Origin of the sequence: Citrobacter sp. 172116965 (assembly GCF_013458095.1) — a bacterium.
Classification (GTDB): Bacteria; Pseudomonadota; Gammaproteobacteria; order Enterobacterales; family Enterobacteriaceae; genus Citrobacter; species Citrobacter braakii.
In genome coordinates, this window is sequence record NZ_CP046673.1 from 346,029 (window position 1) to 572,159 (window position 226,131).

224 protein-coding genes, 6 tRNA genes, 3 rRNA genes and 9 pseudogenes (2 of these 242 running past the window's edge) are annotated in these 226,131 nt (G+C 52.0%); 153 read left to right on the forward strand and 89 right to left on the reverse strand.

Annotated features, from left to right (window positions below; all coding sequences use genetic code 11):
* Positions 1-1,513, forward strand: the 3' portion of a protein-coding gene (glgP, locus tag GPJ68_RS01610; protein WP_016154813.1) for a glycogen phosphorylase. 935 nt of this gene lie to the left of the window's left edge; 1,513 of the gene's 2,448 nt are visible here — the last part of the coding sequence; its start codon lies off the left edge, out of view; it ends in the stop codon at positions 1,511-1,513.
* A gap of 108 nt (positions 1,514-1,621) precedes the next feature.
* On the opposite strand, the gene glpD is transcribed toward glgP, so the two are convergent.
* Positions 1,622-3,130, reverse strand: coding sequence for a glycerol-3-phosphate dehydrogenase (gene glpD / locus GPJ68_RS01615; RefSeq protein ID WP_047415950.1), 1,509 nt, complete (start codon positions 3,128-3,130; stop codon positions 1,622-1,624).
* A gap of 198 nt (positions 3,131-3,328) precedes the next feature.
* Between glpD and glpE the strand changes: the two genes are divergently transcribed.
* The 3 genes from glpE (at position 3,329) to GPJ68_RS01630 (ending at position 5,430) form a co-directional block, all read left to right on the forward strand.
* Complete coding sequence (glpE, locus tag GPJ68_RS01620; RefSeq protein ID WP_016157651.1) at positions 3,329-3,655, forward strand: thiosulfate sulfurtransferase GlpE; 327 nt, start codon at positions 3,329-3,331, stop codon at positions 3,653-3,655.
* A gap of 170 nt (positions 3,656-3,825) precedes the next feature.
* Positions 3,826-4,656, forward strand: a complete 831-nt coding sequence (glpG, locus tag GPJ68_RS01625) for a rhomboid family intramembrane serine protease GlpG (RefSeq protein ID WP_016154811.1) — start codon at positions 3,826-3,828, stop codon at positions 4,654-4,656.
* Positions 4,657-4,671: 15 nt separating this feature from the next.
* Positions 4,672-5,430 carry a DeoR/GlpR family transcriptional regulator gene (locus tag GPJ68_RS01630; protein WP_003023499.1) on the forward strand — a complete coding sequence of 253 codons (759 nt, stop codon included), beginning with the start codon at positions 4,672-4,674 and terminating at the stop codon, positions 5,428-5,430.
* A 41-nt stretch (positions 5,431-5,471) separates the two neighbouring features.
* On the opposite strand, the gene malT is transcribed toward GPJ68_RS01630, so the two are convergent.
* Entirely contained in the window at positions 5,472-8,177 is a 2,706-nt protein-coding gene (gene malT / locus GPJ68_RS01635) for an HTH-type transcriptional regulator MalT (protein WP_180837091.1), read from the reverse strand.
* 629 nt (positions 8,178-8,806) lie between these two features.
* On the opposite strand from malT, the gene malP reads away from it, so the two are divergent.
* Together malP and malQ are read left to right on the forward strand one after the other, a co-directional pair.
* On the forward strand, positions 8,807-11,200 hold the full coding sequence (gene malP / locus GPJ68_RS01640; RefSeq protein ID WP_104652056.1) for a maltodextrin phosphorylase: 2,394 nt from the start codon (positions 8,807-8,809) through the stop codon (positions 11,198-11,200).
* 9 nt (positions 11,201-11,209) lie between these two features.
* A complete protein-coding gene (malQ, locus tag GPJ68_RS01645; protein WP_016157648.1) occupies positions 11,210-13,297 on the forward strand; it encodes a 4-alpha-glucanotransferase in 2,088 nt (695 codons plus the stop codon).
* A gap of 80 nt (positions 13,298-13,377) precedes the next feature.
* Here the strand turns inward: malQ and gntT are convergent, their stop codons facing one another.
* From gntT to gntX, 3 genes and pseudogenes are all read right to left on the reverse strand, one after another.
* Positions 13,378-14,694 carry a gluconate transporter gene (gene gntT / locus GPJ68_RS01650; RefSeq protein WP_003023507.1) on the reverse strand — a complete coding sequence of 439 codons (1,317 nt, stop codon included), beginning with the start codon at positions 14,692-14,694 and terminating at the stop codon, positions 13,378-13,380.
* A gap of 381 nt (positions 14,695-15,075) precedes the next feature.
* A pseudogene (nfuA, locus tag GPJ68_RS01655) lies at positions 15,076-15,650 on the reverse strand (Fe-S biogenesis protein NfuA).
* A gap of 58 nt (positions 15,651-15,708) precedes the next feature.
* Positions 15,709-16,392 carry a DNA utilization protein GntX gene (gene gntX, locus GPJ68_RS01660; protein WP_047415960.1) on the reverse strand — a complete coding sequence of 228 codons (684 nt, stop codon included), beginning with the start codon at positions 16,390-16,392 and terminating at the stop codon, positions 15,709-15,711.
* Between the two features lie 37 nt (positions 16,393-16,429).
* Between gntX and bioH the strand changes: the two genes are divergently transcribed.
* Positions 16,430-17,200 carry a pimeloyl-ACP methyl ester esterase BioH gene (bioH, locus tag GPJ68_RS01665; protein ID WP_016154806.1) on the forward strand — a complete coding sequence of 257 codons (771 nt, stop codon included), beginning with the start codon at positions 16,430-16,432 and terminating at the stop codon, positions 17,198-17,200.
* 44 nt (positions 17,201-17,244) lie between these two features.
* Here the strand turns inward: bioH and GPJ68_RS01670 are convergent, their stop codons facing one another.
* The 6 genes from GPJ68_RS01670 to greB form a co-directional block, all read right to left on the reverse strand.
* Positions 17,245-18,207, reverse strand: a complete 963-nt coding sequence (locus tag GPJ68_RS01670; RefSeq protein WP_104652057.1) for an Rpn family recombination-promoting nuclease/putative transposase — start codon at positions 18,205-18,207, stop codon at positions 17,245-17,247.
* Between the two features lie 236 nt (positions 18,208-18,443).
* The gene (gene feoC, locus GPJ68_RS01675; protein WP_003023516.1) at positions 18,444-18,680 is read right to left on the reverse strand and encodes a [Fe-S]-dependent transcriptional repressor FeoC; all 237 of its coding nucleotides are present in this window, start codon (positions 18,678-18,680) and stop codon (positions 18,444-18,446) included.
* A gap of 11 nt (positions 18,681-18,691) precedes the next feature.
* Positions 18,692-21,010, reverse strand: coding sequence for a Fe(2+) transporter permease subunit FeoB (gene feoB, locus GPJ68_RS01680; RefSeq protein ID WP_180837093.1), 2,319 nt, complete (start codon positions 21,008-21,010; stop codon positions 18,692-18,694).
* An 18-nt stretch (positions 21,011-21,028) separates the two neighbouring features.
* Complete coding sequence (gene feoA / locus GPJ68_RS01685; protein ID WP_003023519.1) at positions 21,029-21,256, reverse strand: ferrous iron transporter A; 228 nt, start codon at positions 21,254-21,256, stop codon at positions 21,029-21,031.
* 431 nt (positions 21,257-21,687) lie between these two features.
* Positions 21,688-24,021 carry a Tex family protein gene (locus GPJ68_RS01690; protein WP_104652059.1) on the reverse strand — a complete coding sequence of 778 codons (2,334 nt, stop codon included), beginning with the start codon at positions 24,019-24,021 and terminating at the stop codon, positions 21,688-21,690.
* 98 nt (positions 24,022-24,119) lie between these two features.
* A complete protein-coding gene (greB, locus tag GPJ68_RS01695) occupies positions 24,120-24,593 on the reverse strand; it encodes a transcription elongation factor GreB (RefSeq protein ID WP_016154802.1) in 474 nt (157 codons plus the stop codon).
* 225 nt (positions 24,594-24,818) lie between these two features.
* Between greB and ompR the strand changes: the two genes are divergently transcribed.
* Together ompR and envZ are read left to right on the forward strand one after the other, a co-directional pair.
* Positions 24,819-25,538: a two-component system response regulator OmpR gene (ompR, locus tag GPJ68_RS01700; protein ID WP_001157751.1), complete on the forward strand. Its 720-nt coding sequence runs from the start codon at positions 24,819-24,821 to the stop codon at positions 25,536-25,538.
* Complete coding sequence (gene envZ / locus GPJ68_RS01705) at positions 25,535-26,887, forward strand: two-component system sensor histidine kinase EnvZ (RefSeq protein ID WP_029139732.1); 1,353 nt, start codon at positions 25,535-25,537, stop codon at positions 26,885-26,887. The genes ompR and envZ overlap by 4 nt, the downstream gene beginning before the upstream one ends.
* 74 nt (positions 26,888-26,961) lie before the next feature.
* Here envZ and pckA read toward each other — a convergent pair whose 3' ends face one another.
* The gene (gene pckA, locus GPJ68_RS01710) at positions 26,962-28,584 is read right to left on the reverse strand and encodes a phosphoenolpyruvate carboxykinase (ATP) (RefSeq protein WP_016154801.1); all 1,623 of its coding nucleotides are present in this window, start codon (positions 28,582-28,584) and stop codon (positions 26,962-26,964) included.
* A 378-nt stretch (positions 28,585-28,962) separates the two neighbouring features.
* On the opposite strand from pckA, the gene GPJ68_RS01715 reads away from it, so the two are divergent.
* Positions 28,963-30,681, forward strand: a complete 1,719-nt coding sequence (locus GPJ68_RS01715) for a DUF4153 domain-containing protein (RefSeq protein WP_104652061.1) — start codon at positions 28,963-28,965, stop codon at positions 30,679-30,681.
* A gap of 82 nt (positions 30,682-30,763) precedes the next feature.
* Here GPJ68_RS01715 and hslO read toward each other — a convergent pair whose 3' ends face one another.
* The 4 genes from hslO to igaA all read right to left on the reverse strand — a co-directional run bounded on the left by hslO (position 30,764) and on the right by igaA (position 34,945).
* On the reverse strand, positions 30,764-31,642 hold the full coding sequence (hslO, locus tag GPJ68_RS01720) for an Hsp33 family molecular chaperone HslO (protein WP_180837095.1): 879 nt from the start codon (positions 31,640-31,642) through the stop codon (positions 30,764-30,766).
* A 24-nt stretch (positions 31,643-31,666) separates the two neighbouring features.
* Positions 31,667-32,068, reverse strand: coding sequence for a ribosome-associated heat shock protein Hsp15 (hslR, locus tag GPJ68_RS01725; protein WP_172860389.1), 402 nt, complete (start codon positions 32,066-32,068; stop codon positions 31,667-31,669).
* Between the two features lie 10 nt (positions 32,069-32,078).
* Entirely contained in the window at positions 32,079-32,747 is a 669-nt protein-coding gene (gene yrfG, locus GPJ68_RS01730) for a GMP/IMP nucleotidase (RefSeq protein ID WP_016157638.1), read from the reverse strand.
* A gap of 62 nt (positions 32,748-32,809) precedes the next feature.
* Complete coding sequence (gene igaA / locus GPJ68_RS01735) at positions 32,810-34,945, reverse strand: intracellular growth attenuator protein IgaA (RefSeq protein WP_019078148.1); 2,136 nt, start codon at positions 34,943-34,945, stop codon at positions 32,810-32,812.
* Between the two features lie 322 nt (positions 34,946-35,267).
* Between igaA and nudE the strand changes: the two genes are divergently transcribed.
* Positions 35,268-35,828: an ADP compounds hydrolase NudE gene (gene nudE / locus GPJ68_RS01740; protein WP_016157636.1), complete on the forward strand. Its 561-nt coding sequence runs from the start codon at positions 35,268-35,270 to the stop codon at positions 35,826-35,828.
* Between the two features lie 58 nt (positions 35,829-35,886).
* Here the strand turns inward: nudE and mrcA are convergent, their stop codons facing one another.
* A complete protein-coding gene (gene mrcA / locus GPJ68_RS01745) occupies positions 35,887-38,439 on the reverse strand; it encodes a peptidoglycan glycosyltransferase/peptidoglycan DD-transpeptidase MrcA (RefSeq protein WP_047415970.1) in 2,553 nt (850 codons plus the stop codon).
* A gap of 120 nt (positions 38,440-38,559) precedes the next feature.
* Between mrcA and GPJ68_RS01750 the strand changes: the two genes are divergently transcribed.
* The 13 genes and pseudogenes from GPJ68_RS01750 to GPJ68_RS25030 all read left to right on the forward strand — a co-directional run.
* A complete protein-coding gene (locus tag GPJ68_RS01750) occupies positions 38,560-39,339 on the forward strand; it encodes a hypothetical protein (protein WP_016157634.1) in 780 nt (259 codons plus the stop codon).
* Entirely contained in the window at positions 39,339-39,878 is a 540-nt protein-coding gene (locus tag GPJ68_RS01755; RefSeq protein WP_104652069.1) for a PilN domain-containing protein, read from the forward strand. Before GPJ68_RS01750 ends, GPJ68_RS01755 begins: the two co-directional genes overlap by 1 nt.
* The gene (locus GPJ68_RS01760) at positions 39,862-40,317 is read left to right on the forward strand and encodes a hypothetical protein (protein ID WP_016157632.1); all 456 of its coding nucleotides are present in this window, start codon (positions 39,862-39,864) and stop codon (positions 40,315-40,317) included. The genes GPJ68_RS01755 and GPJ68_RS01760 overlap by 17 nt, the downstream gene beginning before the upstream one ends.
* Positions 40,307-40,720, forward strand: a complete 414-nt coding sequence (locus GPJ68_RS01765; RefSeq protein ID WP_016154790.1) for a HofP DNA utilization family protein — start codon at positions 40,307-40,309, stop codon at positions 40,718-40,720. The genes GPJ68_RS01760 and GPJ68_RS01765 overlap by 11 nt, the downstream gene beginning before the upstream one ends.
* A complete protein-coding gene (gene hofQ, locus GPJ68_RS01770) occupies positions 40,623-41,870 on the forward strand; it encodes a DNA uptake porin HofQ (protein ID WP_104652064.1) in 1,248 nt (415 codons plus the stop codon). The genes GPJ68_RS01765 and hofQ overlap by 98 nt, the downstream gene beginning before the upstream one ends.
* A gap of 404 nt (positions 41,871-42,274) precedes the next feature.
* The gene (aroK, locus tag GPJ68_RS01775; protein ID WP_003023552.1) at positions 42,275-42,796 is read left to right on the forward strand and encodes a shikimate kinase AroK; all 522 of its coding nucleotides are present in this window, start codon (positions 42,275-42,277) and stop codon (positions 42,794-42,796) included.
* Positions 42,797-42,853: 57 nt separating this feature from the next.
* Positions 42,854-43,942 (forward strand): 3-dehydroquinate synthase, encoded by a 1,089-nt coding sequence (gene aroB, locus GPJ68_RS01780; protein ID WP_016154788.1) that lies wholly within the window; start codon positions 42,854-42,856, stop codon positions 43,940-43,942.
* 96 nt (positions 43,943-44,038) lie between these two features.
* A complete protein-coding gene (gene damX, locus GPJ68_RS01785) occupies positions 44,039-45,325 on the forward strand; it encodes a cell division protein DamX (RefSeq protein ID WP_016157630.1) in 1,287 nt (428 codons plus the stop codon).
* Positions 45,326-45,442: 117 nt separating this feature from the next.
* On the forward strand, positions 45,443-46,279 hold the full coding sequence (gene dam / locus GPJ68_RS01790; protein ID WP_016154786.1) for an adenine-specific DNA-methyltransferase: 837 nt from the start codon (positions 45,443-45,445) through the stop codon (positions 46,277-46,279).
* Positions 46,280-46,296: 17 nt separating this feature from the next.
* Complete coding sequence (gene rpe / locus GPJ68_RS01795; RefSeq protein ID WP_003023561.1) at positions 46,297-46,974, forward strand: ribulose-phosphate 3-epimerase; 678 nt, start codon at positions 46,297-46,299, stop codon at positions 46,972-46,974.
* Positions 46,967-47,725: a phosphoglycolate phosphatase gene (gph, locus tag GPJ68_RS01800; RefSeq protein WP_016154785.1), complete on the forward strand. Its 759-nt coding sequence runs from the start codon at positions 46,967-46,969 to the stop codon at positions 47,723-47,725. The genes rpe and gph overlap by 8 nt, the downstream gene beginning before the upstream one ends.
* Positions 47,718-48,722, forward strand: coding sequence for a tryptophan--tRNA ligase (gene trpS, locus GPJ68_RS01805; RefSeq protein ID WP_016154784.1), 1,005 nt, complete (start codon positions 47,718-47,720; stop codon positions 48,720-48,722). Before gph ends, trpS begins: the two co-directional genes overlap by 8 nt.
* Before the next feature lie 158 nt (positions 48,723-48,880).
* A pseudogene (locus GPJ68_RS25030) lies at positions 48,881-48,958 on the forward strand (hypothetical protein); the annotation flags it as partial.
* A 77-nt stretch (positions 48,959-49,035) separates the two neighbouring features.
* On the opposite strand, the gene GPJ68_RS01810 reads toward GPJ68_RS25030, so the two are convergent.
* From GPJ68_RS01810 to tsgA, 6 genes are all read right to left on the reverse strand, one after another.
* Entirely contained in the window at positions 49,036-49,206 is a 171-nt protein-coding gene (locus tag GPJ68_RS01810) for a YhfL family protein (RefSeq protein WP_016154783.1), read from the reverse strand.
* A 311-nt stretch (positions 49,207-49,517) separates the two neighbouring features.
* Positions 49,518-50,891: a siroheme synthase CysG gene (gene cysG, locus GPJ68_RS01815; RefSeq protein WP_104652065.1), complete on the reverse strand. Its 1,374-nt coding sequence runs from the start codon at positions 50,889-50,891 to the stop codon at positions 49,518-49,520.
* A gap of 11 nt (positions 50,892-50,902) precedes the next feature.
* Positions 50,903-51,712 carry a nitrite transporter NirC gene (nirC, locus tag GPJ68_RS01820; protein ID WP_047415976.1) on the reverse strand — a complete coding sequence of 270 codons (810 nt, stop codon included), beginning with the start codon at positions 51,710-51,712 and terminating at the stop codon, positions 50,903-50,905.
* A 140-nt stretch (positions 51,713-51,852) separates the two neighbouring features.
* Positions 51,853-52,179, reverse strand: a complete 327-nt coding sequence (gene nirD, locus GPJ68_RS01825; RefSeq protein WP_016154780.1) for a nitrite reductase small subunit NirD — start codon at positions 52,177-52,179, stop codon at positions 51,853-51,855.
* The gene (nirB, locus tag GPJ68_RS01830) at positions 52,176-54,719 is read right to left on the reverse strand and encodes an NADPH-nitrite reductase large subunit (protein ID WP_016154779.1); all 2,544 of its coding nucleotides are present in this window, start codon (positions 54,717-54,719) and stop codon (positions 52,176-52,178) included. Before nirB ends, nirD begins: the two co-directional genes overlap by 4 nt.
* Before the next feature lie 327 nt (positions 54,720-55,046).
* A complete protein-coding gene (gene tsgA / locus GPJ68_RS01835; protein ID WP_180837097.1) occupies positions 55,047-56,228 on the reverse strand; it encodes an MFS transporter TsgA in 1,182 nt (393 codons plus the stop codon).
* A gap of 264 nt (positions 56,229-56,492) precedes the next feature.
* Here tsgA and ppiA point away from each other — a divergent pair, with 264 nt between their 5' ends.
* From ppiA to GPJ68_RS01860, 5 genes are all read left to right on the forward strand, one after another.
* A complete protein-coding gene (ppiA, locus tag GPJ68_RS01840) occupies positions 56,493-57,065 on the forward strand; it encodes a peptidylprolyl isomerase A (protein ID WP_003023595.1) in 573 nt (190 codons plus the stop codon).
* A 106-nt stretch (positions 57,066-57,171) separates the two neighbouring features.
* Positions 57,172-57,339 carry a YhfG family protein gene (locus GPJ68_RS01845; protein WP_016157626.1) on the forward strand — a complete coding sequence of 56 codons (168 nt, stop codon included), beginning with the start codon at positions 57,172-57,174 and terminating at the stop codon, positions 57,337-57,339.
* Positions 57,329-57,931 (forward strand): putative adenosine monophosphate-protein transferase Fic, encoded by a 603-nt coding sequence (locus GPJ68_RS01850; protein ID WP_104652066.1) that lies wholly within the window; start codon positions 57,329-57,331, stop codon positions 57,929-57,931. Before GPJ68_RS01845 ends, GPJ68_RS01850 begins: the two co-directional genes overlap by 11 nt.
* A 31-nt stretch (positions 57,932-57,962) precedes the next feature.
* A complete protein-coding gene (gene pabA, locus GPJ68_RS01855; RefSeq protein ID WP_016154776.1) occupies positions 57,963-58,526 on the forward strand; it encodes an aminodeoxychorismate synthase component 2 in 564 nt (187 codons plus the stop codon).
* 85 nt (positions 58,527-58,611) lie between these two features.
* Positions 58,612-59,829, forward strand: coding sequence for an aspartate aminotransferase family protein (locus tag GPJ68_RS01860; protein WP_104652067.1), 1,218 nt, complete (start codon positions 58,612-58,614; stop codon positions 59,827-59,829).
* A 42-nt stretch (positions 59,830-59,871) separates the two neighbouring features.
* On the opposite strand, the gene GPJ68_RS01865 is transcribed toward GPJ68_RS01860, so the two are convergent.
* Together GPJ68_RS01865 and crp are read right to left on the reverse strand one after the other, a co-directional pair.
* Positions 59,872-61,959 carry a YccS/YhfK family putative transporter gene (locus GPJ68_RS01865; RefSeq protein ID WP_016154774.1) on the reverse strand — a complete coding sequence of 696 codons (2,088 nt, stop codon included), beginning with the start codon at positions 61,957-61,959 and terminating at the stop codon, positions 59,872-59,874.
* A 51-nt stretch (positions 61,960-62,010) separates the two neighbouring features.
* Complete coding sequence (gene crp, locus GPJ68_RS01870) at positions 62,011-62,643, reverse strand: cAMP-activated global transcriptional regulator CRP (protein WP_000242758.1); 633 nt, start codon at positions 62,641-62,643, stop codon at positions 62,011-62,013.
* A 308-nt stretch (positions 62,644-62,951) separates the two neighbouring features.
* Here crp and GPJ68_RS01875 point away from each other — a divergent pair, with 308 nt between their 5' ends.
* The gene (locus GPJ68_RS01875) at positions 62,952-63,359 is read left to right on the forward strand and encodes an OsmC family protein (protein WP_016154773.1); all 408 of its coding nucleotides are present in this window, start codon (positions 62,952-62,954) and stop codon (positions 63,357-63,359) included.
* 93 nt (positions 63,360-63,452) lie between these two features.
* On the opposite strand, the gene GPJ68_RS01880 is transcribed toward GPJ68_RS01875, so the two are convergent.
* The 4 genes and pseudogenes from GPJ68_RS01880 to GPJ68_RS01895 form a co-directional block, all read right to left on the reverse strand.
* Positions 63,453-64,322, reverse strand: a complete 870-nt coding sequence (locus GPJ68_RS01880) for a phosphoribulokinase (protein WP_003827751.1) — start codon at positions 64,320-64,322, stop codon at positions 63,453-63,455.
* 53 nt (positions 64,323-64,375) lie between these two features.
* The gene (locus GPJ68_RS01885; protein ID WP_003023615.1) at positions 64,376-64,594 is read right to left on the reverse strand and encodes a YheU family protein; all 219 of its coding nucleotides are present in this window, start codon (positions 64,592-64,594) and stop codon (positions 64,376-64,378) included.
* Positions 64,591-65,659, reverse strand: a pseudogene (locus GPJ68_RS01890) (hydrolase). The gene GPJ68_RS01885 and the pseudogene GPJ68_RS01890 overlap by 4 nt, the downstream one beginning before the upstream one ends.
* A 104-nt stretch (positions 65,660-65,763) precedes the next feature.
* A complete protein-coding gene (locus GPJ68_RS01895) occupies positions 65,764-67,665 on the reverse strand; it encodes an ABC transporter ATP-binding protein (protein WP_047415982.1) in 1,902 nt (633 codons plus the stop codon).
* Between the two features lie 132 nt (positions 67,666-67,797).
* Here GPJ68_RS01895 and kefG point away from each other — a divergent pair, with 132 nt between their 5' ends.
* The 4 genes from kefG (at position 67,798) to slyD (ending at position 71,063) form a co-directional block, all read left to right on the forward strand.
* Positions 67,798-68,349: a glutathione-regulated potassium-efflux system ancillary protein KefG gene (kefG, locus tag GPJ68_RS01900; RefSeq protein ID WP_003023629.1), complete on the forward strand. Its 552-nt coding sequence runs from the start codon at positions 67,798-67,800 to the stop codon at positions 68,347-68,349.
* On the forward strand, positions 68,349-70,154 hold the full coding sequence (gene kefB, locus GPJ68_RS01905) for a glutathione-regulated potassium-efflux system protein KefB (RefSeq protein ID WP_047358154.1): 1,806 nt from the start codon (positions 68,349-68,351) through the stop codon (positions 70,152-70,154). Before kefG ends, kefB begins: the two co-directional genes overlap by 1 nt.
* An 8-nt stretch (positions 70,155-70,162) precedes the next feature.
* Positions 70,163-70,363, forward strand: a complete 201-nt coding sequence (locus GPJ68_RS01910) for a YheV family putative zinc ribbon protein (RefSeq protein WP_016154768.1) — start codon at positions 70,163-70,165, stop codon at positions 70,361-70,363.
* 94 nt (positions 70,364-70,457) lie between these two features.
* Positions 70,458-71,063: a peptidylprolyl isomerase gene (gene slyD, locus GPJ68_RS01915; RefSeq protein ID WP_003023634.1), complete on the forward strand. Its 606-nt coding sequence runs from the start codon at positions 70,458-70,460 to the stop codon at positions 71,061-71,063.
* Between the two features lie 49 nt (positions 71,064-71,112).
* Here the strand turns inward: slyD and GPJ68_RS01920 are convergent, their stop codons facing one another.
* Entirely contained in the window at positions 71,113-71,331 is a 219-nt protein-coding gene (locus GPJ68_RS01920; protein WP_003023639.1) for a protein SlyX, read from the reverse strand.
* Between the two features lie 232 nt (positions 71,332-71,563).
* On the opposite strand from GPJ68_RS01920, the gene fkpA reads away from it, so the two are divergent.
* From fkpA to bfr, 11 genes and pseudogenes are all read left to right on the forward strand, one after another.
* Complete coding sequence (fkpA, locus tag GPJ68_RS01925) at positions 71,564-72,382, forward strand: FKBP-type peptidyl-prolyl cis-trans isomerase (RefSeq protein ID WP_104652068.1); 819 nt, start codon at positions 71,564-71,566, stop codon at positions 72,380-72,382.
* A gap of 167 nt (positions 72,383-72,549) precedes the next feature.
* Positions 72,550-73,272, forward strand: a complete 723-nt coding sequence (locus tag GPJ68_RS01930; protein WP_003023643.1) for a transcriptional regulator — start codon at positions 72,550-72,552, stop codon at positions 73,270-73,272.
* Positions 73,272-73,658 carry a sulfurtransferase complex subunit TusD gene (gene tusD / locus GPJ68_RS01935; RefSeq protein WP_016154766.1) on the forward strand — a complete coding sequence of 129 codons (387 nt, stop codon included), beginning with the start codon at positions 73,272-73,274 and terminating at the stop codon, positions 73,656-73,658. The genes GPJ68_RS01930 and tusD overlap by 1 nt, the downstream gene beginning before the upstream one ends.
* On the forward strand, positions 73,658-74,017 hold the full coding sequence (gene tusC / locus GPJ68_RS01940) for a sulfurtransferase complex subunit TusC (RefSeq protein WP_047415984.1): 360 nt from the start codon (positions 73,658-73,660) through the stop codon (positions 74,015-74,017). Before tusD ends, tusC begins: the two co-directional genes overlap by 1 nt.
* A 7-nt stretch (positions 74,018-74,024) precedes the next feature.
* The gene (tusB, locus tag GPJ68_RS01945; RefSeq protein ID WP_016157620.1) at positions 74,025-74,312 is read left to right on the forward strand and encodes a sulfurtransferase complex subunit TusB; all 288 of its coding nucleotides are present in this window, start codon (positions 74,025-74,027) and stop codon (positions 74,310-74,312) included.
* Between the two features lie 125 nt (positions 74,313-74,437).
* The gene (rpsL, locus tag GPJ68_RS01950) at positions 74,438-74,812 is read left to right on the forward strand and encodes a 30S ribosomal protein S12 (RefSeq protein ID WP_003023654.1); all 375 of its coding nucleotides are present in this window, start codon (positions 74,438-74,440) and stop codon (positions 74,810-74,812) included.
* Positions 74,813-74,907: 95 nt separating this feature from the next.
* On the forward strand, positions 74,908-75,378 hold the full coding sequence (gene rpsG, locus GPJ68_RS01955; protein WP_016154763.1) for a 30S ribosomal protein S7: 471 nt from the start codon (positions 74,908-74,910) through the stop codon (positions 75,376-75,378).
* 96 nt (positions 75,379-75,474) lie between these two features.
* A complete protein-coding gene (gene fusA, locus GPJ68_RS01960; RefSeq protein ID WP_016154762.1) occupies positions 75,475-77,589 on the forward strand; it encodes an elongation factor G in 2,115 nt (704 codons plus the stop codon).
* A 69-nt stretch (positions 77,590-77,658) separates the two neighbouring features.
* A pseudogene (gene tuf / locus GPJ68_RS01965) lies at positions 77,659-78,846 on the forward strand (elongation factor Tu).
* Between the two features lie 185 nt (positions 78,847-79,031).
* Positions 79,032-79,226, forward strand: a complete 195-nt coding sequence (gene bfd / locus GPJ68_RS01970; RefSeq protein WP_003031111.1) for a bacterioferritin-associated ferredoxin — start codon at positions 79,032-79,034, stop codon at positions 79,224-79,226.
* Positions 79,227-79,297: 71 nt separating this feature from the next.
* Positions 79,298-79,771: a bacterioferritin gene (gene bfr, locus GPJ68_RS01975; protein ID WP_016154761.1), complete on the forward strand. Its 474-nt coding sequence runs from the start codon at positions 79,298-79,300 to the stop codon at positions 79,769-79,771.
* 37 nt (positions 79,772-79,808) lie between these two features.
* Here bfr and GPJ68_RS01980 read toward each other — a convergent pair whose 3' ends face one another.
* The 9 genes and pseudogenes from GPJ68_RS01980 to GPJ68_RS02020 all read right to left on the reverse strand — a co-directional run.
* On the reverse strand, positions 79,809-80,588 hold the full coding sequence (locus GPJ68_RS01980) for an A24 family peptidase (RefSeq protein WP_104652403.1): 780 nt from the start codon (positions 80,586-80,588) through the stop codon (positions 79,809-79,811).
* Positions 80,585-81,052 carry a type II secretion system protein GspM gene (gspM, locus tag GPJ68_RS01985; protein WP_104652404.1) on the reverse strand — a complete coding sequence of 156 codons (468 nt, stop codon included), beginning with the start codon at positions 81,050-81,052 and terminating at the stop codon, positions 80,585-80,587. The genes GPJ68_RS01980 and gspM overlap by 4 nt, the downstream gene beginning before the upstream one ends.
* On the reverse strand, positions 81,049-82,194 hold the full coding sequence (gene gspL / locus GPJ68_RS01990) for a type II secretion system protein GspL (RefSeq protein WP_104652405.1): 1,146 nt from the start codon (positions 82,192-82,194) through the stop codon (positions 81,049-81,051). Before gspL ends, gspM begins: the two co-directional genes overlap by 4 nt.
* A 10-nt stretch (positions 82,195-82,204) precedes the next feature.
* A complete protein-coding gene (gspK, locus tag GPJ68_RS01995; RefSeq protein WP_104652406.1) occupies positions 82,205-83,191 on the reverse strand; it encodes a type II secretion system minor pseudopilin GspK in 987 nt (328 codons plus the stop codon).
* Complete coding sequence (locus tag GPJ68_RS02000) at positions 83,188-83,760, reverse strand: type II secretion system protein GspJ (protein WP_104652407.1); 573 nt, start codon at positions 83,758-83,760, stop codon at positions 83,188-83,190. Before GPJ68_RS02000 ends, gspK begins: the two co-directional genes overlap by 4 nt.
* Positions 83,744-84,130, reverse strand: a complete 387-nt coding sequence (gspI, locus tag GPJ68_RS02005; protein WP_047414912.1) for a type II secretion system minor pseudopilin GspI — start codon at positions 84,128-84,130, stop codon at positions 83,744-83,746. The genes GPJ68_RS02000 and gspI overlap by 17 nt, the downstream gene beginning before the upstream one ends.
* Positions 84,127-84,618 (reverse strand): type II secretion system minor pseudopilin GspH, encoded by a 492-nt coding sequence (gene gspH / locus GPJ68_RS02010; RefSeq protein ID WP_080860783.1) that lies wholly within the window; start codon positions 84,616-84,618, stop codon positions 84,127-84,129. The genes gspI and gspH overlap by 4 nt, the downstream gene beginning before the upstream one ends.
* A gap of 5 nt (positions 84,619-84,623) precedes the next feature.
* Positions 84,624-85,061 (reverse strand): type II secretion system major pseudopilin GspG, encoded by a 438-nt coding sequence (gspG, locus tag GPJ68_RS02015; protein ID WP_016154753.1) that lies wholly within the window; start codon positions 85,059-85,061, stop codon positions 84,624-84,626.
* A 9-nt stretch (positions 85,062-85,070) separates the two neighbouring features.
* Positions 85,071-85,496, reverse strand: a pseudogene (locus tag GPJ68_RS02020) (type II secretion system F family protein); the annotation flags it as partial.
* A gap of 97 nt (positions 85,497-85,593) precedes the next feature.
* On the opposite strand from GPJ68_RS02020, the gene GPJ68_RS02025 reads away from it, so the two are divergent.
* On the forward strand, positions 85,594-86,745 hold the full coding sequence (locus GPJ68_RS02025; protein ID WP_001254955.1) for an IS30-like element IS30H family transposase: 1,152 nt from the start codon (positions 85,594-85,596) through the stop codon (positions 86,743-86,745).
* Here the strand turns inward: GPJ68_RS02025 and GPJ68_RS02030 are convergent.
* The 4 genes from GPJ68_RS02030 to gspC are packed head-to-tail and all read right to left on the reverse strand — an operon-like array spanning position 86,705 to position 91,799.
* Positions 86,705-87,505 (reverse strand): type II secretion system F family protein, encoded by an 801-nt coding sequence (locus GPJ68_RS02030; protein ID WP_255489350.1) that lies wholly within the window; start codon positions 87,503-87,505, stop codon positions 86,705-86,707. The genes GPJ68_RS02025 and GPJ68_RS02030 overlap by 41 nt on opposite strands.
* On the reverse strand, positions 87,502-88,992 hold the full coding sequence (gene gspE, locus GPJ68_RS02035) for a type II secretion system ATPase GspE (protein WP_104652408.1): 1,491 nt from the start codon (positions 88,990-88,992) through the stop codon (positions 87,502-87,504). Before gspE ends, GPJ68_RS02030 begins: the two co-directional genes overlap by 4 nt.
* 6 nt (positions 88,993-88,998) lie before the next feature.
* Positions 88,999-90,984, reverse strand: a complete 1,986-nt coding sequence (gene gspD / locus GPJ68_RS02040) for a type II secretion system secretin GspD (RefSeq protein WP_016157610.1) — start codon at positions 90,982-90,984, stop codon at positions 88,999-89,001.
* 17 nt (positions 90,985-91,001) lie between these two features.
* On the reverse strand, positions 91,002-91,799 hold the full coding sequence (gene gspC, locus GPJ68_RS02045) for a type II secretion system protein GspC (RefSeq protein WP_180837098.1): 798 nt from the start codon (positions 91,797-91,799) through the stop codon (positions 91,002-91,004).
* A 166-nt stretch (positions 91,800-91,965) separates the two neighbouring features.
* Between gspC and GPJ68_RS02050 the strand changes: the two genes are divergently transcribed.
* The 33 genes and pseudogenes from GPJ68_RS02050 (at position 91,966) to arfA (ending at position 108,907) form a co-directional block, all read left to right on the forward strand.
* On the forward strand, positions 91,966-93,480 hold the full coding sequence (locus GPJ68_RS02050; protein ID WP_104652291.1) for a peptidoglycan-binding protein: 1,515 nt from the start codon (positions 91,966-91,968) through the stop codon (positions 93,478-93,480).
* Positions 93,480-93,863 (forward strand): hypothetical protein, encoded by a 384-nt coding sequence (locus GPJ68_RS02055; RefSeq protein ID WP_172860877.1) that lies wholly within the window; start codon positions 93,480-93,482, stop codon positions 93,861-93,863. Before GPJ68_RS02050 ends, GPJ68_RS02055 begins: the two co-directional genes overlap by 1 nt.
* A 206-nt stretch (positions 93,864-94,069) precedes the next feature.
* On the forward strand, positions 94,070-94,381 hold the full coding sequence (gene rpsJ / locus GPJ68_RS02060) for a 30S ribosomal protein S10 (protein ID WP_001181005.1): 312 nt from the start codon (positions 94,070-94,072) through the stop codon (positions 94,379-94,381).
* A gap of 32 nt (positions 94,382-94,413) precedes the next feature.
* A complete protein-coding gene (gene rplC, locus GPJ68_RS02065; RefSeq protein ID WP_003031117.1) occupies positions 94,414-95,043 on the forward strand; it encodes a 50S ribosomal protein L3 in 630 nt (209 codons plus the stop codon).
* A gap of 10 nt (positions 95,044-95,053) precedes the next feature.
* Positions 95,054-95,660, forward strand: a pseudogene (gene rplD, locus GPJ68_RS02070) (50S ribosomal protein L4).
* Positions 95,657-95,959 carry a 50S ribosomal protein L23 gene (gene rplW / locus GPJ68_RS02075; protein WP_000617546.1) on the forward strand — a complete coding sequence of 101 codons (303 nt, stop codon included), beginning with the start codon at positions 95,657-95,659 and terminating at the stop codon, positions 95,957-95,959. The pseudogene rplD and the gene rplW overlap by 4 nt, the downstream one beginning before the upstream one ends.
* Before the next feature lie 17 nt (positions 95,960-95,976).
* Positions 95,977-96,799 (forward strand): annotated as a pseudogene (gene rplB / locus GPJ68_RS02080) (50S ribosomal protein L2).
* Positions 96,800-96,815: 16 nt separating this feature from the next.
* A complete protein-coding gene (gene rpsS, locus GPJ68_RS02085) occupies positions 96,816-97,094 on the forward strand; it encodes a 30S ribosomal protein S19 (protein ID WP_001138115.1) in 279 nt (92 codons plus the stop codon).
* Positions 97,095-97,108: 14 nt separating this feature from the next.
* A complete protein-coding gene (rplV, locus tag GPJ68_RS02090; RefSeq protein ID WP_000448832.1) occupies positions 97,109-97,441 on the forward strand; it encodes a 50S ribosomal protein L22 in 333 nt (110 codons plus the stop codon).
* A 17-nt stretch (positions 97,442-97,458) separates the two neighbouring features.
* Positions 97,459-98,160, forward strand: coding sequence for a 30S ribosomal protein S3 (rpsC, locus tag GPJ68_RS02095; protein ID WP_000529945.1), 702 nt, complete (start codon positions 97,459-97,461; stop codon positions 98,158-98,160).
* Between the two features lie 12 nt (positions 98,161-98,172).
* Positions 98,173-98,583, forward strand: a complete 411-nt coding sequence (rplP, locus tag GPJ68_RS02100) for a 50S ribosomal protein L16 (protein WP_000941212.1) — start codon at positions 98,173-98,175, stop codon at positions 98,581-98,583.
* The gene (rpmC, locus tag GPJ68_RS02105) at positions 98,583-98,774 is read left to right on the forward strand and encodes a 50S ribosomal protein L29 (RefSeq protein ID WP_000644742.1); all 192 of its coding nucleotides are present in this window, start codon (positions 98,583-98,585) and stop codon (positions 98,772-98,774) included. The genes rplP and rpmC overlap by 1 nt, the downstream gene beginning before the upstream one ends.
* A complete protein-coding gene (gene rpsQ / locus GPJ68_RS02110; protein ID WP_003031120.1) occupies positions 98,774-99,028 on the forward strand; it encodes a 30S ribosomal protein S17 in 255 nt (84 codons plus the stop codon). The genes rpmC and rpsQ overlap by 1 nt, the downstream gene beginning before the upstream one ends.
* A gap of 163 nt (positions 99,029-99,191) precedes the next feature.
* Complete coding sequence (gene rplN, locus GPJ68_RS02115; RefSeq protein WP_000613954.1) at positions 99,192-99,563, forward strand: 50S ribosomal protein L14; 372 nt, start codon at positions 99,192-99,194, stop codon at positions 99,561-99,563.
* A 10-nt stretch (positions 99,564-99,573) separates the two neighbouring features.
* Positions 99,574-99,888, forward strand: coding sequence for a 50S ribosomal protein L24 (gene rplX, locus GPJ68_RS02120; protein WP_003031122.1), 315 nt, complete (start codon positions 99,574-99,576; stop codon positions 99,886-99,888).
* A gap of 14 nt (positions 99,889-99,902) precedes the next feature.
* Complete coding sequence (gene rplE / locus GPJ68_RS02125) at positions 99,903-100,442, forward strand: 50S ribosomal protein L5 (protein WP_003031123.1); 540 nt, start codon at positions 99,903-99,905, stop codon at positions 100,440-100,442.
* 14 nt (positions 100,443-100,456) lie between these two features.
* Complete coding sequence (rpsN, locus tag GPJ68_RS02130; protein ID WP_003031125.1) at positions 100,457-100,762, forward strand: 30S ribosomal protein S14; 306 nt, start codon at positions 100,457-100,459, stop codon at positions 100,760-100,762.
* A 30-nt stretch (positions 100,763-100,792) separates the two neighbouring features.
* Complete coding sequence (rpsH, locus tag GPJ68_RS02135) at positions 100,793-101,185, forward strand: 30S ribosomal protein S8 (protein WP_003031127.1); 393 nt, start codon at positions 100,793-100,795, stop codon at positions 101,183-101,185.
* A 12-nt stretch (positions 101,186-101,197) separates the two neighbouring features.
* Positions 101,198-101,731: a 50S ribosomal protein L6 gene (gene rplF, locus GPJ68_RS02140; RefSeq protein WP_003031129.1), complete on the forward strand. Its 534-nt coding sequence runs from the start codon at positions 101,198-101,200 to the stop codon at positions 101,729-101,731.
* 9 nt (positions 101,732-101,740) lie between these two features.
* Positions 101,741-102,094, forward strand: coding sequence for a 50S ribosomal protein L18 (gene rplR / locus GPJ68_RS02145; protein ID WP_000358960.1), 354 nt, complete (start codon positions 101,741-101,743; stop codon positions 102,092-102,094).
* Positions 102,095-102,108: 14 nt separating this feature from the next.
* On the forward strand, positions 102,109-102,612 hold the full coding sequence (gene rpsE / locus GPJ68_RS02150) for a 30S ribosomal protein S5 (RefSeq protein WP_003031131.1): 504 nt from the start codon (positions 102,109-102,111) through the stop codon (positions 102,610-102,612).
* 3 nt (positions 102,613-102,615) lie between these two features.
* Positions 102,616-102,795 (forward strand): 50S ribosomal protein L30, encoded by a 180-nt coding sequence (gene rpmD, locus GPJ68_RS02155; protein WP_001140434.1) that lies wholly within the window; start codon positions 102,616-102,618, stop codon positions 102,793-102,795.
* Between the two features lie 3 nt (positions 102,796-102,798).
* The gene (gene rplO / locus GPJ68_RS02160; RefSeq protein WP_003031132.1) at positions 102,799-103,233 is read left to right on the forward strand and encodes a 50S ribosomal protein L15; all 435 of its coding nucleotides are present in this window, start codon (positions 102,799-102,801) and stop codon (positions 103,231-103,233) included.
* 7 nt (positions 103,234-103,240) lie between these two features.
* A complete protein-coding gene (gene secY / locus GPJ68_RS02165; RefSeq protein ID WP_001118864.1) occupies positions 103,241-104,572 on the forward strand; it encodes a preprotein translocase subunit SecY in 1,332 nt (443 codons plus the stop codon).
* A gap of 30 nt (positions 104,573-104,602) precedes the next feature.
* On the forward strand, positions 104,603-104,719 hold the full coding sequence (gene rpmJ / locus GPJ68_RS02170; protein WP_000868187.1) for a 50S ribosomal protein L36: 117 nt from the start codon (positions 104,603-104,605) through the stop codon (positions 104,717-104,719).
* Positions 104,720-104,865: 146 nt separating this feature from the next.
* A complete protein-coding gene (rpsM, locus tag GPJ68_RS02175) occupies positions 104,866-105,222 on the forward strand; it encodes a 30S ribosomal protein S13 (protein ID WP_003031135.1) in 357 nt (118 codons plus the stop codon).
* 16 nt (positions 105,223-105,238) lie between these two features.
* Positions 105,239-105,628, forward strand: coding sequence for a 30S ribosomal protein S11 (gene rpsK, locus GPJ68_RS02180; protein WP_003031137.1), 390 nt, complete (start codon positions 105,239-105,241; stop codon positions 105,626-105,628).
* Positions 105,629-105,661: 33 nt separating this feature from the next.
* A complete protein-coding gene (gene rpsD, locus GPJ68_RS02185) occupies positions 105,662-106,282 on the forward strand; it encodes a 30S ribosomal protein S4 (protein WP_003031138.1) in 621 nt (206 codons plus the stop codon).
* A 25-nt stretch (positions 106,283-106,307) separates the two neighbouring features.
* The gene (rpoA, locus tag GPJ68_RS02190) at positions 106,308-107,297 is read left to right on the forward strand and encodes a DNA-directed RNA polymerase subunit alpha (RefSeq protein ID WP_003031139.1); all 990 of its coding nucleotides are present in this window, start codon (positions 106,308-106,310) and stop codon (positions 107,295-107,297) included.
* 40 nt (positions 107,298-107,337) lie between these two features.
* Positions 107,338-107,721 (forward strand): 50S ribosomal protein L17, encoded by a 384-nt coding sequence (gene rplQ, locus GPJ68_RS02195; protein ID WP_001216370.1) that lies wholly within the window; start codon positions 107,338-107,340, stop codon positions 107,719-107,721.
* 106 nt (positions 107,722-107,827) lie between these two features.
* Positions 107,828-108,196, forward strand: a complete 369-nt coding sequence (locus GPJ68_RS02200; protein ID WP_049281757.1) for a DUF1992 domain-containing protein — start codon at positions 107,828-107,830, stop codon at positions 108,194-108,196.
* A gap of 10 nt (positions 108,197-108,206) precedes the next feature.
* Entirely contained in the window at positions 108,207-108,632 is a 426-nt protein-coding gene (gene zntR / locus GPJ68_RS02205; protein WP_104652294.1) for a Zn(2+)-responsive transcriptional regulator, read from the forward strand.
* A 56-nt stretch (positions 108,633-108,688) separates the two neighbouring features.
* Positions 108,689-108,907, forward strand: a complete 219-nt coding sequence (gene arfA, locus GPJ68_RS02210) for an alternative ribosome-rescue factor ArfA (RefSeq protein WP_016157605.1) — start codon at positions 108,689-108,691, stop codon at positions 108,905-108,907.
* Here arfA and mscL read toward each other — a convergent pair.
* The 5 genes from mscL to def all read right to left on the reverse strand — a co-directional run bounded on the left by mscL (position 108,904) and on the right by def (position 113,669).
* On the reverse strand, positions 108,904-109,317 hold the full coding sequence (mscL, locus tag GPJ68_RS02215) for a large-conductance mechanosensitive channel protein MscL (protein WP_016154742.1): 414 nt from the start codon (positions 109,315-109,317) through the stop codon (positions 108,904-108,906). The two genes, arfA and mscL, sit on opposite strands and share 4 nt — an antisense overlap.
* 141 nt (positions 109,318-109,458) lie before the next feature.
* Positions 109,459-110,835 (reverse strand): Trk system potassium transporter TrkA, encoded by a 1,377-nt coding sequence (gene trkA, locus GPJ68_RS02220; RefSeq protein ID WP_003031153.1) that lies wholly within the window; start codon positions 110,833-110,835, stop codon positions 109,459-109,461.
* Positions 110,836-110,856: 21 nt separating this feature from the next.
* A complete protein-coding gene (gene rsmB / locus GPJ68_RS02225) occupies positions 110,857-112,146 on the reverse strand; it encodes a 16S rRNA (cytosine(967)-C(5))-methyltransferase RsmB (protein WP_049041689.1) in 1,290 nt (429 codons plus the stop codon).
* A gap of 51 nt (positions 112,147-112,197) precedes the next feature.
* Complete coding sequence (fmt, locus tag GPJ68_RS02230; protein WP_047501513.1) at positions 112,198-113,145, reverse strand: methionyl-tRNA formyltransferase; 948 nt, start codon at positions 113,143-113,145, stop codon at positions 112,198-112,200.
* A gap of 14 nt (positions 113,146-113,159) precedes the next feature.
* Entirely contained in the window at positions 113,160-113,669 is a 510-nt protein-coding gene (def, locus tag GPJ68_RS02235) for a peptide deformylase (protein ID WP_003031159.1), read from the reverse strand.
* 129 nt (positions 113,670-113,798) lie between these two features.
* Here def and dprA point away from each other — a divergent pair, with 129 nt between their 5' ends.
* The 6 genes from dprA to GPJ68_RS02265 are packed head-to-tail and all read left to right on the forward strand — an operon-like array spanning position 113,799 to position 117,591.
* Positions 113,799-114,923 (forward strand): DNA-protecting protein DprA, encoded by a 1,125-nt coding sequence (gene dprA, locus GPJ68_RS02240; protein WP_019078182.1) that lies wholly within the window; start codon positions 113,799-113,801, stop codon positions 114,921-114,923.
* Positions 114,895-115,368 carry a DUF494 family protein Smg gene (gene smg / locus GPJ68_RS02245; RefSeq protein ID WP_003031162.1) on the forward strand — a complete coding sequence of 158 codons (474 nt, stop codon included), beginning with the start codon at positions 114,895-114,897 and terminating at the stop codon, positions 115,366-115,368. Before dprA ends, smg begins: the two co-directional genes overlap by 29 nt.
* Positions 115,369-115,394: 26 nt before the next feature.
* Complete coding sequence (locus GPJ68_RS02250; RefSeq protein ID WP_016154737.1) at positions 115,395-115,937, forward strand: type I DNA topoisomerase; 543 nt, start codon at positions 115,395-115,397, stop codon at positions 115,935-115,937.
* A 4-nt stretch (positions 115,938-115,941) separates the two neighbouring features.
* The gene (gene tsaC / locus GPJ68_RS02255; protein WP_016154736.1) at positions 115,942-116,514 is read left to right on the forward strand and encodes an L-threonylcarbamoyladenylate synthase type 1 TsaC; all 573 of its coding nucleotides are present in this window, start codon (positions 115,942-115,944) and stop codon (positions 116,512-116,514) included.
* A gap of 1 nt (position 116,515) precedes the next feature.
* A complete protein-coding gene (gene aroE / locus GPJ68_RS02260; RefSeq protein WP_104652296.1) occupies positions 116,516-117,337 on the forward strand; it encodes a shikimate dehydrogenase in 822 nt (273 codons plus the stop codon).
* Positions 117,334-117,591 (forward strand): DUF1488 domain-containing protein, encoded by a 258-nt coding sequence (locus GPJ68_RS02265; RefSeq protein ID WP_019078185.1) that lies wholly within the window; start codon positions 117,334-117,336, stop codon positions 117,589-117,591. The genes aroE and GPJ68_RS02265 overlap by 4 nt, the downstream gene beginning before the upstream one ends.
* On the opposite strand, the gene GPJ68_RS02270 is transcribed toward GPJ68_RS02265, so the two are convergent.
* Complete coding sequence (locus GPJ68_RS02270) at positions 117,567-118,121, reverse strand: gamma carbonic anhydrase family protein (protein WP_019078186.1); 555 nt, start codon at positions 118,119-118,121, stop codon at positions 117,567-117,569. The genes GPJ68_RS02265 and GPJ68_RS02270 overlap by 25 nt on opposite strands.
* Positions 118,122-118,590: 469 nt before the next feature.
* Here GPJ68_RS02270 and GPJ68_RS02275 point away from each other — a divergent pair.
* From GPJ68_RS02275 to GPJ68_RS02300, 6 genes are all read left to right on the forward strand, one after another.
* Positions 118,591-120,132, forward strand: a 16S ribosomal RNA gene (locus GPJ68_RS02275).
* Positions 120,133-120,203: 71 nt separating this feature from the next.
* Positions 120,204-120,280: transfer RNA gene (locus GPJ68_RS02280), tRNA-Ile, on the forward strand.
* Between the two features lie 108 nt (positions 120,281-120,388).
* A tRNA-Ala gene (locus tag GPJ68_RS02285) sits at positions 120,389-120,464 on the forward strand.
* A 206-nt stretch (positions 120,465-120,670) separates the two neighbouring features.
* A 23S ribosomal RNA gene (locus GPJ68_RS02290) occupies positions 120,671-123,575 on the forward strand.
* Positions 123,576-123,671: 96 nt separating this feature from the next.
* Positions 123,672-123,787 (forward strand): 5S ribosomal RNA (gene rrf / locus GPJ68_RS02295).
* Together the 16S, 23S and 5S rRNA genes with 2 tRNA genes alongside form the textbook arrangement of a ribosomal RNA operon.
* Before the next feature lie 776 nt (positions 123,788-124,563).
* A complete protein-coding gene (locus GPJ68_RS02300; protein ID WP_016240318.1) occupies positions 124,564-124,767 on the forward strand; it encodes an AlpA family transcriptional regulator in 204 nt (67 codons plus the stop codon).
* Between the two features lie 949 nt (positions 124,768-125,716).
* Here GPJ68_RS02300 and GPJ68_RS02305 read toward each other — a convergent pair.
* Entirely contained in the window at positions 125,717-126,421 is a 705-nt protein-coding gene (locus tag GPJ68_RS02305; RefSeq protein WP_049109144.1) for a hypothetical protein, read from the reverse strand.
* 545 nt (positions 126,422-126,966) lie between these two features.
* Here GPJ68_RS02305 and GPJ68_RS02310 point away from each other — a divergent pair.
* From GPJ68_RS02310 to GPJ68_RS02320, 3 genes are read left to right on the forward strand one after another with little or no spacing between them, the layout of a single operon-like run.
* Entirely contained in the window at positions 126,967-127,227 is a 261-nt protein-coding gene (locus tag GPJ68_RS02310; protein WP_132467411.1) for a hypothetical protein, read from the forward strand.
* Complete coding sequence (gene mobC / locus GPJ68_RS02315) at positions 127,214-127,585, forward strand: plasmid mobilization relaxosome protein MobC (RefSeq protein ID WP_064168947.1); 372 nt, start codon at positions 127,214-127,216, stop codon at positions 127,583-127,585. The genes GPJ68_RS02310 and mobC overlap by 14 nt, the downstream gene beginning before the upstream one ends.
* Complete coding sequence (locus tag GPJ68_RS02320) at positions 127,582-129,060, forward strand: relaxase/mobilization nuclease domain-containing protein (protein WP_049109143.1); 1,479 nt, start codon at positions 127,582-127,584, stop codon at positions 129,058-129,060. Before mobC ends, GPJ68_RS02320 begins: the two co-directional genes overlap by 4 nt.
* 40 nt (positions 129,061-129,100) lie before the next feature.
* Here GPJ68_RS02320 and GPJ68_RS02325 read toward each other — a convergent pair whose 3' ends face one another.
* The 8 genes from GPJ68_RS02325 to aspA all read right to left on the reverse strand — a co-directional run bounded on the left by GPJ68_RS02325 (position 129,101) and on the right by aspA (position 136,968).
* Entirely contained in the window at positions 129,101-129,424 is a 324-nt protein-coding gene (locus GPJ68_RS02325) for a hypothetical protein (protein ID WP_016240325.1), read from the reverse strand.
* An 8-nt stretch (positions 129,425-129,432) separates the two neighbouring features.
* Positions 129,433-130,704, reverse strand: coding sequence for an integrase arm-type DNA-binding domain-containing protein (locus tag GPJ68_RS02330; RefSeq protein WP_016240326.1), 1,272 nt, complete (start codon positions 130,702-130,704; stop codon positions 129,433-129,435).
* Positions 130,705-130,886: 182 nt separating this feature from the next.
* Positions 130,887-130,962: transfer RNA gene (locus tag GPJ68_RS02335), tRNA-Phe, on the reverse strand.
* Between the two features lie 376 nt (positions 130,963-131,338).
* Positions 131,339-131,914 carry a transcriptional regulator gene (locus GPJ68_RS02340; RefSeq protein WP_016151385.1) on the reverse strand — a complete coding sequence of 192 codons (576 nt, stop codon included), beginning with the start codon at positions 131,912-131,914 and terminating at the stop codon, positions 131,339-131,341.
* 36 nt (positions 131,915-131,950) lie between these two features.
* Positions 131,951-133,660, reverse strand: coding sequence for a protein-disulfide reductase DsbD (locus tag GPJ68_RS02345; protein WP_104651678.1), 1,710 nt, complete (start codon positions 133,658-133,660; stop codon positions 131,951-131,953).
* Positions 133,636-133,983: a divalent cation tolerance protein CutA gene (gene cutA / locus GPJ68_RS02350; RefSeq protein ID WP_003025447.1), complete on the reverse strand. Its 348-nt coding sequence runs from the start codon at positions 133,981-133,983 to the stop codon at positions 133,636-133,638. Before cutA ends, GPJ68_RS02345 begins: the two co-directional genes overlap by 25 nt.
* Positions 133,984-134,114: 131 nt before the next feature.
* Positions 134,115-135,416 (reverse strand): anaerobic C4-dicarboxylate transporter DcuA, encoded by a 1,302-nt coding sequence (gene dcuA, locus GPJ68_RS02355; protein WP_016151387.1) that lies wholly within the window; start codon positions 135,414-135,416, stop codon positions 134,115-134,117.
* Between the two features lie 115 nt (positions 135,417-135,531).
* Positions 135,532-136,968, reverse strand: a complete 1,437-nt coding sequence (gene aspA / locus GPJ68_RS02360) for an aspartate ammonia-lyase (RefSeq protein WP_016151388.1) — start codon at positions 136,966-136,968, stop codon at positions 135,532-135,534.
* A gap of 338 nt (positions 136,969-137,306) precedes the next feature.
* Between aspA and GPJ68_RS02365 the strand changes: the two genes are divergently transcribed.
* Complete coding sequence (locus tag GPJ68_RS02365) at positions 137,307-137,783, forward strand: FxsA family protein (protein ID WP_016151389.1); 477 nt, start codon at positions 137,307-137,309, stop codon at positions 137,781-137,783.
* A 48-nt stretch (positions 137,784-137,831) separates the two neighbouring features.
* Here the strand turns inward: GPJ68_RS02365 and yjeH are convergent, their stop codons facing one another.
* Positions 137,832-139,097, reverse strand: coding sequence for an L-methionine/branched-chain amino acid transporter (yjeH, locus tag GPJ68_RS02370; RefSeq protein WP_104651677.1), 1,266 nt, complete (start codon positions 139,095-139,097; stop codon positions 137,832-137,834).
* A 275-nt stretch (positions 139,098-139,372) separates the two neighbouring features.
* Between yjeH and GPJ68_RS02375 the strand changes: the two genes are divergently transcribed.
* The 3 genes from GPJ68_RS02375 to GPJ68_RS02385 all read left to right on the forward strand — a co-directional run bounded on the left by GPJ68_RS02375 (position 139,373) and on the right by GPJ68_RS02385 (position 141,962).
* Complete coding sequence (locus GPJ68_RS02375) at positions 139,373-139,666, forward strand: co-chaperone GroES (RefSeq protein WP_000027827.1); 294 nt, start codon at positions 139,373-139,375, stop codon at positions 139,664-139,666.
* Between the two features lie 43 nt (positions 139,667-139,709).
* Entirely contained in the window at positions 139,710-141,356 is a 1,647-nt protein-coding gene (gene groL, locus GPJ68_RS02380; protein ID WP_003025464.1) for a chaperonin GroEL, read from the forward strand.
* A gap of 252 nt (positions 141,357-141,608) precedes the next feature.
* A complete protein-coding gene (locus GPJ68_RS02385) occupies positions 141,609-141,962 on the forward strand; it encodes a DUF4156 domain-containing protein (protein ID WP_016151391.1) in 354 nt (117 codons plus the stop codon).
* Positions 141,963-142,048: 86 nt separating this feature from the next.
* Here the strand turns inward: GPJ68_RS02385 and yjeJ are convergent, their stop codons facing one another.
* The gene (yjeJ, locus tag GPJ68_RS02390; RefSeq protein WP_153646565.1) at positions 142,049-142,912 is read right to left on the reverse strand and encodes a YjeJ family protein; all 864 of its coding nucleotides are present in this window, start codon (positions 142,910-142,912) and stop codon (positions 142,049-142,051) included.
* A 183-nt stretch (positions 142,913-143,095) separates the two neighbouring features.
* Positions 143,096-144,124: an EF-P beta-lysylation protein EpmB gene (gene epmB, locus GPJ68_RS02395; RefSeq protein WP_047358982.1), complete on the reverse strand. Its 1,029-nt coding sequence runs from the start codon at positions 144,122-144,124 to the stop codon at positions 143,096-143,098.
* A 41-nt stretch (positions 144,125-144,165) separates the two neighbouring features.
* Here epmB and efp point away from each other — a divergent pair, with 41 nt between their 5' ends.
* The 3 genes from efp to ecnB all read left to right on the forward strand — a co-directional run bounded on the left by efp (position 144,166) and on the right by ecnB (position 145,178).
* Positions 144,166-144,732 carry an elongation factor P gene (gene efp, locus GPJ68_RS02400; RefSeq protein ID WP_003025478.1) on the forward strand — a complete coding sequence of 189 codons (567 nt, stop codon included), beginning with the start codon at positions 144,166-144,168 and terminating at the stop codon, positions 144,730-144,732.
* Positions 144,733-144,789: 57 nt separating this feature from the next.
* Positions 144,790-144,924 (forward strand): lipoprotein antitoxin entericidin A, encoded by a 135-nt coding sequence (gene ecnA, locus GPJ68_RS02405; RefSeq protein WP_016151394.1) that lies wholly within the window; start codon positions 144,790-144,792, stop codon positions 144,922-144,924.
* Positions 144,925-145,031: 107 nt separating this feature from the next.
* The gene (gene ecnB, locus GPJ68_RS02410; protein WP_016151395.1) at positions 145,032-145,178 is read left to right on the forward strand and encodes a lipoprotein toxin entericidin B; all 147 of its coding nucleotides are present in this window, start codon (positions 145,032-145,034) and stop codon (positions 145,176-145,178) included.
* Positions 145,179-145,208: 30 nt separating this feature from the next.
* Here ecnB and GPJ68_RS02415 read toward each other — a convergent pair whose 3' ends face one another.
* Entirely contained in the window at positions 145,209-145,808 is a 600-nt protein-coding gene (locus tag GPJ68_RS02415) for a LuxR C-terminal-related transcriptional regulator (protein WP_046275848.1), read from the reverse strand.
* A gap of 256 nt (positions 145,809-146,064) precedes the next feature.
* Here GPJ68_RS02415 and sugE point away from each other — a divergent pair, with 256 nt between their 5' ends.
* On the forward strand, positions 146,065-146,382 hold the full coding sequence (sugE, locus tag GPJ68_RS02420) for a quaternary ammonium compound efflux SMR transporter SugE (protein WP_016151397.1): 318 nt from the start codon (positions 146,065-146,067) through the stop codon (positions 146,380-146,382).
* Here the strand turns inward: sugE and GPJ68_RS02425 are convergent.
* A complete protein-coding gene (locus tag GPJ68_RS02425) occupies positions 146,379-146,912 on the reverse strand; it encodes a lipocalin family protein (protein ID WP_016151398.1) in 534 nt (177 codons plus the stop codon). The two genes, sugE and GPJ68_RS02425, sit on opposite strands and share 4 nt — an antisense overlap.
* 93 nt (positions 146,913-147,005) lie before the next feature.
* Positions 147,006-148,151 (reverse strand): class C beta-lactamase CMY-82, encoded by a 1,146-nt coding sequence (locus tag GPJ68_RS02430; RefSeq protein ID WP_063859872.1) that lies wholly within the window; start codon positions 148,149-148,151, stop codon positions 147,006-147,008.
* A gap of 131 nt (positions 148,152-148,282) precedes the next feature.
* Here GPJ68_RS02430 and ampR point away from each other — a divergent pair, with 131 nt between their 5' ends.
* Positions 148,283-149,155, forward strand: coding sequence for a LysR family transcriptional regulator AmpR (gene ampR, locus GPJ68_RS02435; protein ID WP_016151400.1), 873 nt, complete (start codon positions 148,283-148,285; stop codon positions 149,153-149,155).
* 44 nt (positions 149,156-149,199) lie between these two features.
* Here the strand turns inward: ampR and frdD are convergent, their stop codons facing one another.
* Genes frdD through frdA form a run of 4 tightly spaced genes read right to left on the reverse strand, consistent with a single transcriptional unit; the run spans position 149,200 to position 152,490 of the window.
* Entirely contained in the window at positions 149,200-149,556 is a 357-nt protein-coding gene (gene frdD, locus GPJ68_RS02440) for a fumarate reductase subunit FrdD (RefSeq protein ID WP_003025535.1), read from the reverse strand.
* A gap of 10 nt (positions 149,557-149,566) precedes the next feature.
* On the reverse strand, positions 149,567-149,962 hold the full coding sequence (gene frdC / locus GPJ68_RS02445) for a fumarate reductase subunit FrdC (RefSeq protein WP_016151401.1): 396 nt from the start codon (positions 149,960-149,962) through the stop codon (positions 149,567-149,569).
* Positions 149,963-149,972: 10 nt separating this feature from the next.
* The gene (gene frdB / locus GPJ68_RS02450; RefSeq protein WP_006686291.1) at positions 149,973-150,707 is read right to left on the reverse strand and encodes a fumarate reductase iron-sulfur protein; all 735 of its coding nucleotides are present in this window, start codon (positions 150,705-150,707) and stop codon (positions 149,973-149,975) included.
* Positions 150,700-152,490, reverse strand: coding sequence for a fumarate reductase (quinol) flavoprotein subunit (gene frdA, locus GPJ68_RS02455; protein ID WP_016151402.1), 1,791 nt, complete (start codon positions 152,488-152,490; stop codon positions 150,700-150,702). The genes frdB and frdA overlap by 8 nt, the downstream gene beginning before the upstream one ends.
* A gap of 324 nt (positions 152,491-152,814) precedes the next feature.
* Here frdA and epmA point away from each other — a divergent pair, with 324 nt between their 5' ends.
* The 4 genes from epmA (at position 152,815) to GPJ68_RS02475 (ending at position 156,839) form a co-directional block, all read left to right on the forward strand.
* The gene (gene epmA / locus GPJ68_RS02460) at positions 152,815-153,792 is read left to right on the forward strand and encodes an elongation factor P--(R)-beta-lysine ligase (RefSeq protein WP_104651675.1); all 978 of its coding nucleotides are present in this window, start codon (positions 152,815-152,817) and stop codon (positions 153,790-153,792) included.
* Between the two features lie 213 nt (positions 153,793-154,005).
* Positions 154,006-155,508 (forward strand): glutamate/gamma-aminobutyrate family transporter YjeM, encoded by a 1,503-nt coding sequence (gene yjeM / locus GPJ68_RS02465; RefSeq protein WP_180837100.1) that lies wholly within the window; start codon positions 154,006-154,008, stop codon positions 155,506-155,508.
* 300 nt (positions 155,509-155,808) lie between these two features.
* Positions 155,809-156,525, forward strand: coding sequence for a hypothetical protein (locus GPJ68_RS02470; protein WP_077249808.1), 717 nt, complete (start codon positions 155,809-155,811; stop codon positions 156,523-156,525).
* Entirely contained in the window at positions 156,525-156,839 is a 315-nt protein-coding gene (locus tag GPJ68_RS02475) for a YjeO family protein (protein WP_104651673.1), read from the forward strand. Before GPJ68_RS02470 ends, GPJ68_RS02475 begins: the two co-directional genes overlap by 1 nt.
* A gap of 50 nt (positions 156,840-156,889) precedes the next feature.
* Here GPJ68_RS02475 and mscM read toward each other — a convergent pair whose 3' ends face one another.
* The 3 genes and pseudogenes from mscM to rsgA all read right to left on the reverse strand — a co-directional run bounded on the left by mscM (position 156,890) and on the right by rsgA (position 162,333).
* The gene (mscM, locus tag GPJ68_RS02480) at positions 156,890-160,204 is read right to left on the reverse strand and encodes a miniconductance mechanosensitive channel MscM (RefSeq protein ID WP_016151404.1); all 3,315 of its coding nucleotides are present in this window, start codon (positions 160,202-160,204) and stop codon (positions 156,890-156,892) included.
* A 17-nt stretch (positions 160,205-160,221) separates the two neighbouring features.
* Positions 160,222-161,190 carry an archaetidylserine decarboxylase gene (gene asd / locus GPJ68_RS02485; protein ID WP_104651672.1) on the reverse strand — a complete coding sequence of 323 codons (969 nt, stop codon included), beginning with the start codon at positions 161,188-161,190 and terminating at the stop codon, positions 160,222-160,224.
* A gap of 92 nt (positions 161,191-161,282) precedes the next feature.
* Positions 161,283-162,333, reverse strand: a pseudogene (gene rsgA / locus GPJ68_RS02490) (small ribosomal subunit biogenesis GTPase RsgA).
* Positions 162,334-162,438: 105 nt separating this feature from the next.
* Here rsgA and orn point away from each other — a divergent pair.
* From orn to GPJ68_RS02510, 4 genes are all read left to right on the forward strand, one after another.
* On the forward strand, positions 162,439-162,984 hold the full coding sequence (gene orn, locus GPJ68_RS02495) for an oligoribonuclease (RefSeq protein ID WP_016151407.1): 546 nt from the start codon (positions 162,439-162,441) through the stop codon (positions 162,982-162,984).
* A 240-nt stretch (positions 162,985-163,224) separates the two neighbouring features.
* Positions 163,225-163,300: transfer RNA gene (locus tag GPJ68_RS02500), tRNA-Gly, on the forward strand.
* 156 nt (positions 163,301-163,456) lie between these two features.
* Positions 163,457-163,532: transfer RNA gene (locus GPJ68_RS02505), tRNA-Gly, on the forward strand.
* Between the two features lie 43 nt (positions 163,533-163,575).
* Positions 163,576-163,651: transfer RNA gene (locus GPJ68_RS02510), tRNA-Gly, on the forward strand.
* Positions 163,652-163,920: 269 nt separating this feature from the next.
* Here GPJ68_RS02510 and queG read toward each other — a convergent pair.
* The gene (gene queG / locus GPJ68_RS02515; RefSeq protein ID WP_104651671.1) at positions 163,921-165,060 is read right to left on the reverse strand and encodes a tRNA epoxyqueuosine(34) reductase QueG; all 1,140 of its coding nucleotides are present in this window, start codon (positions 165,058-165,060) and stop codon (positions 163,921-163,923) included.
* Here queG and nnr point away from each other — a divergent pair.
* The 15 genes from nnr to GPJ68_RS02590 all read left to right on the forward strand — a co-directional run bounded on the left by nnr (position 165,059) and on the right by GPJ68_RS02590 (position 182,778).
* Positions 165,059-166,606, forward strand: coding sequence for a bifunctional ADP-dependent NAD(P)H-hydrate dehydratase/NAD(P)H-hydrate epimerase (gene nnr / locus GPJ68_RS02520; protein ID WP_104651670.1), 1,548 nt, complete (start codon positions 165,059-165,061; stop codon positions 166,604-166,606). The two genes, queG and nnr, sit on opposite strands and share 2 nt — an antisense overlap.
* Positions 166,578-167,039 carry a tRNA (adenosine(37)-N6)-threonylcarbamoyltransferase complex ATPase subunit type 1 TsaE gene (tsaE, locus tag GPJ68_RS02525; protein ID WP_016151410.1) on the forward strand — a complete coding sequence of 154 codons (462 nt, stop codon included), beginning with the start codon at positions 166,578-166,580 and terminating at the stop codon, positions 167,037-167,039. The genes nnr and tsaE overlap by 29 nt, the downstream gene beginning before the upstream one ends.
* A gap of 16 nt (positions 167,040-167,055) precedes the next feature.
* Positions 167,056-168,387: an N-acetylmuramoyl-L-alanine amidase AmiB gene (gene amiB / locus GPJ68_RS02530; protein WP_019078199.1), complete on the forward strand. Its 1,332-nt coding sequence runs from the start codon at positions 167,056-167,058 to the stop codon at positions 168,385-168,387.
* A 9-nt stretch (positions 168,388-168,396) separates the two neighbouring features.
* Positions 168,397-170,259 carry a DNA mismatch repair endonuclease MutL gene (mutL, locus tag GPJ68_RS02535; protein WP_104651669.1) on the forward strand — a complete coding sequence of 621 codons (1,863 nt, stop codon included), beginning with the start codon at positions 168,397-168,399 and terminating at the stop codon, positions 170,257-170,259.
* Positions 170,252-171,202, forward strand: coding sequence for a tRNA (adenosine(37)-N6)-dimethylallyltransferase MiaA (gene miaA, locus GPJ68_RS02540; RefSeq protein WP_016151413.1), 951 nt, complete (start codon positions 170,252-170,254; stop codon positions 171,200-171,202). Before mutL ends, miaA begins: the two co-directional genes overlap by 8 nt.
* A gap of 84 nt (positions 171,203-171,286) precedes the next feature.
* The gene (gene hfq, locus GPJ68_RS02545; RefSeq protein ID WP_003025584.1) at positions 171,287-171,595 is read left to right on the forward strand and encodes an RNA chaperone Hfq; all 309 of its coding nucleotides are present in this window, start codon (positions 171,287-171,289) and stop codon (positions 171,593-171,595) included.
* A gap of 74 nt (positions 171,596-171,669) precedes the next feature.
* Complete coding sequence (hflX, locus tag GPJ68_RS02550; RefSeq protein WP_016151415.1) at positions 171,670-172,950, forward strand: ribosome rescue GTPase HflX; 1,281 nt, start codon at positions 171,670-171,672, stop codon at positions 172,948-172,950.
* Positions 172,951-173,139: 189 nt separating this feature from the next.
* Entirely contained in the window at positions 173,140-174,393 is a 1,254-nt protein-coding gene (hflK, locus tag GPJ68_RS02555) for an FtsH protease activity modulator HflK (RefSeq protein ID WP_016151416.1), read from the forward strand.
* Between the two features lie 2 nt (positions 174,394-174,395).
* Positions 174,396-175,400: a protease modulator HflC gene (gene hflC, locus GPJ68_RS02560; protein WP_016155510.1), complete on the forward strand. Its 1,005-nt coding sequence runs from the start codon at positions 174,396-174,398 to the stop codon at positions 175,398-175,400.
* Between the two features lie 82 nt (positions 175,401-175,482).
* Positions 175,483-175,680 carry a DUF2065 family protein gene (locus GPJ68_RS02565; RefSeq protein ID WP_019078201.1) on the forward strand — a complete coding sequence of 66 codons (198 nt, stop codon included), beginning with the start codon at positions 175,483-175,485 and terminating at the stop codon, positions 175,678-175,680.
* A gap of 102 nt (positions 175,681-175,782) precedes the next feature.
* A complete protein-coding gene (gene purA / locus GPJ68_RS02570; RefSeq protein WP_003025606.1) occupies positions 175,783-177,081 on the forward strand; it encodes an adenylosuccinate synthase in 1,299 nt (432 codons plus the stop codon).
* Between the two features lie 216 nt (positions 177,082-177,297).
* Positions 177,298-177,723: a nitric oxide-sensing transcriptional repressor NsrR gene (gene nsrR, locus GPJ68_RS02575; RefSeq protein ID WP_003025609.1), complete on the forward strand. Its 426-nt coding sequence runs from the start codon at positions 177,298-177,300 to the stop codon at positions 177,721-177,723.
* A gap of 38 nt (positions 177,724-177,761) precedes the next feature.
* A complete protein-coding gene (gene rnr / locus GPJ68_RS02580) occupies positions 177,762-180,224 on the forward strand; it encodes a ribonuclease R (protein ID WP_016151418.1) in 2,463 nt (820 codons plus the stop codon).
* A gap of 70 nt (positions 180,225-180,294) precedes the next feature.
* The gene (gene rlmB / locus GPJ68_RS02585) at positions 180,295-181,026 is read left to right on the forward strand and encodes a 23S rRNA (guanosine(2251)-2'-O)-methyltransferase RlmB (RefSeq protein WP_003830482.1); all 732 of its coding nucleotides are present in this window, start codon (positions 180,295-180,297) and stop codon (positions 181,024-181,026) included.
* 129 nt (positions 181,027-181,155) lie between these two features.
* On the forward strand, positions 181,156-182,778 hold the full coding sequence (locus GPJ68_RS02590; protein WP_180837101.1) for an isovaleryl-CoA dehydrogenase: 1,623 nt from the start codon (positions 181,156-181,158) through the stop codon (positions 182,776-182,778).
* A gap of 85 nt (positions 182,779-182,863) precedes the next feature.
* Here the strand turns inward: GPJ68_RS02590 and yjfN are convergent, their stop codons facing one another.
* Together yjfN and bsmA are read right to left on the reverse strand one after the other, a co-directional pair.
* Positions 182,864-183,139: a DUF1471 family protease activator YjfN gene (yjfN, locus tag GPJ68_RS02595; RefSeq protein WP_016155512.1), complete on the reverse strand. Its 276-nt coding sequence runs from the start codon at positions 183,137-183,139 to the stop codon at positions 182,864-182,866.
* A 147-nt stretch (positions 183,140-183,286) separates the two neighbouring features.
* Positions 183,287-183,616, reverse strand: coding sequence for a biofilm peroxide resistance protein BsmA (bsmA, locus tag GPJ68_RS02600; protein WP_029139740.1), 330 nt, complete (start codon positions 183,614-183,616; stop codon positions 183,287-183,289).
* A gap of 181 nt (positions 183,617-183,797) precedes the next feature.
* Here bsmA and yjfP point away from each other — a divergent pair, with 181 nt between their 5' ends.
* Complete coding sequence (gene yjfP, locus GPJ68_RS02605) at positions 183,798-184,547, forward strand: esterase (protein WP_016155514.1); 750 nt, start codon at positions 183,798-183,800, stop codon at positions 184,545-184,547.
* Here yjfP and ulaR read toward each other — a convergent pair.
* Entirely contained in the window at positions 184,544-185,299 is a 756-nt protein-coding gene (ulaR, locus tag GPJ68_RS02610; RefSeq protein ID WP_104651667.1) for an HTH-type transcriptional regulator UlaR, read from the reverse strand. The genes yjfP and ulaR overlap by 4 nt on opposite strands.
* A 106-nt stretch (positions 185,300-185,405) precedes the next feature.
* Positions 185,406-186,470 carry an L-ascorbate 6-phosphate lactonase gene (ulaG, locus tag GPJ68_RS02615; protein ID WP_016151424.1) on the reverse strand — a complete coding sequence of 355 codons (1,065 nt, stop codon included), beginning with the start codon at positions 186,468-186,470 and terminating at the stop codon, positions 185,406-185,408.
* Positions 186,471-186,836: 366 nt separating this feature from the next.
* Between ulaG and ulaA the strand changes: the two genes are divergently transcribed.
* From ulaA to GPJ68_RS02645, 6 genes and pseudogenes are all read left to right on the forward strand, one after another.
* Entirely contained in the window at positions 186,837-188,234 is a 1,398-nt protein-coding gene (gene ulaA, locus GPJ68_RS02620) for a PTS ascorbate transporter subunit IIC (protein WP_016155515.1), read from the forward strand.
* Positions 188,235-188,249: 15 nt separating this feature from the next.
* Positions 188,250-188,555, forward strand: a complete 306-nt coding sequence (gene ulaB, locus GPJ68_RS02625) for a PTS ascorbate transporter subunit IIB (RefSeq protein WP_016151426.1) — start codon at positions 188,250-188,252, stop codon at positions 188,553-188,555.
* 11 nt (positions 188,556-188,566) lie between these two features.
* Positions 188,567-189,034, forward strand: coding sequence for a PTS ascorbate transporter subunit IIA (gene ulaC / locus GPJ68_RS02630; protein ID WP_016155516.1), 468 nt, complete (start codon positions 188,567-188,569; stop codon positions 189,032-189,034).
* 12 nt (positions 189,035-189,046) lie between these two features.
* Positions 189,047-189,697: a 3-keto-L-gulonate-6-phosphate decarboxylase UlaD gene (gene ulaD, locus GPJ68_RS02635; protein WP_046275837.1), complete on the forward strand. Its 651-nt coding sequence runs from the start codon at positions 189,047-189,049 to the stop codon at positions 189,695-189,697.
* A gap of 9 nt (positions 189,698-189,706) precedes the next feature.
* Positions 189,707-190,561: pseudogene (locus GPJ68_RS02640) on the forward strand (L-ribulose-5-phosphate 3-epimerase).
* On the forward strand, positions 190,561-191,247 hold the full coding sequence (locus tag GPJ68_RS02645; RefSeq protein WP_172860617.1) for an L-ribulose-5-phosphate 4-epimerase: 687 nt from the start codon (positions 190,561-190,563) through the stop codon (positions 191,245-191,247). The pseudogene GPJ68_RS02640 and the gene GPJ68_RS02645 overlap by 1 nt, the downstream one beginning before the upstream one ends.
* A gap of 130 nt (positions 191,248-191,377) precedes the next feature.
* Here GPJ68_RS02645 and yjfY read toward each other — a convergent pair whose 3' ends face one another.
* Positions 191,378-191,653, reverse strand: a complete 276-nt coding sequence (gene yjfY / locus GPJ68_RS02650; protein WP_016155520.1) for a DUF1471 family protein YjfY — start codon at positions 191,651-191,653, stop codon at positions 191,378-191,380.
* Between the two features lie 298 nt (positions 191,654-191,951).
* On the opposite strand from yjfY, the gene GPJ68_RS02655 reads away from it, so the two are divergent.
* The 6 genes from GPJ68_RS02655 to GPJ68_RS02680 all read left to right on the forward strand — a co-directional run bounded on the left by GPJ68_RS02655 (position 191,952) and on the right by GPJ68_RS02680 (position 195,382).
* Positions 191,952-192,716 (forward strand): TSUP family transporter, encoded by a 765-nt coding sequence (locus GPJ68_RS02655; protein WP_016151432.1) that lies wholly within the window; start codon positions 191,952-191,954, stop codon positions 192,714-192,716.
* Positions 192,717-192,875: 159 nt separating this feature from the next.
* Positions 192,876-193,271, forward strand: coding sequence for a 30S ribosomal protein S6 (rpsF, locus tag GPJ68_RS02660; RefSeq protein WP_016151433.1), 396 nt, complete (start codon positions 192,876-192,878; stop codon positions 193,269-193,271).
* A gap of 6 nt (positions 193,272-193,277) precedes the next feature.
* Positions 193,278-193,592, forward strand: a complete 315-nt coding sequence (gene priB / locus GPJ68_RS02665) for a primosomal replication protein N (protein ID WP_003025674.1) — start codon at positions 193,278-193,280, stop codon at positions 193,590-193,592.
* 4 nt (positions 193,593-193,596) lie between these two features.
* A complete protein-coding gene (gene rpsR, locus GPJ68_RS02670) occupies positions 193,597-193,824 on the forward strand; it encodes a 30S ribosomal protein S18 (RefSeq protein ID WP_000135199.1) in 228 nt (75 codons plus the stop codon).
* Positions 193,825-193,865: 41 nt separating this feature from the next.
* Positions 193,866-194,315 (forward strand): 50S ribosomal protein L9, encoded by a 450-nt coding sequence (rplI, locus tag GPJ68_RS02675; protein ID WP_003025676.1) that lies wholly within the window; start codon positions 193,866-193,868, stop codon positions 194,313-194,315.
* Positions 194,316-194,458: 143 nt separating this feature from the next.
* Complete coding sequence (locus tag GPJ68_RS02680) at positions 194,459-195,382, forward strand: DMT family transporter (RefSeq protein WP_016151434.1); 924 nt, start codon at positions 194,459-194,461, stop codon at positions 195,380-195,382.
* 54 nt (positions 195,383-195,436) lie between these two features.
* Here GPJ68_RS02680 and GPJ68_RS02685 read toward each other — a convergent pair whose 3' ends face one another.
* Positions 195,437-196,087 (reverse strand): LysM-like peptidoglycan-binding domain-containing protein, encoded by a 651-nt coding sequence (locus GPJ68_RS02685; protein WP_016151435.1) that lies wholly within the window; start codon positions 196,085-196,087, stop codon positions 195,437-195,439.
* A gap of 219 nt (positions 196,088-196,306) precedes the next feature.
* Here GPJ68_RS02685 and fklB point away from each other — a divergent pair, with 219 nt between their 5' ends.
* Both fklB and cycA read left to right on the forward strand, forming a co-directional pair.
* Positions 196,307-196,927, forward strand: coding sequence for an FKBP-type peptidyl-prolyl cis-trans isomerase (gene fklB, locus GPJ68_RS02690; RefSeq protein ID WP_029139741.1), 621 nt, complete (start codon positions 196,307-196,309; stop codon positions 196,925-196,927).
* Positions 196,928-197,236: 309 nt separating this feature from the next.
* Positions 197,237-198,646 carry a D-serine/D-alanine/glycine transporter gene (gene cycA, locus GPJ68_RS02695; RefSeq protein ID WP_016151437.1) on the forward strand — a complete coding sequence of 470 codons (1,410 nt, stop codon included), beginning with the start codon at positions 197,237-197,239 and terminating at the stop codon, positions 198,644-198,646.
* An 80-nt stretch (positions 198,647-198,726) separates the two neighbouring features.
* On the opposite strand, the gene ytfE is transcribed toward cycA, so the two are convergent.
* Positions 198,727-199,389, reverse strand: coding sequence for an iron-sulfur cluster repair protein YtfE (gene ytfE, locus GPJ68_RS02700; RefSeq protein ID WP_003025690.1), 663 nt, complete (start codon positions 199,387-199,389; stop codon positions 198,727-198,729).
* A 244-nt stretch (positions 199,390-199,633) separates the two neighbouring features.
* Here ytfE and GPJ68_RS02705 point away from each other — a divergent pair, with 244 nt between their 5' ends.
* Positions 199,634-201,187: a methyl-accepting chemotaxis protein gene (locus GPJ68_RS02705; RefSeq protein ID WP_180837103.1), complete on the forward strand. Its 1,554-nt coding sequence runs from the start codon at positions 199,634-199,636 to the stop codon at positions 201,185-201,187.
* 63 nt (positions 201,188-201,250) lie between these two features.
* On the opposite strand, the gene GPJ68_RS02710 is transcribed toward GPJ68_RS02705, so the two are convergent.
* From GPJ68_RS02710 to GPJ68_RS02720, 3 genes are all read right to left on the reverse strand, one after another.
* Complete coding sequence (locus GPJ68_RS02710; RefSeq protein ID WP_104651662.1) at positions 201,251-202,216, reverse strand: DMT family transporter; 966 nt, start codon at positions 202,214-202,216, stop codon at positions 201,251-201,253.
* 76 nt (positions 202,217-202,292) lie between these two features.
* On the reverse strand, positions 202,293-203,117 hold the full coding sequence (locus tag GPJ68_RS02715; RefSeq protein ID WP_172860618.1) for an AraC family transcriptional regulator: 825 nt from the start codon (positions 203,115-203,117) through the stop codon (positions 202,293-202,295).
* An 81-nt stretch (positions 203,118-203,198) separates the two neighbouring features.
* Entirely contained in the window at positions 203,199-204,047 is an 849-nt protein-coding gene (locus GPJ68_RS02720) for an SDR family oxidoreductase (RefSeq protein ID WP_046275833.1), read from the reverse strand.
* A gap of 85 nt (positions 204,048-204,132) precedes the next feature.
* Here GPJ68_RS02720 and GPJ68_RS02725 point away from each other — a divergent pair, with 85 nt between their 5' ends.
* Positions 204,133-204,537, forward strand: coding sequence for a helix-turn-helix domain-containing protein (locus GPJ68_RS02725; RefSeq protein WP_047358571.1), 405 nt, complete (start codon positions 204,133-204,135; stop codon positions 204,535-204,537).
* A 48-nt stretch (positions 204,538-204,585) separates the two neighbouring features.
* On the opposite strand, the gene cpdB is transcribed toward GPJ68_RS02725, so the two are convergent.
* Positions 204,586-206,529: a 2',3'-cyclic-nucleotide 2'-phosphodiesterase gene (gene cpdB, locus GPJ68_RS02730; protein ID WP_016155525.1), complete on the reverse strand. Its 1,944-nt coding sequence runs from the start codon at positions 206,527-206,529 to the stop codon at positions 204,586-204,588.
* Positions 206,530-206,716: 187 nt separating this feature from the next.
* Here cpdB and cysQ point away from each other — a divergent pair, with 187 nt between their 5' ends.
* Positions 206,717-207,457: a 3'(2'),5'-bisphosphate nucleotidase CysQ gene (cysQ, locus tag GPJ68_RS02735; protein ID WP_016151445.1), complete on the forward strand. Its 741-nt coding sequence runs from the start codon at positions 206,717-206,719 to the stop codon at positions 207,455-207,457.
* Here the strand turns inward: cysQ and GPJ68_RS02740 are convergent.
* On the reverse strand, positions 207,447-208,004 hold the full coding sequence (locus GPJ68_RS02740; protein WP_016155526.1) for a YtfJ family protein: 558 nt from the start codon (positions 208,002-208,004) through the stop codon (positions 207,447-207,449). The genes cysQ and GPJ68_RS02740 overlap by 11 nt on opposite strands.
* A gap of 327 nt (positions 208,005-208,331) precedes the next feature.
* Here GPJ68_RS02740 and GPJ68_RS02745 point away from each other — a divergent pair, with 327 nt between their 5' ends.
* Entirely contained in the window at positions 208,332-208,538 is a 207-nt protein-coding gene (locus GPJ68_RS02745; RefSeq protein WP_003025710.1) for a DUF1107 domain-containing protein, read from the forward strand.
* A gap of 67 nt (positions 208,539-208,605) precedes the next feature.
* On the opposite strand, the gene GPJ68_RS02750 is transcribed toward GPJ68_RS02745, so the two are convergent.
* Positions 208,606-209,946: a hemolysin family protein gene (locus GPJ68_RS02750; protein WP_003830418.1), complete on the reverse strand. Its 1,341-nt coding sequence runs from the start codon at positions 209,944-209,946 to the stop codon at positions 208,606-208,608.
* A 152-nt stretch (positions 209,947-210,098) separates the two neighbouring features.
* Positions 210,099-210,737: a peptide-methionine (S)-S-oxide reductase MsrA gene (gene msrA / locus GPJ68_RS02755; protein ID WP_016155527.1), complete on the reverse strand. Its 639-nt coding sequence runs from the start codon at positions 210,735-210,737 to the stop codon at positions 210,099-210,101.
* Between the two features lie 212 nt (positions 210,738-210,949).
* Between msrA and tamA the strand changes: the two genes are divergently transcribed.
* Genes tamA through GPJ68_RS02770 form a run of 3 tightly spaced genes read left to right on the forward strand, consistent with a single transcriptional unit; the run spans position 210,950 to position 216,803 of the window.
* A complete protein-coding gene (gene tamA / locus GPJ68_RS02760) occupies positions 210,950-212,683 on the forward strand; it encodes an autotransporter assembly complex protein TamA (RefSeq protein WP_016155528.1) in 1,734 nt (577 codons plus the stop codon).
* The gene (gene tamB, locus GPJ68_RS02765) at positions 212,680-216,456 is read left to right on the forward strand and encodes an autotransporter assembly complex protein TamB (RefSeq protein WP_104651659.1); all 3,777 of its coding nucleotides are present in this window, start codon (positions 212,680-212,682) and stop codon (positions 216,454-216,456) included. Before tamA ends, tamB begins: the two co-directional genes overlap by 4 nt.
* A 2-nt stretch (positions 216,457-216,458) precedes the next feature.
* Positions 216,459-216,803, forward strand: a complete 345-nt coding sequence (locus tag GPJ68_RS02770) for a gamma-glutamylcyclotransferase (protein ID WP_016151451.1) — start codon at positions 216,459-216,461, stop codon at positions 216,801-216,803.
* Between the two features lie 42 nt (positions 216,804-216,845).
* Here the strand turns inward: GPJ68_RS02770 and GPJ68_RS02775 are convergent, their stop codons facing one another.
* From GPJ68_RS02775 to ppa, 3 genes are all read right to left on the reverse strand, one after another.
* Positions 216,846-218,855, reverse strand: coding sequence for a TonB-dependent receptor domain-containing protein (locus GPJ68_RS02775; RefSeq protein ID WP_016155530.1), 2,010 nt, complete (start codon positions 218,853-218,855; stop codon positions 216,846-216,848).
* Between the two features lie 83 nt (positions 218,856-218,938).
* A complete protein-coding gene (locus tag GPJ68_RS02780) occupies positions 218,939-220,009 on the reverse strand; it encodes a YncE family protein (RefSeq protein ID WP_104651658.1) in 1,071 nt (356 codons plus the stop codon).
* A 199-nt stretch (positions 220,010-220,208) separates the two neighbouring features.
* The gene (gene ppa, locus GPJ68_RS02785) at positions 220,209-220,736 is read right to left on the reverse strand and encodes an inorganic diphosphatase (RefSeq protein ID WP_003025726.1); all 528 of its coding nucleotides are present in this window, start codon (positions 220,734-220,736) and stop codon (positions 220,209-220,211) included.
* A gap of 309 nt (positions 220,737-221,045) precedes the next feature.
* On the opposite strand from ppa, the gene ytfQ reads away from it, so the two are divergent.
* The 5 genes from ytfQ to GPJ68_RS02810 all read left to right on the forward strand — a co-directional run.
* Positions 221,046-222,002 (forward strand): galactofuranose ABC transporter substrate-binding protein YtfQ, encoded by a 957-nt coding sequence (gene ytfQ, locus GPJ68_RS02790; RefSeq protein WP_049270636.1) that lies wholly within the window; start codon positions 221,046-221,048, stop codon positions 222,000-222,002.
* Between the two features lie 85 nt (positions 222,003-222,087).
* Positions 222,088-223,590: a galactofuranose ABC transporter, ATP-binding protein YtfR gene (gene ytfR, locus GPJ68_RS02795; RefSeq protein ID WP_046275826.1), complete on the forward strand. Its 1,503-nt coding sequence runs from the start codon at positions 222,088-222,090 to the stop codon at positions 223,588-223,590.
* A gap of 13 nt (positions 223,591-223,603) precedes the next feature.
* Positions 223,604-224,626 carry a galactofuranose ABC transporter, ATP-binding protein YtfT gene (gene ytfT / locus GPJ68_RS02800; protein WP_016155534.1) on the forward strand — a complete coding sequence of 341 codons (1,023 nt, stop codon included), beginning with the start codon at positions 223,604-223,606 and terminating at the stop codon, positions 224,624-224,626.
* Positions 224,613-225,614 (forward strand): galactofuranose ABC transporter, permease protein YjfF, encoded by a 1,002-nt coding sequence (yjfF, locus tag GPJ68_RS02805; RefSeq protein WP_080859621.1) that lies wholly within the window; start codon positions 224,613-224,615, stop codon positions 225,612-225,614. The genes ytfT and yjfF overlap by 14 nt, the downstream gene beginning before the upstream one ends.
* A 103-nt stretch (positions 225,615-225,717) precedes the next feature.
* Positions 225,718-226,131, forward strand: the start of a protein-coding gene (locus GPJ68_RS02810; RefSeq protein ID WP_016155535.1) for a methyl-accepting chemotaxis protein. Its footprint extends 699 nt past the window's final position; the window shows 414 of its 1,113 coding nt (coding positions 1-414); the start codon lies at positions 225,718-225,720; its stop codon lies off the right edge, out of view.

Below are 226,131 nucleotides of genomic sequence, written 5' to 3' on the forward strand. Positions count from 1 at the left end.
GGATAAGATCGCCATTCACCTCAACGACACCCATCCGGTACTGTCGATTCCTGAGCTGATGCGTCTGCTGATCGATGAGCACAAATTCAGTTGGGATAATGCGTTTGAGGTCTGCTGCCAGGTCTTCTCGTATACCAACCACACCTTGATGAGCGAAGCGCTGGAGACCTGGCCTGTCGATATGCTGGGCAAAATTCTGCCGCGCCATCTGCAAATCATCTTTGAGATTAACGACTACTTCCTGAAGACGTTGCAGGAACAGTATCCGAACGATACCAGTCTGCTGGGACGGACGTCGATTATCGATGAATCCAATGGCCGTCGGGTGCGTATGGCATGGCTCGCAGTGGTGGTGAGCCACAAGGTTAACGGCGTTTCTGAGCTGCACTCCAACCTGATGGTGCAGTCGCTGTTTGCTGACTTTGCGAAGATTTTCCCGACTCGCTTCTGTAACGTCACCAATGGCGTGACGCCACGCCGCTGGCTGGCACTGGCTAACCCATCGCTCTCTGAGGTGCTGGATGAGAACATTGGCCGCACCTGGCGAACCGATCTCAGCCAGCTAAGCGAGCTTGAACAGCACTGCGATTACCCGCTGGTAAATCAGGCGGTGCGCCGTGCGAAGCTGGAGAATAAAAAGCGTCTGGCAACGCTCATTGCCCAGCAGCTTAACGTGGTGGTGAACCCGAAATCGCTGTTTGATGTGCAGATCAAGCGTATTCACGAGTACAAACGCCAGTTGATGAACGTGCTGCATGTGATCACCCGCTACAACCGCATTAAGGCCGATCCTGATGCCGAGTGGGTGCCGCGCGTGAATATCTTCGCCGGTAAAGCGGCTTCGGCCTATTACATGGCGAAGCACATCATTCACCTGATCAACGACGTCGCGAAAGTGATCAACAACGATCCGCAAATTGGTGACAAGCTGAAAGTGGTGTTTATTCCTAACTACAGCGTCAGCCTGGCGCAAGTGATTATTCCTGCTGCCGACCTGTCTGAGCAGATTTCGCTGGCCGGGACCGAAGCCTCTGGTACCAGTAATATGAAGTTTGCCCTCAACGGCGCGCTGACCATTGGGACGCTGGACGGTGCCAACGTCGAGATGCTGGAGCATGTGGGCGCAGAAAATATCTTTATCTTTGGTAATACGGCGGAAGAGGTCGAAGCCTTACGCAGCCAGGGCTACAAGCCGCGTGAGTATTACGAGAAAGACGAAGAGCTGCACCAGGTGCTGACGCAGATCGGCAGCGGCGTATTCAGTCCTGAAGAGCCGGGGCGCTATCGTGACCTGGTTGACTCGCTGATCAACTTTGGCGACCACTATCAGGTTCTGGCGGATTATCGCAGCTACGTTGACTGCCAGGATAAGGTTGACGAACTGTATCGCCACCCGGAAGAGTGGACCACCAAGTCGATGATTAATATCGCCAACATGGGCTACTTCTCGTCGGACAGGACGATCAAAGAGTACGCCGAAAACATCTGGCATATCGACTCGGTGCGGTTGTAACAAGGGCAGGACGATCTGTAGGCCGGATGGATAAGGCGTTAGCCGCCATCCGGCAAAAGGCCCGGTAGCGCTGACGCTTACCGGGCCTACAGTTTTATATCGAGTGTCTTAAGACGCCAGCGACAGCTGCTGTTTCTCAATGTACTCCACCAGCCACTGGGTCATGCGCGACTGCTGTTCAGCGTTCAGCCACATACCTTCTTTCGTGCGACGCCACAGCGCATCTTCCGCACGGCGCACCCATTCGTGATCGACCAGATATTTCAGCTCGGCCTCATAGAACTCATGGCCGAAGTCTTCACCTAACTCGGCAAGCGAGGTGGCTTCCCCGATAATCCATTCGGTGTTACTGCCGTAGGTGCGCGAATAATGGCGCGCCAGCGACTCGGTCAGGAACGGGTAGCGACGGCGCAGTTTGGCCGCGTAATCTTCACGATCGCCGCCGATGTCACCGCCTGGCAGAATGCACTCTTTTGTCCACGCCGGACCGATTCCCTGATAGTACGACGCTAGTTTTTCCATCGCGTGTTCGGCCAGCTTACGGTAGGTCGTCAGCTTACCGCCAAAGACCGACAGCAGCGGCGCTTTGCCGTTTTCATCGTGGATATCCAGCGTGTAATCACGGGTGATAGCCTGCGGCGAGTCGGACTCGTCATCGCACAGCGGACGTACGCCCGAGTAGGTCCAGACGATATCGTCACGGCCCAGCTGTTTCTTAAAGTGCGCGTTGTAGACCTTCAGCAGGTAATTGATTTCACTCTCATCAATTTTTACCGCTTTCGGATCGCCTTTGTATTCGACGTCAGTCGTCCCGATGATCGAGAATTCGTCCATCCATGGGATGACAAACACAATACGTTTATCTTCGTTTTGCAGAATATAAGCTTGCTTCTGGGTATGGACGCGCGGCACTACGATGTGGCTGCCTTTAATCAGACGAATACCGTACGGCGATGGCAGATGCATGCCGTCGTCGAAGAACTCTTTCACCCATGGGCCGGTGGCATTGACCAGACCACGCGCCTGCCAGGTGTGCTTTTTACCGGTATCGATATCTTCAGCTTCAACAATCCACAAACCGTTTTCACGGCGAGCGGAGGTAGCGCGAGTGCGGGTTAACACCTCTCCGCCTTTGCGTACGACCATTTGGGCGTTTGCCAAAACCAGTCTCGCATCGTCTACCCAGCAGTCAGAATATTCGAAACCGCGCACAATCTCAGGTTTCATTACGGAATCTGCGCCAAAACGCAAACCGGTCGAACTCGGCAAACTGGTGCGTTTGCCCAGATGATCGTACATAAACAGACCAATGCGGATCATCCACGCTGGACGCAGGTGCGGGCGATGGGGCAGACGAAAGCGCATCGGGAAGGCGATATGCGGTGCCATTTTCAACAACACCTCACGTTCGGCCAGCGCTTCGCTCACCAGGCGAAATTCGTAGTGTTCCAGGTAGCGCAGGCCACCGTGGATGAGTTTGGAGCTAGCGGAAGAGGTGGCGCAGGCTAAATCCTGCGCTTCCAGCATCAGCACGGATAAACCGCGTCCAGCGGCATCTGCCGCGATACCGGCACCGTTGATGCCTCCACCTATCACAATCAGATCTTTGGTTTCCATGCTGGCCTCTCGCACTTTCGTTATAGCTCATTAATGTTCGTTATCGAGCATAATAGCAAAGAATCGCGCCATTGGTAACATCGGATAAACAATTTACAGTGATACATATAACATTATGGCGTTTAACTGCCGTCGGGACGTACACTAAGAAGTAACATGTCTGAAAAGCGTCACCTGCAATATAAAGAAGAGAGAGCAATGGATCAGTTTGAATGTATTAATGTCGAAGAAGCGCATCAGAAGCTGCACCAGGGGACCGCGGTGTTAGTGGATATCCGCGACCCGCAAAGCTATGCGATGGGTCACGCCCCACAGGCGTTTCATCTGACGAACGACACGCTGGGGTCATTTATGCGCGAGCATGATTTCGACACCGCCGTGTTAGTAATGTGTTATCACGGCAACAGCAGTAAAGGCGCGGCGCAATATCTTCTTCAGCAGGGCTATGACGCGGTTTACAGTGTTGACGGCGGCTTCGACGCCTGGCATCGACATTTTCCGGCAGAAGTGGCATACGGTTCGTAAGACTATACCCAAATTAATTCGAGTTGCATCGCGACGGCGACGCAGCAAATCTCCGGGAGCGTACGAACAGTACGTGACCGGAGTGAGTGAGGAAAGCCAACAAAGATGCAGCTCGAAGTAAGAAGGGTATATATACTGTCCTCTTTTGTGTGGAATAAGCGACAGCAACCATGTTGATGATTACCTCTTTTGCTAACCCCCGCGTGGCGCAGGCATTTGTTGATTATATGGCGACACAGGGCGTTATCCTGACGATTCAACAACATCAGCAAACGGATGTCTGGCTGGCGGATGAGTCCCAGGCTGAGCGCGTGCATGCTGAGCTGGCGCGGTTTCTGGAGAATCCAGGCGATCCGCGTTACCTCGCGGCAAGCTGGCAGTCGGGTCATACCGACAGCGGTCTGCGCTATCAGCGTTATCCGTTCCTGGCCACATTGCGCGAACGCGCAGGCCCGGTAACCTGGGTGGTGATGGCCGCGTGTGTGCTGGTGTTTATCGCGATGAACACGCTGGGCGACCAGACCGTGATGCTCTGGCTGGCATGGCCGTTTGACCCTTCGCTGAAATTTGAATTCTGGCGTTATTTCACCCACGCTTTTATGCACTTCTCGCTGATGCATATTCTGTTCAACCTGCTGTGGTGGTGGTATCTCGGCGGTGCGGTAGAAAAGCGTCTGGGCAGCGGAAAACTGATTGTAATTACCGTGATCAGCGCCCTGCTAAGCGGCTACGTTCAGCAGAAATTTAGCGGCCCGTGGTTTGGTGGGCTGTCTGGCGTGGTATATGCGCTGATGGGTTATGTGTGGTTGCGTGGCGAGCGCGATCCACAAAGTGGTATTTTCCTGCAGCGTGGTTTGATTATCTTTGCTTTGATCTGGATTGTTGCCGGCTGGTTTGATGTGTTCGGCATGTCGATGGCGAACGGCGCACATATCGCCGGGCTGGCCGTGGGTCTGGCAATGGCGTTTGCCGATACTATGAATGTACGAAAACGAACGTAATTTCAGGGAACAATAATGAAGCAAACACAACGACATGACGCGATCATCGAGCTGGTAAAGAAACAGGGATACGTCAGTACTGAGGAGCTGGTGGAGCATTTCTCCGTCAGCCCGCAGACGATTCGCCGCGATCTTAACGATCTGGCCGATCAGAACATGATTTTGCGCCATCACGGTGGCGCGGCGCTGCCCTCCAGCTCGGTCAACACCCCGTGGCATGACCGTAAAGCGACACAGACGGCGGAAAAAGAGCGCATTGCCCGCAAAGTTGCCACGCAGATCCCGAACGGTTCTACGTTGTTCATTGATATCGGCACTACGCCGGAAGCGGTGGCTCACGCGCTGCTCAATCACAGCAATTTACGCATTGTGACCAACAACCTCAATGTGGCGAATACGCTGATGGCGAAAGAGGATTTTCGCATCATACTCGCCGGTGGCGAACTGCGTAGCCGCGACGGCGGTATTATGGGCGAAGCGACCCTCGACTTTATTTCTCAGTTCCGCCTGGACTTCGGCATCTTAGGGATTAGCGGTATCGATAGCGATGGCTCCCTGCTGGAGTTTGATTATCACGAAGTTCGCACCAAGCGCGCGATTATTGAGAATTCACGGCATGTGATGCTGGTGGTGGATCACTCGAAGTTTGGGCGTAACGCGATGGTGAATATGGGCAGTATCAGCATGGTGGATGCGGTGTATACCGACACGCTGCCGCCAGCTGGCGTGATGCAGGTTATTGCGGACCATCATATTCAGTTAGAGCTGTGCTAAGTTAATTCCAGGCCTGATAAGCGTAGCGTATCAGGCATTAACTAAACCCCATACCCCATCATTTTCAGCAGTTTCTGCGCATGTTGCACCGCATCCTGGCGGTGTGCGACGCCGAGCTTTTGATACAAATTGCGGATGTGCGTCTTGATGGTCGTTGCCGCGACGGCTAATTCTCCGGCGATCTGCTCGTTGCTGTAGCCCGAATAAATCAGTCCCAGAACCTGCCATTCGCGCTGGGTCAGCGGGCTGGTGCGGATAAGCTCCGGTACTTCCGGGTGAGTAAGCAGACGCTCAACGAACCCTTCATCGAAGTGGGCGAATTTATGGCGGTGATGCTGGTTAATCTCACGCAAAATACGCTGGGCGCGGTGCTGATCGAGTTCCGGTAAGGTATTGAGCTGAATCAGCTGACGCAGTTGCTGCGCCATGGCCTCACCTTCAATGACAAAGTGACTGATAAATCCGGTGCGGTTCGCCAGCTGTAGCGCGTCGAGTAACACACGCTGTGCGTCATTTTTGCGCCCTGCCTGCCAGTAGAGCTGATTAAGCAGCAGCAGGTTACGGTTCAGATCGCTCATCAGGCGCAAATTGCGCGCATTTTCATTCAACTCTTCCAGCACAATCTCAGCCGATTCAAACTCGCCCAGCAGGATCTGCGCGCGGGCGATGTTGCGCCACTGGCTTTGCAGAAAGTGGTTATTGGCGAATTCCGGTTTCGGCGTGTGGCGCAGCCAGTTGGCGGCCGAATTTTTGTCGCCCACCATTTGCCAGTAAATCACCCGTACTTTATCGGCGTTCGAGATCCAGTCACTGTGATAGTGACCGTTACCCAGCAGGTTTTCCAGGCGGTTGAGCAGGCTACGCGCATTGTCCAGATCCCCCCGGGCCAGCGAACATTGAATCAGCAGCGCCAGGCACTGTAGCTGTTGCTGCGGCTGGAATGTGGAAAGCAGTTCAATACCCGCGCGGGCAGACGCTTCCGATTCGTCCAGGCGCGCCCATGCCCACAGCAGTTGCGCGCGAATACGCACCAGGAACTCGTGCATCGGCAACTGTTCCAGATGCTGCTCTTTGATCAGCTGAAACGCTTTTTCCTGAGTCTCCCAGGCGGCCTGTAAAAAGCCCTGGGCAAACAAAATTTCGCTTTGCTGGATTAAACTCCACAACGCGTAATGCCAGACGTCATGATGGCGCGCCATTTGCTCGGTTTGCTGCATCAACGCCAGAGAACGCGTGAGATCGCCCTTACAGTGCAGGACTTCACCATGTACCGACGTGGCGACGATACGGCTATAGAACCAGGCGATGGGTAACTCATCCAGCGCCAGCTTTGCCAGGCGCTCGGCTTCGTCAGGATTGCCGTCGTTAATCGCGACCTGCGCACGCAGGGCGTTAAATTCGGCGTGCAGCGTCGGTTCCATGTCGCCTTTCATTTCCTGCTCAGCGCGTGCCAGCAGGGTATTAACCTCGCCGTAGCGGTGCTGGCTTTGCATCAGCCAGGCTTGCAGCAGAACCAGACGCGGATTTTCCAGCAGACTTTCCCACGGCAGGGCTTTCAGCGACTCTTCCAGTAATGTCAGTTCGCTGTGGTTAAACAGTCCCCACGCATGGTTAAGCAGGATATCGCGTAGCATATGCGCGTCGCCTGCCGCCAGCGCGTGGTGGATAGCTTCGCTGGGGAAACCTTGCGCCATCCAGCTTTCAGCGGCGGCGCGGTGTATTTCGGGCAGTTCGCTTGCCAGTTCCCACTGACAGCGCTGGCGTAAAAAGCTGCCAAACAGCGGGTGATAGCTGAACCACTCCCCGACGTCATCCATCCGCTGCAAGAATAATCCCTGGCGCTCAATCTCCTCCAGCCGCATCTGGCCGTTTTCTTCCCCGGTGACCCGGACGATCAGTGCGTCGTTCATTGAGCGCAGAATGGCGCTTTTCAGCAGGAAATGACGGGTGCCGAGGTCGACGCTGTCCAGCACTTCATCAACCAGATAATCGGACAGATGGCTGGCGTTGATCCCGGCGAGGCGGCGTGCGGACTGGTGTGCAGAGTGGTTGTTCTGGCGGGCGGAGAGGGCAATCAGCTGTAACGCCGTGGCCCAGCCAGCAACGTCATCGCACATCCGGCTGCTTTCTGCCGCTTCGATAGGCGAGGACAAACGTCTATCGAAAAATTGTTTGGCTTCCTGGTGGTTAAACGCCAGCTGTTGGCTGCCTATCTCCAGCAACTGATCGCGTACTCGCAGGTTGGCAATACCCAACTGCGGCAGGTTGCGCGACAGCACGACCAGCGTGAGGTTCTCAGGCTGATGACGCAGGAAGAAACGCATCGCTTCGTGAATTGCCGGATTGGAGATGAGATGATAATCATCCACTACCAGGTAGAGCGGGCGGTGCCACTCGGCCAGTTCAATAAATAGCTGCGCAAACAGTGACGTCAGGCTAGCGTATTGGCGCTTTTGCACCATCGCTTCGCTGGTAGTGCAGTGTCCACCGGTTGCCTGCTGGATAGCGGCGATCAGATAGCTGGCAAAGCGTTCTTGTTGATTATCGCCTTCATCCAGAGAGTACCAGCCTAAGTCGTTCTTCCCCGCTGCCCATTGTGAAACCAACGTCGTTTTTCCATAACCAGCAGGACTTGTTATCAGGGCAAGCCTGAAATTGTTCGCGCCGGAAAGTTTAGCCAACAGGCGCTCACGAACCACCGTATGGTCGAGTCGAACCGGACGACTTAATTTAGACGGAATCAACATAAGTTAGTCACTTCACTGTGTGAAAATGGGGAAAAATGATTTTTTTTGCGCTTCGTAATTAATAGATATAAGGTCGGCCAGATTAGTGTTTTATGCAAGCTAAGCGGACTTTTTGTGTGTCTGATTTTGCACTATGTCACAAATCTAAACATCTATTACATTAATTGCTTTAAAGAGTCACAACAGGCGTGGCGACTGGATCCGTCGGTATTTTGGCTGAGCCGAAAAATACCTCCCTTTTTATAAGGTTACTCAGTTGCTTAATGTAAAGAGCCGAATTTTGTGGCCGACTTAAAAGTTTTATGTGAATTATCTTATCCACCTTGGATATTTCAGGTTAGAAACTATTTCTCTGTTTACAGATTGTTTCCCATCGTCACCCCTCTATTTGATATTGTCGATTTATCTCTTGTTATTAATGCGCCGTCCGTTGGGCATTACAGGGGCGTTATGCCGGACTTACGCGAATTTACGGGCGATAACACCCCCTTTAAGTGGCAGCGATCACACTTTTATGCTCATCCCCGCTCCTCCTCCCTGCCTAATCCGTGCCAGGATGAGGAAGGTCAACAACGAGCCTGGCAAACTAGCGATAACGTTGTTTTATTACCTAAGGATCTGGAACCCCTATGTCACAGCCTACTTTCAACAAAGATCAATTTCAGGCTGCCCTGACGCGTCAGTGGCAGCGCTTCGGTTTACTGTCGGCTCAAGAAATGACGTCGCGCCAGTGGTGGCAGGCAGTGAGTGGGGCGTTGGCTGAGTTACTCAGCGCCCAGCCTGCGGCGAAACCGGCAAAAAATCAGCGCCATGTTAACTACATCTCGATGGAGTTTTTGATTGGCCGTCTGACCGGCAACAACTTACTCAATCTCGGCTGGTATCAGGCGGTGAGCGATGAGCTGAAAGCGCATGACGTCAACCTGACCGACCTGCTGGAAGAAGAGATCGACCCGGCGCTGGGTAATGGTGGATTGGGGCGCCTGGCGGCCTGCTTCCTTGATTCGATGGCGACAGTCGGTCAATCTGCGACGGGCTATGGTCTCAACTACCAGTACGGCCTGTTCCGTCAGTCATTTGCCGATGGGCAGCAGATGGAAGCCCCGGATGACTGGCATCGCGGCAGCTATCCGTGGTTCCGTCACAACGAGGCACTGGATGTGCAAGTAGGGATTGGCGGCAAGGTCACTAAAGAAGGGCACTGGGAGCCGGGGTTTGTTATCACCGGCCAGGCCTGGGATCTACCGGTTCTCGGCTACCGTAACGGCGTGGCGCAACCGCTGCGTCTGTGGCAGGCCAGCCACGCGCATCCGTTTAACCTGACCAAATTTAATGACGGCGATTTCCTGCGCGCAGAGCAGCAGGGCATCGACGCTGAAAAACTGACCAAAGTGCTGTACCCGAACGACAACCACACCGCGGGTAAAAAGCTGCGCCTGATGCAGCAATACTTCCAGTGCGCTTGCTCCGTAGCTGACATTCTGCGCCGCCATCATCTGGCAGGGCGTAAACTGCATGAGCTGGCTGATTTTGAGGTGATTCAGCTCAACGATACTCACCCGACCATCGCCATCCCTGAGCTACTGCGTGTGCTGATTGATGAGCACCAGATGAGCTGGGACGATGCGTGGGCTATTACCAGTAAGACCTTTGCTTATACCAACCACACTTTGATGCCAGAGGCGCTGGAGTGCTGGGACGAGAAGCTGGTGAAAGCACTACTGCCGCGCCATATGCAAATCATCAAAGAGATTAATGACCGCTTTAAGAAGCTGGTCGATAAAACCTGGCCGGGTGACGCTGAAGTTTGGGCGAAGCTGGCGGTGGTGCACAACAAACAGGTGCGTATGGCCAACATGTGCGTGGTCAGCGGCTTTGCGGTTAACGGCGTGGCGGCGCTGCACTCCGATTTGGTGGTGAAGGATCTGTTCCCGGAATATCATCAGCTCTGGCCGAACAAATTCCATAACGTCACTAACGGGATTACTCCGCGTCGCTGGATTAAGCAGTGCAACCCGGCACTTGCCGCGCTGCTGGATAAATCGCTGAAAAAAGAGTGGGCCAACGACCTCGATCAGTTGATTAACCTGGAAAAATACGCCGACGACGCGAAGTTTCGTCAGCAGTATCGTGACATCAAGCTGGCGAACAAAGTGCGTCTGGTGAAGTTTATTAAAGCGCGTACCGGTATTGAGATAACGACTAACGCTCTCTTTGATATTCAGATTAAACGCCTGCATGAGTACAAGCGTCAGCACCTCAACTTGCTGCATATTCTGGCGTTATACAAAGAAATCCGTGAGAACCCGCAGGCCGATCGCGTGCCGCGCGTATTCCTGTTTGGCGCGAAAGCCGCTCCGGGTTACTACCTGGCGAAAAATATCATCTTCGCCATTAACAAGGTTGCAGAAACCATCAATAACGACCCGCAAGTGGGCGACAAGCTGAAGGTCGTATTCCTGCCGGATTATTGTGTCTCGGCGGCGGAAATGTTGATCCCAGCGGCGGATATCTCTGAGCAAATCTCCACCGCAGGGAAAGAGGCTTCCGGCACCGGTAACATGAAGCTGGCGCTGAACGGTGCGTTAACCGTCGGTACGCTGGATGGCGCAAACGTCGAAATCGCCGAGAAGGTCGGTGACGAGAATATCTTTATCTTTGGTCATACCGTGGAAGAGGTGAAGGCGCTCAAGGCCAAAGGGTACGACCCGGTGAAATGGCGTAAGAAAGATAAAGTGCTGGATGCTGTTCTGAAAGAGCTGGAAAGCGGGAAGTATAGCGACGGCGATAAACATGCCTTCGACCAGATGCTGCACAGTATCGGCAAGCAGGGCGGTGACCCGTATCTGGTAATGGCGGACTTCGCGGCCTACGTTGAAGCCCAGAAGCAGGTTGACGTGTTGTATCGTGACCAGGAAGCCTGGACCCGGGCGGCGATTCTGAATACCGCGCGTTGCGGCATGTTCAGTTCGGATCGCTCCATCCGCGATTATCAGACTCGTATCTGGCAGGCGAAACGTTAAGGAATCGCGATGGAAAGCAAACGTCTGGATAATGCCGCGTTGGCGGCGGGGATCAGCCCCAATTACATTAATGCCCACGGTAAACCGCAGTCTATTGGCGTCGAAACCAAGCGGCGTTTGCTTGACGCTATGCATCGCTCCACCGCCACCGCTCAGGTGGCGGTGACCCCGGTGCCGAATGTCATGGTTTATACCGCTGGTAAGAAAATGCCGCTGGCAGTTGAGGGACGCGGAGAGTTTACCTGGCTGCTGACCACCGAAGAGGGCGTGCAGCACAAAGGGCATGCCGTCGGCGGTAAATCGTTCAACCTTCCGGCGAAGCTGCCGGAAGGGTATCACACGCTTACCCTCACCCAGGGGGAGTTGCGTACCCATTGCCGCATCATCGTCGCGCCGAAACGCTGCTATGAGCCGCAGGCTCTGTTAGCCGGGCAGAAGCTGTGGGGCGCATGCGTTCAGCTCTATACCCTGCGTTCAGAAAAAAACTGGGGGATTGGCGACTTTGGCGATCTCCGTGCCATGCTGGTGGATGTGGCGCAACGCGGCGGCGCGTTTATCGGCCTGAATCCGATTCACGCGCTGTATCCGGCGAACCCGGAGAGTGCCAGTCCGTACAGCCCGTCGTCACGCCGCTGGCTGAACGTTATTTATATAGATGTGAACGCAGTAGACGATTTTCGCCTGAGTAAAGAGGCGCAGGCCTGGTGGCAGAAACCCGCGACTCAGCAAGCTCTGCAACGCGCGCGTGATACCGAGTGGGTTGATTATTCTGCCGTTACCGCATTGAAGATGACAGCGCTGCGTATGGCATGGAAAAGCTTCTCTGCACGTGACGATGAGCAGATGGCGGCATTTCGCCAGTTTGTGACTCAGGAAGGGGATAGCCTGTACTGGCAGGCGGCCTTTGATGCGCTGCATGCGCATCAGGTGAAAGAGGACGCACTGCGCTGGGGCTGGCCGGTGTGGCCGCAAGCTTTCCAGTCGGTGGATTCGCCAGAGGTAAAACGCTTTTGCGAAGAGCATCGTGATGAAGTGGATTTCTACCTGTGGTTGCAGTGGCTGGCGTATACCCAGTTTGCTGATTGCTGGAAAACCAGCCAGGGCTTTGCGATGCCGATTGGATTATATCGCGATCTGGCCGTCGGCGTGGCCGAAGGCGGGGCGGAAACCTGGTGCGACCGCGAGTTGTATTGCCTGAAAGCCTCGGTTGGCGCACCGCCGGATATTCTCGGTCCGCTCGGGCAAAACTGGGGATTGCCGCCGATGGATCCGCATATCATCACGGCACGCGCTTACGAACCGTTTATCGAACTGCTGCGTGCCAATATGCAGAACTGCGGTGCGTTGCGTATCGACCATGTTATGTCGATGCTGCGTCTGTGGTGGATCCCTTACGGTGAAACTGCCGATCACGGCGCCTACGTGCATTATCCGGTCGACGATCTGCTTTCAATTCTGGCGCTGGAAAGTAAACGTCATCACTGCATGGTAATTGGTGAAGATCTGGGGACTGTGCCGGTAGAGATCGTCAGCAAGCTGCGTGACAGCGGCGTGTACTCCTACAAAGTGCTTTATTTTGAGAATGACCATGAGAAAAACTTCCGCGCGCCGAAAGCGTACCCGGAACAATCAATGGCAGTCGCGGCGACGCATGACCTTCCTACGCTTAAAGGTTATTGGGATAGCGGCGATCTGACGCTGGGTAAGGCGCTGGGTCTGTACCCGGATGAAGTCGTGCTGCGTGGGTTGTATCAGGACAGAGAACTGGCGAAACAGGGGCTGCTGGACGCGCTGCACAAATACGGGTGCCTGCCAAAACGTGCTGGTCACAAGGCGTCACTGATGTCGATGACGCCGATTCTTAATCGCGGCATGCAACGCTACATCGCTGACAGCAACAGTGCGCTGTTGGGCCTGCAACCGGAAGACTGGCTGGATATGGCTGAGCCCGTCAATATTCCGGGGACCAGCGACCAGTACAAAAACTGGCGACGTAAGCTCACCGCCACGCTGGAGCAGATGTTTGCCGATGACGGTGTGAACAAGCTTATTAAGGATTTGGATAAGCGCCGAAAAGCGGCCGCGAAGAAGAAGTAAAAAAGCCGGGGATTTCCCCGGCTTTTTTAGGGTGATAGCAGGTAGGCCGGGTAAGCGAAGCGCCACCCGGCACAGTTTTATCAGACCACCATACCCAGCAGCAGACATCCTACCAGACCGCAGACGGAGATAATGGTTTCCAGCATTGACCATGACTTGATGGTTTCACCGATGGTCAAGTTGAAGTACTCCTTGAACAACCAGAAGCCTGGATCGTTCACGTGGGAGAAAATGACGGAACCGGAACCAACCGCAATAACCATTAGCTCAGGGCTTACGCCGGTCGTTGCAATCAGCGGTGCCACAATCCCACCAGCGGTGATCGCCGCAACGGTTGCGGAGCCCAGTGCGATACGCAGTACCGCAGCGATAGACCATGCCATCAGCAGCGGAGAAACGTTTGAACCGTGCATCATTGACGCGATGTACTTGTCCACGCCGCTATCCACCAGGACCTGTTTGAAGGCACCGCCACCACCAATGATCAACAGCATCATCGCGATGATTTTGATGGAGGACACCAGCGTGTCGTTGATCTGATCCATCGAACGTCCACGGTTCAGGCCAAAAGTGAACATCGCAATCAGCACCGCGATAAGCGTTGCCATAACCGGGTCACCCAGGAATTCTGCCACCGTCAGGAAAGCGTGGCCTTTTGGCAGAATCATCTCCGCCACGGCGCGCATCGCCATCAGGATAACCGGTACCAGAGAGGTCCAGACGCTGACGCCAAAGCCAGGCATCTCTTCTTCGGTAAACGTTTTCGCGCTGTACAGACCTTCCGGGATTGGCTTATCGATGCCTTTCAGGAAGCGAGCGTACACCGGACCGGCGAGAATAACGGTCGGGATTGCCAGAATCGTACCAAACAGCAGGGTTTTACCCATATCTGCATGGAAAATGGTGGCAATAGCGGTCGGACCTGGGTGCGGCGGCAGGAAGCCGTGAGTTACGGACAGCGCAGCAGCCATCGGCACGCCAACATACAGCAGCGGGATGTTGGCAGCAGCGGCGATGGTGAACACCAGCGGCAGCATCAGCACGAAGCCGACTTCGTAGAACAGGGCAAAACCGACGGTGAAGCCGGTTAATACCACCGCCCACTGAATATGTTTTTTGCCGAATTTAGCAATCAGGGTGGTTGCGATGCGCTGTGCGCCGCCGCAGTCCGCCAGCATTTTGCCCAGCATGGCGCCAAAACCCATAATCAGGGCGAGGCTGCCAAGGGTTCCGCCGACACCGGCTTTAATCGAACCGATGACTTTATCCAGTGGCATCCCTTGCATCAATCCGACAGCAAGCGCCACCAGGACGAGAGCGATGAAACCGTTCATTTTGAAACGGATCATCAGGAGGAGTAACAAGATTACACCGATAGCAACGATGACTAATGGCATGATTTACCTGGCCTTAACTTTGTTATGGGTAACGTCAGTGTTTAGATGACAAATTCCGATTGTCCCGACCGGGAACAGAGCATTCTCAGCACCAATGCTGGTTGCCTTCAAAACTAATCAGTTTAGCTGGCTGTTATGTGTGTGTTAGGTGCTGATACGAATGATACGGGTAACATACGGCGCTTGAAAATCACCTGGGCAGGCAAAATTTAAATTATGAGAGGCTGGTCAAATTATGAGGAGGATTGTTGCAGGAAATATGCGGAGAAATGCAAGGTAGTAGGCCGGATAAAGCGATTACGCTGCCATCCCCGGCATCAATGCCCGATGGCGGCGCGGATGCGTCTTAACGGGCCTACGGAGATTCTACAGGTTGAGGCGTTAGTAGTAAGAGTGCTCGCCGCGCTGGTGTTCGGTTAAATCGCGAACGCCTTTCAGTTCAGGGAATTCAGCCAGCAGCTGCTTCTCGATACCTTCTTTCAGCGTTACATCCACCATTGAACAGCCGTTACATCCGCCGCCAAACTGCAGAATAGCGTAGCCTTCATCGGTGATTTCCATCAGAGAGACGCGACCACCGTGACCTGCCAGCTGTGGGTTGTCTGCGATTGCAGCATGTACTCCACGCGTTCCATCAGCGGCGCATCATCGGCAACTTTACGCATTTTGGCGTTTGGTGCTTTCAGGGTCAGTTGGGAGCCTAACTGGTCGGTAACGAAATCGATTTCTGCATCTTCCAGATACGGTGCGCTCAGTTCATCAACATATGCGGTCAGCAGGTCAAATTTAATGGCGGTGTCGGTTGCTTCCACGGCGTCCGGCGGACAATAAGAAACGCCGCATTCAGCGTTAGGCGTGCCGGGATTAATCACAAATACGCGGATTTGTGTCCCTTCTTCCTGATTTGCCAGCAGTTTGGCAAAGTGCGCTTGTGCAGCATCGGAAATATGGATCATAGTAATGGCCTAATAGTTGACTATTTTACTTGGTTATAATACGCCCATCATCGAGGCTCTACAAGGTTCGACACAGGCACCATACCTGGACAGTCGCCGCGCCGTTGCGTAAAAGCAGCTGCGCGATTTCCGCGACGGTACTTCCGGTAGTGACGACATCATCCACAATGACCATATGGAGTCCCTGCACCGGCAATTCAAGGCGGAAGGCGTTTTTCAGGTTACGTTTACGTAATCGGGCGCTGAGATGGTGCTGTGTGGCGGTCGCCCGAACCCGCGTGATGGCCCGGCTGTCCCAGTCGCAGCCCAGCCAGCTAGCCAGGGGACGACACAGTAAGTCGCTCTGATTAAACCCTCTGCGCCAGTGTCGGCGTTGCCAGAGCGGGACGCTGACGAGCCTGTCCGGCAGAGGAAGACCGCTGACGCGCCGGGCTTGTAATACCTCCAGCAACAACAAGCGTGAAAGAGCGGGGGCCATTTCGCCACGTCGGGAAAACTTGAGCTGGTGGATAAGCCCACTCAACGGCGGAGCATAGTCGCTGACGGTAACCAGTCGCTGCCACGGCGGTGGTTTTTGCAGACAGCGCCCGCAGGGAACGACGGTATGTGCGGCAGGGAGTCCACATTGAGGGCACCGGCTGACGTGCTGATGCGTTGCCCGTGTGCAGACTGAACAGATCCCCCAATGCCCTAACGTCAGGGGCATTCGGCATAGCCAGCACAATCCCGGTACTGTTAGCATAGAAGCATCCTTTCAGGCTAAAAGAGAACAATAACTGATGAATGACATCTGGTGGCAGACCCAGGGTTCGGGAAATTGCCATCTTGTGCTGCTGCACGGATGGGGACTGAATGCGCAAGTGTGGCATTGCATAAGCGAGGAATTGAGTTCGCATTTCACGCTGCATCTTGTCGACTTACCGGGATTTGGTCGCAGCCAGGGGTTCGGCGCAATGTCGCTGGAAGAGATGGCTGAGCGGGTAGTAAAACAGGCACCGGAGAAAGCCATCTGGCTCGGCTGGAGTCTGGGCGGGCTGGTCGCAAGCCAGGTGGCGTTAACCCATCCTGAACGTGTTCAGGCGCTGGTGACCGTGGCGTCTTCCCCTTGCTTTAGCGCGCGTGACGAGTGGCCGGGTATCAAGCCAGAAGTGCTGGCAGGTTTCCAGCAGCAGTTGAGCGAAGATTTCCAGCGTACGGTGGAACGTTTTCTGGCGTTGCAGACGATGGGCACGGACACCGCGCGTCAGGATGCGCGGGCACTGAAGAAAACAGTGCTGGCGTTACCCATGCCGAATGTCGAGGTGCTCAATGGCGGACTGGAGATCCTGAAAACGGTCGATCTGCGTGAGCCTCTGTGCGCTGTGGACATGCCTTTTCTGCGGTTGTACGGCTATCTCGATGGACTGGTTCCGCGCAAAGTGGTCCCAATGCTCGATGCCCTGTGGCCGCATAGCGAGTCGTTGATATTTGCTAAAGCGGCGCATGCACCGTTTATCTCGCATCCTGCAGAGTTCTGTGCAGCGCTGGTGGCGTTAAAAAAACGCCTATAAATCTGTTGTGTTGCCCGGTAGAGCCACGCTTACCGGGCTTGAGATTAATGGCTGCGCGTAGCCAGATCCTCAGCGGTCAGGCCGGTAATTCTGAAGATGGTCAGCGGGTCGATACCATCAGCCTGCAGGGTTGATGCAATACGTAAAGCTTCCTCTCGTTTACCTTGTTGCAAGCCCGTTTGTAACCCTTCTTGTAATCCCTCTTGTAACCCTTTCATATGACCTTCCTGAAGACCATTAAGATGCCCTTCTTGTCGTAATCTTTCGGCGATAGTCATCAACTTTTCCTTATGTTGGGGTAAACGTTCGGCGACCTCATGAAGAAACTCGGTAAAATGTGTGGTGTCCCCGACCTGCATTAGATAATTAAACAAGGCTTTCAACTGGCTGTCATTAGCGTGTCCTTTAATAATCAGGATGGCCAGTTTTTCTACCAGCCCCATCAAATCGCGTTTACGAATATGTTTTTGGATGAGTTCCAACAGCGCCATCCGGCGATGCTGCATGATCTCGTCATCGGGAACCACGGTGATATCGATCAGTGGAAACGCTGCGGTATAAAGTTGTCTGGCAGCCTTTGGGTCGTCAAATTCGTCCAGCCAGCAGAGTGAGTAGGGGTATGGGCTTGCCGCGCCATGATAAAAAAGCATGGGTATCACTAGCGGGAGTTTTTTGTGACCTGCAGCCAAATGACGATGCATGACCGCAATGGCATAACGCATCAGCCGAAATGCCATATGGGCATCGGCGGTACTCTGATGCTCAATGATGGTGTAAATATAGCCATCGCCTTCGCGGGTTTTTAATGACCACAGCACATCGGAATAGTACGCGCGCAAATCGTCCTCAATAAAGCTGCCCGATTCCAGTTGTAGCGTTTTCAGATCGCACAGTTTTTGCAAAGAGGCTGGAAGATGGAGCCGAAGAAAGTCGCGTGCGGTAGCAGGGTGGTTTAAGAACGTTTTAAAAATCGCGTCATGCGGCGTAGCAGTCGTGTCAGTATTCATGGCGATCCGTCACCTGAGAAACAAGATGACGAGACTCTACTTCCCTGGTCGCCAGTAATCATCCACGAGTTGATAACGATGCGCGCCAGGCTGGAGGATAGATCTGCTTTGCTGAAACAGAGACATCTTTGTGGAATCCATTACGCAAAAAGCCGGATATCAGCATAAACGCTTTATCCGGCCAGGACGTTTGCAGTCATTTTTAGATCGGAAGCGTAGCGCCATCCGGCATCGAACTAGCGCAAAGCCCACCACTCGCGCAGGCAGGCTTTACCTTCCGGGCAGCTCTTGCAGCTTCCGGAAAGACACCCGTCGGCATCTTCCTGAATCCGCACCGCTTTGCCCATCTTTTCTAACTGATTCAGCATGGCGTCAATCATGGGCTGCGGGGTGTGCAGCGTGTGGCTAATTTGAGTTGCCTCCATGCGTCCCCGCAAAGCCAATAAATCACGAACCTGAATAAGCGATGCCATTGTCGATAACCTCAGTGGCAGTCGCCAGTGGTGCTGGAACAGCAGGAGCTTGCCGTCCTGTTGGTCGCCAGCAGTGCGAGATCCACGCGACTGCGAGCTCGACGCAGCAGGCCCAGCAATACAATGTTAAACAGGATGACAGCTAAAATGCACACCAGGCTGTAGGTCGGGTGCTCTTTGTAGCTGACCGCCTGATAAAACAGCGTCGACAGAGAGTAGGCGATGTTCAGGCCCCACAGAATCGAGAAGCCCATCCAGCCACGGCTGGATTCACGTGCAATAGCGCCCATTACCGAAATACACGGCACATACAGCAGCACGAAAATCAGGTAGCTGTAAGCGGCGGCAGCGCTGCCAAATTTTTCGCCCATCACACCCATTGCACCCGTAGCCATTTCACCGTCGCCCTTGCTGGCTTCAATAGGGTTAGCCAGTACGCTCAGGCTGAAGGTGTCTTTCAGGCTTTGCCAGGTCTCATCTACCGCGCCGAGCAGCTCGTCACCGAGGTGGAAATCTGCCGGGTTGAACTCTTCTTCCTGAATGTTTTCTGCGGTATAGAGCGTGTTCAGCGTACCGACAACCACTTCTTTCGCCATCGCGCCGGTGAACAGACCTACGGTTGCCTGCCAGTTATCTTCGTGAACGCCAATCGGCTTGAAGACCGGCGTGATTACGCGGCTGACGGAAGCCAGAGCAGAGTCGTTGATGTTGTCGACGATTTTTCCGCTCAGCGAGAAACTGTTAAACGCGCTGAGGAAAATGCTGACGATGATGATGACTTTACCCGCACGCAGAACGAAGCCTTTCAGGCGTTGCCAGGTCTGAATAATCAGACTCTTAATGTGCGGCACGTGGTACACCGGCAGCTCCATCACGAACGGCGTTGCTTCGCCACGCATGATGGTGTGTTTGAGCATCAGACCGGTCAATACCGCCATAACGATACCCAGTACGTACAGTGAGAAGACCGCCAGCGCACCGTTCTGACCAAAGAACGCTGCGGCAAAGACGGCGAAAATCGCCAGGCGAGCGCCACAGGACATAAACGGCACCATCATGATGGTCATCAGACGTTCACGCGGGGCGTCCAGCGTACGTGCGCCCATCACTGACGGTACGTTACAGCCAAAGCCGACGATCAGCGGGACAAACGATTTGCCCGGCAGTCCCAGCGCCTGCATCAGACGGTCCATTACAAACGCGGCGCGCGCCATGTAACCGGAGTCTTCAAGGAAGGAGAGGAACAGGTACATCATGCCGATTTGCGGTACCAGTGGCAGCACGGTGTTAATCCCGCCGCCAAGACCTTGCGCCAAAAAGATCGTGAGCCAGTCCGGGAAGTGCAGCGAGTAGCCAATCCACTGAATACCATGGATAAAGAGCGCTACGGAGCCGACGTCAAACAACGGTTGCAGCGCGCCGCCAATGTTGATGGCGAGCAGGAACATCAGGTACATCACGAACAGGAAAATCGGCAGCCCGAGGAAGCGGTTGAGGACGATTTTATCTACTGCGGTGGTGAAGCGGCTCGGCTCTGCCGTTAGGGTATTGCTGACGGTATCGCAGATAGCGGCAATGCACTGATAGCGCGCATCGGCGATATGCAGTGCCGGATCGTCCATTGTCTCGCTCAGACGTGCAATGGCGGCATCAAGGTTTTGCGCGGCATCACCCGCGTAGGCCCGGCTGTAGATATCGCCTTCCAGCATCTGCAGGCCTAGCCAGCGACGCTGTTTTAACGGCATATCTTTGGCCATCGCATCGGCGAGGGAATCCGCTTCCTGCAGCAGCGGCTGGGCATAATGAACCAGCTCGACGGTGTCGTTTTCTTTGTAGCGATCGATCGCCAGTTTCAGCGCTTCAATGCCGCGGGCGCGGGTGGATACCAGCGGAACCACCGGGCAGCCAAGGCGAGCGGAGAGGGCATCGATATCAATACGGATTTGCTGCTTCTCGGCAATATCCAGCATATTCAACGCGACGATGCAGGGGATGCCCAGCTCAAGCAGTTGCAACGTCAGGTAGAGGTTGCGTTCAAGGTTTGAAGCATCGACCACGTTGATCAAGAGATCCGCGTCGCCGCTTAAAATGTAGTGACAGGCGATCTGCTCATCGAGAGAGGTCTGGGATGAGATTGTCGTCAGAGAATAGGTGCCGGGTAAATCAACCAGCGTGACCTGGTGGTCCGTCGTTGCGAAATGACCTTCTTTACGCTCAACGGTAACGCCAGCCCAGTTGCCTACACGCTGGCGTGCGCCGGTAAGCTGGTTGAATAAAGTAGTCTTGCCGGAATTAGGATTGCCAATTAAACCAATGGTTAGTTTTTTCATTTTTATAGACTCACTGTATTAACAGGAAACCGCTTCCACTTCTAATAACGCCAGATCTTTCTTACGCAATACCAGACTTACGCGACGCGTTTCGATATGGATAGGATCGCCGAGTGGGGCGACGCGTACCACGTTGAAAGAGGAGCCGGGTAGCATGCCAAGTGACAACAGTTTCTGACGATAAGCCGGGCTGATTTCACGGGCAAAACCGGTAATTTTCCACGCACTGTCAGGAGTGAATTGCATAGGGACCTACTTATATCTCGCTAACTGGATGATTACCTCATGGGGCGGCAAGGCGGCATGAGGCCAGATGATTAGCCAACGTAAGGAAAGAGTAAATAATCAACAGATCAATGATAATGAGAATGGTTTCTATCATCAATAGAATAAATGTGACGGAATGTACAATTGGATAATAATTTGCGCCAATTTTGATATTCCTCAATATTTATTCTGGTTGGGAACGAATGATTCGCGGAAATAATTAGTGAAGATCTTAATGTTTAATTAAGGTTTCATCTGTTAATGAAGTGATAAATATATGGCGGTAGAAAGCGGGAAATAGACTAAATATGCCGGATGGCGACGCTCACGCGTGTTATCCGGCTTACAAATTAATTGCGACAAGTTAGCCGGATAAGGAGGTTATCCCCCCATCCGGCAAAAAAGTCACACTAGCGTTTTTTACCCATTGCCGCCGCCAGCGCATCCATCATGGCGCTGTTACCCGCAGGCTGTGCGTCACGACCACGAGGTTTCGCGGCTTTTGGCGCCGGGCGATTGCTTTGAGTGCGATCGTTATTCCCGCCGCCGCGACGCGCATTGGTTTCACCCGGCTGCTCGTCCAGACGCATGGTCAGTGCGATACGCTTACGTTGTAGGTCAACTTCCAGCACTTTCACTTTCACAATGTCGCCCGCTTTCACCACGGTGTGTGGATCTTCGACGAACTTATTCGACAATGAAGAGATATGCACCAGACCATCCTGATGAACGCCAATATCAACAAACGCGCCGAAGTTCGTGACGTTAGTGACTACCCCTTCCAGAATCATTCCCGGCAGCAGATCGTTCATGGTTTCTACGCCATCAGCAAACTGCGCGGTTTTAAATTCAGGACGCGGGTCGCGGCCCGGTTTTTCCAGCTCTTTGATGATGTCGGTGACGGTCGGCACCCCGAAGCGTTCGTCGGTAAAATCGGCTGCTTTCAGATTGCGTAGTTCGTTGCTGTTGCCCATCAGGTCACGCAGCGATTGCTCGGTTGCGGCCAGAATGCGTTCCACAATCGGATAAGCTTCCGGGTGAACGGTAGATGCATCCAGTGGGTTATCGCCATGGTTGATACGCAGGAAGCCCGCGCATTGTTCAAAGGCTTTTGGCCCCAGGCGGCTAACTTTTAGCAGTTGCTGACGGTTCTGAAACTGACCGTTCTCATCGCGCCAGGCGACGATATTTTGCGCCATCATGCGCGTCAGGCCAGCAACGCGGGTCAGCAGCGGCACGGAAGCGGTATTCAGATCGACGCCGACGGCGTTCACGCAGTCTTCCACCACCGCATCCAGCTTGCGCGCCAGTTGCGTCTGGCTAACATCGTGCTGATACTGGCCCACGCCGATAGATTTCGGATCGATTTTCACCAGCTCCGCCAACGGATCCTGCAAACGACGGGCGATAGACACCGCGCCACGCAGCGAAACATCGAGATCCGGGAACTCCAGCGCCGCCAGCTCGGAAGCAGAGTAAACCGATGCCCCGGCTTCGCTGACGATCACCTTCTGCGCGGTCACTTTCGGGAATTGTTTCTGCACGTCGAGGAAGAAACGCTCGGTTTCGCGCGACGCCGTACCGTTACCAATCGCGACCAGCTCAACGTTGTATTTTTCACACAACGCCGCCACGGCAACGGCGGCTTTGGCTGCCTGGCCGGTATGCGGATAAATAGTGTCGGTCGCGACCAGCTTGCCGGTACCGTCAACCACCGCCACTTTTACACCGGTACGCAGACCCGGATCGAGACCCATTGTGGCGCGCAGCCCGGCCGGGGCGGCCATCAGCAGGTCATGCAGGTTACGGGCAAAGACGTTGATTGCTTCATCTTCCGCACGTTCACGCACGGTACCCATCAGCTCAGTTTCAAGGTGCATCAGCACTTTGATGCGCCACGTCCAGCTAACAACGCCTTTACGCCAGCTGTCAGCGGGGGCGTTGTTCAGGCGCAGTCCCAGGTGATCCTGGATAATCTGCTCGCCGTGGCTCTCTTTTGGCGGCTCATCGAATTGCGGATCGGCATTTAGTGAAAGCTGCAACACGCCTTCGTTACGACCACGGAACATGGCCAGCGCACGGTGGGATGGAACGGTAGAAATAGGTTCGTGGTGATCGAAGTAATCGCGGAACTTAGCGCCTTCCTCTTCTTTCCCACTAACCACGGCGGCAACCAGATGGGCGTTTTTCCACAAATAATCACGCACTTTTGCCAGCAGCGCAGCGTCTTCGGCGAAGCGCTCCATCAGAATGTAGCGTGCGCCATCGAGGGCGGCTTTGGTATCGGCCACGCCGTTTTCGGCGTTGAGATATTTTGCAGCTTCGGTTTCCGGGTCATGGGACGGTTCGTTCCACAGCAGATCTGCCAGCGGCTCCAGTCCGGCCTCAATGGCTATCTGCCCACGAGTGCGGCGCTTAGGTTTGTACGGCAGATAGAGATCTTCGAGTTCGGTCTTACTTAACGTGCCGTTGATCGCGTTCGCCAAATCGTCGGTCAGTTTGCCTTGCTCGCCGATAGATTTCAGGATTGCCTGACGGCGGTCTTCCAGTTCACGCAGATATCCCAGACGGGTCTCCAGATTACGCAGTTGCGTATCGTCCAGACCGCCGGTGATTTCCTTACGATAACGTGCGATAAACGGCACGGTGTTCCCTTCGTCAAGCAGGCGAACGGCAGCTTCTACCTGTTCAGCACGAGCCTGAATTTCACCTGCGATAATGCGGCAGAAAGAATCATTCATCATGGATAGCTTCGTCTATAGGATAAAAAATCAGGGGATAGTTATACGGATTGACTGGCAAAAATGCCAGTCATCTACCGGGGCTTCGGATTGTTCCGGTCTCACTTAACATATTCAATTTCGTTCACGTACCAGCTGGCTTCACCACCAGGGGTGTTGACTATCGCGAGATCGCCGACCTCTTTTTTCAGCAGCGCCCGCGCCATCGGTGAGTCGATAGAAATGTAATCTTTACGACCGAAGATCTCATCGTAGCCGACAATACGGAATTTACGGATGTCGCCATCGTCATTTTCAATCTCGACCCACGCGCCAAAGAAGACTTTGCCCTCTTGCTGCGGGGAGTAATCGACGATTTTCAAATTCTCCATGCACTTGGTCAAATAACGGACACGGCGGTCGATCTCACGCAGACGCTTTTTATTATACTGGTAGTCGGCATTTTCGCTGCGGTCACCCAGACTTGCGGCCCAGGTAACCTTTTTAGTGACTTCCGGGCGCTCTTCACGCCAGAGGTAATTCAGCTCTTGTTTGAGTTTTTCATACCCTTCGCGGGTTATCAGGGGCGTTTTCATCTTATTGTTTTACCTTCGACTCTGTGATGATGCGCACAATTAGTATTACGCGAGCATATCAACAGAATAAATAATGTATTGCGAGAAACATTGTATACTTAAGCTGCTGTTTAATATGCTTTGTAACAATTTAGCCTGGAATTCATACCAGAATTCGCTGGTGACTCACGTTAGCTTTCTTAAGAATATACACTTAATTGTTGCGAACCTTTGGGAGTAATAACAATGCAAGAGAACTATAAGATTCTGGTGGTCGATGACGACATGCGCTTGCGTGCGCTTCTGGAGCGTTATCTGACCGAGCAGGGCTTCCAGGTTCGAAGCGTCGCTAACGCTGAGCAGATGGATCGTCTGCTGACCCGTGAGTCCTTTCACCTGATGGTGCTGGATTTAATGCTGCCGGGAGAAGATGGCCTGTCTATTTGCCGTCGCCTGCGCAGTCAAAGCAACCCGATGCCGATCATTATGGTCACGGCGAAGGGTGAAGAAGTCGATCGTATCGTTGGACTGGAAATTGGCGCTGACGATTACATTCCGAAACCGTTTAACCCGCGAGAACTGCTGGCACGTATTCGCGCTGTACTGCGTCGTCAGGCGAACGAACTGCCGGGCGCGCCTTCTCAGGAAGAAGCGGTCATTGCTTTTGGTAAGTTTAAACTGAACCTCGGTACGCGTGAAATGTTCCGTGAAGATGAGCCAATGCCGCTCACCAGCGGGGAATTTGCGGTACTGAAAGCGCTGGTAAGCCACCCGCGCGAGCCGCTGTCCCGCGATAAGCTGATGAACCTGGCCCGTGGTCGTGAATATTCGGCGATGGAGCGTTCTATCGATGTCCAGATTTCTCGTCTGCGCCGTATGGTGGAAGAGGACCCGGCGCATCCGCGCTACATTCAGACCGTGTGGGGTCTCGGCTACGTCTTTGTTCCGGACGGTTCTAAAGCATGAGGCGAATGCGCTTCTCGCCACGAAGTTCGTTTGCCCGCACGTTATTGCTCATCGTCACCTTGCTGTTTGCCAGCCTGGTGACGACTTACCTGGTAGTGCTGAACTTCGCGATACTGCCGAGCCTCCAGCAGTTTAATAAGGTCCTGGCCTACGAAGTTCGTATGCTGATGACCGATAAACTGCAGCTGGAGGACGGTACGCAACTGGTGGTGCCGCCCGCATTCCGCCGGGAAATTTATCGTGAGCTGGGTATTTCCCTCTATTCCAACGAGGCCGCTGAAGAAGCTGGACTGCGTTGGGCGCAACACTATGAATTCTTAAGCCATCAGATGGCGCAGCAGCTGGGCGGTCCGACGGAAGTCCGCGTTGAGGTGAACAAAAGCTCGCCGGTCGTATGGCTGAAAACCTGGCTGTCGCCCAATATCTGGGTACGCGTGCCGCTGACGGAGATCCATCAGGGCGATTTCTCACCGCTGTTCCGCTACACGCTGGCGATTATGCTGTTGGCTATCGGTGGCGCGTGGCTGTTTATCCGTATCCAGAACCGACCGTTGGTGGATCTTGAACATGCGGCGCTGCAGGTGGGGAAAGGTATCATTCCGCCGCCGCTGCGTGAGTATGGCGCTTCAGAGGTGCGCTCCGTTACCCGAGCCTTTAACCATATGGCCGCGGGTGTGAAGCAACTGGCCGATGACCGTACGCTGTTAATGGCGGGCGTGAGCCACGATTTACGTACTCCGCTGACACGTATTCGTCTGGCGACCGAAATGATGGGCGAAGAGGATGGTTATCTCGCGGAATCCATCAATAAGGACATCGAAGAGTGTAATGCCATTATCGAGCAGTTCATCGATTATCTGCGTACCGGTCAGGAGATGCCGATGGAGATGGCGGATCTGAACTCGGTGTTAGGCGAAGTGGTCGCAGCGGAAAGCGGCTATGAACGTGAAATCGAAACTGCGCTGCTGCCGGGCAGCATTCAGGTGAAAATGCACCCGCTGTCGATCAAGCGTGCGGTTGCCAATATGGTGGTTAACGCCGCCCGTTACGGCAACGGCTGGATTAAGGTCAGCAGCGGTACGGAGACGCATCGCGCCTGGTTCCAGGTAGAAGATGATGGTCCGGGCATCAAGCCGGAGCAGCGTAAACACCTGTTCCAGCCGTTTGTCCGCGGCGACAGCGCGCGTAGTACCAGCGGCACGGGCCTGGGTCTGGCGATTGTGCAGCGTATTATCGATAACCATAACGGTATGCTGGAAATTGGCACCAGTGAACGAGGCGGGTTGTCGATCCGCGCCTGGCTTCCGGTTCCCTTCACTCGCGCGCAGGGCATCACGAAAGACGCATAAGAAAGGGAGGCGAAATGCCTCCCTTTTTGTTGCTGTAGGTCGGATAAGGCGAAACCGCCATCCGGCACTCTTTGTTACAGCTTCGGTCCGGCGCTAACCAGCGCTTCACCCGCAGGGGTATCGGTGTATTTCTCGAAGTTCTCGATAAACAGTTTCGCCAGCGCGTTGGCTTTTTCCTGCCACTGCTCCGGAGAAGCATAGGTATTACGCGGATCGAGAATGCGAGTATCTACGCCCGGCAGCTCGGTTGGGATAGCCAGGTCAAACATCGGCAGACGGAACGTTTCTGCGTCATCCAGCGAACCGTTCAGGATAGCGTCGATAATCGCGCGAGTATCTTTGATAGAGATACGCTTGCCGGTACCGTTCCAGCCGGTGTTAACCAGATATGCCTGCGCACCTGCCGCCTGCATACGTTTCACCAGTACTTCTGCGTACTGCGTTGGGTGCAGTGACAGGAATGCTGCGCCAAAGCAGGCTGAGAAGGTTGGGGTTGGTTCGGTGACGCCACGTTCGGTACCGGCCAGTTTGGCGGTGAAGCCAGACAGGAAGTGGTACTGGGTTTGGTCTGCCGTCAGACGAGAGACCGGCGGCAGCACGCCAAACGCGTCGGCGGTCAGGAAGATCACTTTGGTGGCGTGACCCGCTTTTGACACCGGCTTAACGATGTTATCGATGTGATAAATCGGGTAGGACACGCGGGTGTTTTCGGTTTTGGAACCGTCGTCGAAGTCGATGGAACCATCTGCGCGCACGGTGACGTTTTCCAGCAGCGCGTCACGACGGATTGCGTTGTAGATTTCCGGCTCGGCATCTTTAGACAGTTTGATGGTCTTCGCGTAGCAACCGCCTTCAAAGTTAAACACGCCGTCGTCATCCCAGCCGTGTTCGTCATCGCCAATCAGGCGGCGTTTCGGATCGGTGGACAGCGTTGTTTTACCTGTACCGGACAGGCCAAAGAAGACTGCCACATCACCTTTTTCCCCGACGTTTGCCGAGCAGTGCATGGAGGCAATGCCTTTCAGCGGCAGCAGGTAGTTCATTACGGAGAACATACCTTTCTTCATTTCGCCGCCGTACCAGGTGCCACCAATCAACTGGATACGCTCAGTCAGGTTGAAAGCCACGAAGTTTTCGGAGTTCAGACCCTGCTCTTTCCACTGCGGGTTAGTGCATTTAGCGCCGTTCATCACGATGAAATCAGGTTTGAAATCAACCAGCTCTTCGTCGCTTGGGCGGATGAACATATTTTTAACAAAATGCGCCTGCCAGGCTACTTCGGTAATGAAGCGTACGGAAAGGCGGGTATCGGCGTTAGCGCCGCAGAATGCATCAATGATAAACAGACGCTTGCCGGAAAGCTGCTGGGTGACTAATCCTTTCAGATGCTGCCAGGTTTCCGGGGAGAGCGGTTTGTTGTCGTTCTTACCTTTACCTTTGTCGGACCACCAGAGCGTGTCGCGCGTGGTGTCGTCACGGACAATATACTTATCCTTTGGCGAACGTCCGGTAAAGATACCGGTATCAACGGCAACGGCGCCCAGGTTTGTTAACACGCCACGCTCATAACCTTCCAGGTTTGGATCAAGTTCCTCCTGGAAAAGCGTGTCGTAGTCTGGATTGTAAACGATATCCTGAACGTCATTGATACCATAAGCCTTGAGATCTTGCGGGGTTAAACTGTTGTTCACACGCATTTCACTGCTCCTTAGCCAATATGTATTACCTGGAATAGTAAGGTTTTTTAGGGATTGCTAACCGCGACAAGGCTCATAGATTTACGCATCCGGGAAAATCACGGATAACCGAATGCGCTGCGACTCCTGTCACAAAGAGGCGGATATTATGGCAGGAAACCCTTTTTTGTTGTGGAAAATGTTCTTAAAACGTTAATAGAGAGTGTTTTTGGCGGGAAACTTGTGAGTGTAATCGCATTCACGTAAGAAAATAACGTAACTCATACATAAACAATATCGATTCACTTCCCGCCGCAGTGGTCCGGGATCGGCCTATCAATGCTCAAAATTGTGAAGTTGATGCGATAATTACCTTTTCTCTTCATTCTGGGTGACGACATGGATAGTGTTGAACTTTCACGTACTACTCGCTGGGGCATGATATCTATCGGCCTGTTACAGGGGATATTGTGCTACCTGCTGATGACATATCTGGTGCCGCATAATGACGGCTGGCTGTTCTATGGCATGCCCGCGACAATTGCTCTCTCATCGGCGCTTTTACTCACTGTTGTCTCTTTCAAACAACGTGCGCTGTGGTACTGGATGGCGCTGATCTTTGTTGTCGTGCTGGCGATGAGCGTCTGGCTAAAGTGGCAAGTCGAGGACAGCGATAAGTGGCGGCAAAATGATATTTTTATGTTGTACGGCTGGCGCTTACTGCTGATGGCGATGCTGGCATTGCCATGGATTCAGTACTCGCTCCACGCATCCCGCCAGCAGGCCCGCTATGCGCAGTTTTATACGAGTTTGTGGCTTAATGCGCTGACGTTACTGATTGTCTTTGTCGCCAACGGTCTGTTCTGGATGGTGCTCCTGCTATGGAGCGAGATGTTTAAGCTCGTTGGTATTACCTTCTTCGACACGCTTTTCTTTGATACCGACTGGTTTGGCTACGTGGCCTTTGGCCTGGTTACCGCACTGGCGGTGGTACTGACCCGCACGCAGTCGCGTCTGGTTGCGGCGGTCCAAAAGTTACTGACTTTGATCGCCACCGGTCTGTTACCCCTGGTCGCGCTGCTGGCGCTGATGTTTGTGCTGACCTTGCCCTTCACCGGCCTGGAGACTATCTCGCAGCGGGTGTCTGCGGCCGGGTTGATGTCAACGCTGGCGCTGCTCCTGCTGCTGTTGATAGCTATCGTTCGCGAGCCGCAGAAAGAGGCGCTCCCCTATCCAGCCGCGTTACGCTACCTGATCAAATGCGCCCTGGTTGTCGCGCCCATCTATATGCTGATTGCCGGTTGGTCACTGTGGGTGCGAATTCAACAGTACGGTTGGACGCCCGAGCGTTTATATGGCGTGCTGGTGGTCTGCGTGCTGCTGCTCTGGTCGTTTGGCTATCTGGCGAGTATTTTACGCCGTGGGCGCAATCCGCTTGAGCTTCAGGGGAAGGTGATTCTTTGCGTGTCGTTGCTGGCGTTGGGGCTGTTGATTTTGCTGTCGTCGCCGGTTATTGATGCCTGGCGCATCAGCGTCAACAGCCATATGGGGCGGTATCACAGTGGCAAAATTAAGCCGGATCAGGTCAGCCTGTATATGTTGGGTAATAGCGGAAAACCGGGACGTGCGGCGTTGGAGGCATTACAAAAAGATGCGGCGTTTAACCAAGACAGTAAGCGCCGGCGCGACTTAAATTCTCTGCTGCAAGGACGTCGCGATCCCATTCAGAACCTGACTACCACTCAACTAGCGCCGAAAGTGATGATCGCTCCGGGTAGCAGGCAACCCGATGAGAACTTCTGGGCGTTTGTCAAAGGGCAGAGCTACCGCATTACATCCTGCGTTGAGCAGGATGCATGCGTCCTGGTCGATCAGGACCTCAATGCTGATGGTAAGCCTGAGCAGGTGCTGTATGCTTTTGGCGATGGTGAGAGTCTGGTCTTTGCCAGGAAAGAGGATAAATGGGAACTCATCGCATCAGGTCAGCTACCTGCAGGATTCAATAAGGATAAACTGCTGCAGGCGGTGGCGAATCATCAACTGAATTCAGCCCCCAGAGTTTGGCGTGATATCACCATTGATGGCACCCGATTGCCGATGAATTATTACAACGAGTGAGCGTGTTGCGGATAGCGTTTTGATGGATGGCGGTGCGAACGCCTATCCGGTCGACGATTGTGGGCCGGATAGGCAGTAGTGATTAATGTACCTGCGGGTCCGCCGGGGAAGCGTTGCTGCGGATCTCAGCAATGTCCAGGGCGTTAAACAGATAGTGGCTCCCGCAGTAATCGCAGTGCATATCGATCTCGCCTTCTTCCGCCAGAATGCTGTCCACTTCTTCGTCCGGCAGCGTTTTCAGTGCGCCAGCGCAGCGTTCGCGTGAACAGGTGCATTTGAACTCAACGTCCTGCGGATCGTAGAGAGTAACCTCTTCTTCGTGGTACAAGCGCCACAGCACGTCGTTGGCCGGGAGCGTTAACAGCTCTTCAGTTTTGATGGTTTCGGTCAGGGCTGTCAGGTGATCGAAATCATCTGCCTGCGCGTTTTGCGCCGGCATTACCTGCAGAAGCATCCCGCCAGCAGCGGGTTTGCCATCGACGTCGCCAGTACGGATAAACAGACGTGTCGGCAGCTGTTCAGAACGCATGAAGTAATCTTCCAGACAGGCGGCCAGCGTGTCGCCTTCCAGACCAACCACGCCCTGATAGCGCTCGCCTTCTTCTGGGGTAATGGTGATCACCAGATAGCCGTTGCCTACCAGCGTTTTAAGATCAGCGCCTTCAGGGATATCGCCCTGCATACGGGCCACGCCGCGCATCTGCTGATTGTTGTTGCCGTTAATGACGGCCAGGCTCAGCGGACCATCGCCCTGCAGCTGTACGGTGATATCACCGGCAAACTTCAGCGTGGCGGTGAGCAGGCTGGTGGCGACCAGCAGTTCAGCCAGCACGTTCTTGACCGGCTGCGGGTAAGTATGATTTTCGAGGATCTGTTGCAGGGTTTCCGAAACGGTCACCAGCTCGCCGCGCACGGCAAAGTTTTCAAACAGATAACGATGTAATTGGTCATGTTGCGGCATAATCATCTCTCTTGCAGGTGACAGTCACTCGCTGTCGCCATGTTTAAATCGTAACAGGTCGCGGCGCTCTTTCTTGTCCGGTCGCCTGTCCGGGTGCGGCATGGTTAACGCGTTAAGTTTACGCGCCAGCGCCACTTTTTCGCGTTTTTCTACGCTTTCCGTGGTTTCTTCATACAGCGTAACGGCTTCCGTGGCCGGGCGACGCTGCTCGGTAATAGCCTTGATAATGACCGTTCGCTCGTCATTTCCCTGGCGCAGGGTGAGGGTGGCGTTCAGCTCGACAATCTTGCTCGGTTTGCTGCGCTGGCCGTTGTAATGCACCTTACCGCCTTCAACCATTTCGCGGGCTAGCGCACGCGTTTTGTAAAAGCGTGCAGCCCACAGCCATTTATCCAGCCTGACTTCAGCAGAGGGCTTTTCTTTCATGGCGTCTCCTTCACATCAGTGAGGGGATCAGTCGGCGGTAGTCATTCAGTGACGGATGGCGTGCGTACTGTTTTTCCGCGATGCCTGAGTCGGGATTGGTTACGCCGAGGCAGTAACGAATACCGTACAGAGCAGCGGCGTCGAGAATGGGTTCGCTGTCGTCAATAAACAGCGTCTTCTCTGCACTCATTCCCGTTTCTTCAGCCACAGCGTGCCATAACCGCTGATCCTCTTTGGGATAACCAAATGTGTGGGTGGAAAGTAATAAATCAAGGTGTGAGGCCAGACCGGTATGCTCCAGCTTCACCGCCAGGTTATGGGGATGCGCGTTGGTGAGCAAAATACGGCGCTTGCCGCTGGCTTTTAAGGCATCAAGAAACGGTACAGTATCTTCACGCAAAACGGCGCGCGGTCCCTGTTCCGTTGTCATGGCGCAAATATCAAGATCCAGGCATTCGCTCCAGTAATCCAGGCAGTACCAGTTTAGCGTATGCTGCACGGCATGATACTGCTGACGAATATAGTCCTGGGCTTCCTGGGGAGAGATACCCTGTTTCGCGCCATAGGTTTCCGGCACCAGTTTTTGCCAGAAATAGTTATCGAATGCCAGGTCGAGCAGCGTGCCGTCCATATCTAACAACACGGTATCGACATCCTGCCAGGCAATATTGATCTGCATGGAAACTCCCCAGAAGAAAACATGATGCGCGACAGGGTAGCATATCCTGTCGCGCGAGCGTGTTATCGAATCAGGCTTTCCGGGTTGTCAATCAGCGTTGGATTCAGGCAACTTTCGTAGTAGCTCTGAATTTCCGTGATGCGGGAGCGGTGACGCTGGTAGCGTCTGAAAGCCTGTATGCTGTTGTAGACAGCGCATCCGAGCATGGAGAACATCAGCAGCGTCGTGCCAAGGTAGCGCCATAATCCTGAACGATCCGGGATACGGTGCAGGCCAATGTGCTGGGTGCCATTGGCGTCGGTCGAAATATTGGTGACGATCCCCTCCGCGCGAAACGGCGTCTGCATCAGCATCTGCGCCAGACGCTGGAAGGCGTTCCACTGTTCTTGTGGGGGATAGTCATATAGCGAGGTTGTCGGCCACGGCTGATCGACCAGATCGCTGCCTTCGTCGCTGATAATCAGGAAACCGCCAGGGGCTGGGCTATTCAGCGTCTGGGCCGCTCGCGCAGTCTCGCGTGAAATAAACGGCGCCGTAGAGGTATTCACCAGATTATCCAACGACTCCGCGCTTACCGGACGCAGCAGCACGTTCACGCCATCCAGTTTGCCTGCGTTCGCCCGTTTCACCAGCGCCGTCCAGTCTTTACTGTTACCAAGGTTAACCAGTGCATTTTTTAAACGTACACATTCATCTTTGGCCGCGCACAGATCGGCCGTTTTCAGGACAATCTCGCCAAAATCGTCCAGTAACACCATTCCGGATTTTTGAATTGCCGAGCGTAACGATGCGCTGACGCGAGAGTCATCATCCGCTTTGGGGTGCAGTTGGCGGTTCACCGCCTGCGTGAGCGCGGTGGCTTTATTCACCAGATCGGACTCAGGCAGCGGTAATGCGCGCGCGTCATTCCAGATAATTTGCGTGCAATCGAAAGGCATAAACGGCGCGGAAGGCTGCGCATTCCAGCTCCCTTGGGTATGAATGTTACACATACCCGTACCGCTCAGATGCAGCGTGTCACCCACGCGAACGCCCGCGTTTTCAAGCTGTTTAACGCTGGTGGCTTCGATAGTTTGTGCGCCCTTCATCCAGGAAAGCGTAAGCTTTATCGGCATATCCAGCGGGATCCAAAACAGCAGCATCAGTAGCACCAGCAACGAGCCGCCCGCGATGACGGCGTTGCGCAGCCAGTGCTGTAACGGGAAGTTTTTGACTTCGTCATGCAGCGATAAAAAACGTCCCTGGCGAACAACGTGGCGATCGAGATAAATATCAATATCCGTTTGCTGGCCAAGATCTTGTGCGATGTAAGGCTGCCAGTGCGGTGGATAAATCAGATCAATAATACCTAGCGAGATATTATTAATTTGCTCCTGGTCGTTTTCGCCAAACAGCCCCCAGCGACGCGGCGTACCGCGCAGACAATGAATTTCCCGCAGGGCGGTTTTAGACGGTGGGGCAAACAGCCCCCACAGACCCGCAGCCAGTAGCAGCACCGCGCCACCAACTGTCCACGGAACAAACGTATCCGGGATTATCAAACAGAAAAAGAACAGCAGGAACGATGCGGCAATCAGTAACGCCTCGCGCAATCCCGATGGGCGGCTAAGCGCATATTCTTCATGGGTTTCCTGGCGAATATTCAGCAGTTCAATCTGCTCGCTTTCTTCACCGCGAATAGACGCCTGGGTAGAGGCGGTGTGCTGTAACGCATAGCCACGCGCTTCCTGCATATATTCCTGCAGCGTATGGCCGTTCAGGGAGATAACCAGCGGTATCGTATTGGTGTGGATTAGCTCAACGCTGTTTTCGTCATTGATGTATTGTTCCCAGAAAGGGGGAAGATGTACCTCAACGGAATCAAGATAGTAACGCCATTTGTTAGGATCGTCGGTAGTAATGCCGTAACGTGTAATCGCGTGCGTAAGCACGATGACGCTATTACTTTGGGCATTCAGCGTTAATGACACCGGCGCGGAGCTGGCGCCCGTTGGACCAGGTACCTGCTGAATTTGACTAAGGCTTTCGAGATAGTTTTCGACTGCACTGCGCTCTTCAGGCGTGAGTTTACGCTTCGAGGCGTCTGAGAAGACGTTGCTCAAGGGTAAATTTTTCCGTCTGGATTTCGTTCTGAGTAGCCATCCTGCAAGCAATGAGCAGGCCAGCAAAGCAGCTAAAAAAATCAGAATGGTGCTCATGCTTTCCCCATCTTACTTAGTCTGTCAGGCGTGGTCAGTCGCACCCTGTTCAATATTCGTGATTCTGTGGTTGGCTATCGGCAAGTGTGGAGTCGAACTTGAGCATCTTTAAGTACAGCCCAGTAAATGCGAATCATAGCAAAATCACTAAAAATGGAATATCAGCAAATTCCTGGAGTTATTTCAACCTATTGACTTTTAATTTGAAATAGGGATTAACTTTTAGTACGTTACATAAATGTAAATAAACGGCAATTCACATTGCCGAAACCGTGCGGTATATCGCACAATAACCCCAGATTTCACAGCAAAGATCCTCACAATGAGCAAATCATTACAGAAACCCACGATTTTGAAAGTGGAAACCGTCGCCCAATCCCGGCTGTTTAAAGTTGAAAGCGTGGACCTTGAGTTCAGCAATGGCGTACGCCGCGTTTATGAACGTATGCGCCCGTCCACGCGTGAAGCGGTAATGATTGTGCCGATTGTGGACGACCACCTGATCCTCATCCGCGAATACGCGGTCGGGACCGAATCTTACGAATTGGGTTTTTCCAAGGGGTTAATCGATCCTGGCGAAAGCGTGTACGAAGCGGCGAATCGGGAGCTGAAAGAAGAGGTGGGGTTTGGCGCAAAAGATCTGACGTTTTTAAAGAAACTCAGCATGGCGCCGTCCTATTTCTCCAGCAAGATGAACATCGTGGTGGCGGAGGACTTATATCCTGAATCGCTGGAAGGTGATGAGCCTGAACCATTACCGCAGGTGCGCTGGCCGCTGGCGCATATGATGGACCTGCTGGAAGATCCTGATTTTCACGAAGCGCGTAATGTGAGTGCGCTGTTCCTCGTGCGCGAATGGCTGAAAGGACAAGGGCGGCTTTAATTTCTCTTCACGAATAATAAAAAAGGCGCCGAAGCGCCTTTTTTTGATCGGTCAGGGATCAGAACAGTTCGTGCGTCTCACCATTATCAATAATGGTCGTCCCCACCTCATGCACCGCCTGTTGCGTCGGCTGAGTGCCTTCAATGAAGTATTCTGCGCGGCTGTTGCCACCGCTTGCCAGTTGACCGGTGCTGCGATCGATATTGACCGTCACGATACCCGGCGGCGGCGTCAGCGGCTGCTCAGGCACGCCTTCCAGCACGGACTTCATATAGGCATCCCATGCAGGTTGTGCGCTCTTTGCGCCGCCTTCGTAGCCGGAGATCTGGTCCTTGATCGCCCCAGAAGCCGTCGTGTGTCCGAGATTGCGGCGATGGTCATCAAACCCGATCCATACCGACGTCACCACGCCTGGCCCGTAGCCGGAGAACCATGCATCTTTAGAGCTGTTGGTGGTCCCGGTTTTCCCGCCGATATCATGGCGCTGTAAATCGCGACCTGCACGCCAACCGGTTCCCATCCAGCCCGGCTCACCAAAGATATTGGTGTTCAGGGCGCTTTTAATCAGGAAGGCCAGCGGCGTGTTGATCACGTGTGGAGCGTACTCCTGCGTTCCGCTTTGCGCGACCAGCGCCTGGTTTGCCTGCTCAAGCTGAGGCATAGGCACGGCGGCATTCTGCTGTTCCTGCGAGACGGCGACATCTTCGACGTTACTGTTCTCCAGCACGTTAGATTTCTGGGTATCACCATAAATCACCGGAATATCGCATTCCGGACAGGCAATTTTCGGCTTCGCCTCGAAGATAACGCCGCCCATATCGCTTTCGATTTTACTGATGAAATACGGATCGACCAGGAAGCCGCCGTTAGACATCACTGCATAACCGCGCGCCACCTGCAACGGCGTGAATGAGGCAGAACCCAGCGCCAGCGACTCGGTGTGCACAATGTTTTGTGCCGGGAAGCCGAAACGTTGCAGATACTCTGCCGCGTAATCCACGCCCATCGCGCGCATGGCGCGTACCATCACCACGTTTTTCGACTGACCCAGCCCCTGACGTAAGCGGATAGGACCGGCGTATTGCGGCGGTGAGTTCTTCGGCTGCCAGTCGGAACCCGCGCCGGCATCCCAGCGCGAGATCGGCACGTCGTTGAGCATGCTCGCCAGCGTCAGACCTTTATCCATCGCGGCGGTATACAGGAATGGTTTGATGTTGGAACCCACCTGGCGTAACGCCTGGGTTGCACGGTTAAACTTGCTCTGGTTGAAGTCAAAACCACCGACCAGCGCCAGCACCGCGCCGTTTTGCGGATTGATGGAGACCAGTGCGGAGTTGACGTCCGGTACTTGCGCCAGCCACCAGGAATCGCCAACCTGGCGTACCCAGATTTGCTGCCCGGTTTGCACCACATCAGTCACTTTGCGCGGCGTCGGGCCTTGCTGGGTATCCGAGCGGTAAGGACGCGCCCAGCGCATGCCATCCATCCGTAATGACACTGACGTACCATCCGCCAGCGCGGCAATGGCTTCCTGCGGATTGGCGCTGGTAACAACCGCCGGTAGCAGGGGACCATAAGTCGGTAGCGCTTTCAGCGTATCGGTGATTTTCTTGCTGTCCCAACTGCTTTCGCCCACTTTCCACAGCACGTTCGACGGGCCGCGGTAACCGTGGCGCATGTCGTAATCCATCACGTTGTTACGTACTGCCTGCTGAGCAGCCTGCTGTACTTTGCGCGTAATGGTGGTGGTGATGCGATACCCGTCCTCATAGGCTTTCTCGCCATAACGATTATACATCTCCTGGCGCACCATCTCAGAGAGATACGGCGCGGAGAAGGCGATTTCCGGCGCGTGGTAGTTGGCGTCAATGGCTTCGCCGCGCGCCTGATCGTACTGGGCCTGCGTGATGTAGTTTTCGCTCAACATACGCGACAGTACGACATTACGTCGCGCGGTTGCCCTTTCCATCGAATAGAGGGGGTTGAAGGTTGACGGCGCTTTTGGCAGACCGGCAATCACCGCAATTTCACTTAAGCTGAGCTGATCAACCGTCTTACCGAAATAGACCTGCGCGGCAGCACCTACGCCATAGGCGCGATATCCCAGGTAAATCTTGTTCAGATACAGTTCGAGGATCTCATCTTTACTCAGCAGTTGTTCAATGCGGATCGCCAGGAACACTTCTTTGATCTTACGCATCAGCGTACGTTCCGGGCTCAGGAAGAAGTTTCTCGCCAACTGTTGGGTAATGGTGCTGGCCCCTTGCGATGCATGGCCGGAGAACAGCGCGACGCTGGCAGCACGGAAGATCCCCACCGGGTCTACCCCGTGGTGCTCATAAAAACGACTGTCTTCGGTAGCGATAAAGGCTTTAACCATTACCGGCGGCATCTGATCCAGGGTGACCGGGATTCGACGTTTCTCGCCATATTGCGCGATCAGCTCGCCATCAGCGCTGTAAACCTGCATCGGGATCTGTAAACGCACATCTTTGAGCGTCGCGACGTCAGGTAATTGCGGCTCAATATAGCGATAGAGGCCATAAATCGAGCCTGCTCCCAGCAGGATGCAACATACTGCAAGGATTAATAAATACTTTACGAACTTCACTGGAGATTTCCCATTTAGTGGCATTTGGGCAGTTTATAAACAAACGCGCGGTAGTATAAAGGCAAGCCAGACGCATTGATATACCCGTTAAAGCAACGGGTGATAAGGAGATCATCAGCAATGGCTTTCAATATCTGGAAAATTGGTCTGCATATTCAGCAACATGAAGCGCTGGCTGTCGCCGTAGTTCACGACGCATCCGGTTGGTTTCTCCAGCGCTGGTGGCGTATACCGCTGACGCCTCAGGTTATCGTCGATGGCCACATTCGCGAGCCTGAACAGCTTGTCGCAGCGCTACTGCCGTGGAGCCGGGAGCTTCCTCGCCGACACCATATTCATCTCTCCTTTCCTGCCAACAGGACGTTACAAAAAAAGTACCCTCGTCCAGAAATGATGCTGCGCGAGCCGGAGCAAGCCGCATGGTTATCCGGTTCGATGGCGCGTGAGCTGGATATGGCGCCGGATGCGCTGCATTTTGATTATAGCGAAGACACGTTAAGCCCGGCGTTTAACGTCACTGCCGCACAAAGCAAAGAGATTTCAGCGCTTCTGACGCTTATCCAAACGTTGAAGGTACAGGTTACGGCGATTACGCCGGATGCCAGCGCGTTACAGCGATTTATACCTTACCTGCCAGAACGTCATCAGTGTCTGGTATGGCGTGATGACACCCAGTGGCTATGGGCGACCCGTTCGGCATGGGGGCGTAAATCAACGGGCGATATTGGCTGTATCGACGAGCTTGCCGCGACATTATCGCTTTCCACGACAGCCATTGCGCTATGCGATCCCAGCGGCTTCGATCCTTTAAGCGTGGTGTCTGTACGCCAGCCGCCAATTCCAACGCAAAGCCATCGCTTCACCATTGCACTGGGACTCGCTATGGGAGGCACATGTTGATGATAGCGACCATCAATCTTCTGCCCTGGCGCCAGACGCGACGTCGCGCCTGCCTACGCTTCTGGAGTGTTTTATTTGTCGCTTCGCTACTGCTTAGTATCGGCGTGTTGTTGCGCTATTACAGTGTTTTGAGCGTAGAAAACCAGGTCGAATTGTTGTTAGCGGATGCCGAAAAGACGCGGGCCGAGGCTTTAATGGCGCTAAAGCCGCGTGTGCAGCAGCGCCAGCAACGATGGCAACAGGTTCAAGCGCGGAACAAACAGCGTGAGCAGACCCGAAGCTGGCAGCGGGTTTTGCAAGGGCTGGCGGAATTACTGCCAGAGCAGGCGTGGTTAACAAAAATAACCTGGCAGCAGGAGACGCTGGAACTGACGGGAAACACGCTGAGCTTTGCCGCGCTGAAGGCGCTGGAAGCGCAATTACGCCAGCTGCCGCTGTTTAAATTGGGTAGCCCTGGCGAAACGCAGCAGGATGCGCAGGGACGCTGGCAATTCCACTATCGACTGATGCGGAGCGGTGCGCATGAAAACGCTTTGTGATAGCTGGTTAGCGCAGTCGCCGCGCTTTCGGCTCATCTGCGGCTGTGGCTGGATGCTGGGACTGCTCATCGTCGTCATGTTATGCCTCAGCTCCACCGCGCAGAAACGGGTTATGCAACAAGAGGCGCTAAACCAGCAACGAGCGGCCATTCAGGCACAATGGCGAAATTTATATCTGCTGGCGGCATCGCCAGAAGAGCCTGAAGAGACGCTGATTCCGTTCTCCCCACTGCTGTTTCAGACTCCTCTTGCACATCTTATCCACTGGCAACCCTCCGCACAGGGCGGAGAAATGACGCTGAAGCCAGGCTGGGATGTCATCCCGCCGATGTTTGACCAATTAGCGGAGCAAGGGATGAACGTCAGCCGGTTTTCTCTTTACGCAGAAGGTGCGGAGCTGCTGTTAACACTACAACTGGAGCGCCTGAATGATGGTTGAACGCTGGCTGTTGGCGTGCGTAAGCGTACTGATACTCACCGGTATGCGTAATCCTTTCCTGCCGCCGGAGGACCGTTGCCAAATTGCTGAGCTGTCGGCATGGCGCTATCAGGGAATATTGAGCCAGGGCGCGCGACCCATTGGCATTGTTCAGGATAGCCAGAAAAAATGGCAGCGGGTTGAGCGAAATGATGTCCTGAAAAACGGTTGGACGGTTACGCAGATAACGGCCCAGAGCGTAACCCTCGACACAGGGAAAAACTGCGAGCCGTCGCAGTGGCAGTGGCAACGACAAGGAGCGATAAATGAAGCGATGGATGGCATGGATAGTACTCGTACTGGTGGTCGGGATTCAGAGCGTACTGGCGGCGAAATCACAAAACGTGACGCTGGTGGTCGATGATGTGCCAGTTGTGCAGGTATTGCAGGCGCTGGCCGAACAGGAAAAGAAAAACCTGGTAGTTTCACCGGATGTCAGCGGTGTGCTGTCACTGCATTTGACGGATGTGCCCTGGAAGCAGGCATTGCAAACGGTGGTGAAAAGCGCCGGGCTGGTATTACGCCAGGAAGGCAACATTCTGCATGTGCATTCTGTTCAGTGGCAGAGTGAAAATGCGGCTCGTCAGGACAATGAACAGGCACGGCTTCAGGCCAGCCTTCCGCTGGAACATCGCAGTATCATTTTGCAATATGCTGATGCCTCCGAGCTGGCAAAAGCCGGAGAAAAGCTGCTCAGCGCCAAAGGAAGCATGACGGTGGATAAACGCACCAACCGCTTACTGCTGCGTGATAATAGCGTTGCGCTTAACGCACTGGAAACGTGGGTGGCGCAAATGGATCTGCCGGTTGCACAAGTCGAACTGGCGGCGCATATCGTGACGATTAATGAAAAAAGCTTGCGTGAGCTGGGGGTGAAGTGGTCGCTGGCTGACGCACAGCAATCGGGGGCGGTGGGGAACGTCACAACGCTTGCCAGCGATCTTTCTGTATCCACAGCCACATCCCGTGTGGGATTTAACATTGGCCGTATTAACGGTCGTTTACTCGAGCTGGAGCTGTCTGCGCTGGAGCAAAAACAGCAGTTGGACATCATCGCCAGTCCACGCTTACTGGCTTCTCACCTGCAACCTGCCAGTATTAAGCAGGGTAGTGAGATCCCTTATCAGGTCTCCAGCGGTGAAAGCGGCGTGACATCCGTCGAGTTCAAGGAAGCTGTATTAGGGATGGAAGTCACGCCCACCGTATTGCAGAAAGGACGAATCAGACTGAAACTGCATATCAGCCAGAATGTTCCCGGGCAGGTGCTACAGCAGGCGGATGGCGAAGTTCTGGCTATTGATAAGCAGGAGATTGAAACCCAGGTCGAGGTAAAAAGCGGCGAGACGATTGCGCTGGGCGGGATTTTTTCACATAAGAATAAATCCGCAGCCGACAGCGTGCCGCTGTTGGGCGACATCCCCTGGCTTGGCTCTCTCTTTCGTCATGATGGTAAAGAAGACGAACGGCGTGAATTAGTGGTTTTTATTACGCCCAGACTGGTTTCAACGCAATAACTTATGCATGAAAAGCCGTTGTTTTTGCACTGAACACGTTTCAGAGATTTGACGTGCGGGTGTATTTAGCATACAAGGAGTACCGATTTGAGTGTCGGTACTTTTCTTTACTTATGCGGCAGTAAATACGCTTTGCCTTTCTGGTGGTGTGTCATAGGCTTATTTGGTGTCATTTGGCTGCGCGATACGTCGCCAGGTCTGATGTTTGCAGGGTAGCATGCCTGCCACGACCAGAAATGCGTAAGGTTTGGTGATTTATTCAGTTGCCAAACCCGCTTGAGTATTGAGATAATTTTCAGTCTGACTCTCGCAATATCTTATGAGGTTTCAGTTCATGTCCTGCTGCGCTGAGTGTCTGCGAAGCGGGTTTACCATTAACGAATAGTCTTAGTAGTACCGAAAAAATGGCAGAGAAACGCAATATCTTTCTGGTTGGGCCTATGGGTGCCGGAAAAAGCACTATTGGGCGCCAGTTAGCTCAACAACTCAATATGGAATTTTACGATTCTGATCAAGAGATTGAGAAACGAACCGGAGCTGATGTGGGCTGGGTCTTCGATGTAGAAGGTGAAGACGGCTTCCGTGATCGCGAAGAAAAAGTCATCAACGAGTTGACGGAAAAACAGGGTATTGTGCTGGCAACTGGCGGTGGCTCTGTTAAATCACGTGAAACACGTAACCGTCTTTCCGCGCGTGGCGTCGTGGTCTATCTTGAAACGACAATTGAAAAACAACTTGCGCGAACTCAACGTGACAAGAAACGCCCGCTGCTGCAGGTAGAATCGCCGCCTCGTGAAGTTCTGGAAGCGTTGGCTGACGAACGCAATCCTCTGTACGAAGAGATTGCTGACGTGACCATTCGCACCGACGATCAGAGCGCAAAAGTCGTAGCAAACCAGATTATTCATATGTTGGAAAGCAACTAATTCTGGCTGAATACACACTCGTCTGCGGGTACAAGTAACTAAGGTGGATGTCGCGTAATGGAGAGGATCACAGTCACTCTCGGGGAACGTAGTTACCCTATCACCATCGCGGCTGGTTTGTTTAATGAGCCAGCTTCATTCTTACCGCTGAAATCGGGCGATCAGGTTATGTTGGTGACCAACGAAACCCTGGCTCCCCTTTATCTCGATAAGGTTCGCGGCGTACTTGAACAGGCGGGTGTTAACGTTGATAGCGTTATCCTTCCCGATGGCGAGCAGTATAAAAGCCTGACGGTTCTGGATACGGTTTTCACTGCGTTACTGCAAAAACCGCACGGTCGTGATACCACGTTAGTCGCACTTGGCGGCGGCGTGATAGGCGATCTGACCGGTTTTGCGGCAGCCAGCTATCAGCGTGGTGTTCGTTTTATTCAAGTCCCGACAACCCTGTTGTCGCAGGTCGACTCCTCCGTTGGCGGCAAAACCGCCGTAAACCATCCCCTCGGTAAAAACATGATTGGCGCGTTTTACCAACCGGCGTCCGTGGTGGTGGATCTCGATTGTCTGAAAACGCTTCCTGCGCGTGAGCTGGCATCGGGGCTGGCGGAAGTGATCAAATACGGCATCATCCTTGACGGTGAATTTTTCAGTTGGCTGGAAGAAAATCTGGATGCGTTATTGCGTCTGGATGGTCCGGCGATGGCGTACTGTATTCGTCGTTGTTGTGAGCTGAAAGCAGAAGTTGTCGCAGCGGACGAGCGTGAAATGGGCTTACGTGCTTTACTGAATCTGGGACACACGTTTGGCCATGCGATCGAAGCTGAAATGGGTTATGGCAATTGGTTACATGGTGAAGCCGTTGCAGCAGGTATGGTAATGGCTGCTCGTACGTCAGAACGTCTTGGACAGTTTACCTCCGCTGATACGCAGCGCATCATTACGCTGCTCCAGCGAGCGGGCTTGCCGGTCAATGGACCGCGTGAAATGTCCAGCGAGGCTTATCTGCCGCACATGCTGCGAGATAAAAAAGTGTTAGCGGGAGAGATTCGTTTAGTGCTTCCACTGGCATTAGGGAAGAGTGAAGTGCGCGGCGGAGTGTCGCACGAGGTGGTTCTTAACGCTATTGCTGATTGCCAGCCGGCGTAACAACAAGAAAGGTCTGGCTTGCGTTGCGAAACGTAGGTCTTTTAGCTTCAGGTTATGTGCAAAGTCGTAAGCATTAACCTTTGAGTGGGGTGTTAAATGGATGAATTCAAACCAGAAGACGAGCTGAAACCCGATCCCAGCGATCGTCGTACTGGTCGTTCTCGTCAATCGTCTGAACGCGATAATGAGCCGCAAATCAATTTTGATGATGTTGATCTGGATGCTGACGATCGCCGTCCTGCGCGCGCACGTAAAGAGCGTGAAGAAGAACGGGACATTGAAGAAGAGTATGAATCTGATGACGATGACGTGGATGAAGAGCGTGTAGAACGTCGTCCGCGCAAGCGTAAGAAACCCGCCAGCAAGCCTGCCTCTCGTCAGTATATGATGATGGGTGTCGGTGTCCTGGTGCTGTTGCTGCTGATCATCGGTATCGGTTCTGCGCTGAAAGCCCCCTCATCATCTCCCAGTGAGCAGGCTGGATCTGGCGAGAAGAGCATCGATCTTTCTGGCAATAACGCGACGGATCAGGCGAGCACGACTACGCCTGCAACAGGCGCTGAGCAGACCGCTGGCAATACCCAGCAGGATGTTTCCCTACCGCCGATTTCCTCTACCCCAACTCAAGGTCAGACACCTGCGGCAACTGAAGGCCAGCAGCGTGTTGAAGTGCAGGGCGATCTGAACAACGCTCTGACGCAACCGCAAGGCCAGGAGCAGGTTAACAATGTAGTGGTTAACTCTACGCTGCCGACCGAACCTGCGACCGTTGCGCCAGTTCGTAATGGTAATGCTGTGCGCCAGACTGCGAAAACGGAAACGGCTGAACGCCCTGCTGCGACACACCAGGAACGTAAACAGGCCGTTATTGAGCCGAAGAGCAAACCGCAAACTACGGTGAAAGCGACGCAGACAGAGCCGAAACCTGTTGCTCAGGCAAAACCAACTGCAACTGCGCCGACGACCACAACCAAAGCACCTGTGGTTACCGCTACTCCGAAGGCGACCGTTGAGCCGAAAGCAACCGCGACTACAACGCCTGCGCCAACTGCGACGGCAACAACGTCAACACCTGTTGCTGGTGGAGCGAAAAGTGCAGGAAATGTCGGAGCGTTAAAATCTGCGCCGTCCAGCCATTACACGCTGCAGCTCAGCAGTTCTTCTAACTACGACAACCTTAACGGTTGGGCGAAGAAAGAAAACCTGAAGAACTACGTGGTGTATCAGACGACGCGTAACGGTCAACCGTGGTATGTTCTGGTAACAGGCGTGTATGCGTCTAAAGAAGATGCGAAACGTGCAGTGTCTACGCTACCCGCCGATATTCAGGCGAAAAATCCGTGGGCAAAACCGCTGCACCAGGTTCAGGCCGATTTGAAGTAAGATAGGATATGTTCTGCAATGGTTTGCTGTTTCGCCCAATTGCGGGACAAAGACTAAAGCGCAGGATGCTGTCGGAGCTTTCTCCACAGCCGGAGAAGGTGTAATTAGTTAGTCAGCATGAAAAAAAATCGCGCTTTTTTGAAATGGGCAGGGGGAAAATACCCCCTGCTTGATGATATCAAACGGCATTTACCTCAGGGTGAATGCCTGATTGAACCTTTCGTGGGTGCCGGGTCGGTGTTTCTCAACACCGACTTTTCTCGTTATATTCTTGCCGATATCAACAGCGACCTCATCAGTCTCTATAACATCGTGAAGACACGTACCGATGAGTATGTGCAGGCTTCACGTGAGCTGTTTATGCCTGAAACTAATCAGGCTGAGGTGTACTATCGGTTCAGAGAAGAATTTAATGCCAGTCAGGATCCGTTCCGCCGTGCAGTGCTGTTCTTGTATCTGAACCGCTTTGGTTACAACGGATTGTGCCGTTATAACCTGCGCGGCGAGTTTAATGTACCGTTTGGTCGTTATAAAAAACCTTACTTCCCGGAAGCCGAGTTGTACCATTTTGCTGAAAAAGCGCAGAATGCGGAGTTCCATTGTCTCTCCTATGAAGAGTGCATGGACCGTGCGGATAGCAACTCTGTTGTCTATTGTGACCCGCCTTATGCACCGCTTTCGGCGACGGCAAATTTCACCGCGTATCATACCAACAGCTTTAGCCCAAAAGAGCAGGCGCATCTGGCCGAGATGGCAGAAAAGCTGGTCAGTAAGCAGATCCCGGTGTTAATTTCGAACCATGACACGCCCGATACCCGCGAATGGTACCGATCGGCGAAACATTTTCAGGTCAAAGTGCGGCGCAGCATTAGCAGCAATGGCGGCACGCGTAAAAAGGTGAACGAACTGCTGGCACTGTATAAACCAGGAGTTGTAACGCCTGCGAAGAAATAATTCTCAAGGAGAAGCGGATGAAACAGTATTTGATCGCCCCCTCAATTCTGTCGGCTGATTTTGCCCGCCTGGGTGAGGACACCGCGAGAGCGCTGACTGCCGGTGCCGACGTCGTGCACTTCGATGTCATGGACAATCACTACGTACCAAACCTGACCATCGGCCCGATGGTACTGAAATCGCTGCGTAAATATGGCATTACTGCCCCGATTGACGTTCATCTGATGGTGAAACCGGTCGATCGTATTGTCCCGGACTTCGCCGCCGCCGGCGCGAGCATCATTACTTTTCACCCGGAAGCCTCCGAGCATGTCGATCGCACTTTACAACTGATCAAAGAGCATGGCTGTAAAGCGGGCCTGGTGTTTAACCCGGCAACACCGCTGAGCTATCTGGACTACGTCATGGATAAGCTCGATGTGATCCTGCTGATGTCCGTTAACCCAGGCTTTGGCGGGCAGTCCTTTATCCCACAAACACTGGATAAGCTGCGCGAAGTGCGTCGTCGTATTGATGAATCTGGCTACGATATCCGCCTCGAAGTGGACGGCGGCGTCAAGGTGAACAACATTGGTGAAATCGCGGCGGCGGGTGCAGATATGTTTGTCGCAGGCTCTGCTATTTTCGACCAACCAGACTACAAAAAAGTCATTGATGAAATGCGCAATGAACTGGCGAAGGTAAGTCATGGATAAGTTTCAGGATATTCGGGGTGTTGCATTTGACCTCGACGGTACGCTGGTCGACAGCGCGCCGGGATTAACCGCAGCGGTGGATATGGCGCTGTATGCGCTGGAACTGCCGATTGCCGGTGAAGAACGCGTTATCACCTGGATTGGCAACGGTGCAGATGTACTGATGGAGCGCGCGCTGGCGTGGTCGCGTCAGGAGCGCGCCACACTACGTAAGACAATGGGTAAACCGCCCGTTGATGATGATATCCCTGCCGAAGAACAGGTGCGTATTTTGCGTAAGCTGTTCGACAGATACTACGGCGATGTCGCAGAAGAGGGGACATTCCTGTTCCCTGATGTTGCCGACACGCTGGGCGCGATGCATGCGAAAGGATTGCCGCTGGGTCTGGTGACCAACAAACCGACCCCGTTTGTCGCGCCATTGCTTGAGGCGTTAGATATCGCCAAATACTTTAGCGTGGTCATCGGTGGTGACGACGTGCAGAATAAAAAACCGCATCCGGATCCGCTACTGCTGGTAGCAAGCAAGCTTGGCATCAAGCCTGAGCAATTGCTCTTCGTAGGGGATTCACGTAATGATATTCAGGCGGCAAAAGCTGCTGGCTGTCCGTCCGTTGGTCTGACTTATGGCTACAACTACGGCGAGTCGATCGCGCTGAGCCAACCCGACGTTATTTACGACCGTATTAATGAACTACTGCCCGTTCTCGGGCTTCCGCATAGCGAAAATCAGGAATCAAAAAATGACTAAGCCCATCGTTTTTAGTGGCGCACAGCCCTCAGGTGAATTGACCATTGGCAACTATATGGGTGCGCTGCGTCAGTGGGTGAGCATGCAGGATGACTACCATTGCATCTACTGCATCGTTGACCAACATGCCATCACCGTTCGTCAGGATGCTCAGCAGCTGCGTAAAGCAACGCTCGATACGCTGGCGCTGTATCTGGCATGCGGTATCGATCCTGAAAAAAGCACCATTTTCGTCCAGTCTCATGTACCGGAACACGCACAGTTAGGTTGGGCGCTGAACTGCTACACCTATTTCGGCGAGCTGAGCCGTATGACCCAGTTCAAAGATAAATCCGCACGCTATGCGGAGAACATCAACGCCGGTCTGTTTGATTATCCGGTGCTGATGGCGGCAGACATCCTGCTGTATCAGACCAACCAGGTACCGGTTGGCGAAGATCAGAAACAGCATCTGGAACTAAGCCGCGATATCGCCCAGCGCTTCAACGCCCTGTATGGCGACATCTTCAAAGTGCCTGAGCCGTTCATTCCTAAATCCGGTGCGCGCGTGATGTCGCTGCTGGAGCCGACGAAGAAAATGTCCAAGTCGGATGACAACCGCAACAATGTGATCGGCCTGCTGGAAGATCCGAAATCCGTGGTTAAGAAAATCAAACGTGCGATGACCGACTCCGAAGAGCCGCCTGTTGTACGCTACGACGTGCAGAATAAAGCGGGTGTTTCCAACCTGCTGGATATCCTCTCTGCCGTTACCGGCCAGAGCATTCCGGAGCTGGAACAGCACTTTGAAGGCAAGATGTATGGTCATCTGAAAGGTGAAGTCGCAGAGGCCGTTTCCGGCATGCTGACCGAGCTTCAGGAGCGTTATCACCGTTTCCGTAACGATGAAGCTTTCCTGCAGCAGGTGATGAAAGATGGCGCTGAAAAAGCCAGCGCACGCGCGTCTGTTACGTTGAAAGCGGTTTACGAAGCGATTGGTTTTGTCGCCAAGCCGTAATGCGCTCTGCGTTGCTGAAGAAACCGGGTTCTACCCGGTTTTTTTTCGCCTGTTCGCTGGTGAATCTCAAAAAATATGAAGCGCCTCGCCGTTTGCATATTTCCTTATATCAATCAATTTAATGAAGATATAAATATTCAATTTACTGAAGATATAAAATGCGTCGGATATTTATCAAGAGAGAGGAGGGACTGACAACCCTGGCCCGCTACCTGCTCGGCGAGAAGTGCGGTAACGTGTGAATGAGCATTTAACCTATAAATATAAAAACCGGGGATTTCCCGGTTTTTTTGTATCTGCGCAATCGCTTCTGTTACAGATCTGCAGCCGGGCCACAGCCACCAATAATTTTAGAAATAGAAATTGCCGGATGCAGGAAGTAATCGTAGGTGCAGTTATCTTTTTTGTTATCGACATGACCAGTACACGCGGTCAGCGTAGCCAGAACACCAGCAACGATAGTGATTTTTGCAAATTTCAGCATGTTAAAATCCTTGTAAGATATCTATTTTTAAATGGATGAAATCCATTTCTCGGCGGTTAAGATATCAACTAAAATAAATTTAAAGTAGTCCGGATTAGGACATAACAAGTTTTATATAAAATATTATTTCAATGAATTTAAATGTTTTAAAGATATATTTAATTAATGATTAACGGTTGGGCTACTGAGGCGAGTATATAGCGTGTATCGGTTTTTGATTTATTTCTATCGGAAGATAAATAAATGCCCTGAATATGAACTGTCCAACTTTATAGGGGCAGTCCAATATCAGGGCATTTTTGAGCATTCAATTAATGGTTCGAGAACCAGTTCAGCTTATCGCGTAGTCCAACCACGCGGCCGACGATAATCAGCGCCGGGCTTTCAACCTGCTGCGCCAGTTCGCCGAGTTGCGAAAGCACCCCGTTAACAACGCGTTGCTTCACGGAGGTACCGTTTTCTACCAGCGCGACAGACATATCGGGTTGCATGCCAAATTCGATCAGTTTTTCCTGGATAGTAGCCGCCTGATTGAGGCCCATGTAGAACACCAGCGTCTGTTTCTCTGCCGCCAGATTTTCCCAGTCCAGCTCGCCGCCGGTTTTCAGGTGCCCGGTGACCAGACGTACACTCTGGGCGTAATCTCGATGGGTCAGTGGAATGCCGGAATAGGCGGAACAACCGGATGCTGCGGTAATACCTGGCACAACGGAGAATGGAATACCGGCATGACACAGGGTTTCCAGCTCTTCGCCACCACGGCCAAAGATGAACGGGTCGCCACCTTTCAGGCGCACGACGCGTTTGCCCTGTTGCGCTTCACGCAGCAGGATCTGGTTAATTTCTTCCTGCGGTACGCAGTGGTAGCCCGCGCGTTTACCGACGAACACCCGGTCGGCATCGCGGCGTACTAGGTTCATGATGTCGTCGGATACCAGACGGTCATAAACCACGACATCCGCTTGCTGGATCTGCTGTAGACCTTTCAGCGTCAGCAGCCCGGCATCGCCAGGACCGGCGCCAACCAGCACTACTTCGCCTCGATGGTCCAACGGTTCGCTGAGCAACTGCTCGGTGGTTTCCTCGACGGCTTTCTGGTCACTGTTCGCCAGCGACTGCGCCAGGCGGTCATTCACGAACAATTTTTCCCAGAAGCGGCGACGTTCACCCATGCTGGCAAACTGTTCTTTCACTCGGGCGCGTAACTTGCCTGCATATTGCGCGACCTGGCCCAGATGCTGAGGCAGCACAGATTCAAGTCTTTCACGTAGCAGACGGGCAAGCACCGGCGATGTACCGCCGGAGGAGACCGCCACCATCAGCGGCGAGCGGTCGATAATGGAGGGCATGATAAAACTGGCTGCTTTTGGCGCATCGACCACGTTGCAGAAAATACGACGTGATTCTGCGGCGGTGCTGACGCTTTGGTTGACGGCATCGTCATCGGTGGCGGCAATAGCCAGCCAGCAGGTGTCGAGCAGGGAATCGTCGAACGGTCCCTCAACCAGCGTCAGCATGCCTTCATCTGCCCATACGGTGAACTGCGGAATAAACGCCAGCGCATTAACCGTTATACGGGCGCCCGCTTCCAGCAGTAACCGCGCTTTGCGTTCTGCGACATCACCACCGCCGACGATCAAGCAGTCGCGGTCACGTAGTTGACAAAATATAGGCAAATGATCCACGACATTACCCCTTAATTATTGGCAGTAGCCTCTGGCTGGTTGATTTTTGCCGGAGCAGGACGCTCCGATTTTGGCGTAGCATACCAATAACCCAATCCCATGAATACGACACCGGACAAAGTATTACCGAGTGTCACCCACAACAGGTTATGACCAATTCCTGACAGGGTATAGGCTTCGCTGTGGTGGCCGAACCAGGAGAGGGCAAACAGCGTCATGTTGGCAACCGAGTGCTCGTAACCGGAAGCGATAAACGCCAGTAGACACCACCAGATAGCGAGGAATTTTGCTGCGCCCTCGGTACGAATTGCCATCCAGATTGCCAGACAAACCAACCAGTTACACAGCGCGCCTTTAAAGAACAGGACCGTTGCTGGCGCGGTCGTTTTCGCCAACGCCACCGAATGGACGATGCTGGTATCGACCGGCAGCAGGCTACCGCCGCCCCAACTGTAAAGCAGAGCGACAAACACGGATCCGACCAGGTTACCCAGCCAGGTTTTTGGCAGGATTGCCCACATCTGACCGTGACTGATGGTGCCCGCTTTAACGCCAAGCGTCAGGAACATCGTGTGTCCGGTGAACAGTTCAGAACCGGCGATAATAACCAGCGTTAAGGCAATACCAAAGGTTGCACCCATTACCAGAGGACGAACGGACGGGTCGAGCAGATTACCGAGGGTGAAAATAAGAATGATGCCGAGACCGACGTAGGCCCCCGCCATTGCCGAACTGACCCAGAATCCGAGCGGGTTATTAGCCGAGAGGCGTGCGATGCGCGCAGCGTTAGCCGCACACTTATTAATAGTGTCTGTGAACATGTGTTGATTATCCTTGAAGTACAAACAATAAAAAGAAATCGTAACCGTAGGCCTGATGGCGCTACGCTTATCAGGCCTACAAATAAAAGACCTACAAATACGTCAAAAAAGGGGGAGGCGTTGCGCCTCCCAAAAATTTATTAACCGCGCAGTTGCACCGTGCCGTCTTTCACTCGCGCTTCGTAATGTTTCACGGAGAACTGTTCGTCTTCCATGCACAGACCGTCGCTTAAGCGAAAGCGCTGTTTTTTCAGCGGGCTGGCGACCCACAATTCGCCCTGATGTTCAGCAATCAGCCCACGAGAAAGCACGCTGGATTCAAAGAATGGGTCGATGTTGCTGATCGCAAACACCTGGTCGCTGTGATATGGGCGGAAAATCGCAACTTGCTCGCTACCTAACAGGGCGCAGACGCCTGTTGCAGGCAGAATGTCATCGATTTTGCAGATGTTTTTCCACTGGCTCATGCGTTTTCCTCCACCAGAGTCACCGGGATACGCTCATAGGGCGTAGCCGGACGATGTTGTTCACGTTCAGGCACAACCTGGACATTCGGATCGCGTTGATCGCTGTTGATAAAGTGTTTGAAGCGAACCTGTGCGGATGGGGTGTTAACCGTCTCTGTCCACTCGCAGACCACCGCTTCACGCAGACGGGCCATCTCTTCTTCCAGGTGCTGGTTCAGCCCCAGTTTGTCGTCGATGATGACCGATTTCAGATATTCGATACCGCCTTCCAGGTTGTCTAACCATGGTGCGGTTCGGGTCAGTTTGTCAGCGGTACGGATGTAGAACATCATGAAACGATCAAGGTATTTGAGCAGCGTTTCGCGGTCGATATCCGCTGCCAGCAGGTCTGCATGACGAGGTTTCATCCCGCCGTTACCGCAAACGTACAAATTCCAGCCTTTCTCAGTGGCGATGATACCCACGTCTTTACCCTGAGCTTCCGCACATTCACGGGTACAGCCGGAGACGCCGAATTTCATTTTGTGCGGGGTACGAATGCCCTTGTAGCGGTTTTCCAGCTCCACGCCGAATCCGACGCTATCGCCGACGCCATAACGGCACCAGGTACTGCCTACGCAGGTTTTCGCCATACGCAGGGCTTTGGCGTATGCGTGACCGGTTTCAAAGCCCGCTTCAATCAACTGACGCCAGATTTCCGGCAGGTCATCTTTTTGCGCGCCGAACAGGCCGATACGCTGAGAACCGGTGATTTTGGTATACAGGTTAAATTCACGCGCGATACGGCCCACGGCCACCAGGCCTTCAGGAGTAATTTCTCCGCCCGCTGAGCGCGGGATCACGGAGTAGGTACCGTCTTTCTGGATGTTCGCCAGGAAGTTGTCGTTAGTGTCCTGCAGCGGCGTGTGCTGTGGTTTGAGGATGTACTCATTCCAGCAGGAGGCCAGCAGGGAACCTACGGTTGGTTTACACACTTCACAGCCGTAGCCTTTCCCGTGTTTTGCCAGCAGCTCTTCGAAGGTTTTAATCCCTTCTACACGGATCAGATGGAACAGTTCCTGACGCGAGTACGGGAAGTGTTCACACAGGTTGTTGTTAACTTCGATCCCCTGTTTCGCCAGTTCAGCGTTCAGGACCTGAGTTACCAACGGGATACACCCGCCGCAGCCGGTACCAGCTTTGGTTTCAGCTTTCAGCGCCGCAACGGTGTGGCAGCCTTTGTTAATAGCGGCGATCAGCATGCCTTTGGTGACGTCGAAGCAGGAGCAAATCTGCGCGCTGTCCGGCAGTTTATCGACACCGATAGACGGCTTACCGCTGCCCGCGTGAGCTGGCAGAATCAGTGAGTCTGGGTTTTCCGGCAGTTCGATGGCGTTCAGCACCAACTGCAGCAGGTTGCCGTAATCGCTGGTGTCACCGACTAAAACCGCCCCGAGCAGGGTTTTGTTATCTTCGCTAACGATGAGGCGTTTGTAGACTTCTTTGCTTTCGTCGAGATAGACGTAGCTACGGGCGCCCGGCGTGCGCGCATGCGCGTCGCCAATCCCGCCGACGTCAACACCAAGCAGCTTCAGCTTGGCGCTCAGATCCGCGCCTTCAAAGGCGTTTTCGGTTTCGAGAATATGGTCAACGGCAACCTGCGCCATTTTGTAGCCTGGAGCGACCAGACCATACACGCGGTTGTTCCAGCTGGCGCATTCGCCGATGGCATAGATGTCCGGATCAGAAGTCTGGCAGGTATCGTTAATCACAATACCACCGCGCGGCGCAACGTCGAGGCCGCATTGGGTGGCCAGTTTGTCGCGTGGGCGAATACCGGTAGAAAAGACGATGAAATCGACTTCCAGTTCGCTACCGTCGGCAAAACGCATAGTTTTGCGCGCTTCGGTGCCTTCCTGGACGATCTCTTTAGTGTTTTTGCTGGTGTGGACACGCACGCCCATGCTTTCAATTTTGCGACGTAACTGCTCGCCACCCATGTGATCCAACTGTTCGGCCATCAGCATCGGGGCAAATTCAATCACGTGGGTTTCAACGCCGAGGCTTTTCAGCGCACCGGCGGCTTCCAGACCCAGCAGGCCACCGCCGACGACGGCACCGCGTTTGCTACGGCGCGCGCAAGACTCAATGGCGTTGAGGTCTTCGATGGTGCGGTAAACGAAGCAGTCTTGGGTTTCCGAACCTTTAATCGGTGGGATCCACGGATAAGAGCCTGTCGCCATGATCAGCTTATCGTAATAGACCGTACGACCCGCGCTGGAGTGGATCACCTTCTCCTGGCGGTTGATGGTGATTGCGCGCTCGCCCACTAACACCTTAACGCCATGCTTCTCGTAGAATCCTTCACGCACCAGAGAAAGTTCTTCGGCGGTATGGTGGGAGAAGTAGGACGACAGGTGGACGCGGTCGTACGCTTTGCGGGGTTCTTCACAGAAGACGGTAATATCAAAATTGGCAGCGTCGGATTTATCAAGAAGATCCTCAATAAAGCGATGGCCGACCATACCATTACCGATAATAGCGAGTCTGACTTTGCTCATTTTTGCCTCGATTTCTTTTCTATTACTGCCTACCTTAACGATTCAGCAACCCCGCTTATTGATGCAAATCAAATTCGCCTTTATATACTCCTTAAGAGGTATATAGCTGATTTAACTGCATTTTTATAAGTTACGGAATTAACAGGCTTTTCATGTTTGTATAAATAGCGTACAAATTGAGGGGTTTTTGTAAGAATTGGCCTACATCGCGAGTGGAAGAAGAGGGCGCGGGAATAGGCCGGAGGGCGTCTGCGCCTTATCCGGCCTACGAACAGCTTGTCTTGTAGGCCGGATAAGATACGTTAGCATCGCCATCCGGCACTCAGATTAATGCGTTGCGGGTGCGTTATGCTGGCGATGACGCGTGACGAACCCAAGAATAAAGCACATCACGAATACGACCGCATACAAGCCGTTAGCCGTCTGCAATGCCGCCAGCGGACCGCTGTGCGCCACGATAGGGCCAGTGACCACGAAGGTGAGCATAGTACCGATGGTGCCACAGGTCAGAACGAAGTTAACCAGTTTAGGTGATGCGACCTTCGTCTGCTGGGAGCCGAGGGTAATGATGGTGGTATAAATCGCGCTGGAGAAGAAGCCCAACGTCAGAATGAACCACGGCATATGCTCCGGCGTACCGGTGATAAACAGATACATCAGGACGGTAGCCACACCCGCCAGTACGGTCAGGATGCGCTGCAAATCGAAGAAACGCAGGATAAAGCTAAATGCCCACATGCCAACCATGTAAGACATCCAGAAGTCGCTGACCAGTTTACCTGCGTCGTTCAGGCTCATGCCCAGACTTTTGGCGTATTCCGGCACCCAGGAGATAAAGCCCAACTGACCGAGGATGTAGCACAGCGCGGCGATCGCCAGGAACAGCACGCCAATGCCCCATTTTTCTTTTACCACAGGCGCGTCCGGTTGCTGCGCGTGTTTACCCAGCGCCGGGAATTCGCAACCGAAGGTCAGCAGGAAAATGGCGACGTATACCAGGCCGATGCAGGCATAAACCCAATACCATTCGATGCTGCGCGCTAACAGGAATGCTACCACCATCGGGAAAATCATGCCGGCCATGCTGAAGAAGGAGTCAGTAAACAGCAGGCGGGAACCGCGCTGGCGACCTTCGTACATCTGAGTCACCAGGAACGTACCAATCGACATGGTGATACCGCTCACCAGACCCAGTACAAACATGGCGGCTGAGAACAAGGCCAGGCTATGGCTGAGCATCAGTCCGGCGACCGCCAGAACCATCAGGATAAAGCCAAAGCGCAACTGGGTTTTCAGTGGCACAATTTCCATCAGCCAGGCATTCAGAAAAATAGAGATCAGAATGCCGGCATTCAGAAAGGTGAAGGTGTTACTCATACTGGAAACGGGCAAATGGAAGTAATCTGCGATGTTTCCCATCACCATCCCGGTGACAATTACCAACGCGCCTGTCAGGGCGTAGGAGAGAAAGCTAATCCATGTGAGCTTGATGCGATTGCTGTTAGTCATGACTGGCCTGTATAGAAGTGTTAGGCGCATTGACTGCGCCGTGAGCGGGCAGATTTTAGGCGCTTTAGTGATGCATTTAAATGTTTATTGGTAATTACTTGCTACGTTACATTTTTTTATGTGATCTAGATCGCATTGAATCTTGAGGCTATAAGGTTACATTTGTTTCAAGTACGTAAAATTAAGTAAAGGGATGGCCTTGTTCTTGAAGGCTCTTTAGAATCAATTCACTTGCTTCATTTCTGCTCTTGTTAAGGAATTCTCATGCTCAAATCGACTCTGGCGGCTGTTGCAGCTGTTCTCGCTCTTTCTGCTCTCTCTCCCGCAGCACTGGCAGCAAAAGGTGACCCGCATGTCCTGCTGACAACCTCTGCCGGTAACATTGAGCTGGAGCTGAACAGTCAGAAAGCCCCGGTTTCAGTGCAAAACTTTGTCGATTATGTCAACAGCGGTTTCTATAACAACACCACGTTCCACCGCGTGATCCCTGGCTTCATGGTGCAGGGCGGCGGTTTTACCGAGCAGATGCAGCAGAAGAAACCTAACCCGCCAATCAAGAATGAAGCTGATAACGGACTGCGTAATACCCGCGGCACGATTGCCATGGCGCGTACAGCAGATAAAGACAGCGCGACCAGCCAGTTCTTTATCAATATTGCAGACAATGCGTTCCTCGATCACGGCCAGCGCGACTTTGGGTACGCGGTCTTCGGTAAAGTTGTGAAAGGTATGGATGTCGCGGATAAGATCTCTCAGGTGCAGACCCATGATGTTGGTCCTTACCAGAATGTCCCGTCAAAACCGATTGTTATCCTGTCTGCCAAAGTCCTGCCGTAAACGTCTTTTGCGCGGGCAGTTCCTGTCCGCGTTCTTTCCCTTCTCTGCGTAACCTGAAATTGCCGCTTATACTTGTGGCAAGTGTCGGCTCATTCAGGGAGGTCACGTGAAAAAACTCACCGATAAACAAAAGTCCAGACTCTGGGAACAACGGCGAAATGCCAATTTCCAGGCCAGTCGGCGGCTGGAAGGCGTGGATATTCCACGGGTGACTTTGAGCACGGAAGACGCCCTGGCGCGTCTTGAAGAGTTGAGGGGGCACTATGAGCGATAAATTCGGTGATGGACGCGATCCCTATTTGTATCCGGGCCTGAATGTCATGCGTAACCGTCTGGGGATTCATCAGGCACAGCGCCTGGCGCAGGCGGCGTATGAACTGACGGCGCTGCGTGCGGCCACTATCGAATTAGGCCCGCTTAAACGGGGCTTGCCGCATCTGTGCGCCATTCATCGCCAACTGTATCGGGATATTTTTGACTGGGCGGGACATCTGCGAGAAGTGGATATTTACCAGGGCGATACCCGCTTTTGTCATTTCGCTTATATCGAGAAAGAGGGCAATGCGCTGATGCAGGACCTGGAAGACGAGTCCTGGTTGGTGGGGTTACCGGAAGATAAGTTTGTGGATCGTCTTGCGCACTATTATTGCGAAATCAACGTGCTGCATCCGTTTCGTATTGGCAGCGGTCTGGCACAGCGAATTTTTTTCGAACAGTTAGCGATTCATGCCGGGTATATATTGAGCTGGGATGACATTCCGGTTGAGGAGTGGAACCTGGCTAATCAGAGTGGGGCGATGGGTGACCTGTCTGCGCTTCGGGCGATATTTCGTAAAGTGGTAAGCGAAGCCCCGGAAACTGAGTAGAATAGCGCGGTTCTTATGTACCGGAGCCGCCATGATCCTGCTTATCGATAACTATGATTCTTTTACCTGGAACCTGTACCAATACTTCTGCGAACTGGGCGCTGATGTCCTTGTCAGGCGCAACGACGAACTGACGCTGGCGCAAATCGACGCGCTAAGCCCGCAAAAAATCGTAATATCCCCAGGCCCCTGCACGCCGGATGACGCTGGGATCTCATTGGATGTTATTCGTCATTTCGCGGGCAAGACGCCCCTGCTGGGTGTTTGTCTGGGACATCAGGCTATGGCGCAGGCCTTTGGCGCGACAGTGGTTCGGGCAGCTAAAGTGATGCACGGTAAAACCTCGCCAATTACGCATAACGGGCAGGGTGTTTTTCAGGGGCTCGCCAACCCATTAACGGTGACGCGCTACCACTCTCTGGTGGTTGCCCCCGCGACGCTTCCTGACTGCTTTGAGGTGACGGCCTGGAGTGAAACGCAGGAGATTATGGGCATTCGTCACCGCGAGTGGGATATGGAAGGTGTGCAGTTTCACCCGGAGAGTATTCTCAGCGAACAGGGGCATCAACTGCTGGCTAATTTCCTCAACAGGTGATTTGTGGTTGCTATTCAGTGATTTTTTATTCATATTTTGTGATTATAATTTCACTAACATTTCTGCTTAACAGGGTGGCAATGACATGGCAACTGAACAAACTGCAATTACGCGCGCGACATTCGATGAAGTTATTCTGCCGATTTATGCACCGGCTGAGTTTATCCCGGTAAAAGGGAAAGGGAGTCGAGTCTGGGATCAACAGGGCAAAGAGTATGTTGATTTCGCGGGCGGCATTGCAGTTACTGCACTAGGACATTGCCATCCGGCCCTGGTGGAGGCGTTAAAAACCCAGGGTGAAACCCTGTGGCATACCAGCAACGTTTTCACCAACGAACCGGCGTTGCGCCTGGGCCGTAAAATCATTGATGCGACCTTCGCCGAGCGCGTGCTGTTCATGAACTCGGGTACCGAAGCTAACGAAACCGCCTTTAAGCTGGCGCGCCACTATGCCTGCGTGCGCCATAGCCCGTTCAAAACCAAAATCATTGCCTTCCATAATGCGTTTCACGGCCGTTCGCTGTTTACCGTGTCCGTCGGCGGGCAGCCGAAATACTCTGACGGCTTTGGACCAAAACCAGCGGATATCATCCATGTACCGTTTAACGATCTGCATGCGGTCAAAGCGGTGATGGACGATCACACCTGTGCGGTGGTAGTTGAGCCTATTCAGGGGGAAGGTGGCGTCACTGCGGCAACGCCGGAATTCCTGCAAGGTTTGCGTGAACTTTGCGACCAACACCAGGCGCTATTGGTATTGGATGAAGTGCAGAGCGGGATGGGCCGTACCGGCGATCTGTTTGCCTATATGCACTATGGCGTGACGCCGGATATCCTCACCAGCGCGAAGGCTCTCGGCGGCGGCTTCCCGGTGAGCGCGGTGCTGACCACCCAAGAGATTGCCTCCGCATTTCATGTGGGTTCGCACGGTTCCACTTACGGTGGTAATCCGTTGGCCTGCGCAGTTGCGGGGGCCGCGTTTGATATCATCAACACGCCGGAAGTGTTGGAAGGTATTCAGGCTAAACGTCAGGCGTTTGTCCAACATTTGCAGAAAATTGATCAACAGTTCGACATTTTCAGCGAGATTCGCGGGATGGGGCTGCTGATTGGCGCCGAGCTGAAGCCGCAGTTTAAAGGCCGGGCGCGCGATTTCCTGTATGCCGCCGCGCACGAAGGGGTGATGGTACTCAACGCCGGACCGGACGTGATGCGTTTCGCGCCGTCGCTGGTAGTTGAGCAGGCGGATATCGATGAAGGGATGCAGCGTTTCGCACAAGCGGTAGCGAAAGTCGTTGCCTGATTACCTGTTGCCGGATAAGCACAGCGCATCCGGCAGTCGATCTTAACCTTTCATGTCCCGCAGACGGCGGCTCAGCCAGATTCCGTGGTGCGGTCGCTGACGCCATGCTACCGACGAAATGGTGTGCATGGTGTTCAGATGCCCCAGTATCCGTTGCAGATGCTGCTCAAGGGTGCTTAACGGACCGTGGGACAGCATCTCTGGCGCTTCGAGAATATTCACATCGCCTGAGCTTCCCGGTCCGTCATATTCCAGCCGCTGCTGACAGCGCTGGAGCGCAATTTCACAGGATTCCAGATACCGCTGCGCTAAATCCGGCGTCAGCATTGTATGTTCCCTTGCCAGTGTGGTCATCGCGTTGATGTGCTCGACGATGAACTGGCTATGCGTGACCCACAGTTTCATGTCCGCCAGGTAGTGCGAGTTGAATCCTGGCTCCTGCATCGCCTGGTTCAGTGAGTTGAACAACGTGTTATGCGCCTGATTGACCCGCATGCGTTGATACGCCAGCGGCGTGGCCTGCGGATCGTTGCTGAGGATCAGGCGAATGGCCTCCTGATCGGCTTCTAACGCATCATGGGCGTTCTTACGCAGCAGGCCGCTCTGCCACTGCGGCCACAGCCAGAGTGTACCGCCAAAGGCGATTAAGCAGCCAATAACCGTATCGACAAACCGCGGCACGATAAACTGCTCTCCGTTCAGCGTCAGCAGTTGCAGGGTGTATACCGCCGTGACCGTAAAGCCGACGGTAGCCCAGCCGTAGTTTTTGCGCATGATCAGATAGCTACCCAGGGTAATCAGCAGCATGCCTGCCAGCGTGTAACCTTCCTGAATATGAAAGTGCAGGGTGACCCCGGCAATGACCAGTCCAACGAGCGTTCCTGCTGAACGGTGTAAAATACGTACCCGGGTTGCTCCGTAGCCATTTTGCGTGACGAACAGGATCGTCATCAAAATCCAGTAAGGCTTTGGCAGGTGTAAAGCGCTGCCCATCAGGCTGGCGATACTCAGCATGACGCTGATGCGTCCGGCATTACGCAGCGCCGGCGATTTCAACGACAGATAGTTTTTCAGGGCCGGGATCAGCGGCAACCGACGCTGCTTGTCCGCCATTAAATCTCGGGCGTACAGCGGTCGCTGGGTGCGTAGCACGCGGGCAATACGGCTGAAGTGCCAGTAGCAAAATTGTCCCACCGGATTGTCCGGATGCTGGTTGGCGATTTTCTCCAGCGTGCCAATCTGCTTGTCCATCGAGAAACGGGTCGGCAAGCGGTGATACAGAATATCATCAGCCAGTACCCGAAGGCGTTCGGCGACGGTGCGCGCATTCCAGCGAATCACCTGTTCGGCGTGGCTACGTTCGACCAGCTTTTGCACCTCTTCCGGCTGGTGGAGGCTGACGGAAATATGCTCCTGCAAGTCCAGTGCCTCCTGAAAGGCACGCAGCAGGCGCTTGTAATCGTTGTTGCGATGCGCCGACAGCATATGCATTTGCTGGTAGCACTGGGTAATCAGATCCACCGCTTTCTGCTGGCGAACCAGCAGGGGAGGTAGCGCTTTTTCCGGATCGGCATGCTGGGTCAGCAGGCTGTACTTGGCCTCACAGTAATCGGCTAATTCACGGTACAACAAGCTGAGCGATTCACGGAGCGGCTGCTCGCGCCACATCCAGAACCAGAACCAGTTGAACAGGCCGTACCATAACGTGCCCAGCGCATAGATCAGCAACGGTTCCCAGACGGGCATGTTCCCGACCAGGCTTAGCGTGAAAATCGCGGCGATAAGTGAGGCCGGTAACAGTCGGGCATGCAGAGGGCTTAGCTCGGCGGTTACGCCAAGAATCAGCGTCAGTCCGGTGAGGATAAGCGGCAGCGGTATGGCCTGTGCCAGCAGCAACTGCATGATCAGACTGCAACCGGCAAACAAAGACGCGCCAATAGCTAAACGTTTGAAAAAGCGCTTATGCGGGGTATCAAGACCGGCAATGTTGCAGCAGGCAGGGACCAGGGAGAAGAGGAGTCCCAGATGAAGCTGACCGATGATCAGACCAACAGCCACAGGTAAACATAGCACCAGCGTCTGCCGTAGTGCGTAGTTGATCTCTGGGTGGTATATCAGTCTTCGCCACATCGGTGTAAACAAAAGTGGCGCATCACTGAGTAACGCGCCACTTCGATGGGGTTAACGGGTGCCGTAGACGACGATGGTCTTACCGTGTGCGGAGATCAGGTTTTGATCTTCCAGCATCTTCAGAATACGACCAACGGTCTCACGGGAGCAGCCAACGATCTGGCCGATTTCCTGACGGGTGATTTTAATCTGCATGCCGTCCGGGTGGGTCATCGCATCAGGCTGTTTCGCCAGATTCAGCAGAGTCTGCGCGATACGACCCGTTACGTCGAGGAAGGCTAGGTTGCCGACTTTTTCAGACGTGACCTGCAGGCGACGAGCCATCTGTGAAGACAGGCGCATCAGAATATCCGGGTTGACCTGGATTAATTGGCGAAATTTTTTGTATGAAATTTCAGCGACTTCACATGCGGTTTTGGCACGTACCCAGGCGCTACGTTCCTGACCTTCTTCGAAGAGGCCTAATTCACCAATAAAATCGCCCTGATTCAGATAAGAAAGGATCATTTCTTTCCCTTCTTCATCTTTGATCAGCACTGCCACTGAGCCTTTAACGATGTAATACAACGTTTCCGCTTTTTCACCCTGGTGAATCAGCGTGCTCTTCGATGGGTACTTATGAATATGGCAATGAGACAAGAACCATTCGAGAGTCGGGTCTGTTTGCGGTTTGCCAAGCACCATGCGCGGTTATCCTCTGTTATAAGCTGTCTCCAGAGCCAGAAAACGACGCTGCCTCTGGGTTTGCAAAAATATGCTTCCCGCTACCTGGGAAAGGGGCTGTCAAAAATTAACTGCAGCCTGTAATGTGATGTCCTCTGCATACATGCAGTACGTCAATGTATTACTGTAGCATCCTGACTGTTTTAGCATAGCTTTCGCCGTGTGTCTCCTGGTGTCTCGCTTCAGCATGACGCAGGTCGCCTTCCGTTGCGAGAATTGTTATGTACGCGTAATCTGTCAGGAAAATTGAAACATTGGAGTTACGAAATATGCAAGCGCGTGTAAAGTGGGTTGAGGGGTTAACCTTCCTCGGTGAGTCCGCCTCTGGTCACCAAATTTTGATGGACGGTAACTCCGGTGATAAAGCGCCGAGCCCGATGGAAATGGTATTAATGGCTGCGGGCGGTTGCAGCGCAATTGATGTGGTTTCGATCCTGCAAAAAGGTCGTCAGGATGTGACCAACTGCGAAGTGAAACTGACCTCAGAGCGTCGTGATGAAGCGCCGCGCCTGTTTACCCACATTAACCTGCATTTCATCGTAACGGGTAACGATCTGAAAGATGCGTCCGTTTCGCGCGCAGTCGATCTCTCTGCGGAAAAATATTGCTCTGTGGCGCTGATGCTGGAAAAGGCGGTGAACATTACCCACTCCTATGAAGTGGTTGCTGCTTCGTGATGTGATGCCTGATGGCGTTTCACTTATCAGGCCTACAGGATATAAACGCGTAGGCCGGATAAGGCATCAGCCGCCATCCGGCAAAATAACACCTTACTCTATCTTTTTGCCTTCCATCAGTCGCTGGACAAGCGGCAGCATAATCAATTCCATCGCCAGACCCATTTTCCCGCCCGGAACAACCAACGTATTGATATGGGAAATGAATGATCCCTGCAGCATGGCCAGTAGCCACGGGAAGTCGATCCCTTCCAGGTTCCGAAAATGAATCACGACAAAGCTTTCATCCAGTGATGGAATACTTTTGGCGGCAAAGGGGTTGGAGGTATCAACGGTCGGTACGCGCTGGAAGTTAATGTGCGTACGGGAAAACTGCGGCGTAATGTAATTGATGTAATCGTCCATTGAGCGCACCACCGAGTCCATCACCGCTTCGCGCGAGTGTCCCCGCTCGCTGGTATCGCGGGTCAGCTTCTGAATCCATTCCAGGTTCACGATCGGCACTACGCCAACCAGCAGATCGACATGCCGGGCCACGTTTTGCTGTGGGGTTACGACGCCGCCGTGCAGTCCTTCATAGAACAGGACATCCGTCGGTTCAGGCAGCGGCTGCCAGGGCGTAAATGTACCCGGAACCTGATTCCACGGTACGGCCTCATCGTAGGTGTGCAGATATTTTCGCGACTGACCTTTGCCCGTCTGGCCGTATTCGATGAAGGTTTGCTCCAGCAGACCGAAGTCATTAGCTTCGGGGCCGAAATAGCTGATATGCCGCCCGGCATCGCGCGCTTTGCGAATCGCCATGTCCATTTCCGGACGGGTATAACGATGAAAACTGTCACCTTCCACCTCGGCGGCGCGCAGATTTAACTGCGCGAAAATTTTACGAAACGCGAGGCTGGTGGTGGTGGTCCCCGCGCCGCTGGACCCTGTTACCGCAATCACCGGATGTTTGGCAGACATAACAACTCCATGAATAGGTTGAATTTTTATTATAGTCGGCCGTCGGTTACGGATTACTCGTGAATCTGCTTCCTCGGCATAATGTTGACCGTTTCATGCAGTTCGGACCATACCAGCACGGCTTCACCAGATTGTAGTTGGCGTTTGACGTCGGCGACTTTTTGTTCGAGCGAGCGTTCATGTTCACCATAATCGGTGCCTTCGCGCAAGACAAAGCTTTCAATCAGATTGTCCAGTGCGTCCGGGGAGATATCTTGCCAGGGGATGATCATGATGATGCCTCCAGATACGTTGTCAGCCAGTCCGGGATTCTGGATTCCAGCCACATCTCAGGACGGCGCACCGTGCCGCCAATGAATCCGACGTGGCCGCCGTGTTCCGTCAGTTGATACTCTACCTGTGAGGGCAGATTTTCCGGTTTAGGGATCACGTGATGATCCATAAACGGATCGTCTTTGGCATGGATAATCAGCGTGGGTTTGGCGATCTGGTTGAGCAACGGCATAGCGCTACACTGACGGTAATAGTCTATAGCATCGGCGAAACCGTGGATTTTGGCGGTGATCAGATCGTCAAAATCGCGAATGCGACGCAGAGATTTCAATTGGCCCAGACTCACCGGCAGCGATCCTGGATACGCCTCTAGCTTACGCGAGGCATTGGCTTTCAACAGGTTTAGCAGGTAGCGCTGATAGACCCGGGAGAATCCCTTGTCCATATGGTAACTACAGGCTTCCAGCACGAAAGGCGCGGAAACGATAACCGCGGCATCAATTGGAATCTCAGTACCTTCTTTTGCCAGCAGGCAGGCCAGCATGTTTCCACCGAGCGAATAGCCTACCGCCGCGGTCGGCACGCGACCGAACTCGCGAGCCAGCCAGTGTAAAAACCAGGTGCCATCTTCTGTCTCACCGGAGTGATAAATACGGTTCAGACGATTGGGTTCGCCGCTGCAGCCGCGAAAATGCATCACCACGCCCAGCCAGCCGCGCTTTTGCGCTGCTTCAATCAGGCCATGTGCGTACGGGCTGTTCAGACTGCCTTCCAGACCGTGAAAAACCACCAGGCGCGGTTTATGTTTCGCCTGTTGCGGATCTTCACTCCATGCCAGATCGACAAAATCACCGTCGGGCAATTCCAGACGCTGCCAGTGGGCGTCGAACTTCACCTTGCGGCGAATTAAACGCGGCAGCATCGTCTGCAGATGGCGGTTACTGATACCGCGCATCGGACGGAATTCTCGTGAATCGTCGGTAGGTGGAGTTATTTCTGTGGACGTGATTTCAACCATAACACCAGAGCAATTAATAATCGGAAAGAATAACTATACCGCGCACAGCGCGTGCGGGTTAGCCAATATGTGATTTTGTCGCGAGTCAGTCAGCAGGCAATCATCGGCTATAGTACCGGATGGCGGCTTCGCCTTATCCGGCACTCATGATTACTCGGCCAGCATCTGCTCAAGCTGTTCCTGAGCCTCCAGCCAGGCCATCTCGCACTCTTCCAGTCCGGATTTCGCACTGGCCTGCTGCTGCAAGCATGCTGTGAGTTCGGCTTTGCGGCTTTGGTCGTACAGTTCGCTATCGCCGAGTTTTTCTTCCGCCTGCGCCAGCTGTGCGTGCAGTTTCTCCATCTCTTTTTCCAGGCGGGAAATCTCTTTACGTAGCGGTTGCGTCAGGGTGCGTAGTTCAGCTTCGCGACGCTTCTGGTCTTTACGTGCCTGGGCGCTGTTAACGCTCTCTTTTGCCGGTTCGTCGCTCTGGTTTTCCTGTTTTTGCACATCGCTCAGCCACTGCTGATAATCCTCAAGATCGCCATCAAACGGCTCGACTTTCTTGTCGTGCACCAGATAGAGGTCATCGGTAGTAGAGCGAATCAGGTGACGGTCGTGCGAGACCACAACCAGTGCGCCTTCGAAATCGATCAGCGCTTCGGTCAGCGCCTGACGCATATCCAAATCCAGGTGGTTGGTCGGTTCATCAAGCAGCAGCAGGTTCGGGCGCTGCCAGACGATCAATGCCAGCACCAGACGCGCTTTTTCACCACCGGAGAAGCGGCGAGTCTCTTCGCTGACTTTATCGCCCTGGAAGCCGAATCCGCCGAGGTAGTCTCGCAGTTTCTGCTCCAGCTCCTGCGGTGCCATGCGCGCCAGGTGCTGAATAGGTGATTCATCGGCGCGTAAAAACTCCAGCTGGTGCTGTGCGAAGTAACCCAGCTTGATGCCTTTTGCCAGGCCAATCTCGCCGCTGATGGGGGCCAGTTCGCCGGCCAGCAGCTTAATCAACGTAGATTTACCCGCACCGTTGCGTCCGAGCAGGCCGATGCGAGACCCCGGTACCAGATTCAGTTTGATCGAATCGAGAATGACGCGGTCGCCGTAGCCGGCGCTGACCTTTTCCATCTTTAACAGCGGGTTCGGCAGGCTTTCCGGCTCGCGGAAGCTGAAGTGGAACGGGTTGTCCACGTGCGCAGGGGCAATCAGCTCCATACGTTCCAGCATTTTGATACGGCTCTGCGCCTGCTTTGCTTTGGTGGCTTTAGCGCGGAAACGATCGATATAGCTTTGCAGATGCGCCACGCGCTCCTGCTGGCTTTCGTACATTGCCTGCTGCTGTGCGAGGCGGGTCGCACGCTGGATTTCAAACGCGCTGTAGTTGCCGGTGTACTCGAACATCGTTTGCTGTTCGATATGAATAATTTTATCCACCACCGGATCGAGGAAGTCGCGGTCGTGGGAGATCAAAATCAGCGTGCCCTGATAGCTTTTCAGCCATCTTTCCAGCCAGATCACCGCGTCGAGATCGAGGTGGTTGGTCGGTTCATCGAGCAGCAGCAGGTCTGAACGGCAAATCAGCGCCTGAGCCAGGTTGAGACGCATACGCCAGCCACCGGAGAAATCGCTGACGGGACGTTCAAGCTGTTCGTTGGAGAAACCGAGGCCATGCAGCAGGCTGGCGGCGCGTGAGCGCACAGTCCAGGCGTCGATGGCATCCAGCTTGCCATGGACGGTGGCAATGGCATGTCCATCGTTACGTTCGTTGGCATCGTTCAACTGTGCTTCCAGTTGACGATACTCGCGGTCGCCGTCAATCACATACTCCAACGCCGGCTGTGGCAACGCAGGCGTTTCCTGATTAACCCACGCGAGCTGCCAGTTTCCCGGATAGGTAAATCCTCCGGCGTCGGCGCTGAGTTCATTTTTCAGCAATGCCAGCAGGGTAGATTTACCGCAGCCATTTTTACCTACCAGGCCAACTTTCTGCCCTGGATTAATGGTGGCCGTGGCATTTTCCAGCAAGACGCGCACGCCGCGACGAATTTGTAACGATGAGAAAACAATCATAAGGCGCCGTATGTTCAGACTATGTTAATTTATCATTATGATAATGTAATGTGTGGGCTATTTGCCGCACCGAGGCGCAATGGTAGCCCAAAACGTCGAAAATAGACAAAAGACAAAACCGGGAGGGGGATGATGTTCCAGCCAGCGAAAGTCTTGCTGCTGTATGCCCATCCGGAATCTCAGGACTCGGTCGCGAACCGGGTGCTGCTTAAACCGGCCATGCAGCTCAGCAATGTTACCGTGCACGACCTGTACGCGCACTATCCTGACTTTTTTATCGACATTCCGCATGAGCAGGCGCTGCTGCGCGAGCATGATGTGATTGTTTTTCAGCATCCGCTCTACACCTATAGCTGCCCGGCGTTGTTAAAGGAGTGGCTTGACCGTGTACTGAGCCGAGGATTTGCCAGCGGCCCCGGGGGGAATCAACTGGCGGGAAAGTACTGGCGGAGCGTTATCACTACCGGCGAGCCGGAAAGCGCCTACCGCTATGACGCGCTAAACCGTTATCCAATGAGCGATGTACTGCGCCCTTTTGAGCTAACGGCCGGTATGTGCCGCATGCACTGGATGAGCCCTATCATTGTCTACTGGGCCAGACGGCAAACGAAACAGGAGCTGGACAGCCATGCGAAAGCGTATGGTGACTGGCTGGCGAATCCGATCCCTGTGGGAGGCCGCTGATGGAAGGTTCTGATTTATTGACTGCCGGCGTGTTGTTCCTCTTCGCGGCGGTGGCTGCCGTTCCGCTGGCCTCAAAGCTGGGTATCGGTCCGGTGCTGGGTTACTTGCTGGCGGGGATTGCTATCGGCCCATGGGGATTAGGGTTCATCAGCGATGTGGATGAAATCTTACACTTTTCCGAACTGGGCGTAGTTTTTCTGATGTTCATCATTGGGCTGGAACTGAATCCAGCCAAACTGTGGCAATTGCGGCGTTCAATTTTTGGCGTCGGCGCCGCGCAGGTGATGCTAAGCGCGGTCGTGCTGGCAGGGCTACTGATGCTTACAGCGTTCTCCTGGCAGGCAGCAGTGGTTGGCGGCATTGGTCTGGCGATGTCATCGACTGCTATGGCGCTACAGTTGATGCGCGAAAAAGGCATGAATCGCAGTGAATCCGGACAACTGGGCTTTTCGGTGCTGCTATTTCAGGATCTGGCGGTGATCCCCGCATTGGCGCTGGTTCCGTTGCTGGCGGGGTCTGCTGACGAACATTTTGACTGGATCAAAGTGGGGATGAAGGTGCTGGCCTTTGCCGGCATGCTGATTGGCGGGCGCTATTTGCTGCGTCCGGTTTTCCGTTTTATTGCGGATTCTGGCGTGCGGGAAGTGTTCACCGCCGCCACGCTGCTGTTAGTGCTGGGTTCTGCTTTATTTATGGATGCGCTGGGTTTGTCGATGGCGCTGGGGACCTTTATCGCGGGCGTTCTGCTGGCGGAAAGCGAATACCGACATGAGCTGGAAACGGCAATCGATCCGTTTAAAGGCCTGTTGCTTGGCCTGTTTTTTATCTCCGTAGGTATGTCGCTTAACCTTGGCGTGCTCTATACCCATATTTTATGGGTAGCGGCGAGCGTGATGGTGCTGGTGGTCGTAAAAATGCTGGTGCTGTATGTACTGGCGCGTCTTAACGGCATGAGAAGCTCAGAACGGATGCAGTTTGCCGGGGTTTTAAGTCAGGGCGGTGAATTCGCTTTCGTGCTGTTTTCAACGGCCTCTTCCCAACGGCTGTTTCAGGGTGACCAAATGGCGCTGTTGTTGGTGACCGTCACGCTATCGATGATGACCACGCCGCTGGTGATGAAGTTGATTGATAAATGGCTCTCCCGCCAGTTTAACGGCACGGATGAAGAAGATGAAAAACCCTGGGTGGAAGATGATAAACCGCAGGTGATTGTGGTGGGTTTCGGGCGCTTTGGTCAGGTTATTGGTCGTCTGTTGATGGCCAATAAAATGCGTATTACCGTCCTGGAAAGAGATATCAGCGCAGTGAATTTAATGCGCAAATATGGCTATAAGGTCTATTACGGTGATGCCACGCAGGTGGATCTGTTGCGTTCCGCGGGTGCAGAAGCCGCACAGTCTATTGTTATTACCTGTAATGAACCTGAAGACACTATGAAGCTGGTGGCGCTGTGCCAACAGTATTTTCCGCATTTGCATATTCTTGCGCGTGCGCGCGGACGTGTAGAGGCGCATGAGTTATTACAGGCTGGTGTGACGCAGTTTTCCCGCGAAACATTTTCCAGTGCGCTGGAGTTAGGGCGAAAAACGCTGGTTACGCTAGGGATGCATCCGCACCAGGCTCAGCGCGCTCAGCTGCATTTTCGGCGGCTGGATATGCGCATGTTGCGGGAACTGATCCCCATGCACACGGATACGGTACAAATCTCCCGAGCCAGGGAAGCCCGGCGCGAGCTTGAGGAGATTTTCCAACGAGAGATGCAGCAAGAGCGACGTCAACTGGATGGCTGGGATGAATTTGAGTAGAGGTAACCATGGCAATTCGTAAACGTTTTATCGCAGGCGCAAAATGTCCGTCCTGCCAGGCGCAGGATACGCTGGCGATGTGGCGCGAAAATAATATCGATATTGTTGAGTGTGTTAAGTGCGGTCATCAGATGCGGGAAGCCGATAAAGAGGCGCGCGAGCACGTTCGCAAAGAAGAGCAAGTGATCGGGATTTTTCATCCGGACTAGCGATATGGCGCAGCTTTTTTTAAGCTAGAGGGTACACGGGTGCAGAATTCCGCTACAATCTGCGCCACTATTCTTTCCATGCTCAGGAGATATCATGAAAGTAGCAAAGGACCTGGTGGTCAGCCTGGCCTATCAGGTACGTACAGAAGACGGTGTGTTGGTTGATGAGTCTCCGGTGAGTGCACCGCTGGACTACCTGCATGGTCACGGTTCCCTGATTTCTGGCCTGGAAACAGCGCTGGACGGTCATGAAGTTGGCGACAAATTCGATGTTGCTGTTGGCGCAAACGACGCATACGGTCAGTACGACGAAAACCTGGTGCAGCGCGTTCCTAAAGACGTCTTCATGGGCGTTGACGAACTGCAGGTTGGCATGCGTTTCCTGGCTGAAACTGACCAGGGTCCAGTACCGGTAGAAATTACCGAAGTGGAAGACGACCACGTTGTGGTTGACGGTAACCACATGCTGGCTGGCCAGAACCTGAAATTCAACGTAGAAGTTGTCGCTATCCGCGAAGCGACCGAAGAAGAGCTGGCTCACGGCCACGTTCACGGTGCGCACGGTCACGACCACGATCATGACCACGGTCATGACGGTTGCTGCGGTGGTCACGGTCACGACCATGGTCACGAGCACGGTGGCGAAGGCTGCTGCGGCGGTGGCGGTAAAGGTAACGGCGGCGGTTGCGGTTGCCACTAATCAGTATATGGCATAAAAAAAAGCGGGAATATCCCGCTTTTTTTATGTCTCAATAATGTGGCGGCGGGGTCTCTTCAGACTGCGACGCGATGTGGGACGGCTGCGTTGCCTTGAGCTTCTCCGTCAATAAACGCAGATGGTCGCGGAGTTTTGCCATTTCCAGTTCATGCGCGGTCACCGTCACGTTGAGCTCTTCAATGGTTATCTCCTGAAATGCCAGGCGACTTTCCAGTTCAGCCAGGCGAGTTTCCATTGTTGTATCCTGCATGATTCACCTCTTTCTTTTTTCTCCGGCAGATCGCGGACTGCGGCGAATTCTACTTAACTTTGCCTGTTTGCACAGCACTCAATCTTCGGTCACGAAACTAATTTAAACAAAAAGAGTCTGAAAAGTGGTGATAATAGGGCGTGCCCGTATGTTGATTTGTTCTGCAACGCTTTATAGTACATTTTTATGTTAGCTAACCTTGGGGTGAGATGCCCCGGCCCTGGAGATATGGATGAAATCACTGTTTAAAGTAACGCTGCTGGCGACCATAATGGCTGTTGCTCTGCATGCCCCGATCACCTTCGCTGCTGACGCTGCGAAACCAGCCGCTACTGCTGACAGCAAAGCAGCATTCAAGAATGACGACCAAAAAGCCGCTTACGCGCTGGGCGCGTCCCTGGGTCGTTATATGGAAAACTCTCTGAAAGAGCAGGAAAAACTGGGCATCAAACTGGATAAAGATCAGCTGATCGCTGGCGTTCAGGATGCGTTTGCAGACAAGAGCAAACTGTCTGACCAGGAAATCGAACAAACTCTGCAGGCGTTTGAAGCACGCGTGAAGAGCTCCGCTCAGGCGAAAATGGAAAAAGACGCGGCTGACAATGAAGCCAAAGGTAAAGTTTACCGCGAGAAATTTGCTAAAGAGAAGGGCGTTAAAACCTCTTCTACTGGCCTGGTCTATAAAGTAGAGAAAGAAGGTACCGGCGCTGCACCGAAAGATAGCGATACCGTGGTAGTCAACTACAAAGGTACGCTGATTGATGGTAAAGAGTTTGATAACTCTTATACTCGCGGTGAGCCGCTCTCTTTCCGTCTTGACGGTGTTATCCCGGGCTGGACCGAAGGCCTGAAAAACATCAAGAAAGGCGGCAAAATCCAGCTGGTTATCCCGCCGGATCTGGCTTACGGCAAAACCGGCGTACCGGGCATTCCGGCTAACTCTACGCTGGTCTTTGATGTTGAACTGTTAGACATCAAACCGGCACCGAAGGCCGATGCGCAGCCAGATGCTGCACCGGCAGCTAAAGCTGCGGACAGCAGCAAAAAGTAAGTAACCAGATACCGCCGCCCACAGGGCGGCGGTTTTTTATTATCGACAGGATATAATTAATACTGGAAAGCGCCTTGTGCGCTGTATTACTTTAGATGCCCCTATAATAGTGATGAGCCTGCCCTGACAACATAACGACAGGCTCCTGAAAAGGAGTGCTTTTTTTCATGTCCAGGTCGCTTTTAACCAACGAAACCAGTGAGCTAGATTTACTGGATCAACGTCCTTTCGATCAAACCGATTTCGATATCCTCAAATCCTACGAAGCGGTTGTGGACGGGTTGGCGATGCTCATTGGTTCCCATTGTGAAATCGTATTGCACTCTTTGCAGGATTTGAAATGCTCGGCCATCCGCATTGCTAACGGTGAACACACGGGCCGCAAAATTGGCTCGCCGATTACTGACCTTGCGTTGCGTATGCTGCATGATATGACGGGTGCGGATAGCAGCGTGTCGAAGTGTTACTTCACACGTGCGAAAAGCGGTGTCTTGATGAAGTCGGTGACGATTGCCATTCGCAACCGTGAGCATCGCGTGATTGGTCTGCTGTGCATCAACATGAACCTTGATGTTCCATTCTCGCAGATAATGAATACCTTTATCCCACCGGAAACCCCGGAAGTGGGTTCTGCCGTTAACTTCGCTTCTTCGGTGGAAGACCTGGTTACCCAAACGTTGGAATTCACGATTGAAGAAGTGAATGCTGATCGTAATGTTTCCAACAATGCCAAGAATCGCCAGATTGTCCTGAATCTGTATGAGAAAGGTATCTTCGATATTAAAGATGCCATTAACCAGGTCGCCGATCGGCTGAACATCTCCAAGCACACGGTTTACCTCTATATTCGTCAGTTCAAAAGCGGCGATTTCCAGGGGCAAGACAAGTAATGCGTTTTGCCATTATGGTGACGGGGCCAGCTTATGGCACGCAGCAGGCGAGCAGCGCGTTGCAATTTGCTCACGCGTTACTTAAAGAAGGGCATGAGCTATGCAGCGTCTTTTTCTATCGTGAAGGTGTGTATAACGCCAACTTCCTGACTTCACCTGCCAGTGATGAATATGATCTGGTGCGGGCCTGGCAACAGCTGAACCAGCAGCACGGCGTGACGCTGAATATCTGCGTAGCTGCGGCGCTGCGTCGCGGCGTCGTTGATGAAACAGAAGCGAAGCGACTGGGACTGGCAGGGGCTAATTTACAATCAGGTTTTAACCTCAGCGGGCTGGGTTCGCTGGCTGAGGCATCCCTGACCTGCGATCGCGTGGTGCAGTTTTAATGAAACGTGTTGCTTTTGTCTTTTCTACCGTGCCACATGGCAGTTCGTCTGGCCGCGAAGGGTTAGATGCCTTACTGGCGACATCGGCGTTAACGGAAGACCTCGGCGTATTTTTTATCGGCGATGGCGTTTTTCAAATCCTCCAGGGACAACAGCCGGATGTCGTGCTGGCTCGCGACTATATCGCAACCTTCAAGCTGTTAGGGTTGTACGATATCGATCAATGTTGGCTTTGTGCCGCCTCGTTACGCGAGCGGGGCCTCCAGCAGGGGGGTAATTTTGTGGTCGATGCGACAGCGTTAGAACCGGAAGATTTACGCCGTGAGCTAGGCAACTATGACGTCATTTTAAGGTTTTGAGATACTCATGCTGCACACATTACATCGTTCCGCGTGGCTTACCGATTTCTCCTCTCTTCTTCGCCTGATTGATAAAGACGATGAACTTTTATTGCTTCAGGATGGCGTGACCGCGGCAATAGAAGGAAGCCGTTTCCTTGAAAGTCTGCAAAATGCCTCCATTAAGGTCTATGTACTGGAAGAAGACATTAAAGCTCGCGGCTTAGGTGGTCAAATTTCAGACAGTGTCGTCAGGGTTAGCTATACTGACTTCGTCAGACTTACGGTGAAGCATCCCAGCCAGATGTCCTGGTAATTGTGGGATCGTTGTATATTTCTTGACACCTTTTCGACACCGACCTAAAATTCTGCGTCCTCATATTGTATGAGGTCGTTTTATTACGTGTTTACGAAGCGAAAGCTACAACCAGGAGCTATTTAATGGCAACAGTTAACCAGCTGGTACGCAAACCACGCGCACGCAAAGTTGCAAAGAGCAACGTGCCTGCACTGGAAGCATGCCCGCAGAAACGTGGCGTATGTACTCGTGTATATACTACCACTCCTAAAAAACCAAACTCCGCACTGCGTAAAGTATGCCGTGTGCGTTTGACTAACGGTTTTGAAGTGACTTCCTACATCGGTGGTGAAGGTCACAACCTGCAGGAGCACTCCGTGATCCTGATCCGTGGCGGTCGTGTAAAAGACCTCCCGGGTGTTCGTTACCACACCGTTCGCGGTGCGCTTGACTGCTCCGGCGTTAAAGACCGTAAGCAATCACGCTCCAAGTATGGCGTGAAACGTCCTAAGGCTTAATGGTTCTCCGTTAAGTAAGGCCAAACGTTTTATATTAATGTCAAACTAAACTCGTAGAGTTTTGGACAATCCTGAATTAACAACGGAGTATTCCCATGCCACGTCGTCGCGTCATTGGTCAGCGTAAAATTCTGCCGGATCCTAAGTTCGGATCAGAGCTGCTGGCTAAATTTGTAAATATCCTGATGGTAGATGGTAAAAAATCTACTGCAGAAACCATCGTATACAGCGCGCTGGAGACCCTGGCTCAGCGTTCTGGTAAAGATGGCCTGGAAGCTTTTGAAGTAGCCCTTGAAAACGTGCGTCCGACTGTCGAAGTTAAGTCTCGCCGCGTTGGTGGTTCTACTTATCAGGTTCCAGTTGAAGTCCGTCCGGTTCGCCGTAATGCCCTGGCAATGCGTTGGATCGTTGAAGCTGCTCGTAAACGCGGTGATAAATCCATGGCTCTGCGCCTGGCGAACGAACTTTCTGATGCTGCAGAAAACAAAGGTACTGCAGTTAAGAAACGTGAAGACGTTCACCGTATGGCAGAAGCCAACAAGGCGTTCGCACACTACCGTTGGTAATCCCTTCGGAGTTTTAGTCACCAGGCGGGCGCTTCTAGTAAGCAGCCCGCTTTGGGCTACTTAAATTGAACGCCTAAAAGATAAACGAGGAATCAAATGGCTCGTACAACACCCATCGCGCGCTACCGTAACATCGGTATCAGTGCGCACATCGACGCCGGTAAAACCACTACTACCGAACGTATTCTGTTCTACACCGGTGTAAACCATAAAATCGGTGAAGTTCATGACGGCGCAGCCACCATGGACTGGATGGAACAGGAGCAGGAGCGTGGTATTACTATCACCTCCGCAGCGACTACTGCATTCTGGTCTGGTATGGCTAAGCAGTATGAACCGCATCGCGTTAACATCATCGACACCCCGGGGCACGTTGACTTCACTATCGAAGTAGAACGTTCCATGCGTGTGCTTGATGGTGCAGTAATGGTTTACTGCGCAGTTGGTGGTGTTCAGCCTCAGTCTGAAACCGTATGGCGTCAGGCAAACAAATATAAAGTTCCACGCATTGCGTTCGTTAACAAAATGGACCGTATGGGTGCGAACTTCCTGAAAGTTGTTGGTCAGATCAAAACCCGTCTGGGCGCGAACCCTGTTCCGCTGCAGTTGGCGATTGGCGCTGAAGAAGCGTTCACCGGTGTTGTTGACCTGGTGAAAATGAAAGCCATCAACTGGAACGAAGAAGATGCAGGCGTAACCTTCACTTATGAAGATATCCCGGCTGACATGCAGGAACTGGCTGAAGAATGGCACCAGAACCTGATCGAGTCCGCTGCGGAAGCTTCAGAAGAGCTGATGGAGAAATACCTGGGTGGTGAAGAACTGACTGAAGAAGAGATCAAAAAAGCTCTGCGTCAGCGCGTTCTGAACAACGAAATCATCCTGGTAACCTGTGGTTCTGCGTTCAAGAACAAAGGTGTTCAGGCGATGCTGGATGCGGTAATTGATTACCTGCCATCCCCAGTCGACGTACCTGCGATCAACGGTATTCTGGACGACGGTAAAGATACTCCGGCTGAGCGTCATGCTAGCGATGAAGAGCCGTTTGCTGCTCTGGCATTCAAAATCGCTACCGACCCGTTCGTGGGTAACCTGACCTTCTTCCGCGTGTACTCTGGTGTGGTTAACTCCGGTGACACCATCCTGAACTCAGTGAAAACTGCACGCGAGCGTTTTGGCCGTATCGTACAGATGCACGCTAACAAACGTGAAGAGATCAAAGAAGTTCGCGCGGGCGATATCGCTGCTGCTATCGGTCTGAAAGACGTGACCACTGGTGACACTCTGTGTGACCCGGATCACCCGATCATTCTGGAGCGTATGGAATTCCCTGAGCCGGTAATCTCCATCGCGGTAGAACCGAAAACCAAAGCTGACCAGGAAAAAATGGGTCTGGCTCTGGGCCGTCTGGCTAAAGAAGACCCGTCATTCCGCGTTTGGACTGACGAAGAATCTAACCAGACCATTATCGCCGGTATGGGTGAGCTGCACCTCGACATCATCGTTGACCGTATGAAGCGTGAATTCAACGTTGAAGCGAACGTCGGTAAACCTCAGGTTGCTTACCGTGAAGCGATTCGCGCGAAAGTTACCGATATCGAAGGTAAACACGCTAAGCAGTCTGGTGGTCGCGGTCAGTACGGTCATGTTGTTATCGACATGTACCCGCTGGAGCCGGGTTCAAACCCGAAAGGCTACGAGTTCATCAACGACATCAAAGGTGGTGTAATTCCTGGCGAATACATCCCGGCCGTTGATAAAGGCATCCAGGAACAGCTGAAATCTGGCCCGCTGGCTGGTTACCCGGTTGTTGATCTGGGCGTGCGTCTGCACTTCGGTTCTTACCATGACGTTGACTCCTCTGAGCTGGCGTTTAAACTGGCCGCTTCTATCGCCTTCAAAGATGGCTTTAAGAAAGCGAAACCAGTTCTGCTTGAGCCTATCATGAAGGTTGAAGTAGAGACTCCGGAAGAGAACACCGGTGACGTAATCGGTGACTTGAGCCGCCGTCGTGGTATGCTTCGTGGTCAGGAATCCAACGTCACTGGCGTTGTTATCCATGCTGAAGTTCCGCTGTCTGAAATGTTCGGATATGCAACCCAGCTGCGTTCTCTGACCAAAGGCCGTGCTTCTTACTCCATGGAGTTCCTGAAGTACGACGATGCGCCGAACAACGTTGCTCAGGCCGTTATTGAAGCCCGTGGTAAATAAGCCACAGGATTAAAACCTAAGTCCCGTGCTCTCTCCCCAGGGGAGAGCACTATAGTAAGGAATATAGCCGTGTCTAAAGAAAAATTTGAACGTACAAAACCGCACGTTAACGTCGGCACCATCGGCCACGTTGACCACGGTAAAACTACCCTGACCGCTGCAATCACCACCGTACTGGCTAAAACCTACGGCGGTGCTGCTCGTGCATTCGACCAGATCGATAACGCGCCGGAAGAAAAAGCTCGTGGTATCACCATCAACACTTCTCACGTTGAATATGACACCCCGACTCGCCACTACGCACACGTAGACTGCCCGGGCCACGCCGACTATGTTAAAAACATGATCACCGGTGCTGCGCAGATGGACGGCGCGATCCTGGTTGTTGCTGCGACTGACGGCCCGATGCCGCAGACTCGTGAGCACATCCTGCTGGGTCGTCAGGTAGGCGTTCCGTACATCATCGTGTTCCTGAACAAATGCGACATGGTTGATGACGAAGAGCTGCTGGAACTGGTAGAAATGGAAGTTCGTGAACTTCTGTCTCAGTACGATTTCCCGGGCGACGACACTCCGATCGTTCGTGGTTCTGCTCTGAAAGCGCTGGAAGGCGAAGCAGAGTGGGAAGCGAAAATCATCGAACTGGCTGGCTTCCTGGATTCTTACATCCCGGGAACCAGAGCGTGCGATTGACAAGCCGTTCCTGCTGCCTATCGAAGACGTATTCTCCATCTCCGGTCGTGGTACCGTTGTTACCGGTCGTGTAGAGCGCGGTATCATCAAAGTTGGTGAAGAAGTTGAAATCGTTGGTATCAAAGAGAGACTGCTAAGTCTACCTGTACTGGCGTTGAAATGTTCCGCAAACTGCTGGACGAAGGCCGTGCTGGTGAGAACGTTGGTGTTCTGCTGCGTGGTATCAAACGTGAAGAAATCGAACGTGGTCAGGTACTGGCTAAGCCGGGCTCTATCAAGCCGCACACCAAGTTCGAATCTGAAGTGTACATTCTGTCCAAAGACGAAGGCGGCCGTCATACTCCGTTCTTCAAAGGCTACCGTCCGCAGTTCTACTTCCGTACTACTGACGTGACTGGTACCATCGAACTGCCGGAGGGTGTTGAGATGGTAATGCCGGGCGACAACATCAAAATGGTTGTTACCCTGATCCACCCAATCGCGATGGACGACGGTCTGCGTTTCGCAATCCGTGAAGGCGGCCGTACTGTTGGTGCGGGCGTTGTTGCTAAAGTAATGAGCTAATTATTGATTAATTAGCTTTGAGCTTAAAAAGGGCGCTTCGGCGCCCTTTTTGCTGTCCGCTATTTAGCAGTTGTCATATTTATTCGCATTTTTCATTCATTCTCCCGCTGCGTAAATAGCGTTGTGCTATTGTAATCATAACTATTCTCATTTACACTTTGCGCAGAAATTGAACGGGAGCGATCATGTACGTTTGTTTGTGTAATGCGATAAGTGATAAAAAAATACGTCAGGCTGTTCGCCAGTTTCATCCTCAGTCCTTTCAGCAATTGCGTAAATTTATTCCTGTTGGAAATCAATGTGGTAAGTGCATTCGTGCTGCCCGCGAAGTCATGCAGGATGAATTAACGCAAATGCCAGAATTTAAAGAGATCGCCTAAGTCACACTCTTTTTTTTGACATCCCTGTAGCCCCATCTACGCTCTAAGAGTGGAAGCGGAGGGACTATAAAATGAAAGGTGATGTTAAAATCATAAATTATCTCAATAAACTATTGGGAAATGAGCTTGTCGCAATCAACCAGTATTTTCTCCATGCTCGTATGTTCAAAAACTGGGGACTGACTCGCCTCAATGATGTTGAGTACCATGAATCTATCGATGAGATGAAACACGCTGATAAATATATCGAGCGTATTTTATTCTTAGAAGGGCTCCCAAACTTACAGGATCTTGGTAAGTTGGGTATAGGCGAAGATGTTGAAGAGATGCTGCAATCCGATCTTCGACTCGAACTCGATGGGGCTAAAGATTTACGTGAAGCTATTGCCTATGCCGACAGCGTCCATGACTACGTTAGCCGGGATATGATGATCGAAATCCTTGCTGATGAAGAAGGTCACATTGACTGGCTGGAAACGGAACTGGATCTGCTCCAGAAGATGGGACTCCAGAACTATCTTCAGGCACAGATTCGCGAAGCGTAGACGCAAACTTTGCAGAGCGGCAGACCTGCCGCTCCTTTCAGTACCCGATAACACCTGAACTTTGCGCGCTGAAAATCAACCAACCTGCCAGTCCAAGCCACGGACCGAACGCGATAAGCGGTATCGACGTCCTTCGGGTAAGGCGTAGGATCAGCCACCAGACAATGCCCAGCAATGATGCAGCGAGTAAAATGGGCGGTAGCGCTGGCCATCCACACCAGGCACCCATCGCTGCCAGTAGCTTAGCGTCACCCAGGCCGATGCCCTCTTTGCCCGCGATTATTTTGCATCCCCACCAGACCAGCCATAGCGTCAGATAGCCAGCGACAGCGCCGTACAGCGCGTCGGATAACATCTCTCTGTCGTAAACGCTGTGATACATCAGACCGAGCCAGAGCAGCGGCAGCGTCAGCACATCCGGCAGCAGGTACGTCCGGAGATCAATTTGCGCCAGTGCGAAAATAAACCAGAACAGCGTCATGATGGCAATCGCATCAGACATTGAAGGGACAAACGCGGCGCTAAGCGCAAAAACACAAGAACACACCAGTTCAGTCAGTGGGTAACGCCATGAAATGGGCTGCGCGCAGTCCTGGCAACGCCCCCGCTGCCACAGCCAACTGAATAGTGGAATAGTGTTACGCACCGATAGCCTGTGCTGGCAGTGCGGACAGTGCGACGGAGGCCAGGCGATATTCCATGTTTCGCTGTGCCGATGCTCAATCATGATCGGCAGTCGATAAACCACTACATTCATAAAGCTGCCGACTATCAGCCCGACAAATGCCATTGCTGCAATGTTAATGAGTTCCGTCATTTCCCCACCGGATAGAGTTCAAGGGCTTCCACCGCAATCTCCCCGGCGACCGGGCGGGCGCTAAACGTGAGTTGCGAAACCTGTATTCCCTCATTTTGTAGGGTATTAAGCCACGCAAATAATGGTTCGGTTTTGACAACGGGAAGCGAGATCGCAAAATGATCGGGAGTGGATGTCACAACGCTGATATTCAGACCTGCCTGCTGCGCGCTATGTTGTATCAGTGCCGGATCGGTCTTTGTGCCCGGTCTACTGGCAACTAATCCGCGACGCTGAATCGCCTCATTTACCCAATGGATCTCACTCCTGAGACGATCATTTTCCTGCCTCTGCTGTGCAATAGCGTTATCCAGGGGCTGAACCACGCCGTACCAGAATCCCGCCAGCAGACAGAAAATGGCGAGGAATATCAGACTGCGTTGCTCTCTGCCGTTTTTTTCGCTCCACCAGCTATTCATATTCATTTGCGCTCCTTCAGGGTCAGCCGGACGCTATCTGTCGTCCCTTCTGGCGGTTGAGTCAGGATAAATTCGTCGTTTGTCTGCACCATAAAGCGGCGAAGATGTTCCGGATCGCGAACGTTGAGCGTCAAGGTAAAAAGGCGTTGTTCGAGCCGGTAGCTGACCTCGCGGATGGTAAGCCCCGGCAATGTGCTTAATCGGGCCTGAAGCTGAGTCAGTAACGTCAGCACATCCGGATAGCGATCCCTCGCGGACGATTCGAAGAAATATTTAAAATTGCTGTTGCGGTTATCACCTGGGAAATAGCGGTTCCACAGGGTGGCACCTTCCGCTGAGAGCGCCTGTTTCTGTTGATGAAGCTGCCAGAGCATCACCCCTTTCAGCCCTGAGAAGAGCGCTATCGCCAGGGCAAATGTTGCTATGGCGGCATATTTCAGCAGACGCGGGGTCGGTTGTGTCGGGGGCAAAGGGCGGAAGCTGCCGTGTAATACGTTAATGTCCTGAATATTATCGCCATTGCAGGCGCACGCCAGCGGCGGCTGCCAGTCAAGGTATTCGACATAAGCGTGAGGCACAGGAAGCGGGCTGGCGCTGATGATTTTTTGCTCTGTATGGCTGGCGAGTAAATGCGTGAGCAGTGCTTCACTCAGCACGCCTGTTTTCCACGCGTCGTAACGGATTAACCATCGCTCATCTTGTTTTAGCAGACTCCAGCTATCCGTGACATACGGCAGCCAGAAACCATCCGGAACGATATACGTCAACGTCACGCCAGCTGTGCGGAAAGTCGTCAATAGCTCGTTCAGCGTGGTCCTGGCGATCCCGGCGAGATGGAGCGTGTTTTCTTCTCTGGCGAGAACCGTCCAGTGCAGGCTATCTGTATCACCGACAACGGCGTCCTCCACCAGCCAGCCCAGCGTTTGTTCACTGATTTTGTAGTTTTCCGTCGGTAATTCGACGCGACGAAAACAGAAATAATCAGGTGACAGGAACAGGCAGGCGTTACCGGCATCCGGCAGGTCGGCCAGCGCGTTTGGCTGGAGGTAATCCGCCTGTTCAACAATAACCGGAGGCTGTGTCCCTATGGGGGCGCACCATTCCAGTTTTCCCGGCAGCGGACGTAGCAGTAATGTGTCTGGCGTCATTTAGTTCCCTTTAATGGTCGCGCGCCACGCTTTTGCGGGCTGTAATAAACAGAGCCTTTCTTTTGGGATCGTATTCCAGCTGGCTGATGGTGCTCCCGGCGCTATCGCCTTGTTCGATAGTCGTTTCTAGGCGGAAGTAACGACTGGTCGCCACCGCAATGCTTTTGAATGTGGTCTGCGACAGCTTATGAGCCGGATTATCCTTATCGAATGTCTTTAACAACGTCTCAATGCTGATTTTGCGTCCTTTGCGCGGGGTATCAAAAAAGCGCTCAATCTCGCGTGGCGGGACAGCATTATTGAGCATCGCCGCAAGCAACGGTGCATCCCGGCGCGTCAGGGTGTTGATGTTGATTTTTAGCTCATCATCAGGCAGCGCGCAGAGTAGCGGGGAGATTTGCTGGTAAAGAGAAAGCGTCATCCCTTTGATTTGTTTGAGTTCACTGATTGACCAGATACGTCGTCCGCCAATGGTGTGGGGGTCGTTACTTGTCTGGTAATACTCATTTTCGGCACCGGAGGCGCGTGGAATATCGTCGTTATCGATGTAGTCGGCGATAGCATCAACCAGCGCCTCTGCCTGGGCATTGGTGACGCCAATGTTTTCCAGCAGTGCCAGAAAGATGCTCACGCTGGCGGGCGGCTCTTTCATTCGATCGATCGGGGCGTTAATCAGCGCATTAATGTTGTAACAGGCCTGCTCGTCAGATAGCTGCCAGCTAACAGCGTCGCCGCTGGCGAGCTGAATACGCTGCGGCTGCGCCCAGAGCTGCTCGTGAGTGAGGTATTTCTCATTATCCCGCAGGTCCTGTTCAAGAATACGCATGGCCTGGCTTTCAGCCAGCTCTGCCAGCCAGTTTTGCTGTAGCCGCATCCGGGTGGAGCTGGTACGTTTGAGGTTGATCTGGTAGCGCACGGTCATTTCGCTGGCCAGCGCCGCCATAATTGCCAGGATCATCAGCACTACCAGCAGCGCCACGCCCTTTTGCCGGGTCATTGCTGTTCTCCTGGCTGGCGGTTCTCTGACAAGAGCGTCAGACGAGTTATCGTGCCGGAATCAGCAAGTTTAAGAGTGACTTCCATCGCGCCAGGAGATGGGATTGTCGCCGTGTCCGTCCACGCTTTCTCTTTACTGTTGTAATAACGCAACGTGAAGGCGTTCACATCATTGAGCATCGGCTGAGTGATAGCTGCGGTTGCATCTTCCGGGTAGCGCCAGAGCGTGCGGTATAAAGTATGATCCTGCAGATACCACTGAACTCGCTGGATATCGGGCGCGCAGCAGGCGCCAGGATAACTGTTACTGCTGGCTGTCGTCAGCATCAGCGTCTCTTTTTCGCCCTGCAATTGGGTTACCGGCACCCGCTGTCGGATATCTTTATCCAGCAAATTGACGGTACGCACGATAGCGGAAAAACGCTGCTGATGCTTTTTGGTCTGCTCGTTACTGTCAATTGTCGTCGTTAGCATCTGCGCCGTCAGCAGGCTGAGCATGGCGAACAGGGCAATAGCCAGTAAAACTTCCAGCAGGGTAAAGCCGCGCTGTTTCTCAGGGCCGGGAGACATTTTGCGGTCCTCCTTGCGGCGAGGGGATAAAGCGCTGCAGGCGGATCTGCTGTTTGTCCTTAAGAGCGACGTCTGCTGTCCAGGTGCTGAGGCCGGAAGCATCGGCGGGTGAGACTGTTAACAACCAGTCCCAGCGGCGTTTACCCATAATGCTGCTGCCTGTCGCTGTTTTAGCGGGGCTCTGCCCGGCCAGTTGATAGGTTTTGAGCACATTATCCGCTACCCAACCGGCAAGCACCTGTTCTTCCATTTTTGCGGTGGCGCTAACCTGACCGTGCAGGCTGTTGAGTAGCGCGAGAGAGCAGGTGGCGAAAATGAATATCGCCAGTAGCACTTCCAGAAGCGTCATTCCTGATTGCCTTTGGCTCATCGGCTTTCGCCTCGGGTGAGCACCAGCGGCAGCCCGCCGGTACTGGCGAGCGTGAACAGCAGCGTATTATTTTTACGGCTGCGGATGTGTAGCGTAAACGGCGTAATTTCACCGTCCGGGTGAATCAGAATTTGCGGCGTGCCGACGGATTGCCTGGCGAGCGACGCCGGGAACAGAGCCACCTGCCAGTCACTTTCCCACTTGCCCTCGGTCGCCAGGCGATAGAACTGGGTTGGCGTCTGCCAGCGATCTCCAATCGGTGTGACGATGCGCCAGCCTTGTTCGCGGATCTCAATACCGGTACTGCGGTCCTCCATGGTTGACCAGTCAGCGGCATATTCAGTCAGCGCCGCCAGCTGTTCGGCTGCAGTAATAGCTTTCGCGGTATCATTTTGTCGCCCGTAGGTCATCATCACCAGCGAGGCGCCAAGCGCGATAATCGTCAGCACCAGAATGACTTCCAGTAGCGTGAATCCCTTCTGCCTCATTCCGATTATTTCGCTTTACCCAGTTCCCAGTTAGTAATGTCGTCAGCGGTGCCGGGTTCACCGTCCTGACCTGCGGAGAGAATATCGTAATCGCCGTGTTCACCAGGGCTAACCAGCAGATACTCATTACCCCAGGGATCCTGTGGCAGACGCTTGATATAGCCCTTCGCGTTGTAATTTTCCGGGATTGGGCTGGCGGTCGGTTTTTCGACCAGCGCCTTTAACCCCTGTGCCGTCAGCGGATAGCGATAGTTATCCAGTTTGTACATATCCAGCGCATTCTCCAGCGCCACGATGTCGCTGACGGCTTTCTGGTGATCGGCTTTGTCTTTATTGCCCATTAAGCTGGGGACGACCAGGCTTGCGAGGATGCCCAAAATAACCAGCACCACCATCATCTCCAGCAGCGTAAATCCTCGCTGCTTATGTGCATCACTATTCACGTTTTATCCTTAACTTACCAATGAGTTGAGTTGCAAAATGGGTTGCAGAACCGAGACGATGATGAACAGCACAATCATCGCCATCGTAATAATCAGCGCGGGTTCAAACAGCGCCAGCGTCAGCGCAATGCGGTTTTGTAGCAGTGTTTCCTGCTGGTCGGCAGCGCGCGCCATCAGCTCGCTGAGCTGGCCGCTTTTTTCCCCGGAGGCAATCATGTAGAGCATCATCGGCGGGAAGAGATCGCATTTTTCCAGAGCGAGATGAAAGCCTGAGCCCTGGCGCACGCGCTCCGCGGCCTGACCCAGCCGCTGACTGATTTCTCGGTTACCGATGCCTTCGGTTGCCAGCGTCATCCCTTCCAGCAGCGGAACGCCGCTGATATTAAGAATGCTCAGGGTGCGCAAATAACGGGCGCAGTGGATAGCGCGCAGCAGGGCGCGACTGAGTTTGAAATCAAGAAGCCAGCGGTTGTAGATTCAATTGGTCAACGCAACAGTCATGTGAAAACATGTAGTTGCGGAGGATTGTTGAATGAGACGAACATTTACAGCAAAGGAAAAAACATCTGTTTTTGAACTGTGGAAGAACGGAAAAGGCTTCAGTGAGATAGCTAATATCCTGGGTTCGAAACCAGGGACCATCTTCACGATGTTAAGAGATACTGGCGGCATAAAACCCAATGAGCGCAAGCGAGCTGTTGCTCACCTGACGCTGTCTGAGCGCGAGGAAATACGAGCCGGTCTGTCAGCTAAAATGAGCATTCGAGCCATCGCTACAATGCTGAATCGTAGCCCTTCAACAATCTCACGTGAAGTTCAGCGTAATCGTGGTAGGCGCTATTACAAAGCCGTTGATGCGAATAACCGGGCCAACAGGATGGCTAAAAGACCAAAACCGTGCTTACTGGATCAGAATATGCCGTTGCGAGAGCTTGTTCTGGAAAAGCTTGAGATGAAGTGGTCCCCAGAGCAAATATCAGGATGGTTAAGGCGAACGAAGCCGCGTCAAAAAACACTACGAATATCACCTGAGACAATTTATAAGACGCTTTACTTTCGTAGTCGTGAAGCGCTACACCACCTGAACGTACAGCACCTGCGCCGATCGCACAGCCTCCGTCATGGCAGGCGCCATACTCGCAAAGGTGAAAGAGGCACTATCAACATAGTGAACGGAACGCCAATCCACGAACGTTCCCGGCATATCGATAACAGACGCTCTCTGGGACACTGGGAAGGCGATTTAGTCTCGGGTACAAAAAACTCCCATATAGCCACACTTGTAGACCGAAAATCACGTTATACGATCATCCTGAGACTCAGGGGCAAAGACGCTTTATCAGTGAATCAGGCTCTTACCGATAAATTCCTGAGCTTACCACCTGAACTCCGGCGATCACTGACATGGGACAGAGGAATGGAGCTGGCCAGACATCTGGAATTTACTGGCAGCACAGGAGTTAAAGTTTACTTCTGCGATCCTCAGAGCCCCTGGCAGCGGGGAACAAACGAAAACACTAATGGGCTAATCCGACAGTACTTTCCCAAAAAGACATGCCTTGCCCAATATACTCAATATGAGCTGGATCAGGTTGCAGCTCAGCTAAACAACAGACCGAGAAAGACACTGAAGTTCAAAACACCTAAAGAGATAATTGAAAGGGGTGTTGCGTTGACAGATTGAATCTACAGTCAAGCAGATGCCGTTTGCCGGGGCGGGTGAGCCAGTGGCGAAACAGGAAAAAGACAATCAGCAGCAATGCGATTACCCACAATCCGTAGTGGCGCATGGCACCACTGATTGCCAGCAACACGCGCGTGGATATCGGCAGCGCTTCTTTCATATGCAGAAACTGCTCCACGATTTTGGGCACTACGGTGGTGAGCAGGATAGCGACGACGGCGATCGCCACGCTGGTCAGCAGGGAAGGATAAATCAGTGACTGGATGAGTTTACTGCGTGTTGCCTGGCGTAACTCATTGTAGTCAGCCAGCTTTTCCAGCACACAGCCGAGCTGTCCGCTTTTTTCACCGGCTTTCACCAGCGTGCGGTAAACGGAATCGAAGATCCACGGCCAGGCGGCCAGCGATTCGGAAAGCGTATGTCCAGCGAGGATCCGTTCGCGCAGGTCGCGTAGCACCAGCCCCAGTTTATTATTTTTGTTCTGCCGACCAATAACGAACAGCGCCTCTTCAAGCGGTAGCGAAGCGTTGGCCAGCGTGGCGAGCTGGCGGGTGAACAGCGCCAGTTCACTGCCGCTAAGCCGTAAACGAGGCGTTTTTTTTACCGTCCGGAACAGCGAAATGACCTTTTTCTCATTTAACACCAGCGGGTGCAGACCCTGGGCGCGCAGCGCCTCGCGCGCCTCTTTGCTGCTGGCGGCATCCAGCGTTCCATGGTGAGTCGTGCCGCTGTCATCCATTGCCTGCCACTGATATTTCATCGTGTATCCTCTTGGGCAGAGGTGACGCGCATGACTTCCTCAAGCGTGGTCTCGCCTGCCAGCACGCGCAGCAGGCCGTTGTCCCGCAGGCTCCGGCTTTGCTGGCGCAGGCACTGCTCCAGGGCGTGTTCATCGGCGTCGCGATGGATGATGCTGCGCATAGTTTTATCCACCAGCATAATTTCATGAATCGCCAGTCGCCCCTGATAGCCAGTTCCCCGACATTCGCCGCATCCGCAAGCCTGCCAGATTGCCTGAGCGGTGGGATCGAGCGCGTGCAGGAGGGATTTCTGAGAGTCAGGAATGGGAGCATGCACGCGGCAGGCCGGACAGAGGCGACGCACCAGGCGTTGGGCGATAACGCCGCTTAGCGATGATGAGAGCAGGAAAGGTTCGACGCCCATATCCCGTAATCGGGTAATCGCACCGCAGGCGCTGTTAGTGTGCAGGGTGGAAAGCACCAGATGTCCGGTGAGCGATGCCTGAACCGCTATCTGCGCGGTTTCGGCGTCACGAATTTCGCCGACCATGACGATGTCCGGATCCTGGCGCAGGATGGCGCGCAGTCCCCTGGCGAAAGACATATCCACCCTGCTGTTTACCTGGGTTTGTCCGACGCCTTCCAGCTCGTACTCGATGGGATCTTCGACGGTCAGGATATTACGCTGGGGGGAATTCAGCTCGGCGAGAATCGCATACAGCGTGGTGCTTTTTCCCGACCCCGTCGGGCCGGTGACAAGAATGATGCCGTGCGGCTGCTGTACTAAACCCTTCAGCCGCAGGCTATCCACCGCCGATAGCCCCATATTCTCCAGCGTCAGGCGCAGACTGTTTTTATCCAGCAGACGCAGCACGGCTCTTTCGCCATACTGCGAGGGTAACGTCGAAACGCGGACATCAATATTTTTGCGTCCGAGGCGCAGGGAAATACGCCCATCCTGCGGCAGTCGTTTTTCGGCAATATCCAGTCGTGCCATTACTTTGATACGCGAAATCAGCAGCGGCGCCAGTTTTTTAGCGGGCTGAAGGACTGGCTTAAGGACGCCGTCGATACGAAAACGCACCACCAGAGATTTTTCGAAGGTTTCGATATGCACATCCGACGCGCCTTCCCTCACGGCTTCATGAAGGACCGCGTTGATCAGTCGGATAACCGGTGCGTCGTTTTCATCACTGAGCAGATCGGCGTTGTCGGGTAACTCCTCGCTCAGCGCCGTCAGGTCGATCTCCTGATCGATATCCTGGGCAATCTGCCGGGACTCTCCGGCGCCGTGCTGGAAAAGTTGCTCCAGGTGGTCGTCAAATTGCGCTGGCGTCAGGCGGCTGAAGCGCTGACAGGCAACGCTGGCCTCGAGCACGTTTTCCAGCGGCGTGTCGGTGCGGTAGAACAATTCATCCACCGCGACCGCGATACCAAATTTTTGCCCCTGTGCGTAATTAAGCGGCAGAGGATGCTGGGGAGGAATGCGCGTCCATAAGTCAGTCATGTTGGATCATTCCCGGAAGGGATTGCGCGATGGCTGGTCGTTGGGCGCGTCGGTCGGCACATCGAAATTCAGCTCTTTAAGCATCGGGCGTTCTTCGTCCTTCACGCCGACCAATCCACTGGATTGCTTATCAATACGCTGCTGCTGTAAATCACGAAATCGGGTGTACTTATCCTTTGAGAGCGAACGATAAACCTCGTCGTCGCGAATAATGGTCGGCCTGATAAAGACCATTAAATTACGCTTCGCATTTTCCGTTGAGGTGTAGCGGAATAGCTGTCCGAGAACAGGGATATCGCCCAGCAGCGGTACTTTGGAAACCTGCTCTTTGCTTGAATCATCCAGCAGGCCACCCAGCACCACGGTTTCGCCACTTTTGACCAGCACGGCATTCTGGATAGTACGGGTGTTGAACGTCGGACCGAGATCGCTGGCGTTACCGGAGGCGGTATCGACGCTCGACACCTCCTGCTCGATCTCCATCAGCACCGCGTCGCCTTCGTTGATTTGCGGTGTGACCTTCAGTTTGGTGCCGACGGTTTTACGTTCGACCGTATTAAAGACGTTGTCGCCGGAGGTCGTTTGCGAGCCGGAAAGCACCGGCACATCCTGGCCGACATTAAACGATGCTTCTTTGTTATCCAGCGTCACAATGCTGGGGGTGGCGAGGATATCGTTTTTGTTGTCGGAGGAGATCGCGGTGAGCAGGACGCTCCAGTCCCCCTCAAAGAAGCCCGTCGCCAGGCCGTTAAAACTGCTTAACGCGCTGGCGATAGGGTTGTCGCTGGTCATCGAACCATTTTTATCAAACTGGCGCGCGCCTCTTGAGGCGTCGAAAATCGGCAGCCCCGTTTTGGTAAACTGCTGACCGCCGACGTTGCTGTTGGCCCACTGCACGCCAAGATTCAGGCCGTTTCCATCCTGGACTTCCACAATGATGGCTTCAACCAGTACCTGTGCGCGGCGAATATCCAGACGAGCGATGACTTTTTCCAGCTCCTGCATGGTGCTCTGGTCTGCGGTAATGACCACCGAGTTGGTTTGTTCATCGGCGTTAATCGAGACATCCCGGGAAGGGGTAGCCACGCTCTGCGAAGACGACTGCTTGTCTTCCGTCAGTTTGGTTGACACGCCGGTCAGCACTTCAACGATTTTAGTGGCTTTGGCGTATTTCAAATAGAACACGCGAGTATTGCCCTGCGTGGTCTGTTCGATATCCAGTTTAGCGATTAAAGATTTCATCCGCTGGCGCACATTGTCCGGCCCGCTGATAAGAAGGGCGTTGGTGCGCTTGTCGGCGACAATTTTAGGCAGCAGGATCTGCGTTGGGTTTTCCTTTGACTCTTCGCGAATCAGGCTGTTAATTACGTCAGATAAATCAACTGCCGAGGCGTAGCGCAGTTTGATAAGCTCACGTTCCTGAGTACCGATAACATCGACCCGTTTCACAACCTCAAGGATGCGATTGACTATATTGGCTTTACCGGTGATCAACAGCGCATTAGAAGGATCATAGTGTACGACGTTGCCGATGCCGCCGCTGTCCATCATCTGGCGTAATAGCGGAGCCAGATCGCGTACCGGGACATTTTTCAGCGCCACGACGCGGGTGATAAATTCATCGCCGACCGCCGGTTGCGACTGTGCCAATACTTTTCCCGGCGCGGTCTTAAGCGTTGCGGAGCGAACAACCTTCAGCAGGCCGTTATCCAGGGTGATAACCGAGTAGCCGTAGATATCGAGAACGCTGAGAAAAAACTGGTAGTATTCCTCCTCGTTGAAACTGTCAAAGCTGCGAACGGAGATTTTTCCCTGGACGGACGGATCGATCAGAATGGTTTTGCCCATTTGCTTACTGACCGAGGTAATAAACTCCCGGAGATCCGCATCCTGGAAGTTTGCCGAATATTGCGCTGACATGGTTTGAAATGGAAAGGAGCAAAACTGTAGCGCCAGTATCCATGCAGCCGTTTTTTTAATTCCTTTGCGCAATTTTGTCGTCCTTAAGGTTAATCATTCTCAGTAACGGATACATTCACCAGCGCTTCCTGACCGTTTCGTATTACGGTGAACTGGGCAGAGTTTAAGGTTACAAATTCCTGTAGTGCCGCTTTTGCTGACGCTTCCTGAGTTAGCGGATGGTTGTTCATTTTGATCGCAATATCGCCTGGCCTGAGTCCGGTTGCTATAAAACGTTCAACCGGACCACGGGCGTTTAATCTGACACCCTGTAGCGCTTCCTGCTGATAGATAAAGTTAGTAATAATGATGTCGCTGAGGGAATGTGGCGCGCTGTCATGTGGCAGCGATGGTGCCGGTGCCCTGGAGAATATATCAGGCTCATCAATAAAAGCGATGCGTTGCCGGGAGCCATTGTTATCAATCGTCACGCTATTATTATCAATGTCCGTAATTTTTACGTCAGGGAGATCGTCAAGTTTATCTCCGGTACTGTAAAATTTTGCTTTCTCATTAATGGTGATAATAGCCTGTGAACGTGTTTTTAGCGTGCTCGCAATAATGCCATTTAGCTGGAGATCGAGCATCGAATTTTTAATTGAGACATCTTCTTTATTATCAGTCGCGTTTTCCCTACTGTTTTTCGGTAAATTCATTGGCAGCCTGAGGACAACGGACGTTATTGATTGACTGGTTTTGTTTTTCGTATTGATAAAATCAATAAATAATCTATAGGCATATAACGAATGAATAATAACAATGACACCGACAAAAAACATAACGCAGTACAGCATATCGTTACGCTTTCTCTTAAATATAAAGGTAAATTGCTTCGCGATAACATCCATTGTTAATAGCACGCCTGTTCTTTTCGGGAGAAGCATGATATAGGCTTACTTTCAGGTTTTCAATTTAATCGTCGGAACATGTCGTTTAATTCAAATATAAAAAATTGATAATATTTACCTGACATATAATGAGTTAAATGCCCGCATCAATTACTGGAACTTATCGATGACTGAACGCGAATTACCGTATGCAATTTACTCTTTTTCGCAACATACCCTTATCAAGAATATCTTTATTCATGAGTTGGGCGCTGGCGATGTGGGCGTATTATGCGGCAAACCAGGGTGTGGTAAATCGACGCTTATTTATCAGTTAGGTAAGGATTTTCCCGGCAGGGTAGTGGTGTTTACCGCCACCGGTTTCTCTGGTTTCTGTCAATTGACACACACGGCGTGTACGCACGGAAAACTCCAGCCAGACTGGCGAGATGTGAGAATTAGCCGTTTCTGGTCAACGCTGATGCCTGCCCTTAGTCCGGCAGCGCAACCAATAATAATTGTCATTGATAATGCTGACGCACTCGCCAGACATCTTCCGGCATTTGTCGATAATTTCCGTCATCTGGCGGCTTCATTTGACGCTGGCGCCAGCTTGCTACTGGTGGGGGGCGAAGCGCTCAGGCGTAACCGACGACTTAAACGGCGTGTTACGCTATCGGCGATCATCGCTGCGCCGACGGACGATGAATATCTTGATTTTATGCATCAACAGCAACTGTGTGAGGCGGATGGCGAGCCTGTGCGGATGCGTCATGAATTTGTGCGCAAAGCGGTTCGGGCAGTGCAGGGAAACCTGGCGTTGCTGAGGCGCATCGCCCGGGCGGCGAGAAAAATAGCAACGGACAGGCAAGCGGATGTGTTAACCGCTCAACAGGAAAGATTGTTGCTGGAAACATTTACTCTCCGCTCTTGCGTATTGCGCAAGGGAATACTGCCCGGACTTTACGCTGCGCTGGCTTTGACGTTCGGCTGGCTGGCGGTCGATGTTTTTCCCCTTCAACTTCCTCTGCCCGCCGGGTTAACGGTGGCGATGACGCAAAAAAAGGAAAACCTGCCGGATATTGGCGACGCACGGGGAGGATTACGCGATGCCATGCAGCAATTATTCAGCGTCTGGGGATTCGACACAGCGCATGACGAGGCATGGTGTGACCAGGCCGATCGCGCTGAGTTGGTGTGCGAAAGCGGCAAGGAACGTTTAGATAACCTCATCAGGCGCGGGTTGCCGTGGATCGCGCATTTGAATATCGATAAACAACCGGTCTACGGTGTTGTGATGCGTGTATCAGGAAACGAGCTGGATCTTATCATTGATAATAAAACCTGGATCGTCAGTCAGGAGTGGCTGGCGAAGCACTGGCAGGGAAATTATACCCTGATGCTCAATTTAACGCCTGACAGGAAAATGCAGATCGGTGAAAAGAGTCCGGCGGAAACCATCATCTGGTTTGATACGATGCTGAGCCGCGCGCTGGGCGTTCCCGGCGATAAATCAGGCTCATGGACGCCATGGTTAATCGAAAAGGTCAAAGCATTCCAGCAGCGGGAGAATTTGCCTGTGGATGGTAAGCCGGGAAAAGAGACGCTGATAAGGCTACGTCAGAGTCTTGGAGACGCGCCGGTATTAATCAATGAGGCGGCACCTGTGCTCACACATGTGTCATCTAAGGAGCGTATGTGATGATGCACATCTATCAACCCATTGATGCGAAAACAGTGTCGAGTTGCCGCTGGCGGCAGGCGCTGCGTTCCTGTTGCTGGCTGTTGTGGGTCAGCCTGATGCTAATGTGCGGCTACTACGGACATTATGTCTGGTTGGTGCGCCATCCGACAACCACCACGCAGGGAGTGCCCGATTCTCAGGCGTATCGACTCTCGGATGTGCATTACATTTTTAAGCGGAAACCTCTGCCGATACGCATCGATTTACCCACCCAGAACGAAGAGGGTGACAGTATGCTGGAAGAGATACCCTATGATGAAGCGTCCGGGCAGGAAGTGCCGGATGGCGAAGTATTGCGCTCACGTGTGCAACAAGCGCTGAGAGAAATCGATGGCAAATAGCCATAATCACTTGCATCCGTACCGGCTATACGTATAATACGCCAGCCTGTCAAATCTGACGGGTAGTTCGATATGAACTGTGGCGGTTTACCGTCAACAACGCTCCCAATCAGGGGGCTACGTAAGAACGGTTACACTCTCCCATCAATCGTAATGGGTTTGAGGAGTAACTATTTCGTCTATAAAATAATTGGAGCTCTGGTCTCATGCAGAACCAAAGAATCCGTATCCGTTTGAAAGCGTTTGATCATCGTCTGATCGATCAATCAACCGCGGAAATCGTCGAGACTGCCAAGCGCACTGGTGCGCAGGTTCGTGGTCCGATCCCGCTGCCGACCCGCAAAGAGCGTTTCACCGTTCTGATCTCCCCGCACGTCAACAAAGACGCGCGTGATCAGTACGAGATCCGTACTCACAAGCGTCTGGTTGACATCGTTGAGCCAACTGAAAAAACCGTTGATGCTCTGATGCGTCTGGACCTGGCTGCCGGTGTAGACGTGCAGATCAGCCTGGGTTAATCAGGTCATCGAGCGATTGAGAGGTTGATACAATGATTGGTTTAGTCGGTAAAAAAGTGGGTATGACCCGCATCTTCACTGAAGATGGCGTATCTATCCCAGTAACCGTTATCGAAGTTGAAGCAAACCGCGTTACTCAGGTTAAAGATCTGGCTAACGATGGCTATCGCGCTGTTCAGGTTACCACCGGTGCTAAAAAAGCTAACCGCGTAACTAAGCCGGAAGCTGGTCACTTTGCTAAAGCTGGCGTAGAAGCTGGCCGCGGCCTGTGGGAGTTCCGCCTGGCAGATGGTGAAGAATACACCGTTGGTCAGAACATTAGCGTTGAACTGTTTGCTGACGTTAAAAAAGTTGACGTAACCGGTACCTCTAAAGGTAAAGGTTTCGCTGGTACCGTTAAGCGCTGGAACTTCCGTACCCAGGACGCTACTCACGGTAACTCCTTGTCCCACCGCGTTCCGGGTTCTATCGGTCAGAACCAGACTCCGGGCAAAGTGTTCAAAGGCAAGAAAATGGCAGGTCAGCTGGGCAACGAACGTGTAACCGTTCAGAGCCTGGACGTAGTACGTGTTGACGCTGAGCGCAACCTGCTGCTGGTTAAAGGTGGTGTTCCGGGTGCGACCGGTTGCGACCTGATCGTTAAACCAGCTGTGAAGGCGTAAGGGGATAGCAATGGAATTAGTATTGAAAGACGCGCAGAGCGCGCTGACTGTTTCCGAAACTACCTTCGGTCGTGATTTCAACGAAGCGCTGGTTCACCAGGTTGTTGTTGCTTATGCAGCTGGTGCTCGTCAGGGTACTCGTGCTCAGAAGACTCGTGCTGAAGTAACTGGTTCAGGCAAAAAGCCGTGGCGCCAGAAAGGTACCGGCCGTGCGCGTTCAGGTTCTATCAAGAGCCCGATCTGGCGTTCAGGTGGCGTGACCTTCGCTGCTCGTCCACAGGACCACAGTCAAAAAGTTAACAAAAAGATGTACCGCGGCGCGCTGAAAAGCATTCTGTCCGAACTGGTACGTCAGGATCGTCTGATCGTTGTCGAATCATTCTCTGTAGAAGCGCCTAAAACTAAGCTGCTGGCACAGAAACTGAAAGACATGGCTCTGGAAGATGTGCTGATCATCACCGGTGAGCTGGACGAAAACCTGTTCCTGGCTGCGCGCAACCTGCACAAGGTTGACGTACGCGATGCAACTGGTATCGACCCGGTTAGCCTGATCGCCTTCGACAAAGTCGTAATGACTGCTGATGCTGTTAAAGCAAGTTGAGGAGATGCTGGCATGATTCGTGAAGAACGTCTGCTGAAAGTGCTGCGCGCACCGCACGTTTCTGAAAAAGCGTCTACTGCGATGGAAAAAACTAACACCATCGTTCTCAAAGTTGCTAAAGACGCGACCAAAGCAGAAATCAAAGCTGCTGTGCAGAAACTGTTTGAAGTCGAAGTCGAAGTCGTTAACACCCTGGTAGTTAAAGGGAAAGTTAAACGTCACGGACAGCGTATCGGTCGTCGTAGCGACTGGAAAAAAGCTTACGTCACCCTGAAGGAAGGCCAGAATCTGGACTTCGTCGGCGGCGCTGAGTAAGTCGGAGGAGTAATACAATGGCAGTTGTTAAATGTAAACCGACATCTCCGGGTCGTCGCCACGTTGTTAAAGTGGGTCAACCCAGAGCTGCACAAGGGCAAACCTTTTGCTCCGCTGGTTGAAAAAAACAGCAAATCCGGTGGTCGTAACAACAATGGCCGCATCACCACTCGTCACATCGGTGGTGGTCACAAGCAGGCTTATCGTATTGTTGACTTCAAACGCAACAAAGACGGTATCCCGGCAGTTGTTGAACGTCTTGAGTACGATCCGAACCGCTCCGCGAACATCGCGCTGGTTCTGTACAAAGACGGTGAACGCCGTTACATCCTGGCCCCTAAAGGCCTGAAAGCTGGCGACCAGGTTCAATCTGGCGTTGATGCTGCAATCAAAGCAGGTAACACCCTGCCGATGCGCAATATCCCGGTTGGTTCTACCGTTCATAACGTAGAAATGAAACCAGGTAAAGGCGGTCAGCTGGCACGTTCCGCTGGTACTTACGTTCAGATCGTTGCTCGTGATGGTGCTTATGTCACCCTGCGTCTGCGTTCTGGTGAAATGCGTAAAGTCGAAGCAGACTGCCGTGCAACTCTGGGCGAAGTTGGCAATGCTGAGCATATGCTGCGCGTTCTGGGTAAAGCAGGTGCTGCACGCTGGCGTGGTGTTCGTCCTACCGTTCGCGGTACTGCGATGAACCCAGTCGACCACCCACATGGTGGTGGTGAAGGTCGTAACTTTGGTAAGCACCCGGTAACTCCGTGGGGCGTTCAGACCAAAGGTAAGAAGACCCGCAGCAACAAGCGTACTGATAAATTCATCGTACGTCGCCGTAGCAAATAATTTTAGAGGATAAGCCATGCCACGTTCTCTCAAGAAAGGTCCTTTTATTGACCTGCACTTGCTGAAGAAGGTAGAGAAAGCGGTGGAAAGCGGAGACAAGAAGCCCCTGCGCACTTGGTCCCGTCGTTCAACGATCTTTCCTAACATGATCGGTTTGACCATCGCTGTCCATAATGGTCGTCAGCACGTTCCGGTATTTGTTTCCGACGAAATGGTCGGTCACAAACTGGGTGAATTCGCACCGACTCGTACTTATCGCGGCCATGCTGCTGATAAAAAAGCGAAGAAGAAATAAGGTAGGAGGAAGAGATGGAAACTTTAGCTCAACATCGCCATGCTCGTTCTTCTGCTCAGAAGGTTCGCCTTGTTGCAGACCTGATTCGCGGTAAGAAAGTGTCGCAGGCTCTGGATATTCTGACCTACACCAATAAGAAAGCGGCTGTACTGGTCAAGAAAGTCCTGGAATCTGCCATTGCTAACGCTGAACACAACGATGGCGCTGACATTGACGATCTGAAAGTTACGAAAATTTTCGTAGACGAAGGCCCGAGCATGAAGCGCATTATGCCGCGTGCAAAAGGTCGTGCAGATCGCATCCTGAAGCGCACCAGCCACATTACTGTGGTTGTGTCCGATCGCTGAGACTCTGGAGACTAGCAATGGGTCAGAAAGTACATCCTAATGGTATTCGCCTGGGTATTGTAAAACCATGGAACTCAACCTGGTTTGCGAACACCAAAGAATTCGCTGACAACCTGGACAGCGATTTTAAAGTACGTCAGTACCTGACTAAGGAACTGGCTAAAGCGTCTGTATCTCGTATCGTTATCGAGCGTCCGGCTAAGAGCATCCGTGTGACCATTCACACCGCTCGCCCGGGTATCGTTATCGGTAAGAAAGGTGAAGACGTAGAAAAACTGCGCAAAGTCGTAGCGGATATTGCTGGCGTTCCTGCTCAGATCAATATCGCCGAAGTGCGTAAACCTGAACTGGATGCAAAATTGGTTGCTGACAGCATCACTTCTCAGCTGGAACGTCGTGTTATGTTCCGTCGTGCTATGAAGCGTGCTGTACAGAACGCAATGCGTCTGGGCGCTAAAGGTATTAAAGTTGAAGTTAGCGGCCGTCTGGGCGGCGCGGAAATCGCACGTACCGAATGGTACCGCGAAGGTCGCGTACCTCTGCACACTCTGCGTGCTGACATCGACTACAACACCTCTGAAGCGCACACCACTTACGGTGTAATCGGCGTTAAAGTGTGGATCTTCAAAGGCGAGATCCTGGGTGGTATGGCTGCTGTTGAACAACCGGAAAAACCGGCTGCGCAACCTAAAAAGCAGCAGCGTAAAGGCCGTAAATAAGGAGCGTCGCTGATGTTACAACCAAAGCGTACAAAATTCCGTAAAATGCACAAAGGCCGTAACCGCGGTCTGGCGCAGGGTACGGATGTTAGCTTCGGCAGCTTCGGTCTGAAAGCTGTTGGCCGTGGTCGTCTGACTGCCCGTCAGATCGAAGCAGCACGTCGTGCTATGACCCGTGCAGTTAAGCGTCAAGGTAAGATCTGGATCCGTGTATTCCCGGACAAACCGATCACTGAAAAGCCGCTGGCAGTGCGTATGGGTAAAGGTAAAGGTAACGTGGAGTATTGGGTTGCCTTGATTCAGCCGGGTAAAGTCCTGTATGAAATGGACGGCGTACCGGAAGAGCTGGCCCGTGAAGCATTCAAGCTGGCAGCAGCGAAACTGCCGATTAAAACCACCTTTGTAACTAAGACGGTGATGTAATGAAAGCAAAAGAGCTGCGTGAGAAGAGTGTTGAAGAGCTGAACACCGAGCTGCTGAATCTGCTGCGTGAGCAGTTCAACCTGCGTATGCAGGCTGCAAGTGGCCAGCTGCAACAGTCTCACCTGTTGAAGCAAGTGCGTCGTGATGTCGCACGCGTTAAGACTTTACTGACTGAGAAGGCGGGTGCGTAATGACCGATAAAATCCGTACTCTGCAAGGTCGCGTTGTTAGCGATAAAATGGAGAAATCCATCGTTGTTGCTATCGAACGTTTTGTGAAACACCCGATCTACGGTAAATTCATTAAGCGTACGACCAAACTGCACGTACATGACGAGAACAACGAATGCGGTACTGGTGACGTGGTTGAAATCCGCGAATGCCGTCCGCTGTCCAAGACTAAGTCCTGGACGCTGGTTCGCGTTGTAGAGAAAGCCGTTCTGTAATACAGTAGGCATTCTCAACGAATAAACGGCTCAGCGATGAGCCGTTTATTTTTTCTACCCATATCGTTGAAGCGGTGTTATAATGCCGCGCCCCCGATATGGGGCTTTTTTAACGACCTGATTTTCGGGTCTCAGTAGTAGTTGACATTAGCGGAGCACTAAAATGATCCAAGAACAGACTATGCTGAACGTCGCCGACAACTCCGGTGCACGTCGCGTAATGTGTATCAAGGTTCTGGGTGGCTCGCACCGTCGCTACGCAGGCGTCGGCGATATCATCAAGATCACCATCAAGGAAGCAATTCCGCGTGGTAAGGTCAAAAAAGGTGATGTGCTGAAGGCGGTAGTGGTGCGCACCAAGAAGGGTGTTCGTCGCCCGGACGGTTCTGTCATTCGCTTCGATGGTAATGCATGCGTTATTTTAAACAATAACAGCGAGCAACCTATCGGTACGCGTATTTTTGGGCCGGTAACTCGTGAACTTCGTAACGAGAAGTTCATGAAAATTATCTCTCTGGCACCAGAAGTACTCTAAGGAGCGAATCATGGCAGCGAAGATCCGTCGTGATGACGAAGTTATCGTGTTAACCGGTAAAGATAAAGGTAAACGCGGTAAAGTTAAGAATGTCCTGTCTTCCGGCAAGGTCATTGTTGAAGGTATCAACCTGGTTAAGAAACATCAGAAGCCGGTTCCGGCCCTGAACCAACCAGGCGGCATTGTAGAGAAAGAAGCAGCTATTCAGATCTCTAACCTTGCTATCTTCAACGCGGCAACCGGCAAGGCTGACCGTGTAGGCTTTAGATTCGAAGACGGCAAAAAAGTCCGTTTCTTTAAATCTAACAGCGAAACTATCAAGTAATTTGGAGTAGTACGATGGCGAAACTGCATGATTACTACAAAGACGAAGTAGTCGCTAAACTCATGACTGAGTTTAACTACAATTCTGTCATGCAAGTCCCTCGGGTCGAGAAGATCACCCTGAACATGGGTGTTGGTGAAGCGATCGCTGACAAGAAACTGCTGGATAACGCAGCAGCTGACCTGACAGCAATCTCCGGTCAAAAACCGCTGATCACCAAAGCACGCAAATCAGTTGCAGGCTTCAAAATCCGTCAGGGCTATCCGATCGGCTGTAAAGTAACTCTGCGTGGCGAACGCATGTGGGAGTTCTTTGAGCGCCTGATCACTATTGCTGTTCCACGTATCCGTGACTTCCGTGGCTTGTCCGCTAAGTCTTTCGACGGTCGTGGTAACTACAGCATGGGTGTCCGTGAGCAGATCATCTTCCCAGAAATCGACTACGATAAAGTCGACCGCGTGCGTGGTTTGGATATTACCATTACCACTACTGCGAAATCTGATGAAGAAGGCCGTGCTCTGCTGGCTGCCTTTGACTTCCCGTTCCGCAAGTAAGGTAGGGTTACTGAATGGCTAAGCAATCAATGAAAGCACGCGAAGTAAAGCGCGTAGCTTTAGCTGATAAGTACTTCGCAAAACGCGCTGAACTGAAAGCTATTATCTCTGATGTGAACGCGACCGACGAAGATCGTTGGAACGCAGTTCTCAAGCTGCAGTCTCTGCCGCGTGATTCCAGCCCGTCCCGTCAGCGTAACCGCTGCCGTCAAACAGGTCGTCCGCATGGCTATGTGGGCAAGTTCGGGTTGAGCCGTATCAAACTGCGTGAAGCCGCTATGCGCGGTGAAGTACCAGGCTTGAAAAAGGCTAGCTGGTAATTACCAATTGAATCACGGGAGTAAAGACAGATGAGCATGCAAGATCCGATCGCGGATATGCTGACCCGTATCCGTAACGGTCAGGCCGCGAATAAAGCTGCGGTCACCATGCCTTCCTCCAAGCTGAAAGTGGCAATTGCCAACGTGCTGAAGGAAGAAGGTTTTATTGAAGATTTTAAAGTTGAAGGCGACACCAAGCCGGAACTGGAACTTACTCTTAAGTATTTCCAGGGTAAAGCTGTTGTAGAAAGCATTCAGCGTGTCAGTCGCCCAGGTCTGCGCATTTATAAGCGTAAAGACGAGCTGCCGAAAGTTATGGCTGGCATGGGTATCGCAGTTGTTTCTACCTCTAAAGGTGTTATGACTGATCGTGCAGCGCGCCAGGCTGGTCTTGGTGGCGAAATTATCTGCTACGTAGCCTAATCGGAGGAAAAAATGTCTCGTGTTGCTAAAGCACCGGTCGTTATTCCTGCCGGCGTTGATGTAAAAATCAACGGTCAGGTTATTACGATCAAAGGTAAAAACGGCGAGCTGACTCGTACTCTCAACGATGCTGTTGCAGTAAATCATGCAGATAATGCACTGACCTTCGGTCCGCGTGATGGTTACGCAGATGGATGGGCTCAGGCTGGTACCGCGCGTGCCCTGCTGAATGCAATGGTTGTCGGTGTTACCGAAGGCTTCACTAAGAAGCTACAGCTGGTTGGTGTAGGTTATCGTGCAGCGGTTAAAGGGAATGTAGTAAACCTGGCTTTAGGTTTCTCTCACCCTGTTGACCATCAGCTGCCTGCGGGTATTACTGCAGAATGTCCGTCTCAGACTGAAATCGTGCTGAAAGGCGCTGATAAACAGCTGATCGGTCAGGTTGCAGCAGATCTGCGCGCCTACCGTCGTCCTGAGCCTTATAAAGGCAAGGGTGTTCGTTACGCCGACGAAGTCGTGCGTACCAAAGAGGCTAAGAAGAAGTAAGGTAACACTATGGATAAGAAATCTGCTCGTATCCGTCGTGCGACCCGCGCACGCCGCAAGCTCCAGGAGCTGGGCGCAACTCGCCTGGTGGTACATCGTACCCCGCGTCATATTTACGCACAGGTAATTGCACCGAACGGTTCTGAAGTTCTGGTAGCTGCTTCTACTGTAGAAAAAGCTATCGCTGAACAATTGAAGTACACCGGTAACAAAGACGCTGCTGCAGCTGTAGGTAAAGCTGTTGCTGAACGCGCTCTGGAAAAAGGCATCAAAGATGTTTCTTTTGACCGTTCCGGGTTCCAATATCATGGTCGTGTCCAGGCACTGGCAGATGCTGCCCGTGAAGCTGGCCTTCAGTTCTAAGGTAGAGGTGTAAGATGGCTCACATCGAAAAACAAGCTGGCGAACTGCAGGAAAAGCTGATCGCGGTTAACCGCGTATCTAAAACCGTTAAAGGTGGTCGTATTTTCTCCTTCACAGCTCTGACTGTAGTTGGTGATGGTAACGGTCGCGTTGGTTTTGGTTACGGTAAAGCGCGTGAAGTTCCAGCAGCGATCCAGAAAGCGATGGAAAAAGCCCGTCGCAATATGATTAACGTCGCGCTGAACCACGGCACCCTGCAGCACCCGGTTAAGGGTACTCACACGGGTTCTCGTGTATTCATGCAGCCGGCTTCCGAAGGTACCGGTATCATCGCCGGTGGTGCAATGCGCGCCGTTCTGGAAGTCGCTGGAGTTCGTAACGTTCTGGCTAAAGCGTATGGTTCTACTAACCCGATTAACGTGGTTCGTGCAACTATCGATGGCCTGGAAAATATGAAATCTCCGGAAATGGTCGCTGCCAAGCGTGGTAAATCCGTTGAAGAAATTCTGGGGAAATAAACCATGGCAAAGACTATTAAAATTACTCAAACCCGCAGTGCAATCGGTCGTCTGCCGAAACATAAGGCAACGCTGCTTGGCCTGGGTCTGCGTCGTATTGGTCACACCGTAGAGCGCGAGGATACTCCTGCTGTTCGTGGTATGGTCAACGCGGTTTCCTTCATGGTTAAAGTTGAGGAGTAAGAGATGCGTTTAAATACTCTGTCTCCGGCCGAAGGCTCTAAAAAAGCGGCTCGCCGCCTGGGTCGTGGTATCGGTTCTGGCCTCGGTAAAACCGGTGGTCGTGGTCACAAAGGTCAGAAGTCTCGTTCTGGCGGTGGCGTACGTCGCGGTTTCGAGGGTGGTCAGATGCCTCTGTACCGTCGTCTGCCGAAATTCGGCTTCACTTCACGTAAAGCAGCGATTACAGCCGAAGTTCGTCTGTCTGACCTGGCTAAAGTTGAAGGCGGTGTTGTAGACCTGAACACGCTGAAAGCAGCTAACATTATCGGTATCCAGATCGAGTTCGCGAAAGTGATTCTGGCTGGTGAAGTCACTACTCCGGTAACTGTTCGTGGCCTGCGTGTTACTAAAGGCGCTCGTGCTGCTATCGAAGCTGCTGGCGGTAAAATCGAGGAATAAGTAGCAGATGGCTAAACAACCGGGATTAGATTTTCAAAGTGCCAAAGGTGGCTTAGGCGAGCTGAAACGCAGACTGCTGTTTGTAATCGGCGCGCTGATTGTGTTCCGTATTGGCTCTTTCATTCCGATCCCTGGTATTGATGCCGCTGTACTTGCCAAACTGCTTGAGCAACAGCGAGGCACCATCATTGAAATGTTTAACATGTTCTCTGGTGGTGCTCTCAGCCGTGCTTCTATCTTTGCTCTGGGGATCATGCCGTATATTTCGGCGTCGATTATTATCCAGCTGCTGACGGTGGTTCATCCAACGCTGGCAGAAATTAAGAAAGAAGGGGAGTCTGGTCGTCGTAAGATCAGCCAGTACACCCGCTACGGTACTCTGGTGCTGGCAATATTCCAGTCGATCGGTATTGCTACCGGTCTGCCGAATATGCCTGGTATGCAGGGCCTGGTAATGAATCCAGGCTTTGCATTCTATTTCACCGCTGTTGTAAGTCTGGTTACAGGGACGATGTTCCTGATGTGGTTGGGCGAACAGATTACTGAACGTGGTATCGGCAACGGTATCTCAATCATTATCTTCGCCGGTATTGTCGCGGGACTCCCGCCAGCCATTGCCCATACTATCGAGCAAGCGCGTCAAGGCGACCTGCACTTCCTCGTGTTGCTGTTGGTTGCAGTATTAGTATTTGCAGTGACGTTCTTTGTTGTATTTGTTGAGCGTGGTCAACGCCGCATTGTGGTAAACTACGCGAAACGTCAGCAAGGTCGTCGTGTCTATGCTGCACAGAGCACACATTTACCGCTGAAAGTGAATATGGCGGGGGTAATCCCGGCAATCTTCGCTTCCAGTATTATTCTGTTCCCAGCGACCATCGCGTCATGGTTCGGGGGCGGGACTGGTTGGAACTGGCTGACAACAATTTCGCTGTATTTGCAGCCTGGGCAACCGCTTTATGTGTTACTCTATGCGTCTGCAATCATATTCTTCTGTTTCTTCTACACGGCGTTGGTTTTCAACCCGCGTGAAACAGCAGATAACCTGAAGAAGTCCGGTGCATTTGTACCAGGAATTCGTCCGGGAGAGCAAACGGCGAAGTATATCGATAAAGTAATGACCCGCCTGACTCTGGTTGGTGCGCTCTACATTACCTTTATCTGCCTGATCCCGGAGTTCATGCGTGATGCAATGAAAGTACCGTTCTACTTCGGTGGGACCTCACTGCTTATCGTTGTTGTCGTGATTATGGACTTTATGGCTCAAGTGCAAACTCTGATGATGTCAAGTCAGTACGAGTCTGCATTGAAGAAGGCGAATCTGAAAGGCTACGGCCGTTAACAGTCGCCCGAGAAGTTACGGAGAGTAAAAATGAAAGTTCGTGCTTCCGTCAAGAAATTATGCCGTAACTGCAAAATCGTTAAGCGTGATGGTGTCATCCGTGTGATTTGCAGTGCCGAGCCGAAGCATAAACAGCGCCAAGGCTGATTTATTCGCATATTTTTCTTGCAAAGTTGGGTTGAGCTGGCTAGATTAGCCAGCCAATCTTTTGTATGTCTGTGCGTTTCCATTTGAGTATCCTGAAAACGGGCTTTTCAGCATGGTGCGTACATATTAAATAGTAGGAGTGCATAGTGGCCCGTATAGCAGGCATTAACATTCCTGATCAGAAACATGCTGTGATCGCATTAACTTCGATCTACGGCGTCGGCAAGACCCGTTCTAAAGCCATTTTGGCTGCCGCGGGTATCGCTGAAGATGTTAAGATCAGTGAGCTGTCTGAAGAACAAATCGACACGCTGCGTGACGAAGTTGCCAAATTTGTCGTTGAAGGTGATCTGCGCCGTGAAGTTAGCATGAGCATCAAGCGCCTTATGGACCTTGGTTGCTATCGCGGTTTGCGTCATCGTCGTGGTCTCCCGGTTCGCGGTCAGCGTACCAAGACCAACGCACGTACCCGTAAGGGTCCGCGCAAACCGATCAAGAAATAATCGGGGTGATTGAATAATGGCAAAGGCACCAATTCGTGCACGTAAACGTGTAAGAAAACAAGTCTCTGACGGCGTGGCTCATATCCATGCTTCTTTTAACAACACCATCGTTACCATTACTGATCGTCAGGGTAACGCACTGGGTTGGGCAACAGCCGGTGGTTCCGGTTTCCGTGGTTCTCGCAAATCCACTCCGTTTGCAGCTCAGGTTGCAGCAGAGCGTTGCGCTGAAGCCGTAAAAGAATACGGTATCAAGAATCTGGAAGTTATGGTCAAAGGACCGGGTCCAGGTCGCGAATCTACTGTTCGTGCTCTGAACGCCGCTGGTTTCCGCATCACTAATATTACTGATGTGACTCCGATCCCTCATAACGGTTGTCGTCCGCCGAAAAAACGTCGCGTATAACGCTGTCGTTTCTAGGATTGTTGGAGAAAGAAAATGGCAAGATATTTGGGTCCTAAGCTCAAGCTGAGCCGTCGTGAGGGCACTGACTTATTCCTTAAGTCTGGCGTTCGCGCGATCGATACCAAGTGTAAAATTGAACAAGCTCCTGGCCAGCACGGTGCGCGTAAACCGCGTCTGTCTGACTATGGTGTGCAGTTGCGTGAAAAGCAAAAAGTTCGCCGTATCTACGGTGTGCTGGAGCGTCAGTTCCGTAACTACTACAAAGAAGCAGCACGTCTGAAAGGCAACACCGGTGAAAACCTGTTGGGTCTGCTGGAAGGTCGTCTGGACAACGTTGTATACCGTATGGGCTTCGGTGCCACTCGTGCAGAAGCACGTCAGCTGGTCAGCCATAAAGCAATTATGGTAAACGGTCGTGTTGTTAACATCGCTTCTTATCAGGTTAGTCCGAATGACGTTGTTAGCATTCGTGAGAAAGCGAAGAAGCAGTCTCGCGTGAAAGCCGCTCTGGAGCTGGCTGAGCAGCGTGAAAAGCCAACCTGGCTGGAAGTTGATGCTGGCAAGATGGAAGGTACGTTCAAGCGTAAGCCGGAGCGTTCTGATCTGTCTGCGGACATTAACGAACACCTGATCGTCGAGCTTTACTCCAAGTAAAGCTTAGTACCAAAGAGAGGACACAATGCAGGGTTCTGTGACAGAGTTTCTAAAACCGCGCCTGGTAGATATCGAGCAAGTGAGTTCGACGCACGCCAAGGTGACCCTTGAGCCTTTAGAGCGTGGCTTTGGCCATACTTTGGGTAACGCACTGCGCCGTATTCTGCTCTCATCGATGCCGGGTTGCGCGGTGACCGAGGTTGAGATTGATGGTGTACTACATGAGTACAGCACCAAAGAAGGCGTTCAGGAAGATATCCTGGAAATCCTGCTCAACCTGAAAGGGCTGGCGGTGAGAGTTCAGGGTAAAGATGACGTTATTCTTACCTTGAATAAATCTGGCATTGGCCCTGTGACTGCAGCCGACATTACCCATGATGGTGATGTCGAAATCGTCAAGCCACAGCACGTGATCTGCCACCTGACCGATGAGAATGCATCTATTAGCATGCGTATCAAAGTTCAGCGCGGTCGTGGTTATGTGCCGGCTTCTACCCGAATTCATTCGGAAGAAGATGAGCGCCCAATCGGCCGTCTGCTGGTCGACGCATGCTACAGCCCTGTAGAGCGTATTGCCTACAATGTTGAAGCAGCGCGTGTAGAACAGCGTACCGACCTGGACAAGCTGGTCATCGAAATGGAAACCAACGGCACAATCGATCCTGAAGAGGCGATTCGTCGTGCGGCAACCATTCTGGCTGAACAACTTGAAGCTTTCGTTGACTTACGTGATGTACGTCAGCCGGAAGTTAAAGAAGAGAAACCAGAATTCGATCCGATCCTGCTGCGCCCTGTTGACGATCTGGAATTGACTGTCCGCTCTGCTAACTGCCTCAAAGCAGAAGCTATCCACTATATCGGTGATCTGGTACAGCGTACTGAGGTTGAGCTTCTTAAGACGCCTAACCTTGGTAAAAAATCTCTTACTGAGATTAAAGACGTGCTGGCTTCCCGTGGACTGTCTCTGGGCATGCGCCTGGAAAACTGGCCACCGGCAAGCATCGCTGACGAGTAACCGGATCACAGGTTAAGGTTTTACTGAGAAGGATAAGGTCATGCGCCATCGTAAGAGTGGTCGTCAACTGAACCGCAACAGCAGCCATCGCCAGGCTATGTTCCGCAATATGGCAGGTTCACTGGTTCGTCATGAAATCATCAAGACGACTCTGCCGAAAGCGAAAGAGCTGCGTCGCGTAGTTGAGCCGCTGATTACTCTTGCCAAGACTGATAGCGTAGCTAATCGTCGTCTGGCATTCGCCCGCACTCGTGATAACGAGATCGTGGCAAAACTGTTTAACGAACTGGGCCCGCGTTTCGCGAGCCGCGCCGGTGGTTACACTCGCATTCTGAAGTGTGGCTTCCGTGCAGGCGACAACGCGCCGATGGCATACATCGAGCTGGTTGATCGTTCAGAGAAAACAGAAGCTGCTGCAGAGTAATCTGTAGTAACGTAAAAAAACCCGCCTCGGCGGGTTTTTTTATATCCGTCATATCCCTACTTACCTACAATATCTGTACTCTTTTTGTTCATCACTGGAGTGTTGTATGTGGTTACTGGACCAGTGGGCAGAGCGCCATATTATTGATGCGCAGTCTAAAGGTGAGTTTGATGGTTTGCCTGGTACAGGAGAACCGTTGGTTCTTGACGATGATTCCCACATTCCGCCTGAACTTCGAGCCGGATTCCGTTTATTAAAAAATGCGGGATGTCTTCCTCCTGAGCTAGAGCAGCGCAGAGAGGCAATACAGCTGCTTGAAATACTTGCAGGGATCCGCAAAGATGATCCCCATTATCAGGAAGTGAGTCGAAGACTGTCACTACTGGAACTGAAACTTCGGCAAGCTGGACTCAGCACCGAGTTTTTACACGGTGAATACGCAGATAAGCTGCTACAGAAGATCAACGACGAATAGCGGAGATAGCATGTACCGTATTGGTGAATTAGCGAAACTGGCTGACGTGACGCCTGATACTATCCGCTACTATGAAAAGCAGCAGATGATGGAACATGAAATACGTACAGAAGGCGGGTTTCGTCTCTATACGGAAAGCGATCTTCAGCGTCTAAAGTTTATTCGCTATGCCCGTCAGCTTGGTTTCACTCTGGAATCGATCCGCGAACTGCTTTCGATCCGCATCGATCCCGAACACCATACCTGCCAGGAATCAAAAGGGATCGTCCAGGAAAGATTGCAGGAAGTGGAAGCGAGAATAGCTGAGCTTCAGGCGATGCAACGGTCGCTGCAGCGATTGAATGACGCGTGTTGTGGTAAGGCACACAGCAGCGTGTACTGCTCTATCCTTGAAGCACTTGAGCAAGGCGCCAGTGGATCACCATTAGGCTGTTGATTTATTGAACGGTCAGGTCTACACTCGCGGCGTAAATTACGACAACTGGAGGTATTATGAGTCGTTATCAGCACACTAAAGGGCAGATAAAAGATAACGCCATTGAGGCGCTTCTACATGACCCACTGTTCAGGCAGCGCGTTGAGAAAAATAAGAAAGGGAAAGGAAGTTATCTACGTAAAGGTAAACATGGTAATCGGGGTAACTGGGAGGCCAGTGGCAAGAAAGTCATTCACTTTTTTACCACTGGCCTTCTTGTTTCAGTGAGTGCTTAAGAGCGGTTATTCTGTTCTTTCAGCAGGTCACGAATTTCACTCAGCAATACTTCTTCTTTCGATGGCGCTGGCGGTGCTGCTGGCTCTTCCGCTTTTTTACGGTTCAGTTTGTTGATCAGCTTGATTGCCATAAAGATAGCAAACGCAACAATAACGAAATCAAAGATATTCTGAATAAATACACCGTAATGCATAACGACTGCAGGGATATCTCCCTGTGCATCACGTAGTGTTAAAGCAAACTGTTTAAAATCAATTCCACCAATTAACAACCCCAGCGGCGGCATGATGATATCGGCAACCAGTGATGAAACAATCTTCCCAAATGCCGCACCAATAATGACACCCACTGCCAAATCGACAACATTCCCGCGCATCGCGAATTCGCGAAATTCTTTAATAATGCTCATCTTATTCTCCCTATGCAGCTGACGTTTATAAGTTTAACAAATGTTTAGGCAATTTCCATTTATGTATTGCCTAAATAGAAATTTATTAAACCATGAAAAATAAAGGGAAATAATTTAGGCGCAGTTTCAGCGCCCAAATTATTACAGGAAGAACGGACTTGGCTGGAATAGTCGCTCGACGTCGGTAATAAACTTTTTATCTGTCAGGAACATAATTACGTGATCGCCCTGTTCAATACGCAGGTTATCATTGGCAATCATCACATCGTTACCACGCACAACGGCGCCAATAATGGTTCCTGGTGGAAGTTTAATTTCATCAATTGAGCGACCCACAACCCGTGACGTCGTTTCATCACCGTGTGCAACGGCTTCAATGGCTTCCGCGACGCCACGGCGCAGTGAAGATACACCAACAATATCCGCTTTACGCACATGACTGAGCAGCGCAGAGATGGTTGCCTGCTGCGGTGAAATCGCAATATCGATCACGCTGCCTTGCACCAGATCGACGTATGCTCTGCGTTGGATCAACACCATCACTTTCTTGGCGCCCATCCGTTTGGCAAGCATCGCCGACATGATATTCGCTTCATCATCGTTGGTTACCGCAATGAACAGATCAACCTGATCGATATGTTCTTCCGCCAGAAGCTCTTGATCCGAGGCATCACCAAAAAAGACGATCGTATTTTGCAGTTTCTCTGCAAGCTCGGATGCGCGCTGTTGATTACGTTCAATCAGTTTGACGCTGTAATCTTTTTCTAGTCGCCGTGCCAGCCCGGCGCCAATATTACCACCGCCCACTAACATAATGCGTTTGTAAGGCTTTTCCAGACGCTGTAATTCGCTCATTACGGCGCGAATATGCTGCGAGGCCGCGATGAAGAAAACTTCATCGCCCGCTTCAACAATGGTAGAACCTTGCGGACGGATCGGTCGGTCATGACGGAAAATCGCCGCAACGCGGGTATCGATGTGCGGCATATGCTCACGCATTGTCGACAGCGCATTACCAATCAGCGGCCCACCGTAATAGGCTTTCACCACGGCCAGGCTGACTTTTCCTTCGGCAAAATTCACTACCTGCAATGCGCCCGGATATTCAATCAGGCGATAAATGCTATCGATAACCAGTTGCTCAGGCGCAATCAGGTGATCGATAGGCACCGCATCAGATTGAAATAGCTTGTCCGCATCACGAACGTAATCCGGTGAACGAATACGAGCGATACGATTAGGCGTGTTAAACAGTGAATAAGCTACCTGGCAGGCAACCATATTTGTTTCATCTGAGCTGGTTACGGCAACCAGCATATCGGCATCGTCAGCACCGGCTTCACGTAGAACGCGGGGATGCGAACCATGCCCTTGCACGACACGGAGATCAAACTTGTCCTGCAGGCTACGCAGGCGCTCACCATTGGTATCGACTACCGTGATATCGTTGTTCTCTCCGACCAGGTTTTCAGCCAGCGTACCGCCAACTTGCCCTGCGCCCAGAATGATAATTTTCATCAGTCGCGACCCGTTATCTCATCACTTTTTGATTAGCTTAGCGTAAAAGAAGCCATCACCATCTTCCGCACTCGGTAAATTCTGACGTCCAGGTTTTTCCGGCGTACCGGTTACGCTTAATACCGCATCTGGCGTGCGCGCAAGGAAGGCGGCAATTTGCTGTTGGTTTTCTTCTGGCAGGATAGAGCAGGTTGCATAAACCAGCGTGCCGCCAGGTTTAAGATGTGGCCAGGTTGCATTCAGGATTTCAGCCTGCAACTGGGCAAGTTCAGCAATATCCCGGTCGCGACGCAGCCATTTGATATCCGGATGGCGACGGATCACTCCGGTGGCAGAACACGGAGCGTCCAGCAAAATACGGTCAAACTGTTGTTCACCGCACCACTGCTGTGGATAGCGGCCATCACCCTGTTTTACGGTTGCCTTCATACCCAGACGTTTTAGATTGTCGAAAACGCGCGATAAGCGTTTTTCATCAACATCGACAGCCATTACGTTAGCGTGCGGAGCAACTTCCAGAATGTGAGTGGTTTTGCCCCCCGGCGCACAGCATAGGTCGAGGATCTGTTCACCGTCCTCCGGCAACAGATAGTTTATGCATCCTTGAGCGGAAGCATCCTGGACGGTTACCCAGCCTTCATCAAAACCTGGGAGGGCGTGCACAGGAGCTGGCGTTTCCAGACGCACTGCATCCGGGTAATCTGGATGCGGGAAACCGGTTAATCCCGATTCGGTCAGCAGGTCCAGCCAGGCATCGCGCGTATGATGGTTACGATTGACACGTAACCACATCGGCGGTCGCTGGTTATTGGCTTCAAGAATGGCTTCCCACTGCTGCGGATAAGCGGTCTTAATACGTTTAACCAGCCAGGAGGGGTGTAAGAAACGTAAATCGCTTTGAGAGAATTCAGCCAGTAGCTCTTCTTGACGGCGCTGAAACTGGCGCAGCACGCCGTTGATCAGCCCTTTAAGCTGCGGACGCTTAATAACGACCGCGCCTTCTACGGTCTCTGCCAAAGCAGCATGTGGTGGAATACGAGTATGCAGCAGTTGGTAGAAGCCCACCATGATCAGATAGTGAACAGTGCGCTGTTTGCCCGTCATTGGACGTTCCATCAACTGCTGGATCATCCACTCCAGTTGGGAGAGTGTACGCAACACGCCGAAGCAAAGCTCCTGCAACAGTGCTTTGTCTTTATCGGCAACTTTTTGCTGCATGGCGGGCAGCACGTTGCTTAATGATTGTCCCTTTTCGACAACCTGTTCGACGGCCTGGGCCGCCATACTGCGTAAATTAAGATGTTTTTTCATAAGCGCAAAAATAAAAATGCCCGGAGATACCGGGCTTAACGAGATGAACCGTCATACCAGACGGTTACCGGGTACAAACCATTCCCGGCGCGAATTAAGCAGATCCTGCGCGCTCATGGCTTTTTTACCGGCAGGTTGCAAAGAGACGAGATTCAGGATGCCGTCGCCCGTTGCGACCTGGATACCCTGTTTTGTCGCCTCAAGAATAGTGCCTGGTGCGGCCTGTGTGTTCGCTGTAATAACCGTAGCTTGCCAGACTTTCACTGGCTGGCCGTCGATTTCAAGCCAGCTCATTGGCCACGGGTTAAAGGCGCGGATGCAGCGTTCCAACTGAGCGGCTGAAAGCGACCAGTCGATACGGGCCTCTTCTTTGCTGAGTTTTTCTGCATGCGTAACCAGTGATTCATCTTGTACAACGGGTTTTATGGTGCCAGCCGCCAGCTGTTTTAGCGTTTCAATCAGCCCCTGAGGTCCTAAATCTGCCAGCTTATCGTATAACGAACCGCTGGTATCTTCTGCAGTTATCGGGCAGGACAGCTTAAGCAGCATATCACCGGTGTCGAGGCCAACATCCATCTGCATGATGGTCACACCAGTTTCGGCGTCGCCTGCCCACAGTGAGCGCTGGATTGGGGCTGCGCCACGCCAGCGTGGAAGCAGGGAACCGTGAACGTTGATACAACCCAGACGCGGCATTTCCAGTACGGCTTTTGGCAGTATCAGGCCATATGCTACCACTACCATCACGTCTGCGCGTAAATCAGCAACCAGCTGCTGGTTTTCCTGAGGACGAAGAGAGACGGGTTGGAAAACCGGTATCCCTTTTTCTTCCGCCAGCACTTTTACCGGGCTGGGCATCAGCTTTTTACCGCGTCCCGCCGGACGGTCCGGTTGGGTAAACACGCCAACGACGTTATGTCCAGAAGACAACAGCGCGTCGAGATGACGCGCTGCAAAGTCAGGTGTACCCGCAAAAATAATACGTAGTGAGTCTGACACGTTGATTCTTGTCCTTAAGCTCGGGCGTTCAGGCGGTCGAGTTTTTCAACTTTCTGACGAATGCGTTGTTGCTTCAACGGAGACAGATAATCGATAAACAGTTTACCGACCAGGTGATCCATTTCATGTTGAATGCAGATAGCCAGCAGGCCATCGGCTTCCAGTTCAAAAGATTTGCCGTTGCGATCGAGCGCACGAATTTTTACTTTCTCTGCGCGCGGTACTAACGCACGCTGTTCGGGAATAGACAGGCAGCCTTCTTCAATACCTGTTTCGCCGTCTTTTTCCAGCAGCTCTGGGTTAATGAGTACCAACTGCTCGTCGCGATTTTCAGAGACATCAATAACAATGATGCGCTGATGAATATCGACCTGAGTTGCTGCCAGACCGATACCTTCTTCGGCGTACATCGTTTCGAACATATCATCAACGATACGCTGAATTTCTGCATTCACTTCTTCGACCGGTTTTGCGACTTTGCGAAGGCGCTCATCCGGAATATGTAACACTTGCAAAACTGACATAGTTATCCAGAGTTGTGTTCAGGAGTTGAAAAGATTATTACCTCTATTCTAGACAAAACCCCCTCTGATTGACAGCATCAGTGACCAATCGCAAAGATTGCCAGGACTGCTTGTGGCAGGGGAACAGGGATGACCAAAATCGAGATTTGGCTACGTTTAGCACAAGTGAATGAACTGTATGGTGATGAGATGGTGCGCGTTGCCCACTGGCTCAATACTCAGCCGTGTATTAACAACGTGGTACTTCATCATGCTGGACTCTCTCCCCGCCAGGCCCGGCGCTTTTTAACCTTTCCAGATCAGACGCTGGAAAAAACGCTGCGCTGGCTTGAACAGCCCAACCATCATTTTGTGGTTGCCGACAGCGAGCATTATCCGGCACAGCTCCGTGCAATTGAGGATTATCCTGGGGTGCTTTTTGTTGCAGGAAATCCCATATGCCTTAGCTCGTTTCAGGTTGCCGTCGTCGGTAGCCGACAGCACTCATGGTATGGCGAACGCTGGGGGCGGCTGTTTTGTGAAAAGCTTGCAGCATGCGGCGTGACGATCACCAGCGGCCTGGCCCGGGGGATTGATGGTGTGGCGCACAATGCTGCGATAAACCGAGAGGGCACGAGTATTGCGGTGCTGGGAAATGGGCTTGAGACCATTCATCCACGACAGCATGTCCGTCTGGCTAAACGACTGATTGAGGCTGGAGGCGCACTGGTGTCTGAGTTCCCATTAGATACGCTTCCTTTGCCGCGCAATTTTCCCCGACGAAATCGCATTATTAGTGGTCTAAGTAAAGGAGTCCTGGTTGTAGAAGCTGCTCAGCGTAGCGGGTCACTGGTCACTGCGCGTTGCGCACTGGAACAAGGGCGGGAGGTTTTTGCGTTGCCTGGACCGATTGGGAGTCCGGGAAGTGAAGGTCCACATTGGCTTATTCAGCAGGGAGCCACGCTTGTGACGGCCCCAGAAGAAATTCTGGAAAATTTGCAATATGGGCTGCAATGGTTGCCAGATGAACCTGAAAAATCAATTTATTCGCCAGATCACGAAGAGGTGGCATTGCCATTTCCGGAGCTCCTGGCTAACGTAGGAGATGAGGTAACACCTGTTGACGTCGTCGCTGAACGTGCCGGCCAACCTGTGCCAGAGGTAGTGGCTCAACTGCTCGAACTGGAGTTAGCAGGATGGATCGCAGCTGTACCCGGCGGCTATGTCCGATTGAGGAGGGCATGCCATGTTCGACGTACTAATGTATTTGTTTGAGACATATATCCATAACGAAGCTGAGCTGCGTGTGGATCAGGACAAACTGGAACGGGATCTTACCGACGCTGGTTTTGATCGTGAAGACATCTACAACGCGTTACTTTGGCTGGAAAAGCTTGCTGATTATCAGGATGGTCTTGCCGAACCTATGCAGCTGGCATCCGATCCTCTTTCTATACGTATTTATACCGCAGAAGAGTGTGATCGACTGGATGCAAGCTGTAGAGGGTTCCTGCTATTCCTGGAACAGATTCAGGTGCTAAACCTCGAAACACGAGAAATGGTCATTGAGCGCGTACTCGCGCTGGATACGGCAGAGTTCGATCTGGAAGATCTGAAGTGGGTGATCCTGATGGTGCTTTTCAATATTCCAGGTTGTGAAAATGCCTATCAGCAAATGGAAGAATTACTCTTTGAAGTGAATGAAGGTATGCTGCATTAATCAATCTTCATTCAGTATGAGTTGTTATGGCTAAATCAGCACTGTTTACGGTGCGTAAAAACGAGCCCTGCCCACAATGTGGGGCTGAACTGGTTATTCGTTCCGGGAAACACGGTCCGTTTCTCGGTTGTTCACACTATCCAGAATGCGATTACATCCGTCCGCTGAAATCTTCCGCGGACGGACATATTGTCAAAGTTCTGGAGGGTAAGCTTTGTCCTGCATGTGGCGCCGAGCTGGTGCTGAGACAGGGAAGATTCGGGATGTTTATTGGATGCAGCGATTATCCAACATGTGAACACACCGAACTTATCGACAAGCCAGATGAAACAGCAATAGTCTGTCCTCAATGCCAGACTGGCCACCTGGTCCAGCGGCGTTCCCGTTATGGCAAAACGTTTTACTCCTGCGATCGCTATCCGGAGTGCCAGTTTGTCATTAACTTCAAACCGTTAGCCGGAGAGTGTCCTGAGTGCCATTATCCGCTACTCATCGAAAAGAAAACCGCGCAGGGTGTGAAGCATTTCTGTGCCAGTAAACAATGTGGAAAGCCGTTCTCGGCGGAATAAAAAAGTGAATAATAACCTGCCCACAGGCCCTATTGCTGCTGCGATAGCGGTTCTGAAACAAGAAAAAGTCATCGCCTATCCAACAGAAGCTGTATTTGGTGTCGGCTGCGATCCCGACAGCGAAACGGCTGTTACCCGTCTGTTGGCGCTAAAACAACGCCCAGTCGATAAAGGCTTAATTTTGATTGCGGCAAATTTTGACCAGCTCAAGCCCTATATTGACGATAGCACGCTTACAGATGCTCAACGTGAGGCTGTGTTCGCTCGCTGGCCTGGTCCTGTCACCTTCGTTTTCCCTGCGCCTGCGACTACGCCTCGTTGGTTGACCGGTCGTTTTGACTCGCTGGCCGTGCGAGTCACCGATCATCCGCTGGTGGTTGCATTGTGCCAGGCTTATGGCAAACCGCTAGTCTCCACCAGTGCTAATTTGAGTGGCTTACCGCCTTGCAGAACGGTAGAGGAAGTCCGCGCGCAGTTTGGTACAGACTTTCCCGTAGTTGAAGGGGAGACCGGAGGGCGTTTGAATCCTTCGGAGATCCGTGATGCTCTGACCGGTGAACAGTTTCGACAGGGGTAATATGAAAGAAGCCTATGCTGTTTTTGGTAATCCGATAGCGCACAGTAAATCGCCCTTTATTCATCAGCAATTTGCAGAGCAGTTGAAAATTGATCATTCCTATGGACGTGTACTGGCACCTATCAATGATTTTGTGAATACGCTGAATGCCTTTTTTGCTGAGGGTGGGAAGGGGGCAAATGTCACTGTGCCTTTTAAAGAAGAGGCGTTTGCGCGTGCCGATGAATTAACGGAGCGGGCATCGCTTGCTGGAGCGGTCAACACTCTTAAACGACTTGAGGATGGGCGTTTACTGGGAGATAACACGGATGGTATCGGCTTATTAAGCGATCTTGAACGTTTATCTTTCATTCGCCCCGGATCGCGAGTTCTGTTGATTGGTGCCGGTGGCGCATCCCGTGGGGTTTTATTACCTCTTCTTTCTCTGGATTGTGCGGTAACCATCGTTAACCGTACTGCTTCGCGCGCAGAAGAACTGGCACAAATTTTCTCCCATACCGGCAGTGTGCAGGCGGTGGGAATGGACGAGCTTGATAATTACAGTTTTGATTTAATTATTAATGCGACATCCAGCGGAATTAGCGGTGAGGTACCTGCCATTCCGACATCGCTTATCGACTCCTCTGTCTATTGCTATGACATGTTTTATCAGCAAGGGAATACACCGTTCCTTTCCTGGTGTGCTGAACATGGGGCGAAACAGTATGCCGATGGTCTGGGGATGCTGGTGGGACAAGCAGCGCACGCCGTTTTACTCTGGCATGGTGTATTGCCACAGATTGAGCCCGTCATCAAAAGCATGCAACAGGAAATGTCGGCATGAATCAGGCGATCCAGTTTCCCGATCGAGAAGAATGGCTGACGGATATTAGCGCCGTTGTTTTCCCTGCGTTGGTCCATGGTATGCAGTTAACATGCGCTATATCAGGGGAGACGTTGGCGTCCCGCTTTGGCGGCTGCACGCCTGAACAATGGCTGGAAATCTTTCAACAGCATCGCTGGGACCTGGAAGAAGAGGCCGAAGCATTGATCCAGGACCAGCAGGAAGACTCTCAGGGTTGGGTTTGGTTACTCTGATTTAAATACTCATCTTTCCATTTAACGTAGTTGTTAGCAGAGTATTTTAAGCCTGCTTTCTCTTCGTCACTTAATGGCCGGATCTGTTTAACCGGACTACCCAGGTACAAATATCCACTCTCCAGGCGTTTGTTTTGCGGCACCAGGCTTCCTGCCCCAATCATAACGTCGTCTTCTACCACTACGCCGTCCAGTAAAATTGATCCCATACCGACCAATACGCGGTTGCCAACGATGCAGCCGTGTAGCATGACTTTATGACCGACCGTCACATCCTCACCCACGATCAATGGATTACCTTGCGGATTAGATGTGGATTTATGTGTGACATGGAGAACGCTGCCGTCCTGAATGTTTGTACGGGCGCCGATTTGTACATAGTTGACGTCGCCACGAATCGCAACCAACGGCCAAATCCCGACGTCATCAGCCAAACGAGTATCACCAATGACGACGCTACTGGTGTCGATCATCACGCGTTTTCCGATCTGTGGGGAAAGATCCTTATAAGGACGTAATACATCAGACATGTTTACCTCAATGAAAATAGAGCAGTAATGAAGACTTTGGTTGGATTATTGAGACTGTGCAAGTGATTTAGCTATCAAAAATCAGCCAAATTGCGCAGGAATATAGCGAAAGGGGTGAAAAACAAGCACTCAGCAAAAAAGATCCAAAAAATACTTGTGCTAAAAAATGGGATCCCTATAATGCGCCTCCATCGACACGGCGGATGTGAATCACTTCACGCAAACAGCCGGTTCGGTTGAAGAGAAAAACCTGAAAATGAGGGTTGACTCTGAAAGAGGAAAGCGTAATATACGCCACCTCGCGACAGAGCGCTAAAGCGCGTCGCAACTGCTCTTTAACAATTTATCAGACAATCTGTGTGGGCACTCGAAGATACGGATTCTTAACGTCGCAAGACGAAAAATGAATACCAAGTCTCTGAGTGAACACGTAATTCATTACGAAGTTTAATTCACGAGCATCAAACTTAAATTGAAGAGTTTGATCATGGCTCAGATTGAACGCTGGCGGCAGGCCTAACACATGCAAGTCGAACGGTAGCACAGAGGAGCTTGCTCCTTGGGTGACGAGTGGCGGACGGGTGAGTAATGTCTGGGAAACTGCCCGATGGAGGGGGATAACTACTGGAAACGGTAGCTAATACCGCATAACGTCGCAAGACCAAAGAGGGGGACCTTCGGGCCTCTTGCCATCGGATGTGCCCAGATGGGATTAGCTAGTAGGTGGGGTAACGGCTCACCTAGGCGACGATCCCTAGCTGGTCTGAGAGGATGACCAGCCACACTGGAACTGAGACACGGTCCAGACTCCTACGGGAGGCAGCAGTGGGGAATATTGCACAATGGGCGCAAGCCTGATGCAGCCATGCCGCGTGTATGAAGAAGGCCTTCGGGTTGTAAAGTACTTTCAGCGAGGAGGAAGGTGTTGTGGTTAATAACCGCAGCAATTGACGTTACTCGCAGAAGAAGCACCGGCTAACTCCGTGCCAGCAGCCGCGGTAATACGGAGGGTGCAAGCGTTAATCGGAATTACTGGGCGTAAAGCGCACGCAGGCGGTCTGTCAAGTCGGATGTGAAATCCCCGGGCTCAACCTGGGAACTGCATCCGAAACTGGCAGGCTAGAGTCTTGTAGAGGGGGGTAGAATTCCAGGTGTAGCGGTGAAATGCGTAGAGATCTGGAGGAATACCGGTGGCGAAGGCGGCCCCCTGGACAAAGACTGACGCTCAGGTGCGAAAGCGTGGGGAGCAAACAGGATTAGATACCCTGGTAGTCCACGCCGTAAACGATGTCGACTTGGAGGTTGTGCCCTTGAGGCGTGGCTTCCGGAGCTAACGCGTTAAGTCGACCGCCTGGGGAGTACGGCCGCAAGGTTAAAACTCAAATGAATTGACGGGGGCCCGCACAAGCGGTGGAGCATGTGGTTTAATTCGATGCAACGCGAAGAACCTTACCTACTCTTGACATCCAGAGAAGTTTGCAGAGATGCGAACGTGCCTTCGGGAACTCTGAGACAGGTGCTGCATGGCTGTCGTCAGCTCGTGTTGTGAAATGTTGGGTTAAGTCCCGCAACGAGCGCAACCCTTATCCTTTGTTGCCAGCGGTTCGGCCGGGAACTCAAAGGAGACTGCCAGTGATAAACTGGAGGAAGGTGGGGATGACGTCAAGTCATCATGGCCCTTACGAGTAGGGCTACACACGTGCTACAATGGCATATACAAAGAGAAGCGACCTCGCGAGAGCAAGCGGACCTCATAAAGTATGTCGTAGTCCGGATTGGAGTCTGCAACTCGACTCCATGAAGTCGGAATCGCTAGTAATCGTGGATCAGAATGCCACGGTGAATACGTTCCCGGGCCTTGTACACACCGCCCGTCACACCATGGGAGTGGGTTGCAAAAGAAGTAGGTAGCTTAACCTTCGGGAGGGCGCTTACCACTTTGTGATTCATGACTGGGGTGAAGTCGTAACAAGGTAACCGTAGGGGAACCTGCGGTTGGATCACCTCCTTACCTTAAAGAAACGTTCTTTGTAGTGCTCACACAGATTGTCTGATGAAAATTAGCAGTAAGAAAATCTCTGCAGGCTTGTAGCTCAGGTGGTTAGAGCGCACCCCTGATAAGGGTGAGGTCGGTGGTTCAAGTCCACTCAGGCCTACCAAATTTCTGCTGATGCTGCGTTGCGGCGACGCTCACATACTTCAGTATGCTTCGCGTCACCACGCCTTGCCTCAACAGAAATTAAGGTTAAACGAGATTTAACTACGATGGGGCTATAGCTCAGCTGGGAGAGCGCCTGCTTTGCACGCAGGAGGTCTGCGGTTCGATCCCGCATAGCTCCACCATCTTTACTGCAAAAACACAAGAAAACTTCAGAGTGTACCTGAAAAGGTTCACTGCGAAGTTTGCTCTTTAAAAATCTGGATCAAGCTGAAAATTGAAACGACACACTGTTTCATTTCTCCGTAAACAAGAAATGAAAAGCGGTGTGTTCGAGTCTCTCAAATTTTCGCAACACTGAAGTGTTTTACGAAACATCTTCGGGTTGTGAGGTTAAGCGACTAAGCGTACACGGTGGATGCCCTGGCAGTCAGAGGCGATGAAGGACGTGCTAATCTGCGATAAGCGTCGGTAAGGTGATATGAACCGTTATAACCGGCGATTTCCGAATGGGGAAACCCAGTGTGATTCGTCACACTATCATTGCGTGAATACATAGCGTAATGAAGCGAACCGGGGAACTGAAACATCTAAGTACCCCGAGGAAAAGAAATCAACCGAGATTCCCCCAGTAGCGGCGAGCGAACGGGGAGCAGCCCAGAGTCTGAATCAGCATGTGTGGTAGTGGAACGGTCTGGAAAGTCCGACGGTACAGGGTGATAGTCCCGTACACAAAAGTGCATGTGTTGTGAACTCGAAGAGTAGGGCGGGACACGTGGTATCCTGTCTGAATATGGGGGGACCATCCTCCAAGGCTAAATACTCCTGACTGACCGATAGTGAACCAGTACCGTGAGGGAAAGGCGAAAAGAACCCCGGCGAGGGGAGTGAAAAAGAACCTGAAACCGTGTACGTACAAGCAGTGGGAGCCTCTTTATGGGGTGACTGCGTACCTTTTGTATAATGGGTCAGCGACTTATATTCTGTAGCAAGGTTAACCGAATAGGGGAGCCGAAGGGAAACCGAGTCTTAACTGGGCGTTAAGTTGCAGGGTATAGACCCGAAACCCGGTGATCTAGCCATGGGCAGGTTGAAGGTTGGGTAACACTAACTGGAGGACCGAACCGACTAATGTTGAAAAATTAGCGGATGACTTGTGGCTGGGGGTGAAAGGCCAATCAAACCGGGAGATAGCTGGTTCTCCCCGAAAGCTATTTAGGTAGCGCCTCGTGAACTCATCTTCGGGGGTAGAGCACTGTTTCGGCTAGGGGGTCATCCCGACTTACCAACCCGATGCAAACTGCGAATACCGAAGAATGTTATCACGGGAGACACACGGCGGGTGCTAACGTCCGTCGTGAAGAGGGAAACAACCCAGACCGCCAGCTAAGGTCCCAAAGTCATGGTTAAGTGGGAAACGATGTGGGAAGGCACAGACAGCCAGGATGTTGGCTTAGAAGCAGCCATCATTTAAAGAAAGCGTAATAGCTCACTGGTCGAGTCGGCCTGCGCGGAAGATGTAACGGGGCTAAACCATGCACCGAAGCTGCGGCAGCGACACTATGTGTTGTTGGGTAGGGGAGCGTTCTGTAAGCCGTTGAAGGTGTGCTGTGAGGTTGCTGGAGGTATCAGAAGTGCGAATGCTGACATAAGTAACGATAATGCGGGTGAAAAACCCGCACGCCGGAAGACCAAGGGTTCCTGTCCAACGTTAATCGGGGCAGGGTGAGTCGACCCCTAAGGCGAGGCCGAAAGGCGTAGTCGATGGGAAACAGGTTAATATTCCTGTACTTGGTGTTACTGCGAAGGGGGGACGGAGAAGGCTATGTTAGCCGGGCGACGGTTGTCCCGGTTTAAGCATGTAGGCGGAGATTCCAGGTAAATCCGGAGTCTTGCTAACGCTGAGGTGTGATGACGAGGCACTACGGTGCTGAAGTAACAAATGCCCTGCTTCCAGGAAAAGCCTCTAAGCATCAGGTAACACAAAATCGTACCCCAAACCGACACAGGTGGTCAGGTAGAGAATACCAAGGCGCTTGAGAGAACTCGGGTGAAGGAACTAGGCAAAATGGTGCCGTAACTTCGGGAGAAGGCACGCTGATATGTAGGTGAAGTGATTTACTCATGGAGCTGAAATCAGTCGAAGATACCAGCTGGCTGCAACTGTTTATTAAAAACACAGCACTGTGCAAACACGAAAGTGGACGTATACGGTGTGACGCCTGCCCGGTGCCGGAAGGTTAATTGATGGGGTTATCCGTAAGGAGAAGCTCTTGATCGAAGCCCCGGTAAACGGCGGCCGTAACTATAACGGTCCTAAGGTAGCGAAATTCCTTGTCGGGTAAGTTCCGACCTGCACGAATGGCGTAATGATGGCCAGGCTGTCTCCACCCGAGACTCAGTGAAATTGAACTCGCTGTGAAGATGCAGTGTACCCGCGGCAAGACGGAAAGACCCCGTGAACCTTTACTATAGCTTGACACTGAACACTGGTCCTTGATGTGTAGGATAGGTGGGAGGCTTTGAAGTGTGGACGCCAGTCTGCATGGAGCCAACCTTGAAATACCACCCTTTAATGGCTGGTGTTCTAACGTAGACCCGTGATCCGGGTTGCGGACAGTGTCTGGTGGGTAGTTTGACTGGGGCGGTCTCCTCCTAAAGAGTAACGGAGGAGCACGAAGGTTAGCTAATCCTGGTCGGACATCAGGAGGTTAGTGCAAAGGCATAAGCTAGCTTGACTGCGAGAGTGACGGCTCGAGCAGGTGCGAAAGCAGGTCTTAGTGATCCGGTGGTTCTGAATGGAAGGGCCATCGCTCAACGGATAAAAGGTACTCCGGGGATAACAGGCTGATACCGCCCAAGAGTTCATATCGACGGCGGTGTTTGGCACCTCGATGTCGGCTCATCACATCCTGGGGCTGAAGTAGGTCCCAAGGGTATGGCTGTTCGCCATTTAAAGTGGTACGCGAGCTGGGTTTAGAACGTCGTGAGACAGTTCGGTCCCTATCTGCCGTGGGCGCTGGAGAATTGAGGGGGGCTGCTCCTAGTACGAGAGGACCGGAGTGGACGCATCACTGGTGTTCGGGTTGTCATGCCAATGGCATTGCCCGGTAGCTAAATGCGGAAGAGATAAGTGCTGAAAGCATCTAAGCACGAAACTTGCCCCGAGATGAGTTCTCCCTGACCCTTTAAGGGTCCTGAAGGAACGTTGAAGACGACGACGTTGATAGGTCGGGTGTGTAAGCGTAGCGATACGTTGAGCTAACCGATACTAATGAACCGTGAGGCTTAACCTTACAACGCCGAAGATGTTTTGGCGAAAGAGACATCGAAATTCAGCTTGATTACAGATTACATCGACATGCGAAAAGTGTGTTGATAAACAGAATTTGCCTGGCGGCTGTAGCGCGGTGGTCCCACCTGACCCCATGCCGAACTCAGAAGTGAAACGCCGTAGCGCCGATGGTAGTGTGGGGTCTCCCCATGCGAGAGTAGGGAACTGCCAGGCATCAAATAAGTGAAAAAGCCCATCCTGCCGGATGGGCTTTTTTGCGTCTGCAGGGAATGAGAACTGCCGGATGCAGCGTACCGTTTTATCCAGCCCATCATGTTGTAACCGGTGTGCAGGCCTGAGAAGCGCAGCACACCAGGCTCTTCCGGCAGCACATTGCCTGCTATCCGTGCACGGGATTGAGTAACAGGTACTGTCGCTCGAGATCGTCCACTTCTGTACATCCCATCACGTTAAACCCCATCTTCTTATAGAACCCAGATGTCAGCTTGTTAACAGGCACGACTAATCTTACGTATGGATTTTGTGAGGGGTAGAGTAGTAAAGATATTGAGAAATGATCGGTTGGAAAGTATCAGAAACTATAAAAGCAAAAACCCGCCTCTAGGGCGGGTTCTTTAAATAGTGGTGCCCGGACTCGGAATCGAACATGTATACAATCCTATGTTTTATCGAATAAAAATAAGTATGTAGTGTTTTTTACCAACGTATATTTACCAACAAATCATAGGTGTTGTCAATTTAAATCAATAAGTTACGCTATTATTCGTTAGTAGACATCAGTAAACATCGGTTTTTAGATAGTGTAAACATCGTGTTGTCAAATAAAAAAGCACTTTTTGCTAAAAATGATAACTAATTGTTTTTAATTAAGTTATCTTCTTTTATCTCCGTTTCCACTCTAAAAGCCATGAAAATGCCAAAAATAGGTGTTGATCGTCATAAGCGATATTCGAATAATACATTCCATCAAATAACAAAAGGAAAAATATATGAAAGAAAAAACAAAACTAATCCGTATCTCTGAGGTAATCGATCGCACAGGATTTTGCAGAGCTTGGATTTATCGACTGATTAAAAATAATAGTTTCCCGGCTCCCGTAAAAACAGGTGAACGATCTATCGCATTTATTGAAAGTGAAATCGATGCGTGGATTGATGAAAAGATTTTTTATTCACGTAATCAGGCTGCGTAAAAACACTCTCACTTACTATTTGTTATCTTGAATATGATTACACTATTTATAGTGTAAAACGTCTAAAATCGCATACAGAGCGTTTTAAGGCTATATATGGAAAATATTAAATACTTCGAGTAAAGGCCGGATAAAATCCAGCCTTTTTTGTTTTCTTTTATCTAATTGATCATGATGTTTAAAATATTTTTCATTCTATATTGACAGGTAATATATAGAGATCTATAAAGAATAAAGATACAAAAAAAGCCAGATATTAAATCTGACTTTTTAAGGACTAAAAAAGTTTTCGCTGACTTTTTTAAGTCTTGTAATCAGTTATACGAGAACGTGATTACAAATATAAATAAAGTATTATCTAATCAACTTATATTTGTCAAATCTAAATCCCAACTTTTTACAAGTCTTTTAAATACCATTTCCAGAACCCTTTTTAATCCTCAAAAGCAATAACGTTAAAACCTGCTGTATCAGGTATAAGAATGAAGGTTCCTCAAGTGATTGGCGGTTCTTATGTTATTGTGGCAGTGCCGGGTGATACGTAGCTGCCAACCTGAATCGCAATACCTAAAGTTTTTTAGAACATTAGTATAGCTTCTTTAGTAAAACGAGAAGTGTTTTAAAATAACAATGGTATTGTTTGCGTGGGTCGTGGGGGAAGTATCAGAATGGAAACGTTCTGAATATTTTCAAGACGCAATGAGCATCTTCTATCTTTCCATTTTTGGCGTGGGGGGTAGGGGGGGAATGCTTAAAGAAAAACTAAGTTTTCCTGACGGAAAACTACTACGACTGAAAGTCGCCATCTAAAACCCCAGAACCTAAGCTGATAAAATTCTAGTACTACTAGTACAAAAAATAAATAAAAATGGAATGGAAAACTAGAGCGGGAAATATAAAATAGTAAGGTGCCATTTTATCAGGCACCAATAAATATAAACTAAAGATATTATTTTTTCCTTGCTGTTCTTATATACCCATCCTTGTCATAAATCTTTAATCCTTCAGTATCTATTATATAATAAGAACCGAACTTATCATTGTTCTTTTTATATTTATTATCAAGTTTTGTTATTTTATAGGTCCCACTACTACCATCACCATTTAATCGTTTTAAAAAATATCCTTGTGATGTTTTTGTTATTGTAAATGTTGCATCCAAAAATTCAGGCGAACCAACGTCGTCATACCATGAGCCTATAACAATATCTTTATCGCTTTTATCTGATACTGATTCAGGTAATTGCATACTTTTAAAGCAAACTGCCATTCGTTGTATATCACCTTTACTTATTAGAGCACCGCTGACCATATCAATATTATTTTTTAACATGAAGTTAATCAGATCTGGCTGACAAAATTTAACTTCCCATGCTTTAGTTATTGCTAAGTTTTGCAATTTAGCTGTTTTATCATGAGCAGCATTTGGCACGCTCAAAAGATTTTTTTCAGAGGTATCAAAATCCATTCTATACGCATTTAATGGTTTTTCAGTTGTTCGATATGATTTAATATATTTTATTGCTCCCTTTTCGGAAGTCGTCGATACTTTTTTACCGTATTCATCTAAACCATGATTAATATTATCAGCCCATGCTATAGATTGTGTGGATAATGTAAATAAAATGGCTAAGGTAAATTTATTTATTTTCATCATAGATCCTTTAAGGTATTGATGTTTATAAAATAGCATATTGGAGTTTTTATTGAAATCTTTAATTCGGCAATTGGTTTGTTGTTTTTATTTTATTGATTTTATTGTTGTTTGTAATGCATGGACGCCAGCAAAAGCAGAAAAACAAGTTTTCTACTTTTCTGTCGCCGCCGATCAAAAGCAGCGGCATTTTTTACGCAAAGCTACCTATTACGCACAGCTACCAATAGACAGTATATTATTTGCCCTATCTTTTATTTGCTTTTTATTCGGCGTGAAGTGTATTTATTTATGTAGCCGCTATTGACTAGATCTTATTATCGGTTATTTATTTAAATATAAGTTGAGTTCAGCTTTATTTTTAGCTTTTCGGAAACTGAGGCAAGGTGTAATCCCGTAGCCGGTATTATACCCCAATCTTCGATTGGCCCTATCTCGCTTTGCTCGTAGGGTTGAAAAATATCTACCCTTCCGCCTATTCCCCTTATCAAAGGGGAGGCGGTAAAATCCGGTAGTTTTTATAAATATATATAGGAGTGTTTAAAATGAATGAGAATGATATAGATCAGTCCTTGCTAGAACTATTAGCAAGATATTTTTATTATATAGACCCAAATGAAGAAAATACAGCATTTCTTGAAGCAAATAAAGATGAACAAGATTTATGTTATTTTGTAGCTTATCGCTATATTAAAGAAAATAAAACTCAAGATCTTATTGATGCTTTGAAAGAACAAAAAGATGAAGATTATATCAAAGCAATGAAAGATTATGTTTATGGAGGTGGTAAATATGGATACAGATAGAAAAAGAGGCCGCAAGGGTTTAAATCACGCAGAACGTAGAGATATATCTATACAGTTTAGAGTAAACAAAGCAGAGTTTGACTATTTAAAAGAACTTGTGGAAGCCTCCGGCCTTGAAAGAGGCCATTACATTAGAAAAGAGATTTTAAACTCTGAACCTATTGTTAAAAGAAAAATGCCGGATTTTGAACAATCCTTGTTTAAGGAAATACAGCATCAAGGTAATAATATAAATCAGATTGCTAAAAAACTAAATACCAACGAAGACTTTAAACAATCTGTAGCCGCAGAAGCTAACTTTGCTATAAAGCAACTTATGAAAAGAATATTAAAGGCTTGTGAGGTTTATACTGTATGAAAGGAAACGTAGCTAAAACAGGGAGATCATTTAAAAATAGAGTTGAGTATATATTAAAAGATGATCACGATTTCATATGTAGCAACATGGCAAGTGATTATAATAATGTTAGTGATTTAACTGATGAGTTTAAAACTGTAAGCAGCTTTAGACAAGATATAAAAAAACCTGTTTTTCATGCGTTTTTATCTCTTCCAAAAAATGAACATTTAACAGATGAACAATGGCAGGAGATAGCAAAAGACTATTTGAAAGAAATGAATATTGATATAGAAAAGCATCAATATATTTGTGTGCGTCATAACGATACAGATAAAGAACATATCCATATTGTAGCCAATAGGATTGGTTTAGACGGTTCCGTATGGCATGGTCAGCACTCAGCATTTAACACAATAGCAGCTTGTGAACGTTTGGAGATAAAGCACGGCTTAACCATTACACAAAGTCTCAAAGGGCAAAAATCAGAGGTATCAGCACCAACCAAGAACGAGATCGAGCAAGCCCTACGCAAAGGTGAGAAACCAGCTCGTATCGTTCTACAGAACGCATTACAGGCGGCTATGGTAGGAAAACCAGACCTTGAGACATTCATAGACAGACTGCAGGCTGTAGGCATCGATCCGGCCTTCAACGTTGCAAGCACTGGCAACGTCGCCGGAGTGTCGTTTGGTATCAAAAATAATGAAAAAAATATTTATTTTAAAGGCTCACAGTTAGGTAAAAAATACAGTTGGAACACTATTAAAGGCAAGGTGAAATATGACAAAAATAGAGATGATGAACTCATTAGAAGATTCGCAGCAAGAAAAACAGATGACGAAAATAGTATTGGACGATCACCTATTGAACCAAATATCAATGACGGTAGAACCATTATCAGAAACGATGATGATATTATCGGAGTCGGTCAGTACAGCATTAAACCAGACACAACAGACACTTACGAGGGTAAACAACTCGTTAGAAGCAACCACAACAGCTTTAAACTCAGCGAAAAATATAATAGACCAACAGGCCCAAAAGTTAGAAGAACAACACAAAAAGCTGCACAAGTACTCAACAGAGTTAAAAAACAATACAATAAAGAACCAATCAAAACTTATAATCAAGGTGGCTTCAATAGTAGGAGTTCTAAACTTAGCAGCGGTTCTATCAGTAGGATACTTGATCATGCAGAAACAGCCACAACAGCCACGAATAACTTTAGACTCAAAGGCCGTCGCAGTTTCAATAGTAGAGCAACTAAGATCGAAGAGATAAGAGAAAGGTTAAATATTAGAAAACCTGTTATTCAGCCCAAAAATAAAGAAAAAGTGATTAAAGAAGAAATAAAGAAAAAACCATTATATATGTTTGATTATGAAAATAGATTTAAATCCAAATTGAAATCAAACTTAAAAAAAGAAACATTAAAACTACAACAGCAGGAAGCAGAACAGAGTGTCAAATATCCAACCTTTAAACCAAAATAAAAGAGGCTTGAAACCTCTTTTATTTTTTAGTATTAAATTGTTATATATCTACATGCTTAAAACAAAAAGAACAGCGTTTAATGGTCGTTAGTCCTGTAAGTTCTTTAGCTTTGTTATAAGCAGACTCCTCTGATACAGAACATATTTTTTGATACTGGCCTGTTGTAAATCCAGTTTTTTCTTTATCTGACACTAAAGGATTTATAGCGAAACAGTTCACATGGTGGAGGCATGTGCTATTTATGTCAGATTTACTTGCCGTACCTTTGGCTTTCTCTAACAGGTTAACAACGTATCCTTCTGGATTATCGTTTAACCACTTTTTGTACGCATCTTCATTGTTATTGAAAATCACAGTATCCATAAATCCCCCTATAACATTTTAGCGAAGTCAAACGGCATAATATGTCTTTCTTTGTTTGCGTCCAAATAATCAGCCCACCATTGTATCATCAAACGACGCTGCGTAATATGTTTTGCTTTATGAGTATAAGCAGCACGAACATTGTTTTGCTCTTTATGACTCATTTGTCTTTCAATTGCGTCTTCAGTCCATATACCTGACTCAACAAGAGAACTACAGGCCATTGTGCGGAAACCATGCCCACAAATTTGAGTTTGAGTGTCATAGCCCATAAGTCGCAATGCTTTATTAACGGTATTCTCGCTCATAGGTTTACGATAATCATGACAACCGATAAATATCAAACCCTCACCATTGCTAATATCATAGCTAATATCTTTTAGCTCTTTTAATATTTCAATGGCCTGATGACTTAACGGTACATAATGAGGTATGCGCATTTTAGATCCTCTTTCAGAAAATCTAACGTTCTCGATCTCGTCTCTTTCTGGCGGAATAACCCATAAGGCATTTTTAAAATCTATTTCAGGCCAGCGAGCGAAGCGTAGTTCACTCGACCGAATGAAAACTAATAAAGTGAGTTTTAAAGCTAATACAGTGAGCCTACGGCCTTTATACGCATCTATACGACTTAAAAGATCAGGTATCTGCTCAAGTTCAAGCGCTGGATAATGCGTTCTTTTAGGTGTGATTAACGTGCCGCCAAGTTCATTAGCGGGATTATGGGTAATCATATCTTCTTGGACAGCATAACGCATAATAGCGGTAATACGCTGTTTTAAACGTGAAGCGGTTTCGTGTTGGCCCTTGCCCTCAATTTTACGCAGAGGTAGCAACAGATCGCGCGTAGTCAACTTGGTAATATCTTTTGAGCCGATAGCAGGGAAAAGATGATTAATAAGACTGTTTAAAATACGCTCACTATGCTGAGGTATCCACCGCTCACTAACAGACATTTTTTTGTGCCAATCACGAGCTACGGCTTCAAACGTAAAATCTCCTCGCTCTTCGGCCTTTACAGCTTTTTTCTGTTGAAGTGGGTCGATACCACTGGCTAACAGAGATTTCATCGCTAAGAGGCTTGTACGAGCTTCTGAGAGCGAAACAGAAGGGTAGGTGCCAATTGAGAAGACTTTTTGCTTACCATCATAGCGATAAGCCGCTTGCCAATACTTCGAGCCGTTAGGATGAACGAGCAGATACAGCCCTTTGCCATCAGAAATTTTAGTTGGCTTGTCGGAAGGCTTGGCGTTTTTTACAGCAATATCAGTTAAGCGCATAACAAGCCTCCTGTGCAAATGTTGGTAAAAATCCCATCGAACTGAGATTACCAACATTTTTACCAACAAATAGAGGGAGCTGCCAGTAGATTTTAACGGACAGTAGTAGACAACTGGAAGGGGATAACTTGTTGACTTTATAAAGCAAAACGGACGTCAGTAGACGTCCGTTTCTAAATGAGTGGTGCCCGGACTCGGAATCGAACCAAGGACACGGGGATTTTCAATCCCCTGCTCTACCGACTGAGCTATCCGGGCAACGGGGCGCATTAAACCGTATTCACGTCTGCCAGTCAATCAAATTTCGGGAAAAGATGTTCAACCGATTAATATTGCGGCAATCTGTGCGATTATGCCTGAAGTTTGCACAAAACTTCCAGGCAATTTACCTATCTCACCTTCTATATGAGCAAAGGCTGACGAAAACGTTACGCGGCCTGTATTACTCCCGCACACTACCGCAAGTTGTGCACAAACCTTTCCGACGTTTCCAGTAACTAACGGTGCAATTGCTGCGGCAGGACCCGCTGGTGTGTCGGGCGATGAGTTGGGCGGGCGGTTAACAGAGTATATTGCACCACCGTGGCGATGGTGCGTTTTTGTTTACTCATTTCGGCCTGGCGGGCATGCTTGCTTAGGTCAGCGCACCGCCCATACGGCACTGAGCAAAGCGCAGGATATCTTCAGCCAGGCGGTGTGCCGTTTCGACATCAGCATGGCTACGATTCACCAGCATGCGGCTCAGACAGCCCTCCAGCACCAGTTCCATCTGTTTGGCGACCATTGCAGGGTCGTCAACTTCCAGCGTCGTCAGCAGCTCATGGGTGAAGTCATGTGCCGCCTTTTTTTGCTGATCGGCTAACTGATGGATCGGATGCCCGGGATCGGGGTAAAACGTACAGGCGGCGATAAACAGGCAGCCTGGATAGCGATTATTGCTCACGCATTCGGACAGCGCGGTGTAGCGTGCCAGTAATTTCTGTTCAGCGCTCAGGGTGTCATCCAGCAAAAGTTGACGCCGCCAGATATCCACCCGCTGGCTGAGGTAACGTAACGCATCGTACAGAATAGCCTCTTTGTCGGGCCAAAAACGTTGTAGTTCATCAAGAGGATAATCGATACGATCGGCCACCATTTCCAGTGTGGTATTGGCTATCCCTTGAACCTCAAGTAATTTCAGGGCTTCTCCCAGGACATCTTCACGTTGCACGGTATTCTCCTCCGTATTTCCTGTTGCAAGTGTCGCTCACGGTTGGCGATCGCGCAAATGTGCGCTGAAGGTCGCGGCATCCATAAAGCCGGTTACCCGAGCCTCCGGATGCTCTTTCCCCTCGGCGTCAAAGAACAAAATAGTCGGCAAACCTAAAACCTGTAGATGTTTCAGCAGAGCGACATCCTGGGCATTATTTGCAGTCACATCCGCCTGCAAAAGCACCGTGTCGCCTAGCGCTTGCTGAACCTGCTGATTGCTAAACGTATACTTCTCAAACTCCTTACAGGCCACGCACCAGTCAGCATACAGATCCAACATCACGGGCTTGCCTTTAGCTTGTGCCAGCGCCTGATTTAGCGCATCCACCGAAGCCACAGGCGTGAAGTTAAGGTGTGTCTGGGTTTGAGCTTGCGGCACACCGAACGCCCAGTCCTGCAATGGCCGTACGCTTACCAGCGCTGCAGCTAACAGGATAATCTGCACGATGCGCATCCAGGCGTGCTTTGCCTGCAGGCTGGTGATAAATGCCCAGCTAAAGAATGCGACGCCCAACAGCGACCACAGGCGAACGCCCCAGTCGTCGCCAATGATGCGTTCGAGTAAGAAGACGGGGAGCGCCAGAATGACAAAGCCAAAAGCGGTTTTGACATGTTCCATCCATGGGCCGCTTTTAGGCAACAGACGATTACCGAATACGGTAATTAGCATCAGAGGTAATCCCATCCCCAGCGCGTACAGATACAGCGTGCCGCCTCCCAGCCACATGTTCCCGCTCTGAGCGATATACAGCAAAATCGCGCTTAGCGGGGCCGTTGTACAAGGAGAACAGATGAGGCCGGCAATCGCCCCCATCGCAAAGACGCTACCGGGGGAACCGCCTTGCTGACGGTTACTCAACAATGTAAGGCGTGTTTGCAGCGATGAAGGGAGCTGCAGCGTGAACAAGCCAAACATCGAAAGGGCCAGCAGCGTAAAGACGACGGCAAGGCCAATCAGGACGTAAGGATGCTGTAGCGCAGCCTGGAACTGCAATCCAGCGGCGGCAACAACCAGACCCAGCGCGGTATAAGTGAGCGCCATTCCCTGGACGTAGATAAACGTCAGCAGCAGCGCGCGTCCGGTTGATAAGCGTTGTTTGCCGCCCAGCACGATACCGGAAATCAGCGGATACATCGGCAATACGCAAGGTGTAAACGCGATGCCAATTCCGATTAGCAATGCCCACAGCGCGGAAAAGGGAAGCTGGGTTGCGGGTTGTGGTCTCTCTTGCAAAGCATCGATGGCAGGCACTGGCGCAGGTGTCGCCCTGGTATTGGCAGACACTTCACTTAATGGCACCGTTTTAGTTTCAGGCGGATAGCAAAAACCGGCGTCGGCACAGCCCTGGTATGTGACCGTTAATGTTGCGCCAGATTTAGCCTGATTAACCGTGACCGGGATAGTCAATTGTTTACGGTAAATCTCACTTTTGCCATAAAACTCATCTTCATGCCAGACGCCTGGCGGTAGTTTTACCTCGGCGATATCGGCCTGAGATGGCGTAATGCTTATCTGTTTGCGATACAGATAGTAGCCATCTTTAACCTGCCATGAGAGGTTCAGATCGTGTTGGTTTTGCTGAAAATCAAAAACAAACGCCCGATCGGCAGGAACAAACTGCGAGCGGCCAGGCGCGTCAAATAATCCGGCAAAGGTAGATGTGCTGCACAGCAGCAGGATCAGCGTAAGGATGCGTTGAGCCATGAGCGGTAATCAAAGTCTCCGTGAGTGACGGGTAAAACCAGAAGTTCAGGCGTTTGGTATGGATGATGTGACTTCAGGCAATCGAGAAGGGCTTGCTGGTGTGTGACGGTGGTTTTTAAAATCATCTGGACTTCATATTCCTGCTCCAGTTTACCTTCCCAATAATAGAGGGAGGTCGCGCCAGGCAGCAGCGTCACGCAGGCAGCCAGCTTTTCTGCCAGCACTTTGGCGGCCAGATCCTGGGCGGTTGCTTCATCCGGGGCGGTACAGAGCACCACAACGGTATCGGGGATGGAAATATCCTGACTCTTTACATCAAGCATAAACACCTCGAAAGAACAGAGTAACCAGCTAAAGAGTGGTCACTATACAACGGACGAGGGAAGGATGTTAGTTAAAGCGGGATGATGAGGAGGAGGAACTGCAGGGCGCGAAGGCACCCTGCAGTAAAGTTTTACAGCATGAAGCTGCCCAGCAAGAAGCCGAAGCAGACAGCCAAAAGCACGCCCAGAGTACCCGGGATGAAGAACGGATGGTTAAAGACGAATTTACCGATGCGGGTTGTACCGGTGTCATCCATCTGCACCGCCGCAACCAGAGTTGGGTAGGTTGGCAGAATGAACAGGCCAGAAACAGCTGCGAAAGACGCAACAGCAGTCAGTGGGGAAACGTTCAGAGCCAGAGCCATCGGCATCAGTGCTTTAGCGGTTGCAGCCTGAGAGTACAGCAGCGCAGAAGCAAAGAAGAAGATGACAGCCAGCAACCACGGATGACCCTGAATTACGCTACCTGCAGTATCTTTGATCCAGTCAATGTTGTGAGATACGAAGGTATCACCCAGCCATGCAACACCCAGGATACAAATACAGGCGCTCATACCCGCTTTAAAGGTGCTGGAGTTCAGGATGGAGTCAGTTTCAACGCGGCAGACGATCGTAGTCAGCGTCGCGACGCTCAGCATGATGATCAGGATTGCGTTGGTGGTGTTCATCAGCGGTTTAGCGACCAGGCCGAGGCTTGGGCTGTTGATGATGGCGTATACAACTACGCAAATCACGCCCAGCAGGAACAACCAAACGGAGGTTTTCGCGCCAGCTTTGATTTCAACTTGTCTTTCACCACGTAGTTCAACCAAACCTTCTTCCAGACGCTTACGATAAATCGGGTCGTCAGACAGTTTGGAGTTGAACAGCATCGTTACCAGGAAGGACATCACCAGAACGGCCAGCAGAGTGGACGGAATGACCACGGACAGCAGGTGAATGTAGCTGATGCCATGACCTTCCATTACGGAAGACATGTAAACCACGGCTGCGGAGATTGGCGACGCCGTAATCGCAATCTGTGCAGAAACCACTGCGGTAGAGAGCGGACGGCAAGGTTTGATACCTTGTTCCTTCGCGACTTCAGCGATAACCGGCAGAGTTGCCAGAGAGATGTTGCCGGTACCGGCAAAGATAGTCAGGAAATAGGTCACGATTGGTGCAAGGATCGTGATGTATTTCGGGTTTTTACGCAGCAGTTTTTCAGTTTGATGAACCAGATAGTCCAGACCACCGGCAATCTGCATGGCAGAGATGGCAGCGATAACCGCCATGATAATGGAAATAACATCGAACGGAATATTACCTGGTTTTACGCCAATAGCGGCAAGAACCAGAACACCCAGCCCACCTGCAAATCCAATACCGATACCCCCAAGTCTGGCACCTAAAAAGATTGCCAGCAAAACGATGATAAGTTCTAAAACTATCATATTAGCCTTCCTTGTTGTTTAACAAGTTGATATTAAATTGTTGTTTTTAAGTAACTTCGAGTAAGAAAAAAGGCACGTCATCATGACGTGCCTTCTCCGGTACTACCCTACACGATTACTGTTCGCTTTCATCAGTATAACGTTTTGCTTTATAAGCAGGGTGCATCAGGTTCTGTGCAGAGAAGATATCGTCCAGTTCAGACTCGGTCAACAGACCGCGTTCCAGGACAACTTCACGTACGCTCTTACCGGTTTCGGCACAAATTTTACCGACGATGTCGCCGTTGTGGTGACCGATGAACGGGTTGAGGTAAGTAACGATGCCGATGGAGTTGAATACAAACGCTTCACAGACTTCTTTGTTAGCAGTGATACCACTAACGCATTTTTCCAGCAGGTTGTAGCAAGCATTGCTCAGAATGTGAATGGATTCAAACATTGCCTGGCCAATGACCGGCTCCATTACGTTCAGCTGCAGCTGACCAGCTTCAGATGCCATAGTAACGGTGATGTCGTTACCGATGACTTTAAAGCAAACCTGGTTTACGACTTCTGGAACAACTGGGTTCACTTTTGCTGGCATGATAGAAGAACCAGCCTGCAGTTCCGGCAGGTTGATCTCGTTCAGACCAGCACGTGGGCCAGAGGAGAGCAAACGCAGGTCGTTACAGATTTTGGACATCTTAACAGCCAGACGTTTCAGTGCGCCGTGAACCATAACGTATGCGCCGCAGTCAGAAGTTGCTTCAATCAGATCTTCTGCCGGAACACAGGCGAAGCCAGTGACTTCAGCCAGTTTCTGTACTGCCAGCGGGGAGTATTCTTTCGGCGTGTTCAGACCCGTACCGATTGCAGTTGCACCGAGGTTAACTTCCAGCAGCAGCTCAGCGGTACGACTAATGTTTTTCACTTCTTCTTTCAACAGTACGCTGAAAGCATGGAATTCCTGACCGAGGGTCATCGGTACAGCATCCTGCAGCTGGGTACGGCCCATTTTCAGGATGTCCTGGAATTCAACAGCTTTTTGTTCGAAGCCTTCACGCAGCTGGTTCAGGGCATCGATCAGTTTGATGATGGATGCGTATACCGCGATACGGAAGCCAGTTGGGTAAGCGTCGTTGGTAGACTGACATTTGTTAACGTGGTCGTTCGGGTTCAGGTACTGATATTCACCTTTCTGGTGACCCATCAGTTCCAGACCGATATTGGCCAGCACTTCGTTGGTGTTCATGTTGACGGAGGTACCCGCACCACCCTGGTAAACATCTACCGGGAATTGATCCATGCATTTTCCGTTATTCAGGACTTCATCACACGCCGCGATGATGGCATTTGCCACACTCTTAGGAATGGTTTGCAGCTCTTTGTTGGCCATTGCCGCTGCCTTTTTAACCATTACCATACCGCGAACAAATTCAGGAATGTCGCTGATTTTGTTGTTGCTAATGTAGAAGTTTTCAATCGCTCTCAGAGTGTGAACACCGTAGTAGGCGTCCGCTGGAACTTCCCTGGTACCCAACAAGTCTTCTTCGATACGAATGTTGTTTAACATGTGAACCTTCTTTTTCAAGCTGCCAATGATTTGACTAAACACACAGGATATATGTGATTTCGATTGTTTCTCGACCGACGATTATCCCCTGCATCGGTCTGATACTCGAGATCATATGCTGGTTCAGGATTTCTACCGTAATCTGGATCACTTAAAGCGTGGAATTTACCCCTTATTTATTATTCTGTGAAATGGATCACCCCTTTAGGATTAATACTAAAAATAAGTGTACAAGCGACTTGAAATTTTGCTAACCACCTCAACATCTAATTGATGCGAGTCACATAATTCATCGGACAGGCGTTGAAAAAAACGACTGTTATTGACAGGAGAACCCTTTGCGCTGGATACCATTACTTGCCATTTTTCTCTATGTTTACATAGAGATATCTATTTTTATTCAGGTTGCCCATGTCCTGGGTGTCCTGATGACGCTGATTTTGGTTATTTTTACGTCGGTTATCGGTATGTCTCTGGTTCGTAACCAGGGATTTAAAAACTTTTTACTGATGCAACAAAAAATGGCGGCTGGTGAAAGTCCGGCTGCAGAAATGATCAAGAGCGTGTCGCTGATCATTGCTGGTCTGCTGTTGGTACTGCCCGGCTTTTTCACCGATTTCCTCGGTCTTCTTCTTTTATTACCCCCGGTGCAAAAACATCTGACGATGAAACTGCTGCCGCATTTGCGTTTTTCGCGTATGCCGGGCGGTGGTTTTAGCGCCGGAACCGGTGGCGGTGAGACCTTTGATGGCGAATTTCAGCGCAAAGACGACGATCGCAACCGTATTGATCATAAAGACGATCCTCGGGATTAAGCATCAGTATGCGGGCCGGATAAGCGTGAGCACCATCCGGCAAAATGCTTATCTGCCGGATGACGGTGTCAACGTCGCTTTATCCGGCCTGCGGGGTAAAAACAGCCACAGCCCTGCCAGCATAATCAGCGCATACAGGCTCTTCCAGCCAACCATTGCCAACAGCAGCAGACACAGTAGACCGCCAATGACCGCCAGCATGCGATACTGCCCTTTCAGTAATCGACATCCCGCCAGCATGCACAGCAAATAAATCATAATAAAGATGCCGTTAGCATAGACGATTAACGCATCGAGATTGATTTTCAGCATATAGATGCACAACGTACTGATCACGCAGCAGCCCAATACGGCGTTTAGCGCATTGCGTGGAAGGTGACGGGGAGACAGACGCGCCAGATGGCTCTCCGGCTTATATTGCGCTTGCGACCAGACCAGCCGGGCGAAACTTTGAATATAAATGTTGAGACTGGCAAAACAGGCCAGATAACCAATGATGCAGGCGACCCACAGTGCCTGTACGCCAAATAACTGCACGACGATCTCTGGCAGTGAGGCCGCCGCCGCCATTTGCTCACCGTAGGCGCCAAAATGAAGCACGACGACGGTGCATGCCCAATAAACAGAGCCCGCAAGCAGCAGGCCGATCATCAGCGCGCGCGGGAAATCCCGCTCCGGGTTTTTGAATTCAGATGCCAGATGGGCAAACGCTTCAAGGCCAACAAAACACCAGAACATCACCGACAGCGCGGCGAACAGTCCGGGGAGCTCAATCTCGGTTATCGCAGGGAAGGGGATTTCGCCAGGTTTCACATCGCCTGCCCACCAGATGGCGACAATGAGGGCAACAATCAATCCGGCAATGACCGTTTGCAGATTAGCGCTAGAGCTGGCACCGTGGGAGCCGATATACCAAACCAATGCCAGCGTACCGAGCTCTGCCAACAGAAGCTGTTCGTCATGCCAGCCAAACATTGCCTGACCAAATCCGGCGGCAATATGTAATGCCGCAGGCAAGCCGACGGGAATCACCGACAAAAATAGCCATCCGGTGACGCGCTCCAGGCGTGGGCCAAAGGCCATACCAACAAAATGCGCCACGCCACCCGCGCTGGGAAAATGACGACCCAGTACGGCAAAGACAATCGCCACGGGAAAGACTAAAACAATCAGCACCGGCCAGGCCCACAGGCTGTTGTTGCCAGCCACCAGCGCGGCTAGCGCAGGGACGGCGAAAACGCCTGTACCTAGCAATGATGTCGACAACAGGCCAATGCCCTGAGCCAGTCCCAGCTCTTGTTTCAGTCCGCTCATAAGTTGTTATCCGGTTATGCCCATTGACCGGGCTACAGCGCAGATTTTTGATGGTATCACAATCGTATTTGCTTATGACGACGTGACTGAAATCGTTATAAAATGTGATGCGCGTCGGCGTTTTGACGGAATTTTCTGCTGATATAAATTTTTTTTCGCTTGCCCCCTTGAAGGTACAAAGCCCCATCCCCATTTCTCTGGTCACTAGCCGGGAAACCGTTCACGGGCCGGCGTCACCCATAACTGATAAAGACTTTCTCAAAGGAGAGCTATCAATGAGTATTCGTCCGTTACATGATCGTGTGATCGTCAAACGTAAAGAAGTTGAATCTAAATCTGCTGGCGGCATCGTACTGACCGGTTCTGCAGCAGGTAAGTCAACTCGTGGCGAAATCATCGCTGTCGGTAAGGGCCGCATCCTGGACAACGGTACCGTACAGCCGCTGGACGTTAAAGTCGGCGATATCGTTATTTTCAACGATGGCTACGGTGTTAAATCTGAGAAGATCGACAATGAAGAAGTGTTGATCATGTCTGAAAGTGACATCCTGGCAATTGTTGAAGCCTAATCCGCGAACGACACTGAACATACGAATTTAAGGGAAAGAGAAAATGGCAGCTAAAGACGTAAAATTCGGTAACGACGCTCGTGTGAAAATGCTGCGCGGCGTAAACGTACTGGCAGATGCAGTGAAAGTTACCCTCGGTCCAAAAGGCCGTAACGTAGTTCTGGATAAATCTTTCGGTGCACCGACCATCACTAAAGATGGTGTTTCCGTAGCCCGTGAAATCGAACTGGAAGACAAGTTCGAAAACATGGGGGCGCAGATGGTGAAAGAAGTTGCCTCTAAAGCGAACGACGCTGCAGGCGACGGTACCACCACCGCAACCGTACTGGCGCAGTCCATCATCACTGAAGGTCTGAAAGCCGTTGCTGCGGGCATGAACCCGATGGATCTGAAACGTGGTATCGACAAAGCTGTCGCTGCTGCCGTTGAAGAACTGAAAGCACTGTCCGTACCGTGCTCTGACTCTAAAGCGATTGCTCAGGTTGGTACTATCTCCGCTAACTCCGACGAAACCGTAGGTAAACTGATCGCTGAAGCGATGGACAAAGTCGGTAAAGAAGGCGTGATCACCGTTGAAGACGGTACCGGTCTGCAGGACGAACTGGACGTGGTTGAAGGTATGCAGTTCGACCGTGGTTACCTGTCTCCTTACTTCATCAACAAGCCGGAAACTGGCGCAGTAGAACTGGAAAGCCCGTTCATCCTGCTGGCTGACAAGAAAATCTCCAACATCCGCGAAATGCTGCCGGTGCTGGAAGCAGTAGCAAAAGCCGGTAAACCACTGCTGATCATCGCTGAAGATGTTGAAGGCGAAGCGCTGGCAACTCTGGTTGTTAACACCATGCGCGGTATCGTGAAAGTCGCGGCGGTTAAAGCGCCTGGCTTCGGCGACCGTCGTAAAGCGATGCTGCAGGATATCGCTACCCTGACCGGTGGTACCGTTATCTCTGAAGAGATCGGTATGGAGCTGGAAAAAGCAACTCTGGAAGATCTGGGTCAGGCGAAACGCGTCGTTATCAACAAAGACACCACCACCATCATTGATGGCGTGGGTGACGAAGCTGCAATCCAGGGTCGCGTGACTCAGATTCGTCAGCAGATCGAAGAAGCAACTTCTGACTACGACCGTGAAAAATTGCAGGAGCGCGTAGCGAAACTGGCAGGCGGCGTTGCGGTTATCAAAGTTGGTGCTGCGACTGAAGTTGAAATGAAAGAGAAGAAAGCCCGCGTTGAAGATGCCCTGCACGCGACCCGTGCTGCGGTAGAAGAAGGCGTGGTTGCTGGTGGTGGTGTTGCGCTGATTCGCGTAGCGTCTAAGATTGCCGGTCTGAAAGGTCAGAACGAAGACCAGAACGTAGGTATCAAAGTTGCGCTGCGCGCAATGGAATCTCCGCTGCGTCAAATCGTACTGAACTGCGGCGAAGAGCCGTCTGTAGTGGCTAACACCGTGAAAGCGGGTGACGGTAACTACGGTTACAACGCTGCAACTGAAGAATACGGTAACATGATCGACATGGGTATCCTGGATCCAACCAAAGTAACGCGTTCAGCTCTGCAGTACGCGGCTTCTGTTGCGGGTCTGATGATCACCACCGAGTGCATGGTTACTGACCTGCCGAAAGGCGATGCGCCTGACTTAGGTGCTGCTGGTGGTATGGGCGGCATGGGTGGAATGGGCGGCATGATGTAATTTAATCTTCATACTTCAAGCCGCAGGTTCATTGGCTGCGTTCGTTTACCCCAGTCACTTACTCATGTAAGCACTGGGGGATTCATGAACCTGCCGCCTGCCTGCAACTTGAATTATTTGATTAAATACGTATCTCGCGAAAAATGAGAAACCCTCGGGCAGAAATGTCCGGGGGTTTTTCTTTTGGTCATCTTTTTAGTATATGATTCAGCTACGGACATAACGTCCAGCTCATTGATTATGGGGAATGACATGCACGTGAAATATTTAGCAGGGATCGTTGGTGCCGCGCTACTGATGGCGGGTTGTAGCTCCAGCAACGAACTGAGTTCAGCCGGGCAAAGCGTACGCTTCGTCGAAGAGAAGCCTGGCGCAGAGTGTCAACTGATTGGCACTGCAACCGGTACGCAAAGCAACTGGCTTTCTGGCCAGCACGGCGAAGAGGGTGGCTCTATGCGTGGCGCAGCAAACGATCTGCGTAACCAGGCTGCGGCAATGGGTGGTAACGTGATTTATGGCGTCAGCAGCCCATCACAGGGAATGCTGTCCAGCTTTGTTCCTACTGCCAGTGAAATGACCGGGCAGGTTTATAAGTGCCCAAATTGATAAATGCTGTTGATGCCTGATGGCGACGCTAAAACGTCTTATCAGGCCTACGATACAAATTCGTCGGCCTGATAAGCGCAGCGACATCAGGCATTTTGAGCGTTATGCGCAGACTGAGCGCGTAAATGATGCAGCGCGCGCAGACACTGCTCCTGATTGAGCTTTTGCGCCTTATCATCCGTCAACGTTCTGACAAACACCTGGCACGGTACACCAGCAAGCTTTTTCAGTCGTGGGCTGAAATCGAGAAGACGGCGAGTAATGGCTTCGGCCTCTTTACTGCCGGAAGGGGCGCGAGTTTTTACTACCGAACCACAGAACTGGGCTTTTCCTTGATCATCTGTATAGCGGTAAATAATCGCCAGATAATGATTAAACAGGCTTTGTTTCCATTCGGGGTGCGTATAAGAGTCGTATTCCAGATTGTCGTTTTCTTGGCAATCAACATCGTACAGCGGCAGGAAATCCAGCAGCGATGTAATTCGTAGCGCTAATTCCCGCATGCCAGCATTATTTATTGCATGAATAACAGCATGGATCAGCACCCGAATCTGTAGTTCATTAATCAGTAATTCACACGTTTGTCCATCATGCAGTGTCAGAGAAAATGTTAAGTTTTCGCCTTTGTCATCCACTAACATCAGCGAATTTATGCGACGATTAATGTCGGCATTTTTTAGCTCATCTTCCTGAATCAAAGGAATATTTTCGTGCATCTTTTTGCTGACTTTATCGCATTCCTTCCCATATTGCGCATGCTCTTCTTCGCTAAGCTGATGTTTGGCAGATAGCCTGCTTTCCAGGGCGATAAGCAGGTCTCTTAGCCCAAGCGGAGAAAGAAAAAATAACGACGTTTTATTCCTTGGTTCTTTTATCTTTAATGCTAAGGCAATAAATTCATTCTTTTGACGAATAACACCGGTATTAATGCCTTTAATACTTATAGTCATAAAAGGTTCTCCCTAACCATATATTTATTAATATTCTGAATTTGGTTCTACTAATACAAATTATGAATTAATGATTTTATAGCGCTAATTAAAATAGCACAGATTAAAAGTGTGGCTCCACTTGTGAGGATTTAAATAATAAGTAATCGTGGTGAGTGTCCGGAATCGGACACTCAATAATGATTATTGTTGGCGTAGTTGCAGATCCAATGGCGTTTTACTTGGCTCACCGCCAATTTCACGCGCCAGTTTGGGGACCATATAGCCGGAAACCAACGTCAGCAGTTCACGCATAATGTGACGTGCCTCATCGTCGCTGACCATAAAGTGGGCGGCACCTTGCACTTTGTCCAGTACGTGCAGGTAATAGGGCATCACCCCCGCATCAAACAGGGCGTTGCTCAGGTTCGCCAGCGTTTGTGCGTTATCGTTCACGCCACGCAGCAAAACGCTTTGGTTGAGTAGCGTGACGCCAGCGGTACGCAGTCGGACCATCGCCTGGTGAAACGCCTCATCGACCTCATTGGCGTGGTTAATGTGGTTGACCAGCAGAACCTGCAGGGAGGAGCGCGCAAAGCGCTGGACCAGTCCTTCAGTAATGCGCGCGGGGATCACAATCGGCAAACGGCTGTGAATGCGCAGACGCTTAATGTGCGGGATGGCTTCTAGTTGCGTGAGTAACCAGTCCAGTTCATGGTCCTTGGCCATTAGCGGATCACCACCGGAGAAGATAATCTCATCCAGCTCAGGATGCGCGCTAATGTAGTCCAGGGCGACCTGCCAGTTGCGCTTATTGCCCTGGTTTTCGGCATACGGGAAGTGTCGGCGGAAGCAATAGCGACAATTTACCGCGCAACCGCCTTTAACCAACAACAGCGCCCGATTGCGATATTTATGCAGCAAACCGGGGACCACGCTGTGCTGTTCTTCCAGCGGATCGGTCGAGTAGCCAGGTGCAGCAACAAACTCTTCCTGGGAAGTAAGTACCTGACGCAAAAGCGGATCGTCCGGATTGCCTTTTTCCATACGAGCAATAAAGGCGCGCGGTACGCGCAGGGCGAAAAGTCGTCTCGCGTCGCGTCCGGCCAACAGTTTTTCATCTGCGTCTATATTCAAAAGATGCAGAAGTTCATCAGGATCGGTCACAACATCGGCAAGTTGCGATAACCAATCTTCTCTGGATGGGGTATTTAGGGTTACAATATGCGCCATTTTGTGGCTTAGCTACCAGTTAACAATTTTCAGAGGGCCTTATGGCAACGTACTATAGCAACGATTTTCGTGCTGGTCTTAAAATCATGTTGGACGGCGAACCTTATGCGGTTGAAGCCAGCGAATTCGTTAAACCAGGTAAAGGCCAGGCATTTGCGCGCGTTAAGCTGCGTCGCCTGCTGACCGGTACTCGCGTAGAGAAAACCTTCAAGTCTACCGACTCCGCTGAAGGCGCAGACGTAGCCGACATGAACCTGACCTTCCTGTATAGCGACGGTGAGTTCTGGCACTTCATGAATAACACCACTTTCGAACAGCTGGCTGCAGACGAGAAAGCGGTAGGTGATAACGCTAAATGGCTGCTGGACCAGGCTGAATGCATCGTGACCCTGTGGAACGGTCAGCCGATCTCCGTGACTCCGCCAAACTTCGTTGAGCTGGAAGTCGTTGAAACTGACCCAGGTCTGAAAGGCGATACCGCTGGTACTGGCGGCAAACCGGCTACTCTGTCTACTGGCGCAGTCGTTAAAGTTCCGCTGTTCGTACAGATCGGTGAAGTGATCAAAGTGGATACTCGCTCCGGCGAATACGTTTCTCGCGTAAAATAAGATATCTATTTGATCTTATGGCGCAGGTTGCTGCGCCATACTTTTTCCAGGGCAGGAATGATGAAACGTCTTCTCAGTCTTGTAATGCTCATCCTTTTCACCAGCACTCTCCTGGCGGGTTGTAATACCGCGCGCGGCTTCGGTGAAGACATCAAACATCTTGGCAATTCAATCTCTCACGCCGCCAGCTAACACTCTCTCATAGTCTTAAAAACGGTTGTTTATCCATCAAACTTGCGGATCTTGTCTATTATTAATGAGCTATACACAAACAATATTGGCTAGAAAAGGAAGACGTTATGGTTAAAAAGACAATTGCTGCGATCTTTTCTGTGTTGGTTCTTTCTTCAGTGTTGACTGCGTGCAATACCACGAAAGGTGTTGGGCAGGATATCTCTGAGGGCGGTAGCGCAATCTCTGGTGCAGCGACAAAAGCTCAACAATAATCATGAACGGTACGACGTCACGTCGTACCGTTAATTCCCCTTCCCGGGGAGTGAGAGAAACGGCGAGAAGCGGTTCCCCATGTGCAGTTTCATGCGGATATTCCGTTTATAGGTGTAGACCGTCTTGCCATGAATGCTGAGTGCGGCGGCTATCGCATTGTTACTCACACCATCCATCCACATCGACAATACTTTCTCCTCCTGCGGCGTAAGCAGCGGAGTCGCGTTTTCGGCTATTTCTAATGTGGGGCGAAGCTGTAGCGCCTCCTGAATCGTGTGTGAGAGCGCGTTCAGCGTGGTGTGCTTGGTTAAGACCGAATAGGCGACGGATTGAGAGGAAGCCATTGAGGTGTGCTGTCTTTCAACTGATTGCAGTAAAATCAGCGGGATGACGCCGCAGCTCATGAAAAAGGGTTTAATTGGCGGACTGGTATGCGTCTCGCTAATAAAACTGTATAAATCCGCGATCACCAGATGCGGCTTCCACTGCAAAATATGCTCTTTTGCTAACAGGAGATTATTGATCCCTGACACAAGAAATGAGGAGCTGAACCTGCCAGAATGATTAAGCAAGGCCTCAATCCCTGTGCGGGTAAAGTGGCACCGGTCAATCACTAAAATTTTAAGCATAACCTTTTCGCATTCAGAAGAGAGGCAATCGACTTTCCGGATTCAGAAAGCCCTTCATCATAGAGAACTCCGATGAGTGCCAAATGCGGGAACTACGCCGCTAATTATGCTTAATTCTTGCTTTTAGCGGGCAGCGAATAAAAAGGTTGAAATTCATTTTCTCTCGGGCAAAAATGCCATTTCACACATCAGCTTTGCAGGACGACCTGCAAACGCTTCTTTCACCGGGGACGGCCCCATTGTTCTGGAGCCTGATATGTCCTGGATCGTTTTATTAATTGCAGGTCTGCTCGAAGTTGTCTGGGCGATTGGCCTGAAATATACCCACGGTTTTACGCGTTTGACGCCAAGCATTATCACTATTGTGGCAATGATCGTCAGTATCGCCATGCTCTCCTGGGCAATGCGTACGTTGCCTGTAGGAACCGCCTATGCTGTATGGACCGGTATCGGCGCAGTCGGGGCGGCCATTACAGGGATTCTGCTGCTGGGTGAATCTGCCAGCCCGGCGCGGTTACTGAGCCTCGGGCTGATTGTGGCCGGTATTATTGGCCTCAAGCTGAGCACCCACTAAGCGCCAGGCTGTTTTACCCAAATCAGCTTATTCACCTCAAACCCTTCCCGGGTCGCGATGGCCAGCATTTGCTGTTTCATTTCATCTGAAATAGTAGGGGTCCGTGAAAGGATCCACAGGTAGTCGCGATCCGGCCCGCAAACTAGCGCGTGACGATATTCCCTGTCGAGGGCAATCACGTTATACCCGCCGTAGAAGGGGCCAAAAAACGAGACCTTGAGCGCAGCGCGGTTTGGGTCGCCAGTGAAGTAGGCTTTCCCCTCCGTTTTCTGCCACATTCCTCTGTCCGGGTTATAGCCCTTGTTAATAACATTGATACCGCCGTCGTCGCGCAGGCTGTAGGTAGCAGTCACTTTTTCCAGTCCGCGCTCGAATCGATGGTCGAAACGCGCAATTTCATACCAGGTGCCCAGATAGCGTGTGGCATCAAAGTTATTTACTACGGTAACACCTTTCGGGGGTGTTGGGGTGCTGCAAGCGACAACCAGAAATGCAGCCGTAACTGCAGCAACGACGGGCAGAATGCGCATGGGATTTTCCTTGCTGGATTTTTGTTAAGTGTAGATGACAGCAGGAAAAAAAGAGAAAGAAAGGAAGCCCAATATCCAGGGCCTCCTTGTCCGTTACTGCAGTTTTTCAAGAATGCGCCAGGCGGCCTCGACGCGAACAGGGTTTGGGTAGCTCTTGTTTGCCAGCATCACGATGCCAAGGTTTTTTTCTGGAACGAACGCAACGTAGCTGCCGAATCCGCCAGTGGAGCCCGTTTTATGCACCCATGAGGCTTTCACGGCAGGCGCGGGCGGGTTTACCTCAACGGCAGGAAGCGCTGCCAGTGCCACTTTGCTGTCGCTACCGCTAATTATCGAGTCGGCCTTCACCGGCCAGTTCAGCATCTCCCAGCCCAGGCCCTGGTACATATCGCCAATACGCCAGTAACGTGACTGCGCAAGCTCGATGCCCTGCTGGAGCGTTTTCTCCTGAACCTGGCTGGCGTCCATGTTGGCCTGAACCCAACGGGTCATATCGATAACGCTCGATTTCACCCCGTAGGCTTCGGCATCAAGTTGGCCAGGGGATACATGCACTGGCTTTCCTTCGCGATAACCCCAGGCATAATCTTTTTGTTCGCTCTGCGGAACCGTAATCCAGGTATGCGCCAGTTTTAAGGGGCGCAGGACGCGTTTGGTCATCGCCTCTTCGTAGCTCATGCCTGAGGGTTTGACCGCCAGGGCACCAAACAGACCAATGCTGGAGTTAGCATAAAGACGTTTAGCGCCTGGGGCCCATTGCGGCTGCCAGTTTTGATAAAAGCGTAGTAACGCGGCTTTATCCGTAACGTCGTCCGGAACCTGAAGCGGCAGGCCGCCTGCCGTGTAGGTGGCTAAGTGCAGCAGGCTGATACCCTGCCACTGCTTACCAGTCAGTTCAGGCCAGTAATGCGTGACCGGATCGCTGAGCTTAATTTCGCCGCGGGCGATAGCATCGCCGCCCAGCACGCCGTTGAACGTTTTACTGACCGATCCGAGTTCAAACAGCGTTTGTTGAGTGACTGGACGGTTATTGGCGATATCGGCTTTACCCCAGGTAAAGTAATAAGGTTTCCCCTGATAGATAATCGCAACGGCCATACCCGGAATAGCCTGCTCCTGCATCAGCGGTGTGATGGTGCGGTTAACGATATCGGCAATTTGTTGTTCTGTTTTTGCGGCGGCAAACGTGGAGAACGAAGCTGTCAGCAGCAGCGCGCAGCATATCGATTTTTTCATCATGAAATCAGTTCCGTAATTAAAAGCGAAAGGGTGTCCGGGCCCGTCAGACGTAATCAGTGTATTTGATTTGCACCGTGTTGACAAACGGTTAAATTTAGCAGCAGATATAAGTTTTTCTAACAGGCCAGATAATGACGCGTAGCTATATCCCCCTTAACTCGCTGCGGGCTTTTGAAGCAGCGGCCAGACATCTCAGCTTTACCCGCGCTGCAATTGAGCTCAACGTGACGCATTCTGCAATAAGCCAACATGTGAAAGCGCTGGAGCAACAACTGAATTGTCAGCTTTTTGTGCGTGGTTCTCGAGGGTTAATGTTGACGACTGAAGGGGAAAGTCTGTTACCTGTACTTAATGACTCTTTCGATCGTATGGCGGGGATGCTGGATCGTTTTGCCACTAAACAGACTCAGGAAAAACTAAAAATTGGCGTGGTGGGGACCTTTGCGGTCGGTTGTCTTTTCCCTCTGTTGAGCGACTTTAAGCGCCACTGTCCGCATATTGATTTGCATATTTCCACCCACAATAACCGTGTGGATCCCGCCGCCGAAGGGCTGGATTATACTATTCGCTACGGAGGAGGAGCCTGGCACGATACCGATGCGCAATATTTGTGTAGCGCGCTGATGTCTCCGCTGTGTTCACCGACATTGGCCTCGCAGATTAAAGCACCTGTGGACATCCTGAAATTTCCGTTATTACGATCGTATCGGCGTGATGAATGGACGCTTTGGATGCAGGCCGCCGGAGAAGCGCCTCCGTCACCGACGCACAACGTGGTGGTGTTTGACTCGTCCGTCTCAATGCTGGAAGCCGCGCAGGCGGGGATTGGTGTGGCAATTGCACCGGTAAGAATGTTCACGCATTTGCTCAGTAGTGAACGTATCGTGCAGCCTTTTCTAACGCAGATTGATCTGGGGAGTTACTGGATAACGCGTTTACAATCTCGTCCGGAGACGTCCGCGATGCGTGAGTTTTCCCGCTGGTTGACCGGGATGCTGCACTAATAAAAAGGCCCGCCATTGGCGGGCCTGATAATTAACGCATGCGATTAGATGGTCAGGATCCCAATAGCCGTTACAACGGTCAGGATAGCTGCCAGTCCGTAGAATACCCATTTGCCCGCAGGCACGTGGATTTTCAGGTCATGCATCGCGTGGTGCATACGGTGTAAACCACACCACAGCGGCAGAACGATCATCAGGAACAGAAACGCACGTCCGATGAAGCTCTGAGCGAATGCCAGTACGCGTTCATAGCTGAAAGCATCAGGAACAAAGCCCAGCGGCAGCATAATGCCGACCAGCAGGATCATCACCGGCGCAATGATTGCGCTCCACATACCGCCTGCACCAAACAGGCCCCAGAATACGGGTTCGTCAGAGCGTTTTGGATTTGGATTAATCATTCCGGACTCCTTACCAGAACAGGGCAACAAACAGTATTACTACTGTCGCAACCACAGTAACTGCCCAGAGACCTTTGATGATCGGCTCTGGCCCCATTTTTTCGTCTTTTACGATGATGTTGGCAGCTTTTGGCGCCAGCTCAAACCAGGTTTTGGTATGCAGCAGCGCTGCTGCCAGGGCGATAATATTCAGGATCACCACCACCGGGTTTTGCAAAAAGGCGACAAAGCCCATCCAGGACTCTGCACCATGCTTGAGTGCAAACAGGCCGATAATCAGTTCAATGCTGAACCAGACTGCCGGAACCGCCGTGCCTTCGCGCAGCATGTAAAAACGATAAAATGGCAGCTTTTTCCACCAGGTGGACGTCATTGGTCGCACATAGGGTTTGCGTTTAGTCGTCATCGTGCACTCCTTAGCGTGGTTTCAGGGTAGCGATAAGAAAGTCTTTTGAACTTTCAACTTTACCCTGCTGAATGGCCGCAGCCGGATCGACGTGTTTCGGGCAGACTTCGGAGCAGTAGCCCACAAAAGTACAGGACCAGACACCGTTCGGGCTGTTCAACTGAGCCATACGCTCCTTCTTACCGTGGTCGCGGCTATCTTCGTTGTAACGATGCGCCAGCGTAATCGCAGCCGGTCCAATGAACTCTGGGTTCAGGCCGAACTGCGGGCACGCGGCGTAGCACAGACCACAGTTGATGCAACCGGAGAACTGATGATACTTCGCCATCTGCGCCGGAGTCTGGGTGTTTGGACCCTGATCCGGTGTGCGCGGGTTACCGATGATGTACGGTTTGATCGCTTCCAGGCTTTCGATAAAGTGCGTCATGTCGACGACCAGATCGCGCTCAATCGGGAAGTTGCCCAGCGCTTCAACCTTCATGCCGTTGGTGTAATCACGCAGGAAGGTTTTGCACGCCAGTTTAGGTACATTGTTGACCATCATGCCGCAGGAGCCGCAGATCGCCATACGGCAGGACCAGCGGTAGCTCAGGTCCGGTGCCAGGTTATCCTTGATGTAGCCCAACGCATCCAGCAGTGACGTGGTTTCATCATAAGGAACTTCGTAGAAAGCACTGTGCGGCGCGGTATCGGTTTCCGGGTTATAGCGCACCACCTCAACTTTCAGGTTTTTCATCTCAGCCATTCGCCTTCTCCTTCTTATCGGCTGCTTCCGCTTCGCCACCGTAAACACGTTTAGCCGGTGGCAGAGTGGTGATTTTCACGTCGCTGTATTCCAGGCGAGTCGTGCCGTCAGCATCGCGGAAGGCGAGGGTGTGTTTGAGGAAGTTCACATCGTCACGCTCGGTGCAGCCTTCATCCAGACGCTGATGCGCGCCGCGGGATTCTTTACGCGCCAGAGCAGAGTGCGCCATACATTCAGCAACGTTCAGACCGTGACCCAGTTCGATGGTGTACAGCAGGTCGGTGTTGAAGACGCTGGAGGTATCAGTGATACGGACGCGCTTGAAGCGTTCCTGCAGCTCCGCCAGTTTATCAACGGTTTTCTGCATGAGTTCCGGTGTACGGTAGATACCGCAACCTTCTTCCATGGACAGGCCCATTTCGTCACGGATCTTAGACCAGTTTTCGTTACCTTCCTGGTTAACCAGATCTTTCAGACGTTTTTCAACGCCAGCAACCTGCGCATCGAGCGCGGCACTGTTTGCAGCGCCAGCCGTTGCAGCACGTTCTGCAGCCTGTTCACCGGCCATACGACCGAAGACCACGAGTTCCGCCAGGGAGTTAGAACCCAGACGGTTAGCGCCATGCAGACCAACAGAGGAACATTCGCCCACAGCGAACAGACCTTTAATGCGGGTTTCACAGTGCTGATCGGTTTCGATACCGCCCATGGTGTAGTGCGCGGTAGGACGTACCGGGATCGGCTCTTTAACCGGATCGACACCCACGTAGGCTTTCGCCAGTTCGCAGATGAACGGTAAACGTTCGAGCAGTTTTTTCTCGCCGAGGTGACGCAGGTCGAGGTGAACCACATCGCCACGCGGGGTGGAAATGGTGTTACCCTTACGCCATTCGTGCCAGAAAGCCTGAGAAACTTTGTCGCGCGGACCGAGTTCCATGTATTTGTTTTTCGGTTCGCCCAGCGGGGTTTCCGGACCCATGCCGTAGTCTTGCAGATAACGGTAGCCGTTTTTGTTGACCAGGATACCGCCTTCACCACGGCAGCCTTCGGTCATCAGGATACCAGAGCCTGGCAGACCCGTCGGGTGATACTGAACGAATTCCATATCACGCAGCGGAACGCCATGGCTCAGCGCCATGCCCATACCGTCGCCAGTTACGATGCCGCCGTTGGTGTTGTAACGGTAAACACGACCTGCGCCGCCCGTTGCCATCACAACAGCATTAGCACGGATCTGCATCAGCGTGCCTTCCATCATGTTCATGGCAACCAGGCCGCGAGCATGGCCATCATCAACCAGGATATCCAGAACGAAGTGTTCGTCAAAGCGCTGAATCTGTGGGAACTGCAAAGATGTTTGGAACAGCGTATGCAACATGTGGAAGCCGGTTTTATCCGCGGCAAACCAGGTACGCTCGATTTTCATACCGCCGAAGCGACGTACGTTGACGCTACCGTCTTCACGGCGGCTCCATGGGCAGCCCCATTGTTCCAGTTGCGTCATTTCAGTTGGGCAGTGGTGGACAAAGTAATCCACGACATCCTGCTCACACAGCCAGTCTCCGCCTGCTACCGTATCGTGAAAATGGTAGTCAAAGCTGTCATGATCCTGCGCGACAGCAGCAGAGCCGCCTTCGGCAGCAACGGTATGGCTGCGCATTGGGTACACTTTTGAGATCAGTGCGATTTTAGCGTTGGGATTTGCTTGTGCGGCAGCAATTGCAGCACGTAATCCCGCGCCACCGGCGCCTATAATGGCAAGATCGGCTTGAAAGGTTTGCACGACATTCCTCCAGATTGTTGTTATTTCATTCCTGCCTGAAATCAGATGCTTCATCGGCTTCAAACAGGTTATGAACGCGTTTCCACTGCTCCTTTATAGGTACAATAGTATAGTCTCAGGGATGTGCGGGAAATTTGACGTGTTCGATTTTTTTAGCGTGTCAAAGGGGGGAATTATCATTGAATTTGATTAATTTAATTACTAAACCACCCCATGTCGCTTTTTTTATCCAATTGCCAGTGTGGATTATTGGCGCGCGAAATTTGTCTCGTTAACGCGATACGAGTAGACTTCGTGCCCTTGTCTTAAATCGGAGAAACAACCATGAGCGAAACGGCAACCTGGCGGCCGAGCGCGTCCATCCCCAATCTGTTAAAACGTGCAGCAATTATAGCGGAGATTCGCCGCTTTTTTGCCGATCGTGGCGTGCTTGAGGTTGAGACCCCTTGTATGAGTCAGGCAACGGTAACGGACATCCATCTGTTCCCGTTCGAAACGCGTTTCGTCGGCCCTGGACACGCCCAGGGAATGAATCTCTATTTAATGACCAGCCCGGAATACCATATGAAGCGCCTGCTGGTGGCAGGATGCGGCCCGGTGTATCAATTGTGCCGCAGCTTCCGTAATGAAGAGATGGGGCGTCATCATAACCCTGAATTCACCATGCTCGAGTGGTATCGTCCGCACTACGATATGTATCGCCTGATGAATGAAGTGGATGATTTGCTCCAGCAGGTGCTGGACTGCTCACCTGCGGAAAGTCTCTCGTACCAGCAAGCCTTCCAGCGCCATCTGGAGATAGACCCGCTGTCTGCAGATAAAACCCAACTGCGGGAAGTGGCGGCGAAATTGGATCTCAGTAATATCGCCGATACCGAAGAAGACCGGGACACCTTACTGCAGTTGCTGTTTACGATGGGCGTTGAGCCGCATATTGGCAAAGACAAACCGACGTTTGTGTATCATTTCCCGGCCAGCCAGGCATCACTGGCGCAAATCAGTACCGAAGATCACCGCGTGGCTGAACGTTTCGAGGTTTACTACAAAGGTATTGAGCTGGCGAATGGTTTCCATGAATTGACCGACGCGCGCGAACAGCAGCAGCGGTTTGAACAGGATAACCGCAAACGTGCCGCGCGTGGCTTGCCGCAGCAGCCTATCGACACCAACCTGCTTGAAGCGTTAAAAGTGGGTATGCCGGATTGCTCTGGCGTGGCGCTGGGCGTTGACCGTCTGGTGATGCTGGCGCTGGGTGCAGAGAGCCTGGCCGAGGTTATCGCATTTACCGTCGATCGCGCGTAACGTCTCTCCTTCAATACAAAGTGGCGGTGAAATAGCCACTTTGTAGCATATTTTTTCATTTACCCTCTAATAGCCACAATTTACTCCTGGATATTTGATATCGTTCAGGTATCAATTCTGTGTTGATTTTTCTATCGCTGAACTCTGAAAAGAGGGCAGTGCCAACCGGTGAGTGGCGTTTGTTAAACGCTTGCCAGAGTAAGGGATGGTTTAATGACCCAAACAATAAAAAAGATGAGCCTAATAGGTCTCATCCTCATGATATTTACGTCTGTTTTCGGTTTTGCGAATAGCCCCTCCGCATTCTATCTAATGGGGTATAGCGCGATTCCGTGGTATATATTTTCTGCATTATTATTCTTTATCCCATTTGCTTTAATGATGGCGGAAATGGGGGCTGCCTATCGGAAAGAAGAGGGCGGAATCTATTCGTGGATGAATAATAGCGTTGGGCCACGCTATGCGTTTATCGGCACGTTTATGTGGTTTTCTTCCTATGTAATATGGATGGTAAGTACCGCAGCGAAAGTCTGGGTACCTTTTTCAACCTTCTTATTTGGCGCAGACATGACGCAGCACTGGCGTTTTGCGGGGCTTGAGCCTACGCAGGTCGTCGGGTTGCTCGCCGTCGGTTGGATGATTCTGGTAACCTGCGTGGCCTCCCGGGGTATTAATAAGATTGCTCGTATTACGGCAGTAGGCGGAATTGCCGTAATGTGTCTTAATTTAGTTCTGTTGTTAGTGAGTGTCGCTATTTTGTTATTAACTGGTGGTCACTTTGCGCAGGATATTAATTTCATCTCCTCGCCTAATCCGGGATATCAGTCCGGTCTGGCCATGTTGTCATTTGTTGTGTTTGCTATTTTTGCTTACGGCGGAATAGAAGCCGTGGGGGGATTAGTTGATAAAACAGAAAAGCCAGAAAAGAACTTTGCGAAAGGCATTGTCTTTGCCGCGATTGTCATTTCTGTCGGTTATTCACTGGCCATATTTTTATGGGGCGTTAGCACCAACTGGCAGCAAGTATTAAGCAATAGCTCGGTCAACCTCGGCAATATAACGTATATCCTGATGAAAAGCCTCGGGATGACGTTAGGTAACGCGCTGCATGTTTCTCCTGAAACCGCGATGGTGACGGGGGTGTGGTTCGCGCGTATCACCGGGCTTTCTATGTTTCTCGCCTATACCGGCGCTTTTTTCACGCTCAGCTATTCGCCACTAAAAGCGATTATTCAGGGAACGCCGAAGGCGCTGTGGCCAGCGCCGATGACCAAACTGAATGCCGTGGGGATGCCGACGACGGCAATGTGGTTGCAGTGCCTGCTGGTGAGCCTGTTTATCCTGCTGGTTTCGTTTGGCGGCGATACGGCTTCAGCGTTCTATAACAAACTGACGCTGATGGCGAACGTCTCGATGACGCTGCCGTATCTGTTCCTCGCGCTGGCGTTTCCGTTCTTTAAAGCCCGTATGGGCCTGGAAAGACCGTTTGTTGTCTTTAAAACCCGAGCGGCGACGTTACTGGCCACATCGGTGGTTGTGCTGGTGGTGACGTTTGTCAATGTGTTCACCATCATCCAGCCGGTGATTGAAGCTGGGGACTGGAACAGCGCATTGTGGATGACCGGAGGCCCGATCTTCTTCTCGCTGTTGGCAATGGCGATTTATCAGAACTACAGCCGTCGTATGGTGAAACTCCCCCGGTGGGTGACAGACTAAGGAAAGATAAATATTGAATTTCCGCAAAGCCCGATAGGGATACCGTTCGGGCTTTGTTCGTAATAAATCATTTTTATAATTGATCAAAATGAAATTCGTGTGTATATCTATGATATATTTATTATGACAATCATCTTGGGGTGATATTGTATAATTGGAAATGATTGCTGCTATGAATTTATTTTAAAAAATATAACTTCTGATTTTTCCTTTTATGCTTGTGATGTCTGTCTCATTACTGGTTGAGAATCATGGCTATTGTTAGGTCAATGTTTACATTGCCTTGGTGATTAAATTTTTATGATGATCAGCTCTCCGCCATTTTGTGAGATAGACGAATATGGTTTTCCTCATTGGAACGGGTTGGATTTTTTCCGTTGGTATGCCCTGCCTACCAATTGGCGTTTTATGACTGGGAAATCATATCTTTGGTATTATAAAACGGCTTGGTTAATTCACCATAGAACTATTATAAAACAATGTGCTTATGAAGCAAGAGTCCCAGAATTACTCCTTGCAGGTGTTGCTGTCGCAGAAGTTGGCGGAACTCCAGAGAGATTTAAAGGTGTTGGTGTTCTGCAATTTAGACAGGTAATTGAAGAAGTATTGGGAAAGAGCAGCAATGAATGGTCGAATGCTACATCTGTCGGTTCAGTTGCTATCCAGATAGGCGTTGCAGCAAGAACAATAGGTATTCACCCAGATAAACTGACTCATTTTCAGCAATTCCGCTTGTCGCAGTGTTTGCTTGATAACCACTTTAATATTCGGGTTGTAGCATTCCATTTACGCGATCTTATTTTATATGACAATCCAGATTCTGATACTATGTACTTGACAGATGAACAAATAATATTGGCTGGTTCTAGATATAATCGTGGAACCATGAGAAATAAAAAGGATATTATCCAATCTATTAGTGAACAACCCGGTTTTCCGGATCGTGAGTATAGTGAATATGGTCGTCGAATTATAGAAAAGAAAGATGCAATACTTAAAATTATGCGAGGCGGCTAATGAGTTGGAAGTCTTTTACATTGAATTTCATCTGGGGCATAGTTAGCATTATATTGATAATTATGTTTTCAACTCAGGACAAGGAATGGTTTATTGACGGTAGGGGAATTAATAATGTCTGTGATGTCATGAATTATATTGAGGACGACGATGTTCGTTCTGTGGGCATAATCTTAACACTACCTCTGTTTATTCCTTTTATCTATGCGATCGTATGGAGAAGACAGCGCGGTATCTGGCAATATTCTGTCATGGCGGCTCTCCTGCTTTTTTGGTTATGGCGTTTTAACATTAGATATCAATTATGCTGGTAAATAAGACGCTGGGTAGTGTAAGCACACCTCACGTCTTATTGTGGCATGACTTACAAACTCCCCGCCGGGCGACTGCTTCTGCCCGCAGAACTTAAGGTTCTTCCCGTTTGCTTACCGCCGAGGCTCTCCAGACGCATCTGGAACGGTGGGAACGGCATATCGATACCGTGCTCGCGGAAGCCTGCCAGAATCAGCTGGTGGATTTCGTGGCGCAGCGGCATACGATGCCCCATCTCAGCGGCATAAATACGCAGTTCGAAGATTTGAATCCCTTGCTGCAGGTCAACCAGGAAGACTTCTGGCGCCGGGTTATCGATAACCAGCGAGCAGCGTTGTGCGGCAGTAAGCAGGATCTGCGTAACCTCCTCGCTGTTAGCCTCCGACGGTGCCGGGATGGTTAATACCACACGGGTGACCGAATCCGATAACGACCAGTTGATAAACTGCTCGGTGATAAAGGCTTTGTTGGGCACGATGATCTCTTTGCGGTCCCAGTCGCTGATGGTCGTGGCGCGGGTATTAATTTTCGTCACGCTACCGGTAAGATCGCGAATCGTCACTGTGTCGCCAATGCGGATTGGTTTTTCAAAGAGGATAATCAGGCCGGAAATAAAGTTGGCGAAGATCTCCTGCAAACCAAAGCCCAGACCGACACCGAGAGCCGCTACCAGCCATTGCAGTTTGGACCACTCAATACCAATCATTGAGAAGCCAACCAGACCGCCAATCAGCATCAGCAGGTACTTGGTGATGGTGGTGATGGCGTAACCGGTGCCGGGGGTTAAATCGAGATGTTGCAGCAGCGCCAACTCCAGCAGCGCGGGCAGGTTGCGCACTAATTGGGTAGTGATGATAAACACCAGGATTGCGATAAGCACTGCACCCAGCGTTATCGGCTCTAAACTTTCCACACCCTGCACCGTGGAGGTGACATCCCACAACGAGATGTTTTCCAGGAAGCCGAAAGCAGAATGAATTTCTGACCACAGCACAATGACCGAGAGCAGGGCGATAAGCATCAGGATAGAGCGCACCAGGCGCAGTGATTGCGCGCTGATAGCATCCAGATCCACTTCGCTTTCATCAACATCAATCGTGCCTTCAAGGCTGGTGGAATGCGCTGGTTCTTCTTCACCCCGTGCGCGCTGCGCCAGCATTTCGGCACGTCGATGCTTGGCGCGGTCAAACGCCAGCCGGCGGCGCTGGATCAGCATCCAGCGGCGGATAACGTGATACACCACCAGTAACAAGAACCAGATAGCTACGGACGTTTCCAGACGCGCCAGTAAAGCTTGCGACGTGGCGAGATAGCCCACTGCCGCAGCGAGAATGGCAATCAGCGGTGCGCCCATCAGCATATTCCACAGCATGCTGTTGACCATGTTATCGCTGTTGCCTTCTTTATCGAGGTACAGCGGTATTCCGGCGCGTTTCAGGCTCAGGGTCACGACCGCCAGCGCACCGCAAATCAGAATAAAGCACAGACGCCCCAGTGAGGCGGAGAATTCCCGGTCATTGAGATTATCAAACATAATCACCGCCATGATCAGCGGCACAATCAGCCCGATACTCATCAGGTAATAGTGCATGGCTTTCGCGACGCGGTTACGCGGCCAGCCAAAGTGGGCAATGAACAGACCGTTGGGGCGCGCAAAGGTGGCGCAAATCATTACTGCCCACAGCATGGGCACCGTGGCGGTAACGCCATCACCGATAGCGACAGCTAATGGATAAGGCCAGGCTTCCTGCAATCCGTAACCGAGCGTTGCCCACAGCACCGGCAACGGAGAAGCGACGAGTATCGACCAGAACACCGTGCGTATCGTCAGCCAGAAGTGGTCCTGGGTGACTTTCCCGACCCGGGCAGATGAACGCTCCAGAAAACGGGTGAAGTGTTTGCGCGAAGAGAGGCTAAAGCCAACCAGCACCAATGCCGCGAAAAGCGGGAGCAGCGTTTCTTTGCTGGTCAGCATCATGATGCTGGCTTTGCCCAACTGATTAAACGTATCTAATGAGATCAGACGCCGCAGATCCTGGACGATGTCGACAGGCCAGGAGAGGGAGATGGGGCTAACGTCCGACGTCCAGAACAGATAACGGTGCGTTGCTTCGTTGACCTCTTTTAGCGCATCTTCCAGTTGGCTATTAGAGACTTTGAGCTTGGTCAGCTCAAGGATCAGCGTATCGCCACCCTGTAACAAAGAGTTCAGCAGCTCACGTTGGGTGCGTAACTGGGCGTTGAGAATGCTGCTCTGTTCAGCGGTCAGCGGTTGTCCATCGGCCTGATGAATCTGACGCAACTGCGGCTGTTTGTTGAGGAGATCCTCATAGCGCATACGGTGCACGCGAAGCTGCGCCATTTCGGTATCCAACTGCTGAGGCTTGGGCATTTCCGGTAAACGGGATACCTGCGCGCGCAGCGCTTCTCCCAGCATATTTGAGACCCCAAGCCACTGAGACTGCTCTCGCAGCGTATTCAATGCCTGGCGCACCTGCAGCGTTTGGCTGGCGGCTTGACGCTGTTGCGAGGCTACCAGGTCCATACGTTGCGCCTGCTGGTTTAATGCCTGAGACAGTTCGCGGTTAACCTTGAACTGGTCGACAATACCTTCCGGCAGTCCCGCGCTGTTTTCCGCCAACAGTTCGGTGCTTTCCAGCGCTCGCTCTGCCTCACGCTGACGTTGACTGTTGAGCTGGTTGCGCAAAGCCTGCAGGTAAGTATCGAGCTGCTGGCTCTGTTTTTCCGCCAGCTCTGAGCGCATACGCGCCAGCTCCTGGCGGTTATTAGCGGAAAGCTGCGCCAGCTCCAGTTCATCGACCAGGGCTTTGAGTTTGGCGGATTCAGCCTGCATCGCCTGATTCTGCGCGGGATTAGAGTTGGCGGTACCAATACGTCGCTCAAGCTCATTTAGCTGGCGGCGGGCATCGGTTTGCTGTTGAGGAAGCTGGCTTAACGAGTCGGCGATTTCCCGGGCGCGATCCTGCTCCTGCTGGGCCTGACGACTCTTTTCCAACAGTTGGCTGCTGACCTGGAGGATCTCCTGGTTTAACGCATCGGTGGTGAGTCCGGTTGGCACATTGCGCGGTTCGTCGCGCAGGTTGCTAAGCTGCGCGCGTAATGTTGCGGACAGCTTGGGGAAGTTATCAATAACCTGCTGATATTGCTGGGCACGCTCGAGAGAACCTTTACGCTCCTCGAGGGCATTCAGCGCGGACTGGAGCGCCTCGACGGTTTCTGGCTGAGCAGGTTTCGCCGCTTTTGCCTGCTCCAGTTCCTGGGTGAGTTGTTTGGCATCGGGGGCCGTCGCAGCGTACGCCCCCAGGCTGAGGCACCAGGCCATCAGAAAAGTGATAATCAGGCGCACAGCAGCGATTCCTATGTTTAACTTTCGTCTTTTTTGTCGTCAACCAGCGGGCTGGCGTCGTGTTCTGCTTCGATCTCTTCTTTCGCAAGCGGGGCAGGTTCTGCCGCTGGCGTCACGAATGTCTCGGTCGAGATGGCCATTGGCTGGCCGATTTTGGTCACTGAAAGGTCCTGCAACTGCTCAACCAGGTTAACTTTGCCAGGCGCGAACAGGTTGATAACGGTAGAACCGAGCTTAAAGCGACCCATTTCCTGACCTTTCAGCAGCGCCACCGACCCTTCGCTTTCACCTTCCGGCCAGGTCCAGCGTTTGATGACGCCTTCACGCGGTGGGGTAATGGTGCCAGCCCATGCGGTTTCAATACTGCCGACGATGGTCGCGCCGACCAGAATCTGCACCATCGGGCCAAATTCGGTATCAAACAGACAGATTACGCGTTCGTTGCGTGCAAACAGGTTTGGAACGTTTTGCGCAGTCAGGATATTTACAGAGAAGAGATCGCCTGGCACGTACATCATTTCACGCAGGATACCGTTACACGGCATATGTACACGGTGGTAATCGCGTGGAGATAAGTAAGTGGTCACAAACGTACCGTTGCGGAATTTGTCCGCCATCTGGTAGTTGCCGGCCAGCAGTGCTTCAAGGGTATAGCTGTGCCCTTTGGCCTGCAGCAGTTTGTCTTCTTCGATGTTTCCTAACTGGTTAATCACGCCGTCAGCAGGCATGACCAGTACGTTTGGATCGGTGTTAATCGGGCGAACGTCGTCGCGCAGTGGGCGAACAAAGAAGTCGTTAAAGGTGCGATAGCTGGCGGTATCCGGCTTTTGCGCCTCTTTCATATCGACCTTGTAATATTTCACGAACAGATCGATAACCAGTTTAGTCAGCCATCCTGCTCGTTTGCTCGCACCCCAACCCGCCAGGCGAGTGAGCCATAGTTTCGGCAGAATGTATTGTAGCGAAAGCTTAAATGAGTTTAACAAGGTAGCCTCCAGGCCATAATTTGTTCCCGATCCGGCATACGGGCCGGATCCTGAAAAAAGGGGGACGATTCTAGCGATGCTTAGCTTAGTTGTCAGTTGTCTGTATCAGAAAAGTTTTTACGTGTTTTTACCTGCGCCATGCTTTCCAGGATGCGGTGATAATTTTCAAACCGAGTTTCGGCTATTGCCCCTTTTTCTACGGCCTCACGGATAGCGCAGCCTGGATCGGTATCATGCTTGCAGTCGCGGTATTTGCAGTGGCCCAGGTAGTCATGGAATTCGACAAAACCATGTGTGATTTGTTCCGGCTCCAGATGCCACAATCCGAACTCACGTACGCCAGGGGAGTCGATAACGTCGCCACCGTGCGGGAAATGATACAGGCGAGAGGCAGTGGTGGTGTGCTGTCCAAGGCCGGAGTTGTCGGAGACATCGTTGGTCAGGATCTCTTCCTGCAGACCGAGAAGATTATTGAGCAGGCTAGATTTACCAACGCCCGACTGACCGGCAAAAATGCTGATGCGATCGGTTAATGCTTCTTCAAGCGGTTTCAGGCCGTCTTTCGTGCGGCTTGATACCATCAACACGCGATAGCCAATGTGGCGATATAAATATCCATCTGTTCGTTAACAAAGGCCATGCCTTCGTCATCCAGCAGATCGATCTTATTCAATACGATAATCGGTTCAACGGCGTTTCACAGGCTACCAGATACCGGTCGATAATATTGAGTGACAGCTCGGGTAAGATGGCTGAGACAATAACGATCTGGTTGATGTTGGCGGCAATGGGTTTTACCCCGTCGTAAAAGTCGGGACGTGTCAGTACCGAGGTACGCTCGTGTACCGCTTCAACGATGCCTTTGACATTCACGCCTTCTGCTGCTGCTTTTCCCGGGTGCCAGACAACGCGATCGCCGGTCACCAGCGAGCGAATTGTACGGCGGATGTTGCAGCGGTGAATCTCACCGTCAGCAGATTCCACGTCGGCATGCATGCCAAAACGGCTGATAACGATGCCTTCAGCGGTTTCGCCAAACAGGTTGTCGTCGTAGTCTGGCTTCTCCGTGGACGTTTTCAGACGACGCTGGTGATTGGCGTTCACACGGCGCTGTTGGCCTTTGGAGAGTTTATTCTTACTCAATCGGACTGACTCCTGGTCGCCCATAATGGGCAAAACATTTATGATACACGCAATTTTAGATGAATATAGTCACACTGAATGTGACGCTGAAGGGTGGAAAATAGCATGAGTGCCAATGAAAACAACCTGATTTGGATCGATCTGGAGATGACAGGTCTGGATCCCGAGCGCGATCGCATAATTGAGATAGCCACGCTGGTGACGGATGCCAACCTGAATATTCTGGCTGAAGGACCGACAATTGCGGTGCACCAGTCCGACGAACAGCTGGCATTAATGGATGACTGGAACGTACGTACGCATACCGGTAGTGGGCTAGTGGATCGCGTGAAGGCGAGCACCATGGGGGATCGTGAAGCTGAACTGGCTACGCTGGCTTTTTTGAAAGAGTGGGTTCCAGAAGGGAAATCACCTATCTGCGGCAACAGCATCGGTCAGGATCGTCGTTTCCTGTTTAAATACATGCCGGAGCTGGAGGCGTATTTCCATTATCGCTATCTTGACGTCAGTACGTTGAAAGAGCTGGCGCGTCGTTGGAAGCCGGAAATTCTTGCTGGCTTCACCAAGCAGGGAACGCATCAGGCGATGGACGATATTCGTGAATCTGTTGCTGAGCTTGCTTACTATCGCGAACATTTTATTAAGCTTTGATTTTGTGGATGGCCGGACGGCGCTGCGGCTTACCCGGCCTGCGAATATCGTTCCTGCGCGCTTGCACTGAGGCTGGATTGTCGCTAAATTAGACGACTTGCCGATAAATTCAGCACTTAAACAGAAAAACGAAAAAATCGCTTTTAGGGGGGTTGCAGCTAAACGGATTTCTCGTATAATGCGCCTCCCGTAACGACAGAGAATTACACGTTACGGCAGCAGCAAAAGCAGTACAAATTTGCGGGAATAGCTCAGTTGGTAGAGCACGACCTTGCCAAGGTCGGGGTCGCGAGTTCGAGTCTCGTTTCCCGCTCCAAAATTTGAAAGTGCTTGTAAAGCACAGACCACCAATCGCAGAATTTCGAATTGCGACAAGGCGGCAACTGAATGAGTCCTTAGAAGCTTACCGAAGTAAGTGACTTAGGCGAATGAAGGCAGCCAACGCAGTAGTGGTTCGAAAGACGAAGATTAAGCGGGAATAGCTCAGTTGGTAGAGCACGACCTTGCCAAGGTCGGGGTCGCGAGTTCGAGTCTCGTTTCCCGCTCCAAAATTTGAAAGTGCTTATGTCTACAAAGCACAGACACACCCAAGCGGGAATAGCTCAGTTGGTAGAGCACGACCTTGCCAAGGTCGGGGTCGCGAGTTCGAGTCTCGTTTCCCGCTCCAAATTCTTACCCCAATAAAAATATCCACAGCGAATAAATACGTTGGGGACGTTTTGTTTCGTCATTGACATACTCTTGTAAACAGACTTATCCACAGGTTCGGGTATTATTCCTGGAATGCAAAAAACTTAGTCGGGTGAATAGTATCATCTTAACTCTTTGAAAATATTGAATTAATTATCATTTCAAATTGTTGATGCGATCACTTGACGATTTTTTCCCTCTTGAATATCAATGTGTTTTTATTTTTATACACAAGCTGTGGATGACTTAAGCGTCACGCGGCAGACCCTTTTCAATGACCCTGACCAAACGTTGTTTCTTCGGTAACTGCACTTCAACTACGCAGGCATTTCGCTTCTCGATTTGCTGAGCAACCGCCCACTCTATGTGTTCGTCGAGAAGTGGGTGCTCACCTCTGCGACTTTCCAGCGCGTGAATAACGGCTTCATCCCATGGGGCATTACCCAGCGCAACGGCGATATTTCGCAGCCAGCGCAGGTGGCCAATACGACGAATAGCAGACCCCTCCGTGACTTTTAAAAACCCCGCTTCGCTCCAGCTAAACAGCTCTATTAACTCTGGAGCATGAAGTTGTTTGCGTGGGTTGAAGTCATCCTCTGTCGTCAACTGCGAGTAACGGTTCCACGGGCAAATGAGCTGGCAATCATCGCAGCCGTAAATTCGATTCCCCAACAGGGGACGAAATTCTTCCGGGATCGCGCCTTCCAGTTCGATAGTGAGATAAGAGATACAGCGGCGCGCATCTACCGTGTAGGGTTCAACGATGGCCCCAGTGGGACAGATGGTCATACAGGCGACGCATTTCCCGCATCCTTCTTCTACTGGGTTGTCGACCGGCAGGGGCAAATCGATCAGTAATTCCCCGAGGAAGAAAAATGAACCAGCTTCGCGATTGAGGATAAGTGAGTGCTTACCTGTCCAGCCAAGCCCGGCTTTTTCCGCTAATGGACGCTCAAGAATGGGCGCAGAATCGACAAAAGGTCTAAAATTCAGCGAAACGCAGTGCTGTTGAATCCTCTCTCCCAGCTTTTTTAAGCGGTTACGCAGCAGTTTATGGTAGTCGCGCCCAAGCGCGTAACGGCTGACGTAACCCAGAGTGGGGTTTTTCAACGTGCTGGCAAAGGCCGCATTGGCAGGAAGATAGTTCATACGTACGCTGATGACACGTAACGTACCGGGTAATAATTCGTGAGGTCGGGCGCGCATCATGCCGTGACGGGCCATCCAGTCCATCTCGCCGTGATAGTGTTTATCCAGCCAGGCCTGCAGTTTGGGCTCCGCTTCGCTGAGGTCGGTATCGGCAATACCGACCTGCTGAAAGCCAAGCTCCAGCCCCCACTGCTTAATATTTTGCGCTAACTGATTGAGATCGAGGGGCTCTGACATGACGGACCATACAATGAAGAAAAACCCCGCAAGTATACCACACTCCATTTGGCACGCCGATGACATCAGGCGGATGGAGCGAGAGGCGGCAGACAGTTTAGGACTGACGTTGTACGAGCTGATGCAACGGGCGGGAGAGGCGGCGTTTCAGGTCACCCGCAAGACATATCCAAACGCTCAGCACTGGCTGGTGCTATGTGGTCATGGCAACAACGGTGGTGATGGTTACGTGGTGGCAAGGCTTGCCAAAGCTCAGGGGCTTGATATTACGTTGCTGGCGCAGGAGAGTGATAAAGCGCTCCCCGAGGAAGCACAGCAGGCGCGCGACGCCTGGCTTAACGCCGGTGGCGTCATTCATGCTGCGGAAATCAATTGGCCAGATCGCGTGGACGTCATTATTGATGCGCTGTCAGGCACGGGCTTAAAACACGCGCCGCGTGAGCCTCTCTCGGCATTGATCGAACGTGCCAATCACCATCCTGCCCCTGTCGTGGCGATAGACATTCCATCCGGCCTGCTGGCGCAGACGGGCGCGGCGCCGGGCGCGGTTATCAATGCGGCGCACACCGTGACCTTTATTGCGTTAAAGCCAGGTCTGCTAACCGGTAAAGCGCGCGATGTCACCGGACGCCTGCATGTTAACGCACTCGGTCTGGACGACTGGCTGGCGGGGCAGAACGCGCCGCTGCAACGGTTTGATGCTCAACAGCTTGTACACTGGTTAACGCCGCGTCGACCCACCTCGCACAAAGGCTCTCACGGTCGGCTGGTGATCATCGGTGGTGACCACGGCACGGCTGGCGCAATACGCATGGCCGGTGAAGCGGCGCTGCGTGCAGGAGCCGGGTTGGTCAAAGTGCTGACCCGAAGTGAAAATATTGCGCCTATTCTGACTGCCAGACCGGAACTGATGGTCGATGCGCTGACGCCGCAGACTCTGGAGGAGAGCCTGGCGTGGGCGGATGTTGTGGTGATAGGACCAGGGCTTGGTCAGCAGGAATGGGGTAAAAAATCGCTGCAAAAGGTAGAGAATTTTCGCAAACCGATGCTCTGGGATGCGGATGCGCTGAACCTGCTGGCAATCAACCCCGATAAACGTCACAATCGCGTGATTACGCCGCATCCTGGTGAAGCCGCGCGACTTCTGGGCTGTTCCATTGCAGAAATTGAAGACGATCGCTTACTTTGTGCACAACGTCTGGTAAAACGGTACGGAGGCGTCGTCGTGCTGAAAGGCGCGGGTACGGTTGTTGCTGCCGAACAGGCCGAATTGGGTATTATTGATACCGGCAATGCTGGAATGGCCAGCGGCGGAATGGGTGATGTGCTTTCCGGTATTATTGGCGCATTGCTCGGACAGAAGCTTACCCCGTATGATGCGGCATGTGCGGGATGTGTCGCGCACGGTGCGGCGGCGGATGTGCTGGCGGCGCGTTATGGTACGCGCGGCATGCTGGCGACAGATCTCTTTACCACGCTACAGCGTATTGTTAACCCTGATGTGATTGACGTTTATCATGATGAATCGAGTAATTCCACTACCTGATGAGCAGGCGACTTTAGACCTGGGACTGCGGGTAGCCAAAGCCTGTGATGGCGCGACGGTAATTTATTTGTACGGCGACCTGGGGGCGGGTAAAACCACTTTCAGCCGGGGATTCCTGCAGGCGTTAGGTCACAAAGGAAATGTAAAAAGCCCCACCTATACGCTGGTTGAACCCTATTCGCTCGATAATTTGATGGTATATCACTTCGATCTGTACCGACTTGCGGACCCAGAGGAGCTGGAATTTATGGGGATCCGCGATTATTTTGCCAATGACGCCATCTGCCTGGTGGAATGGCCGCAACAAGGTAAAGGTGTACTGCCAGACCCGGACGTCGAAATACACATTGAATATCAGGCGCAAGGTCGAGAGGCGCGCATAAGCGCAGTCTCCTCATCGGGTGATTTATTGCTGGCGCGTTTAGCCGATTAACCTTAAGGGTGGCGGGATGATTTATCGCATCAGAAACTGGCTGATGGCAACACTGGTCCTGCTGTGCGCGCAGGCAGGGGCCGCCAGCCTCTCCGATCTTCAGGTGTCCAATGGCGATCAACAAGCGCGGATTACGCTGAGCTTTATTGGCGATCCTGAATACGCAGTTTCGCAGGACGGGAAACGAACCGTCGCGTTGGATATTAAACAAACCGGTGTGATTCAGGGGTTACCGCTGCTGTTTAGCGGCAATAATCTGGTGAAATCTATCCGTTCCGGCACGCCAAAAGATGCGCAGTCTCTGCGCCTGGTGGTGGATTTAACCGAGAACGGCAAAGCCGAAGCCGTAAAACGCCAGAACGGCGGCAATTATACCGTCGTGTTTACCATCAAAGCTGATGCGCCACCGCCGCCTCCACCACCTCCAGTGGTTGCGAAGCGTGTTGAAGCGCCGGTTATCGCCCCGCGCCCTGCCGAGCCTGCGCGTAATCCGTTTAAAGCGGAAAACGATCGCACCACGATGGTAACCAACAGTAATACCTCCACACGACCTGCGGCGCGCGCCAGTACCAGTAACGGCGAAAAAGTAGTTATCGCCATTGATGCCGGACACGGCGGGCAGGATCCTGGCGCTATTGGTCCCGGTGGCACACGTGAGAAAAACGTCACGATTGCCGTGGCGCGCAAACTGCGCAGTTTGCTCAATGATGACCCGATGTTTAAAGGCGTACTCACCCGTGATGGCGATTACTTTATCTCGGTGATGGGGCGTTCAGACGTTGCGCGTAAACAAAACGCCAACTTCCTGGTCTCTATTCATGCGGATGCCGCGCCAAACCGGGATGCCACTGGTGCTTCCGTCTGGGTACTGTCAAACCGTCGGGCAAACAGTGAGATGGCCGGCTGGCTGGAACAGCACGAAAAGCAATCGGAACTGTTGGGTGGGGCGGGCGATGTTCTGGCAAACAGCCAGTCCGATCCTTATCTCAGCCAGGCCGTGTTGGATCTGCAGTTCGGTCATTCGCAACGCGTTGGGTATGATGTAGCGACCAGCATGATCGGCCAGTTAGAACGTATTGGCTCGATGCATAAGCGTCGTCCGGAACACGCCAGCCTTGGGGTATTACGTTCGCCTGATATCCCGTCAGTGCTGGTTGAAACTGGTTTTATCAGTAACAACAGCGAAGAGCGTCTGTTGGCGAGTGATGACTACCAGCAGCAGCTGGCCGAGGCAATTTACAAAGGATTGCGTAACTATTTCCAGGCGCACCCGATGCAAACCGGGCCTCAAGGCACCCCGGCGCAAACCGCGAGTGCGGTATCGCCTGGCAACACGTTAACAAATTAAGGATTAGCCATGCCGATTCAGGTTCTACCGCCACAGCTGGCGAACCAGATTGCCGCAGGCGAGGTGGTAGAACGGCCTGCGTCAGTGGTGAAGGAGCTGGTGGAAAACAGTATCGATGCTGGTGCGACTCGCATTGATATTGATATTGAGCGCGGCGGCGCGAAGCTTATCCGTATTCGTGACAACGGCTGCGGGATTAAAAAAGACGAGCTGGCGCTGGCGCTGGCGCGTCATGCCACCAGTAAAATTTCCTCGCTTGACGATCTCGAAGCCATCGTGAGCCTCGGGTTTCGCGGCGAAGCGCTGGCCAGTATCAGCTCCGTTTCTCGTTTAACCCTGACGTCGCGTACGCAAGAACAACCTGAAGCCTGGCAAGCCTATGCCGAAGGGCGCGACATGGATGTGACGGTTAAACCCGCTGCGCATCCGGTGGGAACCACGCTGGAGGTGTTAGATCTGTTCTACAACACCCCGGCGCGGCGCAAGTTTATGCGCACCGAGAAAACTGAATTTAATCATATCGACGAAATAATCCGCCGCATTGCGCTGGCACGTTTTGATGTGACGATTAATTTGTCGCACAACGGCAAAGTGGTGCGTCAGTACCGGGCAGTGGCCGCGGATGGGCAGCAGGAGCGCCGACTGGGCGCGATTTGCGGCACGCCGTTTCTGGAACATGCGCTGGCGATTGAATGGCAGCATGGCGATTTAACGCTGCGCGGCTGGGTGGCCGATCCTAACCACACAACGGCGGCGCTGGCGGAAATCCAGTACTGCTATGTGAATGGCCGGATGATGCGAGATCGGTTGATCAACCATGCTATTCGTCAGGCCTGTGAAGATAAGCTGGGAGCCGATCAGCAGCCCGCTTTTGTGTTGTATCTGGAAATCGACCCGCATCAGGTGGATGTTAACGTACATCCCGCCAAACATGAGGTCCGTTTTCATCAGTCCCGCCTGGTGCATGATTTTATTTACCAGGGCGTGTTGAGCGTCCTGCAACAGCAGCTTGAAACGCCGCTGCCGTTGGCTGATGACGACGAGCCCGCGCCAAGGCACATCCCAGAAAACCGCGTCGCGGCCGGGCGTAACCATTTTGCCGAACCGGCCCCGGCGCGTGAACCTGCGACACCGCGTTACTCAGCATCTGCTGGCGCTGGCAGTAGTGGTGGCCGTCAGACGGGGGCCAGTTGGCCTCATGCCCAGCCTGGATATCAAAAGCAGCAGGGTGAGATTTATCAGCAACTGCTACAGACGCCGGTTCCGCCGCGTAAAACGCCGGTTTCTGAAACGCCATCAGCTCCTTTGTCCGGCAGCAGTCAGGGCTTTGGGCGGGTGCTAACCATTGTCGGTACGGACTGCGCATTACTCGAATGCGATGGTCATATTCGGTTGCTGGCATTGCCGGTGGCGGAACGTTGGCTACGTCAGGCGCAGTTAACGCCGGACCAGGGCGTCGTTTGCGCTCAGCCGTTACTGATCCCTTTACGTCTAAAAGTAAACGCTGATGAAAAAGCGGCGCTGCAAAAAGGGCAGAGCCAACTGGCTGAGTTGGGTATTGAATTTCAACTGGATGCACAGCATGTGACCATCCGGGCGGTGCCTTTACCCTTACGCCAACAAAATTTACAAATCTTGATTCCTGAACTGATAGGCTACCTGGCGCAGCAGTCCGAATTCGAACCGGGCAATATTGCACAGTGGATTGCACGTAATCTGATTAGCGTGCATCCGCAGTGGAGCATGGCTCAGGCGATTACGCTGTTAGCGGATGTTGAGCGGCTTTGTCCACAACTCGTGAAGGCGCCGCCGGGTGGTTTGTTACAACCTGTTGATTTACATTCGGTAATGAATGCCCTGAAACATGAGTGATACCCGTAAGGCGAGCCTGCCAAAGGCGATTTTTTTGATGGGGCCGACGGCCTCCGGTAAAACGGCACTGGCAATTGAATTGCGTAAAGTTTTGCCTGTAGAGTTGATAAGCGTTGATTCCGCCCTTATTTACAAGGGGATGGATATCGGTACAGCCAAGCCTGATGCAGATGAATTACAGGCCGCGCCGCACCGGTTGCTGGATATCCGCGATCCGTCCCAGGCGTACTCTGCTGCGGATTTTCGCCGCGATGCGTTAGCCGAGATGGCCGATATCACCGCCGCGGGGCGTATTCCGCTGCTGGTGGGCGGCACAATGTTATATTTCAAAGCCTTGCTTGAAGGGCTGTCGCCGTTACCGTCGGCAGATCCGGAAGTCAGGGCCAGAATTGAGCAGCAGGCGGCAGAGCATGGGTGGGACGCGTTACACCGACAGCTTCAGGAAATAGATCCGGTGGCTGCGGCGCGTATTCATCCAAATGATCCGCAAAGACTTTCCCGGGCACTGGAAGTTTTTTTCATTTCGGGTAAAACTTTAACGGAGCTGACGCAAACGTCAGGAGATGCTTTGCCGTATCAGGTGCATCAGTTTGCTATCGCCCCGGCGAGCCGTGAACTGCTCCATCAGCGAATTGAGCAGCGTTTTCATCAGATGTTGGCTTCAGGTTTTGAAGCAGAAGTCCGGGCGCTATTTGCCCGTGGAGATTTGCATACGGATTTGCCTTCCATTCGTTGTGTAGGGTATCGCCAGATGTGGTCATACATTGAAGGCGAAATTTCATACGATGAAATGGTTTATAGAGGTGTTTGCGCCACGAGGCAGTTGGCGAAGCGACAGGTAACCTGGTTGCGTGGTTGGGAAGGGGTGCACTGGCTTGACAGTGAAAAGCCTGACCAGGCGCGAAACGAAGTATTACAGGTTGTTGGTGCTATCGCGAACTGAATGTGTACAATTGAAACGTATCGTGCGCAATTTTTCAGAATCGAAAGGTTCAAAGTACAAATAAGCATATAAGGAAAAGAGAGAATGGCTAAGGGGCAATCTTTACAAGATCCGTTCCTGAACGCACTGCGTCGGGAACGTGTTCCAGTTTCTATTTATTTGGTGAATGGTATTAAGCTGCAAGGTCAAATCGAGTCTTTTGATCAGTTCGTGATCCTGTTGAAAAACACGGTCAGCCAGATGGTTTATAAGCACGCGATTTCTACTGTTGTCCCGTCTCGCCCGGTTTCTCATCACAGCAATAATGCCACAGGCGGCACTGGCAGCAACTACCATCACGGTAGCAACGCGCAAGGTTCATCTGCGCAACAGGACAGCGAAGAAACCGAATAAGGTTGTTAGCTGTTTTACACACGGGGAGCCAGCGATCCTGCGTTCCCCGTTGATATATATTAAGGGGTTGACGCTTGTTTGACCGTTATGATGCCGGTGAGCAGGCGGTACTGGTACACATCTATTTTTCGCAAGACAAAGATATGGAAGACCTCCAGGAGTTTGAATCTCTGGTTTCTTCCGCCGGTGTCGAAGCAATGCAGGTGATTACCGGGAGCCGTAAAGCACCGCACCCGAAGTATTTTGTTGGTGAAGGTAAGGCAATCGAAATTGCGGAAGCCGTAAAAGCGACTGGCGCTGCGGTGGTGATTTTTGATCATGCTCTAAGCCCCGCCCAGGAACGTAACCTGGAACAGTTGTGCCAGTGTCTTGTTATCGACAGGACAGGTCTTATTTTAGATATTTTTGCCCAGCGTGCGCGCACCCATGAGGGTAAGTTGCAGGTTGAGCTGGCGCAGTTGCGCCATATGGCTACTCGTCTGGTCCGTGGCTGGACCCACCTTGAAAGGCAAAAGGGCGGGATAGGTTTGCGCGGTCCGGGTGAAACCCAGCTCGAAACCGACCGTCGTTTGCTGCGTAATCGCATTTTGCAAATACAGTCGCGCCTGGAAAAAGTTGAAAAGCAACGTGAGCAGGGGCGACAGTCGCGCAAGAAAGCGGATGTCCCAACCGTATCACTGGTGGGATATACCAACGCCGGAAAATCCACCCTGTTCAACCAGATCACCGAAGCCCGGGTTTACGCAGCGGATCAGCTGTTTGCGACCCTGGACCCAACGCTGCGCCGTATAGACGTAGCGGACGTCGGTGAAACCGTGCTGGCGGATACCGTAGGGTTTATCCGTCATTTGCCGCACGACCTGGTGGCGGCGTTTAAAGCCACCCTGCAGGAAACGCGTCAGGCGACATTGCTGCTGCATGTTATTGATGCTGCAGATTTTCGTGTGCAGGAAAACATCGAGGCCGTCGACACGGTGCTCGAAGAGATCGATGCGCATGAGATCCCGACTCTGCTGGTGATGAATAAAATCGATATGCTGGATGATTTTGAACCACGTATCGACAGAGATGAAGAGAATAAACCCATTCGCGTTTGGGTTTCAGCGCAAACGGGAATAGGTATACCACAGCTTTTTCAGGCTTTGACTGAGCGACTTTCCGGTGAGGTGGCGCAGCACACGTTGCGTTTGCCGCCGCAGGAAGGGCGTCTGAGAAGCCGGTTTTACCAACTTCAGGCAATAGAAAGAGAGTGGATGGAGGAGGACGGCAGCGTGGGTCTGCAGGTTCGTATGCCGATCGTAGACTGGCGTCGCCTCTGTAAACAAGAACCGGCACTGGAAGACTATATTGTCTGACCTGACGGATATGGCCTGAAGATTTTTTCGCCTCTATACCTTGTGGGTTTTGTGCAGCATGAAGGTGGCAAGTCCTGAAATCTTCAGGAGCATAGTCAACTATGTGACTGAGATTAAGGGGCGTAGCCAACGCATCGGCAGCGCAAAATACGCAGGTATAGCATCGCATAACAAATATGGAGCACAAAAATGGCGTGGAATCAGCCCGGTAATAACGGACAAGACCGCGACCCGTGGGGAAGCAGCAAACCTGGCGGCAACCCTGAGGGAAATGGAAACAAAGGTGGTCGCGATCAGGGACCTCCCGATCTGGATGATATCTTCCGCAAACTGAGTAAAAAGCTCGGTGGTCTGGGTGGCGGTAAAGGTGCTGGTTCTGGCGGCGGTAGCTCATCGCAAGGCCCGCGTCCGCAATTGGGTGGTCGAGTCTTTACTATCGCAGCGGCAGCTATCGTCATTATCTGGGCGGCCAGCGGTTTCTACACCATTAAAGAAGCGGAACGCGGCGTGGTGACACGCTTCGGTAAATTCAGCCATTTGGTTGAACCGGGTCTGAACTGGAAACCGACCTTTGTCGACGAAGTGACCCCGGTCAACGTGGAAGCCGTGCGTGAACTTGCCGCATCCGGCGTGATGCTGACCTCTGACGAAAACGTCGTACGCGTTGAAATGAACGTGCAGTACCGCGTGACGGATCCGCAGCGTTACCTGTTTAGCGTAACCAGCGCGGATGACAGTCTGCGTCAGGCAACCGACAGCGCCCTGCGTGGGGTTATCGGTAAATACACCATGGACCGTATCCTGACCGAAGGGCGTACCGTTATTCGTAGCGATACCCAGCGTGAGCTGGAAGAAACGATCCGTCCGTACAACATGGGTATCACCCTGCTGGACGTCAACTTCCAGGCAGCACGTCCGCCGGAAGAAGTAAAAGCCGCGTTTGACGATGCCATTGCAGCACGTGAAAACGAGCAGCAGTACATCCGTGAAGCAGAAGCGTACACCAACGAAGTTCAGCCACGTGCTAACGGTCAGGCGCAGCGTATTCTGGAAGAAGCGCGTGCTTACAAAACGCGAACCATCCTGGAAGCACAGGGTGAAGTGGCTCGTTTCGCAAAAATTCTGCCGGAATATAAAGCCGCACCGCAAATTACTCGCGAGCGTCTGTATATCGAAACCATGGAAAAAGTGCTGAGCAATACCCGCAAAGTCCTGGTTAACGATAAGGGCAGCAATCTGATGGTTCTGCCGCTGGATCAAATGCTGAAAGGCGGTAGTGCGCCAGCAGCAAAGAGTGACAGCAGTTCAAACCTGCTGCGTCTGCCGCCAGCAACGACGTCCGGCACTGGAGCAAGCAATACCTCGTCCACCAGTCAGGGCGATATTATGGACCAACGCCGCGCGAACGCGCAGCGTAACGACTACCAGCGTCAGGGGGAATAACGATGCGTAAGTCAGTTATTGCGATTATCATCATCGTTCTGGTAGTTCTGTTCATGTCTGTCTTTGTGGTCAAAGAAGGCGAGCGCGGGATTACTCTGCGCTTTGGTAAAGTTCTGCGTGACGATGAAAACAAGCCGCTGGTTGTGGCACCAGGCCTGCACTTCAAGATTCCGTTTATTGAATCTGTGAAGATGCTGGATGCGCGTATTCAGACCATGGACAACCAGGCCGATCGCTTTGTTACCAAAGAGAAGAAAGACCTGATCGTTGACTCCTACATTAAGTGGCGCATCAGTGACTTTAGCCGTTACTACCTGGCAACGGGCGGTGGCGATGTTTCTCAGGCAGAAGTCCTGCTGAAACGTAAGTTCTCTGACCGTCTGCGTTCTGAAATTGGTCGTCTGGACGTGAAAGACATCGTTACCGATTCCCGCGGTCGTCTGACGCTGGAAGTTCGTGATGCGCTGAACTCCGGTTCTGCTGGCACGGAAGATGAAGTCGCGACTCCGGCGGCAGATAGCGCGATTGCCGAAGCGGCTGAGCGTGTTCAGGCTGAAACAAACGGTAAAGTACCGGTCATCAACCCGAACAGTATGGCGGCATTGGGCATCGAAGTGGTTGACGTGCGTATCAAGCAAATCAACCTGCCTGCTGAAGTGTCTGAGGCTATCTACAACCGTATGCGCGCTGAGCGTGAAGCGGTAGCGCGTCGCCATCGTTCACAAGGTCAGGAAGAAGCGGAAAAACTGCGTGCCACGGCGGATTATGAAGTGACTAAAACGCTGGCAGAATCTGAGCGTCAGGGCCGCATCATGCGCGGTGAAGGCGATGCAGAAGCCGCTAAACTGTTTGCCGATGCGTTCAGCCAGGATCCTGACTTCTACGCCTTCATCCGTAGCCTGCGTGCTTACGAGAAGAGCTTCGAAGGCAACCAGGACGTGATGGTCATGAGCCCGGACAGCGATTTCTTCCGCTACATGAAGACACCGAGCACTACGACACGCTAATAAAGTTCCAGCGGTTTTAAACCAGCAAAACCACCGGCATCCCCAGGGATGCGGTGGTTTTCTTTTTATAAAAGGACGATGGATGAATTCAACAATTTTGCTGGCGCTCGCGCTGGTTTTGGTGCTGGAAGGCCTGGGCCCTATGCTTTATCCCCGCGCGTGGAAGAAAATGATTTCCGCAATGGCGCAACTTCCCGAAAATACTTTGCGTCGTTTTGGTGGAGGTCTTGTGGTTGCGGGCGTTGTGGTCTACTACATGTTGAGGAAAACGATTGGCTGATCAATAAGTAGCCTATTTTGCGGATTTTCGCATGCAAAAAGTGCTGTATATCTGAAAAAGCGGTGGTAGAATCCATTTTTAAGCAAACGGTGATTTTGAAAAATGGGTAACAACGTCGTCGTACTGGGCACCCAATGGGGTGACGAAGGTAAAGGGAAGATCGTCGATCTTCTGACTGAACGGGCTAAATATGTTGTGCGCTACCAGGGTGGTCACAACGCAGGCCATACTCTCGTAATCAACGGTGAAAAAACCGTCCTCCATCTTATTCCATCAGGTATTCTTCGCGAGAATGTCATCAGCATCATCGGTAACGGTGTTGTACTGTCTCCGTCCGCGCTGATGAAAGAAATGAAAGGACTGGAAGATCGTGGCATCCCGGTTCGCGAGCGCCTGCTGTTGTCTGAAGCTTGTCCGCTGATCCTTGATTATCACGTTGCGTTGGATAATGCTCGTGAGAAAGCGCGTGGCGAGAAAGCGATCGGTACTACCGGTCGTGGCATCGGTCCGGCTTATGAAGACAAAGTAGCTCGTCGCGGTCTGCGCGTTGGCGATCTGTTTGATAAAGCAACCTTCGCTGAAAAACTGAAAGAAGTGATGGAATATCACAACTTCCAGCTGGTGAATTTCTATAAAGTTGAAGCAGTTGACTACCAGAAAGTGCTGGATGATGTGATGGCGATTGCCGACATCCTGACCTCTATGGTTGTTGATGTTTCCGATCTGCTGGACCAGGCGCGTAAGCGTGGCGATTTCGTCATGTTCGAAGGCGCACAGGGTACCCTGCTGGATATCGACCACGGTACCTATCCGTACGTAACGTCTTCCAACACCACCGCAGGTGGCGTAGCGACCGGCTCCGGCCTGGGCCCACGTTATGTGGATTACGTTCTGGGTATCATCAAAGCTTACTCTACACGTGTAGGCGCGGGTCCGTTCCCGACTGAGCTGTTTGATGACGTTGGCGAGTTCCTGTGCAAACAAGGTAACGAGTATGGCGCGACCACCGGTCGTCGTCGTCGCACCGGTTGGCTGGACTCCGTTGCAGTACGCCGTGCAGTACAGATTAACTCCCTGTCTGGCTTCTGCCTGACCAAACTGGACGTACTGGACGGTTTGAAAGAGGTGAAAATCTGTGTCGCTTATCGTATGCCGGATGGCCGTGAAGTAACGACTACCCCGCTGGCTGCAGACGACTGGAAAGGTATCGAGCCGATCTACGAAACCATGCCGGGCTGGTCTGAATCCACCTTCGGTGTGAAGGAACGTAGCGGTCTGCCGCAGGCAGCACTGAACTACATCAAGCGTATTGAAGAACTGACCGGTGTGCCGATTGATATTATCTCAACTGGCCCAGACCGTACTGAAACCATGATCCTGCGCGACCCGTTCGACGCATAATTCTGGTTATAGCGTGGCGTCGAATGGCGCTGCGCTTGCACTATCTTAGGCCGGATGAGGCGCTTTGCATCATAATCCGGGTTAAAATCACGTAAGTTCCTCGCTTTTTTCCTTCCTGAACTGAAATAAATTAGCGACCTGGCTGGTGGCTGGTTTATCATCAATGTAATTAATACCACCAGGTTTATCCGTTTTATCCCTTTTCCTGAGGTTGATGTGCAGTTAACAAGTTTCACCGATTACGGATTACGTGCGCTAATCTACATGGCGTCACTTCCCGAAGGACGTATGACCAGTATTTCTGAGGTGACAGAAGTCTACGGCGTGTCCCGTAATCATATGGTCAAAATAATCAATCAACTTAGCCGTGCGGGCTTCGTTACTGCTATTCGAGGAAAAAATGGCGGTATCCGCCTGGGTAAACCAGCTAAGGATATTGGTATTGGTGATGTGGTTCGCGAGCTGGAACCACTATCGTTGGTCAATTGTAGCAGCGAGTTTTGCCACATTACCCCAGCCTGTCGACTCAAACAGGCGCTTTCTAAGGCAGTGCAAAGTTTTCTCACGGAACTGGACAACTACACACTTGCTGATTTGGTTGAAGAGAATCAACCGCTTTATAAATTATTGCTGGTGGAGTGACGAAAATCTTCATCAGAGCTGACAATGGAGGAACCTCGATGTCACAAGATCCTTTCCAGGAACGCGAAGCAGAAAAATACGCGAATCCTATCCCGAGCCGGGAATTTATCCTCGAACATTTAACTAAACGTGAAAAACCGGCCAACCGCGATGAGCTGGCCGCTGAACTCAACATTGAAGGTGAAGAGCAGCAAGAAGCGCTGCGTCGCCGCCTGCGCGCCATGGAGCGTGACGGGCAACTGGTCTTCACTCGTCGTCAGTGCTATGCGCTGCCGGAGCGTCTTGACCTGCTGAAAGGTACCGTTATTGGCCACCGTGATGGCTACGGCTTTCTGCGCGTTGAAGGCCGCAAAGATGACCTGTACCTGTCCAGCGAGCAGATGAAAACCTGTATTCATGGCGATCAGGTGTTGGCACAGCCGCTGGGAGCGGACCGTAAAGGTCGTCGCGAAGCGCGTATTGTGCGCGTACTGGTACCGAAAACCAGCCAGATTGTCGGTCGCTACTTCACCGACGCTGGCGTTGGGTTTGTCGTCCCTGACGACAGCCGCCTGAGCTTTGATATCCTGATCCCGCCGGAAGAGGTGATGGGTGCTCGTATGGGTTTTGTGGTCGTGGTTGAGCTGACCCAGCGTCCGACGCGTCGCACTAAAGCGGTGGGTAAAATTGTTGAAGTCCTGGGCGACAACATGGGAACCAGCATGGCCGTTGATATGGCTCTGCGTACTCATGAAATCCCGTATATCTGGCCTCAGGCGGTCGAAAAACAGGTCGCCGGACTGAAAGAAGAAGTGCCGGAAGAAGCGAAAGCCGGACGTGTCGATCTGCGCTCCCTGCCGCTGGTCACTATCGATGGCGAAGATGCGCGTGACTTCGACGATGCGGTTTACTGCGAGAAGAAGCGCGGCGGCGGCTGGCGTTTATGGGTGGCGATTGCTGACGTAAGCTATTACGTTCGCCCGCCGACTCCGCTGGACCAGGAAGCGCGCAGCCGTGGCACATCCGTCTACTTCCCATCGCAGGTTGTTCCGATGCTACCGGAAGTGCTGTCTAACGGATTGTGTTCGCTCAACCCGCAGGTGGACAGGCTGTGTATGGTCTGTGAAATGACCATTTCGTCGAAAGGCCGCTTAACAGGCTTTAAATTCTACGAAGCGGTTATGAGCTCCCATGCGCGTCTGACCTACACCAAGGTCTGGCACATGCTGCAGGGCGATCAGGAACTGCGTGAGCAGTACGCGCCGTTGGTTAAACACATTGAAGAGCTGCATAACCTCTACAAAGTGCTGGATAAAGCGCGTGAAGAGCGTGGCGGTATCTCGTTTGAAAGTGAAGAAGCGAAGTTTATCTTCAATGCTGAACGCCGTATTGAGCGTATTGAGCAGACGCAGCGTAATGACGCGCACAAACTGATTGAAGAGTGCATGATCATGGCGAACATCTCAGCGGCGCGATTCGTTGAGAAAGCCAAAGAGCCGGCACTGTTCCGCATTCACGATAAGCCGACGACCGAAGCGATTAATTCGTTCCGTTCGGTGTTGGCGGAGCTGGGGCTGGAGCTGCCCGGCGGTAATAAACCCGAGCCGCGTGATTACGCCGAACTGCTGGAGTCGATTGCTGACCGTCCTGACGCAGAAATGCTGCAAACTATGCTGCTGCGTTCAATGAAGCAGGCGATTTACGATCCGGAAAACCGCGGTCACTTTGGCCTTGCGTTGCAATCTTATGCACACTTCACCTCGCCGATCCGTCGTTACCCGGATCTCTCCTTGCACCGGGCGATTAAGTATCTGCTGGCGCAGGAGCAGGGCCATAAAGGCAACACCACGGAAACGGGGGGCTACCATTATTCGATGGAAGAGATGCTGCAGCTAGGTCAACACTGTTCGATGGCCGAGCGCCGTGCTGACGAAGCCACACGCGACGTCTCTGACTGGCTGAAGTGCGACTTTATGCTGGATCAGGTAGGTAATGTCTTCAAAGGCGTGATCGCCAGCGTGACCGGGTTTGGTTTCTTCGTCCGTCTTGATGAGCTGTTTATCGACGGTCTGGTGCATGTCTCCTCCCTGGATAACGACTACTATCGTTTTGACCAGGTTGGGCAGCGTCTGACGGGGGAATCCAGCGGTCAAATGTATCGCCTGGGCGATCGCGTGGAAGTTCGCGTGGAAGCGGTCAACATGGACGAGCGTAAAATCGACTTCAGTTTGATCTCCAGCGAACGTGCACCGCGCAATGAAGGTAAAACCGCGCGTGAAAAAGCGAAAAAAGGCGATGCGGGTAAAAATACCGGTAAGCGTCGTCAGATGGGCAAAAAAGTAAATTTCGAGCCGGATAGCGCTTTCCGCGGCGAGAAGAAAGGCAGAGCCAAACCTCAGGCGGATAAAAAAACGGCTGAGAAGAAAGGCGATAAAAAAGCGAAAAAGCCATCGGCAAAAACGCTTAAAATCGCTGCCGCCACCAAAGCTAAACGCGCGACGAAAAAGAAAGTCGCGCAATAACAGCTATAAACAGTAAGTCGGGCAACCTCGCGTTGCCCGCGTTACGCATAAACTATTAACGAGTACATTCATGAGTGAAATGATTTACGGCATCCATGCGGTGCAGGCTCTGCTGGAACGTGCGCCTGAGCGCTTCCAGGACGTCTTTATTCTCAAAGGTCGTGAAGATAAACGCCTGCTGCCGCTGATCCACGCACTGGAAGCACAGGGTGTTGTCATTCAACTGGCTAACCGCCAGTTCCTGGATGAGAAAAGCGAGGGTGCGGTACATCAGGGAATTATTGCTCGCGTGAAGCCGGGTCGTCAGTATCAGGAAAACGATCTGCCGGATCTGATTGCTACGCTCGATCAGCCGTTCTTTTTGATCCTCGATGGTGTTACCGATCCGCATAACCTGGGGGCATGCCTGCGTAGCGCCGATGCTGCTGGCGTCCATGCTGTTATCGTACCGAAGGATCGTTCTGCGCAGTTGAATGCAACGGCGAAAAAAGTGGCCTGCGGCGCGGCAGAAAGCGTACCGCTGATCCGTGTGACCAACCTGGCGCGCACTATGCGTATGCTGCAGGAAGAGAATATCTGGATCGTCGGAACCGCAGGTGAAGCTGATCATACTCTCTACCAGAGCAAAATGACCGGACGTCTGGCGCTGGTGATGGGCGCAGAGGGTGAAGGTATGCGTCGTTTGACCCGCGAACACTGTGACGAACTGATCAGCATCCCGATGGCTGGGAGCGTTTCGTCGCTGAACGTTTCAGTTGCGACGGGCATCTGCCTGTTTGAGGCGGTACGCCAGCGCGGCTAAACTATCTCCCTCATTTCTCTCTTCTCTCAAGCCATCCTTCGGGATGGCTTTTTTGTGACCGTTGTCCCATGCGTGCTCCCCTCTGCCTGACCATACTTAAGGTGACGGCCATTGACGGAGGGAGACACAATGCACTGGCAAACGCATACCGTTTTTAACCAACCTGTACCGCTCAATAACAGCAACTTATATCTGTCCGATGGCGCGCTGTGTGAAGCGGTTATCCGTGAAGGCGCTGGCTGGGACAGCGATCTTCTCGCCAGTATTGGTCAGCAGCTAGGGACTGCCGAGTCGCTCGAGCTTGGCCGTCTGGCCAATGCTTTTCCACCCGAGTTGTTGCGCTACGACTCGCAGGGTCAGCGGCTGGATGATGTGCGTTTTCATCCTGCCTGGCATTTACTGATGCAGGGATTGTGCGCCAATCGCGTACATAATCTGGCCTGGGAAGAAGACGCGAGGCAGGGAACATTTGTTGCCCGGGCGGCCCGTTTCATGCTGCATGCGCAGGTGGAAGCGGGCACGTTGTGTCCGGTTACCATGACTTTTGCCGCCACGCCGTTGTTACTTCAGATGTTACCTGCACCCTTTCACGACTGGTTTACGCCGCTGCTAAGCGACCGTTATGACTCGCATTTACTGCCCGGAGGGCAAAAGCGTGGGTTATTGATCGGCATGGGAATGACCGAGAAGCAGGGGGGGTCAGATGTGCTAAGCAATACCACTCAGGCAGAACGTCTTACAGACGGCTCGTATCGGCTGGTGGGACATAAGTGGTTTTTCTCCGTGCCGCAAAGCGATGCCCATTTGGTACTGGCCCAGGCAAAGGGAGGCTTATCCTGCTTTTTTGTACCGCGATTTTTACCCGACAGGCAGCGTAATGCTATCCGTCTGGAGCGGCTGAAAGATAAGTTAGGCAATCGCTCCAACGCCAGCTGCGAGGTTGAATTCCACGATGCGATTGGCTGGCTATTGGGTGAAGAAGGGGAAGGTATACGTCATATCCTGAAAATGGGCGGGATGACGCGTTTTGACTGTGCGCTCGGCAGTCATGGCATGATGCGACGTGCTTTTTCTGTCGCGATTTACCATGCGCACCAGCGACAGGTTTTTGGCAAACCATTGATCGAACAACCGATGATGCGCCAGGTATTAGGTCGGATGGCGCTCCAACTGGAAGGTCAGACTGCGTTACTGTTCCGACTGGCACGGGCCTGGGACCGTCGCGCTGATGCCAAAGAATCTCTGTGGGCCAGGTTGTTCACGCCAGCAGCGAAATTCTCTGTTTGCAAAGCCGGTATGCCGTTTGTTGCAGAGGCGATGGAAGTGCTCGGCGGGATTGGCTACTGCGAGGAGAGTGAATTGCCGCGCCTGTATCGTGAGATGCCGGTAAACAGTATCTGGGAGGGCTCTGGCAACATTATGTGCCTCGATGTATTGCGGGTGCTGACAAAACAACCCGGCATATACGATATGCTCAGCGAAGCCTTTGCTGAGGTAAAAGGGCAAGACCGGCATTACGATCGAAGGGTACGTCAACTACAGCAGCGTTTACGTAAACCGAGCGAGGAGTTGGGACGGGAGATTACACAGCAGCTTTTCCTGCTCGGTTGCGGGGCGCAGATGTTGCGCTATGCCTCTCCGCCAGTGGCGCAGGCCTGGTGTCAAATGATGCTCGATACGCGTGGTGGACTACGATTGTCCGAGCAGGTGCTGAACGACTTGCTCCTGCGGGCAACGGGGGGATTACGGTAATAATATACCTGATGGCGACGCTGGCGCGCCTTATCATGCCTACATTCAATGTAGGCCGGATAAGTTTACGCCATCCGGCAATCTGTTAAGCATAGAGTATGGCCTGTACGCGCCAGTTGTCGGGCTGCTGGTCTTCGTACATCTGAATGATCCGATACCATGAGGCACCCTGTTCATCCGCTTTTAACGCGATTACTCGTTCTACATCCTGCGGATTCCCTGCAATGTTACTGACAGATATCAGGCCAATTTCGTTCAGGCCTGTAACGCAGTCAGCACTGGCGAACTCGGCAGACTGCGCCGTAGTACCTACCAGTCCGGCAGAAAGCAGCAGTGAGGATAAGGCAAGTGATTGTTTCATCGTCAGCTCCATTATTCGTACCCCTACACACGGCAGGGCATTCCATCGCGATAATAAACCTCAAGCTTCCTGCTGTTGGTTTATTGTGCACAGGTAAACGCATAGCGGCGCAAAGCAATGTAAAGCTGACTAAATTCCAACCCAATGTTATTTACGATACAAAATAGCCTGTGAATACCATTGGCCTGTCACGATGGTTTCATCCACTAATAAAACCACGTAGTAATCAGCTTTAGCCGCGACGGCTTTGTCACGGATCTCTGCCAGCGCATCATCCGGAGAGCCTCTTACCAGCGCGCTGACCGTTCCTATTCGCTGTAACCCATTACTCTGGTCACGGCGGATCTCCTGCGGGTGGTCGGCAACGGGCGGTGCGGGTTGCGGCGTTCCCTGTAGCACGCTACAGGCGCTTAAAAGCATCACCAGCAATAAAGAGGCAAACCGACGCATAACTCTATCTCGTTTCCTGATAGCCATAGTGTAGTGCCTTATCAATTTCCCTTTAGGGGAATGTTCCCGAAGTGTTATCTCTCACGCGATTTTCGAATGAAAATGTTGCGAAAGCGTAACCCAGTTCTCAACATTATGAATCATTGCCGAACACATTCGCTTGCGTTAAGTATTGCTGCATGGCATACCAGAAAAAAAGAGGCGACAAATGATTGAAATTGAAACACGACAGTTGGCTGGTATCCCTGTCCTGCACGCCGTTCCGGCTGGTAAACGCGAGTGTTCACTCCCTTGCATTATTTTCTATCACGGGTTTACATCTTCAAGTCTGGTTTATAGCTATTTTGCCGTTGCTCTGGCTCAGGCCGGATTCCGGGTTGTCATGCCCGATGCGCCTGACCATGGTGCCCGCTTCAACGGTGATGCTCAGGAGCGAATGTTCCGCTTCTGGCATATATTGCAGCAAAACATGCAGGAGTTTACGACGTTACGTGCGGCGCTGGTGGCGGAAAATTGGCTATCAGATGAAAGACTTGCTGTTGCGGGGGCGTCGATGGGAGGCATGACGGCGTTGGGCATTATGGCCCGCCATCCCGAGGTTAAATGTGTAGCCAGCCTGATGGGTTCGGGCTATTTTACCCGTCTTGCACAAACGCTTTTTCCCCCTTTACGGGTCCAGACGCCAGAGCAGCAGGCAGAGTTCGATGCCGTTATCGCACCGCTCGCCGAATGGGACGTTACGCATCAACTACAACGCCTGGCCGACCGACCGTTGCTGTTGTGGCATGGACAGGAGGACGATGTGGTGCCCGCGGTTGAAACCTTCCGCTTACAGCAGGCGCTGATTCAGGCAGGGCTGGATAACAATTTAACCTGCCTGTGGGAAGCGGGCGTGCGCCACCGCATCACGCCAGAGGCGCTGGCTGCGACGGTAACGTTTTTTCGCCAGCACCTTTAAACGCGCATGATGCTTACGCCCTGAGCTTCAAGTTGTTGCAGAATCTCAGGGTTAGCGTTTTTGCCGGTAATGAGCATATCGATTTGATCGGCGCGACTGAACAGCATCCCCGCGCGTTCACCGACCTTACTGCTATCGACCAGCACCACCAGTTTACCCACTACGTTAAGCATCCTCTGCTCAGCCATCGCGGTTAGCATATCGGTTTTATACAGTCCGTCCGCGGTCAACCCTTTACCGCTGGTAAACATCCAGTGTCCGGCATACAGGCTATTTTCGCTGCCTTGCGGACTAAGCGTGATGGACTGGCTTTTGTTGTATTGCCCTCCCATGATGATCACGCTGTCATGCTCCTGGTCGATCAGATAGTTCGCCAGCGGCAGATAATTGGTGATGATCTGCACTGGCTTGCCGCACATTTCACGACCAAGCAGGAAGGCGGTTGATCCGCAGTTGATCACCACGCTTTCACCCGCATTTACAAGCTGGGATGCGGCCTTGGCAATGCGAACTTTTTCATCGTGGTTCTGCGCCTGATGCAGATTCATAGGTGTCCAGCGCGGACGTTGCTGGGTGATGGCTTCTGCGCCATTGCGGACTTTCTTGAGTTTGCCGCTTTCGTCGAGTTTATTGATGTCCCGGCGTGCTGTGGCTGGTGAAATCCCCAGACGCTCAATCACGTTCTCAACGGTAACAAAGCCCAACTGCGTCAGCATATCCAGCAATATTTGATGTCTTTGTGCTTCAGTCATGAGCTATTCCGATACAAATTGATTTGAAAAGATGATATTTGAAATAGCCTGGAAATACTAAAGTAAATGGGAAAAAATGCCGGAATAGCCCGGCATTTTGTAGGGGTCACAAGAAGGATTTAAACGGCAGATCCGGTTCAATCGTGAAGCAGTCATCAAAGCCGCGCGGATAGTGATATTCAAAGTTGTCTTTGTCCAGCGGCCAGGTGAACTTACCGCCCACCTGCCAGATAAACGGCTTAAAGCCATACTTCAGTCGATCTTTTTTCATCTCCCACAGTACGCGGATCTCCTGAGGGTCGGCCTGGAAGTTTGACCAGATGTCATGATGGAAAGGGATCACCACTTTCGTATTCAACGCTTCCGCCATGCGCAGCATGTCGGAGCTGGTCATTTTGTCCGTAATCCCGCGCGGATTCTCACCATAGGAGCCGAGCGCAACGTCGATCTGGTGCTCGTTGCCATGCTTTGCGTAGTAGTTAGAGTAGTGCGAGTCTCCGCTGTGGTACAGCGTACCGCCCGGTGTTTTGAACAGGTAGTTTACCGCACGGGCATCCATACCATCCGGCAGCACACCTGCCGCTTTTTGATCGGCAGGTAGCGTGATTAATGCCGTACGATCAAACGCGTCAAGCGCATGAATTTCAATATCTTTCACTTTCACCACATCGCCTGGTTTTACCACGATGCAGCGCTCTTTTGGCACACCCCAACCGATCCACAGATCCACACAGGTTTGCGGCCCGATAAATGGCACGTCATCAGCGCAGTTTTGCATGACGGCGGCCGCGACATTCACGTCGATGTGATCGTTATGATCGTGTGTCGCCAGCACCGCATCGATCTGTCGAATTGCAAACGGATCAAGAACAAACGGCGTGGTGCGCAGGTTTGGCTGCAGTTTCTTCACCCCAGCCATGCGCTGCATCTGGTGGCCAGTTTTCATTAGCGGGTTGCCGTGACTCTGTTTACCCGTTCCGCACCAGAAATCGACGCAGATGTTCGTCCCGCCTTCCGACTTCAGCCAGATGCCGGTACAGCCAAGCCACCACATAGCGAATGTGCCCGGGGCGACCTGCTCCTGTTCGATCTCTTCATTCAGCCAACTTCCCCACTCCGGGAATGTGCTCAGGATCCATGATTCACGCGTGATGCTTTTTACTTTACTCATCGCATTTACCTTTATGCTTGTTCATATTTAATCAATTTATGATTTGTTTTGATTGATATTGACATCATTTTTTCAAGAAGGCAATGCGTTGATTTTTGGTTTTCAGCGGGGAATGTGATCAAGTCACAGCGTGACAGGATGGTTTACTTGAATGTTGGATTTGTATTTTATTGTTTTAATAGAGTTTATTTTGTCGTCGATGAATTAGAAGTAAAGCCACTCTACAAGTGTGTGAATTATTTGCGTACTGCATCACATTTAATCAAATTCAATCTTGTTGTGATTACTTTTGAAAATTAGAGTGAGGGCACAACATCCTGGGCATCTGTAATGAATGTTCAGCAACTTCGTCTACTGGAGATCGTTATGGAGATCCTCTACAACATCTTTACCGTCTTTTTTAATCAGGTTATGACCAACGCGCCCTTGCTGTTGGGTATTGTGACCTGTCTTGGTTACATCCTGCTGCGTAAAAGCGTCAGCGTTATTATCAAAGGCACGATCAAAACGATTATCGGTTTTATGTTGCTGCAAGCGGGATCGGGCATTCTGACCAGCACGTTTAAACCGGTGGTGGCGAAGATGTCCGAAGTTTACGGTATCAATGGTGCGATTTCCGATACCTATGCCTCCATGATGGCAACCATCGAACGTATGGGCGATGCCTATAGTTGGGTGGGTTATGCTGTGCTGTTGGCGCTGGCGCTGAATATTTGTTACGTACTGCTACGGCGTATTACCGGCATTCGCACCATCATGCTGACCGGCCACATAATGTTCCAGCAGGCGGGCCTGATTGCCGTCTCTCTCTACATCTTCGGTTACCCGATGTGGACCACCATCATCTGCACCGCGGTGCTGGTGTCCCTCTACTGGGGCATTACCTCCAATATGATGTACAAGCCGACGCAGGAAGTGACCGACGGCTGCGGTTTCTCCATCGGTCACCAGCAGCAGTTCGCTTCATGGATTGCCTACAAAGTCGCGCCTTATCTGGGTAAGAAAGAGGAGAGTGTTGAAGATCTGAAGCTGCCGGGCTGGCTGAATATCTTCCATGACAACATCGTTTCTACCGCGATTGTTATGACCCTCTTCTTCGGCGCGATCCTGCTCTCTTTCGGTATTGATGTGGTTCAGGCGATGGCGGGTAAAACCCACTGGACGGTCTATATCCTGCAGACCGGTTTTTCGTTTGCCGTCGCTATTTTCATCATCACTCAGGGCGTTCGTATGTTCGTTGCTGAGCTTTCAGAAGCGTTCAACGGTATCTCTCAACGTCTGATCCCGGGTGCAGTGCTGGCTATCGACTGCGCGGCGATTTATAGCTTTGCGCCCAACGCGGTGGTCTGGGGCTTTATGTGGGGCACCATCGGCCAACTGATTGCGGTGGGCATCCTGGTGGGTTGCGGCTCTTCTATTCTGATTATCCCTGGCTTTATTCCGATGTTCTTCTCGAACGCGACTATCGGCGTGTTTGCTAACCACTTTGGCGGCTGGCGCGCGGCGCTCAAGATTTGCCTGGTGATGGGGATGATCGAAATCTTCGGCTGCGTCTGGGCGGTGAAGCTCACCGGGATGAGCGCCTGGATGGGCATGGCGGACTGGTCAATTCTGGCGCCGCCGATGATGCAGGGCTTTGCCTCCATCGGCATCGTGTTTATGGCCGTCATTATTCTGATTGCACTGGCTTATATGTTTTTCGCAGGACGCACCTTGCGCGCTGAGGAAGACGCAGAAAAACAACTGGCAGAACACTCTGCTTAATAAGGAGTTCCGATTATGACCGTACGTATTTTGGCTGTATGTGGCAATGGGCAGGGGAGTTCCATGATCATGAAGATGAAGGTGGATCAGTTTTTAACCCAGTCAAATATTGACCATACGGTAAACAGTTGCGCAGTAGGTGAATACAAAAGTGAACTGAGCGGCGCGGATATCATCATCGCTTCTACCCATATCGCCGGTGAGATTACCGTATCGGGCAATAAATATGTTGTTGGCGTACGCAACATGCTGTCTCCCGCCGATTTTGGACCAAAACTGCTGGAAGTGATCAACGCGCATTTCCCTCAGGACGTGAAGTAAGGAGGCGGCCTATGAAATTACGTGATTCGCTGGCAGACAATAACACCATCCTTTTACAGGCCGAGGCCAGCTCCTGGCAGGAAGCGGTAAAGCTGAGCGTGGATCTGCTGGTTAAGGCTGATGTGGTTGAACCACGCTACTACCAGGCCATCCTCGACGGAGTCGAACAGTTCGGCCCGTATTTCGTGATTGCGCCCGGCCTGGCGATGCCGCACGGCCGTCCGGAGGAAGGGGTTAAGAAAACCGGTTTTGCGCTGGTGACGCTGAAAACACCGCTGGTGTTTAACCACGAAGATAACGACCCGGTCGATATCCTGATCACCATGGCGGCAGTAGACGCCAACACACATCAGGAAGTCGGCATCATGCAGATCGTGAATCTCTTTGACGACGAAGCCAATTTCGACCGTTTACGTGCCTGCCGTACCGCGCAGGAAGTGCTGGATTTAATTGATAACGCCACTGCGGCGGCTGTTTAAAAGGATACCAAAATGTCATTACCTATGTTGCAGGTTGCGCTGGATAACCAATCAATGTCTTCCGCCTATGAAACGACGCGTCTGATTGCCGAAGAGGTCGATATCATTGAGGTGGGCACGATTCTTTGCGTGGCAGAGGGGGTGCGCGCCGTACGCGATCTGAAGGCGCTTTATCCGCATAAAATTGTGCTGGCGGATGCCAAAATCGCCGACGCGGGTAAAATCCTCTCGCGCATGTGTTTCGAAGCCAACGCTGACTGGGTTACCGTCATCTGCTGCGCGGATATCAACACCACCAGGGGGGCGCTGGAGGTGGCGAAAGAATTTAATGGCGACGTGCAGATTGAACTGACTGGTTACTGGACCTGGGAGCAGGCGCAGGAGTGGCGTGACGCGGGCATTGGGCAAGTGGTATATCACCGCAGCCGTGACGCGCAGGCGGCGGGTGTGGCGTGGGGAGAGGCAGATATCAGCGCCATCAAACGCTTGTCTGATATGGGCTTTAAGGTCACCGTCACCGGTGGCCTGGCGCTGGAGGATCTGCCGCTGTTCCAGGGGATCCCTATCCACGTCTTTATTGCCGGACGCAGCATTCGCGATGCCGCCTCTCCGGTAGACGCTGCGCGTCAGTTCAAACGTTCCATCGCCCAACTGTGGGGATAAGGAGCGACTATGCTGTCGAAACAGGTCCCGCTCGGTATCTATGAAAAAGCGCTCCCCGGCGGAGAGTGCTGGCTGGAACGCTTGCGGCTGGCGAAGGAACTGGGCTTTGATTTTGTTGAAATATCTGTTGATGAGACCGACGATCGCCTGGCGCGTCTTGACTGGCGCCGCGAGCAGCGACTGGCGCTGGTGGCCGCTATCGCCGAGACAGGGATACGCGTACCGTCCATGTGCCTGAGCGCTCATCGTCGTTTCCCGCTTGGCAGTGAAGATGATGCGGTGCGCGAACAGGGGCTGGAGATCATGCGTAAAGCCATTCAGTTTGCGCAGGATATCGGTATTCGCGTTATTCAACTGGCGGGTTACGACGTCTATTACCAGCAGGCCAATAACGAAACGCGTCGTCGGTTTCGCGATGGGCTGAAAGAGAGCGTGGAGATGGCGAGCCGCGCGCAGGTGACGCTGGCGATGGAAATCATGGATTATCCGCTGATGAATTCGATCAGCAAGGCACTGGGTTATGCCCACTATCTCAACAATCCGTGGTTCCAGTTGTATCCCGATATTGGTAATTTGTCGGCGTGGGATAACGACGTGCAGATGGAGCTGCAGGCTGGGATGGGTCATATCGTTGCCGTACACGTGAAGGATACCAAACCCGGTGTATTCAAAAATGTGCCGTTTGGTGAAGGGGTTGTTGAGTTCGAACGTTGTTTTGCGACGCTCAAACAGAGTGGGTACTGCGGACCATACCTGATTGAGATGTAGAGTGAAACGTCGGACGACCCGGCACGTGAAGTCGCGAAGGCGCGCGACTGGGTGAAGGCGCGAATGGCCAGCGCAGGTCTGGTGGAGGCGGTGTAATGCAAAAACTTAAACAGCAGGTTTTTGAGTCCAATATGGATTTGCCGCGCTACGGGCTGGTGACGTTCACCTGGGGGAACGTCAGCGCCATTGACCGCGAGCGCGGGCTGGTGGTGATTAAGCCTAGCGGCGTCGACTACCAAACGATGCAGGTAGATGACATGGTGGTTGTGGATCTGGCCGGCAACGTAGTGGAAGGGCGCTATCGTCCTTCTTCTGATACCGCCACCCATCTGGAGCTGTATCGCCGCTATTCTTCTCTCGGCGGCGTGGTGCACACCCACTCAACGCACGCGACGGCATGGGCGCAGGCGGGTCTGGCAATTCCCTCGTTCGGCACGACGCATGCGGATTACTTCTTTGGCGATATTCCCTGCACCAGGGCGTTAACTGAAGCTGAAGTTCAGGGCGAGTATGAGCTAAATACCGGCAAGGTGATTGTCGAAACGCTGGGGGAGGTGGAACCTTTGCATACGCCTGGCGTAGTGGTGTACCAACATGGCCCGTTTGCCTGGGGCAAGGATGCTCACGATGCGGTACATAACGCCGTGGTGATGGAGGAAGTGGCAAAAATGGCATGGATTGCGCGTGGTATTAATCCGGCTCTTAGCCCCATAGACAGTTATCTGATGAATAAGCATTTCATGCGTAAGCACGGTCCAAACGCCTATTACGGACAGAAGTAACGACTAAGTCCTGGAGCCCAATCATTCAGGGGATGTTATTGATCTGGCTGTGGGACTTTGTTGCAAAAAAAGCCCCCTGTGAAGGGGGCAAATTAAACTGCGGCAATGTTCTCGTTGGTTATTTCTGGTGCTAGCGGTAAATATCTGCACTGGCGTGCATATTTCCGTTACTACCGGGTTCCCTGGTGAGGATCACGTGGTAGTAGGTTGCGCCTTGCGCATCGGTCTCTTCATTCAGGGCCTGAGTGGCTTCACTTTCAGTGGCGAAGTTATGATTTATGTAAATGACGCCTAAGCTCTGCACATCATCCATATTCCTGGCCTGATGATTGTCAATTTTGATGGCTGCCGTTGCATTTGCACTAAGCAAAAGCATAGCCAGAAGGGTCAAAACACGGGCTCGCATATCTACCTCCTCGACTGCGGTCTCTGGTTGCCTCTCTCCTGTGAGTGATTAGCTTCTGATGTAATTTTAACCGTTACCGGCGCAGTCGATAGCGACCATTTCTGATGCAGTTGTTCAAAAAATTACCGCATAGCCATCTTTTCTTTTATTAACAGGCCGCTGGTGTGTACCGCTGCGGTGAAAAATACCTGTCTTTCGCGCATAAGCACTTACCAAATAGTCAATTTAATCGGGTGAGTACGCCGTTTATAGTGAGCCGGATAATTAATATAACTTTATGATAATAAGGCAAAAACTTATGGATACTTCATTCATGGATTTCAGCTACTTTGTGATTATGTTTATGGTCGCGCTGGTGGCAGGCTTTATTAACGTGGTGTCGGGCGGCGGTGGTTTTCTCTCGATTGGCGCACTGTTAATTTCTGGTTTACCCCCGGCGAATGCGCTGGCAACCAATAAAATTCAGGCACTGGGCAGCTCGCTGACCTCCGGGATTTATTTTTTACGCCGGGGGCATATCAACGTGCAGGAGCACAAGTATGTGTTTTTATCTGCCTTTATCGGTTCTGCGATGGGAACGACGCTTATCCAGTTCATTGAACCGGAGCTGCTGAAGAAACTGCTCCCGATCCTGATTATCGCGGTCGCTATCTACTTTATTTTTGCGCCAAATCTCAGCGAACCGAAAAGAAAGCAGCAGGTATCCCTGTTTCTCTTCTCATTGATTGGCGGGGGATGCATTGGTTTTTATGACGGCTTTCTCGGTGCCGGGGCTGGCTCCTTTTATACCCTCAGCTATATCCTACTGTGGGGATACAGTATCGATAAGGCGCAAATTCACTCGAATTTTATTAACCTGGCGTCCAACATCGCCTCGATTTTGTTCTTCATTTTTGGCGGTAAAATGATCTGGTCACTGGGGCTGGTGATGTTTGCCGGGCAGTCCCTCGGCGCACGTCTTGGCGCGACGGTCGTACTAACGCGCGGCAAGAAAGTTATCCGACCCATGATTGTCATTGTCTCCATTTGCATCAGCGTCAAAATGCTGCTGGATATGTATTAATGGCGACATGATAAATAATCGTACAATTACCTTGAGTTTAGTGGCAGGCGCCAGTATTATGACGCGTCAATTTTTCAGCCGACCTTTAACACGTTCCTTGCCTCCCCGGGCCTCGGCTGACCCAGACAGGAGGCTGAATAATCCGTAAGGAGCAATTCGATGCGTCATTACGAAATCGTTTTTATGGTCCATCCTGACCAGAGCGAACAGGTTCCGGGTATGATCGAACGCTACACTGCTGCCATCACTGGTGCAGAAGGCACGATCCACCGTCTGGAAGACTGGGGCCGCCGTCAGCTGGCTTACCCGATCAACAAACTGCACAAAGCTCACTACGTTCTGCTGAACGTTGAAGCGCCGCAGGAAGTGATCGATGAGCTGGAAACTACCTTCCGCTTCAACGATGCCGTTATCCGCAGCATGGTTATGCGTACTAAACACGCTGTTACCGAAGCATCTCCGATGGTTAAAGCGAAAGACGAGCGTCGTGAACGTCGCGATGATTTCGCTAACGAAACCGCAGATGATGCTGAAGCTGGGGATTCTGAAGAGTAATTTCTGATGACCAACCGTCTGGCGTTGTCCGGCACCGTGTGCAGGGCTCCCCTTCGAAAGGTCAGTCCATCAGGAATTCCTCATTGCCAGTTCGTGCTTGAGCATCGTTCTGTGCAGGAGGAAGCCGGGTTTCACCGGCAGGCGTGGTGCCAAATGCCCGTTATTATTAGCGGACACGAAAACCAGGCCATTACTCACAGTATAACGGTCGGTAGCGCAGTGACCGTTCAGGGGTTCATCTCTTGCCACAAGGCAAAGAACGGCCTGAGCAAAATGGTTCTGCATGCCGAGCAGATTGAATTGATAGATTCTGGAGACTAGCCATATGGCACGTTATTTCCGTCGTCGCAAGTTCTGCCGTTTCACCGCGGAAGGCGTTCAAGAGATCGACTATAAAGATATCGCTACGCTGAAAAACTACATCACCGAAAGCGGTAAGATTGTCCCAAGCCGTATCACCGGTACCCGTGCAAAATACCAGCGTCAGCTGGCTCGCGCTATCAAACGCGCTCGCTACCTGTCCCTGCTGCCGTACACTGATCGTCATCAGTAATCGGTCACGGTCCATTAATACGACTTTGAGAGGATAAGGTAATGCAAGTTATTCTGCTTGATAAAGTAGCAAACCTGGGTAGCCTGGGTGATCAGGTTAACGTTAAAGCGGGCTATGCTCGTAACTTCCTGGTACCACAGGGTAAAGCTGTTCCTGCTACCAAGAAAAACGTTGAATTTTTCGAAGCGCGTCGCGCTGAGCTGGAAGCTAAACTGGCTGACGTTCTGTCTGCTGCTGAAGCTCGTGCTGAGAAAATCAACGCACTGGAAACCGTAACCATCGCGTCTAAAGCTGGCGACGAAGGTAAACTGTTCGGTTCCATCGGTACTCGCGACATCGCTGACGCTGTAACTGCAGCTGGCGTTGAAGTAGCTAAGAGCGAAGTTCGTCTGCCGAACGGCGTTCTGCGTACCACTGGTGAGCACGAAGTGAGCTTCCAGGTTCACAGCGAAGTGTTTGCTAAGCTGACTGTAAACGTAGTTGCAGAATAAGTTTTTATTCTGATTACCGCGTAAAAGCGCCGGCCTTGTGTCGGCGTTTTGCTTTTCTGTTCCCTCCGCTTTTCGCTCTGGCTATTCTTTATCCTTTTCGGGATAATCATAAAAATAAAACATTATTTCAAAGTGGTGATGGAATGGAACCAACGCACCAACCTCTGTTTGCGCGTAAAAATGTTGTCTACCTGAGCGCAGCGTTCTGCTGTCTGCTGTGGGGGAGCGCCTATCCGGCGATCAAAAGCGGATATGAGATCTTCCAGATTGCCACGGATGACATTCCTTCAAAAATTGTCTTTGCCGGCTATCGCTTCCTGTTTGCTGGATTATTGCTGCTATTGCTGGCGGTGGCGCAGCGTAAACCGATTGGCCGGTTAAGCCCGCGTCAGTACGGTCAGCTCACGCTGTTGGGACTGACGCAAACCTCGCTGCAATACATTTTCTTCTATATTGGCCTGGCGTTCACGACGGGGGTCAAAGGGTCGATCATGAACGCGACCGGCACCTTCTTCAGCGTGCTGCTGGCCCATTTTATCTATCAGAACGACAAGCTGAGCTACAACAAAGTGCTGGGCTGTATCCTGGGTTTTACCGGCGTAATGGTGGTGAACTTTAGCAGCGGACTGGATTTTAACTTCAGCCTGTTAGGGGACGGTTCAGTGGTGATGGCGGCCTTTATTCTTTCTGCCGCCACGTTATACGGTAAACGCATTTCTCAGACGGTAGACCCGACGGTAATGACAGGATATCAGTTGGGTGTCGGCGGTCTGGCGCTGGTTATCGGCGGCTACGCTTTTGGTGGCACGCTGACCGTACACGGCGCGTCTTCAGTGGCGATTCTGGGCTACCTGACGTTACTCTCTTCGGTCGCTTTTGCGTTGTGGAGTATTCTGCTCAAGCATAACCGCGTGGGGATGATTGCGCCGTTTAACTTCCTGATCCCGGTTTCGGGGGCGGTTCTGTCGGCGATATTCCTCGGCGAAAACATTCTCGAATGGAAATATGCGCTGGCGCTGGTGCTGGTCTGTTCCGGGATCTGGTGGGTGAACAAGGTGAAGCGCTGACGCTTCACCTTGATGTCTGATGCGCTGTGTTTATCAGGTCTACAGGTGTGCCGGTTAACGGGCGCGAATAAAACTGCCGTTAGGTTGTCGAGTAAACAGTACCTGCTGACCATTACCGGTATCAATGGTTAATCCCGTTACCACGCCGTTGGCATTCTGCCTGATTTGTACCATCTGGCCGTCTTTCAGGTTGCTCAGCGGTTTTCCGGCACCTTCAACCTGCGCCATTGCGTATACATCGGTTGGCGGGAGGTTATGGTCACGGAATACCTGCGCCAGCGTTTTGCCCGAGTCTACGCGATAGGAGCGCCACTGCTGCTCAATTCCACTATCCTGTTGGAAAGGTTGCGTCTGCGGCTGAGATTGCTGAGCCTGCGGCTGCGCGTCTGGTTCTCCTTCCTGGATTGGCTCTGGGGCAAGCGGAGCGACCTGGCCCGGATCGTTTTGCGGGGCGACCAACTGTGCCTGCAGTTGAGCTTCTGTCGGCGGCTGCGACTGTGACTGTAAATCCAGCTGGGCAGTACGCGTAACCACAGGGGCATCGCTGGTGTCACTGGAGGGCAGCAGGAAGCCTATCACCAGCACGATAGCAGCAATTATAATGCCGCGTCGGTGCATAGGCGGTAGCGGATCCATAATGCGAAAATTGTCCGGTGCATGCCAGATTTTCGCCAGGGTTGGTTTTAATTCAAAGCGCCCGGGCATGGCTTTCCTCCTGCTCCGCGTCTCGTTCCTCGATCATAGAGTATAGATGGCTAATGCTATGATGTTCGTCATATTACCCGCTTTCGTGACGTCAACGCGGGGTATTCCTATTGTTTATGTTTCCTCGCGATTTGTCATCTGTTCCCGAGACAAAGTTTTACCGGATGCGGCATGGCTGATATGCTGCCCGCTACTTTACATCCGATGAAAGGAAATATGATGGCTAACCCGACTTTTGACACTATCGAAGCGCAAGCAAGCTACGGCATTGGTTTGCAGGTAGGACAACAGCTGAGTGAATCCGGACTGGAAGGACTGTTGCCTGAAGCGCTGGTAGCGGGTATCGCTGACGCGCTGGAAGGTAAGCACCCGGCAGTGCCGGTTGATGTTGTGCATCGCGCACTGCGTGAAATCCACGAACGCGCTGATGCAGTACGTCGCGAGCGTTTCCAGGCTATGGCGGCTGATGGCGTCAAATATCTGGAAGAAAACCGTGAGAAAGACGGTGTGAACAGCACTGAATCCGGTTTGCAGTTCCGTGTTCTGACTCAGGGCGAAGGTGCTATTCCAGCGCGTACTGACCGCGTTCGCGTGCACTACACCGGTAAACTGATCGACGGTACCGTGTTTGACAGCTCTGTCGCACGCGGCGAACCGGCTGAATTCCCGGTTAACGGCGTGATCCCAGGCTGGATTGAAGCGCTGACCCTGATGCCGGTAGGTTCCAAATGGGAACTGACTATTCCTCAGGAACTGGCTTACGGCGAGCGTGGCGCTGGCGCGTCCATTCCTCCGTTCAGCACGCTGGTGTTCGACGTTGAGCTGCTTGAGATCCTGTAAGCAGTGACTTCTGTTCCCTCCGAGGCCGGGGGGAACAAAAAAATAGCGTGAAAAGCTATAGTTACGTGGTTGTCGATATTTTATTTTGCAAATGCCTCGTTAGCGTGTATTTTTGTGAGCTGATTCGCGCTATCAGAGTGATATGACACTCACTTTAAACATTAAATTAACATTATATCTAAATCTTAGTATTCATCCCGCCAATTCTTACCTAATATCGATGAGTCCTGATAATCAGGAACGTCGTATCATAGACACACTAAAGGCCGTAGAGCCTGAACAACACAGACAGGTACAGGAAGAAAAAACATGGTAGATCAGGTAAAAGTCGACGCCGCTGAAGAGGCTTCGTCTGAACAGTCGCTACGGCGCAATCTCACAAACCGTCATATTCAACTTATTGCCATTGGTGGTGCTATTGGTACCGGCCTGTTTATGGGCTCTGGTAAAACCATCAGCCTCGCCGGACCGTCGATCATCTTTGTGTATATGATCATCGGTTTTATGCTGTTTTTCGTGATGCGTGCAATGGGTGAATTGCTGCTCTCGAATCTGGAGTACAAATCTTTTAGTGATTTCGCCTCTGATCTGCTCGGGCCATGGGCCGGGTATTTTACCGGCTGGACTTACTGGTTCTGCTGGGTTGTTACCGGGATGGCAGACGTTGTCGCCATTACGGCGTATGCGCAATTCTGGTTCCCCGAACTTTCAGACTGGGTCGCCTCACTGGCGGTGATCGTGCTGCTGCTGAGCCTCAACCTTGCCACTGTAAAAATGTTCGGTGAGATGGAGTTCTGGTTTGCGATGATCAAAATCGTCGCCATCATCGGCCTGATTGTCGTTGGTCTGGTGATGGTGCTGACGCACTTCCAGTCGCCAACCGGCGTTCAGGCATCGTTCACGCATCTGTGGAATGACGGTGGCTGGTTCCCGAAAGGTCTGAGCGGCTTCTTTGCTGGCTTCCAGATAGCCGTGTTCGCGTTTGTGGGGATTGAGCTGGTGGGAACGACCGCTGCAGAAACCAAGGACCCGGAGAAATCTCTGCCGCGCGCCATTAACTCGATTCCGATCCGTATCATCATGTTCTACGTTTTTGCGCTGATCGTGATTATGTCTGTAACACCGTGGAGCTCGGTAGTGCCAACCAAGAGCCCATTCGTTGAACTGTTTGTGCTGGTCGGTCTGCCTGCCGCGGCGAGCCTGATCAACTTTGTGGTGCTGACTTCAGCTGCCTCTTCCGCAAATAGTGGCGTGTTCTCTACCAGCCGTATGCTGTTCGGCCTGGCACAGGAAGGCGTAGCGCCTAAAGCGTTTGCCAAACTGTCTAAACGCGCAGTTCCGGCGAAAGGTTTAACCTTCTCCTGTATCTGTCTGCTGGGCGGCGTGGTGATGCTTTACGTGAACCCGAGCGTGATTGGCGCGTTCACCATGATCACCACCGTGTCGGCGATTCTGTTCATGTTCGTCTGGACCATCATTCTTTGCTCGTACCTGGTGTACCGCAAGCAGCGTCCGCACCTGCATGAAAAATCAATCTACAAGATGCCGCTAGGCAAGCTGATGTGCTGGGTATGTATGGCGTTCTTCGTCTTCGTACTGGTACTGCTGACGCTGGAAGATGATACCCGCCAGGCGCTGATCGTGACGCCGCTGTGGTTCATCGCGCTGGGTCTGGGTTGGTTGTTTATCGGTAAGAAACGTATGGCAGGTATGCGTTAATTTTAGTGCCCGGTAGCGCGATGCTTACCGGGCCTGAATTCCGTAGGCCGGATACGCGTTAGCGCTATCCGGCGATATCTTTACTCCCCGGCGAGAGCTCGCGGGAACAACACATTATTTTCCAGACTGATGTGTTCCATCAAGTCGTCGATCATCTCGTTAATGCCGTTATACATGGCTTTCCAGGTGGTGCAGGCTTCTGGCGGCGGCGTCACGTTATGGGTGATGTGTTTGATCACTTCGACCAGTTCACCGGCATCGTCATGTTCGCTTTCCATCACGCTGATTGGTCCCATCGCCTGGCTACCCATGCCCTGTTTGATCATCGGGAACAGGATCTGCTCTTCTTTCATCATATGGCTGGACAGCTCTTCATGCAGCATGGTCAGGTTTTTCGCCAGACCGCGTGGTACGTTCGGTTTATCTGCGTGAACGCGTTCAACTTTCGTGGCCTGCAGAATCAGTTCCGGCAGCTGTTCGCGGTGTCTGTCGTGATAACGCACGATGATATGATCGATGATTTCAGCCAGTGCCACGGTACGCCAGTCTTTCTCCAGCGGCTGTTCAGCCAACTGCGCGAGCTGTGCCTCAATAACGTCTAAATCCAGCTCTTTACGCGCAGCAGCGCGTGCCAGCGTTTGCTTACCGCCGCAGCAGTAATCCATATCGTATTTACGAAACAGGGCCGAAGCGCGAGGAATAGAGAGCGCCAGTTCACCTAAAGGTTGATCGCGATAAGACATTGCCGTTACCTCATTCTTAATAATATAAGATGTATTTTAAATGCAACTTATGGCGAAGGATATAACCCTTTCGGGGTGGAGTGTTTTGTGAGGAATGTCACGAAAATTTCTTGTTTCGTTAAGGTGCTGAATCTTATTAGAAAGGAGAGGGATGGCGAAAAAAGCCGCGCGACAGGATTAAATAAGCGCACGCCGCTGCCGATAGTTAGACCTCAGACAATACCTGCATAATAAAAGGCTACAGATGTTTAAACGAATCAAAGTGATAACCCTACTTATCACCGTGTTACTCGCCCTGGGCGCGATGCAGCTCATCTCCGCGGGCGTCTTTATTGGCGCGCTCAATAACGATAAGCAAAACTTTAACGTCTCTCAGCTTTCCAGCCAGAACGTGGCCGAGTTTACCGATGCGTGGATTAGCCTGAACCAGGCTCGCGTCACGCTCAACCGGGGCATGTTGCGTTTACAGGGAACGATGGCCAGCGAGATTAACGGCGGTCAGTTGAAGGAACTGGTGAACACGGCAAATCGCCTGTTGGCCGAATCGAAAGAGCATTACGATAAATACTACGCCCTGCCGGAAACGCCGGGGCTTGATGAACATCTGGCCGATCGACTGGAAGAGCAGTACGGCATCTATTCTGCGACGCTGGCTAAAATGAACGCGCTGTTGGCTGAAGGTAAGCTGGAAGAGATGTTCAAGCAGAATGCCGAGCAAAAGCAAACGGCCATGCAGGAAGTTTATCGGGAATGGCGTAGCGCGCAAACGGCGCTGGCCACTGCCGGGGTGCAGGACAATGAGAGTGATTACCAGAAGATAATCTGGCTGCTGTCCGCCGTGATGCTGATTGTCGTCACCGTGATTATCGCCAGCTGGCTGGCGATGCAGCGAGTGCTGCTCAAGCCTCTCCACGAAGTGATGGGGCATATTCGCCACATTGCTGCGGGTGATTTGACGCACAGCATCAACGCCGATGGCAGCAATGAGATGGCGCTGCTGGCAGTCAACGTTCGCGACATGCAGCAGGCGCTGGCGAACACAGTCAGCGTGGTGCGTGACGGGGCTGACACCATCTATACCGGCGCAGGTGAAATTGCCGCCGGCAGTAACGATCTCTCTTCACGTACCGAGCAGCAGGCCGCCTCTCTGGAAGAGACTGCTGCCAGCATGGAACAACTCACCGCTACCGTGAAGCAGAACGCGGATAACGCGCGTCAGGCGACCAGTCTGGCAAAAAATGCCTCACAGACGGCGCAGAAAGGCGGAACCGTGGTTGATGGCGTAGTGCGTACGATGGATGAAATTGCCACCAGTTCCAGCAAAATCGCGCAAATTACCAATGTTATCGACGGCATTGCCTTCCAGACCAATATTCTGGCGCTGAACGCGGCAGTAGAAGCGGCGCGTGCGGGCGAGCAGGGGCGCGGGTTTGCCGTGGTCGCTGGCGAGGTCCGTACACTGGCACAGCGTAGCGCTCAGGCGACGAAAGAGATTAAGGCACTGATTGATGACTCGGGGAATCGGGTGAATGCCGGTACGGCGCTGGTGCATGAAGCGGGTGAAACGATGGCGGAAATTGTGAGCGCCGTGACCCGTGTGACCGACATCATGGGCGAGATAGCCTCGGCTTCTGATGAACAGAGCCGGGGTATCGATCAGGTAGGTCAGGCGGTTGCCGAGATGGATCGCGTGACGCAGCAAAACGCCTCGCTGGTGGAGGAGTCCGCTTCCGCCGCCGCCGCGCTCGAAGAGCAGGCAGCACGACTGAATCAGACCGTAGCGGTGTTTAAAGTTTAACGTCTACTCCGGCCTACAAAATAATATCTTGTAGGTCGGATTAGCGCAGCGCCGTCTGGGCCATTATGATTGTGGAACCACGACGACGCTTGGTTTCTGTGGTTTGGCTCTGACGGCTATCACCACCCCAACAATCAGCAGCGCAATGCCGCTTACCGTCAGCAGCGGCGGAAATTCCTGGCGCAGGATAAAGGTGTACACCAGGCCAGCCAGCGTTTCGAAGACAATCAGCGGGCCGAGGATCACCGTCGGCAATTTTTGGCTGGCGACGTTCCAGCACAGTGCGCCAACCCACGAACACAATACCGCAATCGCTGTCATCAGGCCGATAAACACGCCCGGACGTGGGCCGAAGGGCAGGGCAAAGTCCGGCGTTTGCCCGTTCAGCCACAGGCAGGCTGCAATATAACCGAGCAGAGAAACAGGCAACGTTACCAGTGCCTGGGCCGTCGCCCACATCATCGGGTGCTTATCTGGATTCTCGCGCAGCCAGCGGGCATTACGCAGCGCATACCACGCCCAACACACTACCGAGATCAGCGCCAGCGCGATTCCAGAACCATAACGCCAGCCGCTAAAGTCGGGTAAGCCTTGATTCAGCTCCGAGATATTCACGCACAGCAGACCGATACCAATCAGCACCAGCGCAGGCGACAGACGCCACCATGATAATTTGCCGTCGCGCTGGCTGTAGAGCAGGTTAGCGAAGACCGGGATCACAACCGGCAATGTACCAATAATCATCGTTGAAACCGGCGCGCCAGTGCGCTGGATGGCGCTTGCCAGGCAAACGTAATAAATCAGATTACCCATCATCGTTAGCGCCAGCGCAGTGACCCAGTCTTTGCGCGTCAACTGACGCAAGCGCACACGCCCCAGCCAGGCAATCGGCAATGCTATTAGCCCCAGCGCCAGATAGCGCCCCATCGACTGCAATACCGCCGGATATTCCGGTACGATCAGCGGCCCAACAAAAATTAATCCCCACATTAGCCCAGCCAGCAGGGCATACAACACGCCGCTAATCATTTTTGACATCCACATCGCTTAACAATAAGTCGAGTGTAGGCAGGAAAAATGCAGCCGTATTGTATGAGATTGCTGTTCAACGCCGGACGACTTGTTTCTGATAACGTACCGGTGTAATACCGTAGCGATGGGTAAACGCGCGGGTGAGATGCGACTGGTCGGTGAGGCCGGTTGCGGCAGCGACCTCCGCGGCGGGCATTCCGTGAGTGAGAAAACCTTTGGCTCGCCACAGGCGGATCGCCATCAGCATCTGGTGCGGCGTGACGTGGAAATGAGATTTAAACTGGCGCTGAAAATGCCAGGGGCTCAGCGCTGCAACCCGCGCCAGTTCGTCGAGCGTGACCGGGTGCATATAATTATCGTGCAAATACTCGCGTACCTGTTCAAAGCGATGCGCTCCCTCCGGTAATACCGGCGCATGGCGGGCCAGCGGCTGGAACGTGTCGATCAGATCGAGTAATAACCCTTTTTGCGCCAGCGGATCCTCAGTGTTCCACAGGCCATGGATCAGCGAGCAGATCTGGCGCGAGCGTAGCGGATCGTGACGCGTTACGTCATGAAACCACCAGTGGCGGATCCCGGTGACTTCTTCCAGAAGATCGGGCTCAAGATAGATCATCCGATAGCGCCAGCCGTCGGCGGTTTCCGCTTCGCCGGTATGTAGCTCATCGGGATTCATGGTGACGACGGAATGGGCGGGGGCCACGTACTGCGTGCCGCGATAGCGAAAACGTTCGGCTCCGGCTTCTATCGCGCCAATACCAAACGCTTCATGGGTGTGGGGTTCAAAGGCGTAACGCGAGATGTGCGCATGATACAGCTCAACGCCCGGCACCTGTGCCAGATGGCGAAAGCGGGCGCTGTCTTTCTCATCAATAAACTGCTCAGGTACACCTTGCACGTATTCTCTCCCCACGCATCATCATGTCATTATCAGAGAGGATGCGCGGGGATGCCACCACAATTAACTAATTTTTAACACTTACACGATGCCTTTGACGCTGTCTGCCAGCGACGTGGTTGGACGACCAATCAGTTTGCTCAGCGTATGGCTGTCGTCGAAGAGGCCACCTTTAGAGGCACCAACGTCTGAGTCAGCCAGCATGTCCGCCAGTCCGGCAGGCAGACCAACACCTTTCAGCGCGGCCGCAAAATCAGCTTCGCTCAGGTTTTGATACACCACTTTTTTACCGCTCTGTTTTGCCAGTTCGGCCGCCAGTTGGCTCAGGGTCCAGCCTGCGTCGCCCGCCAGTTCATAGATTTTACCGGCATGACCGTCTTCACTGATGACGCGCGCGGCGGCGGCGGCATAGTCGGCACGGGTCGCCGAGGCGATTTTGCCTTCTCCCGCCGCCCCAATAAACACGCCGTGTTCCAGCGCGGCTGGTGCGCTGGCGAGATAGTTTTCGGTGTACCAACCGTTACGCAGCAGCGCGTACGCGATACCGGATTCAGCCAGCATCTTCTCGGTTGCGACATGCTCATCAGCCAGCCCCAGCGGGGAGCGATCGGCGTGCAGCAGGCTGGTGTAGGCGATAAATTTCACGTGGGCCGCTTTCGCCGCGTTAATCACGTTGCGATGCTGCGGGGCACGTTGTCCCACTTCGCTGGAGGAGATTAGCAGTAACTTGTCTATCCCCTGTAAGGCCGTGGTAAAGGCAGCTTCATCACTGTAATCCGCCTGACGAACGGTAATGCCCTGCTGGCTAAGCGCCGTCGCTTTAGCAGGATTACGCACAATAGCCACAATCTGGCTGGCAGGAACGGTTTTCAGTAGCGTTTCAATAACGTGTTGGCCCAGTTGGCCAGTGGCACCAGTAATCGCGATCATAGGATAACTCCTTTGGTATTGGTCTTGTGTTTAATCACATTAACACCTAAACTTACTTTTAGTAAGTACGTACAAAAAGGTTAGTATGAAAATGACAGCTTTGACGCTCTCCCAGCAATTACGTGATGGCAACTTGTTTGCCGAGCAGTGTCCCTCCCGCGAGGTGTTAAAACACGTCACCAGCCGCTGGGGTGTATTGATTCTGGTGGCGCTGCGCGACGGTACGCACCGTTTCAGCGATTTGCGTCGTAAGATGGGCGGCGTCAGTGAAAAAATGCTGGCGCAATCCCTGCAGGCGTTAGAACAGGACGGGTTTATCAATCGGGTGTCATATCCAGTGGTACCGCCGCATGTGGAGTATAGCCTGACACCGTTGGGTGAGCAGGTGAGCGAAAAAGTCGCAGCGCTGGCGGACTGGATAGAGGTGAATTTGCCGCAGGTTTTGGCAAATCATACCGTTAAGAACGAAGACGTCCCGGCATCGACGTAAACGACCTGGTCGGGCTTGCCGGATGGCGCAGCGCCACCCGGCGTGGTCTTACTTACTCAAATCCAACTGATAAATGGCGAAGCCGATGTCATCGGTAGCGACTTTCTTCAGTGGATACTGGCCTTTCTCTTTGATAAACGCAGCGGCTTTATCAGACGGTGATGTTTCAAAGCGAATATCCAGTTGTGTCTCGCTGTGAATCGGCGCCAAACGCCAGTTGTTATCTGCCGCCGGATGAATTTCGCCTGCGCTCTTTGTCTGGGAACCTATCCATGCTGCCAGCACCGAGCGGTTTTCATCTGGTGATGCAAACGCGATGTGGCTGTCGCCGGTCCCGGCAAACTTACCGCCGTAGGCGCGGTAGTTGTTGGTCGCGACGAGGAAGGTTGCGTTCGGATCGATCGGTTTGCCGTTAAAGGTCAGATTTTTAATACGCTCCGCTTGCGGGTTAATCGTCTGGCATTCACCGTCATAGCGAGCGGGTTGTGAAACATCAATCTGATAATTCACGCCGTCAATCACGTCGAAGTTATAGGTACGGAAGCCATCCCAGTTAATTAACGACTGTGGTTTGCTGCTGTGGATATCAATCTGATTAAACTGCCCGGCGGAACATTCCAGCCACTCTTTCACCTCTTTACCGCTGGCTTTCACCACGACCAGGGTATTGGGATAGAGATACAAATCAGCGGCGTTACGGAAGGTAAGCTGACCTTTTTCGACTTCGACAAAGCTGGCCGGATCGTTCTTGCGTCCACCGACTTTAAACGGCGCAGCGGCGGAAAGTACCGGTAGTTTTGCCAGGTCCGGATCGCCCTGGATAAAATGTTCCACATAGGCTTTCTGCGCGTTATTCACCACCTGCACGGTCGGGTCGTCCTGAACCAGCGCCAGATAGCTGTACATGTTGTCGGCAGATTTACCGATTGGCTTGCTGACAAATTCACGCGTGGCATCGTGATCGGCTTTTAGGATCTCAACGATTTTTTGGTCTTCGCCAGCCAGTGATTTTTTGGCCGCGGCGTCATAAATCGGGCGCGCCTGCGCTTTCCCCTGCGTAACCTGCCATTTACCGCTGTCGTTATTCAGCACTAAATCCACCACCCCCAGGTGATCGCCCCACATGCCCGGCATCACCGCAGGAACGCCATTGAGCGTGCCTGTTGTGATATCTGCGCCTTTGATGTTGGCAAAGTCTTTCCCCGGGAAAACGGCGTGAGCGTGACCAAACATAATGGCATCCACGCCCGGAACTTCACTGAGGTAGTAAACGGAGTTTTCCGCCATCGCCTGGTATGGGTCGGCAGAAAGCCCGGAGTGAGCAACCACCACCACGACATCGGCACCTTTGGCTCGCATTTCCGGCACGTATTTACGAGCGGTTTCCGTAATGTCATTCACCGTCACTTTGCCGCTGAGGTTGGCTTTATCCCAGGTCATGATCTGCGGCGGCACAAAACCGATATAGCCAATTTTCAGCGTCTGCTTGTTTCCTTCCTGATCGACAACCTCAGTCTCTTTGATCAGATAAGGAGTAAACAGCGGCTTTTTGGTCTTAACGTCGATGATATTGGCGTTAACGTAAGGGAACTTCGCCCCGGCTAGCGCGTTGTGCAGATACTCAAGACCGTAGTTAAATTCATGGTTGCCAAGGTTACCCACTGCGTAATCCAGCGTATTCAGTGCCTTATATACCGGATGCGTTTCGCCCGCTTTCAGCCCCTTGGCCGCCATATAATCCCCGAGCGGGCTGCCCTGAATCAGATCACCGTTATCAACCAGCACGCTGTTTTTGACTTCACCACGTGCTGCGTTGATCAGGCTTGCCGTACGAACCAGGCCAAATTTTTCAGTCGGCGTATCTTTGTAATAATCGAAATCCATCATATTGCTATGTAAATCAGTGGTTTCCATTATGCGCAGATCGACGGTCGCGGCATTGACGCTGGCTGCAATCAGCGTGGCCAGAAACGTTGCACTAAACTTAATCATCAGGGGCATCCTTTTAAGATCTAAGCCACAAAAGAAAATGTATATAAATCTTCTTGCTTACAGAACTGTGAATCATGACATGAATATAGCGTTTAAAACCGCAGACGCTATCACAGTTGGCGGATCCTTTGGCGATCGGGTATAAGTAAAACAACGAGTTAACACCACGACAGAAACGAGGTGGAGAATGTTAGAACATGTATGCCAGCTTGCACGGAATGCGGGCGATGCCATTATGCAGGTCTACGATGGAATCAAACCGATGGAGATTACCAGCAAGCAGGACGATTCTCCGGTCACGGCGGCGGATATCGCCGCGCATACGGTGATCCTCGAAGGATTACTGGCGCTGACGCCGGATATTCCGGTCCTGTCTGAAGAAGCGCCTCCTGGCTGGGATGTTCGCCAGCACTGGCAGCGCTACTGGCTGGTAGACCCGCTGGACGGTACCAAAGAGTTCATTAAGCGTAACGGTGAATTCACCGTCAATATTGCGCTTATCGAGCAAGGAAAGCCGGTACTGGGCGTGGTTTACGCGCCGGTGATGAAAGTGATGTACAGCGCGGCAGAAGGTAAAGCGTGGAAAGAAGAGTGCGGCGTGCGCAAACAAATCCATGTTCGTGACGCGCGTCCGCCGTTGGTGGTGATTAGCCGCTCGCATGCTGACAATGAGTTAAAAGAGTATCTGCAACAGTTGGGTGAGCACCAGACCACGTCGATTGGCTCATCGCTGAAGTTCTGCCTGGTGGCGGAAGGGCAGGCACAGCTGTACCCACGTTTTGGGCCAACTAACGTATGGGACACTGCTGCTGGCCACGCCGTTGCCGCCGCAGCCGGGGCGCACGTTCACGACTGGCAGGGGAAATCTCTGGATTACACCCCACGTGAATCATTCCTCAACCCCGGCTTCCGCGTCGCTATTTACTGAGTAATTTGTGCAGCAGGGCAATAACCTGCTGCACCTCTTCCTGCGTCAACGCACCATCTTTTGCCCACTGAACGCGTCCGTCCTTATCAAGTACGGCGATAGCGGAGCTCTCTTCATCCAGTTGCCAGGCTTTACGCGCAATGCCATTGCTGTCGACAATAAATTGTGACCACGGGTAGAGCTTCTTATTGCTCTCCAGACTGCTGCGCACAAACATACCGGAGCCAGGAATGGCGTCATCGGTGTTGACGATCGTGGTGGTCTGGTATTTGTCGTGCGGCAGGCTGGCCGCTTTGATTGCCTCGATCAGCGTAGCATTTTTCTCTTTGGCGGAGGTGCGTCCGGCAATGTGTTGCACAATTCGCACTTTCCCTGGCAGCTGCGCGCTATTCCAGCTTTTGTAGCTAAACTTATCGTTATCGAGAATCAGTTCGCCGCGATCGGCGATCCCCACCGGCGGTACGCGCTGGTTGGTCTCAAACGAATGCGCACCGGCAATCATCGGCAGCAGCAGGCACGACAGCGCCAGCAGTTTTTGTAAGGTCATAGGTTTTCCTTCTTTCTTTATTTTGCAGGTGATCCGACCACTTGGGTCTGGAATTTAATCATATGTGCGATTGATGCTTTTTCCCGCAAGCGCGATGCCAGTTTGCGGACGGGCGCACAAATCCTGCGAAAAATGAAGGCTTATACTGAAGACAGCGAAGCGTTGAAAAGATAATTCTGAATATTTGTAACCTGAAGGTAAATAAACTTATACACGCTGGAAACATGAGCGAGATAGTCTATAGTCATAGGGCATTAAAATTTGCGCCTGAGGATTGTCGGACCGATTGTGGTACCGCAAAGGCGTAATGCTCAGCAGGAGACAACAATGAAAATTTTCCAACGATACAACCCGCTGCAGGTGGCGAAGTACGTGAAGATCCTGTTTCGTGGACGGTTATATATCAAGGATGTAGGCGCTTTTGAATTTGATAAGGGTAAGATTCTTATCCCAAAAGTGAAGGACAAACTGCATTTTTCCGTGATGTCCGAAGTTAACCGTCAGGTCTTGCGTCTGCAAACTGAGATGGCTTGATCAAAGTGCTATGCGGTAGTTAAAAAAACGGCTCCTGGATGGGAGCCGTTGATGTTTCTGCAGGACGTTAAGACGCCTTTGCCTCTTCTTTTGCATCCGGCAGTTTCGGTACCAGTACGGTAGGTTTACTGTCCAGACGCGTCACCAGCAGCTGATCGATCTTGTAGTTATCGATATCCACCACTTCAAATTTGTAGCCTGAATACTTCACCGAGTCGGTGCGTTTCGGGATTTTACGCAGCATGAACATCATAAAGCCGCCGATGGTTTCATAGTTGCCGGACTGCGGGAACTCATCGATATCCAGGACGCGCATAACGTCATCAATCGGCGTACCGCCATCGACTAACCATGAGTTTTCATCGCGCGCCACGATCTGCTCTTCCAGACCCTGACCGACTAAATCGCCCATCAGCGTAGTCATAACGTCGTTGAGCGTGATAATCCCCACCACCAGCGCGTACTCGTTCATGATGACGGCAAAGTCTTCGCCTGCGGTTTTGAAGCTTTCCAGCGCTTCAGAGAGCGTCAGCGTATCCGGCACAATCAGCGTATTGCGGATCTGTACGCCACTGTTCAACGCCATGCTTTGGTTCGCCAGTACGCGGTTGAGGAGATCCTTTGAATCGACATAGCCAATGATGTGGTCGATATCTTCGTTACACACCAGGAATTTGGAGTGTGGATGTTCCGCCACCTTGTTCTTCAGGCTTTGCTCATCTTCGTGGAGATCGAACCAGATAATATTCTCGCGCGAGGTCATGGAAGACGGTACGGTACGGGATTCCAGTTCGAACACATTTTCAATCAGCTCATGTTCCTGCTTACGCAGAACCCCTGCCAACGCACCCGCTTCGACCACGGCGTAAATATCGTCCGAGGTGATGTCGTCTTTACGCACCATCGGGATCTTAAACAGACGGAAGATGTTATTTGCCAGACCGTTAAAGAACCACACCAGCGGGCGGAAGACGAGCAGGCAGAAGCGCATCGGGTTGATGATACGCAAAGCCACAGCTTCTGGCGCAATCATACCGATGCGTTTCGGAGTTAAATCCGCGAACAGGATGAACAGGCCAGTAACCAGCGAGAACGACAGAATAAAGCTTAACTGTTCGGACAGCTCTGGAGTGAAGTACTTCGAGAAAAGGCTGTAAAACGCCGGGGAGAATGCCGCATCACCGACAATACCACCGAGAATAGCGACCGCGTTAAGGCCAATTTGCACGACGGTAAAAAACATGCCGGGGTTTTCCTGCATCTTCAAAACACGTTGTGCGTTTACGTTGCCTTCATCGGCAAGCAGTTTAAGTTTTATTTTGCGTGATGCAGCAAGCGAGATCTCGGATATCGAGAAAAACGCACTCACGGCGATCAGGCAGAGAATGACTAAAATACTGTTTAACATATCTTATCCGACCGTTAAGGCCAGATCCTCGGAAGGGATAAATTGATAAATCCGTGTGAAATACACATTGAAAACCGGTCCGAAGGGAGTGGACCGGCAATTTCAGGAGCTAGTATAGCGTAAGGTACTGTAAAGCCGCCAGAGGGTGGCGATTATCCTTGTGGCGGTAGACAAACGCCAATCCCGCCAATGCCGCAGTACCCATAAGGATTTTTATGCAGATACTGCTGGTGGTCGTCCTCGGCATAGTAAAACGGGGTTGCGGTAGTGATTTCCGTTGTAATGGTGCGCTCGTCGCCAGCGGCGGTCATTGCTGCCTGAAAACGCTCAAGGCTTGCCCGTGCCGCGACGGTTTGCTCCGGCGTTAACGGGTAAATGGCGGAGCGATACTGCGTCCCCTGGTCGTTCCCCTGACGCATGCCCTGCGCCGGGTCGTGATTTTCCCAGAACACCTGCAGCAGTTGCTCGTAGCTGATAACATGCGGATCATAGACGACGCGTACCGCTTCGGCGTGTCCGGTATCGCCGGAACACACTTCCCGATAGGTTGGGTTAGGGGTGTAGCCGCCGGTATATCCGGCCGCTGTGCTGTATACCCCGGGTAATGACCAGAATAAACGTTCAACGCCCCAGAAACATCCCATGGCGAAAAAGGCTATCTCCATACCGTCGGGCACGTTGGTCATCGAATGTTGGTTAACCGCATGCAGCGTTGCCACTGGCATCGGGGTGTTGCGTCCAGGTAGGGCATCTGCTTGAGTAACAAGATGCTTTCTATCAAATAAACTCATGGCCGTTCTCCCGAAATCAGTCATTTGGGTTAAGGTTGTAACGAGACGCGTCTTTGCCCACAATAAACGGCGTGAATACGTCTAGAGTTAAACATAAGAAATATTTGGGTTGTCGTCTGTTTTTCAACTCTTATTGTTGATTTTTTGTTAAGCCGAGGAACGGCATAGTATTTTTTTCCAGGGGTGGGAAAAAAGGATATTCAGGAGAAAATGTGCCACATATCCGTCAGTTATGTTGGGTGGGATTACTGTGCTTAAGTGGCTCCGCCGCCGCAGCGAATGTTCGCTTACAGGTCGAAGGATTATCAGGACCGCTGGAGAAAAACGTCCGTGCGCAGCTATCCACGATTCAAAGTGATGAAGTCACTCCAGACCGACGCTTTCGTGCGCGCGTTGATGATGCCATCCGCGAAGGGCTAAAAGCGCTGGGCTACTTTGAGCCCACCATTGATTTTGAGCTGCGTCCGCCGCCGGCGAAAGGACGCCAGGTGTTGATTGCCAAAGTGACCCCTGGTGAGCCGGTGCTGATTGGCGGCACCGAAGTGATTCTGCGCGGTGGCGCACGTACGGATAAAGATTACCTGGATCTGCTGAAAACGCGACCGGCAATCGGCACCGTGCTGAATCAGGGGGACTATGATAACTTCAAAAAATCACTTACCAGCGTGGCGCTGCGCAAAGGCTATTTCGACAGTGAATTTAATAAAAGCCAGCTTGGGATAGCGCTCGAACGCCGCCAGGCATTCTGGGATATCGATTACAACAGCGGTGAACGCTATCGCTTTGGCCATGTCACTTTTGAAGGCTCGCAAATTCGCGATGAGTACCTGCAAAATCTGGTGCCCTTTAAAGAGGGTGAAGAGTACGAGTCGAAAGATCTGGGCGAACTGAACCGTCGTCTGTCGGCGACCGGATGGTTTAATTCCGTGGTCGTCGCACCGGAATTTGATAAAGCCCGTGAAACCAAAGTGCTGCCGCTGAAAGGCGTGGTGTCGCCGCGAACTGAAAACACCATCGAAACCGGGGTCGGTTACTCAACTGACGTCGGTCCACGGGTGAAGACCTCGTGGAAAAAGCCGTGGATGAACTCCTATGGCCACAGCCTGACCACCAGCGCCAGCATCTCTGCGCCAGAGCAGGTTCTTGATTTCAGTTATAAAATGCCGCTATTAAAGAACCCGCTGGAGCAGTATTACCTGGTGCAGGGGGGCTTTAAGCGTACTGATTTAAACGATACCGAGCAGGACTCCACTACGCTTGCGGTTTCCCGCTACTGGGATCTCTCCAGCGGCTGGCAGCGCGCGATTAACCTGCGCTGGAGCCTCGACCACTTTACCCAGGGTAACGTCACTAACACCACCATGCTGCTCTATCCGGGCGTGATGATCAGCCGGACGCGCTCGCGCGGCGGTCTGATGCCAGTTTGGGGCGACTCCCAACGTTATTCTATCGATTACTCCAACACGGCCTGGGGTTCAGACGTTGATTTCTCCGTCTTCCAGGCGCAAAACGTCTGGATCCGCACCCTGTACGATCGTCATCGCTTTGTGATGCGCGGCAACCTCGGCTGGATCGAAACCGGGGACTTCGACAAAGTACCGCCGGATCTGCGTTTCTTCGCCGGGGGCGATCGCAGCATTCGCGGCTACAAATACAAATCTATTTCGCCTGAAGGCAGCGACGGCAAGCTGAAAGGGGCCTCGAAGCTGGCGACCGGCTCGTTGGAATATCAGTACAACGTGACCGGAAAATGGTGGGGCGCGATGTTTGTCGATAGCGGCGAAGCGGTCAGCGATATCCGCAGAAGCGATTTCAAAACCGGTGCCGGGGTCGGCGTACGCTGGCAATCGCCAGTGGGACCCATCAAGCTCGACTTTGCTGTCCCTGTGGGCGACAAAGATGAACATGGTTTACAGTTTTACATCGGTCTGGGGCCTGAATTATGAGTTTATGGAAGAAGATAAGCCTCGGCGTGCTGATTTTTATCCTGCTGTTGTTAGGCACGGTGGCGTTCCTCGTCGGCACCACTTCGGGCCTGCATCTGATCTTCAAAGCGGCGAATCGTTGGGTTCCGGGGCTGGAGATTGGTCAGGTCACCGGCGGCTGGCGGGATTTATCGCTCAAAAATATTCGTTATGACCAACCTGGCGTGGCGGTGAATGCTGGCGAAGTGCATCTGGCCGTGGGGCTTAACTGCCTGTGGGACAGCAGCCTGTGCGTCAACGATCTGTCGCTGAAAAATATCAACGTGGCGATCGACAGCAAAAAGATGCCGCCATCAGCGCCGGTTGAAGAGGAAGAGAGCGGTCCGCTTAACCTTTCCACACCTTACCCAATCACGCTTTCGCGCGTGGCGCTGAACAACATCAATATCAAAATCGATGACACCACGGTTTCGGTGCTGGAATTTACCTCCGGCCTGAACTGGCAGGAAAAAACGCTGACCCTGAAGCCAACGTCATTACAGGGGCTGCTGATTGCCCTGCCTAAAGTGGCGGAAGTGGCGCAGGAAGAGGTTGTCGAACCAAAGATTCAAAATCCGCAACCGGATGAAAAACCGCTCGGCGAAACGCTAAAAGATCTGTTCTCAAAGCCGGTGCTGCCGGAAATGACCGATGTCCATCTGCCGCTCAATCTCAACATTGAAGCGTTTCGCGGCGAGCAGCTGCGCGTGACCGGGGATACGGATTTAACGGTACATAACATGCTGCTGAAAGTGAGCAGCATTGACGGCAACATGAAACTCGATGCACTGGATATCGACTCGAATCAGGGGACGGTAAAAGCCAGCGGCACGGCGCAACTGACCGACACGTGGCCGGTCGATATTACGTTAAACAGCACGCTCAACGTCGACCCGTTAAAAGGCGAAAAGGTGAAGCTGAAGGTCGGCGGCGCGCTGCGTGAACAGCTGGAAGTCGGCGTAAATCTGTCTGGTCCGGTGGATATGGACCTGCGGGCGCAGGCGCGTCTGGCGGAAGCCGGATTGCCGCTCAACCTTGAGGTGGTGAGTAAGCAGGTTTACTGGCCGTTTACCGGCGACAAGCAGTTCCAGGCTGATGACGTCAAGCTCAAACTGACCGGTAAGATGACCGACTATACGCTGTCGATGCGTACCGCTGTGAAAGGGCAGGATATTCCTCCGGCTACCATCACGCTGGCCGCCAAAGGCAACGAACAGCAGATCAATCTCGACAAACTCAGCGTTGCGGCGCTGGAAGGGAAAACTGAGCTGAAAGCGCTGGTGGACTGGCAGCAGGCGATCAGCTGGCGCGGGGAGCTAACGCTGGATGGCATCAACACGGCGAAAGCGATCCCGGAGTGGCCATCAAAACTGAATGGCCTTGTGAAAACTCGCGGCAGTCTGTACGGCGGAAGCTGGCAGATGGAGGTGCCTGAGCTGAAGCTGACCGGCAACGTGAAGCAGAACAAGGTTAATGTGCACGGTTCGCTGAAGGGTAACAGCTACCTGCAGTGGACGATCCCGGGCCTGCATCTGGAACTGGGACGCAACAGCGCGGATGTGAAAGGGGAACTGGGGGTCAAAGACCTCAATCTCGACGCGACGATTGATGCCCCGAGCCTGGATAACGCGCTGCCTGGACTGGGCGGTACGGCGAAAGGGCTGGTAAAAGTTCGCGGTACGGTTGAAGCGCCACAGCTGCTGGCGGATATCACCGCCCGGGGTCTGCGCTGGCAGGAGCTGTCCGTCGCTCAGGTGCGCGTCGAAGGCGACGTGAAATCGGCAGAGCAAATCGCTGGTAATCTCAACGTTCGCGTAGAGCGGATTGTACAGCCTGACGTGAATATTGGCCTGGTGACGCTCAATGCCAAAGGTAGCGAAAAGAAGCATGAGCTGCAGTTGCGCATTCAGGGGGAACCGGTCTCCGGGCAGCTCTCCCTGGCAGGTAGCTTTGATCGCCAAGAGCAGCGCTGGAAAGGTGCGTTAAGCGATACCCGCTTCCAGACGCCGGTCGGTCCGTGGTCCCTTAACCGCCCTGTCGCGCTGGATTATCGCAATCAGGAACAGAAAATCAGCATTGGGCCGCACTGCTGGAACAACCCGAATGCGGAACTGTGCGTACCGCAAACCATTGATGCCGGTGCACAAGGACGCGCGGTGGTGAACCTTAACCGCTTTGACCTGGCGATGCTAAAACCGTTTATGCCGGATACAACCCAGGCCAGCGGTGTTTTCACTGGCAAAGCAGATGTGAGCTGGGACACCACCAAAGAGGGGCTGCCGCAGGGGCAGGTTACGCTGAGCGGACGTAACGTGAAGGTCACGCAAAGCGTGAACGATGCGCCGCTCCCTGTGGCGTTTGAAACGCTGAATCTGACCGCCGACCTGCACAATAACCGTGCCGAGCTGGGCTGGCTGATTCGCCTGACCAACAACGGGCAGTTTGACGGCCAGGTGCAGGTGACGGATCCGCAAGGACGCCGCAGTCTCGGCGGCAACGTCAACATCCGCAACTTCAATCTGGCGATGGTGAACCCCATTTTCTCGCGCGGTGAAAAAGCGGCTGGGGTGATCAACGCCAACCTACGTCTGGGCGGTGATGTGCAAAGCCCGCAACTGCTCGGACAACTGCAACTGAGCGGTCTGGATATCGACGGCAACTTTATGCCGTTTGACATGCAGCCAAGCCAGTTAGCCGTTAACTTCACCGGAACACGCTCAACGCTGGCGGGCGTGGTACGTACGCAGCAGGGCGAAATTAACCTGAGCGGCGATGCCGACTGGAGTCAGATAGACAACTGGCGGGCGCGCGTTGCGGCTAAAGGCAGCAGGGTTCGTATTACCGTGCCGCCGATGGTCCGCCTGGACGTATCGCCGGACGTGGTCTTTGAAGCCACGCCGAGCCTGTTTACCCTTGATGGCAACGTGGATGTGCCGTGGGCGCGTATCGTGGTACACGACCTTCCGGAGAGCGCGGTAGGGGTTTCCAGCGATATGGTCATGCTTAACAACAATCTGCAACCGGAGAAACCGCAGACAGCAGGTATTCCGATCAACAGCAACCTGAACATCCACGTCGGTAACAACGTGCGTATTGACGCCTTTGGTCTAAAAGCGCGTCTGACGGGCGATCTGAAAGTGGTGCAGGATAAGCAGGGGCTGGGGCTGAACGGACAAATTAATATTCCGAGCGGGCGTTTCCATGCCTATGGTCAGGATCTGATTGTGCGTAAGGGCGAACTGTTGTTCTCCGGTCCGCCTGATCAGCCGTTACTCAACATCGAAGCAATTCGTAACCCGGAAGCCACCGAAGACGACGTGATCGCCGGGGTTCGCGTCACGGGCACTGCCGATGAACCGAAGGCGGAAATCTTCTCCGACCCGGCGATGTCGCAGCAAATGGCGCTTTCCTACCTGCTACGCGGACAAGGACTGGATAGTGAACAGAGCGACAGCGCGGCAATGACTTCAATGCTTATTGGTCTGGGGGTTGCACAAAGTGGTCAGGTTGTGGGTAAAATCGGGGAGACATTTGGCGTAAGCAATCTGGCACTGGACACACAAGGGGTGGGTGATTCATCTCAGGTGGTTGTCAGCGGATACGTACTGCCAGGTCTGCAGGTGAAATATGGTGTGGGTATATTTGACTCCTTAGCGACACTCACGCTACGTTATCGTCTGATGCCTAAGCTATATCTGGAAGCTGTGTCTGGCGTAGATCAGGCACTTGATTTGCTCTATCAGTTCGAGTTTTAGCAATGCGAATATTTGTCTACGGCAGTTTACGAACCAAACAAGGCAACAGCCACTGGATGACCAATGCCCTGTTGCTGGGAAATTTCAGTATCGACAACTACCAGTTGTATAGCCTGGGCCACTATCCAGGCGCCGTTCCAGGAGAGGGAACAGTACACGGGGAAGTTTATCGTATTGATAACGCCACGCTGGCAGAGCTTGACGCTCTGCGTACCCGTGGCGGTGAATACGCACGCCAGTTAATTCAAACGCCGTACGGAAGTGCATGGATGTACGTGTACCAACGTCCGGTTGATGGCTTAACGCTGATTGAAAGCGGTAACTGGTTAGACCGAGACCAGTACTGATATGAACACGCCACCCTCGGGTGGCGTTGTTTTATTCTGGATTTAAAACTCCACGCGCGCGCCGAGGTTATAGCGGCGTCCTTCCACCTGTGCGGATTCGTTCCACGCGGTTGTCAGTTTCGGATCTTCATCCAACACGTTGTAGACCCCAGCCATCAGTTGCGTGTGCTTATTGAGCTGATAACGTACGCCTACGTCCACCATTGTGTAGTCATCGTATTTATAGTTATTGCCGCTGTTGCGGTTACTGCTGCGATAATTCACCGTACTCCATACGTCCAGGCTTTGCGTTGCCGCCCAGTTCAGCGACAGATTCGCCATATGGCGCGGATAATCGTTGAGCGCGTAGCCTTTGTTAACGCCGCTTTTTTGTTCGCTGTGGTTCCAGGTGTAGTTAGCGTTGGCTTTTACATCGGCGGTAATCTGCCAGTCGGCATTCAGTTCTATACCGTATACATCCGCCTCGCTGACGTTGAAGTATTTACTGACGGAATCCGCGTTGTAGCCGTTGACGGAGCACTGGTTCGTCGACGTGGTTTCACAAATAGTTTGTTCAGCAATTTTGTCTTTGAACTGCGTATAGAAGACGGTGCTGTCGAGCGATAGCGCATCTCCCGTCCAGTAGAGGCCCAGTTCAGAGTTAACGCTTTGTTCAGGTTTCAGGTCGTCGTTACCAACGGTGAGGAAGGGATAAGGTACGGTTGAGCCGTAAGGAGTTACGAAGTTGCTGGACGTCGCGCGCAGCTCCGGTTTTTTATAGCCTGCGGAAACGCCGCCTTTCAGCGCCCAGTCATTGCTAAAGGCCCAGTTACCGTACATTTTCGGCGTAATATGTGTGCCAAAATTGTCATCCTGGTCCATCCTCGCTGACGTGGTCAGGATGAAATCGCCAATGCTCCAGCCGTCTTCAGCAAACAATGCCCAACCGTTACGGCTGATTTTGGTCACCGGGTCAGATCCGGGCAGCGTTTTGTTGGCCACATCAAAGCGGTCATTCAGCTCTTCGCGCGTGAAATTCGCCCCAACGGTCAGTTTATGGGTGTCGAGCGTGAAAGTGGTTTGCGAATTGGCGACGTAGTTCTCCATCTGCACATACTGCGGGGACTGTCCGTCATAAACGTACTTCGAACGGCCTTTTTCATAGTTTATGTAGTTGGTTGTCGCGATGGTGTCGTCTGCATACCAGCCGGTATGCGTCAGGGTGGCGGCGTTACGATCGAACAGCCATGACCACGGCGCACCGCGTTTCTGGGTACGGTTTTTTTCCTGCTCACCGGTGACCACGTTGAGATCGAACAGGTTATTCTCGCTGGCGGCCAGGCCCAATGTCATATCAACGGATTTACGATTGTGTTTGCCAAAATAGTTATTGCGATCGTCATCGCGACGGTCAAGCCAGTCGGCCGCCACGCTAAGGCCGAGAACATCGGGCACAATCGGCCCCATGGTAAACAAATTCATCTGGCTGGTATTACCTAAATACTGGTGTTCCTGCAGCCAGGTATTGGCAGCAATTGCCGTGGTCCACTCTTTTGCGCCGTACGGTTTTTTGGTAATGACGTTAACCACACCGCCGATGGCGTCTGAACCGTACAGCGAGGACATCGGCCCACGGATAACTTCGATACGCTCAATGGCCTCCATTGGCGGTAAGAAGTTGGCTTCAGTACCAATATCATGTCCGTAAGGACGAGATTCACCGGTATTTTGTTTGACGCTGTTGACCATAAAAGCGGTATAGGACGGGTCCATGCCGCGGATCATAATGCTACCGGCGTTCATGCCACTGCTGTTGGTGACCGAGACACCGGGAAGGTTTTTAATGGCTTCACCGATGCTACGGTCCGGCTGAATATCCAGCGTGTTACGATCGATAACTGAAATAGTGGCCGGCGCTTCGCGTTTTTGCTGCGAGAATCCGGATGCGGTGATCACCATTTCATCTTCGCTAGTGCGTGAGGTCTCGGTGAGTTCTTCTGCCTGGGTGGGGAAAATAACACCGCCTGAGAATGCAACGATCCCTGTCAGCGTAATAAGTTGACGCGTTTTCATAATATAGACACCTGAAAAGTAAAAAATAAAAACATCACCTTGCAGCTCAAAAAAGCTGCAAGGTGCAGATAGTTTTTTAATTATTAATATTTAGAGAGATCGATTTTCAGCACGTAGTCGGGCTTCACACCTGTCATTTTTTCCGACTGTTTGACGCTGACGTACAGGGTGTTAGCATCTGCCGAGAGCGCCAGGCTGTTAGGTAATGCATTGGTTTCAATGCTTTGTTTTACCTGGTAGGTCTTGCTGTTCACAATGCTGATGCGTTTAGCATTACGGTGGGTGATATAAACTTCCTGGCGTTTTTCGTTATATATCACTGCCAGCGAGTTAATAACCTTAATTGGTGCAATAACCTTACCGGTATTAAGATCAAAAACCAGTACGTCCGCTAAATCCGGATCGGTCAGGAATGCGCGGTTATTTTTTGCATCCAGGGCAATATTCAGGAAAAAATGTTTTTTATCTGGCTCAATGGTAAAGCGATTAATAATTTGATGGTTGGTGGTATCCAGCGTAATAAGTTCGTTTCGGCCATTCACAACATACAGGCGGTTCTTATTTGCATCCACGGCCATGCCGGTCGGGTACTGGCCCATGTTCTCGAGGGTGGCGATTTTCTCGCGCTTTTGTGTGTCCACCACCCAGACTATGCCCTTTTCAGCCACGCCGGAAACGTACAGACGGTGGTGCTGTTTATCGAGCACCATTTCACGCGTATGAACAATATCTTTCGGGTTTTTGGCTTCGCTCAGTTGCAGTATCGCCAGCTCTTTACCGCTGCGGGTATCGACTAGCGTTACTGAACCTTCCAGCGTGTTGCCGACATACAGCACCTGGTTTTCTTCATCCAGCGCGGTGGCAAAGGCACGACGACTGGTGTCGATGACTTCAGTCGTCGTGAGTTTCTCCAGATCGAGTTTGTAGATAAGCCCGCTGGTTTTATCTTTATCAAACGACGGCGACGAGGCGACAAAAAGCGCATTCTGCTGGCTATCAACCGCCAGCTCATACACGCCGTTACCGACATCGCGAGTCAGAAAATCTTTCTCAGGTAGCGTCTGCGCCACGCTGGACAGGCTGGTAAATAACAGCGCTGTGGCGAGTGCCACGCAGGAATAGCGTTTCAGGGACTTCACATTGTGGAGGTTCATTGACTTTTATTCACATTTATTTACATGATGAGAATGATAATGAGATCTAATATCATTCGCAATTAAGATAAATGAAATGTGACTACCCATTCTGGTAGGTCAAAAAGAAAACAGCGAAGGGGAGAGGTGGTAGAACGTAGAAATTTAAAAACCCTTACTAACCAGAGACTGGCGTTCAGGGTTTTAAGCTAACGCGAACTTACTTCTTCGCGCGCTCGAAAGAAGCAACGATTTCAGCTTTAGCGGCTTCAGCGTTGTCCCAACCGTCAACTTTCACCCATTTGCCCGCTTCGAGATCTTTGTAGTGTTCGAAGAAGTGGGTGATCTGTGCTTTCAGCAGTTCCGGCAGGTCGGTCACATCTTTGATGTGATCGTATTCTTTGCTCAGCTTAGTGTGCGGAACCGCAACCAGTTTCGCATCTTCACCGGATTCGTCAGTCATTTTCAGTACGCCAACCGGACGGCAGCGGATCACTGAACCTGGCTCCAGCGGGTACGGAGTCGGGACAAGAACGTCTACTGGGTCACCGTCCAGAGACAGGGTGTGGTTGATGTAACCGTAGTTGCACGGATAGAACATCGCGGTGGACATGAAGCGGTCAACGAACAGGGCGCCGCTCTCTTTGTCAACTTCGTATTTGATCGGATCTGCGTTGGCAGGGATCTCGATAACAACGTAGATATCTTCCGGCAGATCTTTACCGGCAGGGACGTTGAGTAAGCTCATGTCTGTTTCCTTTAAATAAGCTATGGCAAACAAGTGGCGGGTATTATAGCCAACTCGCGCTGAATGTCTCCGCTTGTTTTCGCTTTCTCTGCGCTCATTTTCTTCTTTTTACCCCTCTCTCGTGACAGAAAAATCCATATCTTCAGCCGCATTTTTCATAGCGGGATGAAAGCGATTACAAAGTTGTGATTAACGTTTTATTTACTTTTTTGAAGTGTGATGTAACGCAATTCGTTACATGCTCAATTGTCTATAGTTTTTTCGCGACGGTTTATTAACCAACAATAATCACCCTACGAGGACGCACTTATGTGGAAGCGCTTACTTTTAGTCACAGCAGTTTCGGCAGCCATGTCGTCTATGGCAATGGCAGCCCCTTTAACCGTAGGATTTTCGCAAGTTGGCTCTGAATCTGGCTGGCGCGCCGCAGAAACCAACGTTGCGAAAAGCGAGGCTGAAAAGCGTGGTATTACGCTGAAAATCGCTGACGGCCAGCAAAAGCAGGAAAACCAGATTAAAGCAGTTCGCTCATTTGTTGCGCAGGGCGTTGACGCCATCTTTATTGCGCCGGTCGTGGCAACGGGTTGGGAACCGGTTTTAAAAGAAGCTAAAGATGCCGACATTCCGGTCTTTTTGCTCGATCGTTCCATCGATGTAAAAGACAAATCTCTCTATATGACCACGGTCACCGCCGACAACGTGCTGGAAGGTAAATTGATCGGCGACTGGTTGATTAAACAGGTGAACGGCAAGCCGTGTAACGTCGTTGAGCTGCAAGGGACCGTCGGGGCCAGCGTGGCCATCGATCGTAAAAAAGGGTTTGCTGAAGCCATCGCCAACACGCCAAACATTAAGATTATCCGCTCACAGTCCGGCGACTTCACCCGCAGTAAAGGGAAAGAAGTGATGGAGAGCTTTATCAAAGCGGAAAACAATGGCAAGAACATCTGCATGGTTTACGCCCACAACGATGACATGGTGATCGGGGCAATCCAGGCGATTAAAGAAGCAGGCCTGAAACCCGGCAAAGATATTCTGACTGGTTCCATCGACGGTGTACCGGATATCTACAAAGCAATGATTGACGGTGAAGCCAACGCCAGCGTCGAGCTGACGCCGAATATGGCAGGCCCGGCATTCGACGCGCTGGAGAAATTCAAAAAAGACGGCACGATGCCTGAGAAGCTGACCATTACCAAGTCGATCCTCTATCTGCCGGATACGGCGAAAGAAGAGTTAGAGAAGAAGAAAAACATGGGCTACTAGTTTTGCTGCCGGTCTTCCGTAGGCCTGATGGCGTTGCGCTTATCAGGCCTACGAAAAGGCCGTGATTTCGTACCGGAGGAATGCCATGACCACCGACCCCCATCAGGAAATCCTCCGCACCGAAGGATTAAGCAAATTCTTTCCCGGCGTCAAAGCGCTGGATAACGTGGATTTCAGCTTGCGTCGCGGTGAGATTATGGCGCTGCTGGGAGAAAACGGAGCCGGTAAATCGACGCTGATCAAAGCGCTGACCGGCGTTTACCATGCAGATCGCGGCACGATCTGGCTCGAAGGCCAGCCTATCTCCCCCAAAAATACCGCCCATGCCCAGCAGTTGGGGATCGGTACCGTGTATCAGGAAGTGAATCTGCTGCCCAATATGTCGGTAGCGGATAACTTGTTTATTGGCCGTGAACCGCGGCGTTTTGGCCTGCTGCTGCGCAAGCAGATGGAAAAACGCGCGACGGAGTTAATGGCGTCATACGGTTTTTCACTCGACGTGCGCGAGCCGCTGAACCGCTTTTCCGTGGCGATGCAGCAGATCGTCGCCATCTGTCGGGCGATCGATCTCTCCGCGAAAGTGCTGATCCTCGATGAGCCCACCGCCAGTCTTGATACCCAGGAGGTAGAAATGCTGTTCGGCCTGATGCGGCATCTGCGCGATCGGGGCGTCAGTCTGATCTTCGTTACCCACTTCCTCGATCAGGTCTATCAGGTCAGCGATCGCATTACCGTCCTGCGTAACGGCGGCTTCGTTGGCTGCCGTGAAACCCGCGAACTGCCACAGATCGAACTGGTCAAAATGATGCTGGGTCGCGAACTGGATACCCATGCGCTACAGCGTGCGGGCCGTACGCTGCTGAGTGATAAACCAGTGGCGGCCTTTAGCGACTTTGGCAAGAAAGGCACCATCGCGCCGTTTGATCTACAGGTGCGCCCTGGTGAGATCGTCGGTCTCGCTGGACTGCTGGGATCCGGGCGAACGGAAACGGCGGAGGTGATCTTCGGTATTAAACCCGCCGACAGCGGCAGTGCGCTGATCAAAGGCAAAGCGCAGACCTTGCGATCGCCGCATCAGGCTTCGTGTCTGGGGATCGGCTTCTGTCCGGAGGATCGCAAAACGGATGGTATTATCGCCGCCGCTTCGGTGCGGGAAAACATCATTCTGGCATTACAGGCGCAGCGTGGCTGGCTGCGGCCTATTCCGCGGAAAGAACAAAATGAGATTGCCGAGCGTTTTATCCGCCAGCTCGGAATTCGCACCCCCAACGCTGAACAGCCGATCGAATTCCTCTCCGGCGGCAATCAGCAAAAAGTATTGCTCTCGCGCTGGTTACTGACCAAACCGCAGTTCCTGATCCTCGATGAACCTACGCGTGGGATCGACGTCGGCGCGCATGCCGAGATCATCCGCCTGATCGAAACGCTGTGCGCGGATGGTCTGGCGCTGCTGGTGATTTCATCCGAACTGGAAGAGTTAGTGGGCTATGCCGATCGGGTCATTATTATGCGCGATCGCAAACAGGTGGCCGAGATCCCGCTGGCTGAACTGTCCGTACCGGCGATCATGAACGCCATTGCGGCCTAAGGAGACTATGGTGATGCCTCAATCTCTCCCTCAATCCACTCCGCCGCAACGGCGATTCCGCTGGCCAAAAGGCATGCCACAACTGGTGGCGCTACTGCTGGTGCTGCTGGTGGATAGCCTGGTCGCACCGCACTTTTATCAGGTGATTTTGCAAGATGGTCGGCTGTTCGGTAGCCCGATTGATATTCTCAACCGTGCCGCCCCCGTGGCGCTGTTAGCGATTGGCATGACGCTGGTGATTGCCACCGGCGGCATCGACCTTTCCGTAGGCGCCGTCATGGCCATTGCCGGTGCCACCACCGCGGCGATGACGGTGGCCGGGCACAGTTTGCCGGTGGTGCTGCTTGCCGCCTTAGGCTCCGGCATTCTGGCAGGGTTATGGAACGGGATTCTGGTGGCAATCCTCAAGATCCAACCGTTCGTTGCCACGCTAATCCTGATGGTGGCCGGGCGCGGAGTGGCGCAGCTTATCACCTCCGGGCAGATCGTCACCTTCAACTCGCCCGAACTGTCGTGGTTTGGCAGCGGCTCGCTCTTACTGTTCCCCACGCCAGTGATCATTGCCCTGCTAACGCTGGTGGTGTTCTGGCTACTGACGCGTAAAACGGCGCTGGGGATGTTTATTGAAGCGGTAGGCATCAACATTCGTGCGGCAAAAAACGCCGGGGTGAACACGCGCATTATCGTGATGCTCACCTATGTGCTGAGCGGTCTGTGTGCGGCTATCGCCGGCATTATCGTCACGGCGGATATCCGCGGGGCAGATGCCAATAACGCCGGATTGTGGCTGGAACTGGATGCCATCCTGGCGGTAGTCATCGGCGGCGGCTCGCTGATGGGCGGGCGCTTTAATCTGCTGCTGTCGGTGGTCGGGGCATTGATTATTCAGGGCATGAATACCGGGATTTTACTGTCGGGCTTCCCGCCAGAACTAAATCAAGTGGTCAAAGCCGTGGTGGTGTTGTGTGTGCTGGTCGTGCAATCACAACGCTTTATCAGCCTGATAAAAGGAGTGCGTGGTCATGATAAAACGTAATTTACCGCTGATGATCACCCTCGGCGTGTTTGTACTGGGTTACCTCTACTGCCTGACACAGTTTCCGGCTTTTGCTTCAACCAGAGTTATCTGCAATATCCTGACCGATAACGCTTTTCTGGGCATCATCGCCGTGGGCATGACTTTCGTGATTCTCTCTGGCGGGATCGACCTGTCCGTTGGCTCGGTGATCGCGTTTACCGGCGTATTTCTGGCGAAGGCCATTGGCTACTGGGGTATATCTCCGCTGTTGGCGTTTCCCCTGATTCTGCTGATGGGCTGCGCTTTTGGCGCGTTTATGGGGTTACTGATTGATGCGCTGAAGATCCCAGCATTCATTATTACCCTGGCGGGAATGTTCTTCCTGCGCGGCGTCAGCTATCTGGTGTCTGAAGAGTCGATCCCAATTAACCATCCGGTTTATGACATGCTCTCAAGCCTGGCATGGAAAATTCCCGGCGGCGGTCGCCTGAGTGCAATGGGATTGCTGATGCTGGCGGTAGTCGTCATTGGCATATTCCTGGCGCACCGTACGCGTTTTGGTAATCAGGTTTACGCGATTGGCGGCAACGCCACCTCTGCCAACCTGATGGGGATCTCAACCCGCAGCACGACCATCCGTATCTATATGCTGTCGACCGGGCTTGCGACGCTTGCTGGCATTGTCTTTTCAATTTACACCCAGGCGGGTTATGCGCTGGCGGGCGTCGGCGTTGAGCTGGATGCGATTGCCTCAGTCGTGATTGGCGGAACCCTGTTGAGCGGCGGGGTCGGTACGGTGTTAGGAACGTTGTTTGGTGTCGCCATTCAGGGGTTGATCCAGACCTACATTAATTTTGATGGCACATTAAGTTCCTGGTGGACGAAGATCGCGATTGGCATTTTATTGTTTATTTTTATTGCCTTACAGCGCGGCCTGACGGTACTTTGGGAAAATCGTCAAAGCTCGCCAGTAACCAGAGTGGGGACGGTGGCAACACCAAAGTAACATCCTGATTTTTCACTAAACATTTAAATACCTAAACTTTTTCCGGTTGTAGTCGATAGGTTCTGTACAGGTCTGTTTTAACCCTACAACCGGAAATATAACGATGCCAAAATCCCTTTCAATTCGATCAAGTTTGTTGGTGTTATTGTCTCTGCTGACGTTCCTTCTGTTGCTGACCGGCGGTATGGGGCTGTATGCCTCTACCCGTATCATTACTTCGTTGATTTACCACGGTATTATGAGTGCCTCGATGTTGGCTGCCCTCGCATTGCTGGCGGTGATTTGGTTCATGCTGCGAAATAAGTTTCTCAAGCCGCTGGATAATATGGTTGAGCAACTGGAACGCCTGGCGACGGGGGATTTGTCGCCGGTTACCGCGCTGTCGGCCAGCGCCGAATTCAACCGTCTGAACGCGGCAATGGATGAAATGCGCCATGCGTTGGGCGACTCGGTACAGCGTGTCCGCGATGCCAGTTTACAAATTGATATTGGTAGCCGTGAGCTGACGGCCGGGAAC

Bases quoted from the DNA above. Each gene is read 5' to 3' on its own strand.
- glpD (WP_047415950.1), bottom strand. From the start codon at position 3,130: ATGGAAACCAAAGATCTGATTGTGATAGGTGGAGGCATCAACGGTGCC.
- glpE (WP_016157651.1), top strand. From the start codon at position 3,329: ATGGATCAGTTTGAATGTATTAATGTCGAAGAAGCGCATCAGAAGCTG.
- glpG (WP_016154811.1), top strand. From the start codon at position 3,826: ATGTTGATGATTACCTCTTTTGCTAACCCCCGCGTGGCGCAGGCATTT.
- GPJ68_RS01630 (WP_003023499.1), top strand. From the start codon at position 4,672: ATGAAGCAAACACAACGACATGACGCGATCATCGAGCTGGTAAAGAAA.
- malT (WP_180837091.1), bottom strand. From the start codon at position 8,177: ATGTTGATTCCGTCTAAATTAAGTCGTCCGGTTCGACTCGACCATACG.
- malP (WP_104652056.1), top strand. From the start codon at position 8,807: ATGTCACAGCCTACTTTCAACAAAGATCAATTTCAGGCTGCCCTGACG.
- malQ (WP_016157648.1), top strand. From the start codon at position 11,210: ATGGAAAGCAAACGTCTGGATAATGCCGCGTTGGCGGCGGGGATCAGC.
- gntT (WP_003023507.1), bottom strand. From the start codon at position 14,694: ATGCCATTAGTCATCGTTGCTATCGGTGTAATCTTGTTACTCCTCCTG.
- gntX (WP_047415960.1), bottom strand. From the start codon at position 16,392: ATGCTAACAGTACCGGGATTGTGCTGGCTATGCCGAATGCCCCTGACG.
- bioH (WP_016154806.1), top strand. From the start codon at position 16,430: ATGAATGACATCTGGTGGCAGACCCAGGGTTCGGGAAATTGCCATCTT.
- GPJ68_RS01670 (WP_104652057.1), bottom strand. From the start codon at position 18,207: ATGAATACTGACACGACTGCTACGCCGCATGACGCGATTTTTAAAACG.
- feoC (WP_003023516.1), bottom strand. From the start codon at position 18,680: ATGGCATCGCTTATTCAGGTTCGTGATTTATTGGCTTTGCGGGGACGC.
- feoB (WP_180837093.1), bottom strand. From the start codon at position 21,010: ATGAAAAAACTAACCATTGGTTTAATTGGCAATCCTAATTCCGGCAAG.
- feoA (WP_003023519.1), bottom strand. From the start codon at position 21,256: ATGCAATTCACTCCTGACAGTGCGTGGAAAATTACCGGTTTTGCCCGT.
- GPJ68_RS01690 (WP_104652059.1), bottom strand. From the start codon at position 24,021: ATGATGAATGATTCTTTCTGCCGCATTATCGCAGGTGAAATTCAGGCT.
- greB (WP_016154802.1), bottom strand. From the start codon at position 24,593: ATGAAAACGCCCCTGATAACCCGCGAAGGGTATGAAAAACTCAAACAA.
- ompR (WP_001157751.1), top strand. From the start codon at position 24,819: ATGCAAGAGAACTATAAGATTCTGGTGGTCGATGACGACATGCGCTTG.
- envZ (WP_029139732.1), top strand. From the start codon at position 25,535: ATGAGGCGAATGCGCTTCTCGCCACGAAGTTCGTTTGCCCGCACGTTA.
- pckA (WP_016154801.1), bottom strand. From the start codon at position 28,584: ATGCGTGTGAACAACAGTTTAACCCCGCAAGATCTCAAGGCTTATGGT.
- GPJ68_RS01715 (WP_104652061.1), top strand. From the start codon at position 28,963: ATGGATAGTGTTGAACTTTCACGTACTACTCGCTGGGGCATGATATCT.
- hslO (WP_180837095.1), bottom strand. From the start codon at position 31,642: ATGCCGCAACATGACCAATTACATCGTTATCTGTTTGAAAACTTTGCC.
- hslR (WP_172860389.1), bottom strand. From the start codon at position 32,068: ATGAAAGAAAAGCCCTCTGCTGAAGTCAGGCTGGATAAATGGCTGTGG.
- yrfG (WP_016157638.1), bottom strand. From the start codon at position 32,747: ATGCAGATCAATATTGCCTGGCAGGATGTCGATACCGTGTTGTTAGAT.
- igaA (WP_019078148.1), bottom strand. From the start codon at position 34,945: ATGAGCACCATTCTGATTTTTTTAGCTGCTTTGCTGGCCTGCTCATTG.
- nudE (WP_016157636.1), top strand. From the start codon at position 35,268: ATGAGCAAATCATTACAGAAACCCACGATTTTGAAAGTGGAAACCGTC.
- GPJ68_RS01750 (WP_016157634.1), top strand. From the start codon at position 38,560: ATGGCTTTCAATATCTGGAAAATTGGTCTGCATATTCAGCAACATGAA.
- GPJ68_RS01755 (WP_104652069.1), top strand. From the start codon at position 39,339: ATGATAGCGACCATCAATCTTCTGCCCTGGCGCCAGACGCGACGTCGC.
- GPJ68_RS01760 (WP_016157632.1), top strand. From the start codon at position 39,862: ATGAAAACGCTTTGTGATAGCTGGTTAGCGCAGTCGCCGCGCTTTCGG.
- GPJ68_RS01765 (WP_016154790.1), top strand. From the start codon at position 40,307: ATGATGGTTGAACGCTGGCTGTTGGCGTGCGTAAGCGTACTGATACTC.
- hofQ (WP_104652064.1), top strand. From the start codon at position 40,623: ATGAAGCGATGGATGGCATGGATAGTACTCGTACTGGTGGTCGGGATT.
- aroK (WP_003023552.1), top strand. From the start codon at position 42,275: ATGGCAGAGAAACGCAATATCTTTCTGGTTGGGCCTATGGGTGCCGGA.
- aroB (WP_016154788.1), top strand. From the start codon at position 42,854: ATGGAGAGGATCACAGTCACTCTCGGGGAACGTAGTTACCCTATCACC.
- damX (WP_016157630.1), top strand. From the start codon at position 44,039: ATGGATGAATTCAAACCAGAAGACGAGCTGAAACCCGATCCCAGCGAT.
- dam (WP_016154786.1), top strand. From the start codon at position 45,443: ATGAAAAAAAATCGCGCTTTTTTGAAATGGGCAGGGGGAAAATACCCC.
- rpe (WP_003023561.1), top strand. From the start codon at position 46,297: ATGAAACAGTATTTGATCGCCCCCTCAATTCTGTCGGCTGATTTTGCC.
- gph (WP_016154785.1), top strand. From the start codon at position 46,967: ATGGATAAGTTTCAGGATATTCGGGGTGTTGCATTTGACCTCGACGGT.
- trpS (WP_016154784.1), top strand. From the start codon at position 47,718: ATGACTAAGCCCATCGTTTTTAGTGGCGCACAGCCCTCAGGTGAATTG.
- GPJ68_RS01810 (WP_016154783.1), bottom strand. From the start codon at position 49,206: ATGCTGAAATTTGCAAAAATCACTATCGTTGCTGGTGTTCTGGCTACG.
- nirC (WP_047415976.1), bottom strand. From the start codon at position 51,712: ATGTTCACAGACACTATTAATAAGTGTGCGGCTAACGCTGCGCGCATC.
- nirD (WP_016154780.1), bottom strand. From the start codon at position 52,179: ATGAGCCAGTGGAAAAACATCTGCAAAATCGATGACATTCTGCCTGCA.
- nirB (WP_016154779.1), bottom strand. From the start codon at position 54,719: ATGAGCAAAGTCAGACTCGCTATTATCGGTAATGGTATGGTCGGCCAT.
- tsgA (WP_180837097.1), bottom strand. From the start codon at position 56,228: ATGACTAACAGCAATCGCATCAAGCTCACATGGATTAGCTTTCTCTCC.
- ppiA (WP_003023595.1), top strand. From the start codon at position 56,493: ATGCTCAAATCGACTCTGGCGGCTGTTGCAGCTGTTCTCGCTCTTTCT.
- GPJ68_RS01850 (WP_104652066.1), top strand. From the start codon at position 57,329: ATGAGCGATAAATTCGGTGATGGACGCGATCCCTATTTGTATCCGGGC.
- pabA (WP_016154776.1), top strand. From the start codon at position 57,963: ATGATCCTGCTTATCGATAACTATGATTCTTTTACCTGGAACCTGTAC.
- GPJ68_RS01860 (WP_104652067.1), top strand. From the start codon at position 58,612: ATGGCAACTGAACAAACTGCAATTACGCGCGCGACATTCGATGAAGTT.
- GPJ68_RS01865 (WP_016154774.1), bottom strand. From the start codon at position 61,959: ATGTGGCGAAGACTGATATACCACCCAGAGATCAACTACGCACTACGG.
- crp (WP_000242758.1), bottom strand. From the start codon at position 62,643: ATGGTGCTTGGCAAACCGCAAACAGACCCGACTCTCGAATGGTTCTTG.
- GPJ68_RS01875 (WP_016154773.1), top strand. From the start codon at position 62,952: ATGCAAGCGCGTGTAAAGTGGGTTGAGGGGTTAACCTTCCTCGGTGAG.
- GPJ68_RS01880 (WP_003827751.1), bottom strand. From the start codon at position 64,322: ATGTCTGCCAAACATCCGGTGATTGCGGTAACAGGGTCCAGCGGCGCG.
- GPJ68_RS01885 (WP_003023615.1), bottom strand. From the start codon at position 64,594: ATGATCATCCCCTGGCAAGATATCTCCCCGGACGCACTGGACAATCTG.
- GPJ68_RS01895 (WP_047415982.1), bottom strand. From the start codon at position 67,665: ATGATTGTTTTCTCATCGTTACAAATTCGTCGCGGCGTGCGCGTCTTG.
- kefG (WP_003023629.1), top strand. From the start codon at position 67,798: ATGTTCCAGCCAGCGAAAGTCTTGCTGCTGTATGCCCATCCGGAATCT.
- kefB (WP_047358154.1), top strand. From the start codon at position 68,349: ATGGAAGGTTCTGATTTATTGACTGCCGGCGTGTTGTTCCTCTTCGCG.
- GPJ68_RS01910 (WP_016154768.1), top strand. From the start codon at position 70,163: ATGGCAATTCGTAAACGTTTTATCGCAGGCGCAAAATGTCCGTCCTGC.
- slyD (WP_003023634.1), top strand. From the start codon at position 70,458: ATGAAAGTAGCAAAGGACCTGGTGGTCAGCCTGGCCTATCAGGTACGT.
- GPJ68_RS01920 (WP_003023639.1), bottom strand. From the start codon at position 71,331: ATGCAGGATACAACAATGGAAACTCGCCTGGCTGAACTGGAAAGTCGC.
- fkpA (WP_104652068.1), top strand. From the start codon at position 71,564: ATGAAATCACTGTTTAAAGTAACGCTGCTGGCGACCATAATGGCTGTT.
- GPJ68_RS01930 (WP_003023643.1), top strand. From the start codon at position 72,550: ATGTCCAGGTCGCTTTTAACCAACGAAACCAGTGAGCTAGATTTACTG.
- tusD (WP_016154766.1), top strand. From the start codon at position 73,272: ATGCGTTTTGCCATTATGGTGACGGGGCCAGCTTATGGCACGCAGCAG.
- tusC (WP_047415984.1), top strand. From the start codon at position 73,658: ATGAAACGTGTTGCTTTTGTCTTTTCTACCGTGCCACATGGCAGTTCG.
- tusB (WP_016157620.1), top strand. From the start codon at position 74,025: ATGCTGCACACATTACATCGTTCCGCGTGGCTTACCGATTTCTCCTCT.
- rpsL (WP_003023654.1), top strand. From the start codon at position 74,438: ATGGCAACAGTTAACCAGCTGGTACGCAAACCACGCGCACGCAAAGTT.
- rpsG (WP_016154763.1), top strand. From the start codon at position 74,908: ATGCCACGTCGTCGCGTCATTGGTCAGCGTAAAATTCTGCCGGATCCT.
- fusA (WP_016154762.1), top strand. From the start codon at position 75,475: ATGGCTCGTACAACACCCATCGCGCGCTACCGTAACATCGGTATCAGT.
- bfd (WP_003031111.1), top strand. From the start codon at position 79,032: ATGTACGTTTGTTTGTGTAATGCGATAAGTGATAAAAAAATACGTCAG.
- bfr (WP_016154761.1), top strand. From the start codon at position 79,298: ATGAAAGGTGATGTTAAAATCATAAATTATCTCAATAAACTATTGGGA.
- GPJ68_RS01980 (WP_104652403.1), bottom strand. From the start codon at position 80,588: ATGACGGAACTCATTAACATTGCAGCAATGGCATTTGTCGGGCTGATA.
- gspM (WP_104652404.1), bottom strand. From the start codon at position 81,052: ATGAATATGAATAGCTGGTGGAGCGAAAAAAACGGCAGAGAGCAACGC.
- gspL (WP_104652405.1), bottom strand. From the start codon at position 82,194: ATGACGCCAGACACATTACTGCTACGTCCGCTGCCGGGAAAACTGGAA.
- gspK (WP_104652406.1), bottom strand. From the start codon at position 83,191: ATGACCCGGCAAAAGGGCGTGGCGCTGCTGGTAGTGCTGATGATCCTG.
- GPJ68_RS02000 (WP_104652407.1), bottom strand. From the start codon at position 83,760: ATGTCTCCCGGCCCTGAGAAACAGCGCGGCTTTACCCTGCTGGAAGTT.
- gspI (WP_047414912.1), bottom strand. From the start codon at position 84,130: ATGAGCCAAAGGCAATCAGGAATGACGCTTCTGGAAGTGCTACTGGCG.
- gspH (WP_080860783.1), bottom strand. From the start codon at position 84,618: ATGAGGCAGAAGGGATTCACGCTACTGGAAGTCATTCTGGTGCTGACG.
- GPJ68_RS02025 (WP_001254955.1), top strand. From the start codon at position 85,594: ATGAGACGAACATTTACAGCAAAGGAAAAAACATCTGTTTTTGAACTG.
- GPJ68_RS02030 (WP_255489350.1), bottom strand. From the start codon at position 87,505: ATGAAATATCAGTGGCAGGCAATGGATGACAGCGGCACGACTCACCAT.
- gspE (WP_104652408.1), bottom strand. From the start codon at position 88,992: ATGACTGACTTATGGACGCGCATTCCTCCCCAGCATCCTCTGCCGCTT.
- gspC (WP_180837098.1), bottom strand. From the start codon at position 91,799: ATGGATGTTATCGCGAAGCAATTTACCTTTATATTTAAGAGAAAGCGT.
- GPJ68_RS02050 (WP_104652291.1), top strand. From the start codon at position 91,966: ATGACTGAACGCGAATTACCGTATGCAATTTACTCTTTTTCGCAACAT.
- GPJ68_RS02055 (WP_172860877.1), top strand. From the start codon at position 93,480: ATGATGCACATCTATCAACCCATTGATGCGAAAACAGTGTCGAGTTGC.
- rpsJ (WP_001181005.1), top strand. From the start codon at position 94,070: ATGCAGAACCAAAGAATCCGTATCCGTTTGAAAGCGTTTGATCATCGT.
- rplC (WP_003031117.1), top strand. From the start codon at position 94,414: ATGATTGGTTTAGTCGGTAAAAAAGTGGGTATGACCCGCATCTTCACT.
- rplW (WP_000617546.1), top strand. From the start codon at position 95,657: ATGATTCGTGAAGAACGTCTGCTGAAAGTGCTGCGCGCACCGCACGTT.
- rpsS (WP_001138115.1), top strand. From the start codon at position 96,816: ATGCCACGTTCTCTCAAGAAAGGTCCTTTTATTGACCTGCACTTGCTG.
- rplV (WP_000448832.1), top strand. From the start codon at position 97,109: ATGGAAACTTTAGCTCAACATCGCCATGCTCGTTCTTCTGCTCAGAAG.
- rpsC (WP_000529945.1), top strand. From the start codon at position 97,459: ATGGGTCAGAAAGTACATCCTAATGGTATTCGCCTGGGTATTGTAAAA.
- rplP (WP_000941212.1), top strand. From the start codon at position 98,173: ATGTTACAACCAAAGCGTACAAAATTCCGTAAAATGCACAAAGGCCGT.
- rpmC (WP_000644742.1), top strand. From the start codon at position 98,583: ATGAAAGCAAAAGAGCTGCGTGAGAAGAGTGTTGAAGAGCTGAACACC.
- rpsQ (WP_003031120.1), top strand. From the start codon at position 98,774: ATGACCGATAAAATCCGTACTCTGCAAGGTCGCGTTGTTAGCGATAAA.
- rplN (WP_000613954.1), top strand. From the start codon at position 99,192: ATGATCCAAGAACAGACTATGCTGAACGTCGCCGACAACTCCGGTGCA.
- rplX (WP_003031122.1), top strand. From the start codon at position 99,574: ATGGCAGCGAAGATCCGTCGTGATGACGAAGTTATCGTGTTAACCGGT.
- rplE (WP_003031123.1), top strand. From the start codon at position 99,903: ATGGCGAAACTGCATGATTACTACAAAGACGAAGTAGTCGCTAAACTC.
- rpsN (WP_003031125.1), top strand. From the start codon at position 100,457: ATGGCTAAGCAATCAATGAAAGCACGCGAAGTAAAGCGCGTAGCTTTA.
- rpsH (WP_003031127.1), top strand. From the start codon at position 100,793: ATGAGCATGCAAGATCCGATCGCGGATATGCTGACCCGTATCCGTAAC.
- rplF (WP_003031129.1), top strand. From the start codon at position 101,198: ATGTCTCGTGTTGCTAAAGCACCGGTCGTTATTCCTGCCGGCGTTGAT.
- rplR (WP_000358960.1), top strand. From the start codon at position 101,741: ATGGATAAGAAATCTGCTCGTATCCGTCGTGCGACCCGCGCACGCCGC.
- rpsE (WP_003031131.1), top strand. From the start codon at position 102,109: ATGGCTCACATCGAAAAACAAGCTGGCGAACTGCAGGAAAAGCTGATC.
- rpmD (WP_001140434.1), top strand. From the start codon at position 102,616: ATGGCAAAGACTATTAAAATTACTCAAACCCGCAGTGCAATCGGTCGT.
- rplO (WP_003031132.1), top strand. From the start codon at position 102,799: ATGCGTTTAAATACTCTGTCTCCGGCCGAAGGCTCTAAAAAAGCGGCT.
- secY (WP_001118864.1), top strand. From the start codon at position 103,241: ATGGCTAAACAACCGGGATTAGATTTTCAAAGTGCCAAAGGTGGCTTA.
- rpmJ (WP_000868187.1), top strand. From the start codon at position 104,603: ATGAAAGTTCGTGCTTCCGTCAAGAAATTATGCCGTAACTGCAAAATC.
- rpsK (WP_003031137.1), top strand. From the start codon at position 105,239: ATGGCAAAGGCACCAATTCGTGCACGTAAACGTGTAAGAAAACAAGTC.
- rpsD (WP_003031138.1), top strand. From the start codon at position 105,662: ATGGCAAGATATTTGGGTCCTAAGCTCAAGCTGAGCCGTCGTGAGGGC.
- rpoA (WP_003031139.1), top strand. From the start codon at position 106,308: ATGCAGGGTTCTGTGACAGAGTTTCTAAAACCGCGCCTGGTAGATATC.
- rplQ (WP_001216370.1), top strand. From the start codon at position 107,338: ATGCGCCATCGTAAGAGTGGTCGTCAACTGAACCGCAACAGCAGCCAT.
- GPJ68_RS02200 (WP_049281757.1), top strand. From the start codon at position 107,828: ATGTGGTTACTGGACCAGTGGGCAGAGCGCCATATTATTGATGCGCAG.
- zntR (WP_104652294.1), top strand. From the start codon at position 108,207: ATGTACCGTATTGGTGAATTAGCGAAACTGGCTGACGTGACGCCTGAT.
- arfA (WP_016157605.1), top strand. From the start codon at position 108,689: ATGAGTCGTTATCAGCACACTAAAGGGCAGATAAAAGATAACGCCATT.
- mscL (WP_016154742.1), bottom strand. From the start codon at position 109,317: ATGAGCATTATTAAAGAATTTCGCGAATTCGCGATGCGCGGGAATGTT.
- trkA (WP_003031153.1), bottom strand. From the start codon at position 110,835: ATGAAAATTATCATTCTGGGCGCAGGGCAAGTTGGCGGTACGCTGGCT.
- rsmB (WP_049041689.1), bottom strand. From the start codon at position 112,146: ATGAAAAAACATCTTAATTTACGCAGTATGGCGGCCCAGGCCGTCGAA.
- def (WP_003031159.1), bottom strand. From the start codon at position 113,669: ATGTCAGTTTTGCAAGTGTTACATATTCCGGATGAGCGCCTTCGCAAA.
- dprA (WP_019078182.1), top strand. From the start codon at position 113,799: ATGACCAAAATCGAGATTTGGCTACGTTTAGCACAAGTGAATGAACTG.
- smg (WP_003031162.1), top strand. From the start codon at position 114,895: ATGTTCGACGTACTAATGTATTTGTTTGAGACATATATCCATAACGAA.
- GPJ68_RS02250 (WP_016154737.1), top strand. From the start codon at position 115,395: ATGGCTAAATCAGCACTGTTTACGGTGCGTAAAAACGAGCCCTGCCCA.
- aroE (WP_104652296.1), top strand. From the start codon at position 116,516: ATGAAAGAAGCCTATGCTGTTTTTGGTAATCCGATAGCGCACAGTAAA.
- GPJ68_RS02265 (WP_019078185.1), top strand. From the start codon at position 117,334: ATGAATCAGGCGATCCAGTTTCCCGATCGAGAAGAATGGCTGACGGAT.
- GPJ68_RS02270 (WP_019078186.1), bottom strand. From the start codon at position 118,121: ATGTCTGATGTATTACGTCCTTATAAGGATCTTTCCCCACAGATCGGA.
- GPJ68_RS02300 (WP_016240318.1), top strand. From the start codon at position 124,564: ATGAAAGAAAAAACAAAACTAATCCGTATCTCTGAGGTAATCGATCGC.
- GPJ68_RS02305 (WP_049109144.1), bottom strand. From the start codon at position 126,421: ATGAAAATAAATAAATTTACCTTAGCCATTTTATTTACATTATCCACA.
- GPJ68_RS02310 (WP_132467411.1), top strand. From the start codon at position 126,967: ATGAATGAGAATGATATAGATCAGTCCTTGCTAGAACTATTAGCAAGA.
- mobC (WP_064168947.1), top strand. From the start codon at position 127,214: ATGGATACAGATAGAAAAAGAGGCCGCAAGGGTTTAAATCACGCAGAA.
- GPJ68_RS02320 (WP_049109143.1), top strand. From the start codon at position 127,582: ATGAAAGGAAACGTAGCTAAAACAGGGAGATCATTTAAAAATAGAGTT.
- GPJ68_RS02325 (WP_016240325.1), bottom strand. From the start codon at position 129,424: ATGGATACTGTGATTTTCAATAACAATGAAGATGCGTACAAAAAGTGG.
- GPJ68_RS02330 (WP_016240326.1), bottom strand. From the start codon at position 130,704: ATGCGCTTAACTGATATTGCTGTAAAAAACGCCAAGCCTTCCGACAAG.
- GPJ68_RS02345 (WP_104651678.1), bottom strand. From the start codon at position 133,660: ATGGCTCAACGCATCCTTACGCTGATCCTGCTGCTGTGCAGCACATCT.
- cutA (WP_003025447.1), bottom strand. From the start codon at position 133,983: ATGCTTGATGTAAAGAGTCAGGATATTTCCATCCCCGATACCGTTGTG.
- dcuA (WP_016151387.1), bottom strand. From the start codon at position 135,416: ATGATAGTTTTAGAACTTATCATCGTTTTGCTGGCAATCTTTTTAGGT.
- aspA (WP_016151388.1), bottom strand. From the start codon at position 136,968: ATGTTAAACAACATTCGTATCGAAGAAGACTTGTTGGGTACCAGGGAA.
- yjeH (WP_104651677.1), bottom strand. From the start codon at position 139,097: ATGAGCGGACTGAAACAAGAGCTGGGACTGGCTCAGGGCATTGGCCTG.
- GPJ68_RS02375 (WP_000027827.1), top strand. From the start codon at position 139,373: ATGAGTATTCGTCCGTTACATGATCGTGTGATCGTCAAACGTAAAGAA.
- groL (WP_003025464.1), top strand. From the start codon at position 139,710: ATGGCAGCTAAAGACGTAAAATTCGGTAACGACGCTCGTGTGAAAATG.
- GPJ68_RS02385 (WP_016151391.1), top strand. From the start codon at position 141,609: ATGCACGTGAAATATTTAGCAGGGATCGTTGGTGCCGCGCTACTGATG.
- yjeJ (WP_153646565.1), bottom strand. From the start codon at position 142,912: ATGACTATAAGTATTAAAGGCATTAATACCGGTGTTATTCGTCAAAAG.
- epmB (WP_047358982.1), bottom strand. From the start codon at position 144,124: ATGGCGCATATTGTAACCCTAAATACCCCATCCAGAGAAGATTGGTTA.
- efp (WP_003025478.1), top strand. From the start codon at position 144,166: ATGGCAACGTACTATAGCAACGATTTTCGTGCTGGTCTTAAAATCATG.
- ecnA (WP_016151394.1), top strand. From the start codon at position 144,790: ATGATGAAACGTCTTCTCAGTCTTGTAATGCTCATCCTTTTCACCAGC.
- ecnB (WP_016151395.1), top strand. From the start codon at position 145,032: ATGGTTAAAAAGACAATTGCTGCGATCTTTTCTGTGTTGGTTCTTTCT.
- GPJ68_RS02415 (WP_046275848.1), bottom strand. From the start codon at position 145,808: ATGCTTAAAATTTTAGTGATTGACCGGTGCCACTTTACCCGCACAGGG.
- sugE (WP_016151397.1), top strand. From the start codon at position 146,065: ATGTCCTGGATCGTTTTATTAATTGCAGGTCTGCTCGAAGTTGTCTGG.
- GPJ68_RS02425 (WP_016151398.1), bottom strand. From the start codon at position 146,912: ATGCGCATTCTGCCCGTCGTTGCTGCAGTTACGGCTGCATTTCTGGTT.
- GPJ68_RS02430 (WP_063859872.1), bottom strand. From the start codon at position 148,151: ATGATGAAAAAATCGATATGCTGCGCGCTGCTGCTGACAGCTTCGTTC.
- ampR (WP_016151400.1), top strand. From the start codon at position 148,283: ATGACGCGTAGCTATATCCCCCTTAACTCGCTGCGGGCTTTTGAAGCA.
- frdD (WP_003025535.1), bottom strand. From the start codon at position 149,556: ATGATTAATCCAAATCCAAAACGCTCTGACGAACCCGTATTCTGGGGC.
- frdC (WP_016151401.1), bottom strand. From the start codon at position 149,962: ATGACGACTAAACGCAAACCCTATGTGCGACCAATGACGTCCACCTGG.
- frdB (WP_006686291.1), bottom strand. From the start codon at position 150,707: ATGGCTGAGATGAAAAACCTGAAAGTTGAGGTGGTGCGCTATAACCCG.
- epmA (WP_104651675.1), top strand. From the start codon at position 152,815: ATGAGCGAAACGGCAACCTGGCGGCCGAGCGCGTCCATCCCCAATCTG.
- yjeM (WP_180837100.1), top strand. From the start codon at position 154,006: ATGACCCAAACAATAAAAAAGATGAGCCTAATAGGTCTCATCCTCATG.
- GPJ68_RS02470 (WP_077249808.1), top strand. From the start codon at position 155,809: ATGATGATCAGCTCTCCGCCATTTTGTGAGATAGACGAATATGGTTTT.
- GPJ68_RS02475 (WP_104651673.1), top strand. From the start codon at position 156,525: ATGAGTTGGAAGTCTTTTACATTGAATTTCATCTGGGGCATAGTTAGC.
- orn (WP_016151407.1), top strand. From the start codon at position 162,439: ATGAGTGCCAATGAAAACAACCTGATTTGGATCGATCTGGAGATGACA.
- nnr (WP_104651670.1), top strand. From the start codon at position 165,059: ATGACGGACCATACAATGAAGAAAAACCCCGCAAGTATACCACACTCC.
- queG (WP_104651671.1), bottom strand. From the start codon at position 165,060: ATGTCAGAGCCCCTCGATCTCAATCAGTTAGCGCAAAATATTAAGCAG.
- tsaE (WP_016151410.1), top strand. From the start codon at position 166,578: ATGATGAATCGAGTAATTCCACTACCTGATGAGCAGGCGACTTTAGAC.
- amiB (WP_019078199.1), top strand. From the start codon at position 167,056: ATGATTTATCGCATCAGAAACTGGCTGATGGCAACACTGGTCCTGCTG.
- mutL (WP_104651669.1), top strand. From the start codon at position 168,397: ATGCCGATTCAGGTTCTACCGCCACAGCTGGCGAACCAGATTGCCGCA.
- miaA (WP_016151413.1), top strand. From the start codon at position 170,252: ATGAGTGATACCCGTAAGGCGAGCCTGCCAAAGGCGATTTTTTTGATG.
- hfq (WP_003025584.1), top strand. From the start codon at position 171,287: ATGGCTAAGGGGCAATCTTTACAAGATCCGTTCCTGAACGCACTGCGT.
- hflK (WP_016151416.1), top strand. From the start codon at position 173,140: ATGGCGTGGAATCAGCCCGGTAATAACGGACAAGACCGCGACCCGTGG.
- hflC (WP_016155510.1), top strand. From the start codon at position 174,396: ATGCGTAAGTCAGTTATTGCGATTATCATCATCGTTCTGGTAGTTCTG.
- GPJ68_RS02565 (WP_019078201.1), top strand. From the start codon at position 175,483: ATGAATTCAACAATTTTGCTGGCGCTCGCGCTGGTTTTGGTGCTGGAA.
- purA (WP_003025606.1), top strand. From the start codon at position 175,783: ATGGGTAACAACGTCGTCGTACTGGGCACCCAATGGGGTGACGAAGGT.
- rnr (WP_016151418.1), top strand. From the start codon at position 177,762: ATGTCACAAGATCCTTTCCAGGAACGCGAAGCAGAAAAATACGCGAAT.
- rlmB (WP_003830482.1), top strand. From the start codon at position 180,295: ATGAGTGAAATGATTTACGGCATCCATGCGGTGCAGGCTCTGCTGGAA.
- GPJ68_RS02590 (WP_180837101.1), top strand. From the start codon at position 181,156: ATGCACTGGCAAACGCATACCGTTTTTAACCAACCTGTACCGCTCAAT.
- yjfN (WP_016155512.1), bottom strand. From the start codon at position 183,139: ATGAAACAATCACTTGCCTTATCCTCACTGCTGCTTTCTGCCGGACTG.
- bsmA (WP_029139740.1), bottom strand. From the start codon at position 183,616: ATGGCTATCAGGAAACGAGATAGAGTTATGCGTCGGTTTGCCTCTTTA.
- yjfP (WP_016155514.1), top strand. From the start codon at position 183,798: ATGATTGAAATTGAAACACGACAGTTGGCTGGTATCCCTGTCCTGCAC.
- ulaR (WP_104651667.1), bottom strand. From the start codon at position 185,299: ATGACTGAAGCACAAAGACATCAAATATTGCTGGATATGCTGACGCAG.
- ulaG (WP_016151424.1), bottom strand. From the start codon at position 186,470: ATGAGTAAAGTAAAAAGCATCACGCGTGAATCATGGATCCTGAGCACA.
- ulaA (WP_016155515.1), top strand. From the start codon at position 186,837: ATGGAGATCCTCTACAACATCTTTACCGTCTTTTTTAATCAGGTTATG.
- ulaB (WP_016151426.1), top strand. From the start codon at position 188,250: ATGACCGTACGTATTTTGGCTGTATGTGGCAATGGGCAGGGGAGTTCC.
- ulaC (WP_016155516.1), top strand. From the start codon at position 188,567: ATGAAATTACGTGATTCGCTGGCAGACAATAACACCATCCTTTTACAG.
- ulaD (WP_046275837.1), top strand. From the start codon at position 189,047: ATGTCATTACCTATGTTGCAGGTTGCGCTGGATAACCAATCAATGTCT.
- GPJ68_RS02645 (WP_172860617.1), top strand. From the start codon at position 190,561: ATGCAAAAACTTAAACAGCAGGTTTTTGAGTCCAATATGGATTTGCCG.
- yjfY (WP_016155520.1), bottom strand. From the start codon at position 191,653: ATGCGAGCCCGTGTTTTGACCCTTCTGGCTATGCTTTTGCTTAGTGCA.
- GPJ68_RS02655 (WP_016151432.1), top strand. From the start codon at position 191,952: ATGGATACTTCATTCATGGATTTCAGCTACTTTGTGATTATGTTTATG.
- rpsF (WP_016151433.1), top strand. From the start codon at position 192,876: ATGCGTCATTACGAAATCGTTTTTATGGTCCATCCTGACCAGAGCGAA.
- priB (WP_003025674.1), top strand. From the start codon at position 193,278: ATGACCAACCGTCTGGCGTTGTCCGGCACCGTGTGCAGGGCTCCCCTT.
- rpsR (WP_000135199.1), top strand. From the start codon at position 193,597: ATGGCACGTTATTTCCGTCGTCGCAAGTTCTGCCGTTTCACCGCGGAA.
- rplI (WP_003025676.1), top strand. From the start codon at position 193,866: ATGCAAGTTATTCTGCTTGATAAAGTAGCAAACCTGGGTAGCCTGGGT.
- GPJ68_RS02680 (WP_016151434.1), top strand. From the start codon at position 194,459: ATGGAACCAACGCACCAACCTCTGTTTGCGCGTAAAAATGTTGTCTAC.
- GPJ68_RS02685 (WP_016151435.1), bottom strand. From the start codon at position 196,087: ATGCCCGGGCGCTTTGAATTAAAACCAACCCTGGCGAAAATCTGGCAT.
- fklB (WP_029139741.1), top strand. From the start codon at position 196,307: ATGGCTAACCCGACTTTTGACACTATCGAAGCGCAAGCAAGCTACGGC.
- cycA (WP_016151437.1), top strand. From the start codon at position 197,237: ATGGTAGATCAGGTAAAAGTCGACGCCGCTGAAGAGGCTTCGTCTGAA.
- ytfE (WP_003025690.1), bottom strand. From the start codon at position 199,389: ATGTCTTATCGCGATCAACCTTTAGGTGAACTGGCGCTCTCTATTCCT.
- GPJ68_RS02705 (WP_180837103.1), top strand. From the start codon at position 199,634: ATGTTTAAACGAATCAAAGTGATAACCCTACTTATCACCGTGTTACTC.
- GPJ68_RS02710 (WP_104651662.1), bottom strand. From the start codon at position 202,216: ATGATTAGCGGCGTGTTGTATGCCCTGCTGGCTGGGCTAATGTGGGGA.
- GPJ68_RS02720 (WP_046275833.1), bottom strand. From the start codon at position 204,047: ATGATCGCGATTACTGGTGCCACTGGCCAACTGGGCCAACACGTTATT.
- GPJ68_RS02725 (WP_047358571.1), top strand. From the start codon at position 204,133: ATGAAAATGACAGCTTTGACGCTCTCCCAGCAATTACGTGATGGCAAC.
- cpdB (WP_016155525.1), bottom strand. From the start codon at position 206,529: ATGATTAAGTTTAGTGCAACGTTTCTGGCCACGCTGATTGCAGCCAGC.
- cysQ (WP_016151445.1), top strand. From the start codon at position 206,717: ATGTTAGAACATGTATGCCAGCTTGCACGGAATGCGGGCGATGCCATT.
- GPJ68_RS02740 (WP_016155526.1), bottom strand. From the start codon at position 208,004: ATGACCTTACAAAAACTGCTGGCGCTGTCGTGCCTGCTGCTGCCGATG.
- GPJ68_RS02745 (WP_003025710.1), top strand. From the start codon at position 208,332: ATGAAAATTTTCCAACGATACAACCCGCTGCAGGTGGCGAAGTACGTG.
- GPJ68_RS02750 (WP_003830418.1), bottom strand. From the start codon at position 209,946: ATGTTAAACAGTATTTTAGTCATTCTCTGCCTGATCGCCGTGAGTGCG.
- msrA (WP_016155527.1), bottom strand. From the start codon at position 210,737: ATGAGTTTATTTGATAGAAAGCATCTTGTTACTCAAGCAGATGCCCTA.
- tamB (WP_104651659.1), top strand. From the start codon at position 212,680: ATGAGTTTATGGAAGAAGATAAGCCTCGGCGTGCTGATTTTTATCCTG.
- GPJ68_RS02770 (WP_016151451.1), top strand. From the start codon at position 216,459: ATGCGAATATTTGTCTACGGCAGTTTACGAACCAAACAAGGCAACAGC.
- GPJ68_RS02775 (WP_016155530.1), bottom strand. From the start codon at position 218,855: ATGAAAACGCGTCAACTTATTACGCTGACAGGGATCGTTGCATTCTCA.
- GPJ68_RS02780 (WP_104651658.1), bottom strand. From the start codon at position 220,009: ATGAACCTCCACAATGTGAAGTCCCTGAAACGCTATTCCTGCGTGGCA.
- ppa (WP_003025726.1), bottom strand. From the start codon at position 220,736: ATGAGCTTACTCAACGTCCCTGCCGGTAAAGATCTGCCGGAAGATATC.
- ytfQ (WP_049270636.1), top strand. From the start codon at position 221,046: ATGTGGAAGCGCTTACTTTTAGTCACAGCAGTTTCGGCAGCCATGTCG.
- ytfR (WP_046275826.1), top strand. From the start codon at position 222,088: ATGACCACCGACCCCCATCAGGAAATCCTCCGCACCGAAGGATTAAGC.
- ytfT (WP_016155534.1), top strand. From the start codon at position 223,604: ATGCCTCAATCTCTCCCTCAATCCACTCCGCCGCAACGGCGATTCCGC.
- yjfF (WP_080859621.1), top strand. From the start codon at position 224,613: ATGATAAAACGTAATTTACCGCTGATGATCACCCTCGGCGTGTTTGTA.